Genomic DNA, 228,076 nt, shown 5'->3' with positions numbered 1-228,076 from the left:
AGGCCGTCATCGCCACCGAGAGCTCGGCCGCAGCCGGTGCCACCTCGATCGCTGACCTCAAGAACGTCGTCGTCGGCGTAGCCAGTGGCAGCACCAGCTACACAATCGCCACTGAAGCTCTGGGGGACGACCTCTCGGTCTTCAACTCCAACGAAGACGGCGTTCTCGCACTGACCAGCGGCCAGATCGATGCTTTCGTCATCGACCTGCCCAGCGCGTTCTACCTCGCCACGGTTGAAATCGACGGCGGCGTTATTCTTGGCCAGTTCGAGTCCTCCGCTGGAGGAGACGAATTCGCCTTCGTGCTCCCCAAGGATTCCGAGCTGACCTCCCCGGTGAGTGACGCACTGGATGCGCTCGCCGCTGACGGAACCCTTCAGTCCATTCAAGACGAGTGGCTCAGCGCTGCCGTCGACGTTCCCGTCCTGAAGTAAGAACACGTCGATGAGTTCCTCCACCAGTACGCCATCGTGGCAGCCAAGCGAACTTGAGCTGTCGCGCCAGAACGTGCGGCGGCGCGCCACCGGCCGTTCGGTACTCATCGCCATCGTGAGTACGATCGCGTTCGCTGTAATTGTCGGAGCGCTCATCGTGAACACGCCCGGCTGGGAGAGCGTCAAAGCGTCGTTCTTCAACCTCGAGGTCGGGGCGGCCAGTATTCCGTCGATCCTCGTGGGGCTATGGCTCAACATTCAGGTTCTGTTTATCTCGGCGATCGGCGTTGCCCTCTTCGGCACCCTGCTTGCCGTGACGCGGTCGTTGCGCGGGGCGGTCTTCTTTCCGCTTCGCGCAGCGGCAACGATCTACACCGACCTCTTTCGCGGGATGCCGCTGCTGATCGTTCTCTATCTGGTCGGTTTCGGGTTACCTGCCCTCGATATTTTCCCGCGCATGCCCGCCATGTTCTGGGGCACGATTGCCCTCATCCTGACCTACTCGGCCTACGTCGCAGAGGTACTGCGAGCGGGTATGGAAGCGGTGCATCCTTCGCAGCGCATGGCCGCCCGATCGCTGGGTCTCAGTCACGCCAAGACCCTGCGCATCGTCGTCATCCCACAGGGCGTTCGCAAGGTCGTTCCCGCCCTCATGAATGACTTCGTCTCCATGCAAAAAGACGTGGGTCTCATCTCAATTTTGGGTGCAGTGGATGCTGTGCGAGCTGCCCAAATTCAGGTCGCCCAGGTCTACAACTTCACCCCGTACGTGATTGCGGCCCTGCTCTTTGTTGCCATGAGTTGGCCCATGATTCGGCTCACTGATTGGCTGACTGCACGACTCGCCAAGCGCGAGCAGATCGGAGGTGTCGTATGACCGTTCTCGACGTGCGCGGAGTGCGCAAACAGTTTGGTGACCAGGAGGTCTTGCGCGGGGTCGACCTCTCGATCAACAAGCACGAGGTCGTCGTTCTCATCGGAGCCTCGGGCTCGGGAAAATCGACGCTGCTGCGAACGATCAACCTCATCGAGCGTGTGGATGACGGCCAGATTCTGCTCAACGGTGATGACATCACCGACCCGGGCATGAACGCAGACTCAGCGCGCAGCCGCATCGGCGTGGTCTTTCAACACTTCAACCTCTTTCCGCACTTGCGCGTGATTGACAACATCACGCTGGCCGCGCGCGAGGTGCACGGAATGTCAAAGGCGGATGCCACGGAGCGAGCGATGACACTGCTCGTCTCTCTGGGCCTCGGCGACAAGGCGCGGGATTACCCCGATCGCCTTTCCGGCGGTCAACAGCAGCGTGTGGCCATCATCCGTGCGGTGCTGACTGACCCTGAGTTGCTGCTTCTCGACGAGATCACTAGCGCTTTGGACCCTCAGCTCGTCGGCGAGGTTCTCGACCTCGTACGGCGACTGAAGACCGACGGTTCGACGATTCTCATGGCGACCCACGAGATGTCATTCGCGCGCGAAGTCGCCGACCGTATCGTGTTCATGCAGGGCGGCCGCATCGTCGAGCAGGGAACCCCGGCACAGATCTTCGACTCGCCTCACGAGCCTGAGACTCAGCAGTTTCTCTCGCGCGTTCGCCACTAAGTGCGAGCATCGCCCGAACTCCCGCACTCCCGCACGACCACAGGCCTAGGAGTCGGCGAACACTGCCTACGAGAAGTCGGCGTCGGGCGCGCTTCCGTAGCTGAACTCGATCTTGGGGCGCCATCCGCTGTTGAGAACGCCACCGCTCTCTTCGAGGTAGCAGGCTCCGCACAGTGACTGGTATCCGACATCCACACCATCGATAGCGACCTGGTCGCCGTCGAAGATGAACTGGTCGCCGACGGTGCGCGCGTTGAATACCGCTTTACGGCCACACCGACAGATGGTCTTGAGCTCTTCGAGCGAGTGCGCGATTTCGAGCAAGCGACGACTTCCCGGGAATGCCACTGTCTGAAAATCGGTACGGATGCCGTAGGCCAGCACCGGAACCTTCTCGACGATAGCGATCCGCAGTAAGTCATCGACCTGCGCCTCGGTAAAGAACTGCGCTTCATCCACGAGCAAGCAGCTCACCGGCAGGCCAGTTGCCTCGAAGACCTTCGCCCGCTCGCGCGCGAAGACGTCGTAGACCTCGTCGGTCGGCGAGATAGTGAAATCTACTTGGCGAGTGACGCCCAAACGCGAGACGATCGCGCTGTCGCCCTTGGTATCGATGTGCGGCTTGGCGAGCAATACCTGCTGGCCACGCTCTTCATAGTTGTAGGCCGCCTGCAGCAACGCGGTGCTCTTGCCACTGTTCATTGCTCCGTAGCGAAAATACAGTTTGCTCATCAGCGTAGAAATCCATCCTCAGCGGCCCGACGAATCAGGTCAGCCTTTTTGCTAGCCGGCCGATTGGCCTTTGCGTACTTTTCCCGCACGCGCCGCAGGTACGTTTTTGCGGTCTCGTACTGAACGTTCATGCGCTCGGCGACCTGCGGGGTGCTTAGTCCAGAAGCGTACAGGGTGAGAGCATCCGCTTCACCGGCACTCAGCTTAGGTTTGGACTGATCGGCCGAGCCCGAGGGCAGCGGACGCCAGTCGTGTTGCTGCGCGCCCTCGGCTTCGACGCCCATGATCTGACGAGCGGAATCCATCACTTCATGCATGGGAAGCGACTTGGAGAGGAAGGTCGCAGCACCCGCGGCGAGCGCCCGATCCCGCGCTTCGCGGCTGTCGAGGCTAGAGAGCACGATGACTTTGGCTCCTGCTGCACGGCAGGTACGCACGCGCGCTTCGATCGAGACCGGCTCTTTGAGCTGAAAGTCGAGGAACACCAGTTCGGTCGGAAACTTGTCGCTGTGCACAAGCTCGAGCCAGGTGCTGGCGGTGAGCACGACATCGAAGTCCGGTGCGTTGTTGGTGATCCAGCTATTGAGGCTGTCGAGCAGCACTTCGTGGTCATCCAAGATTGCTAGTCGGATCGGCGGACGATCTCCGAGACGAGCGCTGAGTTGATTCTCAGGGGGTGTCATACGTGAACCTAACAGTGAGAGAGGGTGAGCGATAGGAGATGCGCAGTCCAGTAAAAACTACGCGAAGAACAGCGAGATAGGGTGCCAGCGACGAACGCCATGACAATTCGTTGGAGCCGACGCTGCCACTCACGGTGATGAGAGCGCCCGTGGGAGTCTTTTCAATTCGCAGCCGCACACTCTCGGCGACCAAGTCGGTGCCCGAGGCAACAGCGAGCACGGCTGCTCTGAGCGCGGTGCGTTGGTGCGGTGTCATCGCGGTCGCGAGGCGATGTGGGTCCTGCACGCGGCGCCCATCGTCAAGCGCGCCAAACGACATTGCCACAACGGATTCGAGCCAACTGCGATTGACTTCGCTCACCATGAGACCGCGAATGGAATCAGAGTATTGAGCGGCGCGAGCGCGGTCCTCTGGGGTAACAATTCTGCGTTGCGCCAGTTCTGTGAACAGCGGAACGACGTCGCGGTTGAGGATGGTCACGCGGTCCTGCTGCACCGACCGAGCAACGCTGTCGTGCTCGCGGTCTAGCTGCCGACGGGCAGCACGACGCGCCCTAGCTTCCCATCGCTTGTGAGTGCTCGCTAAAGAACGCGCGAATGCAGCTCCGCCCAGCGACATCGTGAGTACCGGGGTCATCGTATACAACACGACGATCATGGGCGGCGCGGCGAAATCCGCCACTGACGACTGCACCAGGCCGATGAAGCCCGTGAAAATCGACGCGACAATGCCCAGTGTCACCAACTCAGCGATGGGGCGATACGGCGCGAGAGCCATACACGCGACACCGATGGTTATCGGGCCCCACACGTCGGACAACGATTCGCCGCCGCTGCCGACGGAGGCAGAACTGAGGGCGAACGCCACGATGAGCATGCCGATGATGAGGGCATGCATGCCGCCGCCGAGTGGAGGCCGGATAGCACTCGTACTCGCAATATAGAACGCCGCAGAGATCGCGATGAAAAATAGGGCGGCGTTGGCCAGAAAGGGGTACTCAATCTCTGCCGCTCGGCTCCACGTGATCGCGATGCCGAATGCAAGAGAGCCGACGACAGCGACGATACCGGCCGGGCGGCCATCGAGGGTACCCAGCGGGTCCAGTTGTTGAACGGTGGAGGTATCGACAATCGCCTTCATTCGACTCCCCCTCCCGCGAGTGCCGGTTGGCTTTCCGACGTGGGCACTCTGATCATCACGGAAGTGCCGAACCCCGGGGTCGACCACACTTGAACGGTTCCGGAGACAAGCTCGATGCGACGGCGAACGGACTGCCGGAGTCCCAGGCGGTCTTCCCCGGTCTCTGCCTCATGGAAGCCTTTACCGCTGTCGACCACGAGCACGCTCACCTCGTCGGGAGATCCAAAGACAGCGACCTCTGCTTGCATCGTGCCTGAGTGTTTGATCACGTTGAGGAGGCATTGCTTCACTGCCGGGCCGAGCGCCGCCGAACCGCGAGCGTCCAACCGTGACAGGGCCGCGAGGTCCCCTGTCACTTCCACGGCGAGTTCGAGAGCGCGAGCTTCGCTGACGGCGGTGTAAAGCGGGCTGCCCTGCCAATCGAAGCGAGCATCGTCGGGCTCGTCGGATGCCGCGGACGACAGCCACTCTTCGCCGATCAGTACTTCAAGATCCCTTTTAATCTCTCGCTGCAGTTTTTCGTTCATCGCACCGTAAGGCGCGTTGGCGATCGCGGCGAGGTGGCTGAGCACCGTGTCATGCATGACCGCGGCGGAGGTGGCTTCGATTCCGTAGCGAAGGCTTGCGAATTCGTCGTCCCGTGCCGCTCGATGTAAATGTGATTGCACTCGCCGAACGCCTCGTTGGCTCGAGCGAAGAATGAACATAACGGCAAGCACCGCCGCAAAAACGATGTAAGCCGCCGGGTTTAATGGGACCTCGCCGGTCAGGTGCCAGGCCGCCAACGCGAAAGCGCCCTGCGACGCGATAAGCCCGAGCGTGATCCAGAGCAAGCTCCACCCCACAGTGCTGGCAGCTCCGCCCACCAGCATCAGACCGATGGTCGGCAAGTTGAGGAGGTACTCGCTAATGGGCCCCAGCGGGCTGAGCTCCGAGACCACGATCAGCGTGAACCAATAGATCGCCGGAGCACCGATGACCAGATGAGCGACGGTGAAGTAGGGGGTACGAAAGCGGTTGACGAGGCTCACTGTCACGAGCATGGGAACAAGGGCGAGCGCTGCCGGCCAAATATTCAGGCTCATGTCGCTGGCTTGCAAACTCAGTACCGCGAGCAATGCGATGCTGAAACACACAAAGGCGATCGTATTGATCGTTCGCGCGAGCGCTCGGCTCACACTCTCTTTTCGCAGGTGAGCAGGCAGGCCGATAGACATGCATGCTCCCGTTCGCCGTGTCGCCGTTGCAGTCGCAACTGCTCCAGTATGACACCGCGCGGGGTACATCGTGTACCCCGCACTTGGGGTACATCTTGCGCGAAATCGGGCTAAACGGGGTACAAATAGCTCGATGTGCCCAGATTAGGGGTTGATGTGCAGAGTGTTCGCGGTGCGCTCTAGCGTTGCCTGAGCAAGCGCGGGCGAATCGGAAAGCTGCTGCCCGAAGGTCGGAATCATCTTCGCGATCTTGGGACGCCAGTCATCCATGCGGTCAGGGAAGCACTTCTCGACAAGACCGAGCATGATCGGCACAGCGGTCGACGCTCCGGGCGATGCCCCGAGAAGACCCGCGATCGTTCCGTCAGCCGACGACACTACCTCGGTACCGAACTGCAAGACACCGATCTTCTTCGGGTCTTTCTTCATGACCTGCACGCGCTGTCCAGCGGTGATGCTGTACCAGTCTTCTGGCTTCGCATTCGGCACGAACTGCTTGAGTTCTTCGAACTTGGTCTCGGGGCTCGCCATGAGCTGGCTCACCAGATATTTGACGAGAGAAAGGTTGCTGATGCCGGCGGCAACCATCGGCAGCAAGTTGTGCCAGCGGATGGAAGCGAACAGGTCGAGAACAGAACCAGTCTTCAAGAACTTGGGGCTGAATCCCGCATACGGCCCGAACATGAGACTGCCGGTGCCGTCAACGACGCGCAGGTCGAGGTGCGGAACAGACATGGGAGGAGAGCCAACGGCCGCTTTGCCATACACCTTGGCGCTATGAGCCGCGACGATCTCGGGATTGTCGGTGCGCAAGAACTCGCCACTAACGGGGAAGCCGCCGAAGCCGCGAATCTCTTTGATTCCCGACTTCTGCAGCAGGTTGAGCGCGTAGCCACCAGCGCCCACAAAGACGAAGCGTGCATTGATCGTGTCGACCGGAGTGCCGCCGATGTCGTGGCGAAGCTTGAGATCCCACGAACCATCACGCTGGCGCTTGAGATTCTTGACCACGATGCCCGTGTTCAGCTCTGTACCGGACTCCACGAGGTTGTCGATGAGATAGTTCGAGAGAGCGCCGAAATCAACGTCTGTTCCGGAGGGAATGTGGGTGGCTGCGACCGGCTCTGACTTGCGGCGGCCCGGCATCATGAGCGGCGCCCAGCCGTGAATGACGGCGGGGTCTTCGCTGTACTCCATACCCGCAAACAACGGGTGGTCCTTGAGCGCATCGAAACGCTTGCGCAAGTACTCGACGTTGGTTTCGCCCCACACGAAGCTCATGTGTGGTGTGGCGTTGATGAACGAGCTTGGCTCGGGCAGGGCGCCCTCGTCGACCAGATATGACCAGAACTGGCGCGATACCTGGAACTGCTCATTGACCTTCACCGCGCTCGAAATCTCGATAGAGCCATCGCTCTTTTGCGGGGTGTAGTTCAGCTCGCACAGCGCGGAATGTCCGGTACCAGCGTTGTTCCACGGGTTCGAGCTCTCTTGGGCCAGATCGCCCAAGCGCTCGAAAATCTGGATCTCCCAGTCAGGCTGCAACTGCTTCAACAGCATTCCGAGGGTGGCACTCATGATTCCGCCGCCGATAAGCGCGACGTCGACGGTTTTTTTCACAACTCCACTTTAGCCTTCTGTTAGAGCCCCAAGGTGCGAAGAGCCTGATCCATCTGGGTCGCCATCGCGGCATAGCCATCATCATTGGGGTGCAGTCCGTCGCTCGCCATCCACTCGGGATGCCCTTCGATCCAGCGCGAGGCGCCGGCGATGTAGTCAGTACCCTGATCGGCGGCCGCTTCTTCGACCCACGAAATGATGGTGTCAACCGAATCCGGGCGTTCATCCGTGTACCAGAAAGGTTCGACGACGATGAAGCGCGCCTCCGGTAACTCCGTGGTCAGGCGGTCGAGATCGTCCGTGATCTGGGCCTGAATGTCACGTGCTCGCGAGCCGAAACTGAAGTTGTCGTTGAGGCCCATAGTCACGAAGACGATGTCGGGGTCGTCCGCAATGATTAGGCTCGGCAGGTCGCCATCGCCGACAGTGCTTCGGTTGTTCACGAAACCCAGACCATTCACGCTGGGGTTGAACTCACTCCAGTCGCGCTGTTCACTCACCACGGTTGACCACCGCTTCTCCGATGCCGAGGCTCCCGTGCCGAGCGTGTACGAGTCGCCGTAGAAAGCGACGCGCACGGCGCTCGGGTCACGCTCTTCCACCGGCTCGGTTGCGGTGCACGCGGCAAGGCCAAAGGATGCGGCCACGACAACGGTGGCCGCGATGGTACGAGCTACAGAATCGAACTTCATACCAAGAGTTCGGCGCGGGCAACGATAACGATGGGCGTGCCCAGCGACTCGCAGCAGCGTCGGGCGTTAGAAGCCGATAATGCGCAGCTCGCGCGTCATCCGCGCCGCAATGGCAGCATGACCGGCATCGTTCGGGTGCAGGTCGTCAAGCGCCATCCACTCCGGATGCAAATCTAACCAGTGCGAAGCACCCGCAATGTATTCAGCGTCGACAGCAACCGCGGCGTCATGCACCCACGAAATGATGATCTCGACCGATTCAGGCCGTTCGCTCTTGTACCAAAAGGGTTCGACCACGATCAATCGAGCGTTGGGTAGCCCGATCGAGAGCCGCTGAAAGTCACTCAGAATCTGCCCCGGCAGTTCGTCTGCAAACTCGTCGTAGGTGAAATTATCGTTCAGCCCCAGAGTGACAAGCACAACGTCGGGATCAGCCGCAAGAATGATGCTGGGCACGTCGCCGGTGCTGAAGAGCTCGCGTTTTCTCATGAACCCCAAGCCACTCACGCTCGGGTTGACCTCTTCCCACCCGAGCTTCTGGCTCACGAGCGTCGACCAGCGCAGGGCCTCCTCTGAGGCTCCGACGCCCTTGGTGTACGAGTCTCCGTAGAAGGCCACACGCAACGGTTCTGGTTCGGCTACGAACGCCGTTACCGCCGTGGTTTCCTCCGGCACCGCAGCGCACGACGACAGACCTAACGCGACAGCTGCCGTGACAGCGAGCGCTAGAGCGCGAAGTGCGAATCCGGATCTCATAAGGATTGTTCGGGGCAAACGAAGAGAGGGATTGCTCCCGCTAGACCGAGACCTTTGCGATGACGTTCGCTGCGACCAGTTCCGCGATTTGCACCGCGTTGAGCGCGGCACCCTTGCGCAGGTTGTCGTTACTGATGAACAGAGCAAGGCCGCGACCGTTCGGCACGCCTTCGTCGGTGCGGATGCGACCGACGAAGCTGGGATCGGCACCGGCGGCTTCGAGAGGCGTCGGGATGTCGCTGAGGCTCACGCCCGGAGCATCCGCCAGCAGTTCCATGGCACGCTCGGGGCTCAGGGGCTTGCTGAATTCCGCGTTGATCGACAGCGAGTGACCGGTGAACACCGGGACGCGAACGCACGTGCCGCTCACCAGAAGGTTCGGCAGTTCGAGAATCTTGCGGCTCTCGTTGCGCAGCTTCTTCTCTTCGTCCGTCTCGTTGAGACCGTCGTCGACAATGCTGCCGGCAAGGGGAACCACGTTGAAGGCTATGTTCTTGGGAAACTTGTTCGGCGCGGGCATCGTGACAGCAGCACCGTCTTCGACGAGCCCCATCGTGTTTTGGGCAACAGCAGCCGCAGCCTGCTCGAGTAGCTCTTCGCCACCGGCGAGGCCAGCGCCCGATACCGCCTGGTAGGTGCTGACGATCAGACGCTCAAGGCCTGCTTCGGCATGCAACACCTTCAACACGGGCATGGCCGCCATCGTGGTGCAGTTTGGGTTCGCGATGATGCCCTTCACGGCCTGGTCAATCGCGTGCGGATTGACCTCGCTGACCACCAAGGGAACCTCGGGGTCCATGCGCCAGCCCGAGGAGTTGTCGATGACCGTGACACCGGCAGCAGCGAAGCGCGGTGCCTGAGCGAGCGACGTAGTTGCACCAGCAGAGAAGATCGCCACATCGAGCCCGGTGGGGTCTGCAATGGCGGCGTCTTCAACGGTGATCTGCTCGCCCTTGAACGGCAGAGTAGTTCCAGCGCTGCGCGATGACGCGAAGTAGCGAATCTCCGCTACCGGAAAATCACGCTCTTCGAGCAGACGGCGCACAACAGCACCGACCTGACCCGTTGCACCAACAACACCAATACGGATGCCTGCATTACCCATGAAAACCTCTACCTACAGTCTGTGTTCGGCAACACTAGCGCCGAACAACCCAATCTACGACAAGCGATGACCTCGCGGCCGACCGGGAATTAGCGCCCCGTGCCCGCGTGAACGACAGCTTCTTCGTCGCCATCGAGCCCGAACGCGGTGTGAACCACGCGAACAGCCTCAGCAACGGTGTCGGCGCGCGTCACCACAGAGATACGAATCTCACTCGTCGAGATCATTTCCATGTTGATACCGGCCTCGAAGAGCGCCGTGAAGAGGCGAGCGGAAACTCCCGCGTTGGTACGCATACCGCCACCAACAACCGACAGCTTGCCGATCTGGTCGTCGTGCTGCAGCGACTCAAAGCCAACTTCTTCTTGACGGAAGGTCAGCGCGCGCAACACGTCTTCGGCATCCGACTTCTTCAGAGTGAAGGAGATGTCGGTGCGACCCGTGGATGCCAGCGAAACGTTCTGAACGATCATGTCGATGTTGGCATTGGCTGACGCCACGATCGTGAAGATCTGCGCAGCCTTACCGGGAACGTCAGGAACTCCCACCACCGTGATCTTCGCTTCGCTCAGATCGGAGGCAACACCTGTGATGATTGCTTCTTCCACGCTCTCTCCATCCTTCGGATTGACCACTAACGTGCCCGTGTTGTTGTTGAACGACGACCGCACATGAATTGTGACGCCGTGACGGCGCGCATATTCGACAGCACGCACGTCGAGAACTTTGGCGCCCGCCGCAGCAAGCTCGAGCATCTCTTCGCTCGTGACGACATCGACTTTGCCGGCAGACTTCACGATGCGGGGATCCGCCGTGAAGATTCCGTCAACGTCGGTGTAGATCTCGCAGGTTTCAGCGCCGAGGGCGGCGGCAAGCGCTACGGCCGTGGTGTCTGAACCGCCGCGCCCGAGGGTCGTGATGTCCCCGGTGCCGCGGTTGAACCCTTGGAAGCCGGCGACGATCGCGATAGCGCCATCATCAAGGGCCTCCCGGACGCGGCGGGGTGAAACCTCCACGATGCGAGCGGCGCCGTGCTGGGCATCCGTGACCATTCCAGCCTGGCTGCCGGTGTAGCTGCGGGCATCGACGCCCAAACTTTTGATCGACATCGCCAGAAGCGCCATCGAAATTCGTTCACCGGCAGTGAGCAGCATGTCGAGCTCGCGGCCGCTCGGCACCGGTACAACCTGCGCGGCGAGGTCGAAGAGCTCGTCGGTGGTGTCGCCCATGGCAGAGACCACTACTACGACGTCGTTTCCCGCTTTGCGGGTCTCGACGATTCGCTTGGCGACGCGCTTGATACTCTCAGCGTCGGCAACGGACGAGCCACCGAACTTCTGAACGATGAGGCTCATTGTTCTCCTGAAGCTTGCGTTTGCGGGCAATTGCTGCCCGAAGTGCGAGTCTAACGGTGCACGCACACCCGTCGAAGTTCGTTACGGGAGTGCTAGTTGTCGATCGTTCGACGACCCTCAAATGCACGACCCAGAGTTACCTCATCGGCGTATTCCAGATCTCCACCAACCGGGAGACCGGAGGCGAGGCGCGAGATTCGAAGGTTCGGTTGAACGAGAAGCCGCGTGAGGTAGGTCGCGGTTGCTTCACCTTCGAGATTGGGGTCGGTCGCGATGATGACTTCTGTGACGACACCGTCAGCCAACCGGCCCAGCAGTTGTTTGATGCGCAACTGGTCAGGACCGATTCCGTCGATAGGGCTGATGGCCCCACCCAGTACATGATACAGGCCACGGAATTCACGAGTGCGCTCGACCGCGACGACATCCTTCGCTTCCTCAACGACACAGATTGTCGCTGGCGAACGGCGAGGATCCCGACAGATCGAGCACGTCTCTTGCTCAGTAACGTTGCCGCAGATGGCACAGAAGTGCACCTTGTCGCGGATGTCGTTGAGCAGCTCTGCCAGGCGGCGCACGTCAAAGCTCTCGGTCTGCAGAATGTGGAAGGCGATACGCTGCGCCGATTTTGGCCCGATGCCGGGGAGCCGACCGAGTTCGTCGATCAGTTCTTGCACAATTCCGTCGTACACGGGTTACTCGTCTCTCGGCTGCGGAACCACGCGGGGCTCCACTTGCTGTTCTTCAATAAAAGTGGCGTTGAGCAATTCGCGCACCACTGCCTCGCCATAGCGCGAACGGTCCATGCGTGCCGCGGTTGCCGACATCGCGACCCGTGCTTGCGACTCGGGCGGTGCTGGCGGTGCTGCTGCGGCTGCCGCTGCTAGGCGATCGACTGCGGGGCCGTCGCCCTTCTGCTGAGCGCGCTGTGCCTGCTGCCTGACTGTTTCTTGGGCTGCTGCGGCACCACGCGGCGCTGAAGGGTCGGTCTCGGGTTCAGGCTCTGATTCCGGAATCGCGGCTACGGCCCATCCCCCGGGTTCACGATCTTCGGCCGGTGCAGGCTCCTCGGGCTCGGGGCCCTCGTCAACAGCGGGAGCCTCCGGCTGGGGCGCGCGCGACGGAGCCGAAGGCTGGGCGGGCGCCGTTGCCTGCGAGCGCGATTCCTGGCTCGGTGCTGCTGGAGCAGCAGCGGTGGCCGCGGGCGGGCTGGCGGGAGGAGCGGATGGTGCTCCCTCAACCTTGGCAATGAACGCCGGCTCGAATCCGAGCACGTGCACAAATGCCTTTTTGAGGTAGTCGCCGACGCCTTCGCCAGGCACGCTGCGCTGCTTCAGGGCTTCGACATCCCGCTCACTCGGGAACGACAGCACCAGAATTTTGTCGTCGCGCAGCTCGAGCGGCTTGGCCGTGAAGACGACCATCCACGCGGTGCGTTTGAGCTCCTGAACAACTTCAAGAATCTCGGGCCACGCGTCTCTCACCTGCTGGATCGAGATCGGGGTCGTGCGCGGTGCGGCTGGTGCCCGCAGGCCTGAGCCGGCGGCAGTAGCAGCCGGTGCAGGTTCGGCGGCAGGCGCAGCGGCCGGCGCCGCAACCGCGTCGCGGTCACTGGCCGGAGCCGGCTCGGCGGCGGAAGCGGAAGACGGCGCTGCTGCCGGAGCCGGAGTCGCCGCACGCGCTGCAGGCGCGACAGCAGCACGCGGAGCGGGAGGTGTCGTTGAGGCGGCGGAAGCTGATCCGTCGCCGTCGATACCGATGCGACGCTCCAAACGCTCGACGCGAGCGAGAGCACCGCGTTGAGTGTCATCGCTGGCAGGCACCATGATGCGAGCCACCATCAGCTCGAGGTGCAGTCGCGGTGAGGTCGCGCCGGTCATTTCAGACAGAGCGGCGTTGATAATGTCCGCAGCTCGTGAGAGTTCCGCAGCGCCCAGAGTGTGCGCCTGCTGCCCCATACGTTCGAGCTGGTCTTGCGGGATGCCGCGAAGCACTTCTGCCGCGCTACCGGCGGTGGCGGCCACAACGATGAGGTCGCGCATCCGCTCAAGCAAGTCTTCGACAAAGCGCCGAGGGTCTTGACCCGTCTGCACAACCCGGTCGACCGACGAGAACGCGGCACCGGCGTTACCGGAGCCGAGAGCGTCAATGACTTCATCGAGTAGTTCTGCGTGCGTGTAGCCGAGCAAAGCAACGGCGCGCTCATAGATGACGGTCTGAGTTTCGGAGCCGGCAATGAGCTGGTCGAGTAGCGACAGGGTGTCACGCACTGATCCGCCACCGGCGCGCACGACAAGCGGCAGCACTCCGGGCTCGACCGTAACGCTTTCGCTCTCACACAGCTGCTGAACGTAATCCAGCATCTGAGCAGGCGGCACGAGGCGGAAGGGGTAGTGATGAGTGCGCGAACGAATCGTGCCAATCACCTTGTCTGGCTCGGTAGTGGCGAAGATGAACTTCACGTGCTCCGGCGGCTCTTCAACGATCTTGAGCATCGCGTTGAAGCCCTGAGGCGTCACCATGTGCGCTTCGTCGAGAATGAAGATCTTGAAACGGTCGCGGGCCGGTGCAAACACAGCACGCTCACGCAGGTCACGGGCATCCTCAACACCGTTGTGGCTTGCCGCGTCAATCTCGACGACGTCGAGCGAACCGCCACCATCACGCGACAGTTCGACACACGAGGCGCACACGCCGCAAGGAGTGTCGGTCGGGCCCTCGGCACAGTTAAGGCAGCGAGCAAGAATGCGAGCGGATGTGGTCTTGCCACACCCACGCGGACCGCTAAAGAGATAGGCGTGATTGACGCGATCGGTGCGCAACGCTGTGCGCAGCGGATCGGTCACTTGAGACTGGCCGATGAGTTCAGCAAAAGTCTCGGGCCGGTATCGGCGATATAGGGCAGCAACCACGATCCCTAGCGTAGTCGTGCCCGCTGACGATCCCAACGCGCTCGGATCACCAAGGCATCGCTCGAACAGACGTGCAGGATTCCCCTGGGGGGGGATGGAGAATCCTGCACGCGCTTCGTTCTCGAGGCGAGCGACGCGGTGGCAGCGGTTCAACGCGCTGCCACCGTTAGTCAGGCTCGGTGGCGACCGGCGGGGCGTCGAGAAATCAGGAGCAGCGCACCAGCGGCGATGAGCGCCAGTGCGAGCCAGGCACCGTGGATTCCAGATGATCCGGTGTAGGCGAGGCCGTCACCCGTATCCGGATCCGTATCGGCTAGCGCCAATGTGGTCGGCTCGAAGGTGAAGCCGGGCGTGGCCGCCATTACGGCGCCCGAGGACAGCACTGCGGGTACCCACATTGCTTCGTGCTCCGGCGTCATCACTGTTGCCATGGTGTCGCTCAGTACGGTGAAGTTGGTTCCCCACAGTGCACCGAATCGAGCGCCGTTGGCCCCCAGGAACCCGCTACCGCGAAGAGTCACTAGCGTGCCTCCCGTGTCCGGGCCTTGGAGCGGCGACATGGAATTGACGATCGGGATTCCTGAAGCGGCGTAGGTGAAGCCTCCTGCAACCGTGTCGGCGAGCGGATGCTGGATGACGATCTCGGCGATACCCGCATCGTGCGCGGGGCTCGTCACCGTGATCTCCGTGTCACTGACAACAGTGAACGATGTTCCGTCCTCTCCATCGAACGTGACTCCCGTTGCCCCGGTGAAACCGGTTCCTGTGATCGTGACTTCGGTGCCGCCTTCTAGCGGTCCCGCGTTGGGCGACACGAGGGTCACTGCGGGGGTCGCGAGGTAGGTGAACGGCTCGGGCGCTGAGTCCCCACCGGGGTGCGTGATGACCACGTTTACTGCCCCGGCATCGTGCTCCGGGCTGCTCACCGTAATTTCAGTGTCACTCACCAGATCGAACGATGTTCCGTCCTCTCCATCAAAGGTCACCCCCGTTGCTCCGGTGAAGCCGGTGCCCGTAATCGTCACGACTGTCCCTCCCGCGACCGGGCCAATGTCGGGAGTGAGCGAAGCGATCGCTGGTCCGTCGGTGTAGGTGAAGTCACCAGCAGCGGCGTCGACGATCGGATGCTCGACGACGACTGCCGCAGCGCCGGCGCCGTGCGCCGGGCTCGAGACGGTGATCTCGGTGTCGCTCACGACGGTGAACGACGTTCCAGCGTCTCCGTCGAACGTGACTCCCGTTGCCCCGGTAAAGCCGGTGCCCGTGATGGTGACTTCGGTGCCACCAGCCAGCGGTCCAGAGGTGGGAGCCAGATCAGTGACGCTCGGGTTGGCGAGGTAGGTGAAGTCTCCGGCAGCGGTGTCTCCGCCCACGTGCTCCACGACAACGGCCACAGCGCCCGCGGCGTGAGCCGGGCTGGAGACAGTAATCTCAGTGTCGCTGACGACAGTGAACGACGTTCCGTCATCCCCGTCGAAAGTCACACCGGTCGCGTCGGTAAAGCCGGTTCCCGTGATCGTGACCTCGGTGCCACCCGCAATCGGCCCCAGGTCAGGGTCCATCGCTGAGATGGTCGGTGCGGCTACGTAGGTGAAGTCACCGGCGCTGGCGTCACCAGCGGGGTGCTCGACCACCACGGCGGCTGCGCCTTCGACGCCCGCCGGAGTGGTAACGGTGATCTCGGTGTCGCTCACGACGGTGAACGAGGTTCCGTCCTCCCCATCGAAAGTGACGCCCGTGGCTCCGGTAAAGCCGGTGCCTGTGATCGTCACTTCGGTGCCACCAGCAAGCGGTCCCTCGTCAGGAGCGATCCCTGACACGGTAGGAGCCTCTTGGTAGCTGAATGCACCAGGGGTCGAATCGGCCGGAGTGTTGAGCACAACGACGTCGACTACGGCGACTTCATGCGCCGGGGTGGTGACGGTGATCTCGGTATCGCTCACGACCGTGAGCAACGTTCCGTCATCCCCATCAAAAGTGACGCCCGTTGACCCGGTGAAACCCGAGCCGGTAATTGTCACAGCAGTGCCGCCATCGACGGGGCCGATGTTCGGCGAGAGCGACGAGATGATGGGGGCAGCCGTGTAGGTGAATTCACCGGCGTCTGCATTCCCAATCGGATGCACCACGATTACGTCAATCGTTTCCGCAGCGTGAGCGGGGCTCGAGACGGTGATCTCGGTGTCGCTCACTACGGTGAACGATGTTCCGTCGGCGCCGTCGAAGGTGACTCCCGTGGAGCCGGTGAAGCCGGTTCCCGTGATCGTCACTTCAGTGCCGCCCGCAAGTGGTCCCTCGACCGGAGTCATGTCCGACACTGTCGGAGCTCCGCGATAGGTGAAGGTTTCGGGAGCTGAGTCTCCAGAGTCGCGCTCAATGATCAGGTCAACTGCACCCAGAGCGTGAGCCGGGCTTGTCACCGTGATCTGAGTGTCGCTGACGACGGCAAAGATTGTGCCCTCAGTTCCGTCGAACGTGACAGCCGTGGCATCCGTGAAGTCGGAGCCGGTGATCGTCACCACGGTGCCGCCTGCGATCGGGCCGAAGTCCGGGTCGAGTGACGAGATGACAGGTACCGGCGTGTAGGTAAATTCAGCATCATCTGAAGCGCCAGCCGGATGTTGAATAATGACCTCAACGCCGCCCGCTGCGTGCGCCGGGCTCGTGACGGTGATCTCTGTATCGCTGACAACGGTGAAGTCGGTGGCAGCGACGCCGTCAAAAGTGACGCCGGTCGAGCCACCAAAATCGGTTCCCGTGATCGTCACGGCTGTACCGCCGGTTGCCGGTCCACTCGCGGGCGAGATTTCGGAAATCGAGGGGCGAACGCCGGCGCTATTGGGGCCGACAGCCGAACGGGCAACATCCAATTCGACGAGGCCGGTGACTGGTCCCTGCTCTAGCAGGCCAATGCGAAGCGCCGTCTCCACGAACTCTTGGTTCGGGGCTACGCCGAGTAGTTGCTGGTTGTTGACCGTGAGCGCAAGGACCGTGTCGAGGACTTCGAGAACCGGATTGAGCGTCATCACCACAGGGGTGACAACACCGGTCTGAAGACCGTCAACGAAGACTGTGAGCGCGGTCGTATCGGGGTCAAGCAGGTCAGAGGCGATCGGAGCGATTGCAGCGCCGATGATCGCCGTCGTGAGCGCCGAGACATTAACGAGGCCGTAGAGTGCGGAAAGCTGGATCGTTGCTGCGGAAGTTGCGATTTCGCCAAGCGTGCCATCAACAGCAACTCTCACAACCGGCACGACACCGACAAAGGCAACGTTAAGACCAATCTCAACGGTGATACTCACTTCAGCCGCCGTCAGCGCAGCGGTGACCGCATCCTCGACGTTGTCAGCAAACTGACCGACAAGGATGGTGACCGATCCTGTTATCTCTGCGAGTTCGGCAGACGTCAGGACCGACGTATTGACCGGCAGCCCCGTCAGCGAACCGCCCTTTAGCTCGGCCAGGTCCACGATGACTTCACCAGTGCCGAAATCGATAGTGACGGCATCGGATGTCAGTGGCGCGTACACCGGCGAAAGGGCGGCGGGTAGATCGAGCGTCACACTGGCTGAGGTGTCTCCGACCGAGAGCACCCCCAAGCTGCTGAGAGTGCTCAGCGCAACACCGGACACACCACTCACGAGCGAACCGCTCGGCCCGGCAACGGCGTCAACCGCACCCGACAGCGTTCCCGCGAGTCCATCAACGGTTGCTGTTACTCCCGCGACAGTGTCGCTCGTGAGCCGCAATTCGGCTCCCACGATTTCGTAGCTGCCGGTGGCGGCAGCCGGTGCCACTTGGGCAGCGCGTGAACTGGCTGCGCCGATATCGAGCTGAAGCTGCGTGAGCTCCGAAGCCAAGCCGGCGCTCAACGCTTCGGCAAGATCAAGAGAGAGGGCAGAGGGCAGATCTGCCGGAGTGACTAGCGCTGCCCCGATATCGCCGGTAGCGGAGGCCAAACCTGTTGCGGCGATGGAACTGCCGTTATTCGCCGCCTGGGCAAAGGTGCCGAGCACCCCAGCATCCGCCAGCGCAAGGGGAACTCCGATGCCACCGGCGGTAGCCGTCACCGCGGCGAGTACACCCACCCCCGAGGTATCGGTCTGCAACGCCTGAGTGCCGTCATTGCTCGCATCGGACGCGCCGAGTAGAGCGATCTGCGCCGGGAGAAGCCCTGCGAGAAGGGTTCCTGACAAGAACGTGGCGTCCGCCGTGGAATCATCGCCCGCCGCGGCTTGCGCTGGAGCGCCGGCGGAAAAGACCGACAGCGTCACTAGCCCTGCTGCGGCGAACGTCGCGACGCCCGCGCGACGCGATCGCGATAGACCCCTCGTGTGCCCGCGCGTCCCGAAAATTGGTTCCCTGAAAACCACAGCTGCCCCCTGATCCGAGGCCTGCGCACTCTGCGCCCGCACTCAGCTCGAGTAGTGGTGAGCTACTCGCGGGGTGGTTGGCCCCACGCTGAGTCCGCCCGAATTCGGCCTCGCGTAAATAATAAAAGCTCAGAGTGGACCACTACAAGAGACCAAAACGGGGGACAAAGAGTGGTCTACCGGGTTACAGCCTCGACCGACTCCCGTGCTATCTGCAGTTCCTCGTTGGTCGGAATCACGAGAACCTTCACCGTCGAATCGGATGCCGACACGATTCGTTCGTCTCGGCGCGCTTCGGAGTTGGCTGCGACATCCATCACAATGCCGAACGACTCGAGCCCCTGAACGGTGGCCAAGCGGGTGTTCGCATTGTTTTCCCCCACCCCGGCAGTGAAGACAACCGCGTCCGCTCCGCCCAACGCCACGAGGTAAGCCCCCAGGTAGTGACGAAGGCGATGGTAGTAAACCGCGAGCGCCGCCTGGGCGCGCTCGTCGCCTGCATCCGCCTTGGATTGAACGTCACGCATGTCGCCAGTGCCCGTCATGCCCAGCAGACCACTCTCACGATTGAGCAAGTGGTCTAAACCGGGAAGGTCCATTCCGGAACGACCGAGGTGAAATAGCGCTCCGGGATCAATGTCGCCCGAGCGAGTTCCCATGACAAGGCCCTCCAGCGGCGTCATCCCCATCGACGTTTCTACGCTGCGACCGCCATCGATGGCGCAGGCCGAGGCGCCATTGCCGAGGTGGAAAACGATCAACTTGAGGTCAGCGAGCTCTGTGCCGAGCACGGCCGCGGTTCGTTCCGCAACGTAGCGATACGAGGTGCCATGAAAGCCGTAGCGACGGATGCCGTGCGTTCGCGCCAACTCAGTGTTGATCGCGTAGGTGTACGCCTCGGGTGGCAACGTTCCGTGAAAGGCGGTGTCGAAGATCGCCACGTGAGGCACCGTAGCGAAGGTGGCCCGGGCCGCTCGAATGCCTTTGAGGTTGGCCGGGTTATGCAGCGGCGCCAGAACTGAAATCTCTTCGAGACGATCCTCGACCTCATCGGTAATCACGGTCGCAGCGGTGAACTCCGCTCCCCCATGAACCACGCGGTGACCGACGATGGCCGGATGCTCGTCCCCCAGCTCCGCCAGAATCTGACGCATGCCGTCGTCGTGGTCCGCGGCGCCTCCGCCGGGTTCTCCGATGCGTTCCACGATGCCGCCGCTAAAGACGGAACCGGACTCGGCATCGAGCAGCTCCCATTTGATCGACGACGATCCCGAGTTCACCACGAAAACAGTTGTCATTATTACTCCTTGGCGGAGGCATCGGCGGCGATGCCCCGTAGAGCGGCGGCCTCAGCAGCCACCGATTGAGCCTGAATCGCGGTGATCGCGACCGTGTTCACAATGTCTTGCACGAGGGCACCGCGCGAGAGGTCATTGATCGGTTTGCGAAGACCCTGAAGCACAGGCCCGATCGCCACAGCGCCCGCGCTGCGCTGCACGGCCTTGTACGTGTTGTTTCCGGTGTTGAGGTCAGGGAACACAAACACTGTGGCCCGGCCAGCCACCTCGGAGTCGGGCATTTTGGACTTGCCGACAGCGGCATCCACTGCGGCGTCGTATTGGATGGGGCCGTCGACCGCGAGGTCGGGGCGACGTTCACTCACGAGAGCGGTTGCAGCGCGCACCTTGTCGACATCCGCTCCGCTGCCCGAGGTGCCGGTGGAGTACGAGAGCATCGCAATGCGCTGGTCGATTCCGAACTGGGCTGCGGTCGCGGCCGACGAGATCGCGATGTCAGCAAGCTGGGCAGCATCCGGATCAGGGTTCACGGCACAGTCGCCGTAGACCAGCACGCGGTCTTCGAGGCACATCAAAAACACGCTCGACACGATCGACACATCGGGCTTTGTCTTGATGATCTCAAAGCTGGGCCGGATCGTGTGCGCCGTAGTGTGCGCAGCACCCGAGACCATGCCGTCGGCAAGGCCCAAGTGCACCATCATCGTGCCAAAGTACGACACGTCGGTCACCGTGTCGCGGGCGACCTCCATCGTCATCCCCTTGTGGGCGCGCAGCTTCACGTACTCCGTCGCGAAACGATTGCGCAGCTCTTCATCAAAAGGACTCAGGATGCGCGCGCCCGAGATATCGAGACCGAGCTCAGCGGCACGTCCCCGCACTTCGCCCTCGTCGCCGAGAATCGTGAGCTGAGCAACGCCTCGGCGTAGCAGCGTGCTGGAGGCGCGAAGAATGCGGTCGTCGCTGCCCTCGGGCAGCACGATGTGCTGCGGGCGCTGGCGGGCGCGATCAAGAAGCCCGTATTCGAACATGAGTGGCGTGACGACCGTGGCCGGATGCAGATCGAGGCGGCGCATGAGCTCAGCGGCATCCACATGCTGTTCGAAGAGCGCGAGCGCAGTGTCGAACTTACGCGGAGACTCCGCAGCCAAACGACCGCGCGTCTTCGTGATCGTGCGCGCGGTGTCATAAGTACCAAACGATGTACGGATCACGGGCAACGCAACGTCGAGGCCCTCGATCAGCCGCTCTATTTGCGGCGAAAGATCGAAGCCACCGTTCAGGATGATGCCCGCCAGCGACGGGAACGTCTCTGATGCGTGCGCCATCAGTGTCGCCAGCAACACATCCGACCGGTCGCCGGCAACCACCACAACCGAACCCTCGATGAGACGCAGCAGCACGTTCTCCATCGTCATGCCGGCAACGACTACACCGAGCGCTTCGCGCTGCAGCAGATCGGGGTCACCGCGCAACAGCTCACCGTCAACAGCAGTGAGCAGGGACCCAAGGCTGGGGGCAATAAGGAACGGGTCTTCGGGAATAGCCCAGACGGGAGTATCGTCGCCGACCGCGGCGCTCACCCCGGCGATGATGTTGTCGAGGTGATCGGGGTCAGACCTATTGACGACAACGCCGACCAGTTGCGCATGCGCGGCATCCAGCTCTTGATGAGCGATGGAATAGACCTGAGCCATGTCGGCGGGGCTGCGGCTCTCGCCATCCTCAGACTGACCGCCCAACACCAGAAGCACCGGCGCACCGAGATTCGCCGCGACGCGAGCGTTATACGACAGCTCGGTGGGGCTGCCGACATCCGTGTAGTCCGAGCCGACGATAACAACGACATCGCACTGGGCTTCAACCGCTTTGAATCGCTCGATAATACGGCTGAGAGCGAGCTCGGGATCAGAGTGGACGTCGTCATACCCCACGCCAACCGCATCGTCATAGCTGAGGTTCACAGCCTCGTGGCCGAGCAACATCTCTAAGACGTAGTCGCGTTCGTCACTCGTGCGAGCAACGGGCCGAAACACCCCCAACCGTTTAGCTTCACGACTAAGCGTGTCAAGCAGACCGAGGGCGATCGTGGACTTGCCGGCGTGGCCCTCAATGGAAGTGATGTAAATGTTTCGCGTCACGGCTTCAGCCTACGCGCCGCACCTGCTGATCAGCACAAAAGAAAAGACCCCTCGCGCACCCGCCAGAGCCCGGTTACCCTTGCTACGTTTCCGTCCTGGGGGAGTTGGCCTGGATGGCGCCACGCGAGGAGCCGCCCTCAGTCTACCCAAATTTGAGACGTCGTTGCGCGCGCCCTCCGCTGCCGCATTCGACGTGTTTGCCGCGTCGATTACCGCTCGGCCCTCGACCCCGTTATGATCACATGAGGTTGTTTTCGCTTAGGCGTGTTCAACTTGCCAGGAGAATTCGCCTAGTGGCCTATGGCGCACGCTTGGAAAGCGTGTTGGGTGCAAGCCCTCGGGGGTTCGAATCCCCCATTCTCCGCTCTATAAGGCTGAAGTCGCGCGGCGCGAACTGACGAAAGGGATTGCCGTTGTCACGAAACAGCAATCCTTACGATTTATCTTCTCGCGATCCGCGCCAGCGAATCGTTCCTCCGCGCAGCCTCTATCACCGCGGGCTCATCGCCGGGCTGGCATTCTTGGGCCCGGTCTTCGGCGTGCTGTATATCATCGTGCTCCCCGACGGACCGTGGCTCGCGGTGGTGATCACCCAGGTCGTCGCAATTCTCGTCGCCGTCGTCGCGATAGTCGCGTACTTCCGGATCGGGATCTGGTTCTCCGCCGAGGCCCCCGTGGTGAGCGAACGCGGCTTCTTTGGCCGTACCGTACATTTCAACAAGGCGGATGCCGAACACATGCTTGTCGCCGAGGTCTACACGAGCGACGGATTAGAGTCGCGGCCGACGCTCGCTGTGATGGGGCCCAATAAGCGCCGCCTGCTGCGAATGCGTGGTCAGTACTGGGCTCCCGAACACTTCGATCTCGTCGCCGCAGCGTTCTCTGTTCCCACGACGCGCATTGCCGGCACCGTCTCGACAGGCGAAATTCGGGAAGATTACCCGGAGTCGTTGTACTTCTTTGAACGGCATCCGACGGCCTTTATCGCTGTCGCGATCGGCGCAACCGCCGCTACCGCCGCTATCCTCATGGCTGCGCTCGCGTACTTGCGCACGCTCAGCTCCTAGCTTTCAGCTCCCAGCTCGGATCCCAGCGCGTCCCGCCCAGCGCCCAGCGCGTGCCGCTCGCGTCCGCCGCCAGCGCCGGACCGCACGACAAAAGCCGCGCCATCCGCCCTGCCGAAGCGGAACAGGATGACGCGGCTCAGTGCCGTACGGAGTGCTTTAGCTCTTGACCGAGCCGCTCATCAGGCCTCCGATGAAGTACTTGCCGAGCACGATGTACACGACAAGGGTCGGCAGCGAGGCCAGCAACGCTCCGGCCATCGCTGCACCGTAGTTCGCCAGCTGGGCTCCCTGAGCGAGGTTGTTGAGCGCGAGCGACACCGGCCCCTCGTTCTGGTTCGACAAGAACAGCGCGAACAGGAAGTCGTTCCAGGCCGACGTGAACTGCCAGATGATCGTGACCACAAAGCCGGGAAGCGACAGCGGCAAGACGATGCTGCGGAAGGTGCGCAGCATCCCCGAACCATCCATACGGGCTGCTTCCATCAACTCGTGAGGGATGCCGGCGTAGTAGTTGCGGAAGATCAACGTACAGATCGGCAAACCGTAGATCACGTGCACAACCAACAGCGTGGAGACATCGCTCGGCAACCCGAGGCTTGTCTTCATCTGCACGAGCGGCGTCATGATCGCCTGGTACGGAATGAACATTCCGAACAGGATGAACGTGAAGACGACATCGGCGTACGGGAAGCGCCAGCGGGCGAGAACGAAACCGTTCATTGCTCCGAGGAACGACGCGATCAGTGCCGCGGGAATCGCCAGCAAGAACGTGCGACCGATGGATGCCGACAGCGCGTTCCACGCGAGCGCCCAGTTGTCGAAGCCGGTGGGTCCGCCCTCAAAGGCGGGCTCCCACGGCCAGCGAACCGGCAGCCCCCACGAGGTGGCGGGGTTGACGTCCTGCGGCGGCTTGAGGCTCGTGACGATAAGCACGTACACGGGCATCAGCACAATGACCAGGAAGAACACCAGCAGCACGTACTTCGCGGTGCGACTCAACCCAACGCGCGCACGGATCGCCGAACTCTGCGGCATGTGCGACTCGGTAGTGGGTTCGCTTGGCTTCTTGTCGAGTCCGGTTGCGACACTCATCCTTGCCTCTTCTCTGCGCGAGCGGTGTAGATCAGGTAGGGAACGATCACGACGGCAACGAAGAGCAACAGAATTGTCGCGATCGTGGCCGACTTGGCGTAGTCGTTCGAGGTCAAGGCGACCCACAGGTAGGTTGCGGGAACCTCGGTCTGGTAGATCGACTTGGTGATCGCCATGATGAGGTCGAAGACCTTGAGCGACATGTGGCCCACGATGATGAGAGCGGAGAGTGCGACGGGGCTGAGCTGGGGGAAGATCACGTAGCGGTAGAGCTTCCACTCGGTCGCACCATCCATGCGGGCTGCTTCACGCAGCTCTTCAGGGATGCCACGGAAGCCCGAAAGGAAGAGCGCCATGACGTAGCCGGCGAGCTGCCAGATAGCGGGCAATGCAATGGCCGCCATGCCCCAGGTCGGATCGTTCCACCACGAGTTCTGGAGAAAGTCGAGCCCGAGGTTCTCGAAGACCCGGTTGAGTCCAGATGCACGGTCGCCCTCAGCGCTGTTGAGCAACCAGCGCCAGACAACACCGGATGCCACGAACGAAATCGCCATGGGGAAGAGGAACACCGAGCGGAAAACGCCCTCTGCGGTGACGCCCTTGTCGAGCATCCACGCCCACAAGAATCCGAAGATCATGGTGCCACCGATAAAGAAGAGGGTAAAGATACCCAGGTTCTGAAGCGAGTGGATAAAGCGCTCTTCGCCAAACAGAGCGATGTAGTTATCAAGTCCAACGAACTCAGTAGCGGGAACAAGACTGTTCCGGTTGCTGAGCGACACCGAGATGTTGGCGCCGATCAAGCCATAAACAAATATCCCGAGAACGATAATCGTCGGAGATATTAAGAGGAGCGGTGGGCCCCAGTTTTTGTATCCTTTTTTCACGCGCGAGCTCCTCGGTTTGCACGGTAGTGGGTGGAGACGTCTCCGCCCCCACCCACTGTGTCTCGTAGTGCTAGTTAGCCCTGAGCCTTGTCAGCGGCAGCAACGAGGCCGGAGAGCAACGATGCTGCATCGCGGTCAGCGCCGAACTTACCGATAGCCGAGGAGATGTCTCCCGACCAGGCAATGCTGGCTGCTGCGCCGTGAGCGAGCGAGCTCACTACGGTGTCTTCACCGAAGGAGGTGATGGCGGTCTGCTGGTACGCGGGGTAGTCAGCGGCAACCGTGTCGGTGCGAGCCGGGATCGAACCCTTAGCGAGGTTGAATGCCTTCTGGCCTTCAGCCGAGCTGATGGTCGTCAGCCAGTCAATCGCAGCTGCTTCGTGAGGAGCGCCAACCGAGAGGGTGAACGAGTCAGCGAGGAAGTCGAAGACTCCGTCAGTGCCGGGCGTTGCCCAAGTGGTGTACTCGTTGTCGTAGGTCCAACCGGCCTGCTGGAATGCAGACTCAGCCCAGTCACCCATGACGTTGTAGGCAGCGTTGCCATCGAGAACGATCTGCGTCGCAGCATCCCAGTCGAGGCCAGCAAAGTCGCTGTTGGTGTATTCGAGCAGCTCGCCGTAGTGGCCGATGGCGGTTTCGACGCCAGCGTCATCCCACGCGGTGTCGCCGGTCCAGAGTCCCGAGTAGCCCTCAGCGCCAAGGTCAGCGATGAGAACGTTTTCGAAGAGCTGCATCTGAGTCCACTCGGTGCCGAGCGCGAGAGGAGTCTCGACTCCAGCGTCCTTGAGCTTCTTCAGGTCAACGAGCCAGGCGTCGATGTCCGCGGGAGCGGCCTTCGGGTCGATTCCGGCATCCTTGAGCACCTGAGTGTTGGCCCAGACGACGTTGGCACGGTGGATGTTGCTGGGTACCGAGTAGATGGCGCCATCAACAGTGATGCGCTCGATCAGGCTCTCGGGGAAGACGTCAGTCAGGCCGTTCTCTTGGTAGAACGAGCTGAGGTCTTGAAGCTGACCAGCGTTGATGTAGTCGGTGAGCTCGGCTCCGGCGTGAGCCTGGAACGTGTCCGGCGGGTCATTGGACTCGAGGCGAGACGCGAGTGCTGCCTTGGCGTTGGAGCCGGCGCCGCCAGCTACTGACGCGTTGATGAACTCAATGTCAGGGTTCTGCTCTTCGAATACTTTGACGAGAGCGTCGAGGCCGACCTTCTCGGAGCCGGATGCCCACCAGGTGAATACCTCAACCTGGTCAGCGTTCTCGGGGTCTGAGCTAGGGGTGCTCGAGCAGCCTGCCAGAACGAGGCCTAAGGCCACCGCCCCGGCAATAATGGAAAGTGGCTTACGCATTCTGTGTTCCTCCATTGGAAAGTGAGTGCTGTTCCGTTCAAGAAGTGAATCGGACGATCAACAGTAAAGCGCGTCACCGTTGGGTTTGACAAGTGAACGCAGCAGAATTCTTCAGAATTTGTTGGTCACGATTTGGCAACAGCGGCAATATAACGTGGCGCCCTCGGCCATTCCTCGCCCCTAGCGAGCACCATAAAACCCTATAGATACAGGGAAATGGTGGCGAAGAGCGCCGGCTTCAGCTCTTGACTCCGGCGCGCACGAGGATTGCTGGGCTACCGTCGTTTGAGCGTCGAAAAAATGCCGCGCAACACTTCTCTAACGACGGTTTGTCCAGTTCGTGAACCCAAGACGTCGCCCAGAACGTTCGTATCCTTGCGCGTTGAGGTGCGCGTAGTAGTGCGGCTCGAGCCCGACGATGTCGGCTTTTTGTTCATATCTTTAAGCGCGCGCTCGTACTCAGCCTGCACCTTCGCCTGCTCTTTTGCCTTCGCCTTCGCGAGCTTCTCAGCGTCTTTCGCCGCGTCTTCCGCAGCCTCTGCGGCCTCGGCAGCGGCATCCGCTTCTGCTGCCGCGTTCATCTTCACGGCGAGAATTTCTCTCGCCGATTCGCGATCGACAGCGGTACCGTAGGTCGCCATGAGCGGGGACGCTGCAACAGCCGCCTCCATTACCGCGGCATCCGTGGGAGACATCGAGCCTTGCGGCGCACGAAGTCGAGTCCAGGCCACCGGAGTCGGCGCCCCCTTCTCGTTCATCACTGTGATGATCGCTTCGCCGGTCGCGAGCGTCGTGAGCACTTCGCCCAGGTCGTATCCCGACGTGGGGTAGGTCGAGACCGTAGCCTTCAGCGCTTTTGCTGAATCGGGAGTGTGCGCCCGCAGCTGGTGCTGGAATCGTGAACCGATCTGCGCCAGAACGTCGCTCGGTACATCCTTGGGGGTCTGAGTCACAAAGACCACGCCGACGCCCTTCGACCGGATCAAGCGCACCGTCTGAGTGATGGAGGCGATGAAGTCTTTCGAGGCATCCTTGAACAGCAAATGCGCTTCATCAAAGAAGAACACCAGCTTGGGCTTATCGATGTCGCCCACCTCGGGCAAATCGTTGAAGAGGTCGGCCAAAAGCCACATAAGGAAGGTCGAGAACAAGGCGGGCTTGTCGCTGACACCCGGGATCTCGAGCAGGCTCACCATCCCCGTACCGTCGGCGTTGGTGCGCAGGAAGAGCGAAGTGTCAATCTCGGGCTCCCCGAAGAAGTCTTCAGCTCCCTCATTGGCAAAACTCACCAGCTCACGCAGGATGACGCCTGCGGTCGCTGAAGAGAGCCCACCCAGAGTCTTCAGTTCAACCTTGCCCTCGTCGCTCAAGAGCCACTGCACGACAGCGCGGAGGTCGCTCAAATCGACGAGAGGCAGCCCAGCTTTATCGGCGTAGTGGAAGATCAGCCCGAGGCTTGATTCTTGCGTATCGTTCAGCCCCAACACCTTCGACAGCAATAGCGGGCCGAAGCTCGACACGGTAGCGCGAATAGGTACGCCCGTGCCCATCCCGCCCAGAGTGAAGTACTCGGTCGGGGACGCCGCGGGCTTCCAGTCCTGACCGATCGAGTTGGTGCGTTCCAGCAGCTTTTCGCTCGACGTGCCTGCCGTCGCGATTCCCGACAGGTCGCCCTTGATATCGGCGGCGAAGACGGGAACTCCGGCGGCGGAGAGCTGCTCGGCGAGCACCTGCAAGGTTTTCGTTTTTCCGGTACCGGTAGCGCCAGCCACCAGACCGTGACGGTTGAGCATGGCTACCGGGATACGCACGGGCACGCCGGCGAGAGCATCGCCATTGACGAGCGCGCCCATCTCGAGCACCTCGCCCTCAAAAGCGTACCCATCTCGAATTGCGGCGACGTCCTCGGGCGACAGCGGGCCATCGCCAGTGTTGGTGTCGGTATCGGTATCGGTATCGGTATCGGTGGAGTCGGATGCCAGCACGGATTCGGCTGCCGCTGCCACTTTCAGCTGCGGCTCACTTGCCTCGATCTCCGCATCCCGCTCAGGCTCTGGGGCGGGTGTCTCCAGCGCTGTCGCAGCGGCGACTTGCTCGGCGGCAAGCGCGGCCTCCGCAGAAGCGAGTTCGGCGGCCGCGAGGGCGGCTTGAGCCTCGGCTAGGGCTTGCTTGGCTGCTTCTACTTGGGCTGCGGCATCCGTCATTGTTCTAGCCTACGGAGTGGCGGCAGTCACGACCATCGATTCGCTGAACTGCGCGCGAACTAGCGGCTTGTTTCTGCCGAGAGTTTGCGCGCGAGCGGAGCCCAGAGAATAACCGCAACGCCGATGCCCACGAGGGCCCCACCAACGGTGTCGCTGAGCCAGTGTGCGCCCAAGTAGGTGCGGCTGAGGATCATAAGGATCGTATAAATCACCCCGACAACGATGATCCACCGGCGTTGCAGCAGCAGGATGAGCACGACAGTGAGGGTGGCAGCGTTGGCTACATGCCCTGAGGGGAATGAACCAAAGTCGGCAGTGACGAGAATCTCTTCGGGACGCGCTCGGCTGAACAGCGTCTTGAGAAGTTGAACGACGCCAGCGCTCAGCGCAGAAGCCATCAAGAAGTACAGTGCGGCCCAGCGACGCTTGAGCAAAAAGAACGCGAGCGCACCGCCGAGCGGAACGAGGAAAACCCCAAACCAGCCGCCACCCAAGAAGTTCATCGCAAGCGCTGGCACCGTGAAAACGTCAGCGCGGATGCTGAGAAAATCGTCTAACAGGAGTTGGTCGACGCTAAAAGGGCCGCTCCGAATGCCGATAAGGAGCCCGAGGCTTACAGCCAGTACGACAGCTCCCAGACCGCTAATGAGTGGCCAACGACGGGAGATGCGGCGCGCATCGGACTGCGAGATCTCAGTTTTCACAAGCTTACGTTAGTCGTTCGACCTCAGCGATTGCCGAGAGCGTGTTGCCCATTCCTACCCTCTCGATGCCGCCGCGCTTTCGCTAGCGCGAGAGCGCCGGCACGGTGCGCGGGCGTACCACGGTCCACATGACGATGATCGAAATGATCGCCGTGCACCCCATCACGATGCCCATTGGGATGGCGTTAGTGATGCCGAACGCACCCACAATCGGTGATGTGAGGCCCGCGAGACCGAAGTTCACGGCGCCGAGAACCGAAGCCGCGGTCGCCGCCTCTCCCCCGTGGTTGGCGAGCGCGAGCACCTGAGTACAGGGGAACGAGAAACCACACGACATGACAAATACGAACAGCGGTATGAGCACGGTGATGAGGTCGCCATTAACGATGTCGAGGAAGACGATCGTGGACGCCGAAAGCAGCAGCATGACCCCCGAGCCCGCGAGGATCCACTGTGGCCCGATATAGCGCATGAGGAAAGCCGCTGTTTGCACGCCGATCACAACGCCGATTGAGTTGACCGCGAAGACGAGCCCGAAGGCCTGCGGGTCAAGCCCATAAACGTTCTGCAAGAGGAACGGGGATGACGCGAGGTAGGCAAAGAGGCCCGAGAAGGTCATGCCCGCTATCACCGCAGTGCCGACGAAAACCCGGTCGGTAAAGAGCGATTTGTACCGCTGGCGCGCGGTCGCGTGCCCAAGATCTCGGCGACGTGCGGGAGGCAAAGTCTCAACGATAAAGAACCACGCGGCAAGCAAAACCAGTGCGCCGTAAATAGCAAGGAACACGAACATTCCGCGCCACGGAGTGATGAGCAGCAGTTGCGAGCCGATGAGGGGAGCGAGGATCGGCGCGAGACCTTGCACGAGGGCGAGTCGAGAGAGCATCCGCACGAGGGGTAGCCCGCCGAACAGGTCTCGCACAACTGCCATCGCGACAACAGCACCGGCGGCGGCCCCCATACCCTGGATCAAACGAAAGACGAAAAGTAGCTCAATATTGGCAGCGAGGGCGACGCCGAGGCTTGCGACGAGGTGCACCGAGGTAGCGACGATGAGCGGCAGGCGACGGCCGAGACGGTCACTGAGCGGCCCTACGATGAGCTGCCCCAGAGCAAAACCGAGCGTTGTGGCAGTGAGGGTGAGTTGAACAATGGCGGCCGTCGTATCGAGATCGGCTTCGATCAACGGGAACGCCGGCAGGTAGAGATCAACGGTGAAAGGACCGAGCGCGGTCAGCGCTCCGAGTACGAGAACGTAGACGAGACGCTGGCGCGCAGAAAGAGAGTCACCCGGATGAACAACGGTAGTCAAGCGATTCCTAGCTGAAGAGAGGCCCAGTGCGGCCACGGTAAAGGTCAAGTGCCCGCAGCGCCGAGGACTCCCCCAGCCTAAGCCCCCGGGCGACCTGCGCCGCCCCGTCGGCCGCGACTGGTCTCGGCGCCTCGGCGGGCCGGTCGGACGGTTAACTATCCCAACGCCCGCTACTGCCGTTTTTAGTCTGTGCGGTTTTGCTCCGCGTACAGGCGCGAGTACGTTCCGCCGCTCGCGATGAGCTCACTATGGGTTCCCCGCTCAACTATGGCGCCGCCCTCAACTACGAAGATGACATCGGCCGAACGCACTGTGGAGAGCCGATGCGCCACTGCAATAGTGGTGCGCCCCCTCGATGCCGTGTCGAGCGCCCCCTGCACCGTGCGTTCCGAGATGGAATCCAACGCGCTCGTCGCTTCGTCGAGGATCAGCACGCTCGGGTCTTTGAGCAGCACACGAGCAATCGCGATTCGCTGCTTTTCGCCGCCGGAAAGTCGGTAGCCTCGCTCCCCCACGACGGTGCCATAGCCCGCCGGAAACGACATGATGGTGTCGTGGATGTTGGCGGCTCGAGCCGCAGCCTCCACTTGCTCGGTCGTGGCATCCGGGCGCGCATAAGAGAGGTTCTCAGCGATGGTGGCGTGAAAGAGGTAGGTCTCTTGGCTCACGATGCCGATATTGCGAATCAGCGAGTCTTGCGTGAGATCGCGAACGTCGTCGCCGGCGAACAACACTCGACCGCCGCTCGCTTCGTGCAACCGTGGGATCAGGTAGGAGACCGTAGTCTTTCCGGCACCGGAGGGACCCACGAATGCCGCGTACTGGCCAGGCTCAATCCTGAAGCTCACGGAGTCTAGCGTTGCCTTGGTGGATGCGTCGGCATCGGGATACCGGAACGTCACGTTGTCGAACTCAACTGCTCCCAGTGCCTCGTCCCGCACTGCGTGCGCATCCGGTTTATCGGTGATGGCGGGCGTGAGGTCGAGGTACTCGAAGATGCGCGCAAAGAGCGCGGACGAGGTTTGGAGGTCGAGAGCTACGCGCATCAGACCGAGAAGCGGGAACATGAGTCGCGCCTGAACAGTGGTGAATGCCACGATCGTTCCTGCGGTCACATCGACGCCCCCAGTAATAAGGTACGCAGCGACCATGTAGACAATCGCCGGAATGACCGAGAGGAAGATGTTGACCGTCGCAAAGAACCACTGGCCGCTCATCTGCTGACGAACCTGCAGATCGACCTGCAACTCGTTCTCGTCAGAGTAACGCTGGGTCTCAACCTCCTGCTGATTGAAACTCTTCGATAACAAGATGCCCGAGACGCTCAAGGATTCTTGAGTAATGGCGGTCATATTGCTCAGAGACTCTTGGGTCTTCGTCGCAATGCGTGCACGAACCTGGCCTACTCGGCGCTGGGCAATCACGATCCCCGGAAGCACGATGATGGCCACGATGGTGAGTTGCCAACTCAACACGAGCATGCTGATGAAAGCAGCGATGACGGTGACCGTGTTGCCAATAATGCTCGACACCGTGTTGTTGAGGACCCCTGCCACCCCACCGACGTCATTCTGCAGCCGAGACTGAATCACTCCCGTTTTGGTTCGAGTGAAGAAGGCAAGTTCCATGCGCTGCAATTGGTCGAAAAGCCGTACGCGGAGCGCACCCATCACTTTGTTGCCGACGGTCGCGGTGAGGAAGGTCTGCCACACACCTAAGGCCGCAGACGCGATCCACAGCCCCACCATTAAGCTCACGAGCTGAGTGAGTACCGGGATGTTGGGAGTTCCGGATGCCGGGAAAAGTCCTTCATCGAACGCCTGTTTGGTGAGCAGGGGCGGCAGCACACCGATCGCGGCACCGATGAGCACCAGAGTTATGGTGAGGATGAGTGTTGCGCGGTGCGGTTCAAACAGTGTCGCAATGCGACGGAGAAGATTGGGAATCTTAGGGGCTGCGGCGTTTTCTGCTTTCTGGGCAGAGTAATCGCCACCGCTCACTCGGCCTCCGCGTCGGGGGCCGCCAGCTGCTGAACTCATTCTTCGAGACTAGTTCGCTGAACTCTTGTTAACGGCCAATCGCACAGCGCCCGAGTGCGCTGTGCGAGAAACCTTAGAAGGGAGTTCGGTGGGTAACTAGGGTTACCCACCGAACAGTCAGGATCAGCTGCCGCGAACTACCGAACGTCGTCGGGCAACGCTGAACCCTACGAGCACCAATCCGAGCTGCAGGAACCCGAGTCCAGCGAGTGTCGGAGCGATTGTGCTCGAGCCTGTGTATGCCAGAGTCGGCAGGTCAACGGTTGAAGGAATCGTTGTTGCCGGCTCTTCGGGGGCAAGCGGGAGCGTCGGAAGATCACACACTTCGAGCGTGAACTCGTTGACGCTGACCAGTTCCATGTTCATGCTCTCGACGGTAACCGTGTAGGTGTCACCGTTGGGTACGTTCTCGATCATGACCGTACGGGTCGGCATGTCAGCGACGAAGACAACAGGCTCCACACCGTCAACCGGCTCGCCGGTCGACTTGGTGACTACGGTGACCGTGTAGGTCTCGCCAGCGAAGAGATTTCCAGCGGAGATTTCAAGGGTGGATGCGCCGTCAACACTGCACTCAACCTGCGATCCGAGAACCGCAGGGGTCTCGGGACAAGCGTCCAAGTACATGTCGGCTGCCGCGGTCACAGTCGGGTTAGACGCTGTGTCCGTTACGACGACGCGGTAAGCGTTCTCAGTTTCGAGACCGTCAAACGTGAACTCTTGAGCGGCTCCCGTGCTGGAGTCGAGCGCACGCGGCTCGCCAACTACTACGTTGTTGAGCATGAGTGCAACCGTGTAGTCGCGACCCACTGCGTAGTTCTCCACCGTGGCGGTGATCGATGCGTCGCCCCCGGGTACGGTGCACTGTTCAGCGCTCAGGACAACAGTCGTCTCGTTCGTTGCACAGGGCAGCAGCGTCACCGATGCGGTGTTCGTGAAGCTCGGTACGAGAACGTCGGTCACCGTTGCGGTGTAGACACCGTCAGCAAGACCCGTGAGAGTTTCGTTCACACTCGACGCCGTGGCGACGAACGCGCTCTTGGTCAGAACGGAAGCGCCCGAGGCGTTCGTAACGACGATGTCGTACGCACGGCCAGGAACGAGGCCATCGATAGCTACAGCCATCTCGCCTTCAGCCTCAGAAGACACAACGTCACACTGGGTTGCTGTCAATACAGGCTGCGCGATCTCATCGGGGCAAGGAAGAAGCGTGCGGGTGCTGCTCGTGAGCGGCTCTCCGCCCTTCTTCACATCGAGGATGGTTGCGAAGTAGCTACCTGAGGGGGTCGCATCTGCGTAGTTGTAGGTTCCGATGGCGGCATTTGCGGTGAACGTCGTTCCGCCAACGCTGGTGCTGCTGTCTGCTGCGTTGAATACCTCAACCTTGTATTCGCGACCGATGACCAAGTCGCTGAGTTCAACCTTGAGTCCGGCAAATTCACCAGGAACAGTGCACTCGTTCGCCGTGATCGCGATGCCACCAACCTCGGGGCAAGCGACCGAGTGAACGATCTTGCTTGCCGTGAGGCCGGGGTTCTTCGTGTCAACGATCGTCATCGTGTAGGTGAGACCCGCGGTTACAGCGGTCGGCCAGGTGTAGCTCTGAACCGTCTGCTTAGCGGTGAAGGACTTCGTGACCGAGTCACCGGTGCTGCTCTTGAGCGTTACGTCGTATGAACGACCAGCAACAAGGTCCGCGAACTTAGCGGAGAGGTCAGTGGTGCCGCCAACAACGTCGCAGCTCGAAGCGGAGAGGTCGATGATGCTCTGCGAAACACAAGGAGTGGAGGTCTGGGTCCACGTGCGGTTCCAGCTCGAGTTGTGAGGGTCGTTCCACGCGGTCACCGAGGCGGTGAAGGTGTGTGCCTCAGTCGAGTTGGGGAAGTCGAACTTCGCGGTGCCGTTGCGACCGAATTCAACGACCTGCTTCTCTCCGCCTTTGAGCTGGAACGTGAGCAGGTTCTTTTGGCCTTCGCCCTTGCCGGCCTCTGCGTAGTAGGAACCGGTGAGGGTTACGCCCTCACACGTTACGGAGATCTTCGGCGTGTGCGCTTCAGCTGCGGAAGAAACAGATACAACCGCTAGTCCAGAACCCACAACGAGGGCGAGGGCGACAATCGCCGCAATGCCTCGGGTGTCGCGCAGCGAGAATCGCTTTCGCTTCTGGCCTGTGGACTGATCGAATCGGGGGCTTCGATTTGCGGCGCGCAGGCGCGCCAAAAAGTTATTCACTTCGGGTTTCGCTCTCGGGTAGCGAGCATCCTGGAACAGTTCGAACTAAAACGCTGGGGGCGCGTTAGGCCGGCGGGGAATTCCGGGTAGCTCTATCGGGATTGTCACACGTTCGGGGGTCAATAATGCGACGTGCCTATTATGGGGGCCACCTGTGAGATAACGCAACCCCAACACGCAGAGAGAGTATGGTAATACTCTCGCGTCACCCACCCGACTAGGCGAGAACTACGAACTCAGCGAGCCAATCGGCTCAAAGGGGGGAATGCAAAGAATGGCCATTGCTGACGTGAGTGCGCTTGAACGCGCCTTCGACGCGGCTCGCGTTTCAGGAAATTTCACTCTCGCCATCCAAGAGCTCCACGAGACGTGGCCGCAGATCGTCAGCACAGCTGGCGTCCCCGTTCGCCGCATGCTCGACTCCACGCCGGCCGCCCTCTGGCATAGCGAGCCGTGGCTCGTCACCTGCTATGCAGCCAGCTTTCGAGCTTCCGATACAGCCGACCGCACATCCGCGCTGCCCTATTTCGAGGCAGCGTTCGCGCTACTGAAGCCCGAAACCCCGGCATTCGTTCGCGCTACTCTCTACGTGCGTTATGCGGCGGCGCTACGCTCCCTAGGCCGTCTGAACGACGCTCTCGCCGCAGTCGCGACAGCGAGTGCTATCGCGGACAGTCACGATGTCATCCCGCTTGCTCGCCGCATCCCGCTGACGGCTGAAATTGCGTTGCACCGCGGAGCGATTGCCCTCCACGGCGGAGATTTCGATCGCGCGAAAGCCGACTTTCGGCTTGCCGGCTCTTTAGCCGAGACCAACTTGAGCGTTGCAAACCAGCTTGAAGTCTTTGGCTGCCTTGCACTCATTCAGTTATTTATGGGCGACTTCGAGCATGCGCTGAGCTACGTGGCGCGGGCTAAATCGACCGGCGCAAGCCCTACGTTGCGCAACAGCCGCTTCAACGCTCCCGCCCTCATCACCGAACTTCTGGTCACGATCATGCAGCGCGGTGGCGAGACCATCGCACCGCTAGTGAGCACACTTCGCGAGGCGACAGTCGACAGCGATTGGCAGCCCCTGGGCTTGTATGCCCAAGCGTTTGTCGACCTCTTTGATGCGCACGCCCATGAAGGCCTCGAACACCTGCGACGGGCCTTGCTTGCCCTCGATGGCTGGGATCCGGTGGGCTTTGTCGACTCCGAGATTCGCGGGCTTCGCGCTGCTGCCTTCCTGCAGCTGGGAGACAGCGGTGCAGCGTGGGACATCCTCGCTGACTTCAGCCCGACTCAGCATCACACGGTGTGCCCGGGCCGGCTCGTGGCTCACTTGCGCTTCGTCACGGGCGACGCACGCGGAGCTCTCGACGCCATCCGCGAGTGCGAAATACTTGGCGACGCGCATTCCAGCCGGAATCTCGCCGATGTTTTCCTCCTCAAGGGTGCAGCGCACCTCGCGCTCGGAACCGAAGATCAATCCGACATCGCTTTTGATCGAGCCCTTCGTCTCGCTGCGCGCAACCGGATGCACAGCCCATTTCGACTTGTTCCGAGTGAAGCAGTACAAGACATGCTCACGCGTGCGGCTTCTCGCAGCCAACCACTCGAAGTGCAAGCGCTCATCAAGCGACTCGACGGACTCACCGTTGTGTTGCCCACGCGAGACTCACAGACACTGAGCGATCGCGAGCGCGCTATTGCTCGCGAGCTGGTGCGTGGCAGCAACTCCGCAGAAATTGCCGAGACGCTGTTCATCTCCGTCAACACCGTCAAGTCTCACCTCAAGAGCATTTATCGCAAGCTCGGCGTGACCTCGCGAGTCGACGCAATTCACAAGTCCCGTGAATTAGGGCTGCAAGTGGATATCACCCCCAACTAACCCTCCATTCACCCTCGGGGGTGTTGCTACGCCAGTGGAGCCTCGGTACATTAGTGGAACTGCTTCCGCTAGCCCCGCTTTCTTTGCGCGCCTAGCGGTTCCGTGCCGAAATATCCGCCTCCGGAACCTGATCCCTGGTGTCAACGGATTCGGCACGTTGGTGGGGCGCTCGGCTGGTTACCAGGCGCCCCACCCCCTCTCACTCTCGTCGGCCCACGCGAACATGTGCGGTCGGTCTTGCCAGCGGCCCCCGAGCGCCGTCGATTTCACCTCGTGCAAGTTCCCGCCCGCTGCGGCCCTGCCGGCCCCCTGGGTGCCCTGTGAGCGCTCACAGCAGCAGTTGCCGACCCGTGCAGCCCCGTATCGAGCGATGCTCTGAGCTGCTTGCTCCTTAACCGCAGAAAGGCGCCACCCCGAAGGGTGACGCCTTTCTGGCTAAGCATGCCTCTAGAGAGGCGGAATCCTCGTGAGAGGAATCGACTACTTAAGGGTTACGGTTGCGCCAGCTTCTTCGAGCGAAGCCTTTGCCTTCTCAGCAGCTTCCTTGTTTGCACCCTCGAGTACAACGCTGGGAGCGCCATCAACGACTGCCTTTGCCTCTCCGAGACCGAGGCTCGTAAGGGCGCGCACCTCCTTGATAACCTGGATCTTCTTCTCGCCAGCAGCCTCGAGAACGACGTCGAAGGAGTCCTTCTCTTCAACTTCTTCAGCGGCAGCAGGTGCGCCAGCAGCTGCAACAGCAACGGGAGCAGCAGCGGTAACTTCGAAGACCTCTTCGAACTTCTTAACGAAGTCGCTGAGCTCGATGAGGGTCAGTTCCTTGAAGGCCTCGATGAGGTCGTCGCTTGACATTTTCGCCATGATTTTCTCCTATATTTCTTAAGCTAATTAACCCGCGCGTTACTGCGCGGAATCCTGCTTCTCGCGCAGCGCGTCGACCGTGCGAACGGCCTGAGCGAGCGGTGCGTTGAACAGATAAGCGGCGCCGAACAGCGAAGCCTTGGCGGCTCCTGCAAACTTCGCGAGGAGCACCTCCCGGGTTTCAAGATCGGCGAGCTTGGTGACCTCTGCTGCGGTGAGCGCGTTACCGTCAAAGTAACCGCCCTTCACCACGAGGAGAGGGTTTGCCTTGGCAAAGTCACGCATAGCCTTCGCAACGGTGACAGGGTCTCCGTGTACGAATGCGATTGCAGACGGACCAACGAGCTCTTCGTCGAACGACGAAATGCCAGCGTTGTTCGCTGCGATCTTTGTCAGCGTGTTCTTCACCACGGCGTATGTTGCGTGCTCACTGATTGACTTGCGCAGCGTCTTAAGCTGGGCAACAGTGAGTCCGCGATACTCGGTTAGCAGGACGGCGGTCGAGTTGCGGAAAAGATCCGTAAGCTCGGCGACCGATGCTTCCTTGTTCGCCATGGTGCTCCCTAATGATTGATGTGTGTCTGCCTCAGAACCGCAGAAAGATGTCGTCAGGAGCACGGGGCTTTAAAACAAAAAGCTCCGGCCCTTCTGCACTAGCGCAGAGGCACGGAGCTGAGTTACGGCCAGAGCTGGCCGGAAAACTACTTCATACACCTGCGCTGGCCTTCGTTTTCACGAACTTCGATCACACGCATTTTCATGCACGCAAACGACCTGCGGTCTTTGGCTTCCGTAAGAGTACGTGATTGAGGGCCCGGCTGCAACTTCGCAGGGGCAGCGCTCAGACGACCGTCCCCGCCGCATCCCGTTACTGCCGTGCGACCGTCGGCAGTTCCACGCGAAACACGGTGTCACCGGGTTCGCTCGAGACTGAACTCGTTCCCCCCAACGACTCGACAACTGCCGAGACGATGGCCAGGCCGAGCCCGGTGCTGCCGGCGGCGCGCGAGCGGGAACTATCACCACGTACGAAACGTTCGAAGACCTTCGCCTGCAACTCCTCCGCAATTCCGGGGCCCGTGTCTCGCACCTCGATGATGGCGCGATCCCCCGTGGTGGAGAGGCTCGCGGTCACGCTCGTGCCCGCCGGAGTGTGGATGCGCGCGTTCGCGAGAAGATTGGCGACCACCTGGTGAAGTCGAGCACTATCGCCGTTGACGATGACCGCGTCATCCGGAAGTTCAAGCTCCCACTCATGATCGGGCCCCGCAACATGGGCATCCCCGACGGCTTCGATCAGGAGCCGTGAGAGGTCAACTGCGCGGTGCTCAACCGGAGCCGACTCGTCGAGGCGAGCCAAGAGCAGCAAACTTTCTACCAGCCCGGTCATGCGCACCGATTCGGATTCAATGCGCCCAATGGCGTGAGCGACATCATCCGGAATCTCATGGCCCCCCCGTCGCGTCAGTTCGGCATACCCACGAATCGAGGCGAGAGGGGTGCGCAGCTCGTGGCTCGCATCCGCAACGAACGACCGCACCTTGTCTTCGCTTGCTTGACGAGCAGTGAGCGCGGATGCCACGTGCTCGAGCAAGCGGTTGAGGGCCGAGCCCATCTGCCCGACTTCGGTTCGCGGGTCGGCGTCATCAAGGGAAACTCGTTCGGCGAGCGCTACTGCTCCCCGGTCGAGTTGGAGCTCGGATACCCGTGTCGCGGTGCTCGCTACACGCTCAAGGGGTCGCAGAGCGAACCGCACGGCGATCGCACCGGCCACGGCGGCCACGGCGATCGCGAGGAGGCCGATCCCCACTACGAGCATGGTGAGTTGAAAAACAGTAGCCCGCACGTCGGAGAGGGGAAGGCCGACGAGGAGCGAGTCGCCCGTCGTCGGGTCACTCGACACGATTATCCGGTAGTCGCCAAGGTCACCACCCAGCGATACCGTCACTGGCTCGTCGGTGACGGGAAGGGCAGCGAGCGTTGCACGCTGTTCTTCGGTCAGCGGGCTGGACGCGCCTTTATCGCCGAGAACTCCGGCGATCACGTCTCCCGAGCTGCTGATGAGCCCCGCGATGGTGCCAGCGCTCTGTCCAGGAAGCGCCAGAAACTCTCGCGCGGGCGGACGCTGCTGGCCAACTTGGCCATCGCTCTTATCGAGCGCACCTTGAGAACGATTGGCGGCTGACGGCAGCTGAGCGTCGAGCCGGTCAACGAGAAAACCTTGCAGCGCAATGACGCTCACGACACCAATGAGAATGGCGGCAAGCGCAATGAGCGCGGCACTTCCTAAGACAAGTCGTGTGCGCAGACTAAGGGGTCGCCGCCCGATTCCGGGGGCCTTCACCTCGCGCGGCCGAGTCATTCGGGCGCCCGCAACATGTAACCGACACCGCGCACGGTCTGGATCATGGGCGGTCCGAGTACATCCACTTTCTTACGGAGGTAGGAGATGTAGATCTCGACGACGCTGGCTTTACCCCCGAAGTCGTAGCTCCACACTCGGTCAAGAATTTGGGCTCGGCTGAGAACGCGGCGTGGGTTGCGCATGAGGTAGCGCAACAACTCGAACTCGGTGGCGGTGAGCTCTACGGGAGTGCCAGCGCGGCTAACTTCGTAGGTGCTCTCGTCGAGCGTGAGGTCGCCGACCTCAATGATGGGGTTCGACTCCCCCGCGATCGTCAGCGTCGAGCGGCGCAAGAGTGCCCGCAGCCGAGCTACCAATTCTTCCAAACTGAACGGCTTCGTCACGTAGTCGTCACCGCCCACCGTGAGGCCGGCGATGCGATCGTCGACGGAGTCTTTGGCCGTGAGAAAAAGGATTGGAGTCTGGATGCCATCCGCTCGCAGGCGAGACAAGACAGAGAGGCCGTCAAGGCCAGGAAGCATGATGTCGAGCACCACGACGTCGGGTTTGAACTCGCGGATGGTCGACAGAGCGGACGGTCCGTCGGATGCGAGTCGCACATCCCACCCCTCGTAGCGCAGCGCCATGGAGAGGAGGTCGGTAAGCGAATCTTCATCGTCAACTACCACCGCACGGATGGCAGTTCCGTCGGCGCGACTGAGTCGCGGTTGCGCCTGAACCGCGGGGAGGTGGTGTGACTGGGTCATGGGTCTAGTTATTCGGAGTTTCCTATGAAATTTCTGAATGTGCGTACGTGTGGCCACATTCATTGTGATTACTGGACCTTCTCAGCGGAATCACAGGATCGCCATAGTCCGCTGATAGAGACCGTTCCTAGCTTTGTCTCGACCACTTGCATCACCGCGCACCACCCGAGGAGACCCATGTTCGGAACCTATCTGTATCGAGAGCTCAGCAATCGACGCAAACAAACAGCAATTATCGCCGCCGGCATGGCATTAGCTATCGCACTCGTCATGATTGTCAACGGCGTCGCAGCAGGCGTTCGCGACGCGCAATCGACCGTGTTGGCCTCGGTCTACGGAGTGGGAACCGACATCACGATTACGCAGGAGCCTGCCCAAGGCATCGAAGGAAACGACGGAGCTCCGGGCGCCGCTCAGGGCGACCAAGCCCGCACCCAACCTCGATTCGAATTCGGAGCCGAGGACGGCGAAACCACCGATGGCACGACGGCGCTCAGCCAGTCCAGCCTCACCAGCGGCATTGCCAGCATCACCTTTGACGCGGATGCTCTCACCACAGCTTTGAGCCTCGACTCCGTTGCCACAGCCACCGCCACTCTCGCGCTCACCAACGTGAGCTTCAGCGGTGAAGTTGCTGCGCCGACCACGACGGACACCGGCGAAACCGCACCCGGCGGAGGAGCCCAACAGGGTGGCCGCGGCGGTCCCGATGGAGCTGGCGGAAGCGCCTTCAACGTCGATACCTTCACCGTGACCGGCATCGATGTAGCGGGCGAAAGCGTGGGCCCACTCACTTCCGTCGAGCTCGTAGATGGCCGCGCCTTCGAATCGAGCGACAGCGACAGCGACGTCGTGGTCCTCGACACGAGCTACGCCACCACGAGCTCACTTGCCGTCGGCGACAGTCTGGAGATTGGTGGCGAAGAATTCGAAGTAATCGGAACCGTCACCTCGACCTCCGCTGACGCGACTACGGCATCCAATACCTACATTCCGCTCGACACCGCCCAGCGCGTTGCCGAGCTGGAGAACCAGATTTCAACCGTTTATGTTCAGGCCGCGAGTTCAACCGACATCGCTTCGGTTCAAGCTGCGCTGCAAACGGAATTGCCGGATGCCTCGGTGAAGACGCAGGAGGATCTCGCCTCGAGCGTTTCCGGCTCGCTCTCTACCGCTTCTGACCTCGTCGGAAAGCTCGGAACGTGGCTCTCGATCATCGTCTTGGCCGCCGCGTTCCTCATCTCGGTACTGCTCACCACCTCTGGCGTAGCCCGCCGCACCCGTGAGTTCGGAACACTGAAAGCCATCGGCTGGAGCAATGGCGCTGTCGTTCGTCAGGTCGCCGGCGAGTCGCTTGTGCAAGGTGCCATCGGTGGAGTGATCGGTGTTGCGACCGGACTTCTCGGCATCCTCGCCATTAATATCGCTGCTCCTGTACTCAGCGCGAGCGCTACCGCGACCGCGACCACGGGCCAAGGTCCTGGCGCAGGTGGCGGAGGCGGAGGCAGCCGCTTTGGCGACGCTGCAACCACCGCCGCGGCGACGACCGATATCGCTCTACAGATTCCCGTGACCTTCGGCATCATCGGCATCGCCGTTGCTCTCGCCATTCTCGGTGGACTCATTGCCGGTGCGTTCGGCGGCTGGCGTGCAGCACGACTGCGCCCCGCTGAAGCTCTCCGCAGCGTTGCCTAACGCCTGAACCCCCTAGACCTCAAGGAGACTTTTAATGTACGAACTCAGCGAACTCACCAAAAAGTACGAAACGAAACGCGGCCCGATTAGCGCCCTGAACAAGGTGAGCTTGAGCATCCCCACCGGCCAGATGGTCGCCATTCAGGGACCAACCGGAGGCGGCAAGTCAACCCTGCTGCAGATGCTCGGAGCTCTCGAGCGCCCCACGAGCGGCACCGTCACCCTCGGCGGCGAGGAACTCTCCGCGATGCCCGACTCGCGACTGGCAGAAATTCGTGCGCGCACCATTGGCTTCGTCTTTCAAGGATTCAACCTCATCCCGACGCTCACGGCGCAGGAGAATGTGGAGACAGCGCTGGCCCCGCTCGGGCTATCGAACCTCGACCGCCGTCTCCGAGCTCGCGCCGCGCTGGAAAAGGTCGGGCTCGGCGAGCGGCTGACGCACCACCCCTCTGAACTCTCGGGCGGTCAACAGCAGCGCGTAGCCATCGCTCGCGCGCTCGTGAAAGAGCCCAAGGTGCTTCTGGCAGACGAGCCCACCGGAAACCTCGACGAACAAACGCGCGACGAGATTATGGACCTGCTCGAGGGATTGTGGCGCGACGACGGGCTGACGCTGATTATCGTGACCCACGACTCGGCGGTCGCGAAGCGTGCCGAGCGACGGTTGCACTTGAAGCACGGTGGCGTCACAGAGAAGAAGTAGCGCAACAGCATTCCGCTGCGGGCGGCGCGTGAGGTTTAGCGCGTCGCCCCCGGTACGAGCCACTGGTCGCCACGAGCACGGATGCCGAGGGTGACGGCACGGGCTCCGATGTAGCCGAGGCCGAAAGCGAACCAGAGGGCAACGATGGCGGCGGTTCCGGTGAGGTTCGAGGAGTAAACCCACCACAACAGCGGCACGTACACCGCAAGGTTTACAAGCCCAGTGAGAGCGAGGTAGCGGGCATCCCCCGCCCCGATCAACACACCGTCGAGAACAAACACGAAGCCAGCGATCGGGATGCCGAGGGCCAGCACCGGCAGGAGTGCGGCCAGCCCGCTGCGCACGACAGGGTCTGAACTGAAGGCGAAACCGGCCCACGGCGACACCACGAGCATGACAAGCCCGAGCACCACTCCGCTGCCGATACCGAGCTCGACGAGTCGGCGAGTAATGGCGCGGGCCTTGACGAGATCACTCGCGCCCAGCTCTTTGCCGATCATGGCCTGACCGGCGATCGCCAACGCATCCAAGACAAAAGCGAGCGTCGCAAAGATTGTCAGAGTGATCTGCACGGTCGCAAGTTCGGGAACACCGATGCTGGTGGCAACCGCGATAGTCGCGAGCATCGCCGCGCGCAACGAAGCAGTGCGCAGCAACAGCCACGCTCCGGCGTGCCCTGCCAGCAGCATCCCGCGACCGTGCGGCCGCACACGGGCATCTTCACGGCGCGCTAGCGTGACGAGCATCACGAGGTAGGCGGCGGCCATTCCCCAGCTCGCGACGACCGTGCCGATGGCAGAACCCGCGACGCCCCAACCGAAGCCGTAGATGAACAGGGTATTGAGCAGGGCGTTGGAGATGAACCCCGCGACCGCCACGATCAGCGGAGTGCGGGTGTCTTGCAGTCCGCGAAGGAGTCCCGAGGCGGCAAAGGTAATGAGCATGGCCGGCAAGCCGAGAATCGAGATAGTCAAGTACTCGGTGGCGTAACCGACAATGCTGGGGTCAGGGTTGAACAGACTGATCAACCACGGCGCGGCGGGGATCCCCACTGCCACCAGGATGACGCCGAGCACCACCGCGAGCCAGACTCCGTCGACTCCGGCAGCGACAGCACGCGCGCGATTGCCCACCCCCAACCAGCGGGCAACGGCGGGCGTGGTGGAGTACGCCAAGAAAATGAGCAGACCGACCGCCGTTTGCAGCACCGCGCTCGCGACGCTCAACCCGCCGAGTTGCGCACTACCGAGATGCCCCACGAGGGCAGTGTCAGTGAGGAGAAAGATGGGCTCTGCAACGAGAGCGCCGAGCGCGGGAACGGCGAGACGGCGGATGTCTCGGTCGAGTGGAGAGCGGAGAAGCGACACGGCCTACTGAGCTGCCGAACTATCGCTCGCATCAGGCGAGGGCGGAGCGGCCGGGGAGGTCTTCAGCGCCGTTGGTTTCTTCGCGGCTGGTTTCTTCGCGGCTGGTTTCTTCGCGGCCGGCTTTTTCGCGGCCGGCTTCTTCGCCGCCGGAGTCTTCTTCGCCGCCGGGCTCCTCGGAGTGGGAGTCTTCTTCACCGTTGCCTTCGCCGGCGCTGGAGTCGTCGCTGGACGCTCCTGCTCGACGGCAACAGTCGCTTCGCCCGCCTCTGGCCCGGCGTCCGCATCCGCCTCCGCCTCCGCGTCCGCATCTGCATCCGCATCCGCCTCGACCGCGACGGGAGCGGCATTCGTGACGACCGAAGCGATCTGGCTGTCACCGGCTCCAGCTTCAGCTTCAGCTTCAGCGCGACGCTCTCGACGTTCGCTCCGTTTACCGAGAATGGTCGGAACGAGCAGCGCCAACAAGACGACGATCACGGTCGTCACAATCAGCACCACCGATTGCACTGCACCCCGATTGGGTTGCGGGGTCTCGTCCACGACAGTGATGACACGCGACGACACGATGGGCTGATACGCCGTCAAGCTGGTCTCCCCCGCGACCTCGCTTGACCCTCGCACCAGAGGAGTGATTACTCCATCAACGAGGCTGAACCAGGCGCCCGTTTCGGGCTCGTGGATGAGAGTGGCGTCACTATCTACGTCGTCGAGAGCCAGCGCAGTACCGGGACTGCGGATGAAGTCGATCATCTCCGGCTCAACCGTTGCGGGGTCGAATCCGATAAGAGCAACCCCGACAGGCTCGTCGCCGATCATCACGGGGACCTTCCACCGATTGACGTACTGAACAGGAGTGTCGGTGGCGATGCCCGAGTGAAAATCTTGTGACCACAAGAAGACGCGGTCGATTTCTCCCAGCTCAATTCCTTCGGAGAAGTCGAGCCCGGTACCACGCTGATCAACTCCGAAAAACTCTTCGAGGCTCTGAAGCAAGCCATCGTCATCCGTGGCGAACGCCGATACATCGGGCGGAATCGAGCCCGTAGATGCCGACGCTTCCGCGGCAGGAACGATGGTCATCAGTGCGATCGCCAGCGCAGCCGCACCGGTCAGCCACCGACGGAGTCGGGGCGACGATGCTGAAGGGAGGGGCGCGGCTCGCATTCGCCTAGTCTGCCAGTTCACACCGGCAATTCCTGCCCCAACCGGCCGCCCCGAGCCGGTTGGTCACGGCGGTTCCCCCGTCTTGCGCACGGGGCGACCACGGTTCCGCCCTAAAGAGGGAGAATGGAACCGTGACTATGCAACCGGAACTCGATCTCTGGGAGCCGATAGCGCCCAATCATCGTGACCGCATTGTCGCCCGCTCCGAAGATCGCGTTGCTTGGCTCCGCGCCCGCAGTCGCGGTGTGACTGCCACGGATGCCGCGCGCCTCGCCACGGAGCAATCGTTACGCTCCGTGGCAGAAAGTAAGTTGCTCGGCTCAGGTTTCTCGGGAAACGCGTTCACTGATCATGGTCGCGCGCGGGAACCAGAAATCGCGCGCTGGGTTCTTGGCGAACACGGCATCCAGTCAAGCTCCGCGCTGTATCACGCGCACGATGAGCCCCTCCATCTCGCGACCCCGGATGGCGTCTCGATGATCGATGGCTCGCTGATTCTGTCTGAGATCAAGACAACGGCGAAAGCTTGGCGCAGTATTCCACGTTCTTATCTTCGGCAAGTGTGGTGGCAGCAATACGTGCTCGGCGCGGACCGCACCCTCGTGGTGTGGGAACAGCACACTGACTTTGTGCCGACCTACGCCGCACCAAAGTGCCAGTGGGTAGATCGCGATGAGAACCAGATTCACACGCTGGTGGGGCTCGCCGATCGCCTGCTCGACCTCATGCGCGCGCCGTAGTCTCACGCACCGCAGTCTCACGCACCGCAATCGCGAACGCTCCCGTTCTCACGACTGCGGAGGCCGCCTCAGTGCCCGTGCGGCGATGACTGTTCCGAGCATCATGAGCCACGCGATGGCGATCGTGGTGGCGACAAACTCAAGCCTGCTGCCTAGCCCGACTTGGAAGCGGAAGAGCGAGAAGAGCCCGCCCGTTCCGGCAATCACAGCGACGGCGATCGCGGTACCAATCGACAGCCGAGCGAGCACCTTGTGTTCGCGAGCGAAGGAGGTTTGGATCATGGCCCAGCAGGCCGCCGCGAAAGCGAGCACCGCTGCGAGGGTATGGCTGAAATCTTGCCATGTAAAGCTCGGTCCATACGGCAGCGGACAGCCCGACGTGCAGGTCACTTGCGATGCCACGAGGAAGAAGCCGCATCCCACCCAGAGCGATAGCGCGGGTGAGCCGAAGGACAACACCGGCGGCCAGGATCGAACACGGCGCGCGGCCCAGGCCACAGCGGAACCGCCGAACACAATAAGCAACAGCGCTACCTCGAAGATGGCGGCCGTGGGCTCGCCCTCTGCCCCCAGCTCACTGACATAAAGCTCACGCGGAATCGTGAGCCGTGATGCCCAGATGAGAATCAATGCAACGCCCACTGCGATGCTGCCCACCACCGCAGTGAGGCCCTCCAGCATCTGCTGCGCGATGCGCGGCGAAGCGAGAGTCGTCATGAGGTCATGACGGAATCAGCTGACAGAGTGAGCTGGCGCACAAAATCGTCTTCCCAGCGCCCACCAACGAGAAACTTCTTGGTGCCGACGAGCTCGAACCCCATCTTTTCGTAAAAGCGGTTGGCTCGCGCATTCTCTTGATTGACCCCGAGCCACACCGCCGCAAATTCACGGTCACGCGCCCAGTCAATGCCCGCGGAGACGAGTGCAGCCGCTGACCCCGAGCCGTGAAATTGACCCAGGACGTAGCACTTGCTCAGTTCGACGGTTGGCCGAACGGTGAGCGCAGCCGCGACATCGGGATCTGTGGGTTCATCTACGCAGAACATCACGTACCCCGATGCTTCGCCATCGACCTCGGAGATCAGAATTTCGCGAGAAGAGTCGTTCAGATACTGCGTGAAGGAGTTCGCCGAGAGGTGTTCAGAGATGAACGCGGCGATGCCCTCGGCGGTCGTGCCCGGAGGGCAGGCCAGCGGAAAGGTCTGTCGTGCGAGTTCATGCAGCAACTCAGCATCCGCCTCAAACGCGCGTCGAATCAGAGTGGTCACAGCGCTCTCCTTGCGGGGGAATGCAAAAACGGGGATCGGCAGAAGCCGACCCCCGTTTTCATAAGCAGTATTAGATCGAGTTTACGTCGACCGGAATGCCAGGACCGAAGGTGGTCGAAACCGTAGCCTTCGTGATGTAGCGGCCCTTCGAGGAGCTGGGCTTAGCGCGAAGAACCTCGTCGAGAGCTGCCTTGATGTTCTCGTCAAGCTGCTCAGCGGTGAAAGCAGCCTTGCCCACGATGAAGTGAACGTTGGAGTGCTTGTCAACGCGGAATTCGATCTTTCCGCCCTTGATCTCCGAGACAGCCTTTGCGGTGTCAGGAGTAACCGTGCCGGTCTTCGGGTTAGGCATGAGGCCACGGGGACCAAGAACCTTACCCAAACGACCAACCTGGCCCATGAGCTCAGGAGTCGAAACTGCGGCGTCGAAGCTGGTGTAACCAGCGGCTACCTTCTCGATGAGCTCCGAGCCACCGACCTCGTCAGCGCCAGCAGCGATAGCTGCCTCTGCTGCGGGACCGGTTGCGAAAACAATAACGCGAGCAGTCTTACCCGTGCCGTGAGGCAGGATAACGGTGCCACGAACCATCTGGTCAGCCTTGCGAGGGTCTACACCCAAGCGGAGAGCAACCTCAACGGTGGAGTCGAACTTCTTCGAAGCCGTCTCGCGAGCAACTGATACAGCCTCAGTGGGCGTGTAGAACTTGCCCTCTTCGATCTTTTCAGCGGCGGCCTTGTATGCCTTGGAATTCTTGGACATTATGCCTCCACCGTGATTCCCATCGAGCGAGCGGTGCCCGCGATGATCTTCATTGCGCCGTCGATGTCGTTGGCGTTGAGGTCAGCCATCTTCTGCTCGGCGATCGTACGAACCTGGTCTTTAGTGAGCTGCGCAACCTTGACGGTGTGCGGCGTGCCCGAACCCTTTGCAACTCCAGCAGCCTTCTTGATGAGCTCTGCTGCCGGCGGGGTCTTGAGGATGAACGTGAATGAACGGTCCTCGTACACGGTGATCTCAACCGGGATAACGTTTCCACGCTGTGCCTCGGTTGCGGCGTTGTACGCCTTGCAGAACTCCATGATGTTAACGCCGTGCTGTCCCAGCGCAGGCCCGATGGGCGGTGCGGGGTTAGCGGCGCCGGCTTGGATCTGAAGCTTAATCAGACCTGTAACCTTCTTTTTCGGTGCCATTGTGTTTCCTTTTCAGTACGAACTGACCCGTGTGGCCAGCTCTCCCGCACCCGGAGGGCGCGGTGGTTTTTTAGGGGCCGAAGCCCTTAAAGCTTGGTGACTTGGTCGAAGCTGAGCTCGACCGGAGTCTCACGCTCGAAGAGGGAAACCAGAACGATGAGCTTTCCGCTCTCCGCCTTGATCTCGCTGATCGAACCGGGAAGGCCTGCGAAGGAACCTTCCTTGATGGTGATGGTCTCGCCGATCTCGAAGTCGATCTCTGCCGGAATGGAGCGTGCAGCGGTCTTGCTCTTCTGCGATGCACCCTTAGGAAGCGGAGCTTCAACGATCTCTACGAGGCTCTTCAACATGTTGAACGCCTCTTCAAAACGAAGCGGAACAGGGTTGTGAGCGTTGCCCACGAAGCCCGTAACACCAGGGGTGTGACGAACAACTGACCAGCTGTCTTCGTTCAAGTCCATGCGAACCAGAACATAACCGGGAATGCGAACGCGGTTTACGAGCTTGCGCTGGCCGTTCTTGATCTCAACGACATCTTCCATCGGCACCTCGACCTGGAAGACGTAATCTTCCATGGCCATGGAAACCTTGCGGTTTTCGATGTTGTGCTTGACGCGCTTTTCGAAGCCGGCGTAGGAGTGGATGACGTACCACTTGCCAGGCTGCAGGCGTAGATCCATACGGAACTCGGCGTAGGGATCAACCTCTACCTCGTCCTCAGGTGCAGCAGCACCCTCAGTGGCGTGGGCTTCAGCGTCGTCGGTTGCTTCGTCATCAGTCGCGGCAACGGAAGCGTCGGCCTCGGCAGCGTTATCGATATCGAGCGCGTCGTCTACTTCAGCGTCAGCTTCAGGGTCGACTGCGGCATCCAGAGCCTCAAGAAGCCCAGCAAGGTCGGCGTCGACATCAGCCGAGTCGCTCTCGATGTGCATTGCCTGGTGCTCGGCGGAGTCTTCTGAACGCTCTGCCTCAGCCAGGGTGTTGCCCGTCTGCGCCTCATCCTCCTCGGAGGACTGCTCTGCTGCCGTAGCAAGCTCGGAGTCTTCGTGGTGGTTCTCGGACACTAAATCTCTTTTCGTTACTCTGCAGTGCGGCCGTAGCCGCTGCGGTTTGTGAAGGGCCTAGACCACAAGGTTGGGATCGCCGAACAAGAAGTTCACCAAGGCGCTGAACCCAAAGTCGAGGGCGGAAACGATGCCCATCATGATGATCACGAAGATAAGAACAACGAGAGTGAAGCTGACCAGCTCGCGCCGGGTCGGAGTCACAACCTTCTTGAGTTCGTTGATTACTTGGCGAATGAAGAGTGCCATGCGGCCGAAGGGTCCACGACGTTGCGCGCTCTCCTTCTTCGCCTTGGCGACGACGTCCTCGCTGGGCTCGTCTACGTCTTTCTTGGCCACTCTTAGATACCTTCCGATACTTCGGCTTGCTCGACCCATTCCGCGAAACACGGACCGGGACTTGCAGGGCGGACAGGACTCGAACCTGCAACCTGCGGTTTTGGAGACCGCTGCTCTACCAATTGAGCCACCACCCTTTGCAAGAGACGTAAATCTCTTACCCACACTTTCGCACAAACACACCGCAACATCCACATTGTGAATTGAGGAGCAGGCGCGCGAAAGTATCGCAGTTATCAACTACCTGAATAAGTGTACGTCATCCTGAGCCGTCTCGCAGTTCGCACTCCCCGCGCGAGCGCCCAATACAGAAAACCCGCAGAAAACGGCTCATGGTCGGGCTCAGAAAAAGTTTTCAAGAAAGTTCATAAACCCGCGTCATAACCGAGGGGGGTCCCAGTCTCTCTATACAAGCGGGGCGAACCAACCCTTCTTATTCGGGCATAACCAGCAACACCATTCGGGCAACACCACGCGAGACATAACCATCTCGCCGCACAACTAAAAAACCAGCACCACCACATGGGCAAGCGAAGCTGAGATCAGGCAGTAGTTCGTGGCACAACCCTCAAGTTGGCCTCACCGTCGAGACAGCTTCCTTATCCACACAGGATCAGGAAGGTACCAGTCGTGTTTACACAACACATCCCGCGCACTGGGAAGCCAGTCGGGAAAAGCAACCACACCGCAGGAGTCCGTTTCGGAGCGGCTCTCGGAACCATGGCCCTTATTTCGGGCATCACATTCATTGCACCCGTTGCTGCCAGCGCAGAAGAGTCCAACGGAGCCTCGTACGCTTACGCAGAATTCCTTTCCGGCAACGTGCTGGGAACGAATCTTGGCGACGTCGCCGGCCTCGGCCAGGTAGTCGCCAGCAACGACGGTAGCCAGCCGCGACAGGTTCAGCGCGATCCGCTGACCGTTGATGTTCTCGGCGCTACGGTGCTCCACCAGCCTGGCGGTGTGCAGCTTCCCCTGCTCGATGTTGTGGATGCTGGGGTCGTCAATCAATACGCTCAGGCAGACAAGAACGGTGAATCATTCGCCGCTACCGGCGCCATCCAGGATGACGGCGGTATCGGTGTCGGCAGCGTCGGCTCTGGCCCCGCTGGCGATCTCACGCTCGATCTCGATCGCCTGCTCACCAACGAGTTCGCGTCGGTGCTTACCGATCTCACGCTCGAGCTCGGCGCTGTTGCCGCTCGCGCTGACGGAAACATGACGTCGGCATCCGGCGACTACACCCTCGCGGATGCGACACTGAGCTTCTCCAGCCCCGCGATCAGCAAGCTCACCAGCAAGGTAAACAACGCGCTCAGTAGCGTCGACGGCAAGCTGGCGAACTTAGGCACCGACAATGGCGTGCTCGGCAATTCCATTGATGACGTACTCGACCCCGTTCTCGGAGTCGTGGGCTCGTCGGCCGACGTCAAGGTAGTGATTGACGCCGATCTTCAGGGTGCAGTCGACTCACTTCTCACCAGCAAGTACGGCAGCGGGGCGGTGCGCTTCGATCTCGAGACAGGTTCGGTCGTCGTCGATCTCGAGGCTCTTCTCGGCGGCGAACTGAACAACCTGGCTCCCAACACCGAGCTACTGACGGATGCCGTGATCAACAAGATCCTCAACGGCATCACTGAAACTGTCGCCGATCTCGCTGACGACATCGTCGACCGGGTAGAAGTTGCCCTGCGCAACTCTCGCGTGAGCGTCTCGGCAAAGCTCAATCTGCTCACCGCTCAGAAAGATTCAGAGAAGAAGGAATGTGTTGACACGAAGATCCCGATCATCGGCGACATCATCACCGAAAAGCTCGTCACGGTAGACATCCTCGATGAGGTTGTGGGCGACGAGGGCTTGCTCGGTGGTTTGCTCGGCGGCGTGGTCGGCGGCGTCACCGGTGGAGCTACCGGCGGCACAAAGCAAGTACTCCAGAAGGTCGTCACCCAGGGCGTCATCGGGCACACCACCAAAACGGTGTGCAGCATTGTGAAGTCTGCGTTGCCCGACCTGCGCAGCACCGTCGACGTCAGCATCGTCGGAACCGTCGACGGACTGATCAACGGCACGGCAACCACGGCGAAAGCCAACATTTCGCTTCTCGGCGGAACGGTCAAGACCAACCTCACCGTTGACGCGCTGATCAGCAGCCTCGGCAAGAGCCTCAACACTTCGCTCTTCTCGAACGGTGGCGTCGTGACGTCGCTGGTTAACAGCCTCAACACGGGCCTCGTGAACCCGGCTGTGACCGGTCTTCTCGGAGATTCGAGCGTTGCGACCGTTCTTCGCAACCTGGTATCGATCAAGATCAACGTGCAAGAACGCTTGACCTCCACCGGCACTGTCAAGGGTGAGATGTTTAGCGAGACCGCCGTGCGCGTGGCAGTCGGCAGCGGAAACGTTGCCACTGTGAACGTTGCTCGCGCCGTGGTCGGACCGAACGTTCAGACCGTGGTTGATCCCGGATGCACGCAGAACTGTGGCCCCGGAACCGGCGGAGGGACCGAAGATCCTGACTGCACCGAAAACTGTGGCTCACCCACCGCCGCCTGCGTTGGTTCCTGCCTCGTCAGCGGCTCGGAGGATCTCCTCGATCTTCCGACCTATGCCCTCGGTGGGCAGCTCGCATATACCGGAGCCGGTGTTGCGACTCTCATCGCCCTCATCGTCGCGTTGTTGGCAGCGGGTGCCTACTTCGCGCGTCAAGGTTACCTACGTACACACCCCACGTCCGAGCTCTAGGACGGCGTAGATAACCTACAGCGGCCGGAGCTGGTCAGTCCCCCCAGGATTACTGCTCCGGCCGCTTCTCTCTGCCCCTATCGCGTTCGCGCGGTGGGGGCAGTTTTCTGTGTGAGCGCCACTCTCGACGGCGGGTAATTTCTGGGCATCCACACGGGCAAAGCCATACACTTGAGGGGTGACCTCACCTCGCCTCTCTGCCAGAATTTCCGCCATCGCTGAGTCAGCCACCCTCAAGGTGGATGCCAAGGCCAAGTCGCTTCTTGCGGCCGGGCGGCCCATCATCAGCTATGCGGCGGGCGAGCCTGACTTCGCGACTCCCGCGAACATTGTGGCTGCGGCATCCGCTGCGGTGCTCGACCCCAAGAACCACCGCTACACGCCCGCAGCCGGACTGCCCGAACTGCGTGAGGCAATCGCCGCCAAGACGCTGCGTGACAGCGGCCTCGAGGTGGGAATCAACCAGGTTGTTGTCACCAATGGTGGCAAGCAGGCCGTGTACCAAGCCTTCGCAACTCTCGTTGACCAGGGCGATGAAGTCATCGTTCCTACCCCGTACTGGACCACCTACCCCGAAGCGATCAAGCTCGCTGGTGGCACCATGGTCGAAGTCTTCGCCGGTGCCGACCAGGGTTACCTCGTGACCGTGGAGCAGCTTGAAGCCGCTCGCACGGAGAACACCAAGGTGCTGCTCTTCGTTTCGCCCTCGAACCCCACCGGTGCCGTCTACACCCCCGAACAAACCAAGGCGATCGGCGAATGGGCGCTCGAGCACGGCATCTGGGTGATCAGCGATGACATCTACCAAAACCTGGTCTACGACGGAGTGCGCGCAGTCTCGATCGTGGAAGTTGTTCCGGCGCTCGCCGACACCACCATCCTCGTAAACGGTGTCGCCAAGAGCTACTCGATGACTGGCTGGCGTCTTGGCTGGATGGTCGGCCCGGTCGACGCGATGAAGGGCGCTGCGAACCTGCAGTCGCACCTCACGAGCAACGTCTCCAACATTTCGCAGCGCGCCGCGATCGAAGCATTGACTGGCCCGCAGGATGCTGTGGAAGAAATGCGCCTGGCTTTCGACCGTCGCCGCAAGCTCATGGTCTCCGAGCTCAACAAGATCGAGGGCATCAATTGCCCGACGCCGCAGGGTGCGTTCTACGTCTACCCGGATGTCTCGGGCCTGCTGAACCGCGAATGGGCTGGAGTCACCCCGACCACGAGCCTCGAACTCGCCGACCTCATCCTCGAGAAGGCTGAAGTTGCGGTCATCCCCGGAGAAGCCTTCGGCCCGAGCGGCTACCTTCGCCTCTCGTACGCCCTCGGCGACGACGCACTTCTCGAAGGCGTACAGCGCCTTCAGAAACTCTTTAGCTAGAACCACATACCGCCTCCGTTGCGGTGGAGGAATTTATGGATGCTGCTGCCAGTGCTGCTGACCGGTTGACCACGGCGTTGACTGACACCCTGCCATCGCAGCGGCTTCAGGCTGCCATGTCGGCCGGAACCCACCCGCGAGACGAATTCGTTCGCGTGCTGCTCGAGCGGTGCGCGATCGAACCTGATCTCAACGTTCGGGAGACGCTGACGTGGGCGTTGATGCGGCATCCCTCGTCGGTGACTGTGCCACTACTGGTGTCGGAGACCCGATCGGGAACCGCGCAGGCGCGCAGCCAAGCACTCCACACGCTGTCGAAAATCGGCGACCCCGCCGGCTGGGAAGCGATCACTGCCGAGGTGCTGAACGACTCCGACGAGAATGTCGCGCGCACCGCCTGGCGAGTGGCAACGGTGCTCGTTCCCGAGGGAAGTGAAACGGAGTTGGCGGCGCTGCTCGTGACGCATCTTGGGAGCGGCGGGCACGACGCCAGGATGAGCCTCAGTCGGTCACTGGTGACGCTCGGTGATCATGCTGCTGTGCTGCTCGAGGAGGTCGCCGACAATGGATCCGGGGATGCACGACTGCACGCCCTGACCACCGTATTGCTGCGGCAATCCCCCGACGACGGCTACGAAGCTGCGCTCTTTGATGCGGAGCTTCGGTTGCTGCTCGCGGATGCCGCGGCGCCCGAAGGCTTGGATGCTGGCGCCGGCGCGGACGCGACTGCGGACGCTGATGCGACCGACAACGCTGACGACAGCAGCGAAGACGACGAGTAGCCGCTAGCGGCCCGGCAATTCGACGGTGATGGTGGTTCCGCCGTAGCCGTTGGCCTGATCGCGACCCTCGATTGTGACTTCGGTGATGCCGGGGGGAATTTCCACGCCCAGTTGGGTGCGCGTGAACGGCTGCTCGCTCGCGTGATCGTGCGAGAGAGTGTGCTCGCCAAGCACTGTGCCGTCGGGCGCGAGCACGTGCCAGCCGTCGGCGTACTGTTCCGGAGTGTCATACGCCGAACTGATGGTGACCGCGAAGTCAAAGAGGTTGGTACCCGCAGGGGTGACCGTCACCTCCTCCACATCGGGGAAGAACGTGGCCGCGTCAGGGCTTGAGCTGGCCGGCGGTGTTGTGCTGAGTTCACTCGTGTTATTCGAGGTGCTCGGCGAAGAGCATCCCGTGACCACGAATGTGAGCGCAAGCGCGAGCGCCGCAAGAGCGGTAGAACGGGTGCCGGCCGACGAGATCATGGTTCGACCGTAGCGGCGAAGGCTGAGTGCCCGCGGCATAGGGAAGCGCGCGGCAGTCCCCAACAGCCCCGCAATCGAAACTGCGCCGTTGTGGCGCATCAACCGATTGGTTGATGACGCTCTAACCGTCTGCCCCTGTCGCGAGCGCTCCAGACAAGCGACGATAGAAGCATGAACACTACCGCTCCCGTCGTGCAGGTCGAGAATCTGCGCAAAACTTACGGTTCTTTTGCCGCTGTTGACTCGGTCAGTTTTGAGATTCAACGCGGCGAAACCTTTGCCCTGCTCGGCCCGAATGGGGCAGGCAAGTCGACCACGATCGAGATCTTGGAAGGCTATCGGGATCGAACTGGCGGCAGCGCGAGCGTGCTCGGCGTCGATCCCGGCAAGGGCGGTCTCGACTGGAAAGCACGGCTCGGCATTGTGCTGCAGTCCACCGGCGAGAGCGGCAACGTGACAGTGCGCGAACAACTTACCCACTTTGCTGGTTACTACCCGAATCCGCGCAGCGTTGACGAGGTCATCGCGTCGGTGGGTCTTGAAACCAAGGCCAGCACCCTGATCCGTAAGCTCTCGGGCGGGCAACGCCGACGAGTGGATGTCGCGCTCGGCATCATTGGCAACCCCGAGCTGCTCTTTCTCGACGAACCCACTACGGGCTTCGACCCCGAGGCCCGTCAGCAGTTCTGGCAATTGATTCGCTCGCTCAAGGCGGAGGGGACGAGCATCCTGCTCACCACCCATTACCTCGACGAGGCTGCCCAGTTGGGCGACCGGGCCGGAGTCATTGCGGGCGGCAAGATGATTGACATTGGTGCGATCGACGAGCTCGGCGGGGCCGAAGCGCGCGTACCGATCGTGCGCTGGCGCGAGAACGGCGTGCGACGCGAAGAACGCACCAACACCCCCGGAGCGGTGGTGGCCGCCCTTACCGCTGACGGCTCCGAACCGGCCGGGCTAGAGATCATCCGCCCGAGCCTCGAAGACATTTATCTGCAGTTGGTCTCAGACCACGCGCACACTCGCGCAGAGGAGAACGCACGATGAGCACTACAACCCCCGCGCCCACCCCCAACGCTGCCTCTCCTGCACCACGGGCCGTTCAGAAGAGCAGTCTCGCTACGAGTCTCAGCCGCAACCTGACGCTCGGCTTCAGCCGCATCAAGTACGAAGTGCGGGCCTACTTTCGCCAGGGTGACTCGGTTTTCTTTACCTTCCTCTTTCCCGTCGTCATGCTCACGATCTTCGCCCTCGCCTTCAGCGAGCAGAACTTTGGCACCGAAGACGAGCCCCTCACCGCCGCTGCCTTCTACCTGCCCGGGATGCTCGCCGCCGGCCTGCTCCTGAGCGGCCTGCAGAACATGGCCATCGACATCGCAATGGAACGCAGTGACGGAACGCTCAAACGATTCGCCGGAACACCGCTCCCGATCATGAGCTACTTCATCGGCAAGATCGGCCAAGTCTTCGTAACGGGCGTGCTGCAAGCCACCCTCGTGATCGTGGTTGCGAGCGTCGCGTTCGGCGTGGAACTGCCGAGCGAAGCAAGCAAGTGGCTGACCTTCGTGTGGGTCTTTGTGCTCGGTGTCACGACATCCGCCGTGCTCGGAATCGCGCTGAGCGCGCTTCCCCGCTCGGGCAAGAGCGCCACCGCCGTCGTGATCCCCATTGCTCTCGTGCTGCAATTCATCTCGGGCGTCTACCTCGGGTTCTCACTGCTGCCCACCTGGCTGCAGAACTTCGCGAGCATCTTCCCGCTCAAGTGGATGGCGCAGGGAATGCGCGAAGTGTTCCTCCCCGCGAGCTTCGAAGTAATGGAGCAGTCCGAAAGCTGGAACCTGCCCGGCGTCGCCATCGCAACCGGAATCTGGCTCGTGTTCGGCCTGATCGTGACGCGCCTGACCTTCCGCTGGATCCGCAAGGATAGCTAAATGGGTTTCGTTCGCTGGATGAGCATTGCGGTGACCGTCACTACGGCGGTCATGGCAGTGCTCATCATCGGCTCCGGCGGCTATAGCTCGGGGACCAAGACGGGCGCCGGGATTGCGTTGGCAGCTTTCGCGCTCGCCTGGTTCACGCTCGGCATTCGGTCGCAGACTAGCCGTCTGGCCGCCTTCGCTTTCGTGACCGCGCTCGTCATCACGGTCGGTGTGGCCGTAGCGTTCATGCCCGTGATGGCAACGCTGCAAGCTCTCGCGTATCCGCTCGTGTGGGTGATCTCCGAACGCACCCGCAACGCGATTATCAGCAACGTTGCGCTCGCTCTCTCGGTGGGAGCTGGCTCAGTCATCAACATGGGGCTCAGCGTTGAAGCCCTCCTCTACAGCGGCACGGTCACCGCGCTCTCCCTCATCTTCAGCCTTGCGCTCGGCCTCTGGATCACCCAAATCTCGAAACTCAGCGACCAACGCCACGACCTTGTGCTCGAACTACAATCCACGCGCGACGAACTCGCTGCTATCAGTCGGGATGCCGGCATCTCCAGCGAACGAGAGCGGCTTGCCCGCGAAATCCACGACACCATCGCGCAAGACCTCACCGGGCTAGTACTCGTTGCCCAAAGAGCTCAGCGCGAACTGGACAACAACAATGCTGCCGGCGCAGCCGAACAGCTTGAGCTGATTGAAGACAGCGCCCGCGCAGCACTCGCGGAGGCGCGCGCACTAGTTACGGCATCCGCTCCCGTGGGGCTGACGGGCGACGGCATCACGAGCGCGTTGACCCGGCTTGCTGAGCGCTACAGCCGCGAAACTCATCTGACCGTGACCGTGGATGCCGCGGGGTTGCCCGCGATCGCCCGCGAAACTGAAGTAGTCGTGCTGCGGTGCGCTCAAGAAGCCCTCGCCAATGTGCGCAAGCACGCGAACGCCACTCGCGCGACGATTCTGGTCACTGCTGACGAGGCTGGGCTCGCGGTTACCGTGACGGACGATGGCACTGGCTTCGCCCCCTCCACCGCTCACACCGGCTTCGGGCTCGAAGGAATGAGCGAACGCTTGGCACTCGTGCATGGTCGTCTTGACGTTAATAGTTCGCCCGCCGGCACCACCGTGCGCGCCACCATCCCGAAGGAAGTTTTCGCATGATCCGTGTTGTTGTGGCCGACGATCATCCGATCGTTCGCAGTGGAATCGTTGGGCTACTGAGCTCAGCGGATGATATCGAAGTCGTCGGCGAAGCCAGCGACGGCACCCAGGCGGTCACCTTGGCCACGCAGCTCTCCCCCGACGTCGTGCTCATGGATTTGCGCATGCCCGGCCTCGGAGGCGCCGAGGCGACCGCGCAGCTCGTCGCCGCACGCCCCGACGTGCGCGTGCTCATTCTCACGACCTACGAATCAGACGAGAACATTCTGACTGCGATTGAGGCGGGCGCGAGTGGCTACCTGCTGAAGGCGGCACCCGAGGACGAGATTTTGGCGGGGCTGCGTTCAGTCGCCCGCGGCGAGGTTGCGCTCGCCCCCTCTATTGCGGCGCTGCTCGTGAACCGCATGCGCGAACCCGCGAAGGTGTCGCTGAGCGATCGTGAAACTCAAGTGCTCGCTCTCGTGGCAGCGGGCAACAGCAACCGAAAGGTCGCCGCCGCTTTGTTCGTGAGCGAGGCGACCGTGAAGACCCACCTCATCCACGTGTTCGAGAAGCTCGACGTGAAAGACCGCACGCGGGCCGTGACGAAGGCGATGGAGTTGGGGCTGCTGCCCCGCACCCACTAGGCCAATGTGGCCGCTAGACCAGTGTGGCCGCTAAGCCAGCTCAACTCCAACAGCGACAGGCTCGGGCTGCAAGTGGATGCCGTAGCGGCTAAGCACGCACGCCCCGATATAGCGGGCGAGCTCTGCTACCTCTGCGGCGTCGGCACCGGTGCGGTTGACGATCGCCAAGCTGTGCTTAGTGGAGACGGCCGCGCGTGAGCCGGGCAATCTAAAGCCCTTCTTGACGCCAGCATTCTCGATGAGCCAGGCTGCGCTGAGTTTGACGAGGCGCGGCTTGGGTGCGGGCGGCGGTGCTGGTTCTTGGCCGAGCGGAACCACAACGTCGGTAACCGGTTCATCGTCGATGACCCAGCGGGGGGCATCCGCCGGAAGAGCTCGGGCGATATGTTCGGGCACGATCGGGTTGGTGAAGAACGAGCCGCAACTGGCTGAGTCTGGCTCGTTGGGGTCGAGCACCATGGCTTTGGAGGCTCGGAGGGCGAGCACGGTGTCGCGCACCTGTTGCACGGGTACGCGGTCTCCGACGTTCACGCCGAGCGCGGTGGCGAGCTGTTGATACTGCACGGTGCTTTCGGGCGAGGCCGTGAGGGTCAGATACACGGCGAGGACGACCCCGGCGCGCCCCTCTTTGATCACTGAGTTGCGGTACCCCAGCTCGAGTTCGGCCGTCGAGAGGTGCACGAATTCGCTGTTGTCGTAGTCGAGAAAGTCGATGCCGTCGAGCACACTGGCAACTTCTTGGCCGTAGGCGCCGATGTTCTGAATGGGCGCAGCGCCCACCGATCCGGGAATGCCACTGAGCGCTTCGAGTCCTGCCCAGCCACGCGAAACGAGGCGCGCGACCAGGCCGTCCCACGGCTCTCCGGCTTGCACGCGAAGGGTGAGCGAGGTCTCGGTCTGGGAGACGAGCTGGATGCCGCGGGTGGCGATCTGGATGACGGTGCCGTCGAATCCTTCATCGCTAATGACCATGTTGGAGCCGCCCCCAATGAGCAGCCATTCGTCACCTCGGGCCCACACGTCTCGCATAGTCGCGAGCAACTCTTTCTCGGAGGCGGGACGAAGCAACGTGTGCGCCGGCCCTCCTACCTTGATGGTGGTGAGGTCGGCGAGCGACACGTTGTACTGCGGCGCGCTACTTTCGCTGGGGGCGGTTTCGGTCATTTGTTGAGTTTGACCCTCACTTGTGATTTTCCGAGCACGGTCTGGTTGGCGGCACTGACGGTGAGGTCGATGCGAGTTACATCGTCTTCGATGGCGCCGACTTTGGCGGTGACGCTGACAGTGATTCCACCGTTGCCGTCAACGACGACGGGGCGCGTGAAGCGCACACCGTATTCGACAACTTCGCCGCGGCCATCCATCCAATCGATGACGGGCTGAACGGCGAGACCCATCGTGAGCATGCCGTGGGCGAGGACGCCGGGCAGACCGACTGACTTCGCGACGTCGTCACGGTAGTGGATGGGGTTGAAGTCTCCGGATGCTCCCGCGTAGCGCACGAGCGAGAAGCGGGTGAGGGTGACTTTGCCGGTGATGAGTTCTTGCCCGACGGTGAGGTCGCTCATTCTGTGCCTCTCATGACGAGTACGGAGGTTGCGGTGACGACGTGGTTGCCTTCGGCATCACTAATGGCGGTGTCGGCGGTGATCATATCGTTGCCACCGAGCGATTTGATGCTCGTGACAGTGAGGATGGCGGTGAGCTCGTCACCGGCGACGATCGGCCGCGTGTAGCGAAATTTCTGTTCTCCGTGCACGATGCGGGAGAAGTCGATGCCGGTGTCGGGGGCGGCCAGCATGAGGGCAAGGCCTGCTTCTTGGATGACGACGGCGAAGGTGGGCGGTGCGACGACATCCGCATAACCTGCTGCTTCGGCCGCCTCAGGATCGTGATTGAGGGGGCTTTGGGCGAAAACTGCACGAGCAAACTCGCGTACTTTTTCGCGCCCGACAAGATATGGCGTGGTGGGCGGGAAGACCCGACCTTCTAGTTCTTTATTCACTGGCACGGGTACCAGTTTAGGCAGTGTTGAGCGTTCTGCACGTTAAAGAGTGAAGCCCCGGGAGACCGTAAGGTCTGCCGGGGCTTCAGGAGTTCTGTGAGGCGTTAGCTCAGTAAATTTTTACTGGCAGCTGTCGCACTGCAGAAGATCCATTGGGTCGACGGGAATTGCGTATCCGCCAACAGTGTCGTTTTCGTTATCCATTCGAACCTCCTTAAAGTCTTCTCGAAGTTTACCGGCGGTTTGTCGGAGATTTCACTATATATGGGTAATGACACCCATGTCATTACCCCAGATGTAGTGTCGCGGCGTGTCGGCCAACTTTATTTAAATCTACTCGTGACCCCCGACATTTCTTCGAACGGCAGGCCCCGATCCGCCCCCGCAACGAGGAGACTTGCCCGGCCCCCGTTGGTATTACGGTGGAGATTTTTTAGGTCGGATGTCACTGGTATTACCAGATTCGTGCATAATGGTTCGCAGCGCACCGGAAACCATCGAACTGATGAATAGCGGGCGCCCCACCACGGGCCCTCCTCAAAAGTGAGGTCGGTCAGGTTGGCTTCAACACTCAAGGAGGAGAAATGAAGTTTGTCAAAATCGCCGCTTCGACACTGGGGCTAGCCCTGGTTCTTACCGGCTGCAGCACCGGGTCGTCTGACTCGGGCAGCGACTCAGGTTTGCCGTCGTACGACTGGGACTTCACCATCACCGTCAGCGACAAGTCCAGCTGGAATGCCGGCGCCGAACGTTTCGCCGAAGTCCTCGACGAGGAGAGCGACGGACGCATCAAGGTCAACATCTTCACCAACGAACAACTTTCGGGTGGAGATTCTGCGGCCGGCGTCGAACAGCTCATGAACGGCGACAAGGCGTTCTCCTACAACTCCACGATCATCTACTCGGGAATTGACCCTCGCTTCGGCACGATCAACGCTCCCTTCCTTTACGACAGCTACGAAACTGCAGATGCCGCGATCGAAGCCGGTGCCCTCGACGCGTATAAGGAGCTTTCTGCAGAGTTCAACGTGCAGCTGCTCGGTTTTGGTGAATCCGGCTTCCGCCAGATCACCAACAGCAAGCACGAGATCCTCGCTCCCGACGACCTTGACGGCCTGAAGTTCCGCGTGCCCGGCTCAAGCCTCTTCCTCAGCATCTTCAAGGAACTCGGCGCCGACCCCGTCTCCATGAACTTCAGCGAGGTATTCACCTCGCTGCAGACCGGAACGATCGATGGTCAAGAGAACCCCTACGACGTCATCTACTCCAACGGCCTCACCGAGGTTCAGGACTACATGTCAGTGTGGAACTACATCTACGACCCGCTCATGCTCGGTATGAACAAGGACATGTACGACGCTTTGAGCGACGACGACAAGGCGCTGGTCGAAATGGCTGCTGCCGAGGCAAACGAAGTTCAGAAGAGCGAAAACCGTGCCCGCGAAGCCGAGCAGCTTGCTGAAATGTCTGAAATTATGACGGTTTCGGAACTCTCCGCCTCGCAGCTCGCCGTCTTCACGGACGCAATGGCTCCGGTCTACGACGAATTCACAGATGCGTGGACTCCCGAACTGCTCGCTGCGGTTCGCCCGGAATAGTTCCTTCCACTCATGTTCGACAAAATCCTCACGGGGGCTGAGAACACGATCATTGCGGTCGCGTTCTCAGCCATCACCCTCCTCGCGTTTTTCAATGTAGTCAGCCGCTATTTGCTGCACGCATCGATCGCGTACACAGCAGAGCTGGTCGTGAACCTGGCCGTTCTGCTCACCCTGGTGGGGGCCGCCGCAGCAGTGCGTCTCGGCACCCACCCGGGTTTCACGCTCCTCAAGGACTCAACCCACGGCATCCCGCGCAAGGTGGTCATTGTGATCATTGCGCTGGCAATGCTGGCGTTCTATCTATTGCTGCTCTGGTTGGGCTTTGACATGGCAATGAAGCAGCTGGAATCTGGTCGACTCACGTTCGCGCTCGGGGTTCCACAATGGATCTTCTCGATGTCGCTGCCATTCGGCGCTGCCCTCGGCGCGCTACGGACCGTTCAGGTTGTCATGCGCGAGCTTCTCAACAAACAGACCGAAGCGCCACTCGAACTCAAGGGAGTCTGACCCCATGGTTGAATTCGTACTCTTTGGCTCATTCTTAGTTCTCCTGCTCCTCGGCGTCCCCGTTGCCTTCGCAATGGGAGGCTCAGCCTTCCTAACGATCGTTATTGCCGACGGCGTCAACGCACTGTTCCCCACCGCGGGAATCATGTACGCCTCTCTATCGTCCGAGACACTTCTGGCGATTCCGTTCTTTATCCTCGCCGGCGTGATCATGGAGATCACCGGCATCTCAGGCAGGCTCATCGAACTTGCCGACGCGATGGTGGGGCACCAAAAGGGTGGGCTCGCACTCACCACCATCCTCGCGGCACTCTTGTTCTCGGCCATTTCGGGCTCGGGCCCCGCCACCGTGGCGGCGCTCGGAGCGATCTTGATTCCGGCGCTCGCGAAGCACGGCTACAAGAAACGTCACGCAGCAGCGTTGGTTGCCAGCGCAGGCGAAATGGGAATCGTCATTCCTCCCAGCATCGCGTTCATCGTCTTCGCCGTGGTGGCGAGTGACTACGAACGCATCTCGATCGGGCGTCTTTTCCTCGCGGGTATCGTGCCCGGAATTCTCATGGCGATCGCGTTCTACATCGTGGCGCGCCTTCTCCCCGTCGAGACAGAAATGGCGAAAGCAAACGCCAAGAACCACATCGATAAAGCTCTCGGACGCAAGAACAAGAAGCTCTTGCTCACCGCAACGGGCGCCACTACCTACACGACGGCCAATCCAACGGTACTCATGACCGCTGATGTTGATCCCGACGATGTACAGGTGGGGCAACGCCGAACGCGAGCATCGTGGCCGGTCATCGGTCGTGCGTTCGTTCGGGCCATTCCGGGCCTTCTCGTTCCCGTTATCATCCTGGGTGGAATCTACGGCGGAATCTTCACGCCCACGGAATCCGCCGCTGTTGCCTCTGTCTATGCCCTCTTGGTTGGGATTTTTGTTACCCGAAAGCTCAACTTCAGCGGGATCTTCCGAGTGTTCACCACCGCTGGCATCCAAGCGGGCCGCATTATGTTGATCATCTCGGCGGCAACAATTTTCGCCTACGTGATCACGCGTAATCAGATCGCCAGCCAGGTAACAGACGCACTGCTTTCCCTCACAGACAATGTGGTGATCATCATCCTGTTGATCAACATCATGTTGCTCATCGCGGGAATGTTCCTCGATGCTGTCTCCGCGTTCTATCTCTTTATCCCGCTGTTCGTTCCGGTCATGCTGGAACTCGGAATGGACATCACCACCATTGGTGTCGTCATGACAATCAACCTGGCAATCGGGCTTGTCACACCACCGGTGGGCATCGACCTCTTCGTTGCCGCCGGAATCGCGCAGGTTCCGTTCGGTGAAGCAGTGAAGGGTATCTGGCCTTTCTTGGTCGCGAGCCTGACTGTTCTCATGCTGCTGACGTTCATACCGGTGCTCAGCACCGGTCTACCTGACCTCATGGGTCTGTAACGAGAGGCCACGACAGATGATCAAAGATCTAGAAGGTCGCGTAAGCCTCGTCACTGGTGCCGCCCGCGGTATTGGTCGAGCGATTGCGCAGACGCTCGCCGAACGCGGCTCACACGTGATGCTGGTCGATGTGATCGACGGGGCCGAGGCAGTGGAAGAGATCTCCGCTGCCGTTGATGGCACGGTTCGGATTGCGAGCTCCATTGTGGACGTTCGAGACCGAGCGCAAGTTCGAGCGTGCGTTAATGCTGTTGTTGAAGAGTTCGGGTCGCTCGACATTCTGGTCAACAATGCTGGCACGTGCGGCCGCATTGATCTCGAGTCGATGGATGACGAAACGTGGGAGCGTGACATCGCAACGAACCTGCGCGGCACCTTCCTCTTCACTCAGGCCGCAATCTACCCCTTTATGAAACAACAGGGATTTGGTCGAATTATCAACATCAGCTCGATCTCCGGGATCATGGGCGGCCCTTTCGCCACTGGTGACGGAGCGAGCCGATCCGGCCCGGCCTACGCCGCTTCTAAGGGCGGAATAATCGCCTTCACGAAGTGGGTAGCCAAAGAGGTTGGGGTGTACGGAATTACGAGCAACACAGTTGCCCCTGGGCCGATAGCTACCCCGATGACCGAGAACATGAATTACTCACTCGACACCCACGCGATAAAACGCATGGGCACCTCTGAAGACATTGCTACGGCGGTTGCCTTCCTTGCATCACCTCACTCCGGCTTCGTCACAGGGGACACCCTGAAGGTCGACGGCGGAACTGCAATCGGCTAATCACACAACTAAAAAGTCACGGAAACCAGCAGGACAACTGCTGGTATTACCAAAGAGTGTCCCCTGTCCTCACCCAGGAAACGGAGACACCGAAGCCACAAGCTGACAAGGCGGCATCAATGAAAGTACTCAAGCACCACGGCGAAGCGCTAGGCCCTCGCATCATCTCAGTTCCCACCCGCTCGCGCGGAGTGCTCACCACCCTGACTCCCGGGCGAAATGTTCTCGAAGAACTGACCGAGAAGCTGCGCGAGATGGGTACCGACAGTGGTTACGTAGAGCTCTTCTCCGGGAGCTATAACCCGGTCGACTATTGCATCCCCGCCGGTGCGGATTCCGAACGAGCTATGAGCTTCTCTGAGCCGCGCACTGTAGCGCGAGCCGAACTGGTCTATGGCGCCGTCACTGTTGGCCTACGGGACAGCAAGCCGTACATCCACAGCCACTGTCTGTGGATCGATGAGACGCAGCAACTACTCGGCGGCCACCTGTGGCCAGAGACGGTCTCTGGCGATCCCGCGCCGCGCGCCGCCATCTACGGAATTTACGGCGCACGGTGGACCAGCGCCGACGATCCAGAAACACGGATGCCCGTATTCACGCCATCCATCGATGAGAGGGACCCCATGCTCAACCAGACAGATGCGACCGGCTACCTCGAAACGGTTGTCGCGAGAATCCGCCCCAATGAAGAGCTGACCGCGGCCATCGAGACAGTGTGCCGCGAGAACGGCTTCACATCGGCCGTGCTGCGTGGCGGGCTTGGCAGCCTCGTCGGTGGCACTTTTTATGACCGTGTCAACGGAGGCGTTAAGCACGTTGATGGTCCCGGTACCGAGGTGATCTCAATCACCGGTGGCGTAACACTCGTCGATGGTCACTACGAAACGACGATCAGTTGCACCCTCGTAGATCGTCACGGTGTCGTTCATGCCGGAGAACTCGTACCGGGCGAGAACGCCGTCGCCGTGACGTTCGAACTCGTCATCCAGAAAATCTCATAACCACTCACCTGTTTAACCACTCACTGCATAACTCACCTGTTTAACCACACACACAAGGAGCACTCATGGACGTAACACTCGGAAAAGACTTTCTCGGCGAAGAAGACGAAGCAGACCTCGTGGAATGGCTAGTGGCCGACGGAGCAACCGTAGCGAAGGGCGCCCCCATCGCCCAGGTCGAGACCTCGAAACTGGTCAACGACTTCGAGGCTCCCGCAGCGGGCGTCATCACTTTCAAGGTTGAAGTTGGCGACGTTGTCTCTGTTGACGACGTCATCGCCACTATCGAATAGGAGCGGCTCATGCCTGACTTTGATAACGAAAAACAAGGAATCACCGGATTGCGCCTCATGGCAAAAATCCGCGAGTTCGAACGCCGGATGCCGCTGCTCTCCGAAGAGGGACTCATCCGTGGTTCGACGCACCCCTCGGTGGGCATGGAAGCTGTCGCGGTTGGAGTCTCACTGGCTCTCGAAACCGGAGACGCTGTTGCCAGCAACCACCGCGGTCACGCCCACACGCTCGCTAAGGGTGCCGACTTCGGTCGCACCATGGCGGAGATCCTCGGCCGCGCCGACGGATATTGCGGCGGCAAAGGCGGCTCGATGCACATCGGCGTCAAAGAAATTGGCGTGCTCGGCACGAACGGCATCGTGGGAGCCGGAATCGGCATCGCGACCGGTTCGGCATTGGCTGCCAAGGTCAGTGGCGATGGAAGTGTCGCCGTGGCCTACTTTGGCGACGGCGCCTCGAACCAGGGCGTACTCGCTGAGGCATTCAACCTTGCCGCGATCTGGAACCTTCCGGTCATTTTCGTACTGGAGAACAACCACTACGCCCAGTCGGCATCCATCGAAGAAATGGTGGCTCAACCCGACTTCACCCAGCGCGGCACCGCGTACGGCGTGAAATCTGTTGCGGTCAACGGAATGGACATGCGCGACGTTTACCTTGCCGCCCGTGAGGCCGTCGACAAGGCTCGCGCCGGTGACGGCCCTACGTTGATCGTCGCTGACACGTACCGCTACCTCGGCCACATGGCCGGCGACACCGAGATCTACCGCGATGCCGACGAGGTAAAGCAGTGGCACGACAAGGATCCGATCGCCTTCTTGGCATCCGCCCTGATCGATGCCGGCGTGCTCGACAACGAACGCTGGACCACAATGCAGGCCGAGCTCACCACCGAGGTGCAGGCGGCAGAAGACTTCGCTCGCAACTCGCCGTTCCCGGATGTCTCCACCGCATTCACCGATGTATACGCCAAGGAAGAAGAGGTCTCGCGATGAGTAAAGCACCCAAGAGCATGAGCACGTGGCGTGCCCTCAACGCCGCGCTGCACGACATTCTTGAAGACACTCCCGAGGCGTTCGTTCTCGGCGAGGACATCACGACGTGGGGCACCGGTGGCGGCATCTACGGCGTCACCCGCAAGCTCGCGGATGTCTATGGCAAGAACCGCGTTATGGACACCCCGATCAGTGAAGAAGTACTGATCTCTGCGGCGACCGCAGCGGCATCGCGTGGAACTCGCCCGATCCTGGAAATCATGTATTCCGACTTCGCCTTCCTCGGCTTTGACGGCATCATCAACCAGGCCGCGAAGTCGCGCTACATGTTCGGTGGACAGTTCGATGTTCCGCTGGTCATTCGCACCAACGGTGGTTCGGGAATCGGCAAGGCTGCTCAGCACTCGCAGTCGCTCGAGACTCTGTTCGCGCACATCCCCGGCCTTGAGGTCGCTGTGCCCGGAACACCAGGGGATGCGTATGGGCTGCTGCGCCATGCGGTCACAACGAACAACCCGACGATCTTCTTGGAGCACAAGAATCAGTACTACGACAAGGGGCTCGTTGACTTTGAGCCACTTCCATTCGGTCAGGCCCGCATAGCGCGCGTCGGTACCGACGTGACGATCGTGGCCACTCAGCAGATTCTCGCGCGCTCGCTTGTGGCCGCCGAGATTCTTGCCGAAGACGGAATCAGCGCCGAGGTCATCGACCCCCGCACACTGTTTCCCTTCGATATGGACTCGGTCTACAAGTCCGTAGCGAAGACGGGACACCTCGTAGTGGGTCACGAGGCCGTTCGGGACTACGGCTGGGGCGCAGAGTTTGTGGCCCAGGTTGTCGAGAACTCGTGGGACAAACTCGATGCCGCACCCGTGCGCCTCGGGGCTGCTCGCACGCCTATCCCCTACAGCGAAGAACTCGAAGCGGCGGTCATCCCCACCGTCGACAAGATCGTCGCCGCTGTGCGACGCACCCTCGCGTAAAGCACCATCGAATTGGGTGGGGGTGTCCGAACGGATACCCCCACCGGCACGAGCCAGAAAGTCTCAACACCATGCAACGACTCAGCAATAAGGTAGCCCTCGTTTTCGGCGGAGGATCAGCCGGAGGCGAAATCAACAATGGCCTCGCGACGAGCATTGTGTACGCGCAAGCAGGAGCGCACGTGGTGATCGTCGACGTGAATGAGGAAGCCGTCAAGAGCGGCATCGCCCGCCTCACGGCCGAGTGCGACGAGATCGGCATCCCCTTCGAGGGAACGGGCCTCGTTGGCGACGTCACCTCCGAAGAGTCTGTGTCGTCGGTCGTAGACCAAGTGATCGCCCGCTACGGTCGCATCGACATCCTGCACAACAACGTGGGAATCGCTCGCATGGGAGGCCCCCTCGAGATGAGCCTCGACGAGTGGGAACTCGTGATGCGCATCAACCTCACGAGCGCGTTCCTCACCTGCAAGTTCGTGCTGCCCCACATGCTGGAGCAGGGCTCCGGTTCGATCGTGAACGTCTCCTCCATCGGCGGCATGAGGTACATCGGCTACAACTACCCGAGCTACTCCGCCACCAAGGGCGGCATGATTCAGTTCACGACCAACATCGCGCTGCAATATGCCCGTAACGGCATCCGCGCGAATTGCGTAGCTCCGGGCTATATCGAATCGCCCATGATGTACAAACAGATCAGCGGCAATTTCAATTCGGTCGAAGAGATGGTTGCCGCCAGGAACGAGCTCTCCCCCACCGGAAAAATGGGCGACTGCTTCGACGTGGCGTATGCGTCACTCTTTCTTGCCTCGGATGAAGCGAAGTACGTGAACGGCGTGTGCTTGCCCGTGGATGGTGGTCTTACTCAGCAGTCGGCCGCCGCCGTCTAGTCTCGCGAATCGATCGCTTTCGGCAACCAGCTGTCGGACGGGCCGCTGGTGTCGTTGGCCCTCAACGTTTCGAGCCAGGCGAAGTGCTCATCGATCGCAACGCCCGCGGCATCACGGTCTTGTCGAAGCACGGCGTTCAGCACGTCTCCGTGAACCTTACGCAGGGTGCCACGGTCGTGTTCAAGGGCGATGTAGCGCACGGTGCCCCGCAGAACGGAATGCAGCATCTGGGAAAAGAAAATCAACCCAGGCTGACCCGAGGCACGAAAAAGCGCATGGTGAAAGGCGTTGTCTGCCTCGAAAAGTTCTCGCCCATCATCGGAGTCGCGCATCCGCTGCACGGCTTTCGCAAGATCTTCGAGGGCTTGCTCATCGCGGGTATCGCACGCCGCCATGCCAGCGTGGCGCTCAAGGGCGTACCGCACCGAGATCAGAGAATCGATCGTTAGCTGGGACGACATCAGGCTCAGAATGAGAGTGTCACTGATGCTGTCTGGCTGGATGCCCGTGAGGAAGGTTCCTTCGCGTTCACGGCGTTGAAGGATGCCGAGCGAAACGAGACGACTGATGCGGTCGCGCAACGCGGTGCGGCTGATGCTCAGAGTCTCTGCGAGCTCACGTTCGCTGGGGATTTGCTGACCAGGTTCTTTAGCCAACAGAAGCGTGACGAGCTCGCCGAGCGCCTTGTCTTCGAGCAGATTGGTCAAGAACCTGTGCTGTGAGAAATCTGACGGCTCAATGTCGACAGACTGACCACTCATATGGTTCTTCCTCCCTGCCCAACGCTGGACTGTTATGAGGCCGGATAAGACCGGCCTCCTGCGATCATACGCCGATAACCGGCGGGGCGGAGGGGTTGCCGGACCCTGGTCGCGAAGTCATTTCTCGGCGAAGAACCCGCGCACCGTCGCGGACTCGTGGAATCGTCTTCCTTCTTCCCGACGCTCGGCTGACGCGAGCATTGAAGGCTTAGTGAGAGCGAAATGTGTCGACTGCTCAAAAGCGAAAGCGACCTGGAGGAGATCGAAATCTTTGCCGTGAGGCATGGTGAGTTGGAGCCCCACCGGAAGCCCTGTGTTGCTGAAGCCGGCGGGCACCGAGATGGCAGGAACATCTGCCGCGGACATCAGCGTGACCGACCGGAGCCAGCCTAGATAGTTGTCGAACTCAACGTCGTTGATCGAGGTGGGGAATCGTTGCGTAGCGTCGAAAGGTAGGAGCTGCGTAACAGGCGAGGCGAACACATCGAACCGCTCATGGAATGCCGCCATCGCGCGTTCCACACGCGTGCGTGCCAGAGCCGCTGACGCGAGATCGGCGGCGGTGAGCGCCTCGCCCAGTGCTACGTTCCCCTGAAGCTCAGGCTTCACGAAATCGCGGTGCTGCTTCACGAAATTGCTCAACAGCATCGAAAAGTCAAACGCCCTTGTGGTGCTGAATACCTCATCCGCGTCGCTCAGATTGGGCTCAGCTTCTTCGACAATCGCACCAAGGTCTTCGAAAACGGCCATCGCCCGTTCGAGAACGGCGATGACCTCGGGGGCGACCGGGATGCCCAGTCCGAAGTCTCTCGACCAGCCGATGCGCAACCCGCGGATGTCTCGCTCAAGAGGCTGAGTGAACTGCTCGCCGCCCTCAGCGATGGATAGCGGCGCCCGAGCGTCGGGCCCGGACAGCACAGACATCGCCAGAGCAATATCGGACACCTCGCGCGCCATTGGCCCGGTGCGACCAAGCCACGCCCATGAGTTTCGGCCAGTCATAGGGATGCGCCCGCGTGACGGCCGAAGGCCCACCACGTTGCAGAACGACGCCGGCACGCGCAGCGAGCCTCCGATATCGGAACCATCACCCAAGTTCTGGATGCGGGCGGCGAGCGCCGCGGCGACTCCCCCGCTGCTGCCACCCGCACTCAGCGTCGGATCGAACGGGTTAGTCGTAATACCGAAGAGGTCGTTGAACGTGTGCGCGCCCGCCGCAAACTCGGGAACATTCGACTTTCCGGTGCTGATGACTCCGGCCTCTTTAAACCGTGCAATAACGACGTCATCGTGGTCAGGCACAAAGTCCTTCAATACGACCGAGCCCTGAGTGGTGCGCATGCCCTGGGTGTTGTTCGTATCTTTGTGGGTCATGGGTACGCCATGCAGCGGAGCCAGCTCGCCGCCCGCCGCGGTCAACTCATCCGCACGATCGGCAGCCCGAAATGCTCCCTCGCGATCCTGCAGGATGATGGCGTTGATCGACGGATTCACTAGGTCGATCTGATCAAAGTGCGACTGCACTGCTTCGCGGGCCGAAAGCTCCCCCGTGCGAATCAGTTTCGCCATCTCCGTTGCCGAAAGATCAGGGATCGAAGAAGGTGAGCGCTCAGTCATACCTGAATCTTTCCACAGCCGATCGCATAGCCCGTTGGCGAACCCGTCGCGAGTCGTGCGCTGCCCGCTGCGTTGCTTCAGGCGGCGCTACAATCACCGGATGGATGACCTCGGCTTCTCCGCTCTGGGTGGCATCGGTGAAGAAGATCTTCCCGATCACGTCGCCGCGCAGCCGGTTCGGTGTTCGCTTCGCCCTTGGCAGCTCGGCGACGCCGCCGCGCTCCTCGACGCCTATCGCTCGACGCCCGACTTAGGCATCCAATTGGGTTCGCCGACGTGGTCGTCAGAAGCGCACGCGCGGGACTTCATCGCTGCCAATTTCGGGCATAGCGAGACGCACCGCAATTGGGCGATCGTGGATGGCACTCTCGCTGTCGGCAATGTGGGAATTTCGAGCATCGACCGACGACACGACACTGCGTGGCTGTACTACTGGCTCGCTGCTTCCGCTCGCGGGAGAGGGTTGGCTACTCGTGCGCTCGCTACGGTTTGCGAGTGGGCTTTTGATGAGGGGTTATTTCGCCTCGAGTTAGGTCACCGAGTCAACAATCCTGAGTCGTGCGGCGTTGCCACTCGAGCAGGATTCGCCCCAGAGGGCATTGAACGACAGAAGCTGCGCTACGGCAGTGAGCGCTTCGACGTGGAACTGCATGCACGATTGCGCACCGACAGAGAGGCGCCTGTGCGCTTGTTGCCGCTCACGACATAGCTCAGAAAAATCGTGCTCCGTCTGCTGATCGCCCGTCTTTAGACTGAGGCCGTGCTGACACCCGACGATTCACTCCCGCAGCAGCCCCGCCGGGTGCTGGTCGCCGGGGTTTCGGGCTCAGGAAAGACGACGCTTGCTCGGCGGCTGACGGCCATCATCGGCAGCCCTCACACCGAGATTGACGCGCTGTTTCACGGACCAGAGTGGACGCCCCGACCAGAGTTTCTTGAAGACGTGCGAGCACTCGTCGAGACCCCGTCGTGGGTAACAGAGTGGCAATACGACTCCGCCCGGCCGACTCTTGCCGCGCACGCCGACCTACTCGTGTGGCTCGATCTGCCGTTCTTTCGAACGACACTTCCGCGCGTCATCCGTCGTACGATCCGTCGCGCTGTGCACCGGGAGGAACTGTGGAATGGCAACCTCGAAGCGCCGCTGCACACCTTCTTCACTGATCGTGAGCACGTCGTGAAATGGGCGATAACAACCCGCCACAAGTACACGCTCGAGGTTCCACCGCTCGAGGCACAGCATCCGGATCTGGTAATTGTGCGATTGCGCTCGCAGCGCGAAATCGAGCGCTGGCTAGCGGGTTCCTTCGAAGCATCCACGCACTAGATCAGCCGTTCAACGCCACAGAGTCTGTGCGCCTACTCCCCGCGCCAGGTAGCCGGCACGATCGTCCAGATGACTTCGGCGCCGAGCTCAGCATCCGCTTCCCAGTTGTGAGGTTCGCGGCCAGGGAACGTGAGCGAGTCACCCTCGGCGAGGGGAATCTCGCGATCCACGAAACGCGCGGTGACGGCACCTGAGATCACGTGCAGCACCTCTACTTCGCAACTGATTGTGTAGAAGGCGTCGCCACCGTTAGCACCGGGCTGCATGGCGGTGCGAATGACTTGAACACGAGATTCGTTCCGCGGAGAGATGAGCCGCTCATCCACTCCTTGGCCGCCGAGATTGATGTGCGGGGCATCCGCTAAAGAAATTTTTACCGCTTCGGGCTCAGCGAAAAGCGACCCGATTTCGAGTGACAGAACCTGGCAGAGCTGCACGAGAGTGGCGACACTGGGCGAGGTCTCGTCGCGCTCGAGGCGGCTCAAAAAACCCTTAGTTAGCCCCGCAGAAGTCGCGATTTGCTCGAGCGTGAACCCTTGCGCTTTGCGAGCACTGCGGATGCGCGCTCCGATGGCGAGCGCTTCGGCACTGGGTGAGGGCGACAACGGTCTCATGGCTCTACTCCATCACTAATCAGGGTTGACGACGCGCACCTCGGGGTTTACTGTGAGTTCACGTTTACTACTGATTATCGAAAGTTTACTATGACGAAACCTATTGTTGGCCCGGTCGATGCAAGTATTGTCCCTCGCTTTGCCGGTATTGCCACATTCGCTCGTCTGCCGCGCATCGAAGATGTTGAGCACACCGACATCGCGATCGTCGGTATCCCCTTCGATAGCGGAGTGAGCTACCGCCCCGGAGCCCGTTTCGGCCCGGCCCACGTGCGGGAAGCATCGCGCCTGCTGCGCCCCTACAACCCCGCGCAAGACGTCTCTCCCTTCGCCGCTCAGCAAGTGTCGGATGCCGGCGACATCGCCGCGAACCCCTTCAGCATCGACGACGCCATCCTCGAAATCGAGGCGGCCGCCCTCGACCTCGCGACCCGCGCCGACCGCATCCTCACCATCGGCGGCGACCACACCATCGCGCTCCCCCTCTTGCGTGCCGTCACCAAGAAGCACGGCCCCGTCGCTGTGCTCCACTTCGACGCCCACCTCGACACGTGGGACACCTACTTTGGTGCGCCCGTCACTCACGGCACCCCGTTCCGCCGGGCATCCGAAGAGGGTCTCATCGACCTCACCGCGAGCATGCACGTCGGCACCCGCGGGCCGCTCTACAGCGCCGAAGATCTCACCGACGATAAGCGCCTCGGGTTTGCGGTGGTCACGAGCGAGAACATCGAAGAAGACGGAGTAGCCGTCGCGATCGAACGCATCCGCGACCGCATCGGCGACAAGCCGCTCTACATCTCCATCGACATCGACGTGCTCGACCCCGCGCACGCACCCGGAACCGGAACTCCCGAAGCCGGCGGTCTCACGAGCCGCGAACTGCTGCGCATTCTTCGCGCTCTCGCCGACAAGAACATCGTCGGCGCCGACGTCGTCGAAGTCGCCCCCGCCTACGACCACGCGCAGCTCACGGCGGTCGCCGCTAGCCACGTCGCCTACGAACTGCTGAGCGCCATGGCTCCGCGCGACGGCAAGCACTCAAACGCAACACCCGCCGGCACCACCACCGAGAGCTAGAGGAGAGCACCATGAGCACGACAACACCGCACGAGGATGACGTGCTCAGCGCAGCATCCGCCATCGTTGACGCCTTCACGGCCACCGACGGCGATCGCTACTTTCGCGGCTTCGCGCCCGAAGCGACCTTCATCTTTCACACCGAACCCGCTCGCCTGAACGACCGCGCCGAATACGAGCGCCTGTGGGCCAGCTGGGTTGAGAACGGCTGGAAAGTACTCGAGTGCGAATCATCGGATGCCGCAGTGCAGTCGTTCCCCGGCGGCGCGGTCTTCAGCCACAACGTTGCCACTCGCGTCGACACCGGCGGCGGTGAGGACTCCTACCGCGAGCGCGAAACCATCGTGTTCCGCCTCGACGGTGACCAGCTGCTGGCCGTGCACGAGCACTTGTCGCCCGTGCCCGACGACGCCGCCTTTGCCGCGGAATAGCTCACTAACTACCCGAACGCTCACCCCAAACCGCACCCTACTGAGGAGACTGCAGCAATGTCGCTCTATTCCCGTCTAAGCAAACACACCCAAGATCAGTCCGATGGAGGCAAGCCCGTCAAGGGCACCTACTCACTGCTGCGCATCGGAATGATCTGGCTCGCAGCCAACCTTGTCGTCACGACCCTGCTTACGGGAACTCTCTTCGTTCCTGGCGTCGACTTCGCGACCGCGTTCCTCATGATCATTCTCGGAACCCTCGGTGGCGCCGTGGTGCTCACTTCCATTGGCGCGATCGGCACCCGCACGGGACTACCGACCATGGCCATCACCCGGGGCGCCTTCGGTACTCGCGGAAGCCTCTTGCCGGTCGCCGCCAACGTGATCGTGCTCATGGGCTGGAGCTGGGTGCAGGCGATGCTCGCGGGCGTTACCGTCAACTTCTTGGTTCAGAGCGCGACGGGATACTCCAACCCCATCTTGTTCTCCGTGCTCTGCCAGAGCATCGTTGTGATTCTTGCGATTCTCGGCCACGAAGGAATCTCCAAGATTGAACCGTGGCTTGCGGTTCTCATTCTGGCGATCATGGCGTGGGTTTTCATCACTGCCTTTACAGCCTTTGACCTTGGCGACTTCCAGGCTGTTGCCCCGGATGCCAGCCTCGGCTTCACCCCGATCATCGTTCTCGACATCGTGATCGCCACTGCCGTCTCGTGGACAGTGCTATCGGCAGATTTCAACCGCTTTGCGCGCACCACCAAGGCCGGTGTGATCGGCTCGGGCATCGGCTACACCGTCTCGACCGTGACCGCGATGACGCTCGGCCTCACCGCCTTCGTCTACGTCATCCTCAACGGTGACGAGGCAGCAGCCTTCGACCCCACCACGCTCGTCGCGGCCTTCGGTGCTCCCCTTGCCATTGTGATCTTCCTCTCGGTGATGGCCACCAACACGATGGTTGTCTACGGAATGGTGACCTCGGTCGTCAACGCCAAGGTCGGCGGCCGGGCGAAGTTCTTGCCCACCGCGCTCATCCTCGGCGGCATCTCGATCATCGGTTCGACCTGGTTGCAATTGCTCAACCAGTTCACCGACTTCCTCGTTGTCATCGGTGCTTTCTTTGTTCCGGTGTTCGCGATCATGATCGTGGATTACTACATCGTGAAGCGCGGTGCCTACACGAAGGACATCCTCGAGGCTCGCGGCGGTCGTTACTGGTACAAGGCTGGGGTCAACTGGTTCGCCGTCGTCATCTGGGTCATCGGCGCGACCATGTCGTACGTCTGGGCTTACGTCTGGCCACTCCCGATCGGTGCTACTATCCCGGCGTTCGTTCTCACCTTCGTGCTCTACCTTGCAGTCATGCTTCCCGAACGCAAGCGTCACGAATCCGTTCGCAGCCAGCACCTTGCGGACGCTACGGATGCCGACGCTGCGGGGGCCACCTCCAGCACTGTCGCCTAACTCGCACTAAGCCTCACCAGGAATCAGGTACCCCATGCGCGAACTGAGCCACCCCATCACCAACGGAATGCAGGTTTATCCCGGTGACCCTGCGGTCTCAGTCGAAAGCGCACTCAGCGTGGAGCAGGATGGCGTCGACGTCAGCCTGCTCCACCTGGGATCACACACGGGCACTCACCTGGATGCTCCCTCTCACACCGTCGTGGGCGGCCGCACGACGGGTTCCATTTCGCTCGACGAACTTGTCGGCGATGCGCTTGTCGTGCACCTCGCTCCGCAAAGCGCCCACGCCCGGTACGGCCTCGCTGAAATCACGGCAGCCCTGGGGGAGATTCCCGCCGCTGTGCCGGCCATCGTCATAATCGACACGGGCTGGGCGCGGCACTTCGGGTCCGACGAGGCGTTGAATCACCCTGCGATTGCTCCGGATGCCGCAGCCGAACTATGGGAACGCGGCATGCGTTTGCTCGCCGTCGACACCCTCAGCCCTGACCCGACTGGCGAAGGGTCGACCGACTTTCCCGTTCATGAAGTGGTGCTGGCAAACGACGGTCTCATCGTCGAGAACATCACCGGATTGGAAGGGTTGCCTGAGCGAGTGCGCGTCGGTTTCTTCCCGCTGGCGATCGATGCCGACGGCGCCCCGGTTCGTGCGGTCATTCTCGACGACTAGCCCACGAACTGTAAGGCGCGACTGAATTGTCAGGCGTGGCTGCTTCACTACCCTCATGGATGACGAAGCACGCGACGCAGGCGGGTACGACTCAGACTTTCTCGGCGTGGCTGTGCCGTTCCCGGCAACCTCGCCAAACTCCGCAATCCGCACGCTGCCGTACACCCACTTCTCGGTCGGGTTGAATGCCGCGCGCGGCCTCGCCGCGGTAACCGGTGTCAACATCGATGGCGCTCAGCTGGTGGATGTTGGCCGCGGCAATGACTGGCATCTTGATCCGCGTATCCCCGAAAGCGAACAAACAGGTGAAGCCGTCTACGCGCGCAATGACCTCGACCGCGGGCACTTGGTGCGCCGCCGTGACCCGGTGTGGGGCGACGGAGCAACAGCTTCCCGCGCCAACTACGACACCTTTGCTTTCACGAATGCTGCGCCTCAGGCTGCCGGTTTCAACCAATCCAAAGAGTTGTGGCTAGGGCTCGAAGATCACGTGCTGGAATACGCGCGAGCGAACCGCAGCCGCATCAGCGTGTTTACCGCACCGGTGCTGGGCGACGACGATCCGCTCTATCGCGGCGTCGGCATCCCGCAGCTGTTCTGGAAGATCGCAGCGTGGGTCACGACGGACGACAATGGCACCGCTTCCGCCCTGCGGTCCGCGGGATTTCTTCTCGACCAGCGACCGCAGCTCGCCGATGTCGATCTCGAGGAGGCACGTGCTCTAGCCCGTGCCGCCGACGCTCCCCCGCCGCTGGGCCCCTTCCGTACTTTCCAGGTTCCTCTCGGCGACATTGCTGCGGCCACTGATCTCGACTTCGGAGTTCTGATCGGAGCGGATGTTCTGGAACCCGCCGAGGCCACTGCCGACGTCTCGTTGTCGGAGACTCGGTGGGTCGAGTTGCTCGATCGTTCCTCAATCCGGCTGTAGTTTCCTCGATTGAGAACGCTGCTGCCCTCGGTCGTGATCGACCGCGACGATATCGCGTGGCCAACCATGACTGTGCGCTACGAAGGCAGCAGAGCCCGTCAAGTCAGCGGCAGATGCGCAGTTCCGGAGATGTGCGCAACCCGCGGCGACACCGGATGCGGCGAAAAACCGAACCGCTCCACGGCGTCGATTTCGAAGCCCGCGGTCTCGATCGCGGCGAGAGTGTCACGGTTGGGGCGGCATCCGCCCGCTATCGCCGCCCACGCCGGAGTGAGGAGATCTTCTACTGTCGCCACGATCCGATTGCTCGAGCGCACATGCTCATAAAACGCGAGGTGGCCGCCCGGCTTCAGCACGCGGGTGAATTCGGCGAGCGCGGCCCGCTGATCGGGGACCGTGCACAGCACCAGGCTGCACACGACCCAATCGCAACTGTTGGTGGCGACCGGGATCTCTTCGGCGGTGCCGTCGCTGACGGTGATCGGAACGCTCGCCTTCAGCGCCGCCGCTTCAGCGAGTGACCGCAGTTCGGCATCCGGTTCGACGGCGTGAACCGACCGCACTGCCGAACCGTAGTGCTGAAAGGTGGTGCCGGTTCCGGCGCCGACCTCGACCACGGTGCCGGAGATGGCGCGAAACAGAGCGGCACGATGAGCGTCGCCGCCCCGGGCATCCATCATCGGCGACAAGGAAACGAAACCGCGGCGAAAGAACCGTTCGCGCCAGCCCCCCTCACGCACGAGGAGATCCCGCGAGTGAGAGCAAGCCAAGAATCAGCACTGTATTAGATGAACAGCGTCGTCGTGGATTCGGCGGCTTCGCCCAAGAACGTGGCGACACCGCCGAGCTCGACACCCTCGATGAGGTCTGATTCGGCAATGCCGAGCAGGTCCATCGTCATGGTGCAGCCGATGATGCGAGCGCCACCCGCCATCGCGGACTCCATGAGTTCGGGCAGCGAGTGCACGCCGTTCTTCTTCATCGTCTTCTTGATCATCGCTGTGCCCGCCCCCATCATGTGCATTTGGGAAAGCGTGAGTTTGTCGGCGCCGGCGGGCATCATGCCGGCGAAGAGCTTGTCCATCGCCTTGCGCTGACGCTTCGGCGGCTTCTGCTGGCGAAGCGCGTTCAGACCCCAGAAGGTGAAGAACATGGAGACTTCTTCGCCCATCGATACTGCGCCGTTGGCGATGATGAAGGCCGCGATCACCTTGTCGAGATCGCCCGAGAACACCACAAACGACACCTTGGGTTTCGCGGGGGCGGCAACCATCGCGCCCCCACCCATGAGTGCGAGCGCTTCCGGGCCAGCCTTGCGGATGGTGGCGACGTAGCCGGGGCCCTCCGGTTCGATGGCTACCAATTCGTGACCGTTGCGGCGCACCCACGCGGGAGCATCGCTCGCGAAGCCGGGGTCGGAGACGTGGACCACGATCTCGTCGCCGACGTTGAGCCCCTTCATTTCCGTTGCGAGCTTCATGATCGGTCCGGGGCAAGCGAGGCCCGTGCAGTCGAGGTTCACCGAGACGCCGGTGCCGTTAGCGACGTGCGCTGCTACCCGCGCCGAGTTGAGAGTCTCGGCAGCTTCGGCGTACGAGGTTTCGGGCTCGACCGGGCCATCCGCGTCCGGCTCAACCTCATGCCACGCTCGGAACGTTTCGGAGCCGCCCGACAGCGTGGCGACATCCGTGAATCCCCGCTGCACGAGGATGCGGTACGCGAGATAGCTGCGAAAACCGACCGAGCAGTAGAGGCGCAGGCCTCGCGAGCGGCCCCAGTCGCCGGTGTCAGTGCGGAGGGTCGCGAGCGGCACATTCTCCGCGCCGGGCAGGTGGAAGATCGAGAACTCTTCGGGCGTGCGCACGTCGATGATGCGCGCACCGTCGGTGGCGTGCGGGTAATCCTGCGCGTACCAGAGGTTCAGATCGCCGAGCAGTACGTTGCTGGCGACGAATCCCGCCATGTTGACCGGGTCCTTGGCCGAACCAAACGGCGGAGCGTAGGCGAGCTCGAGTTCTTCAAGGTCCCAAACCGTAAGCCCGGCACGCAGCGCGGTAGCGAAGACATCGAGGCGCTTATCGACACCGTCGAAACCGGTGACTTGAGCGCCGAGCACCTTTCCCGAGTCGGGCGTGAAGAGCAACTTGATGTGCATCATGGCAGTGCCGGGATAGTAACCAGCATGCCCAGAGGGATGCACGTGCACCGCCCGGAACGGAACCCCCGCCGCGAGCAACTGACGTTCCGTCGCGCCGGTGCCGCCCGCGACCATCTCGAAAATCTTCACGATCGAGGTGCCCTGCGTGGACTTGTACTCGGTGTCGCGCCCGCAGATGTTTTCCGCAGCAACGCGGGCTTCGCGGTTGGCAGGCCCTGCCAGCGGCGCGAGCCAGGAACCCGGCAACACCGTATTCGGGGTTTCGACCGAGTCACCCGCCGCCCAAATGTGGGGATCAGAGGTGCGCATGTGGGTATCGACGGCGAGACCGCCATGCTCCCCCAGATCGAGACCGGCATCCTTTGCAAGACCAACGCTCGGGCGGACTCCGACCGACAGGATGACGATATCCGCTTCGAGAGTCGTCGAGTTCGTGAGTTCCACCGTCACCCCTCCTCCGGTGCGCGGCGCGAACGCGGCTGCCCCCGTCGAGAGGTGAAGAGTGATTCCGCGGCTACGGAGGTGGTGTTCAACGGGAACCGACATCTCATGGTCGAGAGGGGGAAGAATTTGGTCGCTGAGTTCCACGACATCCACGAGCGCACCACGGTGCTTCAGGTTTTCGGCCATCTCAAGGCCGATGTAGCCCGCACCGATAACGACGCAGCGCACCGGCCCGCGAGCGCCACTGGCCGCCTTCTCGAGGTCAGCATCGAGTTCCGCTTTGATGGCATCCATGTCGCCAATGCGACGGAGGACATGCACCTCGGGAAGGTCGATACCCGGCAGCGGTGGGCGAATGGCTTCCGCCCCCGTGCACAGGGCGAGGTTGTCGTAACTCTCGACATATTCACGCCCGGTATCGACTTCACGCACCGAGACGGTCTTAGCCACGCGGTCGATCGCGGTGACCTCATGGGCGATCCGGACCTCAATGTTGAGAGACTCGCGCAGGCTCTCGGGCGTCTGCAGCAGCAACCGGTCTCTCTCGGTGATCACTTCACCGATGTGGTACGGCAATCCGCAGTTCGCGAATGACACGTGATGGCCGCGCTCCAGCACGACAATGTCTGCACTTTCGTCAAGCCTGCGCGCGCGGGCTGCAACCGACGCGCCTCCAGCAACTCCTCCAACAACGACCAACTTCATGGGATGCCATGCCTTCTGCGGCGACCTCTGAGCTGTGCTTTTCACAGTCCATCGATGCACCGCTATATATTCCACGCTACTCCTGTAGGCCCCTCCGTGCGGGAGTGTTGTGGCCTGTCGCGCGGCACTGTTCGAGAGTGAATACTGCTCGATTTTCCGAAGCCGAATTGCGGCATCCATAGACCGGTTTGCTAGTCTGCCACTCTGCCGTTGGGGCAATGCTTCTGAGGCATCGCTGCAGTCTCGCACCGGCATCCGAGAGGGTTCGAATGTATTCACCGATCGTCTTCGACTACTGGTTGCCTACGTATGAGCGCGAGCCCGCCTTCGATGCCCTCTACGTGGTTCGGGTCGCCGAATCGCTGCCCACCAACACTGCTGTCACCCTGCTGAATGTTGCCGTCGGGCCGAGCATCGTCAGCCTGGTGACGTCGTTCGCCGAGCGCCTCGATTTCACCGACGGGCAACGAATCAGCAGCGAGCAATTGAGCTCTGAACTCGACGCGGCCGGAGTTGCTCTCAACGGTGCCGATCGACTCTTCTACCTCCCGCGGCAGGAACAGGACGCCCTGCGCGCTGAGGTCACACCTAAGACAACCCGCCAGCTGACCGAGGCGGATGCCGCAGAATTCGAGAAGTTCGCGGCGGCGATCCCCGAGAGCGAACTCGACGAAGCATTTGTGGAACTCGATCACTGGCTCGTCTATGGCACCTTTGCGGATGATCGGCTCGTGGCTGCCTCGAGCATGTATCCGTGGCGCGGCTCACAGCTGGCCGACCTCGGCATCATCACGCTGCCGGGATACCGTGGTCGCGGCTTCGCCACGCGCACCGTTCGTGCGATCAGCGCGCGTGCTCTCGCGGACGGCTATGAACCGCAGTATCGCTGCCAGCTCGGCAACGATGGGTCGTCGGCCGTCGCTCTCGCGGCCGGCTTCACGCTGTTCGGTGAGTGGGATGTCGTGCCGCTCAACGACTGAATTGAGTCACTCGCGTCAGGAAGCGATCGCGGCCAGAATCTTGTCGCACAGCGCCATCGTGCGCACGTTATCTGCTGCCGATGGGCTGAGTTCTTCCGTTCCCTGCACGACTCCAACGAAATGCTTCATCTCGCCGACGTAGCCGCGCAAGTAGAGGTCTCGGAGGCTTCCCGAGCCGGGAGAGTTCGACACGTCGTACGTGACAGATCGCTCGGCGAGGGTTTCGCCCGGTCCAGCGGTAGAGCCGTCAACTTCGCCCGTGAGCACGTGGATGCGGCTCAGGTCGGAGACCCGCACGACCCCGTTCGCGCACGTGACGCTGAGTTCTTCGGTCTCGCGCGACCACGCTCTCGCCGAAACAAAGTTCAAGGACCCAATGACACCGTTCTCGTGGCGCACCTGCACGAGTATGGCGAGGCCATCGCCGGCGCTGTTCTTCATCGCCGACACATCAACGACTTCTCCGAACACATCGCGGACGAGATCGATGAGATGAATGACCGCCTGTGTCACGAACTCGACCGGGGTGAAGTCGGGTTTCCACGCCGCGAAGCCAAACTCACAGGCGTACGACAACACCGGGCCCTGCTCGGTCCCTTCACCGATGAGAGTCTTGAGCTGGGTGTAGGCCGGAGCGAATCGCTTCATGAAGCCGAGCATCACGGGCACACCGGCATCCGCGGCGATTTCGGCAACTTCTTGAGCTTCGGCCTCGGTCGACCCGAGGGGCTTCTCGACGAACACGGCAACGCCAGCGCGAACACAGTCGGCAACAACGGCAGCCTGAAGGTGTGGGGCAAGCGACACGACGATGCCGTCAAGGTTCGTGGCTTCGATCAGCGCGAGGTGGTTCGGAAAGATGGGGTGGATGCCGCGGGCTTCTGCCTCGGCTACGCGAGCAGGATTGCGCTCAGCCACACCCGCCAGGGGAACTCCCGTCGCGGCGAAAGCTGGATACAGGTTCAGCGAGGAGTGTCGGCCTGCGCCCACAAATCCGATTCGGGGCTGCTCAACAGTGGGCATGGTTCCTCATATCCTCAGTGCGTTGGAGGCACTTCTTCCATTATGGCGGGGCCGGTGAGAGATCGATCGGCTGGCAGCGAGCGATCGCCATGCAGACCCGCCGCTAGGGCTGCGCTGGCACCGCTGCCCGCACGAGTTCGCGCGCCAATTCGATGCTCGCCGAGAGAGTGTCGAGCGAGAGTTGCTGCGTGACGAGGGCGCCTTCGTGCAGCACCAAGAGTTGAGTGGCAAGCGTGTCGGGAGCCGAGCATCCGGCCGCCGTGGCGAGCTCAAGGAACAGGTCGATCAGCCACTGCTTCTGTTTCATGGCGACGACGTGAGCGGGGTGGGTCGCGTCGGGCAGTTCGGCGAGAGCATTGATGAAGGCGCAGCCGCGCGGGTTGCTCTGGTTCCAGGTGCGCTGGGCTTCGAGAGGGGCGATCACCGCCTCGATCGGCGACGAGGCGGCGGCGATGGTTTCGCGAACCAGTAGCTGCCAACGCTGTTCACGCTCGTCGAGGTACGCGACCACGAGCTGATCTTTGGAGCCGAACTGGTTGTAGAGGGTGCGCTTGGTCACACCCGAGTGTTCGGCGATGAGATCGACACCGACCGCCGTAATGCCGCGGCTATAGAAGAGGTCACCGGCGGCTTCCAGAATGCGGTGCCCTGCGGCCGTCATCGGTTTCGTCTCCGACATTCAACACTCCTTTACCGATCGGTGTACTGTGGGTTTAGTTCACCGATCAGTATATCCACGAGGAGACCCCCATGGACGTTCCCACCACCATGCGCGCCGTACAGCTCACCCAGCACGGCGGGCCCGAGGTTCTGCGTGTGACCGAGGCAGCAACTCCCACTCCGGGGGCTAACGAAGTTCTCGTGAAAGTGAGCGCCGCGGCCCTCAACAACACCGACCTGTGGACTCGCGAAGGCGAGTATGGCCTACCGGGCCCGCGCGCCGGCTGGCGTGGGCCGCTCGACTTTCCGCGCATCCAGGGGGCGGATGTTGCTGGGCACGTCGTCGCGGTTGGCGACGGCGTCGACGCGAGCATCCTTGGGTCTCGCGTGGTCATTGACCCCGCGATCTATGACGTTGACGAACCCGACGCGAACATCACGGGCCTCATGGGCAGCGAAGGCGACGGCGGGTACGCCGAGTACGTGATCACGCCGGCCGACCGCATCCACGACGTGACCGAGTCACCCCTCAGCGACGACCAGCTCGCCGCCCTGCCCATCTCCTACGGCACCGCGCTCGGCATGATCGAGCGTGGCCGGTTGCAGTCGGGTGAAACCGTGTTGGTGTCGGGAGCATCCGGTGGCGTCGGCGTTGCGCTCGTGCAGTTGGCGCGTGCCCGTGGCGCCCGCGTGATCGCGATCAGCAGCGGTTCCAAGATTCAGGCGGTTCGGGATGCCGGCGCCGACGTCGTTGTCGACCGCGCGACCGACGTGCCCCAGCAAGTACGCGCGGCCGCTCCTAATGGCATTGATGTCGTTCTCGATGTTGTCGCCGGAGACCTCGTTCACGACGGACTCCCCCTGTTGCGCAAGGCCGGCCGCTGGGTCGTTGCCGGAGCCCTGGGCGGTCACACGATCGGCTTCGACGTGCGCGACCTCTACCTGCACAACCTGCAACTCATCGGCTCCACGATGCACACCCCGGAGCACTTTGAACTGCTCATGGAGATGGCGCGGCAGGGAGAAATCGCGCCCCTCGTCGCGGCAACGTTCCCGCTCGAGCAGGCCGCCGAAGCCCAGGAAGAGCTCGCTCGCCGGGCGCACGTCGGCAAGATTGTGTTGCACCCGTAGCCTCGCGCAGCGCGACCGACGGCCTTATTGCCGTCACGGTGCTCGACGGCAATAAAGCCGTCAGCGGCCACCGTGCTCGCCCTGCTGCGGTCGCGTTGCTCCCCACAGGCCGCCACCTCATTTAGGCTGAACGCAGCGGTCTGAGCGACCGAATGCCAGCAAGAGGATTTCGCCCATGATCACCACCCCCGAGTACGTTCCGACCATCGTTATGTCGAAGGCTTCCGCCGGTGGTGCGCACGAAAAGCCTGAGCTTACTGCGCTGATTCATGGGCTCGAAGCATCCATGAAATCGGCGATTGAAGCGACCGGTGCTCGCGTCATCAGTGTTGATGGGTTCACCGAAGCGGACGTGGATGCTGCGCTCAGCCAGGCGGACGGCGTCGTGCTGCTCGGCGGTGGTGACGTTGACCCCGACGAGTACGGGGCGGCCGAGCGTCATCCGAAGCTTTACAACATCGACCGCACGACCGACCGCGTCGACATCGAGCTCGTGAACCAGGCCACCGAACGTCGCCTGCCCGTGCTCGCGATCTGCCGCGGGATGCACATCGTGAACGTGGCGCGCGGTGGCACGCTCATCCAACACCTCGAGCCGAGCGCTGTCGTGCACAGTGGCGGCGGAGTCGACGCCATGGTCGATCACGACGTGACCCTCGACCCGGCTTCGCAACTCTCCGAGCTGTACGGCGAGGGCACCATGACGATCCGCTCTGGCCATCACCAAGCGGTGGATGTCGTGGGCGCCGGTCTCACCGCCACCGGTCACGCCGCCGACGGCGTGGTCGAAGCGGTCGAAAGCACCGACCCGACCTCTCCCCTTATTGCGGTGCAATGGCATCCCGAAGACGGCGCGGCGAACGAACGTGACCGCGAACTGCTCTTCGGGTGGCTCACCGCGAAGGCGCGCGAGTTTCACGCACGCCAGAGCGAGGTCGCGGTTTAGCGAGCGATGGCTCGTACCCCACCCCGAAACTAGCGAAAGCTACTAGCGAACCGCCATAGCGGCGCGAACGCCTTCGTTGACGATTTCGCCGTTGGCGACGTTGAGTCCGCGAGCAAGAGCGGGCGATGCGGCAGCGGCTGCATCCCAACCGTGGTTCGCGATGGCGACGACGAACGGCAACGTGGCATTGCTGAGAGCGCGGGTCGAGGTGCGCGGAACAGCGCCGGGCATGTTGGCGACGCAGTAGTACAGCGAGTTGTGAACCGTGAAGGTGGGGTCGTCGTAGGTCGTGGCGTGGGTGCCTTCGAAGCATCCGCCCTGGTCGACCGCAATGTCGACGAGCACCGAACCGGGCTTCATCGACGCGACCATTTCGTCGGTGACGAGCTTGGGAGCGGCAGCGCCGGGGATCAGCACCGAACCGATCACCAGGTCGGCCTCGAGCAGCTGCTCGGCGATTTCGTAGCGCGTCGAAACGCGGGTTTGAACTTCACCGTTGAACCGCACCTCGAGCGCGCGCAGACGCGGCAGCGAGATGTCGATGATCGTAACGTCGGCGCCGAGACCGAGCGCGTTGGCGGCAGCGTGCTCACCGGCAACACCGCCACCGATGACGACAACCTTGGCCTTGGGGGTTCCAGCAACTCCACCGAGCAGTTGACCGCTGCCACCCTCAGCCTTGAGCAAAGCGTGGGCGCCAGCAACGATCGAGAGTCGACCAGCGACCTCGCTCATCGGGGCAAGAAGGGGAAGCGAACGGTCGTCGCCCTGAACGGTCTCGTAAGCAACCGCCGTCGTTCCCGACGTGACGAGCGCTTCGGTCAGCGCGCGGTCTGCGGCGAGGTGCAAGTACGTAAAGAGAACGAGGTCTTTGCGAAAGTAGCCGTACTCCGAAGCGATCGGCTCTTTGACCTTCACGACGAGCTCGGCGGATGCCCACACCTCGGCCGCGTCAGCAACGATCTGTGCGCCTGCTGCCGCGTAGAGCTCATCGGTAAAACCACTACCGATACCGGCGCCAGCCTGAATGGTGACGGCGTGCCCGCCAGCCACCAAGGTGTCCACACCCGCCGGGGTTATCGCAACACGATTTTCGTTGTTCTTGATTTCAGCAGGTACAGAAATGCGCATCGACTTACCTTTCGCAGCGGAGTGGAGTTGCTCAACCCTGTCAGAAATTCTGTCTTTTGTGGAAAAGTCAGAATATTGATCGGAAAATAGTTCGCAAAGGCCTCATTTTGTGCCAAAATTGCGTTCAATCGCCCCTCCAGCCGAAGGATCTTCGAGTGACTGACGAACTTGACCCGATCGACACGAAGATCCTTACCCTTCTCTCTCGGGATGCCCGGATGAGCAACGCGGCGATCGCGAGCACCGTCGGCATTGCGGCATCCACCGCTCACACTCGCATCAAGTCGCTTTTCGACCGCGGCCTCATCACGGGGTTCCACGCCGCGCTGAACCAGGCGAAGCTCGGTCGCGGGCTGCAAGCGATCATCGGAGTCTCGCTGCGCCCAGGTGCCCGCCAAGAGAGCATCCAAGCCTTTACGGAAGAAATTCGTCGGCTGCCCGAAGTGATTCAGCTGTTCTTCGTGGGTGGCGGGGATGACTTTCTCGTGCACATCGCGGTCGAGAACTCGTCAAAGGTTCGACTGTTCGTCGTCGATCACTTGTCGGCCCGCCACAGCGTTGCCTCCACCAACACGAGCATGATCTTCGAGTATCACCGCAACGCGGTCGCCACCGACTTCGCCTAAGAGTTCTCTCGCGCTCCGCGGATTCTTCGCTGGTTCGGCACTTCAACCACTGTCGGTAGGCTGCAACGAAGCGAAGTCAGGAGCGAACCATGGCAAAAAACTCTGACACTCGTGCTGCCGCTCTTGTCGCTCAGCTACACGCTGAGGGCGACCCGCAGGCTAGGGCTGATCTGGGGCGGCGTTACGGCATCCAGACCGACAACGCCGTCGGCCTGTCGAGGGCCCGAATGAAAACGATCGCCGCGGCCCTAGCCCCTGATCACGAGCTCGCACTCTCTCTGTGGGCGACCGGTCTCTACGAGGCTCGAACTATCGCAACGTACATCGACGATCCACGTCTCGTCAGCGTCGATCAGCTGGATACGTGGTGCGCTGACTTCGACAATTGGGCGATCGTCGATGGTGCCTGCTTCACCCTCTTCGATAAAGCGCCCGACGCGTGGTCACGACTCGAACCGTGGGCAGGAAGCGATCGCGAGTTCACGAAACGCGCTAGCTTCGCACTGCTGTGGGCGCTTGCACTGCATGACAAGGATGCCGCCGACTCGCTCTTTTCGGATGCCCTGCCGCTGATTGAGGCGAACGCACATGATCCACGACCGCTCGTCACGAAAGCGCAGACCATGGCGCTGCGGGCGATCCTTCACCAACGACCACAGCTCCGGCCAGAAGTCGATGACCTTGTTAACCGCCTCGCACTGTCGACGGATGCGCCAACACGACGAGTGGTGCGCCCCATCGTGAAAATTCTGCATTCGACCGGCGGCGAGTAGCTGGCGCCCAGCGATTGCTTGGCTACAGCAGTCGCGCTGAATAAGCTTGCTGCATGCCCGAGAACCTCGACTTCAGCGCCACTATCGTCAACCCCGAATGGATGCCAAGCTGGTCGGTCATCGAAGTACCCGTGTCGAAAGAGTTCTTCGGAACCGGAAAAACGGTCAAACCGAACACCACTGTTGACGGAGTGGCGGTGACTTCCGCACTCATGCCCACAGGGCAGGGTGGCCACTTCATCTCAGTGAGTGCAGCGTTACGCAAGAAGCTCAAAAAAGACGTCGGCGACGAGGTGCACATTCACATCGAGCGCGAGCCAATCGCCTAGAACCGGTCGTAACGCGGGCTCGTGAGCGGCCAATCGCGCGCGATCCACGCTGGCACGAAGTCATCGAGGACGGCTTCGAGGTCGGTGCCGACGTTCTCGTCGCGCACCCACCACGAGATGTCCGCATCCGCCTCCGGTGTTTCGGCGGGGTCAATGTAGACACAGCCGATGAGCTCCGTCTCGTTCGCGTCAAAGAGCGCGAAGTTGAATGACTGGTTGATGCGCATCTCGTCGGCATGCCGCTGCAGGTCGGCGCGGTCCTGCTCGGCGGTCATTGTGGCTGGCGGCCAACCTCAGGCCTCGCCATAGATCGACCACAGTCGTTCCCGCGAACCCTTCACCGCCTCCATATCGAGCTCGGTCTCGGAGGCGCGGATCGGGCGGAGGTGGTGGCCAGTCGGCAAAGCGACCTGGGTCGGATGCTGCCAGCCGGGCGGCAACCACGATTCAGCTGAGGGTGACGTGCCACTGGGATCAGCCATGGGGCCCTTCCTAGCTGGACGCTCTATCGCAGTAGTCCATTCTCGTACGCATGCGCGACGATCTGTACCCGAGAGGCGAGCGACAGCTTCGCCAGAATGCTGCGGATGTGGCTCTTCACTGTCGTCTCCCCGATGTACGCGGTTTGCGCGATTTCTGCGTTGCTCAGCCCCCGCGCCGCCAACAAGAAAACTTCCTTCTCGCGCACCGAGAGAACATCGATTGCTTCGGCGACACGCTCGCGCTGCACCGATGATGTTTGCGCTCGGATGAGGTCTACCGTGTCACTCGCAGCGATCACCGACTGCCCGGCGTGCACTGCCCGAATCGCTGCAAGGATGAACTCTGGAGTCGCATCCTTCACTAGAAACCCCTCGGCGCCAGCCTGAATCGCGCGGACCACCGCCTGATCACGCTGGAAGGTTGTCAGCATGATGATCTTCGGGCCCAGTTGGGGTGCTGACCCTTCACTCGCTTCACGTTCTCCCGCGGCCTCGACGAGCGCATTCATGATGCGCGACGTCGCCTCGATGCCGTCGAGGAGCGGCATCCGAATGTCCATCAACAGAACGTCGGGGTCGACCTCGCTAGCCAAGGCGACCGCCGCTTCTCCGTCGTAGGCGGCCCCCACGAAGGCGAGGTCGTCCTGTGACTCAATCAACATCTGGATACCCGAGCAGAACAACTGGTGATCGTCAGCTATCGCAACACGAATGGGGCTCATCGAGCGGCCACCTCGTCTGCAACCAGCGGCTTCTCGTAGCGTTCTCCGTCACCCGGGTTTTCCTCGCTGGTTGAGGGAATGAACGCGGTGACGAGATAGACATCACGCTCATCAGCGGCACCCGTCGTGAGCCACCCGCCCGCTAACCGTGCACGCTCGCGCATTCCGTACAGCCCCCGAGTCGTGCGCGGAGCGGCCTCCGCGACCGAATCGTCGACCGCCGGAGCACCTGTCGAAGAAACGCTCAACGCCAAACCCGGCCCGCGCCAGTCCAGGGTGATGCGTGCCGAGGGTTCCCGCCCGGCATGCTTCAGAGCATTGGTCAGCGCTTCTTGAACGATTCTGTACACGGCGAGTTGCTGGCCAGGCGTGAGCGGTCGAGGGTACCCAAAACTCTCGATCGTGGCGGCAAGCCCGGCCCCGCGCATCCGTTCAACCAGTTCGTCGAGATTCTCGATCGTAGGGTTCGAGTGGCCTTCAGGCTCAGAGACTAGCGACTCGATAAGAATACGAACCTCGGAGAGGGAAGAACGCGCTGATCCCGCGATCCGCTCTAAGGATTCCCCGATCGCGTCTGGCCGTTGCGGACCAATAAAACGAGCACCATCCGCTTGGGCGATGATCACTGCGAGCGAGTGAGCCATGATGTCGTGCACGTCCTGTGCGATACGGTCGCGCTCCCGAGACACGATGAGATCGATCTCGGCAGAGTGGAGTTCCTCGACGGTCGCACCGAACTTGGCATCCGTCTCGTGGAGTTGCCGCGAAGACCGAAGCCCGGAAGCAACTGCCCACGTACCGATCGCACAGGCAAGGCTTGCTGCGAGCACGAGAAAGAACGTCTGATGCACCGGAAGGCTCCCGAGGAAGCGTGACCCGACCCAGGCTGGCCAGCCGGCCCCGTCAGAGAGAAGTGGCACCCCCGTGAGTAGCGCGCACATCACGGCGTACGACAGCATTATCGGAAGCGCCACAAGACGGATTCGCTTGTGCGCGCTCGAGCTCACGATGAAACACGCAATCACAATGCCGAAGTAGACAGGCCACGTCGTCTCGCCATAGCGGGCAGGCGAGAAGGCAAGCTGGAACAGCAATACAGCGCCCGGAAGCAGAATCGCCACATGCGGAAATGCCCTTGCCAGGCCGATCGCTGCGGCAATGATGGCGAGGGTGAACGGGTATGCGGGCCACGGAGCGCCGATGGTGCGACCGGTCTCTGCGAGGATCCAGAGTACGTAAAAGACCACCGCAATGGTCGGCTCGAGCAGCCAGCGATACTTACGAAGAGTAATGAGCATGTGGCAATGCTAGGTGCGCGACTCAGAGAGAACCTCAGGAATTGACGGAGATCATCCCAACGGAGGAGGAAGGTCGCCTCTAGGGCGGAGCGTTAGCGCGACTCGACTGCGGCGGCTGCTAGGCACGTCGCAGATGGTAGGTCAGCGCCTGCCGCACGCACTCGCGCAACTCATCGACCGGCACGCTGTCGCCGACGGTGAACAGCACCGCGCGCTCGCCCTCGTAGGCGAACATGTCGCCGAACTGGGCGCGAAAGTCGTTTACGAGATTGGTGCTACAGATGAAGAACATCGCGTAGTCGTGCGCTGATTTCGCGTTCGTCGGCGCAATGCGAATCGTGCTGCCGCTGCGCGTCTCCTTGGTGAGATACGCGGGCTCTCCCCACTTGAGCGATTCGGTGATCGCACCAACGCCCTCGGTTTCGGATGCCGTAGCCAGAACCAGCTCACGAAGCGCGAGTAGCTCGCTGCGCATTGGTTCCGGGTAGTCGCCGAAGGTCGCCGCGACCTCGGGCGGCATCGCCGCACGATTGTCGCCTTCCCCAGCTTTTGCAATCGTCCTCGCGATTTCGGTCATTGCTCGACGCTACTCCCCATCCACCCGACCAACATAGGGAAACAGGGAACGCGAGACCGCCGCAAAAAACGCATTCACTCAGTTAGTTGCTTAAGGTAAGGAATATAGTTACCCTCGCTAAGTACTTAAAGGAGTTGAGACTTGTTAGACAACACGGATGCCACCGCCATCCTCACGGGAATGGTGACGATTAGCCGCACCTTCCGCAAGTCTGCCCAGCGCAGCCGCGAGCGCAGTCTCGCCGGCACCAAGTACGGCTTTCTGCGGCACCTGTTGGAGGGCGATGCGCGCCTCGGCGAACTCGCCCACCAACTGGTTGTATCGGCTCCCGTTGCCTCCCGCGCAGTGGAAGCACTCGAAGCCGATGCCCTCGTCGAACGTCGCCCCGACCCCGCTGACGCCCGTGCGGTTCTCATTTCCATCACCGAGCAGGGACGCACCGCACTGGCCGAGGGCGACAGCCGCATCATCCGCAAATTTGCTGCAGCTCTTGACGACTGGACCCCCGAGGAAGCCGAGCGCGCCGTCGCCCTGCTTGCTGTTCTGAATGACCGGCTTGCAGAGGTTCTGCAGCCCACCGATACCCCTATCGACACAAAAACACACGAAGACGAAGACGAGAACAACGAATGACCGCACCCACCCGCGCCACCACGCCATCCCCCGATCAGCCCGGCGCCGCCTACACCCACCGCGAAATTCTGCAGGTGATGACCGGCCTTCTCGCCGCGCTCTTCACCGCCATGATCTCCACCACGATCGTATCGACCGCCCTGCCGACGATCATTGCCGAGCTCGATGGAACCCAGCGCCAGTACACCTGGGTCATCACCTCGAGCCTGCTCGCGATGACCATCACGACCCCGATCTGGGGCAAGCTCTCTGACCTCTACGACAAGAAGCTGCTAACCCAGCTCTCCATCGTCTTCTTCTTGGTCGGCTCCATCGCCGCCGGTTTCGCCGGATCTATCGGCGTTCTCATGATCGCCCGTGCCCTACAGGGCATCGCGATGGGTGGCCTCACCGCTCTCGTGCAGTCCATCATGGGCTCGATCATCGCGCCTCGAGAGCGCGGACGCTACGCCGGCTACATGGGTGCCGTCATGGCGGTCGCTACCGTCTCCGGCCCGCTGCTCGGTGGCATCATCACTGACTCGCTCGGATGGCGTTGGTGCTTCTTCGTAAGCCTGCCGCTGGCCGTCATCGCCCTCATCGTGCTGCAGCTCAAGCTCCACCTTCCCGCGAACACCCGCGGCAAAACACGACTCGACTACCTCGGCGCCGTTCTCGTCTCGATCACGGCAGCCCTGCCCATGCTCTGGGTCACCTTTGCGGGCAACGATTACGACTGGATCTCGTGGCAGTCGGGCGTCTTCCTCGCTGCCTTCCTCCTCATCGGCTTCTTCGCCGTTGTGGTTGAACTGCGCGCTCCCGTCCCCATGATTCCGTTGCGCTTGCTCGGCAACTCCACCACCATCTGGATGATCGTCGCCAGCGTGGGCATCGGTGTCGGCATGTTCGGCTCCGGCATCTTCTTGACGCAGTACTTCCAACTCGGCACTGGCGCCACTCCCACGCAGGCCGGCCTCATGACCATCCCGATGATCATCTCCCAACTGCTTTCCGCGACGATCGGTGGCCTCATCGTGAGCCGCATCGGTCGTTGGAAGCCCGTCATGATGGTCGGCAGCGTTCTGCTTCTCGCCGGCCTCACCGGTCTCGGCACCGTGACCCACGACACCCCTTACTGGACCGTCTCGATCTACATGGTCCTCATGGGCATCGGCATCGGTGGCCTCGTGCAGAACGTTGTTCTTGCGGTTCAGAACACCGTTGATGTGAAGGATGTCGGCTCCGTCTCTGCTGCCGTCGCCTTCTTCCGCTCCCTCGGCGGCGCTGTCGGCGTGACGATTCTCGGCGCGGTGCTCACGAACCACGTCAGCAGCAACATCGTGGACGACCTTGCCGAGATCGGCGTTGACCCCAGCGCCCTCTCGAACGGTTCGGGCGAAACCAGCCTCGACATCACCGGACTCCCCGAGGTCATCCAGACAGCGTTCCACCACGCCTACGCGGATGCCTTTGGTTCCGTCTTCATGATTGCCGCGTTCGTGACGGCAACGTCGGTGATCGCGATTGCGGTAGCGCGCGGCTCGATGCTGCGCACCACGATCGGCATGACCCCCACTGCCGAAGCGGATGCCACCGGCGAGACCGCCGACGTGGAAGCGGAGCTAGCCGCAGAGACCGAGAACGACGAGCGGCCCACCGACAGCAGCGCGCCCGAGAAGGACTAAGCGAGCTCGTGGCGGCTAGCTGCGAGCACAGCGCTTAACGCCTAGCGCTAAGCGAGCTCGCGAATGGCCGCCACGAAGGCGTCGATGTCCGCGGCCTGGTGGGCGAACGAGACAACGATGCGCACGACTCCGGACTCCCAACGGTTGGCGTAGAAACCAAAACCGCGCTCGAAGAGTGCTGCAGTGAGTTCGTCGGAGAAGAGGGCGAAGAGGATGTTGCTGCCGGGCTCACTGGTGACGGTCACGCCGGCGACATCTGCGATTCCGGCGCGCAGGCGAGCCGCCATCGCGTTGGCTTGGCGCGCGTTGTCGAACCAGAGATCGTCGGTCAGATACGCGTCGAGCTGGGCTGCCTGAAAACGCATCTTCGAGGTGAGCTGCCCGCCGCGCTTGTGACGGAATGACAACTCGGTAGCGAGCGTCGGGTCAAACGAGACAATGGCATCCGCCGTGAGGGCGCCGTTCTTGGTGGCGCCGAACGAGAGCATATCGACGCCGAGCTTCCAGGTCATCTCCGCCGGGCTCACGTCGAGCGCAACAAGCGCGTTGGCGAAGCGGGCACCATCCATGTGGATGCGCAGGCCAGCCTCCCGCGCGATACCCGTCAGCACGCGCAGTTCGTCAATCGTGTACACGCTGCCGGTCTCGGTGACCTGGGTGATGCTGAGCACCGATGCCTGCACGCTGTGTACATCGCCCAGCCCGACCTTCACCGCTGCCCGCAGCTCGTCGGGATCGATCTTGGAGTGCTCGCCGCCGAGCAAGACAATCTTGGAACCGTCAGTGAAGAACTCGGGTGCCCCGGCCTCATCGTTCTGAATGTGCGCGTCACGGTGAGCAAGAATGCTGCCCCACGGTCGGGTCAATGCTGCAAGCCCGATGCCGTTGGCTGCCGACCCCGTGCCGACCGCAAAGACGTCGAGCTCACACTCAAACGCAGCGGCCATCTTCGCGCGCATCTGCGCGGTGAGCGGATCATTTCCATAGGGTGCAGCGGGGCCCGCGGATGCCGCAACCACGGCATCCAGAATCTGCGGTGAGGCGCCGGCAGCATTGTCACTCAAATAGCCGCGCAGGATGGAATCGGTCGAGGTCATGGCAGCTTTCTAAAACGAGAAATAGGGAATGCCAATCGGATATACCTCGGGCCTTGAACCACAGGTACTTCGTGACGGGAGCGCCACCGCAGAAAGCGCCCCAGTCGAGTGTTCGGCAACGATCAGCACTGCTCCGATCCACCCTTAGTCGATGATAACTCCCGCTACGTCAGAGCGGATAGCGCTCCCGCTGCCGCGGTGCGATCCTGCAGCTTTATTGCGCCAGACGCGGCTCGCGACGCCCGTTTGAGGGCTAGGGCGCAACACTTCACCCCGGTATCCTTGAAATATGAGCATCCTTACAGCAGTCAGCAACAGCGGGCCCGACGGGTCGACGGCAATCGCGGTCATCTTCATGATGGTGTTTTGGGTTGCCTACGCCGGCGCTTTCATGATCTTCGGGCTCGTTTCCCTTGCCGCCTCTGTGCTCGCTCTGGTCTCCCTTTATCGCAATCGCGACAAGCTTCGCGCAATCGAGCTTGCCGCTTGGGTCGGTATCTGCCTGCTCCTCACCATTCTTGGTCCACTCAGTTGGTTCCTTATTGGGCGGCGAAAGATGCTCGATGACTCTCGCGCAGAAGAGCAGTCGCCCTCCGCCTGAGCCACAAATGTTACAAACATCGAAAACGCGCGAATGAAGGCTCGACAGATCGCTTCGTGAGGAGTTGAATCAATGTCAGAGCACAACCGCACTGCAGCGGGATGTTCCCTCGCAGTGTCTGAGGTCTTCAATAGTGTGAACTCGAAGGAGTAGAAAACTATGACGATTGCCACGCCCCGGCCGACCGAAGGTTCAACAGACCGCGCCCGTCCAGCTATTGCCTGGACGACCGTGCAAGCGGGCCTCTGGATTGGCAATGCCGGCGGTGAATTCGCGGGCATGATCGAACGCAGTAGCGGCGGTGACTTTCTCATCACCGACCATCGCGCTCACCCGCTCGGCACCTGCGCCACTCTCGACGAAGCGAAAGCTCGCCATCAGCGGCAGTTTCAACTGAGCCAGTCAGCGCTCAAGGCCAGCATCTAGCGCCGCCCGCAGCACGGCAGCCTGCAGTCGCCACCCGCCCAGCGCGGCCAACTAGAATCGCCGCATGAGCAGTTTCACAGTCGAGTCCGCAACGGGATTCGTTTCGTCGAACCCGCTCCGCTGGCTGACGACCGGGGGCAGCTAATGGGCGCCGGGCACGACCACGGCGCAGCGACGACGAACCGCACGCGGCTGCTGATTGCCTTCATCATCACTGTCGGCGTCGTGATCGCTCAAGCCATCGGCGCCGTCGTTACGGGCAGCCTCGCTCTACTCGTCGATACCGCGCACATGCTCACCGATTCCGCCGGACTATTCATGGCGCTCATCGCGGCCGGCCTCATGCAACGCCCGGCCACCAATAAGCACTCCTGGGGTCTGAAGCGCACAGAAGTGCTGAGCGCGATGGCGCAGGCAACGTTGCTTTTCGCCGTGGGCATCTACGCGCTCGTTGAAGGTGTGCGCCGCCTCTTCGACCCGCCAGAAATCCAACCCGCCGGCCTCCTGATTTTCGGGATAATCGGCCTTGTCGCGAACGTCGCCGCCCTCATCGTGCTCACCGGCGGCCGCAACGCCAACCTCAATATGAAGGCCGCTTTTCTGGAGGTCGTGAACGACGCGCTCGGCTCCGTCGGCGTTATTCTCAGCGCCATCGTGATCGCACTCTTCGGCTGGTACCAGGCGGATGCTGTGGTCGGCATCCTGATCGCCATTCTGATTGTGCCCCGCACCATCATTCTGCTGAAAGCCAGCCTCGGGGTGCTGCTGGAATCCACGCCGAAGGGCATCGACCCCGCAGCAGTGCGCGCGCACATCATGGAAATGGATCACGTCACTGACGTGCACGACCTGCACATCACGCGCATCTCATCCGACCTGCCCGTACTCACCGCGCACGTCATCGTCGATGACTCCTGCTTTCGCGATGGTCATGCGGCCGAGATGCTGCCCGCGCTGCAAAAGTGCGTCGCCGAACACTTCGAGCTCAGCATCGAGCACTCAACTTTTCAGATTGAACCCGAAAGTAACATCACCGAAGAGCACGTTCACCACCACTAACGGTGGCTCGGTGCAGCTAGCCAGAACGAGGCGGGCTAGGCGGTGCGGTCTGTCACAATCGCGGCGATAAGGTCGGCCTGCGCGAGCGAACGCGCGCGGACGGCGGGCAAGTGCTTCTGCAGCGAAGCCGCAACCTCGACGCGCACTTCAGCTAGCTGTTCGAACCGCTTCACGAGGGCACCCAGCTCTGCTTCGCTGTGAGGCATTGCCCATTCCTCGGCATCAAACATCTCGAGCACTTCTTGATATTTGTGGCTCCACCCAATGACGAGAGTCGGCACGGCCATGGCGAGGGCCGACACCATCGCGTGAAAGCGGCTAGCAACGAAGAGATCGCATTCTCCGATGATGTAGCGCAGCTGCTGCGAGGGAAGCTCGGCGTCGATGAAGAGAAGGTTCTCATTCGCCCCCACGCGCTCGAAGACTTCGCGGCACAGCGGTAAGTCGTTGTTGTGTGTCTTGGTGGATCCATCACGAGCACTGTGCGGCAGAAGAACGACCTTGCGCCCCGACGCCAGAAGGTGCGAAACGAAGTCAGCCGTCTGGCCGATGTAGTCGCCGTCACGAGCATCGACCTTTTTCTGTAGGACAACACTCGGCGACAAACCCACGACCGTACCCGATTCAAAGAACGAGAGGTCGAACTTCTTCGACACCTCGGCGCGCTCGGTGCCGTCAAGTTCCAGCGAGAACGCGTAGTCGGCGCCCGCGACAAGGTTCTTCAGCCCCAGCCCCTCGGCGAACTCGTGTGTTTTTGCGCCACGGGTCACGATGGTGTGCACCTTGGGCAAGAAGAACCGTGCGGCGCGACGGTTCACCGGATTCGTGAAGGGCCCGATGGCTTGAGCACACTTGAACACCGGAGTCTTGACGAAGAGCGCCGGGAGAATGGATGCCACATTGTAGAGAAGAAACTTTTCGCGACCGTCGGTGAAGGTAATGCCGCCCTGGTCGAGCAGCACTTGCGATCGAGCCAAGGCACCGATCGCCTTCGAGCGTTGACGCAGGAGCGGGCGCAGCGGCGGCAGGATGCGGTAGAGCAGCGCCAGCGAGTTGATCGTCACGCCGAGCTGCCGCGGCTGGGCCGCCACAATATCGAGATTGTCGTAAGTGTTCTGGGCGCGGTCTTCTTCGGGATACATGCTGAGAAGCGTGAAAGTAACGCCGGGCACGCGCGGGCTCAACGTTTGAATCGCACTTTCCAGCATCGCAGAGGCGCCCTTATTGCCCGCGAGCGCGGAGCCAATGATGGTGATGTGGGGAGCGGTCATGCGAGTGACTGGCCCTTCGTTTTCATTGCCGTGTAGCCGGGCCCAAACTCGATTCGTTTGGTGCGTTCCATTGAGTCTTCGAGCAGAATGCGGTTGATGCGCATGAGGTCAGCGAGCAGCCCGAGCGCAAAGCTGAGGAGTCCGCCCACCAGTAGCGCGGAACCGAGAATCAGCGACTGAATGTGATCGCCCGTCGTTCCAGACAGCCACAGGATCAGGTAACGAACGAAGGGAATCAGCGACGCGATCGTTAGCGCAGTGCCCAAGGGCAGGAAGAACGCGAGCGGACGGAACATGAGGTAGCTGCGAATGATCGCGCGCGCGGACTCCCCCACGTGCTGCCACATCGACGAGAACAGTCGCGACTCGCGAGTCTTGGCATTCGTCTCGATGGGAACGCTTGCCAGACGCATTCGCTTGTGCCCGGCCTGAATGATTGTTTCCATGCAGTAGCTGAACTCGGTGACGACGTTGAGGCGCAGCAGCGACTCCCGCGAGTAGGCCCGAAAACCGCTCGCGGCATCCGGAACATCAGTACCCGCAGCCATGTTCACGACGCGGCTGCCGAAGCGCTGAAGTAGTCGCTTGAACGGCGAAAAATGCGCGATGGTGGCCGTTTGACGGTCGCCGATGGCGATGTCGGCCGCTCCGTTCATCAATGGTGCGATGAGGTCGGGGATGCGGTTTTGAGGGTACTGGTTGTCACCGTCGGTGTTGACGACAATGTCAGCACCGTGGGCGAGCGCATAGCTCACACCGTCGGAGAAGGAACGGGCGAGCCCACGATTACCCGGATGGCGCACGAAATGAGTGACGCCATGTGCTTTAGCGACCTCGATGGTGCGGTCGGTCGAGCCGTCATCGATGACAAGGATGTGCAACTCGTCCACGCCGGGAATCTCGCGCGGAATCGACTCCAACACCAGAGGAAGAGTCGTCTCTTCATTCAGGCACGGGATCTGAACAAAAACTTTCACGGGAAAACCAGCTCCAGAGGCGAAAAGGGTGTGGTGCGAACCTTAGAGGGCGGAGGTAAACAAACAACGCTCACGCGGGAGTGCATCACGCATCCCGACTGAGCTTAGGCGGTTGACGCTTGAGCCACAGGGTCAGTACTCCATACAACAACGCGACCACGGCATCCGCAACGGTGCTGAGCAATCGGGCTAAGAGTGACAGGATGACGGCCTGCGCCGGCGTCATGTACTGCAGAGCGAAAACGAAGATCACTGCTTCACGAACACCGAGTCCGCTGGGCACGAATACCGCCAAGATTCCGATTGCGCCGGCGAGCACGTAGGTCGCGGCCAATGGCAGCCACGCTGATGGCTCGAGGTCGAGGAACGATGATGCCACGAGCACAAAGCCGACGCCGTTGATAATGCGCGGGGCGACGAATCCTACGAGGTAGCCGCCGACCGCGGCCGGGGGCAGGAAGTACTCGCGCGGAAGCTCTTGTTTGAGGATCCGCTTGGCGCCAAAGTTGAGCACCGGATGAAAAAGCCGACGATCGAGAACCATCAGAAGCGGGATGAGCGCCAGGATCGGGAGCAACACCGTGACGGGGTTGTCTTGAAAAATGACGAGCCCCACGCTGACAAGCAAGATTGCGGCACTCGGCACGATCGACGACACCTGCAGGAACACGTTCTCGTAGATGAACGAGATCACGATGACGCTGCGGCTGATGCCCTGCTTCTTACCCCAGATCACTTTGTTAAGCAGGGAGCCGACTTGGCCGGGGACGTACTTGAGAAGCCACGATGCTGAATGCACCGCCATCGCCTCGCGCGGTGTCACCGTGGTTGCCGGGCTCAGCCTGTTGACGATTGCGCCCCAGAGCAATCCTGAGACCGGAACGGCCACCGCAAACAGCACCACGGCCGCCACCATGAGCCAGCTGAACTGCAACTGCTGAGCCTGAACCTCAGCCCAGTTGTCGGCGAGCGCCCGCCAAAACAGCACTGCCACCAACGACAGCACTACGACGGTGAGGCCCCAGCGCACCAGACGCTTGCGCCGAGGCGGGGATGACGGCGCGGTCATCGCATCTTGTTGTACGAGCGGAAGGTGTCGAGTTCCTTCTTTTGCGAGTACGGCACGAGACCGTCGGGGTTGGCGTACCCCACGGCGATCAGCATGATCACGCGATCGGTCACGTCGAGGCCAAGAGTTTTCTGCATCTTCGCTTCGAGAGGCTCAAAGTCTGGCCAGTTGATCACGCTCGAGCTGAGCCCGACAGTCTCGAGACCGTACATAAAGGACATTGCTGCCAACGACGAGTCGATGTAAATCGCGTGGCGGTCGCGTGGGCTGAAGTAACTCTCGAGCTTGCCGACAACGACGACGATGGTCGGTATGTTCTGTGCGTAGCCCGCCGCTCCGAACGGCAGCCCGGCTACGGTCTTGACCATCTCCGGGTCATCAAACACGCGGAACTCGTAGGGAAGACGGTTGCACGCCGTGGGAGCTTGGCGCCCAATGATCAGCGCCTTATCGACCAACTCGCGAGGTACCGGCTTCTGTTCGAACCAGCGCACCGAACGACGTTGCATCGCCAGCTCATGCAGCTGGTCATAACTGATGTCGGAGAGGTTCTTCTTGGCATAGGGCACTTTGGTGGTGTCGGCAGGGGTGTAGCTCAGTGCAGAGAAACGGGCGCGGGCAGCATCCACGACCGGGTCGATGCCGGTGCTCACCCGAAAGTACTCGGCGAGAACGTTGTGAGCCCATTCGACTTCACTGGTTTCAAGCGAGGCCGGGTCTGTCGAGCATTGGTGGGCCGCTAGTTCGTAAAACTCAACCGTCTCGGTGATGTAGTCGCGGGCAAAAACGTCGCGCCGCGGCATCATGATGATGCCCTTTTCGAGGCGGTGGATGTTGCGGCGAAGCTCTACCCGCGAAGTGCGGTCCTGATTCTTGTTGCGGTAATAGTTGCGGCGGCCGCGCAACACCGCAGCTTGTTCGCGGTTGAAGGCCAGAAACGAGAACATGTAGAAGAAGTGCGCCAGAATTCGGCTTGATCCGAACGTCTCGAGGAACACCCGATTGACGAGTTCGTAGGTCTTTCGAATCCACGTGATCGCCAACAGCGTGGTCGCGATCGTCTTCAGTTTCTTCAGCAAGTTCTCTCCGCACTCCGTAACGCACACCGGCGTCGCCCCCGCTGAGCTAAACACGGGCACCCGAACGCCACAGCAACTATATCGATGGGGAGTCTCCGGGGACCGCAGCGGCAACCGGCACTGCGGCGGTGCTCGACACCGCAGCGGTGGAACGACGACGCCACTTGCCGACGCCCAGAGCAATAAGCACGTAGAAGAGCGCCACCGGGATGAGTTGAATCCACATGCGGTTGAGGGAGTCTCCGTCGCCCACGCGATACGCGGCGTCACGCAAGTACGCCAGCAGGAAACCCAAAGGGATGAAGCTTGTCAGCGGAAAACGCAAGTGAACGCTGTGGGGAACAGCGATGAAGGAGGCCAGCACTAAGAGTGCCGCGATAAAGACCAGTGACAGCCCCCACGAACCGGCGCCCTGCACGACATTCGCGAACGTGGCGGTGAGACTGTCTCTAAGAATCTGGGGGTTGCGAACCACGAGCACGAGAAGGGTCAGCCACAGCATGCCTTCGGCGAGCAGCAAGAAGAGGCGACCGCGCGTCATGAGCGCGTTCCATCTGAGCAGGGGGATGACGGCAAGAACTGCGACGCCCAGCCCCAGGATGCCCCAGATCTCGAACCCCACTGACTGTTGCTGCGCGAGGTAGATCGCCGCCATGAATGATTGCCATCCAATCGTCGCGACGCCTAAGACCGCCAGCAGAACCGACTTGTGCAGTCTGCTCACCGAGCCATCGAAAATGATCGGTAAGAGCATCAGGATGACGAGAATTGACGACTCTGCTCGAATGAAAATGAGGGCGCCGACGGCGAGGCTCATCGCGGTGATGAGCGCGGTCTTGCTCACGGAGTCGCAGGAGACGAGCATCCAACCGCCGCCGACCACGACGAGCATAAACAGGGCAAACAGCAGGTGCCCGTTGAGGTAAAAAGCATGGAAAACGAAACGGTTCATCGAGACGAGGAACAGTAGTCCGGCGCCGATCAGCAGTAAGAGCGCCCGCTTGCTCAGGCGCGTCGAGAGCGATTGCCACACCATCCACCCGAGCACAGCAAGCACGAGTGCCGAAATCAGCGGCGTAATCGACTGCACGTACAGCTCACCGCCGAGGTTTGCCACCGCGTGAAGCCCTGGCACTCCAATGAGTCGCTTGGGCAACAGAGCCGTCGAAGCGATCGTGATGTTGTTGCTCGCGATCAGAGAACCGTTGAGCAGGTAGTTAAGACTGTCGTTTGACCACGCCACCTGAGGCATCGCACGGAAGAACGCAACGGCACCGATCACACCAGCCACGATGATGCCTGCCCACAGCGGGCGAAGTGGAAGGTCAGCACCCTGGGCGCGGCGCCAGCCCCACAGTGCGACCGGGAGAGCAACCGTCAGAATCAGAGTGAGAAGCGGCGAGCTTGTAATGGGCGTCAGAACCTGAAATGCCGTAACGCAGAGGTAAAGCGCGAGGCCGGTGACCGCTCCGAGAATAGGAACGCCGAGCCCGCGGGCGCCGGCCACCTGAATAAGAGCAGAACCCCCGAGAATCAGTGACAGAACGAAAACGACTTCAAGAATCATTCGCTGAGCCCACCGTTCGGCAGAAGGCAGTTATCGACAACGACGAGCGCCAATCCGCTGTCGCTTTGCGTGTCGGCGGCAGTCTCAGCGTCGAGGGGAAGATGGCCGATGGCGAGTTGCGGGGCCGAATCGTCGGAGCAGTCTCCACGAATATAGAGCCAGTCTTCGAGACGGTGGCCGTGGCCGTCACTGACGATTCTCTCCACCGAGATGATCTGTGGGTTCGCGCGGAGTTGCTCAAGCGTTGTCAGAGTGTGCAGAGAGTCTGAGGCGAGCGATACGGAGCGGGCTTCGCCGAACCCCAGGATGAAGGCTCTCAAACTCACCAAAGCGCTCTCATCATCGGCAGAGACGAGAACGGTGGCATCGGGCTGTTCTGCGGCGATTGCCCACGACAGACCGTAAGCGCGATTGACGGGAGCGCTTCGGGACGAGATGTCGACAATATCCGAGCTCGGCTTTCGATTAATCGCCTCGTAATTTTCGGGGGCGACCTCATCGATCCCCGCGAATTGAACAACGTTGGCGACAATGGCGATCGCGAGCACGCCCATCATCGTTAGCCGTGCGGTACCCATCACGCGTTCAGTATATAGATGACAAATTTCGTTCTGGGGTCGCATATTGAGCCGCGATCTCTGCGATGGTTACGAAGATTTCGGCAGCGAACAGCTCCTTCAACTTATGATTTGTAAGACGCTCGCAGACAAGCCGCCCTCGAACACAAGAGGCAGCCCCTGAAACACAGCAGCGGACACGTCGAATGAGGTGCGCCACAAGCGCACACCACGCGCAGTGTCGCGCCGCCTGAGAGGAATCAACGATGAAAGCCCTCTACAAGGACAAGGCCGGACCAGGCCTCGTATTGGCCGAACGCCCCGAACCAACCCCCGCTCGCGGCGAGGTAAAGATCAGGGTCGCCCGCACCGGAATTTGCGGCACTGACCTGCATATTGAATCGTGGGATGCGTGGGCCGCCGGCGCCATCAACGCTCCCCTCATTCCCGGCCACGAGTTCTCGGGGCACGTCGTTGAACTGGGCGAAGGAGTGACCTCAGTCGAGGTCGGCGCCCTCGTCTCTGGTGAAGGCCACGTCGTCTGCGGGCACTGCCGCAACTGCCGCGCTGGTCGCCGCCACCTCTGCAAATTCACTTCAAGCATTGGGGTCAACCGTGACGGCGCCTTCGCCGAGTTCGTCGTTATTCCCGAACAGAACGTGTGGCAGCATCCGCTCGATATCGACCCCGAACTTGCCGCGATCTTTGACCCCCTCGGCAACGCCGTGCACACCGCACTGTCGTTCCCCATGGTTGGCGAAGACGTGCTCATCACCGGTGCCGGCCCCATTGGACTCATGGCCGCCAAGGTTGCGCGTCACATTGGGGCCCGCAATATCGTGATGACCGACGTCAACGAACAGCGGCTGCAACTGGCCCGCGAGATGGGCGTGAACCTCGCGATCAACGTGTCGACAACGCGCATCGCCGAAGCCCAAGAGCAGCTCGGCATGAAAGAGGGCTTCGACATCGGGCTCGAGATGAGCGGACATCCCACCGCCCTGCCCGAGATGATCAGCAACATGAACCAGGGCGGCCGCATTGCGATGCTCGGGCTGCCTGCCGAACCCATCGGCATCGACTGGGCCACCGTCGTGACCCACATGATCACGATCAAAGGCATCTACGGCCGCGAAATGTTTGAGACTTGGTACGCCATGAACGCCATGGTGCACACCGGTTTGGATGTCTCGGCTGTCGTCACCGACCGCTTCCCCGCCGAACAGTGGGAAGAAGCATTCGCGACCGCCCGCCGCGGCAACAGCGGCAAGGTCATCATCGACTGGTCGTAGCCGACCACCCCACTTCGGCTGTGCAACTGCGGCCACCCCGAATTTAGAGGAGAACGACATGTACGGAACAGTTCGCGAACAACTCAACGACACCCTGAGCGAGATTCGCTCCGCTGGCCTCTACAAGGTCGAACGCCAGCTCGACACCGCGCAAGCTGCCCACGTTGAGTCGGCGGGCAAGCCGGTGCTCAACTTTTGCGCCAACAATTACCTTGGTCTGGCTAACCACCCGCGCCTCGTCGCTGCCGCCAAGGATGCCCTCGACGAGTGGGGCTTCGGGATGGCGAGCGTGCGCTTCATTTGCGGCACCCAGACCCAGCATGTTGAGCTCGAGAACCGGCTTTCGGCACTGCTGAGCATGGAGGCGACCATCCTGTTCCCGTCCTGCTTCGACGCCAATGGTGGCATCTTTGAGGTGCTGCTCGGCGCTGAGGATGCCGTGATTTCGGATGAGCTGAACCACGCGTCGATCATCGACGGCATCCGTCTCTCGAAAGCAGCTCGCTACCGCTACAAGAACCGCGACATGGCCGACCTCGAAGCGCAATTGATTGCCGCGAAGGGTGCTCGCCGCCGCCTCATCGTCACCGATGGCGTCTTCTCGATGGACGGCTATCTCGCCCCCCTCGAAGCGATCTGCGATCTCGCCGAGCAGTACGACGCCATGGTCATGGTCGACGACTCGCACGCTGTCGGCTTCGTCGGCGAGACCGGAGCCGGAACGCCCGAGCACTGCGGCGTCTCCGACCGCGTCGACATCATCTCGGGCACGCTCGGCAAGGCCCTGGGCGGAGCATCCGGTGGCTACATCAGCGCCCACACCGAAATCGTGGAGTTGCTGCGCCAGCGCGCACGCCCGTACTTGTTCTCGAACGCCGTTGCACCCTCGGTGGTTGCCGGCTCGATCGAAGCCCTCAACCTCGTGGCCGAAGGGGCCGAGAGCCGGGCTCAGTTGACGGCGAATGCGGAACAATTCCGCAGCGGAATGGCCGAGGCCGGGTTCACGCTACTGCCCGGCGAGCATCCGATCATTCCGGTCATGTTCGCTGACGAGCACGAAGCTGTGGCGATGGCGGATGCCCTGCTCACGCTTGGCGTGTACGTGATCGCCTTCTCGTTCCCTGTCGTGCCGCTCGGGAAGGCTCGTATTCGCGTGCAGCTCTCCGCCGGACACTCGAGCGAGGACATCAGCCGCTGCGTTGAGGCATTCGTGGCCGCGCGCGAGTCGATCGCCGTATAGCGGGGCGGCCGAGCGGCCGAGCGGCTTAGCGAAGCAGCCCAGCGAAGCGGATTCTCGCGTCGGGCTGGCTCGAGCTCGGCGGTTCGGGAAATTTCTCGAACGGCGATCACGTTGTGTTCGGCATGAGAGCAATTGTTTACACCGAGACCGGCGACCCCTCCGTACTTCAGCTAGTCGAGAGGCCCGTGACCGAACCCGGGCCCGACGAAGTGCGCGTGCGCATTGTGGTCAGCGGAGTGAACCCCACCGACTGGAAGTCACGCCGCGGTGCGGCATCCGGTCAGGCGTTGCCCTTCGACGAGGTTGTTCCCGGCCAGGATGGTGCCGGCATCGTTGAAGCAGTCGGCGATAACGTGCGGAATGTCAGCGTTGGCGACCGCGTGTGGCTGGCCCTCGCGGCGTACCAACGCTCGAACAGCGGCTCCAGCCAAGAGCGGGCTGTACTGCCCGCCGAACGTGTTTTCGCGTTGCCCGCGAGCGCAAGCTTTGATCAGGGTGCGAGCATGGGGGTTCCTGCAATCACTGCTTACCGTGCTCTGACCGTGGCCGAAGATGGGCCCGACGCACTGCATCCGACCGCTCTCAGTGGCAAGGTCATTCTCGTTGCCGGTGGTGCCGGTGCCGTGGGTCATGCAGCCATTCAGCTTGCGCGCTGGGCGGGCGCGACCGTCATCACAACCGTGAGCGGGCCGGCCAAGGCAGCCCTCGCCACAGCCGCCGGTGCCCACTATGTGCTTACGTACACCGACGCCGACATCGTGGAGCAGATCCGCGCAATCGCGCCGGATGGTGTTGACCAGATTGTTGAGGTGGCGCCCGCCCAGAACGCGGACCTCGACCTCGCGGTCATCCGCAACCGAGGCTCCATCTCTGTCTATGCCAACAATGGTGGTGACGAGATGACACTCGATGTGCGCCGCCACTTCGCCCTCAACGTGCGCTACCAATTCGTGTTGCTCTACACAGTCGGCATCGACGCGATTCAGGCTGCGGCGGCAGCAATCAACGTTGCCCTCGGCGATGGCGCGCTCGGCATCGGTGACGAAACTGGCCTGCCGTTGCACCGCTTCTCTCTGGAGCAGACGGCGGATGCCCACGCTCTCGTCGAGAGCGGAGCCGTCGGCAAGGTGCTGATCGACGTTACGGCGCCCTAGCCGCAACGCCAGCGAGTACGTGACTTAGCTCGCGGCGGGGTGCTCGACGCCGGGAAGAATCCAGATCGCGCAGGTGCGGGCGGCCGCCGAGAGCGTGAGCCCGGCGGCGGCGGATGCCAGAGTCGCGTCACCGGAGAGGAACGCGGGAGTCGCGGCATCCGTCCCGCTTGCGGCGCGCCCGGAAGCAGCCCCGTCGGAAGCGGTCGTCGCCGCCAGCTCAACACCGATCGCATTAGCCGGCAACGTCACGGTTAGCGGCGAGCGCGCCACAACGACGAGAGCGGTGGCGTCGGCATCCTCGCGCACGAAGACGAGCGCGTCATCCGCAACGTGCAACCAGCGCAAACCGCCGTGCGACAGCGTGGGCAGCTCACGCCGCAGCGCGATCAGCTGGCGGTACACGTCCAGCGTGGGCGCGACGCTCGGGTCAGTTTCGGTGCCCCAGGGAATGGGCGTGCGCGACATTTCGCCGTCGTCGCCGCTGAGGCCGAACTCGTCGCCCGCGAAGACGACGGGCACTCCCGGCAGCGTCACCGAGAGGGCGAGAGCGAGCGGAACGTTCTCCGCGGGTGCGTGCGTGCGGAACCGCGCGGTGTCGTGGGTGTCGAGGGGGTTCATGTTTCCGAGCCGGATGCGCCACGGAATGCTCGCCGTGAACCGTACCGTCATCTCCGCAAAGTCGCGGGCGCTGTAGTTCGGGATGCCACCGATGGGCTGTCCGAAGAACCACGCCTCGGGGTCGATCGAACCATCCGCCGTGACATGGGAGGTGTCGCCGGGTTCGGTGAGCCAACCCCACACCGGGCGCGTGAATGACGGATACGTCATCGCCCCGTGCCAGGCATCTCCCTGCAGATCGCTCGCGGCATCGTTCGTTGACTCGGCCAGCAGCACGGTATCCGGATTCACTGCTTCCATCGTGCGGCGCGTGATCTGCCGCACTTCCTCGTTGAGATCCTCGGCACCCATCCGGCCGGTCATGTTCGCGACATCCACGCGCCAACCGTCGAAGTTGTAGGGCTCCTTGAGCCAGTGGGCAACCACCGAATCGTCGCCCTCGATGAAGCGGCGACGCAGCTCGGCAGAGTTCCAGTTGAACTTCGGCAGGCTTGGCGTGCCCAACCAGCCGACATACTCGGTGTGCTCGTCATTCGTGAAGTAATAGAAGTCGCCCTCGGGGGCCTCCGGCTTTGCGAGCGCGGCCTGGAACCACTCGTGCGCATCGCCCGAGTGATTTGTCGTGAGGTCGCCGATGACCTTGAGGCCGCGAGAGTGGGCCTCCCCCACCAGACGGATCAGCGCCTCGCGCCCGCCCAACAGTTCATCAACATCCACGAAGCTCGACGCGTCATAGCGATGATTCGAGCGCGCCGGAAAGATCGGGGTCAAATACAGCATGGTCACACCGAGGTCGGTCAGGTGATCAAGGTGTTCGGTGATGCCGTCGAGGTCTCCCCCGTAGAACTGCTTTGAGCGGCCGGGCAGCACAGGGTCAACCGGCTCGTCCCAGCGCGCGGCGATGGCCCACTCGGGCTTGTCATGAGAGTCGGCGGCGGATGACCGGGCAAAGCGATCGGGGAACACCTGGTACATCACCGTCTCCGCCAACCACTCGGGGGCAGCGGGAGTCGCGAGCAGTGCGAAGTCTTCGGCGTCGAGTGTCTCGAGCGAGTGCAGTCCGCTCTGGTTGAGCCACTCGATGCGGCCAGCGTTGCCATGACCCGCTGGCGCGGCGGTACCGTCAGCGGCAGCACCGTCAGTGGCCGCACGGTCCGCGGCAGCACCGTCAGCGACAGCCTCGTGCACGAGCAACCAGCGGTAGCCGTGCCGCGGGTTCTCGACAACAACCTCGGCCTGCCACCAGTTCCAGCCGGCGGCAGTGCCGGTGAGGCGGGCATCCGTCCAGCGGGGTTCGTGATCGGGATTCTCGCGCACCCGCACTGCCTTCAGCGGACCGTAGCCGATGGGCACTCGAAGGCGCAGAGTGACGGTGTCGCCGAGCGCGGGCGTCTGCGTCGAGACGTGCAACGCTGAGCCGTCGTGGTGTGGGTGCAGGGCATCCATTACTTCACGCTTCCCGCGGTGAGACCGCCGACGATGTATTTCTGCAGGAACAAAAACAGCGTCATCACGGGGATGGCCGCGAGTACGGCACCGGCGGCGAAGATGCTCCAGTTGCGCGAGAACTCCTGAGACACGAATTGGTAGAGACCAACCGCGAGCGTCTGCTTGTCGGGGTCGATGAGCACGATGCTCGCGATTACGAACTCGCTCGTCGTGCCGACGAACGACAGCAGTCCAACGACCGCCAAGATCGGCGCAACGAGGCGCAGGATGATCGTGAAGAAGATGCGCGCATGACCCGCGCCATCGATTTTCGCCGCTTCGTCAATGGATGACGGAACAGTGTTGAAGAACCCGTACATCAGGTAGGTGTTCACGCCGAGTGCGCCACCGAGGTAGACCATGATGAGGCCGATCTGGCTGTTGAGCCCGATCGCGGGGAAGATTTCGGAGATGCCGGAGAGCAGCAAGAAGATCGCGACGACCGCGAGCAGCTGTGGAAACATCTGCACGAGCAGCAGCGTGAGCAGCCCGACGCGGCGGCCGAGGAAGCGCATGCGCGAAAACGCATATGCCGCAAGAGCGCCGAGGAAGACGGTGCCGAGCGATGAGATACCGCCGATCAGCAGGGTGTTGCCGAACCACGCCGCGTAGGGCTGTTGGGGGCGGTTGAAGAGATCAACGTAGCTCTGAAAGCTGAAGTTGGAGAACAGCGAGTTGGCCGTCACGAGAGTGCCACCCGGGTTCAGCGAGGCGCTGAACACGTACAGCAGCGGGAACGCAGCGAAGATCGACATGACGATTCCGATGAGGTGACGCCAGCCGGTTTCGCGGAAGTAGCGCTTGAACGGCCGCTTCGGGTGGCCGACGACGACGTGCGAGCGCACTGCGGCATCCGAATTCTGAGTTGTTGTAGTCATCTCAGTTCAACTCCTCAAGGGCCTTGGTGCGACGGAAACTGATGATCGAAATACCGGCCACCAGAAGGAAGATGATGATCGCGAAGGCACTCGCGAGACCGTAGTCTCGGTTGGCGCCGACGAAGGCAACCTTGTAGACCATCGAAATTAGGATGTCCGTGGCGCCCACATTCACCCCCGCAGAAACATCGCGCGGCCCACCGTTGGTGAGCATGTAGATGAGGTTGAAGTTGTTGAAGTTGAACGCGAACGACGAGATCAACAGCGGAGCAACTGAGACGAGCAGCAGCGGCAGTTTCACAAATCGGAAGATCGCCCACGGTTTGGCGCCATCCACTGTCGCGGCTTCCGTGAGCTCTTCGGGGATCGCCTGCAGCGCGCCCGTCGTGACCAAGAACATGTAAGGGAACCCGAGCCACAGGTTCACAAACAGCACCGAGCCCTTGGCTAGCCACTCATTCGTGAGCCACGGAACTTCGGCCCCGCCGAGCAGCACCACGTTGATGAAACCGAACTCCTGGTTCATCATGCCGGCCCAGACCAGCGCCGAGAGAAAGCCGGGGAAGGCATACGGCAGAATCATGATGATCCGGTAATACTTGCGACTCTTCATCCGCTTGTCGTTGAACACGATCGCCAAGAACAGGCCGAGCGCGAAGGTCGTGAACACCGAGAGGAAGGCGAAAGCGAACGTCCAGATCGTGACGCTGATCAGCGGGCCCCGGATGGAGTCCTCACTGAACGCACGAATGAAGTTGTCGAAGCCGACATCGATTTTCCACCCCGGCAGCAGCTCTTGGCCGGCATCCGAGGTGAAGGCACCCGTGCCGATGTCGGAGTACACGGTTCCGGAGTTCGTGTCACGCATCGTGCCCGCGGCCTCGTCATACTCAAGCGACGACGTGTAGAGGAAGGCGCTCGACCCGTCGGGGGTGCGCAGCATTCCGTCGTTGGGGTCGTCGGAGAGGGGAACGCTGATCGCGGCAATCTGGGTTTGCTTGCCGAGAATGTCGGAGAAGCCCAGCGAGGTGTAACCGTCGAGGCCGACAGCAACGCCGCCTTCGATTCGGGCGTTCGACACATCTTCGAGCGGACGTTCATTGCCACCGATGCTCACACTGCCATCGGGCTCGGTCACCAGGAAGGAGAGCTCGCCCAGCTGGTCGAGAACGGTGAGCTTGTAGCTGGGCGAATCGGCGACCCGGTTTTGCGACGAGAGCAGCAACGCATTGACCGCGTCAGCCTTCGTGGAGTTGTGGCCGGTGCCGTAGTTCGTGAACGCGATGTAGCCCGAATAGAGCAGCACAAAGATCTGGAAGATCGCGAGAAAAATGAGCCCGGGTGCGAGGTACTTCGCGGGCAGCTTGCCACGCGAGAAGTAGATCCAGTTGACGAGCAACGTCACAAACACGACAAGCCCGGCGACGAGCCACGATTCGCTGCGCACGAGTACGAAGAGCGCGTAGATCGCGATCGCGTCGACGACACCGAGACCCAGAATTTTCGCGGCGACGACTTTCCAGCCTCCGGAGGCGGCATCCGCGATTCTGGTTGCCCGCTTGGCGCGGGCTGACTGCCGCAGGGGGCCGGGGTCAGTCTGGGGGGAGGTCGTCACGAGGGTTCTCCGTTGAAGACGTGCGGTTCGCTCTAAGAGCGAGAAAGAAAAAGGGGAAGGAAGTGGCCGCCCGCTTGCAGGCGGACGGCCACCGTGCGCTATCCAGCGATAGCGGTCTGAATGTCGCCCGACATCTTCTGCCAGAGCGAAGCGGGGTCACCACCGTTGATGATGGCGGCTTCGGTTACACCCCAGAACTCCCACACGGCTCCCATGGCAGGAATCGAGGGCATCGGTACAGCGTTTTCACCGACGGTGCCGAAGCCGGCAACGATCGGGTCGGCGCTGGCGGCGTCGAAGGATGCGGTGAGCGCGGGGGCTCGTCCGCCCACTTCGAACAGAGCGGTCTGCACTTCTTCGCTGCCCATGTAGTTCACGATGAACTCGTTCGCAGCGAGCGCATTCTCGCTCTTCGCACTGACGAAGAAGCCCTGAACACCCACGAACGGCTGAGCGTCTTCTCCACCAGCGGAGGGGATCGGGTCGATCGCGACGTCGATGCCCGCTTCGACGGCGGCGGGAACGTTCCACGGTCCGGTGAGGTAGAAGGGTGCTTCGCCGGCCACGAACTTCTCTTTGGCGAGGTCGCCGGTGATATTCGTGTTGAGAACTCCAGCAGCTCCCTGCTCGGCAAGCCAGGCAGCGAACTCGTCGCCACCAGCGTTGCCGATTTCGAGGGCGTCCGAGTCGTAGCTTCCATCGGCATCGGTGCCGAAGACGGGCGCACCGAACGAGGTCTGGAACGGGTACAGGTGATACGGGTCGGCGGCTTCGGGGTCGAGGCCGACGAGGAACGGGTACTCAGTGCCGGCAGCTTCACCCATCGTGACCATCTCATCGAAGGTCGCGGGCGTGCTGGGCGCGAGTGCAGTGTTGCGCACGAGGGCGATGTTCTCGATCGAGTAGGGAACGCCGTACACCTGGCCTTCGTAGCTCATGGCGGTCACGCCCACAGCTTGGAAGTCGTCCGCTTTGTCCCCGAGTTCGACGGGAGCAACGACGCCGTTGGTGACAAAGGTGCCGAGCCAGTCGTGGGCTCCAATGACAACATCGGGGCCTTTACCGGTGGGGACCTGGGCAACGAACTGGTCGCGAATGTCGCCAAACTCTTTTTGGACAAGCTTGACCTCCACGCCGGTCTCGGCGGTGAAGTCAGCGGCGGCGTCTTTCAGCACGGCGGCACGGTCGGCGTCGACCCAGACCGTCAGCGCTTCGCCGGTTCCGGCGGCGGTGTCTGTGTCGTCGGATGCTGCTGTGCATCCGGTCAGAACGAGGGATGCAGTGACAGTGAGCGCGCCTACGGCCCACAGTCCTCTCTTGGTCACCATCATTGGTGGCTGCCTTTCGTCAGTGAAAGCATTGCAAACTGCAAGCGCTTCCATGTATACCTTGCATCGGGACGATTGGGCAAGCGTGAGTTTTCCGGCCGTCGCCGATTTACTCAAGAAATTGAGGGCCGGGTTTATGCAAGCGCTTAGTTTTTGCGTCGATTAGCGATACGGTGTCAGGCATGACTTCCGTTCTTCCGCGCACCGAGTGGTGGCGCTCCGCAGTGATTTACCAGATCTACCCGCGGTCGTTCGCCGATTCCAACGGCGATGGCATGGGCGACCTGCTCGGCATCCGCGATCGTCTTCCTGAACTTGCCGAGCTCGGCATCGACGCCGTGTGGCTCTCGCCCTTTTACACCTCGCCTCAACGCGATGCAGGCTACGACGTCGCCGACTACTGCGACGTCGATCCCCTCTTCGGCACCCTCGACGACTTCGACTCGATGACGAGTCGCGCCCACGAACTCGGGCTGCGCCTGATCGTCGATCTTGTGCCCAATCACTCCTCGAGCGATCACCGCTGGTTCCAAGAAGCGCTGGCCGCCGCCCCCGGCAGCGTCGAGCGCGATCGCTATATGTTCCGGGACGGTCTTGGCGAGAATGGCGAGTTGCCCCCCAATAATTGGGAGTCAGTCTTCGGCGGTCGCGCGTGGACCCGCACCGAGAACCCCGACGGCACCCCTGGCCAGTGGTACCTGCACCTCTTCGACAGCACCCAACCCGACTTCAACTGGCACAATCCTTGGGTGCGCCGCCGGTTCGAAGACGTGCTGCGGTTCTGGCTCGATCGCGGCGTCGACGGCTTCCGCGTGGATGTCGCCCACGGCATGATCAAGGCTGAGGGCCTTCCCGACTGGACTCCCCCGCTCGCGGGCGGCAGCATGGGCGGAGCAGGCATTCCAGAGGGCGGCGACGCGACGGCTGCCGACCTCGCGGCATCCCGCGCACCGTTCTGGGCGCAAGCTGGCGTGCACGAGATCTACCGCGAATGGCGCGAGATTCTCAACAGCTACGACGGCGAGCGCATTCTTGCCGCTGAAGCCTGGGTAGACCCGCTAACCGACATGGCCAAGTGGGTACGCCCCGACGAGATGCATCAGGCCTTCAATTTTCCGTACCTCGAAACACCGTGGGCCGCCGTACCGTTGCGAGCCGTCATCGATGCGTCGATCAGCGCATTCGCTGCGGTGGAAGCACCGAGCACCTGGGTACTCTCGAACCACGATGTTGTGCGTCACGCGTCGCGTCTCGCGCTCACTGCCGAAAACCCGCAGGGCGCCGGCATCGGCCCGAAGTCTGCTGGCTTGCCCATCCCCGAGCTCGGCCTGAGCCGGGCGCGAGCGGCAACCGCCCTCATGCTCGCGCTTCCCGGCAGCGCCTACCTCTATCAGGGTGAAGAACTCGGCCTGCCCGAGGTCATCGATCTGCCCGATGAGGCTCGCCAAGACCCGACGTGGTTCCGCACCAACGGCGAGCGTTACGGCCGCGATGGCTGCCGCGTGCCCATCCCGTGGGAAGCCAATTCGCCCTCCTACGGCTTTGGCCCCTCGGATGCCGCGTGGTTGCCGCAGCCCGCAGAGTGGGCGACTCTCGCTCGCGATGTGCAGCGCCACGACGACAACTCGACGCTCTCGCTGTACCGCCACGCTCTCGCCCTTCGCCGGGCCCACGAGTTGGCGACCGGCGAACTCAAGTGGCTCGACAGCGGCGCCGACGCCGTGCTTGCGCTCCGCAACGGCGACGTTCGCGTGTACGCCAACACGGGAGACAGCGCTGTGCCTTTGCCCGCCGGCGAGGTGCTGCTGGCGAGCGGTCCCCTCGGCGAGAACCAGCTGCCCGCCGACACCACGGTGTGGCTGCGCGGCTAGTCCACCGGCGCACCGAATAGCAGCGAGCGGATGCCGGTCGCTAGAATCGGCAGCAGCATGCTGACTGTGGGTCGGCATCCATTCGCCCCAGTGGCGCACTACGACAAGCATCCGACGAGGGGTTACCGATGGCGAGCATCGAAGATGTTGCCCGCCGCGCTGGCGTCTCGACTGCCACTGTCTCGCGCGCCCTGAGCGGCAATGGCCCCGTTTCGGCGGCCTCTCGCGAGAAGGTGGCGGATGCCGCTGCCGCGCTTGACTACGTTGTGTCATCAAGCGCATCGAGCCTCGCCTCCGGTCGCACGAAAAATGTCGGCCTCATGGTGCCGTATCTCACCCGCTGGTTCTTCACGTCGGTGGTCGAGGGCGCCCAGCAGGCTCTGATGCGCCACGGCTACGACGTGACGCTCTACAACCTTTCGGGCAGCGTTGAAGAGCGCGAAGCGGTATTCGATGTCTTTCTGCAGCGCAAGAGAATTGATGGGATCGTCACGGTCTCGTTGAAGCTCTCCCCCTCTGAGGTTGAACGGCTGCAAGCGTTGGATAAGCCGGTCGTGGGAGTGGGTGGCCCCATTGATGGCGTGCGCACCCTCACTCTCGATGATGATGCGGTGTCGAATCTGGCAACGAGTCACCTGTTGTCGTTGGGGCATACTCGGATCGCTCATATCGGTGGTTCGGAAGACTACGATCTCGAGTTCCACATTCCAACGAATCGCCGCCGCGGCTACGAGGCTGCCTTGCGTGCCGCCGGAATCGAGCCACAACCAGAGTTTTTCGCGACCGCCGACTTCACCATCCAGGGTGGCTATCACGCCGCCAAGCAGCTGCTCGGTAATCCCCTCCAGCGGCCCACGGCGATCTTTGCGTCGTCCGATGAGATGGCGATCGGCTGCATCCTGGCCGCGCGCGACCTCGGTCTTGTCGTTCCGCGAGACATTTCCATCATCGGAATCGACGGCCACGAGCTCTCCGATTTCTTTGGGCTCACAACCGTTGCCCAATACCCGCAAGCTCAGGGCGAGCATGCGGTCGAGATTCTGATGAATCTGTTGGTGCCGGGAAAGCATCCCGAGATCCCCGAAAACACGCCGATCGGCTACGACTTAGTCGTGCGTTCGAGCACAAGCCGACCGCCCCAGTAGCCCCACCCAGTTCGGGTTACCTCGCACTGTTCTCTGGTTTCGCTGTGGCACAATCGGAACCGAACCGGCCTAGTGCGGGCGTCGAGAGTCTGGGGGCAGACGTGAGCATGGAGAGCGATCGCTCGTCGTTGCCTGCCGACTCCCTCGACCAGATTGCGGATGATCTGCAACGGCTGAGGATCGCCGCCGGAGAAGTGTCGTACTCCGAGCTTGCCTCGCGCATCGCGCATCGTCGCCAAGAAAACGGCATGAGCCCCGCCGCCGCGCGGGTCGCCCGCTCAACAGTCTTCGACATCTTCCGCACCGGAAGAAGTCGCATCAATGCCGAGCTCGTGGCCGAAATTGTCGTCGCCCTCGGCGACGACGACGTCGACGCTGAAGCCTGGCGGGCTCGCTGTCTTGCCGTTCGCACGACAATGAAAGCGCAGACTCCCCACGCTCCGCTAACACCGGCCCCGAATCACGATTCACGGCTCGCTATTGTCGTGGTGCTGATGGTTGCTGCTGTCGGCCTCAACCTCTTCGGCGGCAGCGTTGTCTCACGGTTTGAGCTGCCCATCTTTCTGGACATGATCGGCACCGCGGTAGTCGCGATCATGCTCGGGCCTTGGCACGGGGCTCTCGTCGGGCTCTCAACCAATGTCGTCGGTGTTTTCTCCACGGTTCCCGCAACGCTGGCCTACGCGATCGTCAACGTAGTGGGGGCTCTCGTCTGGGGCTACGGGGTGCGACTCTGGCACCTCGATAAGACCCGACTACGTTTCTTACTGCTCAATGTCTTAGTTGCTCTCGCCTGCACGATCACCGCTGTTCCGATCACGGTGCTCGTCTTTGGCGGGGTCGCCGGTCACGCCGGTGACGACTTCATTGCCACCTTAAGGGCGATCGGCGACGGCCTCTGGGCCTCGGTGTTCACGGTGAACATCTCGATCTCACTCGCCGACAAACTCATCACCGGCTACACGGCGCTCGCCATCATTCACTTGCTCGGCAGGCTCGGATTCTCTGAGATCATTCGGCGAAGAGATGGACCGCTCAACACGCGACGGTGAGCCCCGCAGCGGTCCCTGATCTTTCATCAGACGACTGCTCGCTGGCGAAGTGCTGCGCGAACCGTTGATCGGCCCAGCGCTGCGCGTCCTGATGACGCGTCGCAAGTTCCAACGTTCGCTGCGCTGGTTCGAGCGACTCAAGGTAGAGAGCGTCAGCGCGCGCACAGAGGCCTGTCGCACTCGACCACATCGCCTGTCGCGCCTGAGCGGGAGTCGTGCCCAACTTCTCCCGCAGCACTGCCGCCGGACCTTCGAAAGCTTCGGATAGCGCTTCGGCGCGTTCTTCGAGCCGAGCAATCCAGAGCGACCGCGCGATAAACGTTCCGACAAGAACGACGAGCGAGAAAACGACGGCACCCGGGACAACAAAGAATCCGCCCACCGCGAGAATGACGAGCAGGCTCTGGGCGAGCATCCGCCCACGATCTTCATTTGTCAGGTGTCGCGCTTTTTCAGCGACCTCGAGTGCGATCGCGTCATGGTCCGCGTTATAGGTCGTGAGAGCCCGGCGCAGTTCGGAAGTGACGGCCGCGAACTCCAATTTGCTGATTCCCTGGAGGCGAGAGACATCGGTGCTTTCGATGGTCACGACCAGGTCGGGCGCCACGCACGACGCGGTAACGAGCCGGCTATCCACCTGCATCATCGTTTCGCTGAGGATGGCGGAAATAGCTCGTTTGTCGTCGCTGGTTTGTAGTTTCATGCCGCCCCTGTCGGTACTCACGGGTCTAATCGTCAGCGTCTAGTACAACCCCTGTGGTCACTGCCCCCGTGCGATTTCGGTGATCCCGAACGAATCCGGACACCCGCGGATGCCGTTGCCACGGCTCTAAGAGCGGGGCTCGACGAGCCGGCGGGCGGCTTCGCGCACGGAGTCGCAACGGGCCTTTTCGCTGTCGGCAAACTCAGCGCATCCGATGGAGCGCAGCTCTGCCGGAGCACGTTCCCAGTTGCTCGCGACGGCAAGAAGCAGCGCCAGTAGCTCTTCAGGCTTCCACGACGCGTCGACGACGCCACGTTTTTGCGCGTCAGCGATCACCTCAAGCTTGTGCTGGTAGCCCTCGACACGCCCTTCAGAGAAAGACCCGAGGGTGGCGGCATCGTGCAACCATGCCCACATCGCGACGCGTTCCGATGAGGGGTCGTTGACGAAGTAGTTGTGCAGTCGCACGGCGTATTCCACGAGGTCGGCATCGATCGGGACCGCGTGAGCGAGCCGATCGAGCCCGGACTGCATTACGTGATCGAACAGCGCTTCCTTGTCGCCGAACCACGCATAAATACGTTCCTTGCTGGCTTTCGCGGTTTCCGCGATGCGGTTGATGCGCGCGCCAGCAACGCCGTACTCGGCGAATTCAGCCGCTGCTGCTTCGAGCACGCGCTGTTTTGTTTCGCGGCCACGGAGTTGATCACGCGGCATTTCTGTCGAAACCACCAAACACCTCCAAATCGAACCGGTTGGTTTGACTTACCTTACACGCAGACGTACTGTCGAACCAATTGGTTTGGTAAACAATCAATTGGCTCGTCACCGAGCCACCCAGCTTTGTAAGGAGTTTGTATGACAAACGTATTGATGGTCTTGTCCGCAGCATCACACTTGACGCTCGCCGATGGTTCAGAGCACCCCACGGGTGTCTGGGCAGAAGAGCTTCTCGAGCCGTACCGCATCTTCACCGAGGCCGGCTGGAAGGTTCAGCTCGCCAGCCCCGCCGGCGTCGCGCCCACATTTGACGCTTCCAGCCTCAGCGAAGGTGGTGTCGGTTCCGCCGATCGCCTCGCTGACTTCGAGGCACGAATCGCCGCGATGCAGAGCATCCTCCAGAACCCCCTCCGCTTGGATGCCGTCAACGCCAGCGACTATGACGTCATCTTCTACCCCGGTGGCCACGGCCCCATGGAAGACCTCGCGACCGACGACGATTCCGGCCAGCTCATCGTCGAGGCCGTTAAGTCGAACACCACCCTCGGTGTCCTCTGCCACGCCCCCGCTGCACTGCTCGCCGCGAACGACAAGGCGACCGGCGAATGGGTTCTCAAGGGTCGCAAGATGACCGGCTTCGCCAACAGCGAAGAAGAGATTGCCGGCCTCGCCGACAAGGTCAAGTGGCTCGTCGAAACCCGTCTCGTTGAACTGGGTGCTGACTACTCCAAGGCACCGGCGCCTTTCGCGCCCTACGTGGTCGTTGATGGCGCGCTGTACACCGGCCAGAACCCCGCGTCGTCCGTCGCCGTTGCCGAGCGCATCGTCGCCGACAAGTCCTAACGCTTTCAATTTCCAGCACAAACACAACTTTCAGTACGAACACAATTTCAAGGAGCATCACATGACCACCAGCATCCAATGGCAACTCGCCTCTCGCCCCACCGGTGAGCCCACCACCGAGAACGTCGTCAAGGTTTCGGTCGAGCTGCCCGACCTTGCCGCCGGCGAAGTTCGCGTCAAGAACTCGTTCCTCTCGGTCGACCCCTACATGCGTGGTCGCATGAACGAGGGCCGCTCGTACGTCGCTCCCTACAACCTTGGCGAGACCATGACCGGTGCCGCTGTTGGTGAAGTTGTCGAGTCGACCGTCGAGGCTCTGCCCGTTGGCACGCTCGTGCAGCACCAACTCGGATGGCGCGACATCGCGCAGGGCCCCGCCGAGCAGTTCACGGCTCTCCCGAACGTTCCCGGCGTCTCCCCCTCGCTTTTCCTGAGCGTTCTCGGCCTCACCGGAATCACCGCCTGGACCGGCCTCACGCAGATCGCCCACATCAAGGAGGGCGACACCGTCTTCGTCTCCGGTGCAGCCGGCGGAGTCGGAACGATGGTGGGCCAGATCGCTCGCCAGCTCGGCGCCGCCCGCGTTGTCGGCAGTGCAGGATCCGCCGAAAAGGTCGCGCTGCTCACGAGCAAGTACGGCTATGACGCTGCCTTCAACTACAAGGATGGCGACATCGACGGCCAGCTCGCTGCGGCAGCACCCGACGGAATCGACGTCTACTTCGACAACGTCGGTGGCGACCACCTCTCCGCCGCTCTCGGTGCGTTCAAGGATGGCGGCCGCGCCGCAATCTGCGGTGTCATGTCACTGATCAACGCCAAGGACAACGGCATCAAAAACAGCGCCAACATCGTCACCCGCGGTCTTACGATCAAGGGCTTCACGATGGGCGCGTACTTCCACCTCGCACCTCAGTTCGGCGAGGCAATGCAGGGCTGGTTGGGCTCCGGAAAGATCGTGTTCGATGAGACCATCACCGATGGCATCGACAACGCTCTGGATGCCTTCAACGGTCTCATGAAGGGCGCTAACGTCGGCAAGGCGCTCGTTCGCATCTAGTCCCGTGTGATTGCCGACCCGAACGGCGCACACTCCCCGCACCCCGGTGTGGAAAAGAAATGCCCCGCAGCTTCTGCTGCGGGGCATTTCTGTTGCCCATGGGTTGTTCGTCAGCGCATCAGCCGGTCAGCGCCGGAACGATCGCGCCGGAGAACACTTGCCACGCGAGCGCCGTCTTCGCGACCAGGCTGAGAGTGATGTAGGTGCGTTCGCCCTGCAGGTAGCTCTTCCACTTGCCCACTTGCTTGTACTGCAGCCACTGGTTGAGGGCGAAGGTGTTGAAGAACAGGAAGAGCGAGATCACAATGCCGACGACAAAACCGGGAGCGGCGACTTCGTTGGCGCTGCCGGGGCGCAAGAAGTAGATGAGGATAAGAATCCACGGCACAACACCGACCATCGAGCCGAAGATGAAGGGCAGCAGCCCGCCAGACCCCGGCTTCTCGTACTTCTCTTGTAGGGCACCGAAAAGAATCATGGCGGCGTTCACGGTGAACACCGCGAACAGTGCCGCGATATCCGTCACTCCATTGATCGCGAGAATGAGCCAGATCATGATGGATGAACTGAGCGAGTATTCGGTCCAACGGAAGTAGTTGCGGCTCTCCAGCAGGCCCGTCTTGTAGCGCCCAAAGAACCACGGGCTCGACACCGCAAAGTGGAACACTGCGCTCAGCGCGAGGAAGACCACGACACCGATCCCGATGTTGATCTCGAAGACGGTCACACGCTCGGGCGGTATCGGCGCTCCGGGAGGGCCCGCGAGGTAGTCCGCCGTGACGGCGAACAGCACTTGAGTACTGAGCATCGTGAGAACGATGGCAAAGCCGATGGCCTGCAGAAGGTGGAGGCTACCCGCCACAATGTTGTAGATGCGCAGCCGATCAACTTGCTGCTCCGGAGAATAGGTCTTCTTTGACACGGGTTATTCCCTTCGACGGTGGTTGCCACGTTAGCACCGGCTTTGAGCACCCGGTCTAACGCCCACACCCGCTGAGCCGTGATCGAGCAGAGCGAGCTAGATTCCCTGTGCCAGCCGGTAGTAGGCCGCATTCCAGCGAACTTCTTTCTGGAACTCGCGGATCGTCGTGCTTTCATCAATGACGAGAAGCTCCGTTCCCGACATTTCGGCCCAGTCGCGGAAAACCTCGATGTCAACCGCTGTGGACATCACTGTGTGATGTGCAGCGCCCGCAATCAGCCAGGCCGCCGCCGAGGTCGCAAAGTCGGGCGCAGGCTTCCACACGGCCCTACCGACCGGAAGGTTCGGCATGGGGGCATCCAGCGGAACGTTTTCCACGACGTTCGCGACGAGACGGAAACGATCGCGCATGTCGCTGAGTGCAACTACCACGGCGGGGCCACTGTCAGCCGTGAATACAAGACGAACGGGGTCGTCTTTGCCGCCGATTCCGAGCGGGTGAATTTCGAGACTCGGCTTGGAAGTAGTGAGACTCGGACTGACTTCGAGCATGTGAGCACCGAGAACTTTCTCTTCGCCCGGAGTGAGGTGATAGGTGTAGTCCTCCATGAGGCTCGCGCCGCCGGGGAGCCCTGCGCCCATGACATTGGCGACGCGCACGAGGATGGCAGTTTTCCAATCGCCCTCGGCGCCGAACCCATAACCATCCGCCATCAAACGCTGTACCGCGAGCCCGGGCAGTTGCTTGAGCTGGCCAAGATCTTCGAAACTAGTGGTGAAGGCCGAGAATCCGCCAGCTTCGAGGAAGGAGCGCAGACCGAGTTCGATCGCTGCACCGTCGCGCAGCGACTGATGGCGTTCGCCAGAAACACGCAGTTCAGCCGCCACCTCGTAGCTCGCTTCGTATTCCGCGACGAGATCGTCGATGTCTGCTTCCGCTACTGCAGCAACGGCATCCGCGAGTTCATTGACGCCCCAGGTGTTGACCTGCACACCGAAGCGCAATTCTGCCTCGGTCTTGTCACCCTCCGTTACGGCGACAAAACGCATGTTGTCTCCGAAGCGTGCGAGCTTGAGCGAACGGCTGGCGGCCCAACCTGCCGCGGCGCGCGACCAGGTCGCAATGCTGGCAAGCACCGCCGGATTGGAGACGTGGCCCACAACGGTTTTGCGCGCGACGCCGAGACGCGACTGGATGTAGCCAAACTCGCGATCGCCGTGCGCCGCTTGGTTGAGGTTCATGAAGTCGAAATCAATATCGGCCCAGGGTAGCTCGACATTGGCTTGAGTGTGAAGGTGCAGCAGCGGCTTGCGCAGCGCGTCGAGGCCCGCGATCCACATCTTGGCGGGGCTGAAGGTATGCATCCACGCGATAACGCCAATCACGTTATCGGCAGCATTGATCTCAAGAGCGGTGCGGCGGATGGCGTCCGAGCCCTTCAAGACCGGCTTCCACACGATCGTAACGGGTACGTTCGCGGCGGCACTCAAGGCATCGGCCACAGCGCGGCTCTGCTCGGCGACCTGCTGAAGAGTCTCTTCGCCATACAGCTCTTGGCTTCCCGTGAGAAACCACACTTCGTAGCTCGCAAGGTTGGGGGTGATGCTGCGGTTGCTCACAGTGAGGGTGCCTTTCCGTCGGAGGTGCTGTCGATTAGTGCTCCTTGGGGAGCTTGTCCGTACACGTTCTGATAGCGGTCGAAGAGCGAGTCGATAGCGCTTTGAGCAATCGGCACCAGAGCTCCGCCCTGTCGCGCGATGTGAACGGTGCGCGCGACATCCTCGACCATCGCTGCGGCCTTCACAGCATCGCGAGCATTCTTACCGATCGAGAAAGGGCCATGGTTTTGCATCAGAACAGCTCGCGAACGGTGGCCGGTGAGCGTCTCGACAACTCCGCGGCCGATCGAATCGTCACCGATTATCGCGAAAGGACCGATAGGAATTTCACCACCGAATTCATCCGCCATCGCCGTGATAACGCAAGGGATAGCTTCGCCTCGTGCCGCCCATGCGGTGGCATAGGTGGAGTGGGTGTGCACGACTCCCCCGACCTCGGGCATGGCGCGATAGATGTAGGCGTGGGCCGCTGTGTCGCTCGAGGGAGCACGATCTGATCCCGGAGTATCTCGGATCACCGCACCGTCGAGATCGCACAGAATCATGTTCTCTGGCGCTAGGTCGTCGTACGAGACCCCGCTCGGCTTGATCACGAACAGGTCAGCTCCAGGCACACGTGCTGAGACGTTACCGCCGGTCCACACGACAAGACCGTAACGGGTAAGTTCGGCGTGAAGTGCGGCAACTTCATCGCGAATACGCGCAATGGCGACCTGAACTTCTGGGCTGTATGCGATCATGCGAGGGCCTCCCGACGAATGTTTTTGAGCCGGCGCATGACATCATTGCCGCCGCGGCCAAAGTAGTCGTGCAGAGTGCGGTACTCTGCGAAAAGTGCGTCGTAGGCGTCAGCGGATGCCGCATCCGGCACATACGTCGCCTTCTGAACTTTGCCCATGGCTTCGCCCGCGGCCACGACGGTGTCGTAGGCCCCGGCAGCCACGGCTGCGTGAATCGCGGAGCCGAGCGCCGGACCTTGCTCACTCGCGATCGTGGAGATGGGCATTCGCAGCACGTCGCTGTAGATTTGCATGAGCACGGGGTTGCGCAACAGCCCTCCGGCGACGATGAAATCGGTCACTGGTACGCCGTGTGCGTTAAAGGTTTCGACAATCGTGCGGGTGCCGAACGCCGTCGCTTCGAACAATGCGCGGTACACCTCTTCGGCGCGGGTCGCGAGGGTGGCGCCAAACACTACGCCGCTGAGCTCCGCGTCGACAAGCACCGAGCGGTTGCCGCCGTGCCAGTCGAGCGCTACCAATCCGTGGCCGCCAACCGGTTGACCGGCGATCAGGCTGGTGAGGTGTTCGTGGATGCTCACGCCAACCTCAGCGGCGGCGTCGAAGTAGCGAGATGGCACCTGATTCTCGACGTACCAGGCGAAGATATCGCCCACCCCCGACTGTCCTGCTTCGTAGCCATACAGGCCCGAGACGATACCGCCCTCGACGACTCCACACATCCCTGGAACGTCGGTCAAAACATCCGAGTTCATGACGTGGCACGTGGAGGTGCCCATAATCGCGACCATCTGACCCGGTCGCGTCGCCCCAGCAGCAGGAGCGGTCACGTGCGCGTCGACGTTTCCCACAGCGACGGCGATTCCCTCGGGCAGTCCCGTCCAAGACGCTGCTTGCGCCGTGAGCGTGCCCGCAGCATCACCTAACTGGCCAAGAGCGTGACTCACTTTGTCATCAGCGAAGCTTGCGAAGGCGGGATTCAATGCGGCAAGGAATTCCCGACTGGGGTACTCGCCGTCCTGGAGGATGCCCTTATACCCGGCGGTGCAGGCGTTACGAACGTAGCGGCCGGAGAGCTGCCAGACGATCCAGTCGGCGGCTTCGACCCAGTGGTCCATGAGTTCGTACAGTTCGGGATCCTCTTCGAGCAGTTGCAGTCCTTTAGCGAATTCCCACTCGCTCGAGATGAGCCCACCGTAGCGAGACAACCACGGTTCATTCCGTGCGGCCGCAAGCTCGTTGATGCGGTCAGCGTGCGGCTGCGCGGCATGGTGCTTCCACAGTTTGACGTAGGCGTGGGGGCGGTCCACAAACTCGAGAAGCTCATTGAGCGGAGTACCGTCTGCCAGAGTCGGGATCATGGTGCAGGCGGTGAAATCTGTTGCAATTCCGATGACCTGCGCTGGGTCGACGCCGGATGCTGTGAGCGCCGCGGGAACGGCATGTTTGAGTACGTCCACATAGTCTGAAGGCACCTGCAGCGCCCACTCCGGCGGCAGCGCTTGGCCTGAACTGGCCAAGGTGGAGTCCATGACCGCGTGGGAGTAGTCATGAACGCCCGCGCCGAGTTCGGCTCCATCGGAAACGCGGACTACGACGGCACGACCCGACAGCGTGCCGAAGTCGACACCAATCACGAATTGGTCGCTCGGGGAAAAACTCACGTCGGACTCCGTTGTCTAGGGTGCAGTTCAGTGAATGTGACCGTTCACATTGTGGTCACTATGTTACATGCGAAACGGTCACATCCGTCAAGGGCAGCAGATCATCATCCGACAGCCACGCCGCGGACTAGAGCGTCGCGGTCGATTCGCGCACGATTAACTCCGGAAGAACAATGCCGTCGTCACCAGGATTTTCACCGCGCAGGCCCGCCAACAGTACGGAGATGGCGCGACGGCCGATTTCCGGAAGGTTCTGCCGCACTGTGGTCAGCGGCGGAAAGAAGTGGGCCGCTTCGGGGATGTCATCGAAGCCCACGACGCTCATATCGTCGGGGATACTCAGCCCCAGCTCACGACAGGCGTGCATGAAGCCCAACGCCATTTGGTCATTGCTGGCGAACAGCGCCGTGAAGTCGCGCGATCGCAGCAGTTCGAGGCCCGCGTAATACCCGAAGCTGGAACTCCAGTCGCCCAGAACGGGCGCCCGCACCTTGAGCCCGGCTTCATTAATTTCGTCGAGAAATCCCTGCACGCGCGCTTCTGCCTCGAGCCAGTCCCGGGGCCCGGACAAGTGCATGATCTCGGTGTGACCGAGATCGATCAGGTGTCGCGTGGCGAGGCGAGCGCCCGCCTGCTGGTCGACCGACATGCTGTGCCGACTCTGGTCGACTTGATTGGCGTGTAGCGCCACGAACGGCACCGAGACTGACAACTCGCGCACCGCATCCAACGCTCGCCCTTGCGGCGTCACGAAGACGATCGCTTCGACCGACTGACTCATCAAATAGTCGAGGCCAGCCTTGATCGCGTGGCGGTCATTAGATGCAACATTGGTGATGCTGAGGCGATAACTCGCCTCCCGTGCTGCGAGCTCGATCGCCTGAATCGTAGTCGCCGGGCCGAAGTGGCTCGACTGCTGCGCGAGCACACCGATGGTGCGCGTGCGGCTGGTGACCAGAGTGCGCGCCGCCTGATTGGGGCGGTAGCCCAGTTCATTTATGGCCTCGCGCACACGATCCCGTGTGGAATCGCGGATGTTGGGGCTGTCATTAAGCACCCGCGAGACCGTCTGGTACGACACTCCAGCGCGGCGAGCGACGTCTCGTATGTTCGGAGCACGAAGCTTCGCCGATTGCACCCTGCTACCTGATTCCATGACCGCCATCCGCGCGCAACCACTGAGCGCTGCCCCCATTATGCCCCGCAGCCACGAACCGTGCGGCACCGTCGACCAGCCCCGCTACGTGTTCAAGCACGCCTAAGCCACCTGCAGCCGGCGCCGTTCCTCCGTCAGAACAACGCTGCCAGCGGCCCATTCCGCCCCACGAAAACGGTGCGATCGGCGGTACCCGGCAGCGGGTGCAACTTCAGTTTGTGCGCCAGCTTTACTGACGCCGCATTCTCCGGGTGCACGACAGCGACTAACAACAAAGCTTCAATGTTCGCCCGCACGTAGGCGAAAAGCGGCCGCATCGCTTCGTACGCGATTCCTTGGCCTTGGAACTGCGGATGCACGATCCAACTGACTTCGAGGCAACGAGTTGAGGCGGTCAGGGATCGCAACTGCAGGCTGATTTCTCCGACCAACTCACCCTCGAATTCGATGGCTAAGGCGAGCACGTCATCCACTCGATAGATAGAAGTTTGCCGAGTTCGACGCGTCAGCTGTCGCAGCGAGGACCGGCGGCTGCGCTGCGGCCACGCCGTGTACTGACTCACCTGCGGGCTGGACTGAATCTCGTACCACCGTGCCGCATCCGACATCCGGTGCGGTCGAAGTAATACGCGCGGGGTTCGGATGATCGGCACCCGCAGGGGCGATTCGAGCGTTGCTCTGCGATCAACCGTGGACATGAACCTGCCGAATCGGGGCGTGCGGCGAGCGCCTTACTCGTCGTGTTCATTGAAGCTTGGCAGAGCCACTGACACGGTGGGGGTCCTGAGATTCCAGCCTTGTAAAAAGCAGGTTAATTACGCCGGCACTGGTGCCTAACGCGCTTGGCGTCGAAAGCCCGGCTTCGACTTTCCTTTGACCGAAGGCGCGCGCCCCTTACCTTTCGAGGCTTTGGCTTTTCCGCCCGGCTTTGCCACGGATGCGGCGGCGGCCTTCGCAGACTTATCAAGTTGACGGTCGGCGTCGATCAGAAACGCTTCGCCCTCGGGGGTTAGCTGCGTCGTCGTCGCGGAGGTATCGAACAGCGGGTAACCCAGTTGCTCTTCGAGTGACCTGATCGCCGCAACAAGGTTCGACCGCGGAACCCCCAACGAGCGTGCCGCGTGGGCGAAATGCAGTTGGTGCCCGGCGGCGACAAACTGTTTGAGCAGCAAATGGTCCATTGGCTTCAGCGTAGGCGATGAGCGTGCGCAATTTCTCGCGAGGGCAGCGCGTGGCCCCTACCAATGGCGTCTAACGGCTGGCCCACAGCAGGCCCCGCTCGACCATGGTGCGCACGGGCGACATCGCCAAGACGTCGGGGTCGTGGCCTGGCGTCGCGACAAACACGCGCCCCTTGCCCCACTGCCGCGTCCACACCGCGGGGCATGTCACCGGCGAACCCCAAGGATCTCCCGGTTTACTCGCATGCGTCGTCGTAGCGAGCACAGTGTTGTAGTTGTCCGTAAGCACCCAATACTGCTCAGTGTCGAGATCTAACGCACCGATACCGCTGGTGATGGGATGCTCCTTTCCCGCGGGAGTGACCTCTATGCGGTGGGGAACCATATAGTCGCTGCCATCCCCCATGCGGTCATGGTGCGGCTTCGGCGGATGCGTGGCGAAGTATCCCCCAATAAGTTGCGGATACTCCGGTGTGTTGCGATACGAATCGACGATTCCCCCGTGCCAGCCGGCAAGCCCAACTCCGCGCCGAACAGCAGCATCTAATCCGTCGAATTCTTCACGTTCGATTGTCGCCATCGACACACACTGAACGATGAGGTCGATATCACTCATCGCGGCTTCGTCGGCGTAAATGGCAGACGATTCTTCGACGTGCACGGCGAAACCCTGCGATTCAAGGAAGGGGATGAATGCGTCGGTGGTGGCGACGGGGTGATGCCCGGGCCATCCCCCGCGCACCACGAGTGCATTCTTCGGGTTGCTCATCGGAAACTCCTTGGGAACTGCGCGTCGTCAGCGCCAGCGACCCCAAATCGGAGCGACCGAACGTTGGTGTGATGAAGATCAACGGCGATTTTTACCCCCACGACTGTCGCGAATACGCCCGGAACTGTGGTGGTGGTGGCGCCACCACCCATCATAAGAGAAGTATTTTCGCTTTCGCGGTGCCCGACATCGAAGAACCCGCCCGGCGCTGAGCGAAGGCGAAGGCGAAGGCGATGCGCGACGGTCACAACTCGCGGAAGCGAACGCTGGAAACAACAAGGGGACTCATAGATCCCGGGAACAACACACGGTAGCTGAGGCGGGATTCGAACCCGCGACCTCACGATTATGAGTCGTGCGCTCTCACCAACTGAGCTACTCAGCCACATCATCCAAAATTCGGATGAGCGAGCCCCCTATGGGAATCGGACCCATTACCTCTTCCTTACCAAGGAAGTGCTCTACCAATGAGCTAAGGGGGCACACAAAAGCGCTAAACGCGCGATTGGCACCGTAAGAGACTAGCACCCGCTGGAGGCCTCTTTGTACGCTTTTGGCCTAAAAATAGCCGTTGGCAAAGATTAGTCAACAGCATTCGCTGTAAGCCAGGCGTAGGGGTCAACGGGAACGTCATCGAGGTGCACTTCGAAGTGCAGATGGGCACCATAGGCGATGCCGGTTTCGCCGACGAGACCGAGGAAGTCGCCCGCCTTAACTTGCTGCCCCACGACGATGGGGCTGGAGTCCGTGATCATGTGAGCGTAGAGGCTCGTGACCTGCTGGCCGTTGATCGTGTGGCTGATGACGGCGTGATATCCGTAGCCCGACCAGTCCGCTTGAATGAGGTCTACGGTGCCGTCAGCGATCGCGTAGATCGGTGTTCCGGATGCTGCCGCGAAGTCAGTTCCCTTGTGGAAGCCACCGACGCGGTCGCCGAAACCATCGGTGATCGGTACGGAGTAGGGGAACGGCCAGCGAATATCGCCGCTCGTCGCGCTGTACTCGTAGTCGATTCCGGCATATTTGAGCGCGAGCACTTCTGCGTACGAGATCACCTTGATGTCGTCATGCGCAGCGACCTCACCCGCAACCTCGTCGGAGACCGCCAGGGACTGGCTGGCACGCGCGTTCGCACTGAGGGCCGCAACGTCAGCGACCGGGGCGCCGGCGGCGATCGTGGCTGAATCCGCATCCATGAATATGTTTGACGGCACCGAGACGCCGACGAGAATTGGGAACGCGAACAGCATCGCGACAAATGAGAGCGCCTTCGACGCTGAACGCTTGCTGCTCGAACCGGAGGTGTTGCTCGGCGCCAAGGCCTTGCGGGAAACCCACACACGTTTCGATTTGACCGCGGAGTTTGTCGCTTTGCGGGAGCGAGGTGCGGTAGCCGCGGTCGCCTGCTTCGGTGCACGACCACTCTGGGCTGCCTTGGCCGGCCGCGAACGTTTGCGGCTTGTCGGAGCCACCGCGAGCGCCGCGTTCGACTCCAGAGCCTCCGCGGGGGCCTCGGAGGTGGAAGTAATCGTGCTGGGCGTCAAGCCAAAGACGTCGAAAGGTGCGTCAGCTCTAATGCTCTGAGGCTCGGAAGGTGCTGCGTCGACGGCGGGGGTAGCGGCTGCCGGAGCATGCACGGTCGAGATCGGAGCAGTGAAGAGGCGCTCAGATACGGTTGGTGCGCCAGGCGCCACCACCGGCGGCGCGATCGAGACAGGCGTCGGGCTCACAACAACGGGGCTGGCGGGCGCCGGAATAGCCGGCGTGGGAATTGCGGGCACGGAGGCCACGGCAGCAGCCTTGTTGCGCATCGAACGACGGCTCGGCAACGCGACCGCGCTCTCAACCGAAACGGGGCGATCCACTGTCGCTGTCACGATTTCCGGAACCGCCACCGCAAATGGCTCGGACGCTGCCGCTGCCGCTGCCGCCTGAGATTCGACACTCTCGGGGGCCGTCTCGACAGCTGAGGGCAGAACGACAGCGACTACTGGTCGCGGTTCGACTGCTGCGGGCTGCCGCTGCTGCTCTTCGGGAGCAGGCTGCGAGTGCGGACTGAACAAATCAGCGAGCACGGGAACCACTGGCGTCTTCGCCGGGCGCTTCGCGCTGCTTCGCTGGTTAGCTGATTGTTGAGCTTCGCGTTCACGCTCGCGCATTTCTTTGCGTGTCAGCGGCGGATTCGCTTCGGTTCCCGGGGTGTGGGAGGGCACGGTGTCCCGGCTCATAGAACGAACTCGTGGTGGCGGGAAGAGAAGGCCACTGCGGCATGCGCGCTCATCAGCGACATTCTTCTCCTCCACGCGATTCACCTGCTAGGTGTGAATGCAAAAATCGGGTAATTAACCCACGCACGTACGGGTTGCGCGCGGGTAACAGATTCATAAAGGTTAGCGCGCAAGTGGTCTAGTTGCCAGACCTTTATAAAGTGGTCTACTCAGGCTAGCAACTGCTTCAACACTGCCTCAAGTTTCTGGGCAACGGCTGGTTCCGCAGCGAGGATGAAGTCCTTTTCTTTTGCCGCATCTACGCGCAATTCCTGCAGGGAGGCGAATCCCGTGGCGATGAACGCTTCGGAGAGGTCTACTTCGCGCGCAACCGGTAGCGGCTGTCCATTGAGGTGGACTCTGGTTCACCCTCAACTCCAGTCAGTTCGCTCGCACCACGTTCCGCCCGCGCCTGTACGATGACACTCCATTCGAGGTCGATTCGGTGGGGAGAACAGGGCCCCGGCCTCTCCGGCCGGTACTCACGTCGCTCGATCTGGATGTGGTTGGCACTAAAGGTGCAAGATGAACAGAAAACGAGTCACCCCGCTCGCCATCACACTGCTCGCCGTCGCGTTGCTTCTCAGCGTGCTGCTGGTTTCCCAGATTGGCGATTCTGCCAGCGGGCCACCCGTAGCAAGTGACGAGCCCAATGACCTCGCGTCGCCGCCGCCCGATCTCCCGCTACCGGGTCGCTCCCTAGTGTGGAGCGACGAGTTCGATGGACCGGCAGGTTCGGCGCCCAACCCCGACAACTGGACTAACGAGGTCGGAGGCGAAGGCTGGGGCAACAATGAGTTGCAGTTCTACACGGAGGGCGCAGCGAATGCCGCGCTCGATGGAGCCGGCAATCTCGTGATCACCGCTCGGGCTCTCGATCCGCTCTCGTCAGACCAGTCGTGCTGGTATGGACCGTGCTCCTTCACCTCGGCTCGCCTCATCACGGCCGACAAGGTGACGGTGGAGTTCGGCCGGGTGGAGGCGCGCATCCAGGTCCCTAGCGCAGGCGGGGTGTGGCCGGCGTTCTGGATGCTCGGCGAAGACCTCTCCGAGGTCGATTGGCCGCAGTCGGGCGAGATCGACGTCATGGAGTTCGTGGGTAATTCACCGACCCAGATTTTCGGCACGATTCATGGGCCCGGTTATTCCGGCGAACAGTCGTTCGGTGGCGTCCTCGACCTCGGCACCCCGGTTGCCGACGAGTGGCACGAGGTCGCGGTGGAGTGGTCCCCCGGACGAATCGTGTGGGAAGTCGATGGCACGGTGTACCACGAGGCTGTGCCGGCTGACGTGGCACCAAACTCCTGGGTCTTCGATCAGCCCTTCTTCCTCCTCGTCAATCTTGCAGTCGGAGGAGACTTTGGAGGCGACCTCTCCGACGACATCACGCAGCCGCAGGAATACCGTCTCGATTACATCCGGGCGTACGAAACCTCAGACTGATACTTTCACCGCGCGAGAGATCACGCCTCAACGCTGACGACGGCTGCCCCCGCGGACATCCCCTCATGCGCATCGAGTCGCGCCCGAAGGGAACGTGAGATCGCTAGGGCTTTCGCGTCGCTCGAAGCCAGCTCGTCGCCAGTCGCACCGCCGGGTTGACTCCGCATCAACGCTAAGTCTGCCGCGAACACAATGCGAGCCCAATCCGCCGGGGAGTGCTCACCGCCAGCGGCAAGGGCGATCTGAAGCCGCTGAATATCATCGTGCAATGCTTCGGCAGTGTCGACGCCCCACATCCGCAGCAGGTCTGGTTGGGCCACTGCTGGCGCGAGTAATCGACTGAGCCCGAGCGAGAGCAGCGATTGCTCGTCATCGCTCAGATCTAACTGAACGGAGGGAGCGAGACGCTCTTGTTCGGCGTGGTCTGCCTCGTCGCGCTCGACCCGCAGCGACGACATCGTGTCTACGATCACGGCAATAAACAGGTTCAGGGTGATGAACGCGGCGATCAGGATGAACGGCACGAAGAACAGCCACGCCAACGGCATCACTTCCATAATCGGGCGCACGATCCCCATCGACCAACTCTCGAGGGTCATGATCTGAAACAGCGAATACGTCGACTTTCCGATGCTGCCGAACCACTCCGGAAACTGCTCGCCAAAGAGTTCGGTCGACATAACGGATGCCACGAAGAAGACGAGAGACATCAGCAGGGCGATCGCGCCAATACCCGGGAACGAACGGATGAGCGCCTCAACAACCATCCGCACCTGCGGCATGAACTTGATGACTCTCAAAATACGCAGCACTCGGAGCGCACGAAGAACCGAAAGTGGTCCAGCACTGGGCACAAGCGCAATGCCCACAACGATGAGGTCAAAAACAGACCACCCATCGGTGAAGAAACGCTTGGGGCCGTAGGCAACAAGCTTGAGAACGAGCTCAATGACGAAGACCACGAGGGCAATCGAGTCGAGAGAGTGGAGAACCTCGTAGGTCGTCGTGCCCTCTTCTGCCGCGGTCATCAGAGCGATGACGACGGCATTGACCACGATGACGGCGAGAACGAAGTTCTGAACGAGTGATGAGTCAACAAAGTGGGTTAGTCGACGACGAAACGATGGGCTCTCGGGAGAAGCGGTTAGATTCACGCGCCCATTATTCACGAAAGGCCCCGTGCTGTGTGCACAGGGCCTTTCGAATAAGTGGTGGCGAGTGGGGGATTCGAACCCTCGAATGCGATGCAGTCTGATTTACAGTCAGATCCCTTTGGCCACTTGGGTAACTCGCCAAGACGCCTTCGGCCACATGTATTCATCTGACCGAACGCGCTGAACCAGAATACAAGGAAACCGAGCCACGCGTGACCACTTCCCTAAAACTCGCCTGTGGGAGTTCTGGGCTCTGCCCGGGTAACATGGGATTATGGCTGATTCTTCGTTTGACATTGTGAGCAAAGTTGACCAAATGGAGGCGGAAAACGCCGTCAACCAGGCGCAAAAGGAGCTTGCTCAGCGCTACGACTTCAAGGGCGTTGGCGCCTCGGTCGAGTGGACCGGCGAGAGCCTCCTCCTCAAAGCAAGTGCCGAAGAGCGGGTTAAAGCCGTTCTCGAGGTGCTCGAAGCCAAGTTCATCAAGCGAGGCATCTCGCTGCGCAGCCTCGACGCCGGCGAGCCCTTCCCCAGCGGCAAGGAATACCGCATCGAGATCAGCCTGAAGAACGGCATCTCGTCTGAAGACGCAAAAAAGATTTCCAAGATCATCCGTGATGAGGCGCCGAAGGGCGTCAAGTCGCAGATTCAGGGCGACGAACTGCGTGTGCAGTCCAAGAGCCGCGATGACCTTCAGGCCACGATGGCGCTGCTGAAGGGCAAAGACATCGAAGTCGCTCTCCAGTTTGTGAACTTCCGCTAACAACTCCCCCAGCATGGATCTCTTCCTGCTGATTTTTGCAGCGACCCTATTGGTCGCTGTCTTGTTCTCCGCTCTGGCGGGGCGCACGGTGTTGTCGGCCGCCGTGTTGTTCTTGGGGGTCGGTTTCGTGATCGGCTCGGAGACCACGGGCATCCTGCAGTTCGATTCCTCGTCAACCGAGGTTTCAACGATCGCCGAGATTGCTCTCTTCGTCGTACTGTTCACCGACGGCATGAAAATGGGCTGGGCTGACTTACGCAAGGCCTGGCGTCTTCCTGGTCGCGCGCTCGGGTGGGGCTTACCGCTCACTCTTGCTATTACCGCGGTGCTCGCGCACTTCCTCTTAGGCCTCGGCTGGGCGGAGTCGCTGCTGATCGGCGCCATCTTGGCGCCAACAGACCCGGTTTTTGCTGCGGCACTCGTGGGCAACAAGCGAGTTCCGGAGCGGTTGCGCCAATTGCTCAACGTGGAGTCAGGCGTCAACGACGGTTTGGCGTTGCCGTTCGTGGTGGTCTTCTTAGCGGTCAGTTCAGGATCAGAAGAGCTGCATCTCGGCGAGCTGGGCCTTGAGCTGCTGGCCGGTACCGCTATCGGCATCGCAGTGCCGTGGATCGTGATCAAGGCGCTTCATACGCGGCTCTTCGCGGCAGCCGGAGTCTTTGAGCCCATCGTTCCGATCGCGATTGGCCTGCTCGTATTCGCGCTGTCGAGCTACACCCACGCCAATCTCTTCCTCGCCGCATTTGCCGCCGGAGTGACCGTCGCCACGGTGGGCCAGAAAGAGCGCGAGGCCTTCGAAGAGTTCGGCGAAATCGTCTCCGAGCTGCTCAAACTTTTGGCGCTCATGATCTTCGGCGCGCTTCTGTCCTTCAAGTTTTTGGGCGAAATCGCCTGGACCGGCTGGGCCTTCGCCATCCTCGCTCTCATCGCCGCGCGCCCTATCGCGCTCTACGTCTCGTTCCTCGGTTCCGGGCTCTCGATGCGAGAACAAGTCGCCGCGATGTGGTTCGGCCCGAAGGGTTTCGCTTCGGTTGTATACGTTCTCGTAGTCGTCTCCGCGGGTATCCCCGCTGGCGACCTCATCTTCCACATTGTGGCTCTCACTATCGCGCTGTCGATCATCGCTCATTCCTCCACGGATGTCGTGGTCGCTCGATCGTTCAGCGAAGCTCAAGAGACCCCGGCATGGCAGGGGCCGCCTCCACGCTGGTAGTCGTTCGCCAGCGTGATCGTCACGGCTCTTATCGCTCGTGAACTCGCTAGACTTCGCCCATGGACTTGGGCAGCATTGACTTCAGTTTTACAGCGGTTCTCGCTGCTGTTCTTGTCGTCATCGACTTTATGATTCGAGTGCTCTCGATCATCTACGTTCCGCGCAATCGCCGACCGCAGACCGCCATGGCCTGGTTGCTCGCTATCTTCTTCATCCCCTATTTCGGCATCATCCTGTTCCTCATATTTGGCAGCCGCAAACTCCCCAAGCGTCGCCGCGAGAAGCAGGCCGAGATCAATCAGTTCATCATCGAATCAACTGAGGGCATGGATCAGGTCGCGCAGGACGAACCGTGGCCCACATGGCTCAAGCCTGTGGTCGAACTCAACCGCACCCTTGGTGCAATGCCTCTGGTTGGTGGCAACACCGCGACGCTGCACTCAGAATACGAAGAGTCGTTGGATGCCATGATCGCCGAGGTCAACAAGGCCTCCAGTTTTGTGCACGTCGAGTTCTATATTCTCAGCGTTGACTCCACCACGCGGCCCTTTTTCGATGCCCTCGAGAGTGCAGTGCAGCGTGGGGTGAGGGTGCGGGTGCTCCTCGACCACATTGCATCTCTGCGGTCACCGGGCTATTTCGCCACGATCCGTCATTTGAAAAAAATCGGCGTCGACTGGCACGTCATGTTGCCGGTTCAACCGCTGAAGTGGAAGTTCCAGCGCCCCGACCTGCGTAACCACCGCAAGATCCTTATCATCGACGGAAACGTCGCTTTTACGGGATCGCAGAACATGGTCGACTCCTCGTACAACAAACGCGCCAACCTCAAGCGCGGGCTTCGGTGGAAAGACCTCATGGTTCGCTTCGAGGGCCCCATCGTCGCCGGAATCAACGCTCTCTTCATCACCGACTGGTACAGCGAAACAGACGAGCTGCTCGTCCGAGAAGGGTCGCTGGCGCCGGCAGCCAACTCCACCGCGAGTCTCGACGCCCAAGTCGTACCGAGTGGCCCCGGCTTTGAGGGCGAGAACAACCTTCGGCTGTTCAACTCTCTGCTTTATGCCGCTCAGCAACGCGTCATCATCACCAGCCCGTATTTTGTGCCGGATGACTCGATGCTCTACGCCATTACTACCGCGGCTCAAAGCGGGCTCGACGTGCAACTCTTTGTCTCGGAGGTCGCTGATCAGGCTCTGGTCTATCACGCCCAGCGCAGCTACTACGAGACGCTCCTGCGGGCCGGCGTAAAGATCTGGCTCTTCCCCGAGCCCACCGTGCTGCATGCCAAGCACTTCACCATTGATGACCAGGTCGCCGTCATCGGCTCGAGCAACATGGACATGCGCTCGTTCAGTCTCAACCTAGAAATCTCCGTGATGGTGCGCGGTGCCGAATTCATCGCCGACATGCGTGAGCTCGAATCGGAGTACCGGGCCGTTAGTCGGGAGCTCACCCTTGAGGAGTGGATGAAGCGCCCACGACGCTCGAAGGTTCTCGACAACCTCGCGCGCCTCACCGCCGCCGTTCAGTAGCGGCGGCCTGCCCCTATTCCGAGTCGGTGGTCTTGGAGGCGGCGAGCATGTCGTCGCGGTCGACCAGCTTGATGCGCGCCCGGCCTTCCGGCTCCCCCAGCGCGATCTCGTGGGCATCCAGCGACTGCCACCCCTGCAGGTTCGTGTACTCCACGTCGCGGCTCTTCAGCAGGTCGACGATGGCCTGTTCGTCGGGGTTCTCGGGGCTCCACCAATTGGCCTGGTCGTTCATGACGTGCTTGATGGTTTCCATCGCGTCAGACTTGGTGTGGCCGATGAGACCAACGGGGCCGCGCTTGATCCAGCCGGTCGCGTACACGCCATGAACCTGCTCGTCGTTGTCGTCAATGACCTGACCTTCGCGGTTAGGAATGACACCGCGGTGGTCGTCGAACGGGATGCCGTCGAGCGGCGAGCCGAAGTAGCCAACAGCGCGATACAGGCTCTGCACCGCGACCTCGCGGAACTCGCCGGTGCCGACGACTCCGCCCTGGCCGTCTGGCGTGGTGCGCTCGTAACGGAAGCCCTCAACACGATCAGTACCGAGCACCGCGACGGGGCCAGCGTAGAAGTGCAGGTGCAGACGACGTGATGCGGTGCCCTTTTCTTGGCCGCGCCACTTCGTGAAGATGCGGTCGAGAACCATGATCTGTTTGTTCGACTCGATGGCTGCCTTGGAGGCGTCGTCGTAGTCAAAGTCTTCTTCGTAGACAACCAGGTCAACGTCGTCAAGCTCGCCAAGTTCGCGAAGCTCGAGAGGCGTGAACTTCACCTGCATGGGGCCACGACGACCGAAGACGTGCACGTCGGTCACAGGGCTCGATTTGAGGCCCTCGTAAACGTTGGCGGGAATCTCAGTCGGCAGCAGATCATCCGCATGCTTAGCGAGCATTCTGGCGACGTCGAGCGCGACGTTTCCGTTGCCGATGACGGCGGTCTCTTTCGCGTCAAGAGTCCACTCGCGCGGAAAGTCGGGGTGGCCGTCGTACCAGCTGACGAAGTCGGCGGCACCGTGGCTGCCGGGCAGGTCGATGCCGGGAATGGGAAGCGGAGCATCCCGCACCGAACCGGTCGAAAAGATGACCGCGTTGTAGTGCTTCTTGAGGTCGTCGAGCGTGATGTCGCGCCCGTACGTGACGTTGCCGAAGAGGCGGATGTTGCCGGTGTCCAGCACGTCTCGCAGGGCGTTGACGATGCCCTTGATACGCGGATGATCGGGGGCAACGCCGTAACGCACGAGACCATACGGCGCGGGAAGCTGCTCGAAGAGGTCGATCGAGACGTCGAATTGGCGTTCAGCCTTCAGCAGGATGTCTGCGGCGTAGATTCCGGCGGGGCCGGCACCAACAATGGCGAGTCGTAGCTTGCTCATCGGTTGTGTTTTCCGTTCATCTCGGTGCGCCCGGGGCGCGGGCGAGTGGGCGTACTAGTTAGAGCGTTCGACGATGCCGTCAGCGAAACGCGTGAGGGCTTTCTTGACGGGGCCATTGGGCAGCGGCGCGAGGGCTTCAACAGCTTCGCGGCCCCAGCGGCGGGCTTCGTCCAAAGTTTTCTTCGTCACGGCATGTTCGCGCAGCTCGGTAACGGCAGCATCGATGGCTGCTTCGTCGCCTTCGCCGTAGAAGTTGGCGTTGACGTCGCGCTCAATGCGCGTCAGCAGCTCGGCGGCGTCGCTGTCAACGAGAGCAAGCTCACGCAGGTACAAGAGCGGCAACGTGGCAACGCCACTGCGCAGATCTGTTCCGGCTTTCTTGCCGGTCTTGCCGGTCTCGGCCGAGAGGTCAATGACGTCGTCGATGAGCTGAAACGCCACCCCAACTTTTTCACCGAACTCGCGAACCGGCTTGGTGTACTCGGCGGGGGCGTTGGAGAACATCACTCCAATTTCTGCCGCGGTCGCAATCAGTGAACCCGTCTTATCGGCCAAAACCTGAAGGTAATGCTCGACGGGGTTCTCGTCCGGCTTCGGGCCGAGAGTTTCGTGCAATTGTCCGAGGCAGAGCCGCTCAAAAGTGTTGGCCTGCAGCATAAGCGCTTCTTCGCCGAGCCCGGCAACGAGCTTGCTCGCGCGCGCAAAAAGAAGGTCGCCCGTGAGGATCGCAACCGAGTTGCCCCAGACATTTTGAGCGCTCGGGACACCGCGACGCAATTGCGCCTCATCCATCACGTCGTCATGGTAGAGCGAGGCCAAGTGGGTGATCTCAATTGCTTGCGCGGCAATAACCACATCGGCGTTGTTGCCGTCACCGAGCTGAGCGGTGAGCAGCGCGAGTACAGGCCGCACGCGTTTGCCACCGGCTTCGAGCAGGTAGCGGCTCGTGGCATCGGCGATTTCATCGGCAAAGGCCATGTGCGAAAGCAAGCCAGCTTCGACCTCGTCGAGGCCCTTTTCAATCGCCGTCGCGAAACGACGCTCATCGCTCGAGGCAAAGAGCTTTTCTCCCAGCCCCAACGAAGAGCTCAGGGTGTTGCTGCGACGAGCAGGCGGAACACTCGGGTTCACTGATCAACCGGTTTCTTTTGCGAAGCGCTACGGCTTCGGTGTGGTGTCTGAGTTGGTTTTTGCCTTGGTGATCGTCTTGATCGGACGAGTGGCATTGCCTTTGCGCTTGGCAACCGAGGCGAGCACGGTGGCGTCAGCGGGCTTGTGCCCACGGTGCATCGCCACGATGCCGGCGGTGAGGTTGCGGTACGCAACGCGGGTGAAGCCGGCAGCCCGGATCCACTGGCTGAGTTCGCCCTGATCAGGCCACTCACGAATCGACTCCGCGAGGTAGGTGTACGCCTCGGGGTTGGAGCTTGAGCGATCAGCGATGATCGGCATCACGCGGTTGAGGTAAGTGAAGTAGCCGGCGCGAACGATCGCGACCGGAGGCTTCGAAAATTCGGTGATGACGAGACGCCCACCGGGCTTGAGCACGCGGTACATCTCAGAAAGAGCAGCGCGGGGATCGTTAATGTTGCGCAGACCAAAGCTGATCGTGACGGCGTCGAACTCGTTATCGCCGAAGGGCAGCTGCTGAGCATCGCCCTGAATGAACTCGATCTTCTTGTGGCGCTTACGCGCTTGCTCCACCATGCCGGTGGAGAAATCGAGACCGACAACGCGCGCACCATTACGGTGAAGAGCAGCCGAGCTTGTGCCCGTGCCCGCAGCGATATCGAGGATGCGCTCCCCCGCTGCCGGAGCTACAGCACGCACCGTGGCAGCCCGCCACAGCACGGCGTTTCCCGCGGAGAGCACGTTGTTCGTACGGTCGTAATGTTTTGCGACACCGTCGAACATTCCGGCTACGTCTTCCGGTCGCTTGTTCATGTCAGCCTTACCCACCCCTTTAGTCTAGGGCGCTCAGAGCCGATGCTCACTTTCTTCGCCGCAACTGACAGGTACTCTGATACTTGTGGGGCACAAAGGGGCTAGAGAGCGGTCCGTTTACGGGCAGAATCGGAGACAGAGCGATGGCTAGCACCCACGAGATTCTCAGCGTTGTCACGCGCCCCACAGCGTCGGTTGACCGCCTGCTCGACTGGATCACTCCGCAGCGCCCCCTTGCCTTCGTGCGCGATGGAGAAGGCCTCGTGGGCATCGGCGAACTTCTGCGCCTCGAATTCCGCGGCGCAGATCGCTTCACTGCTGCCGCTGCGGCGTGGGCGGAGCTCGCTCGCACCGCGATTGTGCACGACAGCGTCAAGCGAGCAGGCACCGGGCTCGTGGCGCTTGGCAGCTTTGCGTTTGCCGACTCCTCCGACGCAGTGAGCGTTCTCATCGTTCCGCGCGTTGTCGTCGGCAGCCGCGATGGCATTCAGTGGGTCACGACCATCACCGTCGGAGAAACAAGCGGATTGCCCGGCACCTCAGACGGCCTGCCCACTGGCCCGCTCGAGCCCGCTGGCGATCTCGTGCACGTCGACTTCGTGCCCGGCGAGATGAGCACCAAGAACTTCACCAAGACGGTGAAGGCGGCGCTGCGCGAAATATCGCGCGGGGCTGCAGCCAAGATCGTAATCGCGCGCGATCAGAGCGCCGAACTTTCGGTCGACGCCGATCTACGCCTGCCCATCACCGCACTCGCCAGCCGCTACCCGGACACCTTCACGTTCGCCGTCGACGGCCTCATCGGGTCGAGCCCCGAGACGCTCGTTCGCGTGCAGAATGGCGCCGTCAGCGCTCGCGTGCTTGCGGGCAGTGCCGCGCGCGGCGACGACCGCATCTCCGACGGGCGAGCCGCCGGAACGCTCATGAACTCGCCCAAAGATCAGAAAGAACATGCGCTCGCGCTGGCGAGCGTGATGGATGCCCTCGCACCGCTCTGCAGCGAACTGAACGCGGCATCCGCCCCATTCACGCTGCAATTGCCCAACCTGTGGCACCTCGCTACTGACATTGAGGGGCAACTGAGCCAGCGTTCCAGCGGGCTCGACCTGATCGGAATCTTGCACCCCACGGCTGCCGTCGCCGGCACGCCAACGCCCGACGCCATCCGCCTCATTGACGAACTCGAGGGCTTCGACCGTGGTCGCTACGCCGGGCCCGTCGGCTGGGTGGATGCCAACGGCAACGGTGAATGGGCCGTGGCGTTGCGGTGCGCCCAAGTCAGCGGCGCGCGCATCACCGCCTACGCCGGCGCGGGAATTGTGGCCGGCTCCGACGCCAAAAAAGAGCTTGCGGAGACGGAACTCAAATTCCGCCCCATCGTCGAAGCGTTCGGCTAGCGAGCCTCTGCGTCGTTAGCTGTTAGCGAGGCGCACCTTTTCGGCCTCAACGTCATAGTCGGCACTCGGCCACTGCGGGTCGATTCCCTCGAGGGCATCAAGCAGAAGCTGCTGAACAGCCCAGCGCGCGTACCACTTGTGGTTGGCCGGAATCACGTACCAGGGCGCACTCTCGGTTGTCGTGCGGCGCAGGGCAATCTCGTATGCCTCTTGGTATTCGGCCCAGAGCAGGCGCTCATCCACATCACCGGGGTTGTACTTCCAGTGCTTTTCGGGCCGGTCAAGTCTCTCCTGCAGGCGCTCTTTTTGCTCATCCGCACTGATGTGCAGCATCACCTTGATGATGACCGTGCCGTTGGCCACGAGCTCTTCTTCGAACTTCTGGATGATGCCGTAACGCTCTTCGACGGTTTCCGGAGTCGAGAAACCGCGCACGCGATGAATGAGAACATCCTCGTAGTGCGAACGGTCGAAGACACCGATGAACCCCGCCTCGGGCAGCTCTTTGCGAATGCGCCAGAGAAAGTCATGCGACTTCTCTTCGTCGGTGGGCGCCTTGAACGCGTGAATCTGCACGCCCTGAGGATCTACGCCGCCAATGACGTGACGCAGGATGCCGCCCTTGCCCGCCGTATCCATAGCCTGCAGTACGAGAAGAACGCGACGCTCGCCGCCGAACTTACTCTCAGCAAAGAGTCGCTCTTGAAGCGCAGCAAGCTTTTCGCCGTTCTTGGCTAATGCCTTCTCGGCATCCTTCTTGTCTCCATCAAATGCAGGAGTTGATGATGGGTCGATGCTCGCAAGCTCGAAGTCGGCGGTGACAGGCGTGAGTGTGCTCATGCCTCAAGGCTACTCGGCAGGCCTTCTAGCGCTATCGCTGCGGAGCAACGTACGACAATGCAACCGCCGGTTAGCGTCCGAGCGGGACCTCGATGATGGTGGGTTCAGGGTGAGCAGACAGCGCCTGATCGAGCTCGCCTCGCGTGGACGCTCGAAGGTAGCGCCAGCCGTACGCCGTGGCGAGAGCTTCGATGGAGGCATTCTGCTGAGTGAGCAGTACGCGGTCAAAGCTTTCGCCCGCCTGGCTTGCCACCTCGAGAACGTCGAAGATGGTGCCACCACCGTCGTTGCCAACGATGACTTGGATGCGCGGGCGCGGTTCTCCCACGCCGAACATGAGAGCGCCGACGTCGTGGAAGATAGCGAGGTCACCGAGGAGCACGCGAGTGACCCCCTCGTTGCCCTTCTCGGCCTGGCTCGCGAGAGCAATTCCGAGGCCCGTCGAGATCGTGCCGTCGATGCCCGCAAGCCCGCGGTTGGCGTGAACCGAAATCTTCTTGCCGGGAACAACGCGGTCGACCTCGCGGATCAAGCGTGAGGCTCCGAGCACGAGGCGATCGTGGGGCCAGGTTGCGCGCCAGACCGCGTCGGCGAGCATCCGCCGGTCGACAGGAGTGCGCACAATCGCAAGTTCAGCTTTGGCGTGGGTTCCGGCATCCGCTTCGATGTCAGGCGCGATGCTGGCGGTTTCGAGCGACTGACGGCTCGTGGTGACCCAGCGGCCCAACCAGGCGCGGTCGGTGGCTTCGCCAGACACCGACACTTCATCGACGAAGAGCCGCACGCAGCGGCCGGGGTTGTAGTCGTCGGCCGACGGATGCCGCACTACGACGGTTTCCACGCCGCGACGCTGGATGAGTGCCGGAATCTCGCGACTCAACGTGGGATGCCCGAATACGATCACGCGCGCGACGCGGTCGCCAAAGTTGGCCGCGTTCAACAGCTCGCGATAGGCCACGACGAGGTTCGGCCCAAAGTGGGCCCCGCTGGAGACCTCGGCGATGAGCGGTGCGCCCAGCTCGCGAGCGACCTGCTCGGCGCGGGGGCCAGCTCCGGTGCCCGCCACCACCACCGTGGCGGGAGATGGGCTGAGAGCGAGCGTCGTCGGAGCGCCGGGTGACTGGTGCGTGGTGTTCTCGACCACGGGGTCGAGATCGCTAAAGAGATCGGGGAACACGGGCTCGCGGTGAGCTGCCGGTTCGGGGGCTACGGCATCCTCGGTGGGCTGCCACTCGAAGGGCGCAGACAGAGGCTCATCGAAAGACAGGTTGAGGTGAACGGGGCCGCTGACCGCGGCGACGGCATCGCGCGCCAGTTGCGCTGCGGCATCCATCTCGCCGGCAGCACCCGTCGGCGCCTCGACATCCCAGGTCTGGTGTACGGCGGTGCCGAAAATGCCGGGCTGCTGGGTGGTCTGGTTCGAGCCAATGCCGCGCAAGGAATCGGGGCGGTCGGCACTGATAATGATGAGCGGAACAGCCGAGTGATGCGCTTCGAGCACGGCCGGGTGGAGGTTGGCCACCGCGGTGCCAGAGGTTGTGACGACCAGCACCGGCGACTTCGTTTCAACCGCGAGGCCGAGCGCCAAAAAGGCTCCGACGCGCTCATCGATACGCACGCGCAAACGCAGCAGGCCGTGCTTCTCAAACTCGGCAGCAGCAAGCGCGATCGCCTGCGAGCGCGAGCCTGGACTCACCACAATGTCTCGAACGCCGAGACGAACGAACTCTTCGAGAAGGGCTACCGAGAAATTGGTGGCGGGAGAGTTAGTTGGTCTTATCGTCATCGTCGAGATCTGCTAGTTCCTGTTCGAGGCGGCGAATGCGCTCATCTTGTTCTTCTTTGGCGCGCATGTTGCGCAAGAAATCGGGGTCATCGTCGGGCGCAACTGTGCGCGTGCGACCCGAGTTCGAACTACGTGCCTTACCGAGCATGAACCAGAGCACTACACCGATAACCGGCAAGAGCACGATCACGAGAATCCAGAGAAACTTCGGCAAGGCGCGCACGCGGCTGCGATCAGTAAGGACCACGTCCACGATGGAAAACACGTCAACCGCCACAAGCGCGAAAGCGAGAACGACCAATAGGCGAGGCATGCCACCAGTCTACGCTCGCAGGCTGCACGCGGGATGCGAGCCTAGACTGATGCCGTGAAACCTTGGATCGCCTACTCACTGCTCCGCCTCGGAGTGTTCGCTGCGGCGTTCACCGTTCTCATGATTGCGGGCACCGAGCCGTGGCTTGCCGCCGTCATTGCGACAGTGCTCGGTTTCGCCATCTCTTATGTCTTTTTCGGCAAGCTTCGGGATGCCGTTGCTCTTGACTTCGCCGCCCGCCGCGAAGGCCCAAGCCACGACCCCGACCGCGAAGCCGAAGACGCTGAGGCCGACCTCGAGACTGCTGCCGGCCCCGAGACTGCTGCCTACTCCGCAACCACCGCCGAGGGCGCGACCCGCCCCGACGCGTTTCCGCGTACTGCCTCGCTAGAAGGCGATCGCCAGAGCGAGACCGATGCCGAACAACAGAGCAGTGAGCCCCGTCAGCTTTAGCGCCAAGATCAGCTCGGCGGGCGTCTTACCGGTGAGCACGATGACACACGCGGGCAGTGCAGCGAGAAGTACGAAGTACACGAGGTACGCGTTGAAGTACAGCAGCGAGTAGATGCCGAGAATGCCGAATGGTACGAGCATCGCAACGACGTAGAAGATGCGCGACGGCAGGTTACCCATTCGCACAGCCAGCGTTCGCTTGCCCGCCACCTTGTCTTGAGCGATGTCTCGGATGTTGTTGACCATGAGCGTCGCGACCGCGAACAGCCCCACGGCGACAGCGGCCAGCCACGACTCAAGGTTCACGGAATCCGCGAGCACGTAGGTGGTTCCCGCCGTGGCGACGAGGCCGAAGAAGATGAAGACGAAAACCTCACCAAGGCCGAGGTAGCCATAGGGGCGCTTGCCGCCGGTGTAAAAGTACGCGGCGATGATCGCTGCCGCTCCGACCGCCAGCAGCCACCAGTGTTCGCTGCGCACCACGATGATGAGCCCGGCAACGGCAGCGATGCCGAACCACACGAAGGCCACCGTGATGACGGTGCGCGGGCGAGCGGCACCAGAGGCGGTGAGGCGTCGCGGACCAACGCGGTGATCATCCGTTCCGCGCACTCCGTCGGAATAGTCGTTGGCGAAGTTCACCCCGATCTGCAGCGAGACAGCAACGACGAGGCAGAGCAGCGCACGCACCCAGTGCCAGCCATCACCTTCAACGTTGTGCGGGAGCACGAACGCGGCGGCGGTGCCCAGAGCCACGGGCGCAAAAGCGAGCGGCAGCGTCTGGATGCGAGCGCCGCTGATCCAATCGCGAGCCGTCGCTTTGGCGATCTTGGGCGCTTTCGGCGGACGCCCACCCGGGCGGCCACTCGCGCTCTTGCCGTTGTTCTTACCCGCGGGCGGACTCGATTTCGAGCCCGCTTTCGGCGAGACGGTCTTCGGATCGATGCGTTGCTGTTTGGGAGAGGCCACGGAGGGATTCTACTTAAGCACGACTGACGCTAAGGCGAGTTTGTCGGGTTTTCCCGTCGAAAGCATAGGAATCTCGTCGATCAGGATGACGCGAGCGGGGGCCGCTGCCGCTGACAGTTGAGTAACGATGGCCTCTCGCAGCGCATCCAATTCAATCGCCACGGTCGTGATCACGACGGGGGCTTCGCCCCATTTCGGGTGAGGTGCGGCCACCACGACAGCCGCGCTCTGGCCGGCAAGCGAGCGAACAGCGGTCTCCACCTCGGTGAGCGAAACCTTCACTCCGCCCGAAATAATCATGTCGTCGGCACGACCGCGAACCCGCAGCACTCCATCGACGATGTCGCCGACATCGTCGGTGCGGTACCACCGCACGCCGTCACTCAGCCGAAACGAGACGGCGCTGCGGCGCGGGTCGTCGAGGTAGCCCTCGGCGAGCATGGGCCCCGAAAGTTCGATGCGGTCATCCACGAGTCGCACGCTGACCCCGGGCAGTGGCGTGCCATCCCATACAGCGCCGCCACTGGTCTCACTCGAGCCGTAGGTGGTCGAGACCGCGAGGCCGCGAGCGCGAGCTGCGGCGAGGAGGGCGCCCGGAGACGATTGCCCACCCACCAAGATCCGTGTGAACGTGGCGAGGGCCGCGACGGCCTCTTCCGATTCGAGCAGTCGCGCGAGCTGCACGGGTACGAGCGAGACGAAACGGCGCTCGGCGGTGAGCTCGGCCACGGCCGCCACGAAAGCGTCGGCGGTAAACCCCTGAGGCGCCATCATGACCGGCTCGGTACCCGCAAAATACGAGCGGGCGAGTACATTGATGCCCGCGATGTAGTGCGCCGGAACGGCCAGCAGCCATTGCCCCGGCCCGCCCAGAAGTTCATCGGATGCCGCAGCACTCGCCTTCAACGCAGCAGCACTGAGCATCACGCGCTTAGGGCGGCCCGTCGATCCGCTCGTTTCAACGACGACCGCCACGTTCGCAGCAACGGTGTCTGGCAGGCCAGAGGGGGAGGCCGGGTGCGGCAGAATCGCGGCCCCCGAACCATCGAGTGCCGGCTTCAGCGCCGCCCACACCTTGCGGGGGTCATGGGCGTCGACGGACCAAAGTTCTCGAGTCGGAGAGCTCTCGGCAGTCACGAACAAACCGCTCTGCAGTGAGCTGCCGGCGCGTGAGAGCTGCGGTAGCGCGTCAGTGCTGCCGCAAGCACTAGTACTGCCACGGGAAGGGCGACCAGTCAGGCTCACGCTTCTGCAAGAACGAGTCCCGGCCTTCGACGGCTTCGTCAGTGCCGTACGCCAGCCGGGTGGCTTCGCCCGCAAACACCTGCTGGCCGACCAGTCCGTCGTCGACGGCATTGAGGGCGAACTTGACCATGCGGATCGCGGTCGGCGACTTGGTCATGATCGTGGTCGCCCAGTCGTAGGCGGTGGCCTCGAGCTCGGCATGCGGCACGGAGGCGTTGATCGCTCCCGCGTCGAGGGCTCGCTGCGCGTCGTACTCGCGGGCAAGGAAGAACACTTCACGGGCGAACTTTTGGCCGACCTGGCGAGCGAAGTAGGCGCTGCCGTAACCGGCGTCGAACGACCCGACGTCGACATCCGTCTGCTTGAAGCGGGCGTGCTCGGCGCTGGCGATCGTGAGGTCGCAAACCACGTGAAGCGAATGACCTCCGCCGGCAGCCCAGCCGGGAACGACAGCGATAACGACCTTGGGCATGAAGCGGATGAGGCGCTGCACTTCAAGAATATGCAGGCGACCCGCGGCGGCACGACGCTTTCCTGCGGCAGCAGCCGCTTCGGCCTCGACCTCAGCTTCGGTAAGCCCGGCAGTGGCTGTCGGGTTCGTCGCGCCCTCCTGACCTTCGTACTCATAACCTGCACGGCCACGGATGCGCTGGTCGCCGCCCGAGCAGAACGCCCAGCCGCCATCTTTCTCGCTCGGGCCGTTGCCGGTGAGGAGAACGACACCGATGCGCGGGTTCTGGCGCACGTCGTCGAGCGTTTGATAGAGCTCGTCTACCGTGTGCGGCCGAAAGGCGTTGCGCACTTCGGGGCGATCAAACGCGATGCGCGCAATCGTGCCCGTCACATCGTGGTGATAGGTGATGTCGGTGAGGTCATCAAACCCGGCGACTGATCGCCACAACTTCTCGTCAAAGATTTCAGAAACAGGCGCCATAGCTCCACCATATCCACCCGCGTGCAGAGCGGGCTGATGCCGAACCGGGGATGCTGCGCTTCGGTTCGCCCCGACCGACTTTCGGTTCTCAAAGAACCGACGCTCGGTTCTCGAAGAACCGACGTTTAGTTCTCGAAGAACCGGAAGACGTTCAGCACAACCAGCGGGTTGGCGAGAATCGCGACCGCAAGGCCAAATGCCGCCCACCGACGTTGCAGGCCGAAGACAAGGCAGAGCGCAGCAGTGACGGCCGCCGAAATCGACACGACGATGGTGACTTGAGCGAGGAGTGTGCCCGTGGGGTAATCGCCGCCGGCAGACACGATCATGGCGATGATCAAGAGCACGAGGGTCGCAACGCCGAGCGCTGCGGCGATGAAACCGACCCAGCGGGGCCGGGGGCGACGTGCCACCGGAGTCTCTTCCGGTTCGACGGTCTCTTCTGATTCGCCGTCGGCGGGCGCATCAGTTTCTTCGTCATCCACAACGCCGACGACGTAATACGGCACGATCTTGGTCGCTACGCGCTCGATATCCCCCGGATTAGTCACGCAATTACCCTAACTGACAGTGGAACTTGTCAGACTGGGAACATGTTCCCTTCAGTGAACGAAATTCTCGACACCGCTCATGTGGTGTCCCTGCCCATGACGTCACGCTTTCGTGGCATCGACCAACGTGAAGCGTTGTTGTTCCGCGGCCCGCAAGGGTGGAGCGAATTTTCGCCCTTCGTCGAGTACGACGATGTCGAAGCAACGCCGTGGCTACTCGCTGCCATCGACTACGCGTACAACGAGCAGCCGCCCCTCGTGCGCGATCATGTCTGGGTCAATGCCACCGTGCCCGCAGTGCCTGCCGACCTCGTCGAGGCGGTTCTCGAGCGCTTTCACGGCTGCCGCACCGCCAAAGTAAAGGTGGCCGAACCCGGTCAGACCTTGGCGGATGACGTTGCTCGCGTCGCCGAGGTGCGTCGCGTGATGGGGCCGACCGGTCGCATTCGCGTCGACGCCAACGGCGCCTGGAACGTGGATGAGGCGGAGCGTGCCGTTCATGCCTTCGCCGAGTACGACCTCGAGTACGTTGAACAGCCCTGTGCCACGGTGGAAGAACTGGGCGAGTTGCGCACCCGCATCAAGTACATGGGCATCCCGGTCGCAGCAGACGAGAGCGTGCGCAAGGCCGCCGACCCGCTCGCGGTGGCGCGCGCGGGTGCTGCCGATCTGCTGGTGATCAAGGCACAGCCCCTGGGTGGCATCTCTCGGGCCCTGGCGATCGTAAATGACGCTGGCCTTCCCGTCGTCGTTTCCAGCGCCTTGGAGACCTCGGTGGGGCTTGCAATGGGGGCGCACTTGGCGGCTGCTATCGACCCGCTCGATTACGACTGTGGGCTCGCCACAGCATCCCTGCTCGCCGCCGATGTCACCCCTGCTCCCCTGCGCGCTCGTGACGGCCAGCTTGAAGTGCGCCGCGTCGAGGCCGACGAAGCGCTGCTGACACGATGGGCTGCCAGCCCGGAACGCACCCAGTGGTGGCTCGACCGCCTGACGCGCTGTCATGAACTAGGTAAAAACTACTCACCGCAGTAGCGACGCCGCTCAGTAGGCTAGATTCGTCGATCGCTACCGAGGGTGATCGCCGTCAAGGAGCAACAATGTCTACTGAGCTGCGCCGCCTGCGAGCACTAACCGCCGTGAGCCTGCTCAGCGTGGGCGTACTCACCGGGTGCACCCCGCCCGCAGCGGAACCTGACGACACCACGAGCATTGAGACGGATGCCGCGGCTCCTGCTGAGCCCGAAGAAGAGATGGTCAGCGGCCCGGAGTGCCTGATCGGCGAGTGGTACATCGCTGAAGACCAAATGCAGGGCTTCTACAGCGCCGTCAGCGGCTCCAACGAAGGGCTCGACATCAGCGTGGAGGGCGGAACGGGGCTCTCGTTTAGCGACACCACCTACACCTACACGCCCGACTTCACGATCCTTCTCGAAGTGGCGGGCAGCGAAGGCGTGGGAACTATCACCGGCGCGATCAGTGGCGACTACGAAGCCACCGAGACGACTATCAAGACCTCTCACGAAGAGAGCGATATTGCCGTGACGGTCTCCGTGGGCGGCATCAGCGTTGACGGTACCGATCTCAGCGAGGGCTTCATCAATAGCGCCCCAATCAACTCGGCGCCCTACGAGTGCGGCGCCGAGGGTCCGATCATCGAGTTCGCGACCGGCGACGGTAACCCTACGGTGGCTATGCAGCTGACTCCGGCCAGCTAAACTCGTCAACTCTGAGCCGCTACGGTCGGCTCTCCCCAATCAAGCGCTGGGGTGTCGCTCGGTGCGGCCCCAGCGTTTCTTTTTACCCCGGCACCCCGCGTCGGATGCCGTCGGTAGACGCATCCCTCATCGCACGGCTGGCCGCCGCGGCCAGTGCTTACAGGCCAGTGCTCACACGCCTGAGTGATTGCAGACCTGAGTGCTTACAGGCCTGAGTAGGCGTGAAGTCCCTTGAAGAAGAGGTTCACGATCGTGAAGTTGAAGACGATGGCGAGGAACCCGACGATCGCCAGCCACGCCGAACGCGAGCCGCGCCAACCGCGCGTTGCTCGGGCGTGAATGTACCCGGCATACAAGGTCCAGATAATGAAGGTCCAGACTTCCTTGGTGTCCCAACCCCAGTAGCGACCCCAGGCGCGTTCAGCCCAGACAGCGCCGGCGATAAGCGTGAAGGTCCACATGACGAAGCCGACCACTGTGAGGCGGTACGCCAAGGTTTCGAGTCGGTCAGCAGCGGGCAGAGTGTCGAGGAAGCGAAGCTTGAGCGCCTTGCCGGCCTCGCGACGGGCCTGCATGAGCTGCACGATGGAGAGCCCGGCGGCGAGAGCAAAGAACCCGGTGCTGAGGCTAGCGACGAAGACGTGGATGACCAACCAGGCCGACTGCAGCGCCGGCGGCAGGGGAACCACATCCACATAAAAGCTTGACGTTCCCACCCCGAGCGCGAGCAGCGCGAAGCCCGTAATGAACGAGCCGAGGAAGCGAAGATCTTGCCAGAACTGAACGGCGAGAAAGACACCGACGATGAGGGCAGTGGCGGTGAGCGTAAATTCGAACATGTTGGCCCACGGCACGCGGCCGGCGGCAACACCGCGGAAGATCACAGCGCTAACGTGAAGCGCCCACGCGAGAACCGTCATGGCCATGGCGAGCTTGAGCGAGAGAGGAGACTTCGGGGCGCGAGGCTCGGCGTCGGGGCCAGCCGGCGCGGTGAGCGTGCTTGTACCACCAGCGGCGGAATTCTGGGCCATCACACTAGCTTGCTGGGCGGATGCCGAAGCCAGGCCGGTCGCACTCGCTGCGGACGCATCGCTCGACTCTGCCGAGCGGCGCGCCAAGTCGACGGCGAACAGAATGAACGCGAAGGTATAGATCGCCATCGCTGAATAAACCGCAATCAGCGAATACGACACGAAGGTCTCAGTCACGACTACACCCTAACTCTCAGTTGCTGGGAATGTTTGTCGGCGAAATCAGTGACGGCGGCCTCCAGCGTGGGGTCGTCACCGCGGGCCAGTGCCGCGTACTCAATTGTTGTCGTTCCCGCACCATCAGCGCGCGCGGCGACCCACATGCGGCGTCGCGGAACGAACAGACTCGTCACGAGCCCGCTGATCACGAGAATGGCGAAAATCAGCACGGGCAGTTGTGAGGGGTCGTGGTGCACATCCAGCGACACGAAGCGCGGGATGCTCGTCAACTCGACACTGCCGAGACCGTTGGGCAGCTCGAGGCGGTCGCCGGGCGTCAACCGCAGCGTGTCGGCCTCAGAGTTGCGCCCCGCGACTTGCTCGAGGGAGTCAGTGTTCAGCGCGTAGGCATTAGCGCCCTGGCCATTGTCGAGGCCGAGGTCGCCCTCGTACACCTCCAACGTGAGCGTGGGTGAGATGAGGTCGGGATAGACCGAAGCGAGAGCGCCAGAACCGAGTGTGCCGGTGGTCGGATAGAGAAAGCCGAGCATCCCGATCTGCTGATCGAGGCCATCCGGAATCTTAATGACGCACGTGCTGCCGAGGTTGGCGTCGAACGGGAGGCACGGTGTTGGCTGCGACCACACGACCTTGTCATCGGCGTCGCGCACGGTGAGCACGGGGGCGTAACCGTTACCGAGGAGGTACAGGTTTGTTCCGCTGAGACTCAGGGGTTCGTTGACCTTGATTTGCGACTGCTGCGGTTGCTCGCCGCGCACAGTCGTGGTGACGTTGGCGGTGAAGTCGATCGCTTGCCCAATGGCCTGGCGGTTGGTTTGCTCGTAGACCGGCTCGAAGGAGTCGAGAGCGACGGTGTACGGATCGAGCGCATCATCCGTGAAGAAGCGGCCCGGGTTGAACGAGTCGTAACTGGCAAGAGAGTTGCTGAACGCATAACCCTCAACGATGACGCGCTGACCCGTGTAGCCGAAGCCACCGCCAAGGCCAACCGTGACGAGCACGCCCACGAGCGCGGCATGGAATACGAGGTTTCCGGTTTCGCGCAGGTAGCCACGCTCGGCGCTGACCGATTCTCCGTAAAGCTCGGTGCGATAACGCTGCGAGCGCAGCAGGCGGCGCGCGGAGTCGATGGTGCTGTCAACATCCGCTTCGGTCGTGCGTGTGGTGAAGCCTTGCAACCGCGAAAGGCGGGCCGGTGTTTTGGGTGGGCTCGCGCGCAATGCGTCGAAGTGATGTTTGGTGCGCGGAAGCACGCAGCCGATCAAGGAGATGAAGAGCAGCAGGTAGATCGACGAGAACCACACCGAGCTGTAGGTGTTGAAGACCTGGAAGAAGTCGAGCACCGCGGCAGTATCGGGATAGTTGTTGCGGTAGGCGATGACACCGTTGGGGTCAGAGGTGATCTGCGGAACGAGCGAGCCGGGGATGGCCGCCACCGCGAGAAGCAGCAGCAAGAACAGCGCGGTGCGCATACTCGTGAGCTGACGCCAGAAGAACCGCGCGTAGCCAACGAAGCCGAGCCGCGGCTGCTGAATCTTGCTGTCCCGCGCGGGCGCCGGAGCATCCATGTGGTCGCTGGGACGCGTCGCGTCGCCCTCAGGCACGAAGTTGTCTCCGGCTGCGTCGCCGTTCGCCGAATCAGAGGAGTGTGTCGAAACCACCGATCACCGCCCCCAAACTTGTCACGATTGCACGCCACACGCCGGTGACCATGAGTACACCGATCAGCACGAGCAGTGCTCCACCAATCAGGTTAATAAGTCGGATGTGGCGGCGCATCCACGCCACCGATCCGGTCGCCCAGTTGAGGCCGAGAGCCACCAAGAGGAACGGGATGCCGAGACCGAGACTGTAGGCGATGCCGACGATAGCGGCACGGCCGGGATCGCCACCATCCAGCACCATGCTGCCGACCGCGATAAGAGTCGGGCCAACGCACGGGGTCCAGCCGAGGGCGAAGACCACTCCCAATAGCGGCGCCCCAGCGAGGCCGGTTGCGACCTTGAACTTGGGCTTGATCGTGCGCTGCGCGAAGGTGACCTGCCCGATGAAAACGACCCCCATCACGATCACGAGAGCACCGGCGATGCGCGTGATCAGGTCGAGCCACGGTCGCAGCAGAAGGCCCGCCGTGCCGAACAGCACCGTGAACGCGACGAACACGACCGTGAAACCGAGGATGAACAGGCCAACGCCGAGAACAAGACGCTTCGTGCTGCCCTTCTCCTCTGCGCTCGTGAACCCACCGATGTAGCCGAGGTAACCCGGCACGAGCGGCAGAACACAGGGCGATGCGAACGAGACGAGGCCGGCGAGAAGCGCGATTGGGATCGCGATAAGAAGGTTGCCGTCGAGAATGAGCTCGCCGACAGGGTTAGACACTTACTGTTCCTCGGCGACGACGGAATCGATCATCGCTGCGAGGATGCTCGGGTCACGCACCAGACCACTGATGCGCGCGGCAACGCGACCTTCACGGTCGACCACAAGGGTGGTCGGAACCGCGTTGGGAGGCACGGAGCCGGCGAACGCCAGCTGCACGCCCGCAGTCGTGGCATCCACAACAGAGGCGTAGGGAATGCTGAATTCGTCGGCGAAAGTACGCGAAGTCTCAGCGGTATCTGCCACGTTGACGCCGAGGAATGGTACTTCGGTGTATTGCTCGCTCAGTTCAGCAAGGTCGGGAGCTTCGAGGCGGCAGGGTGGGCAACTGGAATACCAGAAGTTGACTACGTAAACCGAGCCCGCGAAGTCGCTGCTTGCGACTGTTTCGCCGGTGTCAAGCATGGCGTCGTACGTGATGGGTTCATCGCGGTTGCTCGCCGGGATTTCGACGGTCGAACCATCGCCCGAAATGTAGCCCTCATCCGACCCGTTCTCGTACTGCTGGGCCAGAGACTCGTTCGGGCTGGAACACGAAACCGTGGCGAGTGCGGCGAACGCCACAATAATGGCGATGAGACGGCGGTTCACACTGCTCCTAGATCGATGGATGCTGCGAGCAATTCTCCCGCAGGTTCCTGATAGTCAACCTCGACGAAATGGTCGCCCTCGCGAGCGAGCGTCGTGATGCTCGACAGCGTGCAACGACGGTTGCGGGGGTCGTGCGCGAGGCGCATTTTCTTGACGGAGCGAGCGACCATCACGATCGGTAATTGGTGGCTCACCATCACAACTTCGCCACCATCGGCGGCGGCCCACGCGTCGTCAATCGCGGCGAGCATCCGCGCTTCAATGCTGACGTAGGCCTCACCCCAACTGGGCTTGAATGGGTTGATGAGGTGTGGCCAGGCCTTGGGTTGCGCGAGCACCTGAGGAAATTGCAAGCGACCGCCCTCGAACCAGTTGTGGGGCTCGATGATGCGTTCTTCGGGCGTCACCGCGAGTCCGGAGCGCTGTGACCAGGGGTGCGCCGACTCTTGGGCACGCAGCAGCGGGCTCGCGTAGAGCGCCCGGAGGGGCCGTTGCTCGAGGCTAGCGGCGGCGAGGTCGGCCATCCGATGGCCGAGTTCACTGAGGTGATATCCGGGAAGACGGCCATAGAGAATGCGGTCGGGATTGTGCACTTCACCATGGCGGACGAGATGGATGAGGTCTGCTGGCACGGTATTCAGTCTACGTTGGCAGCCCTGCCGCACTTTCTCTCGCGTTATCCCTTGTAAACTCGGCGCTGTGACTACACGCACCCTTATTAAGAACTTGGCCGCCGCAAGCGATGGAGAAACTTCCGTTTCGGGGTGGGTCGACACTGTTCGAGATCAAAAGAAGGTGCAGTTCGTCGTACTGCGCGATGAGTCGGGTGCGGTGCAGCTTGTTCACCCCCGCTCGTTCAACGAAGACGGCACCCCGGCAGAAGATCCCCTCGCCGAGATCATCTCGGGGCTCGCTCAGGGCACCTTCCTCACCGCAACCGGTGAGCTCAAGCACGACGAGCGCGTGAAGCTTGGCGGCGTGGAGATCAAGCTCGCCGATATCGAGATCGCCGCAGCCGCGATTCCCGAGACTCCGATTGCCGAAGACACCAGTGTTGACAAGCGCATGGACTGGCGCTTCCTCGACCTTCGTGTACCGCGCAACAACCTCATCTTCCGCATCCAGACCACGCTCGAGCACGCCTGGCGCACCTACTGGGTCGAGAACGACTTCATCGAGGTTCACACCCCGAAGCTCATGGCCAGCGCGAGCGAGTCGAAGGCTGAGCTGTTCGAGGTCGACTACTTCGACACCAAGGCGTACTTGGCGCAGAGCCCCCAGTTCTTCAAGCAGATGGCGCAGTCCGCTGGCTTCGGCAAGATCTTCGAGATCGCCCCGAGCTTCCGTGCCGACCCCAGCTTCACCTCACGTCACGCCACCGAGTTCACGATGGTTGACAGCGAGATCAGCTGGATTTCCAGCCACGAAGACGTCATGAACCTGCACGAAGAGCTCATGGTTGCCGGCTTCCAGGCTGTCAAAGACAAGCACGGCGACGAGATCGAGAAGCTGTTCGGCATCGAGATGACTGTGCCGACTCGCCCCTTCCCCCGCATTCCGCTGGCCGAGGCCAAGCAGATCGTCAGCGACCGCGGCTACACCGTGCCGCGCGCCGACGCCGACATGGACCCAGAGGGCGAGCGCCAGATCGCCGCCTACGTGAAAGAAACGTACGACCACGATTTCGTGTTCTTGACCGACTACGCCGCCAGCATCCGCCCGTTTTATCACATGCGTCACGCGGATGATGCGGGCCTCACGAACAGCTACGACCTCGTGTTCAACGGCGTCGAGATCTCCACTGGAGCCCAGCGCGAGCACCGCGTTGACGTGTTGGAAGCACAGATTCGCGACAAGGGCATGGACCCGGAGGAGCTCGACTTCTACCTCGACTTCTTCCGCTACGGCGTACCGCCGCACGGTGGATTCGGCATGGGCCTCGGCCGCGTGTTGATGCTGTTGCTCGGCTTGCCGAACCTGCGCGAAGCGACGTACCTGTTCCGCGGGCCGACCCGCCTCACTCCGTAGCCGCCCTGTGGGGCTCGCGAGGGCCTCACAGTTCGACACACCGAACCCATAGCCAGCGCATAGCCCACTAAGGCAGGATGACCCCATGTCAAAGAAAATTGATGCGGCACTCAAGGATCTCAAGAAGGCGCTCAACAAGCACGCCGAGGTGGTGGGCGGCTCTGCTGTTTCCCTCAAGAAGGCGCAGCGAGCAAGCGCGAAAGTGGCCGCGGCCGCAACCGCTTACGCCGAAGTTGTGCACTCCAAGAGTGGCCTAGGAAATCCGTTCGACGACATGCTTCAGCCGGGGCTCGACAGCGGAACCCTCGCGTCGCTTGCCGCCGAGCGGGACTCGATCAAGAATCACATGACCGGGCCGATCGAAGTCAACAAGTAGGCGCTAGGGCGCGGCGCGCGAGCGCGACCCTAGAGCTCGAAGTCCACGCAGGCGCGCTCGCGAGTGTTCGCCTTCACGACAGCTCCCGCTTCCACGTGCAGCGGGTGAGTACCGTACGACAGCAAGGCTTCGGGCGAAGAGTGGTCTGACACGAGGATGACGTCCCAGTTCGACGCGACCGCTGCGGCATCCGCTCGCACGGTCAGTGATTCCAAGCCCTCGATCTGACCAACGAGTGGCTCGAGCGCGGCAGCCATGGCATCCACTGCCACTTTCTGGCCGGCGGCATCCACTGCGTTGAGCTTCCACATCACGATGTGACGGATCATTCGGTTTCCTCCAGAAGGGCGGAGCGCAGGCGCTCGGGTTCGACACGCCAGATGGTGTGCACACGGTCGTTGATGAGCACCACGGGGATCTCGTCCCAGTACCGGGCGTGCAGAGCTTCGTCATCCAGAATCGACTGTTCAGTGAGTTCGGCTGAGAGCTCCGCCGGCAGCGCAGCGATGACCGCCTTAATCGTTTCGCGCGCATCGTCACACAGGTGACAACCCGGTTTTCCAATTAAAGTGAGACGTTTCGTGGGCACGGTCCTAGAATAATGCGAATGCACGAGGTAACGGCGCCCCTATCGAGCCATAACGCGGTTGTGGCTTTCTTTGACGTGGACAACACACTGATGCGCGGCGCGAGCGCTTACTACTTGAGCAAGGAAGCGTGGCGGCGGGGAATCGTGGGCTGGCGCGATATTGCTCGTTTCGCCTGGCATCAATTTCGCTTCGTCGCGGTCGGCGAAAACCATAAGCACATGCTTAGCGCCCGCGAACGAGCGCTCGAAATCGTGGGCGGCCACTCGCTGCAGACCCTCGTAGAGCTCGCTGAAACAATTTACGAGCGGGACATTCTGCCGAACCTGTGGCCGGAGACCGTCGATCTCGCGAAGGAGCACCTCGCGAAGGGGCACGAAGTGTGGCTGATTACAGCTACTCCGCAGTTTGTGGCTCAAGTGATCGCCGAACGCCTCGGGCTCACCGGCGCTCTCGGAACGCGGGTACGAGCCAAAGACGGCGTTCTCACGGGAGAACTCGACGGCCACGTGCTTCATGGTCCCGAAAAAGCCGCGGTCGCCACAGAGCTCGCTGAGCGCGTAGGAGCCGACCTCGCGGAGTGCTGGGCCTATTCCGACTCCAGCAACGACATCCCCCTGCTGAGTGCCGTGGGCAACCGTGTTGCTGTGAACGCGGATGTGAAGCTCACCCACCACGCCCAAAAAATGGGGTGGCAAATCATGCCGCTCAACCGCGCCGGCCTCAAAGAGGCACGCAAACGCGTGAAGCAGCAAGCCAAAAGAGTTCGAAAAAACTCTCGTTAACCTCGAACACCCGACCGTTCAGAAGAACGTTCGGGTGTTAGAGCTGTGGCCGTCGAAAACGACGACTACCTAGTCGTTGGAACTAGTTACTTCTTGTTGCGACGCTGGTGGCGAGTCTTACGAAGCAGCTTGCGGTGCTTCTTCTTTGCCATACGCTTGCGACGCTTCTTGATGACTGAACCCATAGGGACCTCACTGATTTCTGAACGAACCGACCCGGTCCGATTCAGAACCGCGGAAAGACATACCGGAAGAGTTTACCGCACCGGGCGGGTTTTAAAGTCTCACTGAACTGGGAACCAACCCTGAGCGAACTTTTGACGCTATCCGACCTCAGAGATCGGGGGTGCGACAGCACTCGCTACGGCCGATTCCGGGATGCGGAATGAGCGGCCAAAGCGCACGGCGGGTAGCTCACCAGAGTGAACGAGTCGATACACGGTCATGTTCGAAACACGCATCATGTCCGCCACCTCGGCGACGGTAAGAAAGCGCATCTCAGAAAGATCCCGCGACATCGGACCAGCCCCTTTGGTTTGGCTACTGCGCGATGTGAATCGACTACGCAGTGCCCTCGATAACTACACGACGCACCCAGAATGTGACTGGAGTGCTAATCGGTAACAATAGAGGCTGCTGTGACTCGCTGTAAAGCCCTGATCGCACCAGCGCGGCGCGCCTTCGGCCTAATCCTTGCCAAAGATGCGAGAGCGAACCGCGCCAGGGAGCTGCTTTGCGGCCTCTGTGGCATCGTGCAGCGCTGAACGCGCCTGGTGTGTGCGTTCGGCGACGCGACGACCGAAGTTGTCTCCGACATCCGCTCCCGACCACGCCGCAAAGGCTCCGGTGGATTCGCGGAGTTCGTCGTCGAAGTCGTCATGAAAGTCTGCACTCAAGAACGGGATCAGCCAGTCTTCGATCGCTTCGAGGGGCGACGAGTCGAGGCGGTAATAGCGGTGTTGGCCGTCTTCGCGCACCGACACCAACCCGTGATCGCGCAGCACCTTGAGGTGCTTGGAGACTGTCGGCTGGCTCAGATCGAGCTTCTCGACAATCTCGCTCACGCTGAGCTCGCCGCTGGGAGATTCGGAGGCGATGTACTGCTCCAGCAGCACTGTCAAAAGGCTACGCCGGGTTGAATCGGCTACTACGTCAAAGATGTCGGCCATGAGATAAGGCTACCGGGGCTTGCTGGGGAGTACCATGGCCTCCTGTGCGTGGGGAGATAATTAGATGAGTTCTTGGGCACCCATGCGTGCGCACCCTCGCGAACGCAGCCTCTTCGCTCGTATTCGCGATGTGATCGATCGTTTCGCTGCCGCTACTCCTGCGCGCTTTGCGATCGCCATCTTCTCCGCTCTCGTCGTAGTGCTAACAACCCTGCTAGTTCTGCCCATTTCGGCGCGAGACGGGCAAGCTACTCCGCTCGTAGACGCTCTGTTCACGGCCGTCTCCGCCATTTGCGTTACCGGCTTGACCACTCTCGACATGGCAACGCACTGGTCAGCTTTCGGCAACACCGCGATTCTGATCGGTCTGCAGGTTGGCGGAATCGGAGTGCTCACGCTCGCCAGCATGCTCGGCCTCGTGGTGTCACGCCGGCTCGGACTACGCCAGCGCCTCATCGCAGCCAGTGACTCGAACCCCTCGCGGATCCATGTCGGGCCCGTGTCTGAATCGCAAGCGATCCGACTTGGCGAAATTGGCGGGCTCCTCGCGACCGTCGCCATTAGCGCGCTAGCCATCGAGATCGTTCTCGCCCTTGTCATCACCCCGCGGCTGCTCGTGGAGGGCTACGACGTGTGGCCCGCTATTTGGCAGGGTTTCTACTTCGCGGCATCCGCCTTCACCAACACCGGCTTCGTTCCGGCCGCCAGCGGCATGGAAGCCTTCGCTCAAGACCCGTGGATGCTCGGAGCGATCGGCACCGGCGTCTTCCTCGGCAGCCTCGGCTTCCCGGTGATCTTCGCCGTGGTCCGCAACCTCAAGGACGGCGCTCGCCTGTCAGTGCACGCGCGCCTGACCCTCACCACGACGGTGCTGTTGATCTTTCTTGGCGCACTCGCTGTGCTCATCTTGGAGTGGAATAACACCAACACCATCGGTGGACAAAGCCTGATCTCTCGGCCTCTCACCTCCACCTTCTTATCGACCATGACGCGCTCGGGTGGGTTCTCCACCATCGATATCAATGAACTCAACGGGTCCACTCTGCTCGTCTTCGACATGCTGATGTTTGTGGGCGGAGGCTCCGCTTCCACGGCGGGTGGCATCAAAGTCACCACTTTGGCCGTGCTGTTCTTGGCGGCCCTTGCCGAGGCTCGCGGTGACAACGACATGCACGCGTTCGAGCGCCGCATCCCCACTGACGTTCTTCGCCTGGCCGTCAGCGTGACGCTCTGGGGAGCAACGATTGTCGCGATCTCCACCGTCGCTATTCTTCAAATCACCAAGGAGCCACTCGATAGGGTGCTCTTCGACGTCATTTCGGCCTTCGCCACCTGTGGTCTCTCTACGGGGTTGACAGAGACGCTGCCCGATGGCGGAAAGTACATCCTCGCTGCCACGATGTGGGCCGGGCGAGTAGGAACAGTTACTCTGGCGGCAGCCTTGGCAGCCAGCCAGCGTCGTCAATTGTTCACGAGAGCAGAAGAGAGGCCCATCGTTGGTTGACAAGATTCCGCACAATGCGCCGGTCCTAGTGATCGGTCTCGGCCGCTTCGGCGCGGCTACCGCCGGTCAACTTCAGCGCCTCGACCGCGAGGTTCTCGCCATCGATGCCGATCTCAGCCTTGTTCAGAAGTGGTCGGAGCGCGTCACGCACGCCGTGCAGACTGACGCCCGCAGCCTTGACGCCCTCCAGCAGATCGGCGCGGGAGACTTCTCCATCGCCGTCGTCGCTGTTGGCTCCTCCATCGAGGCGAGCGTGCTCATCACCGCCAACCTCGTTGACCTCAAGATCCCGCAGATCTGGGCGAAGGCCATTAGCCGTTCTCACGGCAAGATCTTGAACCGCATCGGCGCCAACCACGTCATCTATCCCGAAGCTGAAGCCGGCGAGCGCGTTGCCCACTTGGTGTCGGGTCGGATGATCGACTTCATCGAGTTCGATGATGACTTCGCCATCGTGAAGATGTATCCCCCGAAGCCCATTCGCGGCATACCGCTCAGCGAATCGCAAGTGCGTCGCAAGTACGGCATCACCGTGGTCGGAGTGAAGTCTCCGGGCAAGGAATTCACCTATGCGACCCCCGAGACCGTGATCTCCAATCACGACCTCATCATCGTCAGCGGAAATTCTGAAGACATCGAAAAGTTTGCGACTCTCGCGACGTAGCCCCGTTCGTGGACTGATCTGCGACCTCTCGCTACCTGTATCTTGATTCCGTGAGCAAAAAACGGGCGACCCCGGGGTCGCAGACTTCGCTCCGCGAAGCTAACCGCGCTCGCATCATCGACGCGGTGAAGCATCATGGCGGCCTCACGCAGATCGAACTAGCCGGAGTTACCGGCCTCTCCCCCGCCACAGTCTCCAACATCGTCAAAGAGCTCGTCATTGCGGGTGTGCTCGCGACCACCATGAGCACTCGCAGCGGTCGCCGCGCCCATCAGATCACTCTCGCCCGCGCCCTCGGCCTTGTGGTCGGCGTGCATTTCTCCGAGCGCCATATGCGCGTCGCACTCTCGGATGTCGCGCACACTGTCGTTGCGGAACATCACATGCCGCTCGCGAAAGACCACCGCGCCGACAATGAACTGAATCGCGCCGCTCAGCTCATCACCGACATGCTCGAGTCTGTCGACGCGACGCACGACGAAATCCTGGCTGTCGGGCTCGCGATGCCAGCGCCCATGGATGCCACGACCGGCATCATTTCGCGTACTGGAATTATGCGCGGCTGGGACGGTGTTCCCGTCGCAGAATCGCTCGGCATCCGCCTCAACAGCCCCGTGTACGTCGACAACAATGCCAACCTCGGTGGTCTGGCCGAGTACCGCTCGGGTGCTTTGCGCGGCAAGCCAAACTCGCTCTATGTGAGCATCGATGATGGCATCGGCGCTGGCCTCATCCTGAACGGCGCGGTGTTCCGCGGGCATCACGGAGCCGCGGGCGAGTTCGGTCACATGGTTCTCAATGAAGACGGTGCTCTCTGCCGCTGCGGAAATCGCGGATGCCTCGAAACTCTGGCCGGCGGCCGCGCCATCGTCGAATCGGTGCGAACGGGCCGCCGCGGTCTCAAGCTTCACGACGTTATCGTGCGGGCGATCGGCGGCGATGACGCGTGCATCCGGGCCATTGCCGATGCGGGTCGTCACCTCGGCATCGCTGCCGGCAACCTCAGTAACATCTTCGACCCCGAACGTATTGCGGTTGGCGGCGAGCTTTCGCAGGCTGGCGAGCTCTTGCTCGGCCCCATGCGGCACGCGATGGAACGCTCGGTGATTGTGGGTTCGGGGCAGGCCGCCGATCTCGTGCAGAGCCAACTCGGGCCGCGCAGCGAACTGCTTGGCGCGATTGCGTTTGCGATCGACCAGCTCTCTATCGGCTCCGGCACCGGCTTGTCCACAGAACCAGCGGACGCGGACGCCTCGTGAGCGGGCCCCGTTCACGGCTGCTGCGCGTGATTGCTTCTGCCGTGCTCGTTGTACTCGCGCTGGGCGGTTGTTCTCTGATCATGCCGGGCAACGCCACGGACGGCGCACGCACGATCGCTTTGCTGCTGCCCGAATCAAAGACGGCGCGGTACGAGGCCTACGATCGCCCCTTCTTTGAAGCCAAAGTTGCCGAGCTGTGCCCTGAGTGTGACGTCATCTATGCCAATGCCGACCAAGACCCTGCCAAGCAACAGCAACAGGCCGAATCGGCTTTTGCCCAGGGCATCAGCGTGCTTGTGCTCGACCCCGTGGATTCATCTGCGGCAGTGACCATAGTCGCAACGGCACAGTCCTACAAAGTTCCCGTGATTTCGTACGACCGTCTCATCGGCAGCCCTGAACTTGCCTTCTGGATTTCATTTGACAACGAGAAAGTGGGCGCTCTTCAGGGCAAAGCGCTCGTTGAGCGTCTTGCGGATCAGGGGCTCTCCGCTGGCAACATTGTGATGATCAATGGCTCCGCCACCGACAACAACTCGCGTCTCTTCAAGCGCGGCGCCCACAACGTGATCGACGGCAGTGCCTTCACTGTGGTTGAGGAGTTTGACACCCCCGACTGGAGCCCCGATAAAGCTCAAGAGTGGATGGCGAGCCAAGTCACCCAGTACGGCGACAGCCTTGTAGGCGTGTACGCCGCCAACGATGCGACCGCCGGCGGAGCGATCGCCGCGCTCAAAGCGGGCGGAGTCAGCCCCCTACCTCCCGTCACCGGTCAGGATGCCGAGCTCACGGCCATCCAGCGCATCGTGAGTGGCGACCAGTACATGACCATTTACAAGGATTTCAAGCGCGAGGCCGAGATTGCGGCGACACACGCGGTCGCCCTTCTCGACGGCGAACAGTTGATCGGGCAGAGCCCCGAGACCGACGGCATCCCGACCACGCTGTTGACGCCCGTCATCGTGACGATCGACAACATTATGGAGACCGTCGTTGCCGATGGTCTCTACACGGTCGAGCAGATTTGCACCGAAGAGTACGCCGATGCGTGCGTGGCAGCGGGGATTCAATGATGAGCCCCGAGGAAGAGAGCACCGTATGACCGCGGTCACCCCTGCCCCTTCAGACGATGAACCGATCTTGTCGCTGCGAGGAATCAGCAAGCAGTTTGGCGCCATCAACGCACTGAGCGAGGTGTCGCTCGACGTTTACCCCGGCGAGGTCGTAGCGATCGTGGGCGACAACGGTGCGGGAAAGTCGACGCTCGTGAAGGTACTCGCGGGCGTGCATCCGGCCAGCGCGGGCACGATCTCCTATCGCGGCGATGAGGTGGCGCTCACCAACCCGACCGATGCCCGCGATCTCGGCATCGCCACGGTGTTCCAAGACCTAGCGCTGTGCGACAACCTTGACGTTGTTTCCAACCTGTTTTTGGGGCGAGAACTCGGCCGCGGCGCCCTCGATGAAGTCGAGATGGAACAGCAGACCTGGGCGCTGCTGCGTCAGTTATCCGCCAAAATTCCGTCGGTTCGCACTCCGGTAGCGGGCCTCTCGGGCGGGCAGCGACAGACCGTTGCCATTGCCCGCTCGCTCATCGGTAACCCGTCGATTGTGGTGCTGGATGAGCCCACCGCTGCCCTCGGCGTTGCGCAGACTGCTGAGGTGCTGAACCTTATTGAGCACCTCCGCGAGCGCGGTCACGGCGTGGTTCTCGTGAGCCACAACATGGCGGATGTGCAGGCCGTCGCCGACCGCGTTGTTGTGTTGCGGCTCGGTCGCAACAATGGCGACTTCGCCGTCGCCGATGTGACCTACGAAGACATCATTGCGGCGATCACGGGCGCTACTGACAACGCCGTGAGTCGCCGAGCCGGGATGACCGGAGCGACGTTTACGCGCGCCAAGGAGGGACTCAGCTCATGAGCACTTCTGACAACCGCACCCCGAACAACAGCACGCCGGCCGTGGACCTACCGCCCGCCACGGGCGTCGCCGAATCCTGGGCAGCGTTCCGCTCGCGAGTACGCGGTGGCGACCTCGGCGCGATTCCTGTCGTTGTCGGCCTCGCCCTCATCTGGACGATCTTCCAGATTCTGAACCCCACCTTCTTGTCGAGCGCCAACCTCGTGAACCTTGCGATGCAATCGGCTGCCCTCGGCACGATCGCGCTCGGTGTTGTGCTCGTTCTATTGCTCGCCCAGATCGACCTGTCGGTCGGTTCGCTCTCGGGCTTGGCCGCCGCGATTCTCGCTGTCACCTTCACCCAACTGGGCTGGCCGCTCATCGCCGCCATTGCTGCGGCCCTCGCTGCGGGCGCCCTCTTCGGGCTGTTCTACGGGTTCTTGCTGACACGCTTCGGTGTTCCGAGTTTCGTCATCACTCTCGCCGGCCTCCTCGGAGTACTCGGCCTGCAACTGTGGGTGCTCGGCAAGCTCGGCTCGATCAACATCCCCTTCGATTCATGGATCGTGCAGTTCGCCCAGCTGATGTTCTTGCCCGCCTGGCTCTCGTACGTGCTTGCCGGAGTGGCGACGCTCGTCTACGTTGGCGCCCACCTCTCCCACGCCAACCGTCGCAGCCGCGCTGGCCTCCTTCCCGAATCACGCACCGCGATTTTGCTGCGCGGCGCCCTCATGATCGTCGCCCTGCTGTTCGGCGCGTGGTACCTCAACACCGACCGCGGCATCGGCCTCATGTTCTTGCTCTTCATCGTGCTCGTGGTCGCGGTCGACTTCGCGCTCAAGCGCACGCGCTGGGGACGCTCGATCTATGCGGTCGGCGGCAACGTTGAAGCAGCCCGGCGTGCCGGCATCCGCGTTGATCGGGTCTACATTTCGGTATTTATGGTCAGTGCGACCCTCGCCGCTCTCGGCGGCATTTTGGCAGCATCGCGATTGGCCGCAGCGAATCAGAGCAGTGGTGGTGGCGACACCAACCTCACCGCCATCGCGGCAGCCGTCATCGGCGGCGCAAGCCTCTTCGGCGGTCGCGGAAGTGCCTGGTCTGCCCTGCTCGGCATTGTGGTGATTCAGTCGATCTCGAGCGGCCTCACGCTGCTGAGCCTGGACTCTTCGGTGCGCTACATGGTCACGGGAGCGGTGCTGCTGCTCGCGGTGATCATCGACTCCATGTCACGACGCTCTCGCGCCCTGCACGGCCGCTTCTAGCCGGCAGCGAGTTCCTTCGCGCGCGCCAGCGCCGCCGCGGTAGCCCGGTCGAAGATTGCCTTGAAATCGGCGGCCTGCAGCTGCTCCACGGCACGCTCGGTCGTTCCCTTGGGGCTTGTAACCTGCTTACGCAGTTGCGCCGGCGAGCTATCGGATGACGCCAGCAGAGCAAGAGAACCCTCGAACGTTCCCGCGACCAGGGTCAGCGCCTGCTCGGGGGTGAATCCCATGTCTTCGGCGGTGCGCGCGAACTCTTCGAGAATCAAGAACACGTAGGCCGGACCCGATCCGGAGATCGTGCTGAGCGCATCAATTTGCGATTCGGGAGTTTCGATAACGGTGCCCACGGTCTCAAAGACAGCGCGGCCAATCGCGAGATCGTCATCGGTGGCGCGCGATCCGGCGCTGAGGCCAGTGACCGCCTTGCCGACGATCGCGGGAGTGTTGGGCATGGCCCGCAACACGACGTTGTCGACGATGGCTTCCATCCGGGCCGTCGTGACGCCCGCGGCAACGCTGATGACGATCGCATCAGGCTCAAGGAAGGGCTTGAGGTCGGCAAGGGTGTCGGGGATCATCGCGGGCTTGACGCCGAGCATGACCACTTTGGCGCCCTTCACGGCGCGAGCATTGCCATCCGGAGTGTTCTCCAAGGCGAACGATTCGACGCCCTCTGAGCGCACGGCAGCCGCCTTGGCCTCCGTGCGATTCGTGACGCGGATGCCCCCGCTCACGCTCACCGAAGGGTCAAGCAAACCCGACAGGATGGCACCTCCCATTGATCCGGCGCCGACAATTGCAATGCTAGGAAGAGAAGTAGTCACGGGAACATCCTAGAATCGATCGTATGAGCGCGTCAGGCGGGACCAAAGCAATCATCGCGGCAATGGTGGCGAACGGCGGAATCGCTGTCACCAAATTCATTGCCTTTCTGATCTCGGGGTCGAGCTCGATGCTCGCGGAGAGCGTGCACTCGGTTGCTGACACCAGCAATCAGGCCCTCCTGCTGCTCGGTGGCAGGAAGGCGAAGAAGCATGCGGATGCCGAGCATCCGTTCGGTTACGGCCGCGAGCGCTACGTGTACGCCTTCGTCGTGTCGATCATCCTGTTCTCGGTCGGTGGCGTGTTCTCGCTTTACGAGGGCATCAATAAGGTTCAGCACCCGCATCCGCTTGAGCAAGAGTGGTTGCCCATCACGGTGCTGCTCATCGCGATCGTGCTCGAAGGCTTCTCCCTGCGCACTGCCGTGCGGGAATCGAACCTCGTGCGCGGTAACCAAAGTTGGGTGGCGTTCGTGCGTCACGCCAAGGCGCCCGAGCTGCCCGTCGTGCTGCTCGAAGACGTTGCCGCCCTGCTCGGTCTGGTACTCGCCCTCTTCGGCGTTGGCCTCACCATCATCACGGGCGACTCACTGTGGGATGCCATCGGCACTATCGCCATCGGTATTCTGCTGATTATCGTTGCGATTATCCTCGGCATCGAAACGAAGAGCTTGCTCGTCGGTGAAGGCGCGACTACGAAGCAGCGCAATCTCATCCGCGACACCATCAACGCTCACCCTGACGTGCGCTCGCTCATCCACATGAAGACGCTTTACCTCGGCCCCGAAGAACTCATGGTCGCCGCCAAGGTCGACTTCGGCGCTCAGACCCGCCTGGTGGATGTCGCTGCCAGCATCGACAGCGTCGAGAAAGAAATCCGCGAAGCCGAGCCGATGGCCCGCGTTATCTACATCGAACCTGACGTCTACCGTCGCCCGCCCGAAGCTGCACCGCCCACTGACACGATCGTCATCGTGGGTAACGACTAGAGAAAGCACCCGAAATCATGGACTTCGAACCAATCATTCACACCGTACTCGCGCTGCACATCCTGGGGCTTGCGCTGATTATCGGATCCTTTGCGCTTCAGCTGCGCCGCAAAGAAGGCTTCGAGCTCGGCACCATGCTGATCGGTGCCATTACCCAGCTCGTCACTGGCCTCATCCTGGTCGGTCTCGTGACTATGAACGACGAAGACGTCAACAACGCCAAGATCGCCGTGAAGCTGATCTTCGCTGTCGTTGTGCTCGTTGCAGTCCTAGTCGCGCGTGCGCGTCAGGCGAAGGCGCTCTCCGCCGGCACGAGCGAGAAGAAAGCAACCTTGCCGTTCTTGCACCTCGCGGGCATGGGCGCGCTCATCAACGTGTTCGTTGCGGTGCTCTGGCACTAGGTAGCAAGCACCACGCGCTATCCGCGAGCGGGCGTTAGCGACGGGCTTCGAAGAAGTCCCTCAACAGCGCAGCACATTCAGCCTCTTGGATGCCCGCCACCACCTCGACCTTGTGCGGAAGCCGGCGGTCACGCAGTAGATCATTAACGCTGCCTGATGCGCCGGCTTTTTCGTCCCACGCCCCGAACACCACGCGCGGGATGCGCGCCTGCAGAATTGCGCCAGCGCACATCGTGCACGGCTCCAGAGTGACCACGAGCGTCATCTCGTCGAGGCGCCACGAACCGGTGGCCGCGGCCGCTGCCCGGATTGCCACTACCTCGGCGTGCGCCGTGGGGTCGCCCGTGAGCTCCCGCTCATTGCGCCCGATCGAGACGAGATTGTCGTTCTGATCAAAGACGAGAGCGGCGACCGGAACGTCGGCAGAATCGGCCGTGAGCTTCGCCTCGGCGATGGCCCGCGTCATCCAATGATCGAACTTTGTCACGATCGGTTCTCCAAGTGGTCCGTACCTCAAGTAGATTTAGCCTATGCGAGTTCACGTTGCCGACCACCCGCTCATCACGCACAAGCTCACCGTGCTGCGCGACAAGAACACCGCCGCCCCCACTTTTCGGGCGCTGACAGAGGAGCTGGTGACGCTTTTGGCGTACGAAGCGACCCGTTCGGTGCGCGTTGAAGAGGTCGACATCGAGACCCCCGTCACCGCGACTAAGGGTGTCGCGATCAGCTCGCCCAAGCCGCTCGTGGTGCCGATTCTTCGTGCCGGACTCGGAATGCTCGAAGGAATGGTCAAGCTCGTACCCACCGCCGAGGTCGGCTTCTTGGGAATGGTGCGCAACGAAGAGACGCTTCAGCCAGACACCTACGCCGAGCGCCTGCCCGACGATCTGTCGAACCGCCAGTGCTTCGTGCTCGACCCCATGCTGGCAACCGGAGGCTCGCTCATCGCAGCCATCCAGTACCTACTCGACCGCGGTGCAACGGATGTCACGGCGGTCTGCATCCTCGGCGCCCCCGAAGGCCTCGCTGCCCTCGAGAAGGCCATGGGCGACCAAGACGTCACGATCGTGCTCGGCGCGCTCGACGAGCGCCTCAACGAGAACGGTTACATCGTGCCCGGCCTCGGTGACGCCGGTGACAGACTGTACGGTCTCGTCTAGTCTCAGAATTTTCGCGTGCGTAACTTGACAGACGCGCGCTGCATGAAACATAGTTGCACCCATGACTGTTCACTCTCGCGACCTGACCGCCCCTGTGGCTTCCAGGACCGCTGGCGCACTGCTTTCGAGCACCGTGCCCGCAAGCGCGATGCTGTGTTGTCGAATGTGTGCCTAGTAGGCCAACCATGAGCCGGGCGTTTTCACCAGAATGAACGCCCCCAGATTTTCGTCCTCATAACGGCGACTCTCTGACTTGACGCACTTGTTTTATTTCGAAGGATCACACCCTCATCATCAGAGGCCCTTCACCCTTATCCAAGGATTTCTGGACCCATGTCACTTGCAACAATCGAACGCACCCCTCGTACCTCTTTCGCTCCCGCAGCTCCCGCACGCCGGGCACCGCACGCCGTGCCCCACACTGCTCGGGAGCTTTCGCTCGCCGTGCAGCCTGCGCGAGACACACGCCCGGCTGCTCCGGTCGCTGCTCCCGCAGCCCCTGCTGCTGACGCGCCGCACTTGCGCGCTGTTCCTCAGGGAACCGAAGCCCGCGGCTTCGTGCTTTACGTCGGCATCGACGAGCTGAAGGCCGCCGCTGCTGGCACCGATCTAAGCGCGATTGTGGAGCAGCTTAAGCAGCTCACGCAGCAGCTCGTGCCGAACTCCGAAACTCACGCCGCCGTGGCCCTTGCTCCCGTCGGTGCTGGTGGACGCGACGTGGATGTTGTGCGCCTCGCCCTGCAGGACCCTTCGGCCCTCGCCAAGCACCGCCAGGTCGAAGAGCCCGAAGAGAAGCCCGCGAGCGGCGTAGTCGTCGACCTCTCCCGCAAGCGCGTGCTCATCGACGACTCCCCCGCCGCCCTCACCTACAAAGAGTTTGAGCTTCTGCAGTTCCTCATCTTGCGCGAATCGCAGACCATCGACCGCGCCCAACTCATCGCGACGCTCTGGTCAGCCGAAGACGACGAAGCTCCCAACGAGCGCACCATCGACGTTCACATCCGTCGCCTGCGCTCCAAGCTCGGCGCGTACGAAGATGTTGTTCGTACGGTTCGCGGCATTGGGTACCGTTACGACCGTCATCCGGATGTCTCGGTGCGCTTCGCCTCGACGCCGAGCCCCGACTTCATCTAGGGGCCGCGACACTCTCGGTGGCGTACGGGTTCAGCGCTGGCGTGCCACACTGACGGGATGACAACGACTGCTGCCACCCGGATGCCCGAGAAGCAAATTCAGGGCCGCCTGGCTGAGGTGCGACCCAACAGCACGAAGGAACTCGCAGCGACCCTCGTGCTGGCGTTGCCAATCGCGGAATGGCCGTTGCGCAGAAAGGGCGCCATCCCCCGTGAGGATGACGCCCAACCAAGGCACCCGAGGCCTAGGTCTGAAAGCTAGCCCTTGGCTGCTGCCTTAGCAGCGACCTTCTCAGCTTCCGCTTTTTCTGCTTCGCTGGCCAGCCATGCGTCCCTCTTAGCGCCCGGTGACCAGCCTGTATTGACAACCTTGAGTTGGAAGATGGATGCCGCCACGACGAGCACGACAGCGATAAGAATCGTCAAGACGACTCCCACTGCCGGCACCCCGCTGAGCAGACTGACACCGATCAGGGTTCCAAACCAACCGAAGTCTGCATCGCCGAACGTGCTGTTGGCGAAGCCGAGCTCGCCGAGTACGAGGAGCAGAATGGCGGGCAGGATCGTGATGAGAACACCGTTGACGAATCCACCGATCACGGCGCCCATGCGACCACCGGTTGCGTTGCCGTAGACACCGGCACCACCACCCGTGAAGAAGTGGGGAACCATGCCGGGCAGGATGAGCGCGAGGCCGAAGACCGGTCCAAGCCACGTTGCCAGCAGCGCGAGCGAGACGAGCCCGCCGAGGAACGATGCGAGGAATCCGATCAGCACAGCGTTAGCTGCGAAGGGGAAGACCAGCGGGATGTCGAGAGCAGGCTTGGCTCCGGGAACAACCTTTTCGGCGATGCCCTGGAAGGCCGGGACGAGCTCGCCCAGAATCGTGCGAACACCGTAGAGGATGATCGCAACACCGACACCGAACTGCAGCGCCTGAGCGAACGCAGCCATGATGTAGGCACCGGCATCCGCTGAGCCGAAGACGTCGAGCGCCTCTTGCTGCGGCAGAGCGATGAGGCCCCACACCGCGAAGACTAGGTAGATCAGAACCATCGAAATGGCGGTAGCGACCATCGAGTCACGCAGGAACTTGAGGCCCTGCGGGAAGTTGATCTTCTCAGTGGAGTGACTCTTCTGACCGGTTGCTTGGCCCGCGGCACCAGCAGCGATGTAGCCGAGAGTTCCGAAGTGGCCGATCGCGATCGTGTCGTCGCCCGTGATCTTCTTCGTCCAGGGGTGAGCGAACGCCGGCATTACGACCATGATCACACCGAGCAGCAGCGCTCCGATGAGAACGACGAGCCAGTTGAGGTCGGGGCCGAAACCAACCGAAAGCACCACGCTGAGCAGCAGAGCCATGAACACCATGTGGTGACCGGTGAGGAACACGTACTTGAGCGGCGTGAACCGAGCAAGCGCGAGCATCACGAGGAAGCCGAGGGTGAGCACGTAGGCGCTGGTTGCGCCGTACTCCACCGAGGCGAGCGCCGTGATGACCTCGTTGGTGGGAATAACGCCTTGCGCACCGGTGACCAAGAGGATCAGGTTGCCGAGCGGAGTAAGCGACCCCACGACGACTCCGGCACCAGCGCCAAGAATCAAGAAGCCGAGTGCCGCTTTAAGTCCGCCACCGATGACGGCTCCGGCTGGCCGCTTGAGAGCGATGAGCCCGACCGCGGTGATAATGCCGACAAGATATGCCGGCACGTTAAGGATCTGTTGCCCGAGGAAATTCAGGACTACAACAAGCCACTCCATTGTGTTCTCCCTTGTATTGGTTAGTTATTCGAGAAGGCGATGCGCTATTCGGGCAGCGCGGCCTTGAGCTTGGTGGTGATTTCTTCGAGATCGAAGAAATTGTCGATGATGATGACCTCGGCCGACACATCACCGATTTCCGGCGCGAGCTCTTCGGAGGTCAACACGATTTGGGCGTCGCGCGCCATTCCGCGCGCGACTCCGATGTCAGCAGCTTCCACATCGGCGTCGACTCCGAGCGTGCGCAGAACTTTCTCCGCGTTCATCTTGAGGAGAACGGATGTACCGATTCCCATTCCACAGACCGCAACGATCTTCATGAGTGTGCCTTTCGCTCGCGCAGTGGGCTACTGCGAGTTCTCTCGAATGAGTGCCCGGAGTTCTTCTGGATCGGAGGCGCCAAGTAGGCGGTCGAGGTCGCCGCTGAGAACGCCAGCGAGATTCGACATGGTGGAGAGGTGCGAGTCGTGGTCAACGGCAGCAAGCCCGACAACGAGTCGAACAGGGTCGTTTGCGGAGTGCCCGAACTCGACGGGGCTGGCGAGGGCCACCCAACTGATGCCGGTGCTGAGCACGGCGGGTGAGGGTCGGGAGTGCGCCAGCGCGATGCCGGGAGCGACCACAATATAAGGACCAAGCTCTTCAACCGCTTGAATCATTTCAGCGGTGTACTCCTCGGTCGTGGAGCCGGTGGCCGTGAGGGCAGCGCCGGCAAGACGAACAGCAGCGCGCCAATCAGTCGCGTCGGCGTTCAGAACGATTGCGTCGTCGCTGAGTTCGTCAGCTAGAGATTCGCTCACCATGTCCCACTTTCTCGCGTTGTCGCACGGGGAGTCGCCACTGACCGCTCCCGATGGTTGCGAGCCTAGTCCCCCTGAAGGACTTATGTCTACTAGTAGCCCTAAGTGGCTACTCATCACCAAACTGTGCGAGCGATGCTCCACCATTGCGGGTCAGGCGACTGATTCGGTCTGCCTCGAAAAGAGCATCCTGAGCAATCAACGACGCGCCGATCACCCCAGCCTGATGCCCAAGTTTCGCCGGGATGACCGCAAGATCACGACGCGAGAAATCGGTCGCGTCGCGGAGCAGACGCTCACGAATCGGATCCAAGAAAACGGGGCCCGCTTGAGCGATGTTGCCGCCAACCACGACGACCGAGGGATTGAGAAGCGCTACGGGGTCGAGCAGCGCACGGCCGATCTGATCCCCCGCCTGCGCCAACAGCTGCGCAACACCTTCGTGCCCCGACTCTGCAAGGGCCACGATGTCAGCACTCGTGCGCACCGAAGCGCCGAGCGCCCGCAACTCACGCTCGATCGCACTACCGCTGGCGACGGTATCCAAACAACCGGTGCGCCCGCAGAGGCAACGCTCGGTACCACCCACAGGCGAGTGGGCCACATCCCCGGCACCGCCACGGCCGCCGTGATAAACCCGGCCATTGAGCACGAGACTGCAACCGATTCCCATACCGACCTTGAGAACGATGGCGTCGTCGTACTCCGGCCACCCCAAGCGATGCTCACTCACCGCGAGAATGTTGACGTCGCGATCGACGGCGAAGACCGCGCGGTAATCGGCGGGAAAGTAATCCTTAACTACGACATCCGCCCACTGGGAATTGAGCTGCGGCGAGGCAATGCGACCACTGGCCGAGTCGACCGGCCCCGGAACACCGACGCCGATTCCGCGCACATCGGCGCGAGACTTACCCAGCTGGGCGAGCATGTGGTCGAAGACCTGGCAGCTCCAGTCGAAGATATCGTCGGGGCCGTGACCGAGCCCAATGTCTGCTTCATCTTCGAGCAGAATCGTGGAAACGAGGTCGGTGATGGCCAGGCGAGAGTGGGAGCCACCAATATCCATCGCAAGCAAGAGACCCGCGTCTTTGTTGACGACGAATTCTTCGGGCGGTCGCCCACCGCGCGAATCAGACTGGCCGGCGCTGACGATAATGGCGGCATTCAGCAACTCATCGAGGCGACGAGCGAGGGTGATGCGTGACCACCCGAGCTGGGAGATGAGGTCCGTTCGCGTGGTCGCTTCACCCGAGCGGATGAGGTCGAGCACGACTCCAGAACCGGTGGAGATCACGTGCGCCATAGCTTTGTCCTCCGCATTGTGACCTACCGTCAGGGAAGTCTACTTCGTGACAGGTCGGATCTTTCCGCCTGCATTGACTTTAGTACACAAGTAGACCAAAGTGTCAGGTATGTCAGACACCGGCCTCCCTTTTTCAGGAAACATCACTCCCGCTGAAGCGGATTCGCTGCGCGCCGCCATCGCCATTCCCGCCCATGTGGTGCAGGTGAAAGGCCACGGCCACGGCGGAACAGCCATGGCGCTCGCACCACTCGCCCACGTGCTTTACCAGCGGATTCTGCGCCACAATCCGGGTAATCCTGACTGGCTGGGTCGCGACCGCCTCGTGCTTTCTGCGGGACACGCGAGCCTGCTGCTGTACGTGCAGCTGTTCCTGACGGGCTACGGGCTGGAGCTCGACGAATTAGCCAAGAGCCGCACTCTCGATAGCCGCACTCCCGGGCATCCGGAACTCGGTCACACTCCCGGCGTTGAGATGAGCACCGGCCCCCTCGGGCAGGGCGTCGCCTCGGCCGTGGGAATGGCATTGGCCGCCCGCCGCGAGCGCGCGCTGTTCGCCCCCGACAATGAGATTCTGAACCCCACCATCTGGGCCATCGCTGGCGATGGCTGCATGCAAGAGGGAGTGAGCGGTGAAGCCTCGAGCTTGGCCGGCACCCTCGGCCTCGAGAACCTGGTCGTGATTTGGGATGACAACAACGTCACCATTGACTCCACCGGCGAGGCCGCCTTCAGCGAAGATGTGCGTGCTCGCTACGCGGCCTATGGCTGGCGAGTTCTCGAGATCAACGACGCCAGCAACCTTGACGAGCTCGAAGCGGTGCTCACAGAGGCACGGTCGCGCGATGGTCGCCCCACTTTCATTGCCCTACGCAGCGTGATCGGTGCACCCTCAGCGGCGTTCTCGGGCAAGCCCGCCGCCCACTCCGGCGGCTTCGGCGCTGACGAAGTTGCCGCGATCAAGACCTCGCTCGGTTTTGCACCGGATGCTCCGCTCGACGATCTCGTCACCAATGACGCCCTCTGCTTCAGCCGTGGCGCAGTAGTGCGCGGCCAAGCCCTCGAAGAGGAGTGGAACGCGGCGCTCGGCACGTGGAAGGCAGCGGACCCCGAGACGGCGAGCGCTTGGCATGCCTTCCGCAACCCGGATGCCGCCGCGGCCCTCAGCGCGCTCGATGCCATCGAGGTCCCCGCTGCCGGCACGCCCTCGGCCACTCGCAAGCTCAACAGCGTCGCCATCAAGGCGCTCCAGAACGTCTCCTCTCTCTGGGGCGGATCGGCCGACCTGGCCGGGTCGACCGGCGTGGAGGTGCCCGGCTCCGCCGTGACCGCGAGTAACCCCGGCGGCGAATTCATCCGCTTTGGGATTCGTGAGCACGCCATGGCGGCGATACTCAACGGCATCGCAATACAGGGGCCATGGCGACCGTTTGCGTCGACCTACCTCGTGTTCAGCGACTACATGCGACCGAGCATCCGCCTCGCTGCATTGATGCAGTTGCCGGTGACTTACGTCTTTACGCACGACAGCGTTGCGGTGGGTGAGGATGGCCCGACGCATCAACCGGTCGAGCAGGTGGCATCGTTGCGCACCGTGCCCGGACTGAATGTGGTGCGCCCCGCGGATGCCGCTGAAGTGGTCTCCGTGTGGAAGCGCCTGATCGCACAGCCCGCCGGCCCCACGGCTCTCGTGTTTTCACGCCAGGACGTTCCCGTTCTTGCCACCCGCGACGACTTGGATGCCAAAGTCGCCCACGGCGGGTATGTTGCGTGGCAGAGCGGCGAAGGCGTCGATCTCGCGCTCATCGCCACCGGCAGCGAGGTTGCTCTTGCCATTGAGGCGGCGGAGGCACTGGCCGGGGATGGTGTTGCTGCCCGCGTGATTTCGATGCCGAGCGTGGAGTGGTTTGCGGCGAGCGATGCTGCCTATCGCGAGTCGGTGCTGCCGGCGGCGATCACCGCCCGTGTTGCCGTTGAGGCAGGACGCGGAGATGGCTGGTACCGCTGGGTCGGTCTCGGCGGCGAAGTGGTGAGCGTGGAAGAGTTCGGCGAATCCGGATCGGGAGCAGAGGTCATGGTCCGACGCGGCATCACGCTCGATGCCGTGCTGGAGGCTGCGCGACGCGCGCTCGGGCACTAGCTAGCCGGGTAACCACTAGCAGCCCTGCCAAACTACGCCCGTTTTGATACGCTGAATCTGTAGCCGCAATAGTCGGCTCCCGACGACGGATCAGTACCGGGTACGCGACAAGACTGGCCAAGGAGACTGTCGTGTACTGGCTAATTCTGATTCTTTCTGGCGTGCTCGAAGCCGTGTGGGCCACCGCCCTCGGCAAGTCGGAGGGCTTCACGAAGCTCTGGCCGACCGTCGTGTTTGGTGTCGCGCTCATCGCCAGTATGGGCGGCCTCGCTTTTGCGATGCGGGAACTCCCCATTGGCACCGCCTACGCCATATGGGTTGGCATCGGCGCAGCGCTGACCGTGGCTTACGCCATGATCTTCGGTGGCGAACCCGTTTCGTGGGTCAAGATCCTGCTGCTCATGGGGCTTGTGGGTTGCATCGTGGGGCTCAAGCTCGTCGACTCGGCGCACTAGGGGGTCATCGGCGCCCTTACAGAGACATGAAAAGGAGGCCGCCCCAGGGGCGACCTCCTTTTGTGCAATGCGGCGCTACTGCGCGGTGTAGCCACCGTCGACGAGGTGCTGCGAGCCAGTGATGAAGCTCGCCTTATCGCTCAGGAGAAATAGCACGAGCTCAGCAACTTCCTCCGAGGTGCCGAGACGGCCGGCTGGGTGCTTCGCCACGAGCGTGTCGTAGATTTCCGCCGGAATTCCCGCGAGGAGGGCAGTGTCGATGTAGCCCGGGTGAACCGAGTTGATTCGCACCCCCTTGGAGGCATAGCCAAGAGCAGCTGCTTTCGTCATTCCCGAGACGCCGTGCTTTGCCGTGACGTAGGGCAGCGCGTTCGCATCGCCCACAACTCCGAGAATCGACGACGTGTTCACAATCGCACCACCGCCGGCCGCGACAATTGCAGGTGCCTGGAAGTGCATTCCGTAGAAGACCGAGTGAAGGTTAACATCCATGAGCTTCAGGTAGCCCTCGATGTCGATGTCTTCGGCAAGACCCTGAGGGCCGCCGATGCCGGCATTGTTGAACGCTAAATGCAGTGCGCCGTAGGTGGAAACCGCGAGGTCAACCGCGGCCTTAACATCATCAGGCTTTCCGACATCCCCCGCGATGGCTGTGGCGGCTCCGCCGGCAGCGACGATCTCGTCAACAACCACCTGGGCAACCTCGTGCTTGAGGTCGTTCACGATGACATTTGCACCCCGTGCCCCGAGCCCGAGAGCAACAGCTCTACCGATGCCAGACCCACCGCCGGTAACGACTGCGGTTTTTCCTTCGAATTCTTTCGTCATTTCATTCTCCTTGCCCCCGGTGACGGGAGCTAGCTAGCGAACAAGCGGTTGACGAGGCAACCATTATGCAATCAGCGGCGATGCCACAGAACGCTGTTCCTGCAAGGGAACTCCGAGCAACGGTGCTGCTGTTGTAAGTATTCAATCAGATAACTTTGACGATTTCGGTGCGGCGCGTTACTGGGAACGACAACAACCTCGGGGAGCATTCGTCGCCCTAGTCGGGCTCCACCGCCACGCGAATAGCCGCTCGCCTCCCTGAGCTGATCTGCGCAGAAAGCATCCGATTTCCGCCTGCTTTGCCCGAAAACACCGGGGTAGACAACCTTTTCTGTGAAATTTCTAAAAATAACAGAACGATAACTAGACAGCGTTATGTTTCCGTTATACATTCATAGAGCAGAAGTTGTTTGCTGTGGCAGCTACTGCGGAATGTGATTGCAGGACACTCTTGGTGCAAAGGGAGAGGGTCGGTTTCATGCCTCTGAAACCGGCCCTCGAACTATTTAACGGGTGCCCGCACCCTCCGCTGGGGAACCCCGCTATTTCGGCAGTCAGCCCGGCGGTCAGCCCGCTAGCCGCCCCCGCGATCTACTCCGCTTCGCTCTCGCGAGTGCGCGCCGATCCGTCTTCGATCTTGAGTTGCTGAATGGGGAACGGGATCTCGATGTGCGCATCACCGAGCGCCTTCTTGATGGCCTCAAGCACCTGATCCTGAGCTTCGAGAGCCTCGCGACGGTTCGGCGGGTTGATCCAGAACCGCACCTCGAGGTTGACGCTAAAGTCACCGAGCGACGTCACCAAAACGGTCGGTGCAGGGTCGTCGATGATGCCGGGCAACGCGGTGATGGCGTCGACGATAGCGGCACGAGCATCCGCGATGCTGTCGTCATAACCGATGCCGACGGCCACACTCAGTCGCCGCTTGTCGAAGGCCGTGTTGACGACAACGCGCTCGGTATAGAGCTGACTATTGGGGATCACGACCACCCGATTGTCGTAAGTGCGCACGCGCGTGGCCCGCACCTGAATGTCAATAACTTCACCCTCGTGATCGTTCGACACAATCTGATCGCCGATGCGGAACGGACGGGTGAACAGGATCAGGATGCCCGACAGCAGGTTCTGAAAAATGTCCCGGAACGCGAACCCAATCACCACACCGCTCACCCCGAGGGTGCCGAAGAGCGACGCCGGCGTGATCGTCGGGAAGATAATCGTCAGCGCCACCAGCAGCCCGAACGCGAGAATCGACCATGCGACCAACCGACTCAGCACGACCTGCAAACCGCGCGGCTGACCCGCCCGCTGCGCCGCCGCCCGCACGAGCTTCGCCACCAGCCACGAAATTGCCCAGAAGAGCACGAAGGCCAGCACGCCGAGAATGACGTTGGGCAATGCCAGAAAGAGGTCCGTGAAAATGCCCTGCACCCGTTCGAGCACATCGCCGAAGTCGGCCGTCTCGTAGCGAACACCGAAGAAACTCATAGCCGGTCACCCCTCTCGCGCATCGCCACCATCGGCAACGCGACCTGTGAGGTGCGATTTTACGCCTGCTCTTTTCAGGCGCGAAACGTAGAGTGGCGGGGTGAGCGCAAACCAGAATCAGCCCTCCGTCGTGTGGTTGCGAAACGACCTGCGACTAGCCGACAACCCAGCCCTGACGGCGGCCGCGAGTGAAGGCCGACCACTCGTGGTTGTGTACATTCATGACGAAACCGGCGACGGCATCCGCCCGCTGGGTGCGGCAAGCAAGTGGTGGCTGCATCACAGCCTCACTGCTCTGGATGCCGCCCTGCAGAATCTAGGCGGGCAACTGACCCTGCGTCACGGCCCCGCCGCGCAGGTGCTGCCGGCGCTCGTGGACGAGCTCGGCGCCGCCTCGGTGCACTGGAACCGTCGCTACACGGCGGCCCGCGATATCGACGCCGGCCTCAAAACGAGTCTGCGCGAGCATGGGCGAACGGTCGAAAGCCATCAGGGCAATCTGTTGAACGAGCCGTGGCAGATTCGCAACGGGCAGGGCGAGCCGTACAAGGTTTTCACGCCGTATTGGCGTGCGGCGCAAGAGCGCCCGGTGCGCGAGTTGTTGCCCACGCCCGAGGCGAGTGCGCTGAGTTGGCCTGCCGACGCGCCCACAAGCGAGGACCTCGCTGGCTGGCTGCTGCTGCCGACGCGCCCCGACTGGGCTGAGGGGCTGCGCGAGACGTGGACTCCCGGGGAGGCCGGCGCGCTCGATCGCCTCGAAAGCTTCGTTGCCGACCGCCTTGCCGACTACCACCGCCGCGACGAACCCTCCGTGGATGCCACGAGTGGGCTCAGCCCGCACCTGCGGTTTGGTGAGATCAGCTCTGCGCAGATCTGGCACCGGCTGCGCGGCTCGGACTCCGCGGCTGGCAACGGCTCGGCCGGTATCCCCACCGCGGCCCGCAAGAATGTCGCCAAGTTCCTCAGCGAAATCGGCTGGCGCGAATTCTCGACCGCCCTACTCTTCGAGAACCCTCGCCTTGCGACCGACAGCTACCGCCCCGCCTACAACGCGTTCCCCTGGGGATACACGGTCGACGAACTCGGCGCCGTTGACGAACCTGCGGGAGTCAGCGAAGTCGAGGCGTGGCGTCGCGGCCGCACCGGCATCCCCCTCGTCGACGCCGGGATGCGCGAACTGTGGCACACCGGCACGATGCACAACCGCGTGCGCATGGTCGTCGCAAGCTTCCTCATCAAGAACCTGCTCATCGACTGGCGGGCGGGCGAACAGTGGTTCTGGGACACTCTCGTCGACGCCGACGAAGCCAGCAACCCCGCCAACTGGCAGTGGGTTGCCGGATCCGGGGCGGATGCCGCCCCCTACTTTCGTGTGTTCAACCCGGTGTTGCAGCAGAAAAAGTTCGACCCCACGGGCGCCTATGTCTCGTACTGGATTCCCGAACTCGGCACCGACGCGTATCCCGAACCGATCGTGGATCTCGCCGAAACCCGCCGCGAAGCCCTCGAGGCGTACACGGCAGTAAAGGCCGCGGCGGCGGAATAGGCCGCTGGATGCACCACCCGGCACTTCGCCAGACTCCACTCAGTTGACTGCCAGCTTGCGCTCACAGCCCCGGAATCATGCGGATCTGAGGGCGAGAGTTGCCCGCATCCGCACGCCAGATTGCCCGAATTTCGTCTTCTTTCGATTGACCCCCAAACCGGTCACAGCCCCGCTCCGGAGTACTCATTGCGGCTCGGGAAAGCCTCGAGACGCAGGGCCTCTACGGAGGCTGACGACGTAAGAAGGAGTTCAGTAATGAACGCATTCACGAAGAAGACCACGATCGGCGCAACCGCTACCGCAGTAGCCCTCATCGCAGTCGGAGCAGCAGCTCCCGCCATGGCCGCAACCGGTGACAGCTACACCTCGACGAAGTCATACTCCTACTCCTCCCCCAAGCAGACCGACATCCCCGTCGTCGTAGCACCCGAGGTTGGCGACGTTGACCTCCTGGGTGGCGACCTTCTCGGTGGCGGCATTCTCAACGGTGACCTCCTCAACGGAAACGCTGTTGCGTCCGGCAACGAGGTCAATGCTCCCGTAGCTTCGGGCAACGACACCGCCGTTGGTAACGTCAGCGACTCCGCGAACGTTTCTGACGTAGCCAACGACGCCAACGTCTCCGACGTCGTGGACAACGCGACTCAGGTGACTGACGTTGTCGACAACGTCGCTGAAGTAACTGATGTTGTAGACAACGCGACTGACGTCGTGACCGACGTGACCGACATCGTTGACGTGGACGACATCCTCAACGACGTTGTCGACGCCGACGACCTCATCGGTGACATCACCGGTGACCTCGGCTTGAACGGCATCTTCAACTAACTTTCTTCACCCGCTTGCCCTCGCCTGATGTTCTCCGGGCGAGGGCAAGCGTCTTTAACTACGCCTCGCCGTACTTCAATGTTCGGCTCTAGACTGGGCGCATGTCGGTCACAGAGCTCTCGGTCAGCACCCAGAACTACCTGAAAACCGTGTGGAGTCTTTCCGAATGGTCAGATGCCCCCGTCACCGCCACCGTGATCGCCGAACGCACCGGCTACACGCTGTCGAGCGTTTCGGATGCCGTGCGTCGCCTCACCGATCAAGGCTTCCTCGATCATGCCCGCTACGGTTCCATCGCCCTCACCGACGTGGGTCGCGCGCACGCCGTGGCCATGGTTCGCCGCCACCGTTTGATCGAATCGTTTCTCGTGAGCGTGCTTGGCTACGGCTGGGACCAAGTGCACGACGAAGCCGAGAACCTTGAGCACGCCGTCTCTGACTTCATGGTCGAACGAATCGACGAGTTTCTCGAGCACCCCACCCGCGACCCGCACGGCGACCCGATCCCCAGCGCCGACGGCGTGATCACGATTCCGGATGCTGTGCAGCTGAGCCGCGTGGCCCCCGGCAGCACCGTGGTCGTGGAACGCATCTCTGACGACGACCCCGAACTGCTCAAGTTCTTCGAAGAGCGCGGCATCGTGTTCGAAGCGAAGCTCAGCGTGAACGCCGGGGCACCGTATTCGGATGCGCTCGAGGTTGTTGTGGTCGGTGACGCCGGCGAGGCGCGTAACGACGGCGAGCGCCAATCCGCTGTGCCGATCAGCCTTGGCCGGAGCGCGACCGACGCACTCTACGTATCGGGCGGCAGCCTCAGCGAATAGCGTGAGGCGCACCGCGCGGGTTCTGCGCGCAGGCGGTGTCTTTGCCTTTACTGGGCGGCGAGCATCCGCTGCCGCTTCATCGCACCGAGTCGCTTGCCGATCACGCCCTGCGTGGGGCTGAACAGGTAAACGAGCGCGAACATGCAGCCTTCGACGAGCACGATCATGCCGCCGGATGCCGTGTCGAGGTAGTAGCTGAGGTAGAGCCCGGTGATTGCCGCGAGCGCCGACATCGCCGGAGCGATCACGAGCATGTGCGAGAAGCGATCGGTGAGCAAGTACGCGGTGGCGCCGGGGATGATGAGCAGTGCCACGACGAGAACGACGCCGACGGCCTGAAGGGCAACGACCGCGGTGAGGGCGAGGAGCCCGAGGAGGGCGGCGCCGAGCACCTTGGGGTTGAGGCCGATCGCGTGGGCGTGGGTGGCGTCGAAGGCGTAGAGGGTGAAATCGCGGCGCTTCACGAGAAGGATCGTGAGCGTGATCGCACCGAGGATGAGCACTTGGGCGAGGTCGGCCCAGGAAACTCCGAGAAGGTTGCCGAAGATGATGTGGTTGAGGTCGGTCTGCGACGGGGTCACCGAGATGAGCACGATTCCGAGGGCGAACAGGGTGGTGAAGACGATGCCGATCGCGGCATCCTCTTTGATGCGGCTCGTGTTTCGCACGATGCCGATGAGGGCGACGGCAAGGAAGCCGAAGATGACCGCGCCGAGTGCAAAGGGTGCGCCGACGACATAGGCGAGCACGACGCCGGGAAGTACGGCGTGCGAGACAGCGTCGCCCATCAGTGACCAGCCGATCAACACGAGCCAGCACGAGAGCACCGCGCACACAATCGCGGCGGTCACGCTCGTGGCGAGGGCCCGCACCATGAAGTCGTAACTGAGGGGTTCGAGGAAAAAGTCGAGAGGGTTCACGCGGCATCCCCCGCAGTGACGTCGAGGCCGAAGGCGCGCGCAAGGTTTTCAGGCTTCAGCACTTCGGCGGGAGTGGATTGCAGCAGCACGGTGCGCATCAGCAAGATCGCTTCGTCGGCGAGCTTCGGCAGGGCATTGAGGTCGTGGGTGGAGACGAGCACGGTGGCTCCCTCGGCGGCGAGCTCGCGCAGGAGTGTCGTGATTGTTCCCTCGGAGCGTTTGTCGACTCCGGCGAAGGGCTCATCGAGCAGCAGGATCGTCGCGCCCTGGGCGATGCCGCGCGCCACAAACGCCCGCTTTTTTTGGCCGCCCGAGAGCTGGCCAATTTGGCGGTCGGCGAGGTCGGTCAGTTCAACGCGGGCAAGTGCCTCGGCCACGGCAGCCTTGTCAGCGGCCTTCGGGCGGCGGGAGATGCCCATGTGACCGTAGCGGCCCATCATCACGACGTCGCGTACGGAGAGCGGGAACGCCCAGTCCACGTCTTCGCTCTGCGGAACGTAGCCGACTGCTCCGGCCTTGCGCGCGAGTGCAGGCTGCTGACCGGCCAGCGCGACCGTTCCGCGGTCGGGGCGTAGCATCCCCGTAATGGTCTTGAAGAGCGTGGACTTTCCCGAACCATTCATGCCGATGAGGCCGTAGATGCGGCCCGGCGCGAGGCTGAGGCTCACGTTGTCGAGCGCGAGCACGTCGCCGTAGTGAACGGTGACGTTGCGCACGTCGATGGCGGGCACGCTCATAGCGGGCGCTGAACCGAGCGGGGCGGATGACGCGGCTCCCCCGCCGTCTCGTGCAGCGCCGGGGCGCTCGCCACTCATTCCGACACCCCGGTCAAACCGGCGATGATGGTCTCGGCGTCGTGGCGCAGCAACTCGAGGTAGGTGGGCACCGGGCCGCCTTCCTCCGACAGCGAGTCAACATAGAGGGTTCCGCCGAAGCTGGCATCGGTGGCTTCAACGACCTGCTGCATCGCGCGGTCAGAGACCGTGGATTCGCAGAAGACGGCGGGAACGTCGTTGGCCCGCACGAACTCGATCACAGAGGCAATCTGGCGCGGCGTCGACTGCTGCTCAGCGTTAACCGCCCAGAGGTAATGCTCGCTGAGCCCTGCGTCGCGCGCCAGGTAAGAGAACGCTCCTTCGCACGAGACGAGCGCGCGCTGTGACGCCGGCAACTCGGCGAGTTCGGCCGTGAGTTCATCGTTCACGAGCTGCAGTTCGGCTTTGTAGGCCTCGGCATTGGCGGCGTAGTCGGCGGCATTATCAGGGTCGAGCTTGGCGAACGCGGCCTCCATATTGTCGACGTAAATTTGCGCGTTGAGGGGACTCATCCACGCGTGCGGATTGGGCAAACCAGCGTAGGCATCCTCGGTGATATCAATCGGGTCCACCCCGTCAGACACCACAACATGGGGAACGTCGAGACCATCGACGAACTGCGCGAACCACACCTCGAGATTGAGCCCGTTATCAAGAATCAGGTCAGCCTCGGCAGCCTTGGCGATGTCGCCCGGCGTGGGCTCATAGCCGTGGATCTCAGCACCTACCTTTGTGATGGATTCCACCCGAAGGTTGTCGCCGGCCACGTTTTCGGCGATATCGGCGAGCACCGTAAAGGTCGTGAGCACGACGGGGCGGTCGTCGTTCGGGTCAGTTGTGGCGCCCGCCTCCGACACCGCGGTGCAGCCAGCGAGTCCGAGCAGAAGGGCGGATGCCGCAGCGGCAATCGTCGTCATGCGCGTGGCGCGTCGGCGCCCTGTTGCAGCTCTCATTCCCATGTTCTGATCCTATGTTGGGAGAGCCTCTTTAAGAAACTACGTCTAGACGTAGTTTGCCTGAAATCTCATTGATCGGTAAAAGTCGCGGATCTTTCCGGGCCGCAGAATCGGCGCACTGTCAACCTCGCCATTCGACGTCGCGTTCAGCGCATCTCGGTGTCGAACGAAGCCCGCAGCGCTGGCTGTTCGGCAACCACCGCGAGTGACCGCTGGGCTTCCCGAACTATCACCGGACTGGTATTTCTCGCGACGATTTGCTCGAGGATGAGCATGACATCCGGATGATTGAAACTCTCGAGCGCACGCACGATCTTCCACTGCATGAGCTCGTCGCCGGGATTGCCCCGCAGCTTCTCAGTGAGCGCGTGAAGCGCTGCCAGCCGATCCGTCGTAGCCACCGCCGAATAGAAACACAGGAAGCCAACGGCATCGATCGCCTCAACCGCCTGCGTCCGTGACCCGTCGACAACGGCCGCAATCAAGGTGGGCAACACCACAGGGTCCATACGCGCGAGAATCCGAGCCACGATGTCTCGCGGAAGCGGGTAGCTCGCCTTCTTGAACGCTTCGACAGCGGGCTGGGTGTGCTGATTCCGCCCGATAGCACCGAGCAGCGGAATGAGCAGCTGGGCGGTTTCTCGGCCGCCCACTTGGAGCGCTTCGCACAGTTCGAGCTTGGTATAGAGCTTGGTCTCTCGCATGAGTCGCTCCACGAAAAGCTGATTCAGCGAAGCATCCGGACGCGCAGCACGCGAGAGCAACCGCACTGCGGCTGATCGCTCGACAGCGTCAGTCGAGTCCAACTGTCGCGTCAGCTCAGCCGCCGACAAATGACGGGAGGCTTCAATATCCTCGTCGCGCAAGAATCCACGACCGCGCAACTGACTCACTGAGCTCTTCATGTGACCGCAACTTTATCCCGAGCGGGTCAGCCGAATGCGGTGGCGCATTGCTGCTGTGACCTCATACCTGACAGCGGCATCGGCATCGGCATCGCGAAGGCGACTCGCCTGTGGCTACTGGTAAAAGCTCAAAGGCGCGCCGACTGCATCGCATTCGACAGCGAGCGCCGTCGTCGCTTCTCCCAACGCTGACGCGTCCCCTGTGGCCGGTTCGGCACCGTCGGCGGCTAGCTCCGTGATTGCCGAACGCAGGTCGTCGACTTGGCTGCTCAAAAGCGCGTCCTTGTGCAAGATTCCGAGGATCGGGAAGCCGTCGGCAATAGTGGCAATCATGTAGTCGAACGATTCCCTATTCAACTCGCCGGCCTCATACCCCGAGACCACGCCGTACACCGTCATGAGTTCGATCGAGAGCGAATGGCACAGCCCAACGTTGCCGTCCTCCAACGAGGGCGCCGCCTCGCTCGACGAAACTTCGGTGGGCGGCGGCTCAACTTGTGTGCACGCAGACACAAGGATCAGCATTCCGGCGCACACGGCCGCGGACAGAAGATGTCTCATAAGGCTCCTTAGTTAGTTGCGGTTCCTACGAACCGCTCGAGTAGGCGCACAGGCGACGCGTTTTCTCAAGCACCGGTTCACCACCCCGAGATGTACTGAAATCAATAATGTCTCACATTTTGCCAGCCTGTCTATCTTTCGGCATTAGCTCGTGAGTCGAAACAGAGAGGACGCTACGGGCGCCAACTCGGTTGGCCCCGGCGATACACGTGCACTATTGCCCGGAGAGCAAAACAAGCGGTAGCCTCACCCTAAGCGAAGAATATTCGGATTTTGAAAGTGAGAGCTCACTTGTGTTGGCCTGCTGACGGTGCGATCACTGACGATCAGGTTTCCACTGTCGCAACTTCGAGGCAGAGCGGGCTAAGTGTTTTTGGCGCGTATCGGAACGATACTTACGTCTGGACACCCGCTGCATCTATCCCCGCATTCGAAGGAGAAACGGATTCGCCTTCAGACGTACTGGAGGAAGAACTTGCGCTTCACTAAGGCAGCGGCTTACCTAGCGGCATTCGGTTTGGCCATCTCGACGCTGGCTGGGTGCAGCGATGTGACGTCCATCAATGACATGCCGGCCCAAGCGGATGACGCAGCTTTCAGCCGCACCTCCCTGATTTTCGAAGATGCCCGCAATTGCATTCAACTTCGCGCTGAAGAATCTGCTCCGGTGACTGACCCGGAAGTATTTGCGGAAAACATCGACGGCTGTGTAAGCCTGAACATCTACGGGTGGACGGATGACGAGGTCGTGTCCGGGTTCAGAAGCGGGGACGCTAGTTGGCTCACGTCGAGTTCCGTCGCCGAAGACCGCATGAACGTTGTTGTGTTCACGACCAGTTTTGGACGAGCCGACTCCGGGCTGTCCGCCCAAACGCGGGTGTACAGCTTGTGCTGGTCTCTGAACTTCGACGCCCAAACGGGTAGCGACATCGTAGTTTCTGATGAGAGATGCAACCCCGCCATCTTCCTAGCGCTCCCCCAGTACACCCTGACCAACGTCGCAGAGTTAAAAGCGGGCCTTTAGGCGCTTCTGCACGGTTGAGTCAGAAGAAATGCGCTACACCTGGCATCGGCATCGGCATCGGCATCCCGTGGTGAGTGGCCGAAGCGTGTGTGATGACATCAGCCCATTCGGCGCGCCGCTAGTGGCACCGTTGGAACTCCGGGATGTGGAGGCGAGCATTGCAGTCAAACTGCGGTGCTGAATATAGTTGAGCTAACCAAGAAGGGACCAACGATGTTCACACGGTTTCTCAATTTAGTGGGTCGGGTCGCTAAGCGCCTAGCATTCGTGTTTACCCAGTTAGGCGGAGCGGCCAACGGTGGCCGAAGCGCGGATCCCAGCGCTCGCTCACTTTACGAAGACCGCGACGACTACCGCCCGTAATAGGTTCCCCTTACGGAAGGTCGCGGCTCCGAAGCGCGCCATGTTCGGATCAGCGTGGTCAGCCGAGCACCGTTTGCCCTAAGGTCAACAGAACCCCGCACCGCATTGCTACTGTGACCTCATGACCGACTTCGCTAGCGCACCCACCGTCGACCCTGCAGCGACAGCCTTCGACACCATAGTCGTCGGCGCCGGAGTCTCCGGGCTCACCGCGGCACGCTTTCTTGCCCAGTCCGGCCAACGAGTGCTCGTGCTCGAAGCCCGCGACCGCACCGGTGGCCGCACCCACACCGAACGCTCCGGCGACGTTGCCACCGACCGCGGAGCATCCTGGATCCACGGCACCGACGACAACCCCCTCACCGGCATAGTCAACGCCCTCGGCATGCGCACGGTCGAGTTCACGGTCGGCAGCTACCAGCCCACCGGCCGCCCCATCGCGTATTACAGCCCCACCGGCGAGCGCCTCAGCGACGACGCTGTCGCCCAGTTCGCGGATGACGTACGCACCTTCGACGCCCATCTTGCGACGGCGGTGCAGGCTTCCACTCTCGGCTCGTCGTATGAGCAGGCGGCCGACGCCGCGCTTTCCACCCTCGGCTGGAACCCTGATCGGGTGGAGCGCGTGCGCGAGTTCGTGCTGCACCGCTCCGAGGAGCAGTATGGCGTGCACGCTGGGTTGCTCGATGCGCACGGCCTCGACGATGACACGGTCGAGGGCGACGAGGTGGTGTTTCCCCACGGTTACGACGAGCTGGCAACGAATCTCGCGAAGGGGCTCAACGTGCGTCTCGAGCATGTAGTCACCGGCATCCGCTGGTCGAAGCAGGGCGCAACGGTGTCGACCGCGCAGGGTGAATTCGCGGCAGACCGCGTGGTCGTGACGGTGCCGATTGGGGTGCTCAAGAGCGGCGATCTCGCGTTCGAGCCAGCGTTGCCCGAGTGGCTCACTCACGCCATTGATGGCTTCGAGATGAACAATTTCGAGAAGGTGTTTCTGCGCTTTCCCACTCGCTTCTGGGATGAGAGCGTCTACGCGATTCGCCAGCAGGGTGAGGCTGGCAAGTGGTGGCACTCCTGGTACGACCTCACTGACCTGCACGGTGTTCCCACCCTGCTCACGTTCGCGGCCGGCCCCAGCGCGATCGAAGCGCGCGACTGGAGCGACGAACAGATCAGCTCGTCAGTTCTCGATGCTCTGCGCGGGCTCTACGGCGAGCGCGTCGAACAACCCGACGACGTGCTCGTGACGCGCTGGCAGGACGACCCCTACTCGTACGGGTCGTACGCGTATATGAGCCCGGGATCCACGCCCGACGACCACGACCTGATGGCCACACCGGTCGAGAATGTGCTGCACTTTGCGGGCGAAGCAACGTGGACGGATGATCCAGCCACCGTCACCGCGGCGCTGCGCTCCGGTCATCGCGCCGCCGAGAACATTCTCGGCGCTGAGCTCTCGTTCGACGGGTTGGCCGCGTCGCTCTAGCCCCGTTGCGACAGCGCGCCGCTGCCTCGAACCGCGCGGTGCGAAACACCCTGCCGCTCTAACCCCGCTGCGTCGACGCCCGCTCGCGAATCTCATACTCGATCTCGGGCGGCGACGGCTGGTCGTCGTCGGCGGCTTCGAGCAACGCCACGAGGTACACGACGGCAGCTTTTGCCGTCGCTTCGGGCGCAAGATCGACCGACGTGATCGGCGGGGCACTGTTGCGGGTCTGCTCCGAGTCGGAGCCGGCGACGATCATTACGTCCTCCGGAATGCGATGCCCCGCGGCCTGCAGCCCGGCCTGAATACCGGCCGCATGCCGCCCCGTGAGGCAGTAGATCGCATCCGGTAGTGGCGCATCCGAAGCCAGCAGCTGATCGGCAATTTCACGCCCACCCGCTTCACCCAGTCGCTCGTCTTGGTTGTAGACAATGGGCGCCTGCTGACGGCCAGCCACCCATTCGCGATACGAACTCTCGCTGTCGGCGTTCCACGAGTTGGGGTCAGTTCCCGTGACGAGAGCGATGCGCTGAGCCCCGCGTTCGCTGAGGTGCGCGATGACGCTGTCGACATTGTGCAGTGTGCCGCCACCGAGCCAGGCGGTGAAGTCGGGCCGCTCAACATCGCGCCCCACCGCAACCAGCGGGATCGCGTTTCGCGTGAGCAAATCGATCACTGGGTCGCCGGCGAGCGGGTCAGAAATGATGAAACCGTCGGCCGCAAGCGCGATGCCGGGGGCGTTACCGGCGGTGGGGTCGCGCATGAGCACGAGGCCGTAACCGCAGTCCAAGGCTTCCACCGCTGCAGCTCCGGCGAACCGCAGAAAGTAGTCAACTCCCTCGGGCTGATACGAGCCGAGAGTGTCGAGGGGGCGGATGACGAGGCCGAGCAATCCAAGCCGGTTGCTGCGCAGACCGCGCGCGATGGCATCCGCGCTATAGCCCAGCTCGGCGGCGACCTCGATGACCCGTTGGCGCGTGGCTTTGGCGACCACTCCTTTGCCGTTGAGGGAGTGCGACACCGTGGTGATGGAGACCCCGGCGTGCCTCGCCACATCGTGGATGGTTGATCGTCGTCGCCCTCGCGCTGTACTCACTCTGGCAGGCTAGCGCGCATTTCCGGAATGTAAAACGTTTTGGCAATATCTCCCCCAAAACGTTTTGGTCGACTAGGTTTTCACACACATCAAGCGTCTTAGCGTTCGGGTTCTATCTACCTAGGAGCAATTCAATGAAGAAACAAGCAATCGCGATCGGCAGCATTCTTGCCATCGCGCTGACCGGCTGTGCCGCAGGCACCAGCGGCGGCAGCTCATCCAGCATCGATACCAACGACCTTCTCACCACGACTCCCGCAGCCACGGGCGAGCTCGACCTGGTGACCTGGAACCTCCCGTTCGGAGAACCAGCGTCGATCGACCCCATCAAGTCGTTCAACTATCCCGAGAACACCGTCGTCGCCAACCTGTGTGAAGGCCTCATGCAGTTGCAGCCCGACTTCTCGATCGAACCGGGCCTCGCCGAAAAGCTCGAAACCCCCGACGACCTCACGTACATCTACACCATCCGCCAGGGCGTCGAGTTCTGGGATGGCGCCGAAATGACCGCCGACGACGTGGTCTTCAGCTTGAGCCGTCACTCGGATGCCAACGAAGGCAGCTACTGGGCCGGCGGCCTCATTAGCAACATCGCTTCGATCGAGAAGACGGATGATTGGGAAGTCACCGTGAAGCTCACCGAGCCTGATGCCACCTTCAACTCCTACATGGTCACTCCCGCGGGAACCATCGTGCAGCAAGCGCACCGCGAAGCTGCGGGCGACAGCTACGGAAACCCCACCGGTCAGGTCATGTGCACGGGCCCTTACTCGGTCGGCGAATGGGATCAGGGTCAGTCGATCTCGCTCATCAAGAACGAGAACTACTGGAACACTGCCAAGCAGGCGAAGACCACTCAGGTCGACATCAACTTCATCGTCGACTCCGCGTCGATCGCCACCGCGCTCGACACCGGCGCTATCGACGGTTCGTACGATGTGCCACTCGGCTCGCTCCCCACGCTGGAGAAATCCGAAGCCGGAACGCTCTACCTCGGCAATTCACTTCAGCTCGTCGCCATCATCGGCACCGGAAACGGCGCCTTTGCTGACCCCGCCGTTCGTCAAGCACTCATGATGGCCACCGACCGGGATGCCATCGCCGCAACGGTCTTCGAGGGCACGGCATCCGCCTCCCGCTCACTCGTTCCCAACAACGGTTGGGCGTACGGCGACGACGAGTTCACGGCAGGCCGCGATGACCTCGCCGAAACCGGGATCGACATCGAAGGAGCCAAGAAGGTTCTCGAGAGCGCCACGGTTGACATCACTCAGCCAATCTCGATCGTCTACCCCTCAGAGCGCACGTACTACGCCGACATCATTTCGGAAATCGCCAATGGTGCTCGCGAAATCGGGCTCACGGTTGAACCCGAAGGTGTTCCCAGCGCGCAGTTCGGCGCGTTCTTCTCCGACCCCGCCGCACGTGAAGGTCACGACGCTTTTGTCACCTACAACTACATGGATGTGCCGGACCCGCTCTCGTTCCTCCGCGCGATTGTTGGCACCGACGGTGGGCAGAACTACAGCGAATACAGCAACCCCGAGATCGACTCGCTCCTGAGCGAAGCCGCAGCAGCCACCGACGAAGGCGAGCGCGCTCTGCTCGTCAACCAGGTTCAGGAAGCTGCTATGGAAGACCTTCCGTGGATCCCGATCGTTGACCCCGCTGTACGACTCTTCATGAAGGATGGCATCACGGGTGCTCCAGCATCCTTCGTCTACCTGTACTACCCCTGGGCTGCCGACCTCGGCGCTTCGGGCGAATAGTTCATCCTCGGGGGCTGCCGCTTCGGCTGGCAGCCCCCGGGTTTCATCCCCACGGAAGTAGACACTGCAGTGACTTTCATCCTTCGACGACTGGCGGCCCTCATCGGGGTCCTCATCGCCTCCAGCTTTCTTGTTTTTGCCGCCATGTATGCGGCTCCGGGCAGCCCCGAGAACTTTCTGGTTCAGGGTCGAACCGTCAGTCCCGAGGTGCTCGCTGCGATTCGCGCTCAGTACTCCCTCGACGATCCCTTCCTCGTGCGTTTCTGGAACTGGTTCATCAACGTTCTTCAGGGTGACTTCGGTCGCTCGCTCGCTAACCAGCAGGATGTCGGAGACCTCCTTGCCGGACGCCTCCCGACCACCTTCATGCTGGTCTCCCTTGCCGCCATCATCATCATCGTGTTGGGCGTCGGTCTCGGCATCGTTGCCGGCACCAAGGGCGGCGTCGTCGACAAGGTAGTACTGCTCGGCTCCAACCTCGGCTTCGCCATCCCTACCTTCTTCGCCGCTCTCATCCTGATGAGCATCTTCAGCGTGGGCCTCGGCTGGTTCCCCGTCTTCGGCTCGGGTGACGGTTTCTTCGACCGCATCTGGCACCTCACCCTTCCGGCCCTCGCCCTCGCCCTACCGTCGGCGGCAGTGGTAGCGCGAATCACGCGCACCTCCATTCGCGAAGAGCGCGATTCCGAACACTCGGTGATGGCTCGGGCGCGCGGCGTTGCCGAGGGCCTCGTCATGCGCCGCCACGTCATCCGAAACTCGATGCTGCCGGTCAGCACGATTGTTGGCGTTCACATCGCGGGCCTCATCGCTGGTTCGTTCGTCGTGGAGTACGCCTTCACGCTCGACGGCATCGGCACCCTGCTCGTCGACGCCGTGCAGCGCAAAGATTTCGCGGTCGTTCAAGCCATCGCGATTGTGCTCGTCGCTGCTTTCGGTGTGATCAACCTTCTGGTTGACCTCCTCTATGCCTCCATCGATCCGCGAGTGAAAGTGCAGCAGACCCGATGAAACAATTCGCTGAACGAATGGGAACGTTGGGGCTCATTGCCTGCGGCATCATCCTCGTGGTGGTTCTCGGCGCGCTCCTCGCCCCGATCATTGCCCCCTACGATCCGACCATCGGATCCGTCACCCAGCGCTACCAAGGCATGTCTGCCGAGCACTGGTTCGGCACCGACCAGGCCGGCCGCGACATCTTCTCGCGACTGGTATGGGGAGCTCGCTCGAGCTTGACCGGGCCGCTCATCGTCGTGGTCATCACCGCCATCTTCGGTACCGGCATCGCGCTCACGGCGGTCTGGTTCGGCGGCTTCGTTGACTCGGCACTCAGCCGCCTTCTCGACCTGCTCTTCGCCTTCCCGAACCTGCTGCTCGCGATGCTCGCGATTGCGGTCTTCGGCCCGAGCCTCACCACGGCGGCACTCGCACTGGCGGTTGCGTATATTCCGTATTCGGCACGCGTGGTGCGCAGCATGGCAATGCGCGAACGCAACCTGCCGTACATCCGCTCCCCTGAACTCCAGGGAATCCCCGGCGCCGTCATCACCGTGCGTCACCTCTTGCCCAACGTTGCCCCGCTCATTGTTACGGGTGCCACCATCAACTTTGGTTTCGCCATGATCGAGCTCGCTGCGCTGTCGTTCCTCGGCTTGGGCGTTCAACCGCCCGCAGCTGACTGGGGGCTCATGGTGTCGAACGGTCAACAATCGCTGCTCAACGGCTACCCCGCCGAGAGCGTACTCGCGGGCCTCAGCATCGTGATCACCGTGGCAGCAGTCGGCTATGTCGGCGAACGACTCGGCGGCCGTGCCGCTGCAGGGAGGAAAGCCTGATGCTCGATATCACCAGCCTCTCGCTCACGATCGGCGCCGACCGCCAGATTCTGCGCGATGTTTCCCTTTCTGTGGCCACCGGAGAAGCTGTCGGACTCGTCGGCGAATCCGGCAGCGGCAAGTCGATGACCCTGCGCTCAATTCTGCAGATCGAGCCCACCGGCTCCGAAGTCACCGGCTCCATCACCCTCGACGACGTTGACGTTCGCGCCCTCCGTGGCGAAGAGCTGCGGCGGATGCGGGCCAACGATGTGTCGATGATCGCCCAGAATCCGCACGCGGTTCTCAATCCCGTACTGCCCGTCGAGCGCTACCTCATCGAGGGAATGCACGATGCTCAAGGTCAGCCCACTCGCACTGCTCGGCTACGGGCCGGCGAACTGCTCGAGCAGGTCGGCATCGATGCCGTGGAGCGCGTGCTGCGTTCCTACCCTCACCAGTTGTCGGGCGGGATGCTGCAGCGCGTGGTCATTGCCGGAGCGATCGCGGGCAAGCCGCGGCTCATGCTCGCCGACGAACCCACCACGGCGCTCGACGTCACCACTCAAGCCGAAGTGATGGCCATTCTCGACGAATGCCGCCACGAACTCGGCATGGCCATGCTCTTCGTCACCCACGACCTCGACCTTGCCGCCGCCGTGTGCGACCGCATCGCGGTCATGAAGGATGGCGAAATCGTGGAAATCGGATTGCCGGAACAGCTTCGCGACAACCCCCAGCATCCGTACACGCGCTCCCTGATGGAATCGCGCCCCGCGGGAATCACCTGGACTCTGGAAGGCGACACGACACCATGACCACGCCAGCAATCATCGTGACCAACCTGACCAAGACATTCCCCACCGGCCCCAAGAAGCGCATGACGGCGCTCGATGCCGTCTCGCTCACGATCGACAAAGGCTCGTGTCTGGCCGTCGTGGGCGAATCCGGCTCGGGAAAAACGACCCTCGCGCGCATCATCGTGGGACTCGAAACTCCCGACTCCGGCGAGGTGTCTGTCAACGGTGAACCCGTCGCCCCGCGCGCGAACCGCAAGGAATTGCGGCGCCGAGCCCGCGACATCCAAATGGTGTTTCAGGATCCGCAAAGTTCGTTGAACCGTCGGCTGCCCGTGCGGGTTGCCGTTGACGAGGTTCTGCGTGCCCACGCTGACCTGAGTGGGCCTGCTCGGCGCGAACGCTGTGCCGAGCTATTCACGCTCGTGGGGCTTGAAACACGATTCATGGATGCCCTCCCGAGCGAACTGTCCGGCGGCCAGAAACAGCGCGTGGCTATCGCTCGCGCGCTGGCCGCCAACCCCTCGGTCATCGTGCTCGATGAGTCGGTTGCCGCGCTCGACGTAACAGTGCAGGCGCAAATCTTGGAGCTCCTAGCGGAGCTGCGCGTCTCGCAGGGGCTCACCTACCTCTTCATCACTCACGACCTCTCTGTCGTGCAGATGATCGCCGATCAGGTGGTTGTGATGCGCAAGGGAGCCATCGTTGAACGCGGAACGACCACCGAGGTGCTCACCGCACCCCAGCATCCGTACACCCGCCTGTTGCTCGCCTGCGCTCCGCGCCCGGGCTGGAAACCACAACGCGGAATGATCGCCAAGCTTCGAGAAGAGATCGCTTCATGACCGGCACGACACCGACCATCATCCGCATCGATTCAGTGGATGCGTTTCAGCGCGGGCTCTCTCGCGGGCTCGACACCGCCGAGGCGCTGCGTCAGGGAGTCGAGATCTACCTCGACCTGTTCGAGACCTCGGGTATCCCGCGCGCCGAGGTGCAGAAGCACGGCGAGCAAGCGGTCATCGTCACCGAGGCCTGGAGCGCCGATCTCGCTGACGAGATGCGCGGCGTTGCCTCAGGGAGCAAGATTCCGCTGTGGAAGATTGGGGCTCTCAACGCTCGCACCGAGATCTTGTCTCGCTCAGTCGGCGCGAAGCCGGGCGAATGTTCCACGGTCGTGAACGCCGCGGGTAACCCGGTGAGCGCTCAGACCTGGGACTGGCACGAAGAGCTTTCCGCCTTCTGGCACCTGCAGCAAGTCTCGGGAACCCCGCGCAATTTTGTGGGTCTCACGGAGCACGGCATCCTCAGCAAGATCGGCATTAACGATGCTGGCGTGGGCATCATGCTCAATATTCTCGGCCACACCGCCGACCGACCGGATGGCGTGCCCGTTCACTTGGTCGGCGCGCGCGTGCTCGGCGAAGCCTCCACGCTCGCCGAGGCCGTGCAGATCCTCAGCACCGCCCCGGTCAGCACCTCGAGCGCGATCACCGTCGTGAGCCCCGAAGGTGCGGTAATTGTCGAGCTGAACCCCGAAGGTGCCGCGGTGCTGCAGCCCGTTGACGGTGTGCTGATACACACCAATCACTTTGTGGATCCCGTACTCAGCAAGGGCGAGAAGCTCGGCCTCTATGACCCCGACACTCAAGCGCGCTACGACGTACTCGTCGAACGGGTTGCTGCAAACCCGCTGCCCGCGGTCGCACTTGACCTCATTCCGTACCTGCTCTCGGAGCCCGGGGATGCCGCCCAGCTGTGCTGCGTGCCCGCTCCCGGTTCCGTGTTTGGCGACCGGTGGGCGACGCTCGCCACCGTGACGCTGGATGCGGTTGCCCGCACGATGACCGTCTCCGCCGGTTCGCCGAAGGATGTCGGCACCGCGGCGACCGTTCGATTGATGGCGGTGAGCGCTTAGGTTTCCGGCTGCTGGCCCGCCACTATTCACGCCGACGTTCGCGTTTCTCGTGCGGTCACATGTCGCAATGCGACACCCTCCAGTGTTAACGTGAGAACACTCCCTCGGGGGTAGCGGGCCACTATTTCGGGGCGGCCCCAGCGAAGGTCATTCGGGTGACCATCACGCAGAGGAGCAACTGTGGCAACGAAACAGCATTCGGGAGAACACGGAACGGTCGCTTCGCGGCCCCGTGAACAGTGGTCGGGCCAGCTGGGGTTCATCCTGTCGGCCATCGGCTCCGCCGTGGGGCTCGGCAACATTTGGCGCTTCCCCGGCGTTGCCTACGAGAACGGTGGCGGGGCATTCCTGATTCCGTACCTGATCGCGTTGGTCACGGCCGGCATCCCGATTCTGTTTCTGGACTATGCGATCGGGCACCGCTTTCGCGGGTCAGCACCGACCGCGTTCCGTCGTCTCGGCGGCAAGGCCGGCAAGTGGCTCGAGTCTCTTGGCTGGTTCCAAGTGTGGATCTGCATCGTCATCGCTGTCTATTACGCGGCCGTCGTCGCGTGGGCGGCCAGCTACTTCACGTTCAGCTTCGATCTGCGCTGGGGTGATGACACCGCTGGCTTCTTCCAAAACGAATTCCTCCAAACGTCAGCTCCCGGCTTCAGCGCGCAATTCGTGCCTGCGGTTCTCATCCCGCTGGTGCTCGTGTGGGTTGCGGTGTTGGCAGTTCTCGGTTCCGGCATCGCCAAGGGCGTGCAGCGCGCCAACCTGATCTTCTTGCCGCTGCTCGTCGTGGCCTTCCTGATCCTTGTCGTGCGGGCGCTGTTCTTAGACGGTGCAATGACCGGCCTCGACGCGCTGTTCACTCCGGACTTCTCGGCGCTCGGCGACCCCAGCGTGTGGATCGCTGCTTACAGCCAAATCTTCTTCTCGCTGTCGATCGCCTTCGGCATCATGATCACGTATTCGTCGTACCGCAACCGCAAGGCCAACGTCACGGCGCCTGCTTTGGTCGTGGCCTTCGCCAACTCGTCGTTCGAGATCATCGCCGGCATCGGAGTCTTTGCGACTCTCGGCTTCTTCGCCTTCCAACAAGGAGTCGGAATTGATGAGCTCGAAGGCATCACCGGTGTCGGACTCTCATTCGTCACGTTCCCCGCGATCGTGTCGCAGATGCCCGGTGGTCCCCTCTTCGGCGCACTGTTCTTCGGCTCGCTCGTCATGGCCGGATTCACGTCCCTGCTGTCCGTGCTTCAGGTCGTGTCATCTGCCTTCCAAGACAAGTTCGGGATCACCGCCCGCCAGGCTTCGATTCGAGTGGGTTCCGCTCTCGCGATCGTCTCCGTGCTGCTGTTCTCGACCACTACCGGCCTGATCACGCTCGATACCGTCGATCAGTGGGCGAACAATATCGGCATCGTCGTCGCGGCGATCGCGTCCACGATTCTCGTGATCTGGGTGTTCCGTAAGGGCCCCGAACTGGCCGGCCATCTCAACGCTGTCTCCACCTTTAAGGTCGGCCCGCTCTGGCAAATTCTCGTCGGGGTTCTCGCCCCGGTCGTATTGCTCTACATGCTCATCCAGCGAGTGATCGTGCTCGTCGCGGAAGGCTACGAGGGCTACCCGCTCTGGTATCTGGCGATTGCGGGTTGGGGCACCATCGCAGTGATCTTGATCGGCGCAATCACGATGACGGCTCTGCGCTGGAAGCACGATCCGGATGACTTCACCCCGTGGCCCAGCACCCAAGCGCTAAAGGAGCTCAAGAAATGAGCGGCATCGCCATCACGTTCTTCCTCGTCGCCGCTGTACTCGTCTGGGGCGGCCTCGTGGCGAGCATCGTCTTCCTCGCCCGCAAGCCGCAGCTCGACGTGTATCCCGATGGCGCCGACGAGGTCAGCGACAACGACTAGCCCTCGCTGCGCGTTCCGGCAAAACCCTAATTCGCAACGCTGCCCCAGAAGTACCGGGAGTCAAGACGTGCAGGGTTCGAACTTCCAATAAGGTGACCTCATGCAGCCACCTAAGCAAGAGCCGGTAGACGTCAGTTATGACTACAGGAAAGACTCCACTGGGGAAGCCCCACACGCAGACGCATCAAGTCCCTCATTGAAAGCGGCGCACCGAGCTCTGTGGAACAAGGAGCTTCCGACTAAGAAGTTGCTCAGCCTTAATGCCTCAGGCCCCGACTACCTCAATGCAACAATTGACGGCCTTGAGTTCGCACTCGCTTCCGATGCCATAGCTACTAGTCACCCTGGCCGCGCCGAAGAGGTGCGTAACGACGTTGGGCCTGACGTCATCGAGGACTTCGTCCGACACGGCGGAACGATAGGCGGCCGGATGGTCTGGCCACTGCGCCGCATCCACAAGCCCACTGTCAATCAAGCTCGGGGCACCCGTGTAACAATTTCAGACCGCATCGATCTCACACTAGAGGCTCTCAAGCTCTGGTACACCGACTCGAATGCTGAAACTCCTTTGACGGACGTGTTCAACGACTACGCCGACTGGTTTGCGCAGTTCGGAGTAGGCAAGGAAGGCTGGGAAGGCTTTATTGACTTCTTCCTCTTACAAGACATACTCGACGGCTCCGGGAGCGTCCGGATGTTCGCGAACACTACGCCAACTCTCATCCCAACCGACGCAGTCGAGTTCGCGAAGTACTTAGAGGCTCAGCTATCTTTCGTTCGTGCGAGAAACCAACGGATCTTCGACTGGTGCATCGACAACGATGTGCCAGTCGTCGGCGGGAAGGCTTCCTAGCTCAAGCGTCACGCACACCACAGGCAACCCAAACAACAATGGCCGGGCACCCGTGAGGATGCCCGGCCATTGCCGTTCTAGCTGAGATGCGGAATGCTACTCGGCAGTGTCGCCCTCGCTGGCGGCCGGAGCCGACTGCGGTGCGGCATCCGCCACCGTGTTAGCGGCGTGAGCGAGCGTGGCGGCAAGAGTGCTGTCACCTGACTGGCCGCGAGCGCCTTCGCCGACCGCTTGACCGACGGTGCGGCCCTGGATGATCGACGCCAGGTCGAGACCGGTTGCAGCCTTGATCGACTCGAACGTGCCGCGCAATGCGACAGCACTTTCGGTGCCGACGGTGTCTCCACCGCTGGCTCCGCTGCCGCCGATAACGGTGACAGAACCGATCTGGCCGTAACCCTTGGCCCACTGCTCCATAACCTGCGGCAGAGTTTCGAGGGCACGTTGCGCGAGGAGCGCGTCTTGATGCTTGGCGAGCGCGCCAGCTTCTGCTTCGATGCTGGCAGCCTTTGCTTCACCGGCAAGGCGGGTGGCATCCGCGTCAGCAGCGGCGCGAACGCGCACGGCTTCGGCTTCGACGGCGGCGATCTGAGCCTGAGCTTCGGCCCCCTTGACGAGACGGTAGGCGTCGGAGTCGGCATCCTTCTGCGCCTTGTACAGGTTGGCGTCAGCGAGACGCTTCACGTCAGCGTCGAGCTCTGCCTGACGGTTCTCAGCACGCTGCTGCAGAACGCCTTGCTCCGCACGGGCGCGAGCGAGAGCTTCGGCCTGCTCGGCTTCAGCGTTAGCCTTACCGACCTCTGCCTTGGAGTCTGCGGTGTTCTTGTCGAGCGCGGTCTGCTCGATCAGGTTCGCCTCAGCAACGGTGATGTTTCGCTTGGAGATTTCACGGTTCGCGTCGGCCGTAGCGAGTTCTGCTTCGCGACGCTTCGACTCGATCTGCGGGGTTCCGAGTGACTGGATGTAGCCGACCTTGTCGCCGATGCCCTTGATCTGGAACGAGTCAAGGATCAGACCCTGCTCCGAGAGCTCGGTGGAGACATCGGTAGCGATCTGGTCGGAGAACTTCTTGCGCTCACGCATGAGCTCAACAACCGAAAGTGTGGCGACAACACCACGAAGGGCACCTTCGAGCTGCTCGGTCGTGAACTGCTCGATGGCGCTGTCTTGCGACGCGAAGCGCTCGGCGGCGCGGCGCACGAGGTTCGCGTCAGAACCGATCTTCACGATCGCAACGGCTTCAACCTGAAGCGTCACGTTGTCTGCTGACTGCGCCTCTGCGGTCATCGAAACCTGGCGCGAACGAAGCGAAATCGTTTCGTGGCGCTGGGTGATCGGGTTGACCAAAGCCTTGCCGTTGACGATAACGGTGACAGCGGAGTCATTGCCCGCGCCGTCCTTCTGCGAACGGCCCGAAACGACGAGAGCCTCGTCGGCGCGAGCGACCTTGAACCAGGCGCGGGCGATCAGCAGCATGACCAAGAAAAGTACAACAAGAACGACCACCCCGATTCCGATGAGGAGGACGAGTCCGCCAGTGGCGAAGAATTCCATGTATGCACCTTTCAGAAAATGAGCGATCACCACCCATTGTCCTTGGTTACAGCGCGCGCATCCACCCTTCGATGCCATCCGCTGTAATGGGCAGGGCATCCGAGAGCACTTCGTGGCCCGTCGGTGTCACGAGCACATTGTCTTCGATGCGCACACCAAGGCCGCGCAGCTCCGGCGGCACGGTCAGGTCCCACTCGTGAAAGTAGAGTCCGGGCTCGACTGCCATGACCATTCCGGGCTGGAGTTCGCCGCTCTGGTAGGCGGAATAGCTCGACTGCGCGCAGTCGTGAACGTCGAGGCCGAGGTGGTGCCCGATGCCACACACGATGTAGCGACGGTGGTGCTGACCCTGAGCGCTCAACGCCTCGTCAACCGAGACGGGCAGCATGCCCCAGTCGTGCAGCCCGGTCGCAATCACTTCGAGCGCGGCGAGGTGAAAGTCGCTGAAGATCTTGCCAGGGCCGACCGCCGCGAGTCCAGCCCGATGCGCCTTTTCCACGAGGTCGTGCGCTTGGCGCTGGGCGGCAGAGAACGTTCCGGATGCCGGAAGCGTGCGCGTGACATCCGCCGTATAGAGGGAGCGGGCTTCCACTCCCATGTCGAGCAGCACGGCGGCGTCGGGATTCACGGGACCATCGCAGCGCACCCAGTGCAGCACGGGGGCGTTCTTTCCGCTGCCGACGATCGTCGTGTAGCCGGTGCCATTGCCGACGGTGCGCGCGTAGCGGTCGAAGGTGCCCTGCAACCAGCGTTCACCACCGAACTGGATGGCCTGCGGAATCTCGCGCGCCACCGCCTTGAAGCCCTCAATCGTGTGGTTCACGGCACCGCGCAGTTCGGCGATCTCCCACTCGTCTTTGATCATGCGGATCTCCGAGAGCACCCGGCCAAGATCGTGCGAGACCGGGATGTCGCGCAGCAGCTGGTGGGCTCCGTGCAGCGAGCCGGTGAGCAGAATGTCACTCGCGCGGTTCAACGCTGTTTCGAGTTCCGAGAGCGGACGCGTCTCAATCTGCAGCGCGGCCGTCCACTCGGGCATCCCCGGTGCGGAGCCAACCCAGAGTTCCCCGTGCGCGGCATTCGCGAAGAAGTCCGCTTCACCGGGATATGCCGGTGCGGGAATGAAGAGCGTGGCGTCGTGGCCGCCGCTCGTCGGGCTCATCACAAGTACGGCGTCTTCGGCCGAGCATCCGCTCAACCAGAAGAAGCTGCTATCGGGGCGGAACCCGTAATAGTTGTCGTTGACGCGCACCGGAGCAACGCCGCCGGCCACCACAATCGTGCGACCGGGAAACGCGGGGCTCAGGCGTGCACGATGTGCTGCCGTGGCCGCCGCAATGCCCGGCACGGTATCGGGCGTGCGGTCGGGAGTTGCCCAGCCGGTCTCCATGTACTCGACGAATCCGGTGGCATTGCGCAAGTGCGGCAGGCGTGGGTCTCCGCGATCAGGATGCGGAACTGACGACGCTGCCGGCGCCACGGAAGCCGCCGGCGCGGTGTGCTGGTGAGAATCAGAAGTTGAGTGCATGCTGCTGTCTTTCGTTGTGGCGTGCGAGGGTGAAATCTGAGGGAGCCGCGGGAGTCGTCGGGCCAGCTAGCTCGACAGCGGCGCGTCGATACTGCGCTCGATACTGCGCTCGATACTGCGCTCGGTGCTGTGCGCGATGGCAGCCGCGATGGCCAAGTCTTCCCAGCTCATGCCCGAACTCTTGAAAAGAACCGGGCGAGTGTCATCGAGCACCACCGTGCCCCGGATGACGTCCGCCAGCGGAATGAGGTCGTTCGCCGTGAGAGAGCCCTCCGCAATCGCCATGATCACGTCTCCGGATTCGCGCAACGCTGTCGGAACATCTTCGACGACGACCTGAGATCGTCCCATCAGCGCACTATCGAGTTCACGAGCATCCGGTTCATGAGAACCCACCGCAATGATCACGGCGTCCTCGCGCACGGCAGCGGAGTCGAATAAGGGAGTTCGCGCGGTCGTGGCGCACATGATGACCCCGGCCGCAGCGACGGCAGCCTCAGCCTCGACGCTTCCGGTCTGCACAACCCGCGCATCCGGCAGCTCCACCGAACGCAGCGTGCGCACCACCACGGTGACCGAGGCGAGGAGCCGACGATCTCCAAGAACAGCACGCACGGTCGCGAGGTGGTCGACCGCTTGGGGTCCCGCCCCAAAGATGACAACGTGGAGCGGATCCGACGAGCGCAGCAGCGCCCCCGCCGTGGCGGCCAGCGACACCGCCGGGGTACGGATGCTCGTCAACGCAGCACCATCGAGCAACAGTCTCGGCGTAAGCGTCTCGGAGTCGAACAGAATGTAGAGACCTTGGATGCGAGGCAACCCGACGCCCGGATTATCCGGAGCAGCGGTGAGCACCTTGATTCCCGCATACGGGCCAACTTCTGAGGGCATCAACAGAAAGTCGCCGCGCGTCAGTTTCTCAAAAACGCGCGCATGGTCTGTGCCGGTTTCGAAGCCCGCCTTCAGCGCATCCTGAACGGCAGCAACGGCCGCGCCGGGGCCAATCGCTGCCCGCACGGCGGCGTCGTCGAGGTAGGCGGGCGCCGTTGCGCTGCGCGAAATAGGGGTTTCTGGGCGGGGCTCGACCGGCGAATTCTGCTCGAACATTGATGCCCCTTCTCTCCACACCTGCGGGGCCAATGGTATCGCGGCATCCGCCCGCTCATCCTCGTCGAGTTCCCTGTTCGCGGGCGCAGTCTGGCCATCATGACAAACATCCTGGTCGTGGAGGACGACGCGACCATGGGCGCGCTCGTTCAGCACGGTCTCGAAGCTGAGGGCTACACGGTCACTCTGGTCGCTAATGGCATGGATGCGCTCATTGCGGTAGCCAGCGATGACTTCTCGGCGGCCGCCATCGATGTCATGCTCCCCGAAATGTCGGGCTTCGAAATCTGTCGGCACCTGCGCGAACAGGGCAACCACCTTCCCGTGCTGCTTCTCACAGCGCGCGACGCCGTGGAAGATCGGGTACTCGGCCTCGACTCCGGTGCCGACGACTACCTCACCAAACCGTTTGCGTTTGCGGAGTTCGCAGCCCGCATCCGGGCGCTTGTTCGCCGCGATACGACTGCCGCGAAAGCAAGCCGCAAGATCGGCAACCTCGTGCTCGATGCTGCCACCGTGCGGGCGACATCCGGCGGCACAGCATTGCCGATGAGTTCCAAAGAATTTGCTTTGCTCTGGATGCTCAGCTCTCGCACTGGCGAGACGCTCAGCCGCGCCGAAATCTTGGAGGAGGTGTGGGGCACGAGCGCCCACATTGATGCCACGGTTGTCGACCAGTACGTCAGCTACTTGCGGCGCAAACTCGACCCGATAGTGTCGGGCGTCACCATCAGCACGGTTCGCGGTGTCGGCTACTCGTTGGCAGAGGTGGAGTGATGTTCTCGACGCTGTCGATTCGCGCCCGCATCACTCTCGGCAGTGTTGCGGCCGCAATGATCCTGCTGCTCATCGCGCTCGCCGTGGTGCGCATTGCGGTGCAAGACATTCTTACCGAAGCTGATCGCTCGCTCGCCACCAGTGACCTCACACCGTTTGTGGCGGACATCATGGCGAACCCCGACGAATCTGTGGATGACCCGGGCACCGGGGTTCTCGTCTACATCACGGACCCCAACGGCAACGTGCAAGTGAACACTCTTCCCCGCGGCATTACCAAGGAAGTCACGCGCACCGACCCCAGCGACACCTCGATTGTCGTGCAGGATGACCACAGCGACCACGACGACCACGACGGTAAAGCCACCGACGACGACGATGCCCCATCGTTTGTCGTTGCCGGGCGCACCCTCACCACCGACGTGGGCACCTGGCAGTTGTGGGCGGCACGCAGTACCGCCGCGAGCCAACTCGCGCTTCACGGCCTCGATCGCATCCTCATCGTTGCGGGGGTCGTGTTGCTGCTCGGCTTCGGCCTCGCCTCGTGGGGGCTCGCCAGCGCTGCGCTGCGCCCGGTTAACGCAATGCGCCGCAAAGCGGAACAGCTCAGCGGCGATACTGACACCGCCCTCCCCGTAGGTGGTGCGGATGACGAGCTCGCGGCCCTCGCCACAACCCTCAATGCCTTCCTCGCCCGCCTGCGAGCCTCCACCGATCGCGAAAAACAAATGGTGTCGGATGCCGCCCACGAGTTGCGCACGCCGCTGGCGGCGCTCACCACCCAGCTTGAGCTCGCACACGCCGACTTTGGCAATGCGGAGGCTCTCGCCGCCCAGGTCACCGCGGCGGAAGCATCCGTGGATCGCCTGACGTCATTGGCGACCAACCTTCTCGAGCTGAGTCGCATCGAGACGGAGGCGAGCACAGCGACGGCGAGCGCCGGACAACTTGTTGATGAGTTCACGGGCAGCATTGACCGCGCTCGCCTTCTCGGTATGGCGAAGGCGGCGAGAGTCGATTTCACGTGTTCCACCGTCGATGAGGAGGCGCGCTTTCGAATCGGGGCGCAATCGTTCGGTCGCCTCGTCGACAATCTGCTCTCCAACGCGATTGCCGCGATCTCGACCGGCGGTGGCATTCTTGCGGCCCTGAGTATCGAAGTGGATGGTCTCCATCTCGAGGTCACCGACGATGGTCCCGGCATGCCTGAGCAGTTCATCCCGATCGCGTTCGATCGCTTCTCGCGCCCCGACGTCTCACGCACGGGCGCGACTGGGGGCAGCGGACTCGGGCTTGCTCTCGTTCAGGCCATCGCGACGGCGGCGGGAGGGTCGGCCACGGTCGACAACACCGGCGATGGCTTGCGTGCAACGGTGCTGATCCCCAACATGTGAATTCGCTCACGCAAATGGGCGGTTTTTCTTAGCGATCCCATAGCTGAAGCCAGCACAGTAGGGACATGTCCACTCAGGTTCGCCCTCGCGCCGCTACGGCCCGGCCTCGCACTGCCCTAGCGGCCGTCGCTACCGCGCCCGATTACCGCCGCAATTTTGCGCGGCGGGCACGCCTCTCTGATCTGCTCGTCGTCGCGCTCTGGGCTTCAGGCGCAGCAGCGGCCGCCCTCTTTCTGGCATCCGGCGGGCTCGACCAGTTCTCCTCGCTTGCCGAGACCATCACGAGCGTGGGAATCCTCGCCGGCCTGATCGGCACCGACTTCATTCTGGTGATGCTGGTGCTCGCCGCCCGCATCCCGCTCATCGATCGCACCATCGGCCACGACCGCGCCATCGCCGTGCACCGTTCGCTCGGCAAGCCCGCGCTCTACCTTCTTCTCGCCCACGGCGCCCTGTTGCTTACCGGCTACGGGCTCAGCTCGGGCATCAACCCGATCGCCGAAATCGGGTCGATGCTGTCGCTGCCCGATATGCCCCTCGCGTTTATTGCGCTCGGTCTGATGATCGCCGTCGTCGTGTCGTCGCTGATCGCGGTTCGTCGCCGGTTCAGCTATGAAGGGTGGCACCTCATCCATCTGCTCAGCTATGTGTCGGTCGCTTTCGCGCTTCCCCATCAGCTGAGCGTCGGTGGCGTGCTAGCCGACGGCACCCTTCAGCGCGTGTACTGGATCGCGCTCTACGTCGTCGCCCTCGGTAGCATCGTGACGTTCCGTTTCGCCGAGCCACTCGTCTCGAGCCTCCGCCACCGGATGCGCGTGGCCGCGGTCACTGAGATCGCGCCGGGCGTCAGCACGATTCAACTCGCGGGCAACGACCTGCGGGGGCTTGGAGCATCCGGTGGCCAGTTCTTCATCTGGCGTTTCTGGACGCCGCGCACCTGGTGGCACTCGCACCCCATCTCGCTATCGGCAATGCCGACGGCGAGCTCGGCGCGCATCACCGTGCGCAATCTGGGAACGGGCAGCGCCCAACTCACCACCATCCCTGTCGGCACCCGGGTGAGCATCGAGGGGCCTTACGGTTTGTTCTCGGATGCTGCCCGCACCTCCCCCAAACTTGCCATCATCGCCGCTGGGATCGGGGTTACCCCGGTGCGCGCGCTCCTCGAACAGGCATCGTTTGCCCCCGGCGAAGCGACCATCCTGTTGCGCGCCAGCACCGCTGAAGAGACGTACCACTGGGAAGAGATCAGGGCCATCGCTGCAGCGAAAGGCGCAACCTGTTATTCGATGATCGGCCACCGCCCCCGCGGAATCGACAGTTGGATGACCGCTGCGGACTATGAGCGCGGCGTCACCCTGCAGAGCGCCTTCCCCGAGCTGGCGGACTCCGACGTTTTTCTCTGCGGCCCCACGACGTGGCTCGACCTTATTGAGGCCGACGTTCACGCTTCTGGCATCCGCCCCGAACAGGTTCACGCAGAAAGGTTCGACTGGTGAGAACACGAGCGATCTTAGGCAGCATTCTCGCCTCGACGAGCGTACTGATCGTCGGCTATCAGGCCGGCGTCAGCGTCACGACGAGCGACGGCACTTCGGTGTCGTTGCCAGTGGATGCTGCGACGAACGGCACCGCTGACGGCACGAACGCCGGCACCGGCGCGACTACTGAGAGCAGCACCGGCAGCACCGGCAGCACCGATTCAGGCAGCAGCACCTCAAGCACGCCGGGCACGGACAGCGCGGCCGCTGCCCCCACAGCGTCCGGCCCCGCCGACGGCACGTACACCGGGTCGAGCGTCAGCACCCGGTTTGGCGACGTGCAGGTGGCGGTCACCATCGCCTCCGGAAGCATCACCGATGTCACCGCCCTGCAGTTGACCGACGAGGATGGGCGCTCGGCGCAAATCAGCAACCGTGCCGCCCCGATTTTGCGCACTGAAGTGCTGTCATCGCAGTCCGCCCAAGTCTCGAACGTGAGTGGGGCAACGTACACCACCGATGCGTATTTGAGTTCGCTTCAATCGGCGCTCGATCAAGCCGGCGCGTGATGCGGCGCGCGTTTGCGACCATGGGCACGATGGCGTCGATCGAACTGCCTGCCGCGTGGGCTTCCGAAGTCAGCGAGGTGCAGCGCATCTTTCGCATGATTGATGACCGCTACAGCCTCTATTCGCCCGACTCCGAGCTGAGTCTGATCGCCGCCGGTCACACCTCGCTCTCCCACGCCAGCGCGCCGCTACTCGGCAGTTATGCGCGCGCCCTCGAGTGGCGCTCGGCGACAAGCGGCAACTTCAGCCCCCACCGCCCCGACGGCACCATCGACCTCAACGGCATCGTCAAGGCCGAAGCTATCGAGCAGGCCGGCGAGCACCTGGTTGCGGTCGGATGCCCGGAGTGGAGCATCAACGTCGGTGGCGACATCCTCGTCTCCCCCACCGGCGCAGCCCCTTGCGCCACCGCGTCGGCCTCGCCGCTCGGGTCGGAAGTGATGCGTGCCGGGATCGCCGAGCCGCTCTCGCCTACGGAGCTGCTGTGTTCGCTGGAGTTACGACATCCGCGGCGCGCGATCGCAACGTCGGGCAGCGCACAACGCGGAGACCATATCTGGCGCGCAGGCAGCATCGAGCCGGTCTCGTTCGTTCAAGTGAGCGTTGTCGCGAATGACATCGTGACCGCCGATGTGTTGGCAACGGCGATCGTGGCGGGCGGCCACGCTGCCCTCGACGATGTGACGGACCGGTGGGATGTGGACGTCATCACCGTCGACCGCGCGGGAGCACTGAGTGCGACGCCGGGGCTGCTGCACTCTCTGCTCGCATAGCGGGGCGCTTCGAAGTCGCATCGTTGGATCGCGTCATCCACCTGGCTACAGCCGCTTCGCTACGGCCGCCTGGCTAGGCCCGCTTCGCGCGCACGAAGGTCGCGGTGAACTCAGAGCCCTCACCAAGCGTGCTCGCGACGCTGAGCTTTCCGCCCTGAATCTCGACCAGCCGCTTGCTGAGCGCGAGCCCCAAACCAGTGCCCTCGAACCGCCGATTGAGGGAAGAGTCGACCTGCTCAAAGGGTTCGAAGATCGCGTTCAGGTGATGCGGGGCGATCCCGATCCCCGTATCCCATACGGTGATCGACACTGTGGTGGCGTCGCTGCTGGCGCGGATGCCGACCCGGCCTCCTTCGTCGGTGAACTTCACCGCATTCGAGAGGAGATTGAGAAGTGCTTGACGCGCTCTCAACCGGTCGATCTCAATGATGGGCAAGTCGTGAGGGATATCAGTACTCAACGCAATTCCTTTTGCGAGGGCAAGTTCTCCAATGAGCCCGACGACTTCTTGAACTAGTTCGTCGGGCTGGGCGTCGGCGACCTCAAGCGTGGCACTTTGAGCTTCTGCCTTAGCGAGGTCCAGGATCGTGGAGATGACGGACAGCAAGTGGCGGCCACTTGTTTCGATCTGTTTGACGTACTCGAGCTGCTTCTCAGTAAGCGGACCGTAAATTTGCTTACCGAGCACGCTTGACAGCCCGATAACGGCGTTGAGCGGAGTTCTCAGCTCGTGGCTCATGCTTGCCAGCAGTTCGTCTTTCGCGCGCGCTGTACTCTCTGCAGCGTCGCGAGCCAGGCGCAACGCGAGTTCGGTCTCTTTGCGCGCCACGACGTCACGGGCGATCAGCGTTGTCACTCCGGTGCCGCCTTGACGGTCCCGCACGAGTGTGGCTTCGATGGGAACGCGAGATCCGTCGTGACGTTTGACAAACAGCTCGACTGAACTGCCTACCGCCAGAGCTCGCTGCGCGGCGCTGAACGACGAGCGGATGAGATCAGACGGGATGAAGTGACAGAGACGTTGGCCAATTATTTCGTCTGCGGAGAGCCCCATGAGCTCGCCGGCGGCCTTGTTGGCCAACACGATTCGTCCGCCGTCGCGGAACGTGACGATCGCATCCGCCGCTTGCTCGACGATGGAGTGGTGGAGTTCCTCGCGACTCTTCTGTAGGTTTTGCGCTTCGGTTCGTTCTCGCGAGACAACAGTGCTTTGGATGATGCTGCCGACTGTGGTGCAGAGTGGCTCGAGATACTGTGCGATCGTCTCGGTGTAGCCGTCCTTGCGGTTTGCTAAGGCAACGACGCCCATGACCGCTCCGCCTTTGAGAATCGGCACTCCGATAAAGGAATTGAGGGGCGGGTGTCCGTCTGGCCGCCCCGACGATCGCGGGTCAGTACTGGGGGAGTTCGAGATCACCGGCTTACCAGTGGTCACGACGGGACCGAAAAGCAGGTCCATGTTGTGGAATTCCATCCCCCTCGGCCCGTGTAGTGCAAAAAGGGCTCGGGTTTCATCGTTCCAAGAAATATCCGACATCGCCCATGTCCGCAGAAACTGCCCATTGTCGTCCTCGAGCAACTGAGCGATAAAGCCGTATTCGCTCGATGTCGCCGACAAGAGTTGCTCGAGCAGCCGGTCGAAGAGCACGCCCGGTTCCGCGCCAGACATGTGATCACGTTGCATTCGCGAGAGCGCATCAAGCAGTTGATTAGAACTACGCAGTTCTTCGTCGATCTCATGCAGCATGGTGATGTCTTCCATCACGCCTTCAAAATACTCGATCGAGCCATCGTCAGCCCGCGCCGTGTGGGTACTTATTCGAACCCAACGATGCTCGCCATCGAGCCTTTTCAGCTCGAATTCTTCGACGGGCATGGGCTTCCCCGCTGCCTGTTCGATGAGCCATTCGCGTCGCGACGGGTCTACGTAAATATCGCGAACGTCGATGGCGGCGAGTTGTTCGAACGTTTGCGCGCCAAGAAGCCGCACCAATGCGTCGTTGCCTTCCAAAAACCGCCCCTCGGGGCTAGTGCGGTAGACCGCTGCCGGAAGGCCATGGCCGAATGAACCGAGCATCAATGACCGCCCTTTTCTTAGGGAGAAGTTGGATTAAGCAAAGTCTGCATCATCGTGCGCGATAGATCGTCAAGTTCGAGGGGTTTCGGAAGAACAGCAGCTCCCAGGGCGTGCGCTCGTGCCAAAACATCGGGGCTCTGCGAGGCCGTCACGAATACGATCCGCAGGTTGCCAACTCCGTCGATTTCGGGCAGCCGGCGTGCGACTTCGAGGCCATCGATGCCGGGCATCATGATGTCAAGAAAAAGGATCTCCGGTCGCATTGCTCCGCATTTGATGAGGCCTGTCCAGCCATCGAGCGCCGAGTCGATGGTGACTGCACCGTCGACGTCCATTGCTGCCGCGCGCACCAGCTCCGCAGTGATGGGGTCATCATCGATCACGAGCACTTTCATTTCGCTGACGATGTTGAGTTCTGCGGCGAGCGCTTCGAGGGTCGCTCGGTGTTTCGCCGAGGGTTCGCTGCGGCCGCGTTCCCACGAGTTAATGGTCGGGTAAGAGACGCTCAAGCGGCGCGCTAGGCCTTCTTGAGTGTCGCCGTTGGCGCTTCGGATGCGCTCAACGAGTTGGGGGGAGGTAAGCATTCTTACACTCTACAAAACTTTATGAAGTTTTGCGTCCTTCGCGGAGTCCACTGCACTCGCGGAGCGGAAGATTGTCAGCGCGTCCCCGTGGGCCAAGGTGCTGGCATGGAGCAGATACCAATCCGCCACCTCTTCCAATGAGAGGCCACGCGATGCAGCGCGGTTTATCGCACTGATGCGAGCTCGCTCGTCGGCATCGTCGAGCAGCCGTTCGATCGCCATCGCGAGGTCCTCGACACTCCCGGGCTCGAAAAACCCACCGGTATACCCCTCTTCGACGACGAGGTCCTCCAGATCACCGATGCGAGGCAGAATCGGCGGGCACCCGAACGATCCGGCTTGATGGAGCACCCCGGAGCTTCCGGTGGTTGCCGTGTATGGAAAAACTGCCACGGTGGCTTCGGTGAAAACACCCGCAACGTCTTCTTCTGCGATGTAGCCCAAGAACTTGACGTCGGGGCCGCCGAGACGCGCCTCAACATCCGCTAGATATCCCGGCGTATTGGGGCTGTCGGTGCCAGCGATAGTGAGGACCAGCCCGGGTCGCTTGAGGCTTCGAACTGCCTCGATCAGCTGCTCGACCTTCTTGTAGGTGCCAAATTTTCCGAAGGTCATCACGATCTCCGGCGCAGCTCCATCGTGGTTCTCGAGTTCCGTCACGGGCTCGCCGTCAAAGGCACCGTGGGGTGTAAGAGCAACATTGCTTACCCCGTACTTAGAGCGCAAAATTTCGACATAGCGAGGCAGTGTCGTCGTGACGAGGTTTGAGCGGAGCACGAACCACGTCAAGACCGTGCCGATCGCCCGAACGATTTTTTCGCCGAGGGCCGATGACTTGAAGCCAGCCGCCGAAAGATCCACAGTCTCCATAATGTTGTGCATGAGCGTGATAACCGGAATACCAGACAGACGCATCACGGCCGGAGAAAGCAACCCAAGCGCGGCCGAGACCTTTGACGATCCGAAGCTCGTAAAGTGCGCGTTCATCAAGACAACATCCGCACTCGCCGCATGGGCAGCGCGAGCGATGCGCACCGGATTGGTCAGCGAGCCAAACTTCCACGCCTTGCGAATCTCAACGCCGTCAATCGCCGGGTAGTCAAAGTCCCCATCCTCGACAAGCGCGACGATCCGCACGCCAGGCTTGCGACCAAGCGCAGTAAGGAGATGAAAGCCGTACTCGGCAAGAGTGGTCGGGCTAGGGCTGAGTGCTGTGACAACAGCGATCGTAGTGTTAGGCATTCTTGTAAACCCCGCGGATTCCATTGAGACGGATGCGTGCGATCGAAGAGAAGAAGCGAAGTGCGTCGCGAACCGGACGCACTTTCGAACCGGGAACGTCGTACCATCGCACGGGAACTTCGGCGATCGAGTAGTCGAACCGCTCCGCCAAGTGCAATACCTCGAGGTCGAACGAGAAGCCTTCAACGGTCTGCGCGTGGCTGATGCGGTGTGCAGCGTTGAGAGTGAACAGCTTGAAACCACATTGCGTGTCCTCTACACCGATACCGAGACCGACGCGAACGACCGTACGGAGCCCTGCGCTCATGGCGCGGCGCAGCAGCGAACGCTCGCCGACATCCGCGCCGTCGGCCGCTCGAGAACCGATCGCGACATCTGCGCCGGCTTCGATTCGAGCGATCAGGCCCTCAAGCTCTTGAACGGGAGTCGCATTGTCGGCATCCGAAAAAAGCACCATTCGACCGCGTGCTGCTGTAAATCCACGGCGGACCGCGGCGCCTTTGCCCGCGTTTGCCGGCGCTTCGACGAGGCGCACATTCGCATGCCCCATCAAGCCCACGAGGGTGCGAGTCGCGTCGCTAGAGCCATCATCCGAAATGATGAGCTCCCACTTCAAACCCAAACGGGCCATTTCAGCGGCGAAGGCGCCGATTGTCGGGATGATGCGCTCTTGCTCGTTGTAGGCCGGGATCACGACGCTGACATCGAGTTCGCCCTCGCAGACGACATCGCGCCATTGAGCGTATGCGGCGTAAGTAGGTGTAACAGTGTTCATGATGATCCCCTCGGTCACCCCAACTATATAACGCTTTATAAAGCAATGTAAAGAGCTTTAGGAAATTGCTGATGCATCCGTTCGAGAGAGTGGCCGCACCAACCACAACGCCGCCATCGCAATCAGCGCAGCCCCGGTGCCCGCCACCTGCAGCCACACCAGCAATTCCGGGCTAGTGCCCCACAGGACAAGGGCCACGGTTTGCACCGCCGCTGCCACCAATAGCAGGATCGGAGCACCCGCCATCCCGAGCGCGACGCGGGCCGCCGCCAGAAGGTTGACAACAGCAAACAGGGAAGTAGCGAGAGAATACGGAACCAGCAACGCACCGGCCGCTGCATACTCTGAACCGAATGCGAAAGTGATCGCGACCTCACCCCAGAGCGCCGCGGCGGTTGTTGCCGCCGCCCCCACTGCCGCAATGATGCCGATGGCGACTCCGATCGCTCGAAGACGCTGCGCTGGCGACGTCGACCGCGATGCGATCACCGGGAAAACAGAATTCACCACCGACCAGGACACAAAGAAAACTGCTCTACCGAGCACCGCAGCGGCGGCATAGACTCCCGCGATTTGGGGATCGAAAGTGGCCTTCGCCAAAACAAGATCCGCGTAATTCATGAGCGTTTGACCAATGAGCAAGATCACAGCCGCGGTGACAGTAGCGCGCAATACAGCCCAGGGCACCGCCGCGCCCCGCTCCCCCGCCGCCACCCTCCGGCCTCGAGCAACCGTCGCTGAGGCAACGAAGGAAAGCAAGATTCCGATGGAAGCGCCAATTACACCGAGGCCGGCGATCACGAGAACGAGCACGACCACTACCCGTACAGCGGCCTCAACGCCGTAGGTGAGTGCGAGGCGCGAGAACCGCAACTGCCCCTGCAGCACACCGCGGTGCACCGCCTGCACGAAATAGATCGGGAGACCGAGCGAGATGAGCACGAACATCCACGGCGTCGAGGTATTGAGCAGATCAGCGAGAACCCAGGCTCCTCCCCCCATCACCACAACCACTATCAACCCCGCGATGAGAGCACCCCGCATCAGGGTGTGGCGAGCACCCTCTGCGGTCTCCGGCACCGAAGCGACCGCTTTCGACGCGACCAATTGGAGCGTTGCGGCGACCACTGCGGCAGCCAAGACGAGAGTGATTGCCAAGCTTGCATCGCCAAACTCTGCGGGACTCATGAGTCGCGCGAGCACAAGGTTCAGACCGTAGTTCGCGGCGCTGACGGCCAACATGGTGGACGACAGCAACGCCGTACCGCTGACGACCGCGCGAACCCCGCGCGACGGGTTCTCAGTCTGCGACATTATCGTGCCCCGGCAAGCCAGGCCCGAGCGCTGTCGAATCCAGAATTGGCCTGCGCTGCTAGGCGCTGAGTGTTGCCCGCCAGTGCGCGACGAGAGGCGTCGAGATCGCCCACGACCTCCGCGAGCGCGGCCGAGATGTGCTCTGGCTCCACGCGCGAAGCCATATCGACGGTCGCTGAGTCAAGCCCGAGAGCCGTAGCGAGGGCCCTCACCTTTACGTCATAAGCAAGGGGCACAATCGGCACCCCCAGCACTGCACTCGTGATGAGGGCGTGCAATCGCTCGGCGACAACCACGTCGCAGCGCGAGATCACATTCGCCACGTCATGGTGATCATTGAGTTCGTGGTGGATAACCGTGATGCCCGGAACACGCTCGGCAAAGCTGCGCAGTACCGACGCATCGTCATGTTCTTTGCCGCGGCTTTGCATCGGAAGAGCGTGAATCTCAATGGGTCGTGCGTCGGCGAGCCCGTCGAGAGCGGTTGCGAGCGATGCCAAGAAGTGTTCCCAGATTTCCGGGGCGTCAATGTCGTGATTCAGGCTGAGCCCTACTCGCAGAGTGCTATCGGCCGCTCGGCGTGAATCAGCTCGCGCCGACGCCGCACCGCCCAGCAGCCATTCGGGGTCAGCAGAGAACACCGCGTCCGCGCCGCTGATCACCGGGCGTCGCACCCCAATCCGCGCACAGAGAGCGGCCGATGTCTCATCACGCACCGCCACCAATTCGACTTGAGCGAGGATCAGCCCTGCAAGTCGTCGGCCCACTCGCGTGCGAATCGGGCCGACCCCGATATTGAGCATGGCCATCGGAGTGCGCGTGATCCAGCGGGCAAAAGTCACCACCCCCAGAATCATGAGCAGGGTGGAGTACCGATTCCGCCCGGTCGCCGCCGACAGCTCCTTCAGAATGCTGCCGCCCGCGAAGACGAGCGCATCGGCTCCGCGCAGATAGCGCAGAAGCTGAAGACGCCCTCCAGCGGTGTCAATCATTCTCACCGAGTACTCGTCGCCGATTCTCGCCGCGGTGTCATCAGCGTCGTAGGTGTTGACTACATAAGAATTCGCGTCGCCGAACTGTTTCAAGAAGGTCGCGAGCAATAACTCGTCGCCGATGTTGTATTGGCCGTGGGTTCCAAGCACCACAATGCGGCGGGGATTCTTAGTCATGACCTATACCTTCTTCTGTGTCAGGGATGTGGCGAGTACGTGAGCGCACCGTGAGCCCGGCGCCGAGGACCAAGAGCGATGCCAACAGCAGAACAAGCCAGTCAGCGCCCAAACCACCGGATTCATCCGGCGCAAGATCGTCGACGCCAGCGGCAGCCAAGCTGAGCAGCTCGTCTTGCGTGAGGTCGGCATGTGCCTCGTTCGCTGCCGGGTCTACGTACCCGTCACTATCGGGGCCGAAGACGTCGTACTGGGTCGTGCATTCCAGATCTGCGGGCGAGGTTACGATCGGCACGCTCGGTTCGGTGACGATGGTCTGATACTCCGCTTCGGGGATCAGCACGATCCCTTCAACCAGCAGCGGATTACCGTCAAGCTTGTCGAACCGAAGAGTATGCGAGCCCGCTGTTGCCGTCACCACTCCCAGATCGTGGTACTCGTTGAGGGAGTTCACCGGCACGAGACCGGAATCGATCTGCACCTCTAATTCCTCAATACTGAACTGTGTGGTGTCGACCGGGACGCGGTCGCTCAAATAGACGGATTCCTCCGAGAAGAAATCGATTGTCCCCTCTGAAGGGCGAAGTTCGACCGAGCGAGTGACATCGAGCGTTGGCGAATCCAACTCCAGGGTGTTCCCGGCCGCGGCTCCTCTCAAGAGCATCCGGTACTCGCCATCGCTGGGCACCGAGGCTTCAAGCGTGAATTGAGTCGGGCGGGGCAACGCCACGAAGGAGCCTTTCACCGTGCCGAAAACGCCGGGCGTAATCATTTCCGTTCGATTCCATTTAGTCGTCGAAAACATCAAGAACGCACGGAACATCGGGGAGAGGTAGTAGCTCGAGGCAACGATGTCGGAATTGAACGGAAAAATTTTGGGCGACGGCGTGAAGAATTCTTCTCGGTGCTGCAGAGTCCACGCATCGAGTGCTGTTCCTACTGCCGAGCTGGAATAGATCAGTGGCGGGTCACTTCCGGCCAGGGAATCCAGGGTCGATTCGTCCGCATACGGAAGGTATTCGAGGTCGTAACACCGTGATAGTTCCAGCCGGTTCCAAACCAGCGCGAGGTAGTCACTCCAGCTCGAGTCGATGAGTAGCGTCGTGCGATCTTCTGGTGGTCGGTCGACAAGTTCGTAGAGAACATAGCTGTCATTCTCGAACCGTTGCTCGACGAAGCCCATGTCCTCTTGACGTTCCATTGCGGGCCCGATGAATGTCTCAACGTCGGGCAGATACTCGGCACCGACACCACGATTGTCCCGCAGCTTCTTGTTGACGATGAAGTATTGAAGATCGATATCGCGGGCGACCGAAATCCACCAATCCTGCTGGTAATAGAGCCCGCGAAGCATGAGGAAGAACTCAAACTTGTTGTAGCTATCGCCCGTTAAGCCGTAATAAAAGCTCGGCTGGTCAAGGTAATAGATGAAGAACTTATCGATGAACTTGTGATCGATTCCATTGTCATCGGTCACAAGCTTGGCGGTCTCTGTTGGTGGCAAGACCACCGTTTTACCCTCATCCAATTCGAGCAGGGCGGCTTTGAGTTCTTTCAGATCTTGCACGGGATAAGGAGCCAAGAATGTCCCGAAATCGCCCGAGAAAAAGACCGTTCGGTAGTTCGAGTTCGACAGCAGCGGAGCGAAAAATACCGACGCAATGGCGATCACGGCCGTGGCCCGAAGCACCACAGCATCGTTACGCCGACGGGGATTATTAGCGGATACCGCGAGCGCACTTTTGCCCATCCACCGCTTGTACAGCGCGTCGATCACCCACGCCAGAGTGAGCGACATCACGAGCGGAGCGAGAACGAAAAGCAGCAACTGGAAGCGGTGGGGAAAGCGAAGCACCTGCACAATGGTCGAGGCGACATCGAGCGTCAGTGAACCGATCGGCCCATCGGTGGCGGCGAGCGTGCGGGTTACCGCGGCGAGCGAACGGTGAAAACTGGGGAACCACTGCGGTTCGGCGTAACCGATCGTGGCCCACAGCGCGAAAGCGGCCACTACCGCGAGCACTCCGAATAGTTGGCGATGAGCGCGAGTAACCAGGAGAGAGCGTCGAACTTGCGGGATGACGAAGGGCACCAAGAAGACGAGGGTGTAGACGAGGTTGCTCACGCGGGGAACTTTGGCGAGGTAATCGCCGTACAAAATCTTGTCCATGATTCCGGCGAGATCCCAGCTCAACACGTGAAGCCAGGAAACGGAGGCGTCTCGAATGAAGTAATAGTCGCCGGGCACTGTCTCCGAAAGGTTCTCCACCCCCCGCAAGGCGACCAAGTTCACGAACAGTACGTAGGGAATGAGGGTTACCACTACGAAAATCGCGACCGCGACGACACCACGGCCGAGAGTTGTCTGGCCCATCTTTGCGAGCGTGAGGCGCCTTCGTCGACTCGAACTCAGAGCGACGCGCATACGGTGGGGCGCTGTGCCGAGTCGCCGCGGCCCACCCGAGCGGATCCACAGCGCGAGCTCACCAAGAATCAGCGTGACTCCGGCGACCGCAACGAAGACGCCGAAAAGGACGAGGTAGTGCACCGCAGGGTTGAAGAGCACGACGAGGCAGGCAATCAGCGCTCGCCGAATCCAGCCCCGTTTCGAGAACAGCAACGCGTGCAGCATGAGCAGGGTCGATATCGTCACCATGGCGAGACCAAGGGCGAGCGTGTAGAAGTGAGTGATTTTGGCGTAGAAGACGATGGCGTAAATCAGGCCGACCGGGAGCGCCGATGCGAGGGCCACCGTGACCGGCGAGAGAGTACGAAAGACGTCGGTGATGAACCAGACGACTACTCGATACGCAGCGATCACGATCGAAGGAATGACGAGCAGGATGGCGAAGGGCAGCACGTGATAGTAGCGAAGCCAGGTCGTCAAAAATGAGTAGCGAACCCGAAATTCGTACCCATTAGTGAGCTCGTTGAACTGCCCAGCGGCTTGCTCAAGAAGTTGGCTGTTCACATTGAAGAACGGCACAAGTTCGTCACCGACGATGACGGAGTCCCCGCGCAGTACGGCCGGGATAGCGAAGAGAACTTCACGAAAAATAATGAAGGCGAGCACGAAGTAGAGAGCAGAAACAGCCCAGACGATTCTCCGCGCGATGCGCAGTTCGTGCTGGCGCATGGGGTCTTTCTCGGCGAGTTGCTCGCGAGCGGTGCGAGATCTTCTTGCGGCGCGCAGACTAGCGATGCGTTCTCGCATCACCGTCACGCCCCTCAGCGGTGTCATCCCCACCCTCATGAAACTAGCCCACCCCTGAAGCATTCTTTGGATGTTGCAATCATTCTGCAACGCGCGTCAGCCGCTGAGTGCGAGGATGCGATGGTGCGCGACGGCTCTGATCGACCGTCGGTTGGCGTGCGCTAGTTACGCTGCGACCAGTTCGCGAGCTGAAACGTGCGTCGGAACGGTCTCGGTGTTGAAGACTGCATCGAGGCGAGTCAGTTCGAGGATGATGCGGGCTGAGTCTGAGATCTCGGTCAGCGTCACCGAACCGGCGAGTGCGACTGTTGCTTTCAGCACGCGCACCATGGCGGCCAGCGCGCTGGAATCCATGAACTCAACGCCGGCGAGGTTCAGGATGACATTGCTGTGAGCAGCGTCGATGCGTTCCGTCACCACACGGTCGAACTCTTCGATGCCGTGAATGTCGAAGCGGCCGTCGATGGTGACAGCAACGAGGTTGGACTCTAGGGCGGTGTGGATCTGCATGGGAAACTCCTCGGATGTGCGCGGCCTGTCCGCGTCTGTTGGCCTGGTGAAGGCCGGCGACACTTCCTGCCGCTTGTCATAACTTTATAAGACTTTATAAGATTACGTAAAGCCCCCAGGTGTCCCCAATAAAGGGGACAGCCGCCGCGACCAGCGCTCGCCCGGCTACTTCACCCACGACTTACAGCCCGAAGACCCGCGTTACCGTCCAGAAAAGCCCCAGCGCGCCGATGGCAACACACAGGATAATGCGGATGATTTCGAATCCCTTGGGCGACCCGCCTCTGAGCGCCCGCCTGCGCTGGCGCGACGGCAGCATCTGCCCACCCCATCCGTCAAGCGGATAGGCACCTTCTGAACTACGTGTTGGACAGATAGTCGGCGAGCGCCCTACCGTGGGATTCGCGGCGCTTCGCAGGCCGCCCGACACGATGGAGTATCGAGAATGGTCGCAACCACCAACGCCGCAAGAACGGAAGTTCCGCGCCCGACCGCGCGCAAGCGTTCTCGCCCGAAGCCCGTCTTTGCGATCGTGGCCCTCGCGCCGTTCATTATCTTTGGGGCTATCTTCGCCGCGTACCCGCTCGGCCAGGTCATCCGCATGGCTCTCTCCGATGTTCAGATTCGGGGCGGAATCTTTGAGTGGACCTGGATCGGGTTCGCGAACTTCGGCGCCGTACTCACTGATGCGAATGGTCTTCGCTCGCTCGGCAACACCGTTATCTTCGTTGCGGCAACCGTAGTTCTCTCGTTGATCGTTGGTCTCGCCCTCGCGTTGCTCGTTGATCGCGCCATCACCCTCCTCCCGCTAGCGCGCAACGTGCTCATTTGGCCTGCCGTGATCGCCCCGGTTGTCGTCAGCTTGATGTGGCTGCTCCTGCTCAGCCCCACCGCCGGCGGACTCAACAAGGCGCTCTACTCCCTTGGCCTGCCAATCCAAGGGTGGATCGGCCAAGAATCAACCGCCATGGCTGCGGTGATTGTGGTGGATGTCTGGCACTGGACTCCGGTCGTCTTCCTCTTCCTCTATACGGCCCTCAAGAGCATCGACGGAGCAACCCTCGAGGCTGCTCGGGTCGATGGCGCCAACGAGTGGCGCATCATCCAGCACGTCGTGCTTCCCGCGCTACGCCCCGCGATCGCTGCGGTCGTTGTCGTGCGAGTGATCATGGGAGTGAAGGCGTTCGACGAGATGTACCTCCTGACCTCGGGCGGGCCCAACTTTGCGACAACGCTCGTGACGCAACACATCAAGACTCTCTTCTTCGACAGCCTCCAGTTCGGCGAAGCCTCTGCGTTCTCGCTCGTGGTTGTCATCCTCACTGCGCTGGTTCTTGGCGCCGTGCTATTCACCCGATCGAAGGTCGAAAAATGAGCGACGCCCAGACCGCCGGCACCAAGCGCAACCTTGGCGTAGAAATCGCTCTCGGGGTTGTGCTCGTTCTCAGCATTATCCCGATTGCCTTCACGACGCTGCTCGCGTTCCTCCCCAACCGTGCCATCGTCTCCTCGAGCTGGGACTTCCCGTTCTGGCTCGGCAACTTTGAGCGCGTCTTCAAAGATGGCATTTTCGTCGCGCAGATCGGCAACAGCCTCCTGATCGTGCTCGGCACGGTCGCCATCTGCCTCGTCATCGGCACGCTCTCCGGCTATTCGCTTAGCCGACTGCACCCGCCACGCTGGATCACTATCCCGGCGCTCGTGATCGCCGGCTTCATTCCGTTGATTCCACCCATGACGCTGCTGCCCGGCCTCTACGTCTTGCTTTCTGATCTCGGCTTGATCGGCGGAGTCGGCGGGCTCGTGTTGGTCAACGCCTTCCTCAACCTTCCCTTCGCGGTGCTCCTCATGTCGTCGTACTTCTCGACCATCCCCGAAGAGCTTCGCGAAGCCGGAATCATGGATGGCGCCAGCGAGCTGACAGTGCTCCTGCGGATCATGCTCCCCGTCGTTCGCCCCGGCATCGCCGCCGTCGGAGTCTTCACCGCGATCATGGCCTGGAACGAGTTTCAGATGGGTCTCACGCTCACCTCCGGCGGAGCCACCGCACCCGTCACCGTCGGCATCGCCGGCCTACTTCAACCGTTCGCGGTCACGTGGGGCGAACTCGCTGCGGCCGGAACGCTCGCTGCGATCCCCATCATCGTCATGTCCATTTTCGCCAACCGCCAAATCGTCGCTGGGCTCACTGCCGGCGCTATCAAAGGCTAAACAGGCCCGTCCTGTTTGGTTTCCGCTCACAGCTAGGAGTACATGTTAATGAAGAAAGCATTCATCGCAATCGGCAGCGTCGCCGCGATGAGCATTGCCCTCACCGGATGCTCAGGCAGCACCACCGGCGGAGCTCTCGGCTCCGGCGACAGCCTCGTCGTCATCACCAGTCAGGCTCCGTGGAACCCGGCCTACGACGCGGTCGTCAAGGCGTATGAGGACGAGACCGGAGTCGACGTTGACCTCCGCCCCTTCCCCAACCCCGACGTCAAAACCCAGGTGCTCAACGATGCGCAGACCGGCAATCACACCTTCGACGTCTACCAAGTCAACGAAGTCGATCTCGCCCAGTTGAATGACTCCGGCATCCTGATGCCCTTCACCGAGGCTAAGGCGGGCTACACCCTCGACCCCGAGATCTTCACCTACAACAACGTCACCAACTGGAACTCAGAGACGCGCAGCTTCTCTGCCGACGGCGACGTGACGAGCCTGCCGCTCATGGGCAACCTGCAGGTTCTGATGTACCGCACCGACATCTACGATGACCTCGGCCTTTCGGTTCCCACGACCTGGGACGAGACCATTGCCAACGGCCAAGCAATCGTAGATGCGGATGCCGCCCGCTACGGTTACGTGCAGCGCTACCAGGGCATCCCCGGCGCTCCCGGAGTGACCTACGACTTCGCTGGCCTGCTTCACGGAGTGGGCGGCAGCTTCTTCGTCGACGAAGGCACCGACTGGACCCCCGCCTTCAACACCCCCGAGGCGCTCGAAGCAGCGCGCGACTTCCGCGAACTCGCCAAGCTCGGCCCCGCCGACCCCAAGGCTGTCGGTCAGGCAGAAGCCATCGCCGCTATGCAGGGTGGCGACGCCGGACAGCTGGATGTCGTAGCCGCAGCAGCGAGCAGCATGAATGACGAATCCAGTTCCAATGTCGTCGGCAAGGTCGGCTACGCGGTACTGCCCGGAGCAGCATCCGCCACCGGACTCTGGAACTTGGCTCTTCCCGCTGACCTTCCCGAAGACCGTCGCGAACTCGCCGTCGACTTCATCGACTGGGTCACGTCCGAGCACGGCATGGAGATCTTCGCTGAAGCCGGCGGAATCCCCACGCGCGACGACGCTTACGATGCTGACGGCCTCAGCGCCGAAACAAGCGCCTATCTGGATGTTGTTCGCGAATCAGCGCCGACCGCTGTTGGTCCCTTCCGCTTCACCTTCATTACCGAGTTCCTCACGGTCTCGGAGCCCATCATCGCCGCGATCGCTGCTGGTGACGTAAGCCCCGAAGACGGTATGGCTCAAATGCAGGAGCAGGTCACCCAAGTAGTCCAGGATGCCGGCTACCCCATGGGTTAGTCGCTCTCTCTCAGCGCGGGGGCGCCGGCCTCACCACCGCTCCCCCGCGCTGAGCGCTCTCTTTTCCCCCTCCTGACACGAAAGTTGCCCCGATGGTCTCCCAACCAGATATCGTCCTCATCCACTGCCACGACCTCGGCGATTGGCTCTCCTGCTACAGCATGCCGTCGGTGCCCAGCCCCAACCTCGAGGCGTTCGCTGACTCCGGCGTGATCTTCGATGCAGCTTTCGCGACCGCACCACTGTGCACCCCTGCACGATCTTCTATCTTCACCGGCCGCCTGCCGCACCAAAACGGGCTCATGGGCCTCACCCATGCTGGGTGGCAGTACAAGCCGGGCGTCACTACGCTGCCGGAGTTGTTGCGCCGCGAGGGTTACCGCAGCGCTCTCATCGGGCTGCAGCATGAGGACTTCGATGCCCGCGTGCTCGGCTACGACGAAGTGCACGGCCTCGGATTCTTGCCTCGCGCGATGGAGGTGGCCCGCCGCGTTGACTGGTGGTACGAGCAACCGCGCGACGATACCCCCACGCTGCTGACGATCGGCATCTGGGAAGTCCACCGCCCCTGGCCAGCCGAAGACTACGAATACGCGGATCCGGCAGCCGTCGACGTGCCGCCGTACCTGCCCGACAACGCAGACACGCGCAACGACATCGCGGCCTTCCACGGAGCTATTCGCCAGATGGATGCCGCGGTCGGCCAGATCATCGACCGCATCACCGCGTCGCCCAAGGGCCGCGACACCCTCATCATTTTCACGACCGACCACGGGGTCGCCTTCCCGCGCGCCAAGAGCACCCTCTACGACTCGGGAGTCAAGGTCGCTTTCATCGTTCGCCCGCCGGAGTCGTTCGGTGTTGAGCCTGGCCGCCGCGACCACATCGTCAGCCACCTCGACATCGTGCCGACACTCGTGACCGTTGCTGGCGGCACGCCGTCGGACGAGCTCGAGGGCGAGAGCATCCTTACTCGCCTGCAGACAACGGATGATGCAGCGCCGGATACCCGAGAACTCCTGCTCGAAAAGAGCTTCCACGATCGCTATGACCCGATCCGTGCCATCCGCACCCCGAACGCCAAGTACATCCGCAACTTCGAGCAGGGCGTCCGAGTGCCGCTGCCCCTTGACCTAGAGGAGAGCTCGACCCGAGCCGGGATGGGTGACTGGCCCAACGATCCGCGGCCCGCCGAGGAGCTGTATGACCTCACCGCGGATCCCTCGGAGCTCACCAACCTCATCGACGATCCGCAGTATGCCGAGCTGCAAGCCGACCTTGTCGCCCGACTCGAAAAGCTCATGCGGAATACCCACGACCCGCTTCTCGCCGGGCCCATTCCCGAGCCAGCCGCTCCGCAGCGTCCAACGGATGAGCGGATGACCCTCGGTCGCTAAGGTTGCAGCATGGAACTCGTCTGGTGCAGATCGTTTCTCGCCGTGCACGAGCAGGGCGGTTTCACCGCGGCCTCCCGCACCCTCCATCGCTCGCAGTCTCGGATCAGCGCCCATGTGGCGGCCCTCGAAACCGAGCTTGGCGCTCAACTCTTCCACCGGGATGTGCACCCGCCAACGCTCACCGCTGCCGGCACCGCGTTTCTCCCCCATGCACGTGCGACCGTCACGGAGTGGCAGTCGGCGCTGGCCGCAGTGGCGGCTGGTCAGGGCCAAGTACGGGGCAATGTCGCAGTGGGAAGCGTACCGAGCGTTAGCGCAATGCTCATCGCTCCGCTGCTTGCCGAGTTCTCCGAGACCCATCCCGACGTCCGTTTTGAAGTGCACGAAGGCGCTAACAATTGGCTGGATGAGGCACTCGCGCACCGCACGATCGAACTGGGAATCAGCCCGATGGAGATCACGCCGCGCCTCGGTATCGCGCAGCGGGCCCTCTTGACTGACCCGTTCCGCGCCGTCGTGCCCTTCGATCATCCGGCGGCCTCAGCAGGCTTTCTTGAGCTGGAGCAGCTCGTGGGCAAACCGGTCATCACAACCGGAGAGGCTGGTCTCGACCCGCACGTGGGACTCGAGTTCCGGGAGCTCCTGGAGCATGTCGAATTCGACTACGAACGCAGCCTCGCCGTAACCCAGCCGACGACCGTGTTCTCCTTCGTCCGTGCCGGATTGGGGATCGGAATCATGGGTGCCTTGGGTACCAGAATCGTGCGCGACAACAGCCTGGTTGTCGTTCCCGTGAACGCGGAAAATGCTTCCCGCAAGATCGGATTACGCTGGGCCAACACCCGCCGCCTATCGCCCGCTGCCACGGCCTTCGCCGAGGCCCTCGAAGCGATGGTCGATCGAGAAATCGCGGCCGGCCGTCTCGAAGCACGGTAGCGGAGCATCGACGCTTCAACACCGAGGCGAGCCCGAAGTAGACGCGATAGCCGGTGGGTAAACGCGTACTCTCGCCCGACTGCGCCGACGAATGTAAACCCGCGGCTGTTCGCGCGTTAGCGGGGTTCTACGCCGCCCATCGAGCTCGCACCCTTGTGCTGATCGGCCCGGCCGAAGGTGCTCTCGAGCACCTGCTGCATCTTGCGAGCGGCACCGTTGAGAGCAGCGTGCAGGGTCGCCGCGTTGTCGGTCGCGAGTTCCGGGCTGCGGTTCTCGGGGCGTGCTTCGAGCTGGCAACGGATGTCGTCACCGGTGCCGCGGCCAGCGCTCTCGTCGCTCAGATGAACTTCGAGTCGCGTGAGGTGGTCGCTGAAATGAGCGAGTTTGGACTCAAGCTCCGTCGTGATCGACGCGATCGTTTCTTCGCTCAGAGTGATGTTGTTATCCGTGTTGACGATGACCTGCATGGTCGCCTCCTGGTCTCGAGGATGTCGCGCGCGCCCTGAGGTGAGGAATTCGCGGGAGGGCCGCTCATACATCCGCTCTTCACGCTACGCCGCGAAACTGGGTTCCGCGGGGTCTCGCTGTCAGGAAAGGGTCGTTAAAGCAAAATAGCCACACCCCGAAGGGTGTGGCTATCCCACAATTTAAGTCCGGCGGTGTCCTACTCTCCCACAAGGTCCCCCTTGCAGTACCATCGGCGCAGAGAGTCTTAGCTTCCGGGTTCGGAATGTAACCGGGCGTTTCCCTCTCGCTATGGCCGCCGAAACACTATTGATTTATGTATCAGTCTGGGCCAGAAACATGCTCCGACATCTCTCCTAAGAGCGATGCCTAGCTGTGTTAGCTGGGCGCAGTTCCCGACCGTAAATCGGGAACCACAAAGTGGACGCGAGAATTCTTCTCAGTCACCATTCACATCCGAAGATGTCAGTGAGGTGGGGTGTTATCA

The 228,076-nt window shown here is 61.9% G+C and carries 217 protein-coding genes, 5 tRNA genes, 1 rRNA gene, 1 other RNA gene and 1 riboswitch (1 of these 225 cut by a window edge); of the genes, 98 read left to right on the top strand and 126 right to left on the bottom strand.

Annotated elements, in window-relative coordinates; translation table 11 throughout:
- The 3 genes in view from I6E58_RS10800 to I6E58_RS10790 are tightly spaced (at most 10 nt apart) and all read left to right on the top strand, a layout consistent with a single transcriptional unit that may run on beyond the window.
- Positions 1-434, top strand: the 3' portion of a protein-coding gene (locus I6E58_RS10800) for an ABC transporter substrate-binding protein (protein WP_197133461.1). The gene continues 415 nt to the left of window position 1, outside the view; only the last 434 of its 849 coding nucleotides appear in the window; its start codon lies beyond the left edge, outside the window; its stop codon occupies positions 432-434.
- A 10-nt stretch (positions 435-444) separates the two neighbouring features.
- Positions 445-1,311, top strand: a complete 867-nt coding sequence (locus I6E58_RS10795) for an amino acid ABC transporter permease (protein ID WP_197133459.1) — start codon at positions 445-447, stop codon at positions 1,309-1,311.
- Positions 1,308-2,039, top strand: coding sequence for an amino acid ABC transporter ATP-binding protein (locus I6E58_RS10790; RefSeq protein ID WP_197133457.1), 732 nt, complete (start codon positions 1,308-1,310; stop codon positions 2,037-2,039). The genes I6E58_RS10795 and I6E58_RS10790 overlap by 4 nt, the downstream gene beginning before the upstream one ends.
- A gap of 66 nt (positions 2,040-2,105) precedes the next feature.
- Here the strand turns inward: I6E58_RS10790 and I6E58_RS10785 are convergent, their stop codons facing one another.
- From I6E58_RS10785 to ffs, 15 genes are all read right to left on the bottom strand, one after another.
- The gene (locus I6E58_RS10785) at positions 2,106-2,771 is read right to left on the bottom strand and encodes a thymidine kinase (RefSeq protein WP_129073085.1); all 666 of its coding nucleotides are present in this window, start codon (positions 2,769-2,771) and stop codon (positions 2,106-2,108) included.
- Positions 2,771-3,454, bottom strand: coding sequence for a response regulator (locus I6E58_RS10780; protein ID WP_129073084.1), 684 nt, complete (start codon positions 3,452-3,454; stop codon positions 2,771-2,773). Before I6E58_RS10780 ends, I6E58_RS10785 begins: the two co-directional genes overlap by 1 nt.
- On the bottom strand, positions 3,441-4,595 hold the full coding sequence (locus I6E58_RS10775) for a hypothetical protein (RefSeq protein ID WP_197133455.1): 1,155 nt from the start codon (positions 4,593-4,595) through the stop codon (positions 3,441-3,443). Before I6E58_RS10775 ends, I6E58_RS10780 begins: the two co-directional genes overlap by 14 nt.
- Positions 4,592-5,812 carry a sensor histidine kinase gene (locus I6E58_RS10770; RefSeq protein WP_197133453.1) on the bottom strand — a complete coding sequence of 407 codons (1,221 nt, stop codon included), beginning with the start codon at positions 5,810-5,812 and terminating at the stop codon, positions 4,592-4,594. The genes I6E58_RS10775 and I6E58_RS10770 overlap by 4 nt, the downstream gene beginning before the upstream one ends.
- A 144-nt stretch (positions 5,813-5,956) precedes the next feature.
- Complete coding sequence (locus I6E58_RS10765) at positions 5,957-7,432, bottom strand: malate:quinone oxidoreductase (RefSeq protein ID WP_197133450.1); 1,476 nt, start codon at positions 7,430-7,432, stop codon at positions 5,957-5,959.
- Between the two features lie 20 nt (positions 7,433-7,452).
- Positions 7,453-8,124 carry an SGNH/GDSL hydrolase family protein gene (locus tag I6E58_RS10760; protein ID WP_197133448.1) on the bottom strand — a complete coding sequence of 224 codons (672 nt, stop codon included), beginning with the start codon at positions 8,122-8,124 and terminating at the stop codon, positions 7,453-7,455.
- 66 nt (positions 8,125-8,190) lie between these two features.
- Entirely contained in the window at positions 8,191-8,880 is a 690-nt protein-coding gene (locus tag I6E58_RS10755; protein ID WP_197133445.1) for an SGNH/GDSL hydrolase family protein, read from the bottom strand.
- A 40-nt stretch (positions 8,881-8,920) separates the two neighbouring features.
- A complete protein-coding gene (locus I6E58_RS10750) occupies positions 8,921-9,985 on the bottom strand; it encodes an aspartate-semialdehyde dehydrogenase (RefSeq protein WP_197133442.1) in 1,065 nt (354 codons plus the stop codon).
- An 89-nt stretch (positions 9,986-10,074) separates the two neighbouring features.
- A complete protein-coding gene (locus I6E58_RS10745; protein WP_129073077.1) occupies positions 10,075-11,340 on the bottom strand; it encodes an aspartate kinase in 1,266 nt (421 codons plus the stop codon).
- A 92-nt stretch (positions 11,341-11,432) separates the two neighbouring features.
- A complete protein-coding gene (gene recR / locus I6E58_RS10740; protein WP_197133439.1) occupies positions 11,433-12,032 on the bottom strand; it encodes a recombination mediator RecR in 600 nt (199 codons plus the stop codon).
- A 3-nt stretch (positions 12,033-12,035) separates the two neighbouring features.
- The gene (locus tag I6E58_RS10735) at positions 12,036-14,252 is read right to left on the bottom strand and encodes a DNA polymerase III subunit gamma and tau (protein ID WP_197133436.1); all 2,217 of its coding nucleotides are present in this window, start codon (positions 14,250-14,252) and stop codon (positions 12,036-12,038) included.
- 170 nt (positions 14,253-14,422) lie between these two features.
- Positions 14,423-18,526: an IPT/TIG domain-containing protein gene (locus I6E58_RS10730; protein ID WP_197133433.1), complete on the bottom strand. Its 4,104-nt coding sequence runs from the start codon at positions 18,524-18,526 to the stop codon at positions 14,423-14,425.
- Between the two features lie 275 nt (positions 18,527-18,801).
- Positions 18,802-19,923 carry an acetate/propionate family kinase gene (locus I6E58_RS10725; protein ID WP_197133431.1) on the bottom strand — a complete coding sequence of 374 codons (1,122 nt, stop codon included), beginning with the start codon at positions 19,921-19,923 and terminating at the stop codon, positions 18,802-18,804.
- Between the two features lie 2 nt (positions 19,924-19,925).
- Positions 19,926-22,064 (bottom strand): phosphate acetyltransferase, encoded by a 2,139-nt coding sequence (gene pta, locus I6E58_RS10720; RefSeq protein WP_197133428.1) that lies wholly within the window; start codon positions 22,062-22,064, stop codon positions 19,926-19,928.
- A gap of 39 nt (positions 22,065-22,103) precedes the next feature.
- An RNA gene (gene ffs / locus I6E58_RS10715) (signal recognition particle sRNA small type) lies at positions 22,104-22,200 on the bottom strand.
- A gap of 143 nt (positions 22,201-22,343) precedes the next feature.
- Between ffs and I6E58_RS10710 the strand changes: the two genes are divergently transcribed.
- Both I6E58_RS10710 and I6E58_RS10705 read left to right on the top strand, forming a co-directional pair.
- Positions 22,344-22,428: transfer RNA gene (locus I6E58_RS10710), tRNA-Ser, on the top strand.
- A gap of 49 nt (positions 22,429-22,477) precedes the next feature.
- A complete protein-coding gene (locus I6E58_RS10705) occupies positions 22,478-23,131 on the top strand; it encodes a hypothetical protein (RefSeq protein WP_197133425.1) in 654 nt (217 codons plus the stop codon).
- Positions 23,132-23,287: 156 nt separating this feature from the next.
- Here I6E58_RS10705 and I6E58_RS10700 read toward each other — a convergent pair whose 3' ends face one another.
- The 8 genes from I6E58_RS10700 to I6E58_RS10665 form a co-directional block, all read right to left on the bottom strand.
- Positions 23,288-24,223 (bottom strand): carbohydrate ABC transporter permease, encoded by a 936-nt coding sequence (locus I6E58_RS10700; RefSeq protein ID WP_197133422.1) that lies wholly within the window; start codon positions 24,221-24,223, stop codon positions 23,288-23,290.
- A complete protein-coding gene (locus I6E58_RS10695; RefSeq protein WP_129073069.1) occupies positions 24,220-25,110 on the bottom strand; it encodes a carbohydrate ABC transporter permease in 891 nt (296 codons plus the stop codon). Before I6E58_RS10695 ends, I6E58_RS10700 begins: the two co-directional genes overlap by 4 nt.
- A 74-nt stretch (positions 25,111-25,184) precedes the next feature.
- Entirely contained in the window at positions 25,185-26,456 is a 1,272-nt protein-coding gene (locus tag I6E58_RS10690; protein WP_197133419.1) for an ABC transporter substrate-binding protein, read from the bottom strand.
- 275 nt (positions 26,457-26,731) lie between these two features.
- Entirely contained in the window at positions 26,732-28,660 is a 1,929-nt protein-coding gene (locus I6E58_RS10685) for a helicase HerA-like domain-containing protein (protein WP_197133416.1), read from the bottom strand.
- Between the two features lie 59 nt (positions 28,661-28,719).
- Positions 28,720-29,364 carry a phosphatase PAP2 family protein gene (locus tag I6E58_RS10680; RefSeq protein ID WP_129073066.1) on the bottom strand — a complete coding sequence of 215 codons (645 nt, stop codon included), beginning with the start codon at positions 29,362-29,364 and terminating at the stop codon, positions 28,720-28,722.
- 82 nt (positions 29,365-29,446) lie between these two features.
- Positions 29,447-30,676 carry a multidrug effflux MFS transporter gene (locus I6E58_RS10675; RefSeq protein ID WP_197133414.1) on the bottom strand — a complete coding sequence of 410 codons (1,230 nt, stop codon included), beginning with the start codon at positions 30,674-30,676 and terminating at the stop codon, positions 29,447-29,449.
- A 182-nt stretch (positions 30,677-30,858) separates the two neighbouring features.
- Positions 30,859-32,715 carry an ABC transporter ATP-binding protein gene (locus I6E58_RS10670; RefSeq protein WP_197133411.1) on the bottom strand — a complete coding sequence of 619 codons (1,857 nt, stop codon included), beginning with the start codon at positions 32,713-32,715 and terminating at the stop codon, positions 30,859-30,861.
- A gap of 123 nt (positions 32,716-32,838) precedes the next feature.
- Entirely contained in the window at positions 32,839-34,947 is a 2,109-nt protein-coding gene (locus I6E58_RS10665) for an RTX toxin (protein ID WP_307842106.1), read from the bottom strand.
- Positions 34,948-35,221: 274 nt separating this feature from the next.
- On the opposite strand from I6E58_RS10665, the gene I6E58_RS10660 reads away from it, so the two are divergent.
- Positions 35,222-36,820: a LuxR C-terminal-related transcriptional regulator gene (locus I6E58_RS10660; protein WP_197133410.1), complete on the top strand. Its 1,599-nt coding sequence runs from the start codon at positions 35,222-35,224 to the stop codon at positions 36,818-36,820.
- Positions 36,821-37,300: 480 nt separating this feature from the next.
- On the opposite strand, the gene rplL is transcribed toward I6E58_RS10660, so the two are convergent.
- The 4 genes from rplL to I6E58_RS10640 form a co-directional block, all read right to left on the bottom strand.
- Positions 37,301-37,681 carry a 50S ribosomal protein L7/L12 gene (gene rplL / locus I6E58_RS10655; protein WP_197133408.1) on the bottom strand — a complete coding sequence of 127 codons (381 nt, stop codon included), beginning with the start codon at positions 37,679-37,681 and terminating at the stop codon, positions 37,301-37,303.
- Between the two features lie 39 nt (positions 37,682-37,720).
- Entirely contained in the window at positions 37,721-38,236 is a 516-nt protein-coding gene (gene rplJ / locus I6E58_RS10650; protein ID WP_129073060.1) for a 50S ribosomal protein L10, read from the bottom strand.
- Between the two features lie 313 nt (positions 38,237-38,549).
- Positions 38,550-40,043 carry a cell wall metabolism sensor histidine kinase WalK gene (locus I6E58_RS10645; protein WP_197133406.1) on the bottom strand — a complete coding sequence of 498 codons (1,494 nt, stop codon included), beginning with the start codon at positions 40,041-40,043 and terminating at the stop codon, positions 38,550-38,552.
- Positions 40,040-40,792, bottom strand: a complete 753-nt coding sequence (locus I6E58_RS10640) for a response regulator transcription factor (RefSeq protein ID WP_129073058.1) — start codon at positions 40,790-40,792, stop codon at positions 40,040-40,042. Before I6E58_RS10640 ends, I6E58_RS10645 begins: the two co-directional genes overlap by 4 nt.
- 177 nt (positions 40,793-40,969) lie before the next feature.
- Between I6E58_RS10640 and I6E58_RS10635 the strand changes: the two genes are divergently transcribed.
- Both I6E58_RS10635 and I6E58_RS10630 read left to right on the top strand, forming a co-directional pair.
- Complete coding sequence (locus tag I6E58_RS10635; protein WP_197133404.1) at positions 40,970-42,487, top strand: ABC transporter permease; 1,518 nt, start codon at positions 40,970-40,972, stop codon at positions 42,485-42,487.
- A gap of 34 nt (positions 42,488-42,521) precedes the next feature.
- Positions 42,522-43,193: an ABC transporter ATP-binding protein gene (locus I6E58_RS10630; RefSeq protein ID WP_197133402.1), complete on the top strand. Its 672-nt coding sequence runs from the start codon at positions 42,522-42,524 to the stop codon at positions 43,191-43,193.
- Between the two features lie 35 nt (positions 43,194-43,228).
- Here I6E58_RS10630 and I6E58_RS10625 read toward each other — a convergent pair whose 3' ends face one another.
- A complete protein-coding gene (locus I6E58_RS10625; RefSeq protein ID WP_197133399.1) occupies positions 43,229-44,560 on the bottom strand; it encodes an MATE family efflux transporter in 1,332 nt (443 codons plus the stop codon).
- A gap of 3 nt (positions 44,561-44,563) precedes the next feature.
- Positions 44,564-45,724, bottom strand: coding sequence for a hypothetical protein (locus I6E58_RS10620; protein ID WP_197133396.1), 1,161 nt, complete (start codon positions 45,722-45,724; stop codon positions 44,564-44,566).
- Positions 45,725-45,861: 137 nt separating this feature from the next.
- Between I6E58_RS10620 and I6E58_RS10615 the strand changes: the two genes are divergently transcribed.
- A complete protein-coding gene (locus tag I6E58_RS10615; protein WP_129073608.1) occupies positions 45,862-46,464 on the top strand; it encodes a YqaJ viral recombinase family protein in 603 nt (200 codons plus the stop codon).
- Positions 46,465-46,512: 48 nt separating this feature from the next.
- Here the strand turns inward: I6E58_RS10615 and I6E58_RS10610 are convergent, their stop codons facing one another.
- From I6E58_RS10610 to I6E58_RS10580, 7 genes are all read right to left on the bottom strand, one after another.
- Positions 46,513-47,181: a DUF998 domain-containing protein gene (locus tag I6E58_RS10610; RefSeq protein WP_197133393.1), complete on the bottom strand. Its 669-nt coding sequence runs from the start codon at positions 47,179-47,181 to the stop codon at positions 46,513-46,515.
- Positions 47,178-47,732: a GNAT family N-acetyltransferase gene (locus I6E58_RS10605; RefSeq protein ID WP_197133390.1), complete on the bottom strand. Its 555-nt coding sequence runs from the start codon at positions 47,730-47,732 to the stop codon at positions 47,178-47,180. The genes I6E58_RS10610 and I6E58_RS10605 overlap by 4 nt, the downstream gene beginning before the upstream one ends.
- A gap of 70 nt (positions 47,733-47,802) precedes the next feature.
- The gene (gene rplA / locus I6E58_RS10600) at positions 47,803-48,492 is read right to left on the bottom strand and encodes a 50S ribosomal protein L1 (RefSeq protein ID WP_129073051.1); all 690 of its coding nucleotides are present in this window, start codon (positions 48,490-48,492) and stop codon (positions 47,803-47,805) included.
- Positions 48,492-48,923 carry a 50S ribosomal protein L11 gene (gene rplK / locus I6E58_RS10595; protein ID WP_100389473.1) on the bottom strand — a complete coding sequence of 144 codons (432 nt, stop codon included), beginning with the start codon at positions 48,921-48,923 and terminating at the stop codon, positions 48,492-48,494. Before rplK ends, rplA begins: the two co-directional genes overlap by 1 nt.
- Before the next feature lie 86 nt (positions 48,924-49,009).
- Positions 49,010-49,987 carry a transcription termination/antitermination protein NusG gene (nusG, locus tag I6E58_RS10590; protein WP_129073050.1) on the bottom strand — a complete coding sequence of 326 codons (978 nt, stop codon included), beginning with the start codon at positions 49,985-49,987 and terminating at the stop codon, positions 49,010-49,012.
- A 57-nt stretch (positions 49,988-50,044) separates the two neighbouring features.
- Positions 50,045-50,326 carry a preprotein translocase subunit SecE gene (gene secE, locus I6E58_RS10585; protein ID WP_197133387.1) on the bottom strand — a complete coding sequence of 94 codons (282 nt, stop codon included), beginning with the start codon at positions 50,324-50,326 and terminating at the stop codon, positions 50,045-50,047.
- Positions 50,327-50,390: 64 nt separating this feature from the next.
- Positions 50,391-50,463, bottom strand: a tRNA-Trp gene (locus I6E58_RS10580).
- A gap of 583 nt (positions 50,464-51,046) precedes the next feature.
- On the opposite strand from I6E58_RS10580, the gene I6E58_RS10575 reads away from it, so the two are divergent.
- From I6E58_RS10575 to I6E58_RS10565, 3 genes are all read left to right on the top strand, one after another.
- On the top strand, positions 51,047-53,068 hold the full coding sequence (locus I6E58_RS10575) for a choice-of-anchor G family protein (protein WP_231595508.1): 2,022 nt from the start codon (positions 51,047-51,049) through the stop codon (positions 53,066-53,068).
- A gap of 178 nt (positions 53,069-53,246) precedes the next feature.
- Positions 53,247-54,443: a pyridoxal phosphate-dependent aminotransferase gene (locus tag I6E58_RS10570; protein ID WP_197133382.1), complete on the top strand. Its 1,197-nt coding sequence runs from the start codon at positions 53,247-53,249 to the stop codon at positions 54,441-54,443.
- Positions 54,444-54,478: 35 nt separating this feature from the next.
- A complete protein-coding gene (locus I6E58_RS10565; protein WP_197133379.1) occupies positions 54,479-55,225 on the top strand; it encodes a HEAT repeat domain-containing protein in 747 nt (248 codons plus the stop codon).
- Between the two features lie 3 nt (positions 55,226-55,228).
- Here the strand turns inward: I6E58_RS10565 and I6E58_RS10560 are convergent, their stop codons facing one another.
- The gene (locus I6E58_RS10560; RefSeq protein WP_197133376.1) at positions 55,229-55,693 is read right to left on the bottom strand and encodes a hypothetical protein; all 465 of its coding nucleotides are present in this window, start codon (positions 55,691-55,693) and stop codon (positions 55,229-55,231) included.
- 171 nt (positions 55,694-55,864) lie between these two features.
- Between I6E58_RS10560 and I6E58_RS10555 the strand changes: the two genes are divergently transcribed.
- The 4 genes from I6E58_RS10555 to I6E58_RS10540 are packed head-to-tail and all read left to right on the top strand — an operon-like array spanning position 55,865 to position 59,405.
- A complete protein-coding gene (locus I6E58_RS10555) occupies positions 55,865-56,740 on the top strand; it encodes an ABC transporter ATP-binding protein (protein ID WP_197133373.1) in 876 nt (291 codons plus the stop codon).
- Positions 56,737-57,624 (top strand): ABC transporter permease, encoded by an 888-nt coding sequence (locus I6E58_RS10550; protein ID WP_197133370.1) that lies wholly within the window; start codon positions 56,737-56,739, stop codon positions 57,622-57,624. The genes I6E58_RS10555 and I6E58_RS10550 overlap by 4 nt, the downstream gene beginning before the upstream one ends.
- Positions 57,625-58,779, top strand: coding sequence for a sensor histidine kinase (locus I6E58_RS10545; RefSeq protein WP_197133367.1), 1,155 nt, complete (start codon positions 57,625-57,627; stop codon positions 58,777-58,779).
- A complete protein-coding gene (locus I6E58_RS10540; protein WP_129073042.1) occupies positions 58,776-59,405 on the top strand; it encodes a response regulator transcription factor in 630 nt (209 codons plus the stop codon). Before I6E58_RS10545 ends, I6E58_RS10540 begins: the two co-directional genes overlap by 4 nt.
- Positions 59,406-59,435: 30 nt before the next feature.
- Here the strand turns inward: I6E58_RS10540 and I6E58_RS10535 are convergent, their stop codons facing one another.
- From I6E58_RS10535 to I6E58_RS10525, 3 genes are read right to left on the bottom strand one after another with little or no spacing between them, the layout of a single operon-like run.
- Positions 59,436-60,569: a UDP-N-acetylmuramate dehydrogenase gene (locus I6E58_RS10535; protein ID WP_197133364.1), complete on the bottom strand. Its 1,134-nt coding sequence runs from the start codon at positions 60,567-60,569 to the stop codon at positions 59,436-59,438.
- The gene (locus I6E58_RS10530) at positions 60,566-60,973 is read right to left on the bottom strand and encodes a MaoC/PaaZ C-terminal domain-containing protein (protein WP_129073040.1); all 408 of its coding nucleotides are present in this window, start codon (positions 60,971-60,973) and stop codon (positions 60,566-60,568) included. Before I6E58_RS10530 ends, I6E58_RS10535 begins: the two co-directional genes overlap by 4 nt.
- A complete protein-coding gene (locus I6E58_RS10525; protein WP_197133362.1) occupies positions 60,970-61,416 on the bottom strand; it encodes a MaoC family dehydratase N-terminal domain-containing protein in 447 nt (148 codons plus the stop codon). The genes I6E58_RS10530 and I6E58_RS10525 overlap by 4 nt, the downstream gene beginning before the upstream one ends.
- 578 nt (positions 61,417-61,994) lie before the next feature.
- On the opposite strand from I6E58_RS10525, the gene I6E58_RS10520 reads away from it, so the two are divergent.
- The 9 genes from I6E58_RS10520 (at position 61,995) to I6E58_RS10480 (ending at position 69,924) form a co-directional block, all read left to right on the top strand.
- Positions 61,995-63,008 carry a DctP family TRAP transporter solute-binding subunit gene (locus tag I6E58_RS10520; RefSeq protein ID WP_129073039.1) on the top strand — a complete coding sequence of 338 codons (1,014 nt, stop codon included), beginning with the start codon at positions 61,995-61,997 and terminating at the stop codon, positions 63,006-63,008.
- Positions 63,009-63,020: 12 nt separating this feature from the next.
- Positions 63,021-63,518, top strand: a complete 498-nt coding sequence (locus I6E58_RS10515; protein WP_129073038.1) for a TRAP transporter small permease — start codon at positions 63,021-63,023, stop codon at positions 63,516-63,518.
- A gap of 4 nt (positions 63,519-63,522) precedes the next feature.
- Positions 63,523-64,971, top strand: coding sequence for a TRAP transporter large permease (locus I6E58_RS10510; protein ID WP_129073037.1), 1,449 nt, complete (start codon positions 63,523-63,525; stop codon positions 64,969-64,971).
- A 16-nt stretch (positions 64,972-64,987) separates the two neighbouring features.
- Positions 64,988-65,755, top strand: coding sequence for an SDR family NAD(P)-dependent oxidoreductase (locus tag I6E58_RS10505; protein WP_197133360.1), 768 nt, complete (start codon positions 64,988-64,990; stop codon positions 65,753-65,755).
- 119 nt (positions 65,756-65,874) lie between these two features.
- Positions 65,875-66,759: a PPC domain-containing DNA-binding protein gene (locus I6E58_RS10500; RefSeq protein WP_129073036.1), complete on the top strand. Its 885-nt coding sequence runs from the start codon at positions 65,875-65,877 to the stop codon at positions 66,757-66,759.
- Positions 66,760-66,824: 65 nt separating this feature from the next.
- Complete coding sequence (locus tag I6E58_RS10495) at positions 66,825-67,052, top strand: lipoyl domain-containing protein (RefSeq protein ID WP_129073035.1); 228 nt, start codon at positions 66,825-66,827, stop codon at positions 67,050-67,052.
- Positions 67,053-67,061: 9 nt separating this feature from the next.
- Positions 67,062-68,048 (top strand): thiamine pyrophosphate-dependent dehydrogenase E1 component subunit alpha, encoded by a 987-nt coding sequence (locus I6E58_RS10490; protein WP_197133358.1) that lies wholly within the window; start codon positions 67,062-67,064, stop codon positions 68,046-68,048.
- On the top strand, positions 68,045-69,034 hold the full coding sequence (locus tag I6E58_RS10485; RefSeq protein WP_197133356.1) for an alpha-ketoacid dehydrogenase subunit beta: 990 nt from the start codon (positions 68,045-68,047) through the stop codon (positions 69,032-69,034). Before I6E58_RS10490 ends, I6E58_RS10485 begins: the two co-directional genes overlap by 4 nt.
- A gap of 71 nt (positions 69,035-69,105) precedes the next feature.
- Positions 69,106-69,924: an SDR family NAD(P)-dependent oxidoreductase gene (locus I6E58_RS10480; RefSeq protein ID WP_197133354.1), complete on the top strand. Its 819-nt coding sequence runs from the start codon at positions 69,106-69,108 to the stop codon at positions 69,922-69,924.
- Here the strand turns inward: I6E58_RS10480 and I6E58_RS10475 are convergent.
- Together I6E58_RS10475 and I6E58_RS10470 are read right to left on the bottom strand one after the other, a co-directional pair.
- The gene (locus I6E58_RS10475) at positions 69,921-70,685 is read right to left on the bottom strand and encodes a FadR/GntR family transcriptional regulator (RefSeq protein WP_197133352.1); all 765 of its coding nucleotides are present in this window, start codon (positions 70,683-70,685) and stop codon (positions 69,921-69,923) included. The genes I6E58_RS10480 and I6E58_RS10475 overlap by 4 nt on opposite strands.
- 117 nt (positions 70,686-70,802) lie before the next feature.
- Positions 70,803-72,302, bottom strand: coding sequence for an amidase (locus tag I6E58_RS10470; protein WP_197133349.1), 1,500 nt, complete (start codon positions 72,300-72,302; stop codon positions 70,803-70,805).
- Positions 72,303-72,402: 100 nt separating this feature from the next.
- Here I6E58_RS10470 and I6E58_RS10465 point away from each other — a divergent pair, with 100 nt between their 5' ends.
- The gene (locus tag I6E58_RS10465) at positions 72,403-73,011 is read left to right on the top strand and encodes a GNAT family N-acetyltransferase (RefSeq protein WP_197133346.1); all 609 of its coding nucleotides are present in this window, start codon (positions 72,403-72,405) and stop codon (positions 73,009-73,011) included.
- Positions 73,012-73,062: 51 nt separating this feature from the next.
- Positions 73,063-73,629 (top strand): AAA family ATPase, encoded by a 567-nt coding sequence (locus tag I6E58_RS10460; protein WP_197133343.1) that lies wholly within the window; start codon positions 73,063-73,065, stop codon positions 73,627-73,629.
- A gap of 32 nt (positions 73,630-73,661) precedes the next feature.
- Here I6E58_RS10460 and I6E58_RS10455 read toward each other — a convergent pair whose 3' ends face one another.
- A complete protein-coding gene (locus tag I6E58_RS10455; RefSeq protein WP_197133340.1) occupies positions 73,662-74,243 on the bottom strand; it encodes a helix-turn-helix domain-containing protein in 582 nt (193 codons plus the stop codon).
- 90 nt (positions 74,244-74,333) lie between these two features.
- Between I6E58_RS10455 and speB the strand changes: the two genes are divergently transcribed.
- The 5 genes from speB to I6E58_RS10430 are packed head-to-tail and all read left to right on the top strand — an operon-like array spanning position 74,334 to position 78,819.
- Positions 74,334-75,323, top strand: coding sequence for an agmatinase (gene speB, locus I6E58_RS10450; RefSeq protein ID WP_197133337.1), 990 nt, complete (start codon positions 74,334-74,336; stop codon positions 75,321-75,323).
- An 11-nt stretch (positions 75,324-75,334) separates the two neighbouring features.
- Positions 75,335-75,754 (top strand): nuclear transport factor 2 family protein, encoded by a 420-nt coding sequence (locus I6E58_RS10445; RefSeq protein WP_197133334.1) that lies wholly within the window; start codon positions 75,335-75,337, stop codon positions 75,752-75,754.
- A gap of 57 nt (positions 75,755-75,811) precedes the next feature.
- Entirely contained in the window at positions 75,812-77,218 is a 1,407-nt protein-coding gene (locus I6E58_RS10440; protein WP_197133331.1) for a cytosine permease, read from the top strand.
- 34 nt (positions 77,219-77,252) lie between these two features.
- Complete coding sequence (locus tag I6E58_RS10435; RefSeq protein ID WP_197133328.1) at positions 77,253-77,891, top strand: cyclase family protein; 639 nt, start codon at positions 77,253-77,255, stop codon at positions 77,889-77,891.
- A 55-nt stretch (positions 77,892-77,946) separates the two neighbouring features.
- Positions 77,947-78,819, top strand: a complete 873-nt coding sequence (locus I6E58_RS10430) for a DNA/RNA non-specific endonuclease (protein ID WP_197133325.1) — start codon at positions 77,947-77,949, stop codon at positions 78,817-78,819.
- A 98-nt stretch (positions 78,820-78,917) separates the two neighbouring features.
- Here the strand turns inward: I6E58_RS10430 and I6E58_RS10425 are convergent, their stop codons facing one another.
- On the bottom strand, positions 78,918-79,559 hold the full coding sequence (locus tag I6E58_RS10425; RefSeq protein ID WP_307842101.1) for a class I SAM-dependent methyltransferase: 642 nt from the start codon (positions 79,557-79,559) through the stop codon (positions 78,918-78,920).
- Between the two features lie 44 nt (positions 79,560-79,603).
- Positions 79,604-82,126 carry an FAD-dependent oxidoreductase gene (locus I6E58_RS10420; RefSeq protein ID WP_197133322.1) on the bottom strand — a complete coding sequence of 841 codons (2,523 nt, stop codon included), beginning with the start codon at positions 82,124-82,126 and terminating at the stop codon, positions 79,604-79,606.
- 269 nt (positions 82,127-82,395) lie between these two features.
- Between I6E58_RS10420 and I6E58_RS10415 the strand changes: the two genes are divergently transcribed.
- A complete protein-coding gene (locus I6E58_RS10415) occupies positions 82,396-83,106 on the top strand; it encodes a GNAT family N-acetyltransferase (RefSeq protein ID WP_197133319.1) in 711 nt (236 codons plus the stop codon).
- A gap of 15 nt (positions 83,107-83,121) precedes the next feature.
- Here the strand turns inward: I6E58_RS10415 and I6E58_RS10410 are convergent, their stop codons facing one another.
- Complete coding sequence (locus tag I6E58_RS10410) at positions 83,122-84,129, bottom strand: Gfo/Idh/MocA family protein (protein ID WP_197133316.1); 1,008 nt, start codon at positions 84,127-84,129, stop codon at positions 83,122-83,124.
- 103 nt (positions 84,130-84,232) lie between these two features.
- Complete coding sequence (locus tag I6E58_RS10405) at positions 84,233-84,808, bottom strand: TetR/AcrR family transcriptional regulator (RefSeq protein WP_197133314.1); 576 nt, start codon at positions 84,806-84,808, stop codon at positions 84,233-84,235.
- A 71-nt stretch (positions 84,809-84,879) separates the two neighbouring features.
- Between I6E58_RS10405 and I6E58_RS10400 the strand changes: the two genes are divergently transcribed.
- Both I6E58_RS10400 and I6E58_RS10395 read left to right on the top strand, forming a co-directional pair.
- Positions 84,880-85,920, top strand: coding sequence for a zinc-binding dehydrogenase (locus I6E58_RS10400; protein WP_197133312.1), 1,041 nt, complete (start codon positions 84,880-84,882; stop codon positions 85,918-85,920).
- A gap of 175 nt (positions 85,921-86,095) precedes the next feature.
- Positions 86,096-86,866, top strand: coding sequence for a gamma-glutamyl-gamma-aminobutyrate hydrolase family protein (locus tag I6E58_RS10395; protein ID WP_197133310.1), 771 nt, complete (start codon positions 86,096-86,098; stop codon positions 86,864-86,866).
- A 42-nt stretch (positions 86,867-86,908) separates the two neighbouring features.
- On the opposite strand, the gene ald is transcribed toward I6E58_RS10395, so the two are convergent.
- Positions 86,909-87,997, bottom strand: coding sequence for an alanine dehydrogenase (gene ald, locus I6E58_RS10390; RefSeq protein ID WP_197133308.1), 1,089 nt, complete (start codon positions 87,995-87,997; stop codon positions 86,909-86,911).
- 155 nt (positions 87,998-88,152) lie between these two features.
- On the opposite strand from ald, the gene I6E58_RS10385 reads away from it, so the two are divergent.
- From I6E58_RS10385 to I6E58_RS10375, 3 genes are all read left to right on the top strand, one after another.
- The gene (locus tag I6E58_RS10385) at positions 88,153-88,623 is read left to right on the top strand and encodes an Lrp/AsnC family transcriptional regulator (RefSeq protein ID WP_197133306.1); all 471 of its coding nucleotides are present in this window, start codon (positions 88,153-88,155) and stop codon (positions 88,621-88,623) included.
- A gap of 89 nt (positions 88,624-88,712) precedes the next feature.
- Positions 88,713-89,396, top strand: coding sequence for a DNA alkylation repair protein (locus I6E58_RS10380; RefSeq protein WP_197133304.1), 684 nt, complete (start codon positions 88,713-88,715; stop codon positions 89,394-89,396).
- A 53-nt stretch (positions 89,397-89,449) separates the two neighbouring features.
- Positions 89,450-89,725, top strand: coding sequence for a DUF1905 domain-containing protein (locus tag I6E58_RS10375; protein WP_197133302.1), 276 nt, complete (start codon positions 89,450-89,452; stop codon positions 89,723-89,725).
- Here the strand turns inward: I6E58_RS10375 and I6E58_RS10370 are convergent.
- From I6E58_RS10370 to I6E58_RS10350, 5 genes are all read right to left on the bottom strand, one after another.
- Positions 89,722-90,000 (bottom strand): hypothetical protein, encoded by a 279-nt coding sequence (locus I6E58_RS10370; protein WP_197133300.1) that lies wholly within the window; start codon positions 89,998-90,000, stop codon positions 89,722-89,724. The two genes, I6E58_RS10375 and I6E58_RS10370, sit on opposite strands and share 4 nt — an antisense overlap.
- Positions 90,001-90,018: 18 nt before the next feature.
- Positions 90,019-90,207, bottom strand: a complete 189-nt coding sequence (locus tag I6E58_RS10365; protein ID WP_197133297.1) for a hypothetical protein — start codon at positions 90,205-90,207, stop codon at positions 90,019-90,021.
- A 23-nt stretch (positions 90,208-90,230) separates the two neighbouring features.
- Complete coding sequence (locus I6E58_RS10360; RefSeq protein WP_197133295.1) at positions 90,231-90,929, bottom strand: response regulator transcription factor; 699 nt, start codon at positions 90,927-90,929, stop codon at positions 90,231-90,233.
- Complete coding sequence (locus tag I6E58_RS10355; RefSeq protein ID WP_197133292.1) at positions 90,926-92,227, bottom strand: sensor histidine kinase; 1,302 nt, start codon at positions 92,225-92,227, stop codon at positions 90,926-90,928. Before I6E58_RS10355 ends, I6E58_RS10360 begins: the two co-directional genes overlap by 4 nt.
- Positions 92,228-92,345: 118 nt before the next feature.
- Positions 92,346-92,804 (bottom strand): DUF1801 domain-containing protein, encoded by a 459-nt coding sequence (locus tag I6E58_RS10350; protein ID WP_197133290.1) that lies wholly within the window; start codon positions 92,802-92,804, stop codon positions 92,346-92,348.
- A 141-nt stretch (positions 92,805-92,945) separates the two neighbouring features.
- Here I6E58_RS10350 and I6E58_RS10345 point away from each other — a divergent pair, with 141 nt between their 5' ends.
- Both I6E58_RS10345 and I6E58_RS10340 read left to right on the top strand, forming a co-directional pair.
- On the top strand, positions 92,946-93,437 hold the full coding sequence (locus I6E58_RS10345) for a MarR family winged helix-turn-helix transcriptional regulator (RefSeq protein WP_129073019.1): 492 nt from the start codon (positions 92,946-92,948) through the stop codon (positions 93,435-93,437).
- The gene (locus I6E58_RS10340; RefSeq protein ID WP_231595506.1) at positions 93,434-95,101 is read left to right on the top strand and encodes an MDR family MFS transporter; all 1,668 of its coding nucleotides are present in this window, start codon (positions 93,434-93,436) and stop codon (positions 95,099-95,101) included. The genes I6E58_RS10345 and I6E58_RS10340 overlap by 4 nt, the downstream gene beginning before the upstream one ends.
- Positions 95,102-95,148: 47 nt before the next feature.
- Here I6E58_RS10340 and I6E58_RS10335 read toward each other — a convergent pair whose 3' ends face one another.
- A complete protein-coding gene (locus I6E58_RS10335; RefSeq protein WP_231595505.1) occupies positions 95,149-96,198 on the bottom strand; it encodes a low specificity L-threonine aldolase in 1,050 nt (349 codons plus the stop codon).
- 289 nt (positions 96,199-96,487) lie between these two features.
- On the opposite strand from I6E58_RS10335, the gene I6E58_RS10330 reads away from it, so the two are divergent.
- The 3 genes from I6E58_RS10330 (at position 96,488) to I6E58_RS10320 (ending at position 98,284) form a co-directional block, all read left to right on the top strand.
- Positions 96,488-96,799 carry a PLDc N-terminal domain-containing protein gene (locus tag I6E58_RS10330; protein WP_197133288.1) on the top strand — a complete coding sequence of 104 codons (312 nt, stop codon included), beginning with the start codon at positions 96,488-96,490 and terminating at the stop codon, positions 96,797-96,799.
- A 159-nt stretch (positions 96,800-96,958) separates the two neighbouring features.
- Positions 96,959-97,225, top strand: coding sequence for a hypothetical protein (locus I6E58_RS10325; RefSeq protein ID WP_197133287.1), 267 nt, complete (start codon positions 96,959-96,961; stop codon positions 97,223-97,225).
- Between the two features lie 144 nt (positions 97,226-97,369).
- On the top strand, positions 97,370-98,284 hold the full coding sequence (locus I6E58_RS10320) for a cation diffusion facilitator family transporter (RefSeq protein WP_197133285.1): 915 nt from the start codon (positions 97,370-97,372) through the stop codon (positions 98,282-98,284).
- Between the two features lie 35 nt (positions 98,285-98,319).
- On the opposite strand, the gene I6E58_RS10315 is transcribed toward I6E58_RS10320, so the two are convergent.
- The 6 genes from I6E58_RS10315 to I6E58_RS10290 form a co-directional block, all read right to left on the bottom strand.
- A complete protein-coding gene (locus I6E58_RS10315; RefSeq protein ID WP_197133281.1) occupies positions 98,320-99,555 on the bottom strand; it encodes a polysaccharide pyruvyl transferase family protein in 1,236 nt (411 codons plus the stop codon).
- The gene (locus I6E58_RS10310; RefSeq protein ID WP_197133278.1) at positions 99,552-100,532 is read right to left on the bottom strand and encodes a glycosyltransferase family 2 protein; all 981 of its coding nucleotides are present in this window, start codon (positions 100,530-100,532) and stop codon (positions 99,552-99,554) included. Before I6E58_RS10310 ends, I6E58_RS10315 begins: the two co-directional genes overlap by 4 nt.
- An 85-nt stretch (positions 100,533-100,617) precedes the next feature.
- Complete coding sequence (locus I6E58_RS10305; RefSeq protein WP_197133275.1) at positions 100,618-101,601, bottom strand: lysylphosphatidylglycerol synthase domain-containing protein; 984 nt, start codon at positions 101,599-101,601, stop codon at positions 100,618-100,620.
- Entirely contained in the window at positions 101,598-102,680 is a 1,083-nt protein-coding gene (locus I6E58_RS10300; RefSeq protein ID WP_197133272.1) for a nitroreductase family protein, read from the bottom strand. The genes I6E58_RS10305 and I6E58_RS10300 overlap by 4 nt, the downstream gene beginning before the upstream one ends.
- Positions 102,681-102,756: 76 nt before the next feature.
- Complete coding sequence (locus tag I6E58_RS10295) at positions 102,757-104,247, bottom strand: hypothetical protein (protein ID WP_197133269.1); 1,491 nt, start codon at positions 104,245-104,247, stop codon at positions 102,757-102,759.
- Complete coding sequence (locus I6E58_RS10290) at positions 104,244-104,828, bottom strand: hypothetical protein (RefSeq protein WP_197133266.1); 585 nt, start codon at positions 104,826-104,828, stop codon at positions 104,244-104,246. The genes I6E58_RS10295 and I6E58_RS10290 overlap by 4 nt, the downstream gene beginning before the upstream one ends.
- A 242-nt stretch (positions 104,829-105,070) precedes the next feature.
- Between I6E58_RS10290 and tdh the strand changes: the two genes are divergently transcribed.
- The 3 genes from tdh (at position 105,071) to I6E58_RS10275 (ending at position 108,490) form a co-directional block, all read left to right on the top strand.
- On the top strand, positions 105,071-106,096 hold the full coding sequence (tdh, locus tag I6E58_RS10285; RefSeq protein ID WP_197133263.1) for an L-threonine 3-dehydrogenase: 1,026 nt from the start codon (positions 105,071-105,073) through the stop codon (positions 106,094-106,096).
- A gap of 58 nt (positions 106,097-106,154) precedes the next feature.
- Positions 106,155-107,336 (top strand): glycine C-acetyltransferase, encoded by a 1,182-nt coding sequence (locus I6E58_RS10280; RefSeq protein ID WP_197133258.1) that lies wholly within the window; start codon positions 106,155-106,157, stop codon positions 107,334-107,336.
- 122 nt (positions 107,337-107,458) lie between these two features.
- The gene (locus I6E58_RS10275) at positions 107,459-108,490 is read left to right on the top strand and encodes an NADPH:quinone reductase (RefSeq protein ID WP_197133255.1); all 1,032 of its coding nucleotides are present in this window, start codon (positions 107,459-107,461) and stop codon (positions 108,488-108,490) included.
- 24 nt (positions 108,491-108,514) lie between these two features.
- Here the strand turns inward: I6E58_RS10275 and I6E58_RS10270 are convergent, their stop codons facing one another.
- The 4 genes from I6E58_RS10270 to I6E58_RS10255 form a co-directional block, all read right to left on the bottom strand.
- Positions 108,515-110,554, bottom strand: coding sequence for a glycoside hydrolase family 13 protein (locus tag I6E58_RS10270; RefSeq protein WP_197133252.1), 2,040 nt, complete (start codon positions 110,552-110,554; stop codon positions 108,515-108,517).
- Positions 110,554-111,474, bottom strand: a complete 921-nt coding sequence (locus tag I6E58_RS10265) for a sugar ABC transporter permease (protein WP_197133249.1) — start codon at positions 111,472-111,474, stop codon at positions 110,554-110,556. Before I6E58_RS10265 ends, I6E58_RS10270 begins: the two co-directional genes overlap by 1 nt.
- A gap of 1 nt (position 111,475) precedes the next feature.
- Complete coding sequence (locus I6E58_RS10260; protein WP_197133246.1) at positions 111,476-113,089, bottom strand: ABC transporter permease subunit; 1,614 nt, start codon at positions 113,087-113,089, stop codon at positions 111,476-111,478.
- A gap of 98 nt (positions 113,090-113,187) precedes the next feature.
- The gene (locus I6E58_RS10255; protein ID WP_197133244.1) at positions 113,188-114,420 is read right to left on the bottom strand and encodes a maltose ABC transporter substrate-binding protein; all 1,233 of its coding nucleotides are present in this window, start codon (positions 114,418-114,420) and stop codon (positions 113,188-113,190) included.
- 179 nt (positions 114,421-114,599) lie between these two features.
- Between I6E58_RS10255 and I6E58_RS10250 the strand changes: the two genes are divergently transcribed.
- The 3 genes from I6E58_RS10250 (at position 114,600) to I6E58_RS10240 (ending at position 118,485) form a co-directional block, all read left to right on the top strand.
- Positions 114,600-116,288, top strand: a complete 1,689-nt coding sequence (locus I6E58_RS10250) for a glycoside hydrolase family 13 protein (protein WP_197133241.1) — start codon at positions 114,600-114,602, stop codon at positions 116,286-116,288.
- Positions 116,289-116,416: 128 nt separating this feature from the next.
- Positions 116,417-117,433 carry a LacI family DNA-binding transcriptional regulator gene (locus tag I6E58_RS10245; protein WP_197133238.1) on the top strand — a complete coding sequence of 339 codons (1,017 nt, stop codon included), beginning with the start codon at positions 116,417-116,419 and terminating at the stop codon, positions 117,431-117,433.
- A 101-nt stretch (positions 117,434-117,534) separates the two neighbouring features.
- Positions 117,535-118,485: an ECF transporter S component gene (locus I6E58_RS10240; protein WP_197133235.1), complete on the top strand. Its 951-nt coding sequence runs from the start codon at positions 117,535-117,537 to the stop codon at positions 118,483-118,485.
- Here the strand turns inward: I6E58_RS10240 and I6E58_RS10235 are convergent.
- Together I6E58_RS10235 and I6E58_RS10230 are read right to left on the bottom strand one after the other, a co-directional pair.
- On the bottom strand, positions 118,469-119,188 hold the full coding sequence (locus I6E58_RS10235) for a hypothetical protein (RefSeq protein WP_197133233.1): 720 nt from the start codon (positions 119,186-119,188) through the stop codon (positions 118,469-118,471). The two genes, I6E58_RS10240 and I6E58_RS10235, sit on opposite strands and share 17 nt — an antisense overlap.
- Positions 119,189-119,314: 126 nt before the next feature.
- Entirely contained in the window at positions 119,315-119,920 is a 606-nt protein-coding gene (locus tag I6E58_RS10230) for a TetR/AcrR family transcriptional regulator (protein ID WP_197133231.1), read from the bottom strand.
- A 126-nt stretch (positions 119,921-120,046) separates the two neighbouring features.
- Between I6E58_RS10230 and I6E58_RS10225 the strand changes: the two genes are divergently transcribed.
- Both I6E58_RS10225 and I6E58_RS10220 read left to right on the top strand, forming a co-directional pair.
- A complete protein-coding gene (locus I6E58_RS10225) occupies positions 120,047-120,751 on the top strand; it encodes a type 1 glutamine amidotransferase domain-containing protein (RefSeq protein WP_197133229.1) in 705 nt (234 codons plus the stop codon).
- Positions 120,752-120,812: 61 nt separating this feature from the next.
- Complete coding sequence (locus I6E58_RS10220; RefSeq protein ID WP_197133227.1) at positions 120,813-121,811, top strand: NADP-dependent oxidoreductase; 999 nt, start codon at positions 120,813-120,815, stop codon at positions 121,809-121,811.
- 118 nt (positions 121,812-121,929) lie between these two features.
- On the opposite strand, the gene heR is transcribed toward I6E58_RS10220, so the two are convergent.
- The 11 genes from heR to I6E58_RS10165 form a co-directional block, all read right to left on the bottom strand.
- A complete protein-coding gene (heR, locus tag I6E58_RS10215) occupies positions 121,930-122,733 on the bottom strand; it encodes a heliorhodopsin HeR (RefSeq protein WP_197133225.1) in 804 nt (267 codons plus the stop codon).
- Between the two features lie 96 nt (positions 122,734-122,829).
- The gene (gene araA, locus I6E58_RS10210) at positions 122,830-124,353 is read right to left on the bottom strand and encodes an L-arabinose isomerase (protein WP_197133211.1); all 1,524 of its coding nucleotides are present in this window, start codon (positions 124,351-124,353) and stop codon (positions 122,830-122,832) included.
- Positions 124,350-125,093, bottom strand: coding sequence for an L-ribulose-5-phosphate 4-epimerase (locus I6E58_RS10205; protein ID WP_197133209.1), 744 nt, complete (start codon positions 125,091-125,093; stop codon positions 124,350-124,352). Before I6E58_RS10205 ends, araA begins: the two co-directional genes overlap by 4 nt.
- A complete protein-coding gene (araB, locus tag I6E58_RS10200) occupies positions 125,090-126,757 on the bottom strand; it encodes a ribulokinase (RefSeq protein ID WP_129072990.1) in 1,668 nt (555 codons plus the stop codon). Before araB ends, I6E58_RS10205 begins: the two co-directional genes overlap by 4 nt.
- A 127-nt stretch (positions 126,758-126,884) precedes the next feature.
- The gene (locus I6E58_RS10195) at positions 126,885-127,913 is read right to left on the bottom strand and encodes a LacI family DNA-binding transcriptional regulator (RefSeq protein ID WP_197133207.1); all 1,029 of its coding nucleotides are present in this window, start codon (positions 127,911-127,913) and stop codon (positions 126,885-126,887) included.
- 134 nt (positions 127,914-128,047) lie between these two features.
- A complete protein-coding gene (locus I6E58_RS10190) occupies positions 128,048-128,611 on the bottom strand; it encodes a GNAT family N-acetyltransferase (protein WP_197133205.1) in 564 nt (187 codons plus the stop codon).
- 135 nt (positions 128,612-128,746) lie between these two features.
- Positions 128,747-129,094, bottom strand: coding sequence for a LysR family transcriptional regulator (locus I6E58_RS10185; protein WP_129072987.1), 348 nt, complete (start codon positions 129,092-129,094; stop codon positions 128,747-128,749).
- Between the two features lie 70 nt (positions 129,095-129,164).
- A complete protein-coding gene (locus tag I6E58_RS10180) occupies positions 129,165-129,863 on the bottom strand; it encodes a ThuA domain-containing protein (protein ID WP_197133203.1) in 699 nt (232 codons plus the stop codon).
- 311 nt (positions 129,864-130,174) lie between these two features.
- Positions 130,175-130,248: transfer RNA gene (locus I6E58_RS10175), tRNA-Met, on the bottom strand.
- Between the two features lie 25 nt (positions 130,249-130,273).
- Positions 130,274-130,345, bottom strand: a tRNA-Thr gene (locus I6E58_RS10170).
- A 99-nt stretch (positions 130,346-130,444) separates the two neighbouring features.
- Positions 130,445-132,091, bottom strand: coding sequence for a peptidoglycan DD-metalloendopeptidase family protein (locus I6E58_RS10165; RefSeq protein WP_197133201.1), 1,647 nt, complete (start codon positions 132,089-132,091; stop codon positions 130,445-130,447).
- A 564-nt stretch (positions 132,092-132,655) separates the two neighbouring features.
- Here I6E58_RS10165 and I6E58_RS10160 point away from each other — a divergent pair.
- Positions 132,656-133,573 (top strand): family 16 glycosylhydrolase, encoded by a 918-nt coding sequence (locus I6E58_RS10160; RefSeq protein ID WP_197133198.1) that lies wholly within the window; start codon positions 132,656-132,658, stop codon positions 133,571-133,573.
- A gap of 20 nt (positions 133,574-133,593) precedes the next feature.
- Here the strand turns inward: I6E58_RS10160 and I6E58_RS10155 are convergent, their stop codons facing one another.
- Both I6E58_RS10155 and I6E58_RS10150 read right to left on the bottom strand, forming a co-directional pair.
- Positions 133,594-134,727 carry an ion transporter gene (locus I6E58_RS10155; protein ID WP_197133195.1) on the bottom strand — a complete coding sequence of 378 codons (1,134 nt, stop codon included), beginning with the start codon at positions 134,725-134,727 and terminating at the stop codon, positions 133,594-133,596.
- 55 nt (positions 134,728-134,782) lie between these two features.
- A tRNA-Tyr gene (locus I6E58_RS10150) sits at positions 134,783-134,867 on the bottom strand.
- Positions 134,868-135,001: 134 nt separating this feature from the next.
- Here I6E58_RS10150 and I6E58_RS10145 point away from each other — a divergent pair.
- Genes I6E58_RS10145 through cls form a run of 3 tightly spaced genes read left to right on the top strand, consistent with a single transcriptional unit; the run spans position 135,002 to position 138,238 of the window.
- The gene (locus tag I6E58_RS10145) at positions 135,002-135,490 is read left to right on the top strand and encodes a YajQ family cyclic di-GMP-binding protein (protein ID WP_129072983.1); all 489 of its coding nucleotides are present in this window, start codon (positions 135,002-135,004) and stop codon (positions 135,488-135,490) included.
- Positions 135,491-135,503: 13 nt separating this feature from the next.
- Positions 135,504-136,703, top strand: coding sequence for a sodium:proton antiporter (locus I6E58_RS10140; RefSeq protein WP_197133192.1), 1,200 nt, complete (start codon positions 135,504-135,506; stop codon positions 136,701-136,703).
- 59 nt (positions 136,704-136,762) lie between these two features.
- Entirely contained in the window at positions 136,763-138,238 is a 1,476-nt protein-coding gene (gene cls, locus I6E58_RS10135; protein ID WP_197133190.1) for a cardiolipin synthase, read from the top strand.
- Between the two features lie 13 nt (positions 138,239-138,251).
- Here the strand turns inward: cls and I6E58_RS10130 are convergent, their stop codons facing one another.
- From I6E58_RS10130 to ubiE, 3 genes are read right to left on the bottom strand one after another with little or no spacing between them, the layout of a single operon-like run.
- The gene (locus I6E58_RS10130; RefSeq protein ID WP_197133189.1) at positions 138,252-139,610 is read right to left on the bottom strand and encodes an FAD-dependent oxidoreductase; all 1,359 of its coding nucleotides are present in this window, start codon (positions 139,608-139,610) and stop codon (positions 138,252-138,254) included.
- Positions 139,611-139,664: 54 nt separating this feature from the next.
- A complete protein-coding gene (locus tag I6E58_RS10125; protein ID WP_197133187.1) occupies positions 139,665-140,741 on the bottom strand; it encodes a polyprenyl synthetase family protein in 1,077 nt (358 codons plus the stop codon).
- Positions 140,742-140,768: 27 nt separating this feature from the next.
- Positions 140,769-141,554 (bottom strand): bifunctional demethylmenaquinone methyltransferase/2-methoxy-6-polyprenyl-1,4-benzoquinol methylase UbiE, encoded by a 786-nt coding sequence (ubiE, locus tag I6E58_RS10120; protein ID WP_129073602.1) that lies wholly within the window; start codon positions 141,552-141,554, stop codon positions 140,769-140,771.
- Positions 141,555-141,697: 143 nt separating this feature from the next.
- On the opposite strand from ubiE, the gene I6E58_RS10115 reads away from it, so the two are divergent.
- Positions 141,698-142,951, top strand: coding sequence for an isochorismate synthase MenF (locus tag I6E58_RS10115; RefSeq protein WP_197133185.1), 1,254 nt, complete (start codon positions 141,698-141,700; stop codon positions 142,949-142,951).
- Between the two features lie 15 nt (positions 142,952-142,966).
- Here the strand turns inward: I6E58_RS10115 and I6E58_RS10110 are convergent, their stop codons facing one another.
- From I6E58_RS10110 to I6E58_RS10100, 3 genes are all read right to left on the bottom strand, one after another.
- On the bottom strand, positions 142,967-143,791 hold the full coding sequence (locus I6E58_RS10110; protein WP_197133183.1) for a polyphosphate kinase 2 family protein: 825 nt from the start codon (positions 143,789-143,791) through the stop codon (positions 142,967-142,969).
- A 70-nt stretch (positions 143,792-143,861) separates the two neighbouring features.
- Complete coding sequence (gene menD, locus I6E58_RS10105; RefSeq protein ID WP_197133181.1) at positions 143,862-145,577, bottom strand: 2-succinyl-5-enolpyruvyl-6-hydroxy-3-cyclohexene-1-carboxylic-acid synthase; 1,716 nt, start codon at positions 145,575-145,577, stop codon at positions 143,862-143,864.
- Entirely contained in the window at positions 145,558-145,890 is a 333-nt protein-coding gene (locus tag I6E58_RS10100; protein ID WP_129072975.1) for a PLD nuclease N-terminal domain-containing protein, read from the bottom strand. The genes menD and I6E58_RS10100 overlap by 20 nt, the downstream gene beginning before the upstream one ends.
- Before the next feature lie 54 nt (positions 145,891-145,944).
- Between I6E58_RS10100 and I6E58_RS10095 the strand changes: the two genes are divergently transcribed.
- A complete protein-coding gene (locus tag I6E58_RS10095) occupies positions 145,945-146,343 on the top strand; it encodes a DUF4229 domain-containing protein (RefSeq protein WP_197133179.1) in 399 nt (132 codons plus the stop codon).
- Here the strand turns inward: I6E58_RS10095 and I6E58_RS10090 are convergent.
- The 4 genes from I6E58_RS10090 to I6E58_RS10075 form a co-directional block, all read right to left on the bottom strand.
- A complete protein-coding gene (locus tag I6E58_RS10090; RefSeq protein ID WP_197133177.1) occupies positions 146,278-147,312 on the bottom strand; it encodes a 1,4-dihydroxy-2-naphthoate polyprenyltransferase in 1,035 nt (344 codons plus the stop codon). The genes I6E58_RS10095 and I6E58_RS10090 overlap by 66 nt on opposite strands.
- A gap of 9 nt (positions 147,313-147,321) precedes the next feature.
- Positions 147,322-148,449 (bottom strand): AMP-binding protein, encoded by a 1,128-nt coding sequence (locus I6E58_RS10085; protein WP_197133174.1) that lies wholly within the window; start codon positions 148,447-148,449, stop codon positions 147,322-147,324.
- A 70-nt stretch (positions 148,450-148,519) separates the two neighbouring features.
- Positions 148,520-149,491, bottom strand: coding sequence for a 1,4-dihydroxy-2-naphthoyl-CoA synthase (locus tag I6E58_RS10080; RefSeq protein WP_129072971.1), 972 nt, complete (start codon positions 149,489-149,491; stop codon positions 148,520-148,522).
- A 125-nt stretch (positions 149,492-149,616) separates the two neighbouring features.
- Positions 149,617-150,042, bottom strand: coding sequence for a 1,4-dihydroxy-6-naphthoate synthase (locus tag I6E58_RS10075; RefSeq protein WP_197133171.1), 426 nt, complete (start codon positions 150,040-150,042; stop codon positions 149,617-149,619).
- Positions 150,043-150,084: 42 nt separating this feature from the next.
- Between I6E58_RS10075 and I6E58_RS10070 the strand changes: the two genes are divergently transcribed.
- Complete coding sequence (locus I6E58_RS10070) at positions 150,085-151,077, top strand: o-succinylbenzoate synthase (protein WP_129072969.1); 993 nt, start codon at positions 150,085-150,087, stop codon at positions 151,075-151,077.
- A gap of 65 nt (positions 151,078-151,142) precedes the next feature.
- Positions 151,143-151,760, top strand: coding sequence for a hypothetical protein (locus I6E58_RS10065; protein WP_197133168.1), 618 nt, complete (start codon positions 151,143-151,145; stop codon positions 151,758-151,760).
- Between the two features lie 203 nt (positions 151,761-151,963).
- Here I6E58_RS10065 and ccsB read toward each other — a convergent pair whose 3' ends face one another.
- From ccsB to I6E58_RS10040, 5 genes are all read right to left on the bottom strand, one after another.
- Positions 151,964-152,968 (bottom strand): c-type cytochrome biogenesis protein CcsB, encoded by a 1,005-nt coding sequence (gene ccsB, locus I6E58_RS10060; RefSeq protein WP_307842090.1) that lies wholly within the window; start codon positions 152,966-152,968, stop codon positions 151,964-151,966.
- Between the two features lie 2 nt (positions 152,969-152,970).
- Positions 152,971-154,539: a cytochrome c biogenesis protein ResB gene (locus I6E58_RS10055; RefSeq protein WP_197133747.1), complete on the bottom strand. Its 1,569-nt coding sequence runs from the start codon at positions 154,537-154,539 to the stop codon at positions 152,971-152,973.
- A 70-nt stretch (positions 154,540-154,609) separates the two neighbouring features.
- Positions 154,610-155,353, bottom strand: a complete 744-nt coding sequence (locus I6E58_RS10050) for a cytochrome c biogenesis CcdA family protein (RefSeq protein WP_129072967.1) — start codon at positions 155,351-155,353, stop codon at positions 154,610-154,612.
- The gene (locus I6E58_RS10045) at positions 155,354-155,944 is read right to left on the bottom strand and encodes a TlpA disulfide reductase family protein (protein WP_197133165.1); all 591 of its coding nucleotides are present in this window, start codon (positions 155,942-155,944) and stop codon (positions 155,354-155,356) included.
- Positions 155,941-156,576: a histidine phosphatase family protein gene (locus I6E58_RS10040; protein ID WP_197133162.1), complete on the bottom strand. Its 636-nt coding sequence runs from the start codon at positions 156,574-156,576 to the stop codon at positions 155,941-155,943. Before I6E58_RS10040 ends, I6E58_RS10045 begins: the two co-directional genes overlap by 4 nt.
- A 67-nt stretch (positions 156,577-156,643) precedes the next feature.
- Between I6E58_RS10040 and aspS the strand changes: the two genes are divergently transcribed.
- Together aspS and I6E58_RS10030 are read left to right on the top strand one after the other, a co-directional pair.
- Positions 156,644-157,972: an aspartate--tRNA(Asn) ligase gene (gene aspS, locus I6E58_RS10035; RefSeq protein WP_129072964.1), complete on the top strand. Its 1,329-nt coding sequence runs from the start codon at positions 156,644-156,646 to the stop codon at positions 157,970-157,972.
- Positions 157,973-158,057: 85 nt separating this feature from the next.
- Positions 158,058-158,348 (top strand): hypothetical protein, encoded by a 291-nt coding sequence (locus I6E58_RS10030; RefSeq protein ID WP_197133159.1) that lies wholly within the window; start codon positions 158,058-158,060, stop codon positions 158,346-158,348.
- A 29-nt stretch (positions 158,349-158,377) separates the two neighbouring features.
- Here the strand turns inward: I6E58_RS10030 and I6E58_RS10025 are convergent, their stop codons facing one another.
- Together I6E58_RS10025 and I6E58_RS10020 are read right to left on the bottom strand one after the other, a co-directional pair.
- Entirely contained in the window at positions 158,378-158,677 is a 300-nt protein-coding gene (locus tag I6E58_RS10025) for a Dabb family protein (protein WP_197133155.1), read from the bottom strand.
- Complete coding sequence (locus I6E58_RS10020) at positions 158,674-158,937, bottom strand: glutaredoxin family protein (RefSeq protein ID WP_197133152.1); 264 nt, start codon at positions 158,935-158,937, stop codon at positions 158,674-158,676. The genes I6E58_RS10025 and I6E58_RS10020 overlap by 4 nt, the downstream gene beginning before the upstream one ends.
- Positions 158,938-158,955: 18 nt before the next feature.
- On the opposite strand from I6E58_RS10020, the gene I6E58_RS10015 reads away from it, so the two are divergent.
- Positions 158,956-159,720: an HAD family phosphatase gene (locus I6E58_RS10015; protein ID WP_197133149.1), complete on the top strand. Its 765-nt coding sequence runs from the start codon at positions 158,956-158,958 to the stop codon at positions 159,718-159,720.
- Positions 159,721-159,806: 86 nt separating this feature from the next.
- Here I6E58_RS10015 and I6E58_RS10010 read toward each other — a convergent pair whose 3' ends face one another.
- The 3 genes from I6E58_RS10010 to I6E58_RS10000 form a co-directional block, all read right to left on the bottom strand.
- Positions 159,807-159,905 carry a 30S ribosomal protein bS22 gene (locus I6E58_RS10010; protein ID WP_003792170.1) on the bottom strand — a complete coding sequence of 33 codons (99 nt, stop codon included), beginning with the start codon at positions 159,903-159,905 and terminating at the stop codon, positions 159,807-159,809.
- Positions 159,906-160,043: 138 nt separating this feature from the next.
- Positions 160,044-160,238, bottom strand: a complete 195-nt coding sequence (locus I6E58_RS10005) for a helix-turn-helix domain-containing protein (RefSeq protein WP_129072959.1) — start codon at positions 160,236-160,238, stop codon at positions 160,044-160,046.
- Between the two features lie 168 nt (positions 160,239-160,406).
- Positions 160,407-160,889, bottom strand: a complete 483-nt coding sequence (locus I6E58_RS10000) for a helix-turn-helix transcriptional regulator (protein WP_197133146.1) — start codon at positions 160,887-160,889, stop codon at positions 160,407-160,409.
- 82 nt (positions 160,890-160,971) lie between these two features.
- On the opposite strand from I6E58_RS10000, the gene I6E58_RS09995 reads away from it, so the two are divergent.
- Genes I6E58_RS09995 through I6E58_RS09970 form a run of 6 tightly spaced genes read left to right on the top strand, consistent with a single transcriptional unit; the run spans position 160,972 to position 167,483 of the window.
- Complete coding sequence (locus tag I6E58_RS09995; RefSeq protein WP_371683558.1) at positions 160,972-162,393, top strand: TrkH family potassium uptake protein; 1,422 nt, start codon at positions 160,972-160,974, stop codon at positions 162,391-162,393.
- Positions 162,386-163,057 carry a TrkA family potassium uptake protein gene (locus I6E58_RS09990; protein ID WP_129072956.1) on the top strand — a complete coding sequence of 224 codons (672 nt, stop codon included), beginning with the start codon at positions 162,386-162,388 and terminating at the stop codon, positions 163,055-163,057. Before I6E58_RS09995 ends, I6E58_RS09990 begins: the two co-directional genes overlap by 8 nt.
- Before the next feature lie 50 nt (positions 163,058-163,107).
- Positions 163,108-164,316 carry an ROK family transcriptional regulator gene (locus I6E58_RS09985; RefSeq protein WP_197133143.1) on the top strand — a complete coding sequence of 403 codons (1,209 nt, stop codon included), beginning with the start codon at positions 163,108-163,110 and terminating at the stop codon, positions 164,314-164,316.
- A 26-nt stretch (positions 164,317-164,342) separates the two neighbouring features.
- The gene (locus tag I6E58_RS09980; protein ID WP_307842086.1) at positions 164,343-165,389 is read left to right on the top strand and encodes a sugar ABC transporter substrate-binding protein; all 1,047 of its coding nucleotides are present in this window, start codon (positions 164,343-164,345) and stop codon (positions 165,387-165,389) included.
- A 25-nt stretch (positions 165,390-165,414) separates the two neighbouring features.
- Positions 165,415-166,239 (top strand): ATP-binding cassette domain-containing protein, encoded by an 825-nt coding sequence (locus I6E58_RS09975; RefSeq protein ID WP_197133140.1) that lies wholly within the window; start codon positions 165,415-165,417, stop codon positions 166,237-166,239.
- Positions 166,236-167,483 (top strand): sugar ABC transporter permease, encoded by a 1,248-nt coding sequence (locus I6E58_RS09970; RefSeq protein ID WP_197133137.1) that lies wholly within the window; start codon positions 166,236-166,238, stop codon positions 167,481-167,483. The genes I6E58_RS09975 and I6E58_RS09970 overlap by 4 nt, the downstream gene beginning before the upstream one ends.
- Here the strand turns inward: I6E58_RS09970 and proC are convergent.
- On the bottom strand, positions 167,480-168,307 hold the full coding sequence (gene proC, locus I6E58_RS09965; RefSeq protein WP_197133134.1) for a pyrroline-5-carboxylate reductase: 828 nt from the start codon (positions 168,305-168,307) through the stop codon (positions 167,480-167,482). The genes I6E58_RS09970 and proC overlap by 4 nt on opposite strands.
- A gap of 23 nt (positions 168,308-168,330) precedes the next feature.
- On the opposite strand from proC, the gene I6E58_RS09960 reads away from it, so the two are divergent.
- Both I6E58_RS09960 and I6E58_RS09955 read left to right on the top strand, forming a co-directional pair.
- Positions 168,331-169,293, top strand: a complete 963-nt coding sequence (locus tag I6E58_RS09960; protein ID WP_197133131.1) for a cation diffusion facilitator family transporter — start codon at positions 168,331-168,333, stop codon at positions 169,291-169,293.
- 17 nt (positions 169,294-169,310) lie between these two features.
- Positions 169,311-169,694, top strand: a complete 384-nt coding sequence (locus I6E58_RS09955) for a hypothetical protein (protein ID WP_129072949.1) — start codon at positions 169,311-169,313, stop codon at positions 169,692-169,694.
- 34 nt (positions 169,695-169,728) lie between these two features.
- On the opposite strand, the gene I6E58_RS09950 is transcribed toward I6E58_RS09955, so the two are convergent.
- Entirely contained in the window at positions 169,729-170,160 is a 432-nt protein-coding gene (locus I6E58_RS09950) for a nucleoside deaminase (protein WP_197133738.1), read from the bottom strand.
- A 64-nt stretch (positions 170,161-170,224) separates the two neighbouring features.
- Between I6E58_RS09950 and upp the strand changes: the two genes are divergently transcribed.
- Together upp and I6E58_RS09940 are read left to right on the top strand one after the other, a co-directional pair.
- Positions 170,225-170,857 (top strand): uracil phosphoribosyltransferase, encoded by a 633-nt coding sequence (gene upp / locus I6E58_RS09945; protein ID WP_100389364.1) that lies wholly within the window; start codon positions 170,225-170,227, stop codon positions 170,855-170,857.
- Positions 170,858-171,190: 333 nt separating this feature from the next.
- Positions 171,191-171,991, top strand: a complete 801-nt coding sequence (locus I6E58_RS09940; RefSeq protein WP_197133129.1) for a winged helix-turn-helix domain-containing protein — start codon at positions 171,191-171,193, stop codon at positions 171,989-171,991.
- A 257-nt stretch (positions 171,992-172,248) separates the two neighbouring features.
- Here I6E58_RS09940 and I6E58_RS09935 read toward each other — a convergent pair whose 3' ends face one another.
- The 4 genes from I6E58_RS09935 to I6E58_RS09920 form a co-directional block, all read right to left on the bottom strand.
- Positions 172,249-173,751: a PTS ascorbate transporter subunit IIC gene (locus I6E58_RS09935; protein ID WP_197133127.1), complete on the bottom strand. Its 1,503-nt coding sequence runs from the start codon at positions 173,749-173,751 to the stop codon at positions 172,249-172,251.
- A 44-nt stretch (positions 173,752-173,795) separates the two neighbouring features.
- Positions 173,796-174,071 carry a PTS sugar transporter subunit IIB gene (locus I6E58_RS09930; protein WP_197133125.1) on the bottom strand — a complete coding sequence of 92 codons (276 nt, stop codon included), beginning with the start codon at positions 174,069-174,071 and terminating at the stop codon, positions 173,796-173,798.
- A 27-nt stretch (positions 174,072-174,098) separates the two neighbouring features.
- A complete protein-coding gene (locus I6E58_RS09925; RefSeq protein WP_231595504.1) occupies positions 174,099-174,554 on the bottom strand; it encodes a PTS sugar transporter subunit IIA in 456 nt (151 codons plus the stop codon).
- Between the two features lie 106 nt (positions 174,555-174,660).
- Complete coding sequence (locus I6E58_RS09920; RefSeq protein ID WP_197133123.1) at positions 174,661-175,857, bottom strand: ROK family protein; 1,197 nt, start codon at positions 175,855-175,857, stop codon at positions 174,661-174,663.
- Between the two features lie 109 nt (positions 175,858-175,966).
- On the opposite strand from I6E58_RS09920, the gene I6E58_RS09915 reads away from it, so the two are divergent.
- Entirely contained in the window at positions 175,967-177,997 is a 2,031-nt protein-coding gene (locus I6E58_RS09915; protein WP_231595525.1) for a transketolase, read from the top strand.
- A 57-nt stretch (positions 177,998-178,054) separates the two neighbouring features.
- Positions 178,055-178,119, top strand: a riboswitch (guanidine-III (ykkC-III) riboswitch).
- Positions 178,120-178,128: 9 nt separating this feature from the next.
- On the top strand, positions 178,129-178,452 hold the full coding sequence (locus tag I6E58_RS09910; protein WP_197133119.1) for a multidrug efflux SMR transporter: 324 nt from the start codon (positions 178,129-178,131) through the stop codon (positions 178,450-178,452).
- Between the two features lie 75 nt (positions 178,453-178,527).
- Here the strand turns inward: I6E58_RS09910 and I6E58_RS09905 are convergent, their stop codons facing one another.
- Positions 178,528-179,280, bottom strand: coding sequence for an SDR family NAD(P)-dependent oxidoreductase (locus I6E58_RS09905; RefSeq protein WP_197133115.1), 753 nt, complete (start codon positions 179,278-179,280; stop codon positions 178,528-178,530).
- A 591-nt stretch (positions 179,281-179,871) separates the two neighbouring features.
- Positions 179,872-180,768, bottom strand: coding sequence for a mechanosensitive ion channel family protein (locus I6E58_RS09900; RefSeq protein ID WP_197133113.1), 897 nt, complete (start codon positions 180,766-180,768; stop codon positions 179,872-179,874).
- A gap of 100 nt (positions 180,769-180,868) precedes the next feature.
- Between I6E58_RS09900 and I6E58_RS09895 the strand changes: the two genes are divergently transcribed.
- From I6E58_RS09895 to I6E58_RS09885, 3 genes are all read left to right on the top strand, one after another.
- Positions 180,869-182,314: a deoxyribodipyrimidine photo-lyase gene (locus tag I6E58_RS09895; protein ID WP_197133112.1), complete on the top strand. Its 1,446-nt coding sequence runs from the start codon at positions 180,869-180,871 to the stop codon at positions 182,312-182,314.
- Between the two features lie 255 nt (positions 182,315-182,569).
- Entirely contained in the window at positions 182,570-183,142 is a 573-nt protein-coding gene (locus I6E58_RS09890; RefSeq protein ID WP_197133110.1) for a hypothetical protein, read from the top strand.
- A gap of 101 nt (positions 183,143-183,243) precedes the next feature.
- On the top strand, positions 183,244-183,966 hold the full coding sequence (locus I6E58_RS09885) for a metal-dependent transcriptional regulator (protein ID WP_197133108.1): 723 nt from the start codon (positions 183,244-183,246) through the stop codon (positions 183,964-183,966).
- Positions 183,967-184,013: 47 nt separating this feature from the next.
- Here I6E58_RS09885 and I6E58_RS09880 read toward each other — a convergent pair whose 3' ends face one another.
- From I6E58_RS09880 to I6E58_RS09860, 5 genes are all read right to left on the bottom strand, one after another.
- Positions 184,014-184,886: a metal ABC transporter permease gene (locus I6E58_RS09880; RefSeq protein WP_197133106.1), complete on the bottom strand. Its 873-nt coding sequence runs from the start codon at positions 184,884-184,886 to the stop codon at positions 184,014-184,016.
- Positions 184,883-185,623 (bottom strand): metal ABC transporter ATP-binding protein, encoded by a 741-nt coding sequence (locus tag I6E58_RS09875; RefSeq protein ID WP_197133732.1) that lies wholly within the window; start codon positions 185,621-185,623, stop codon positions 184,883-184,885. The genes I6E58_RS09880 and I6E58_RS09875 overlap by 4 nt, the downstream gene beginning before the upstream one ends.
- 74 nt (positions 185,624-185,697) lie before the next feature.
- Positions 185,698-186,660, bottom strand: a complete 963-nt coding sequence (locus I6E58_RS09870; RefSeq protein ID WP_197133104.1) for a metal ABC transporter substrate-binding protein — start codon at positions 186,658-186,660, stop codon at positions 185,698-185,700.
- 143 nt (positions 186,661-186,803) lie between these two features.
- On the bottom strand, positions 186,804-187,562 hold the full coding sequence (locus I6E58_RS09865) for a hypothetical protein (protein ID WP_129072915.1): 759 nt from the start codon (positions 187,560-187,562) through the stop codon (positions 186,804-186,806).
- Positions 187,563-187,676: 114 nt separating this feature from the next.
- Positions 187,677-188,123, bottom strand: coding sequence for a hypothetical protein (locus tag I6E58_RS09860; RefSeq protein WP_197133102.1), 447 nt, complete (start codon positions 188,121-188,123; stop codon positions 187,677-187,679).
- Between the two features lie 550 nt (positions 188,124-188,673).
- On the opposite strand from I6E58_RS09860, the gene I6E58_RS09855 reads away from it, so the two are divergent.
- Positions 188,674-189,147, top strand: a complete 474-nt coding sequence (locus I6E58_RS09855; protein WP_197133100.1) for a hypothetical protein — start codon at positions 188,674-188,676, stop codon at positions 189,145-189,147.
- 484 nt (positions 189,148-189,631) lie between these two features.
- Entirely contained in the window at positions 189,632-190,999 is a 1,368-nt protein-coding gene (locus I6E58_RS09850; protein WP_197133097.1) for an NAD(P)/FAD-dependent oxidoreductase, read from the top strand.
- 58 nt (positions 191,000-191,057) lie between these two features.
- Here I6E58_RS09850 and I6E58_RS09845 read toward each other — a convergent pair whose 3' ends face one another.
- Positions 191,058-192,095, bottom strand: coding sequence for a LacI family DNA-binding transcriptional regulator (locus tag I6E58_RS09845; protein WP_197133094.1), 1,038 nt, complete (start codon positions 192,093-192,095; stop codon positions 191,058-191,060).
- A gap of 134 nt (positions 192,096-192,229) precedes the next feature.
- Here I6E58_RS09845 and I6E58_RS09840 point away from each other — a divergent pair, with 134 nt between their 5' ends.
- From I6E58_RS09840 to I6E58_RS09800, 9 genes are all read left to right on the top strand, one after another.
- Entirely contained in the window at positions 192,230-193,864 is a 1,635-nt protein-coding gene (locus tag I6E58_RS09840; RefSeq protein ID WP_197133091.1) for an ABC transporter substrate-binding protein, read from the top strand.
- Between the two features lie 69 nt (positions 193,865-193,933).
- Positions 193,934-194,875, top strand: a complete 942-nt coding sequence (locus I6E58_RS09835) for an ABC transporter permease (RefSeq protein WP_197133088.1) — start codon at positions 193,934-193,936, stop codon at positions 194,873-194,875.
- Positions 194,872-195,699 carry an ABC transporter permease gene (locus tag I6E58_RS09830; protein ID WP_129072904.1) on the top strand — a complete coding sequence of 276 codons (828 nt, stop codon included), beginning with the start codon at positions 194,872-194,874 and terminating at the stop codon, positions 195,697-195,699. The genes I6E58_RS09835 and I6E58_RS09830 overlap by 4 nt, the downstream gene beginning before the upstream one ends.
- A complete protein-coding gene (locus tag I6E58_RS09825) occupies positions 195,699-196,496 on the top strand; it encodes an ABC transporter ATP-binding protein (RefSeq protein WP_197133085.1) in 798 nt (265 codons plus the stop codon). The genes I6E58_RS09830 and I6E58_RS09825 overlap by 1 nt, the downstream gene beginning before the upstream one ends.
- Positions 196,493-197,320, top strand: coding sequence for an ABC transporter ATP-binding protein (locus I6E58_RS09820; RefSeq protein ID WP_197133082.1), 828 nt, complete (start codon positions 196,493-196,495; stop codon positions 197,318-197,320). The genes I6E58_RS09825 and I6E58_RS09820 overlap by 4 nt, the downstream gene beginning before the upstream one ends.
- Positions 197,317-198,393, top strand: a complete 1,077-nt coding sequence (locus I6E58_RS09815; RefSeq protein ID WP_197133079.1) for a C45 family peptidase — start codon at positions 197,317-197,319, stop codon at positions 198,391-198,393. Before I6E58_RS09820 ends, I6E58_RS09815 begins: the two co-directional genes overlap by 4 nt.
- A gap of 180 nt (positions 198,394-198,573) precedes the next feature.
- Positions 198,574-200,157: a sodium-dependent transporter gene (locus I6E58_RS09810; protein ID WP_197133076.1), complete on the top strand. Its 1,584-nt coding sequence runs from the start codon at positions 198,574-198,576 to the stop codon at positions 200,155-200,157.
- The gene (locus I6E58_RS09805) at positions 200,154-200,297 is read left to right on the top strand and encodes a MetS family NSS transporter small subunit (RefSeq protein ID WP_129072899.1); all 144 of its coding nucleotides are present in this window, start codon (positions 200,154-200,156) and stop codon (positions 200,295-200,297) included. Before I6E58_RS09810 ends, I6E58_RS09805 begins: the two co-directional genes overlap by 4 nt.
- 100 nt (positions 200,298-200,397) lie before the next feature.
- Entirely contained in the window at positions 200,398-201,150 is a 753-nt protein-coding gene (locus I6E58_RS09800; protein WP_197133073.1) for a hypothetical protein, read from the top strand.
- A gap of 96 nt (positions 201,151-201,246) precedes the next feature.
- Here I6E58_RS09800 and I6E58_RS09795 read toward each other — a convergent pair whose 3' ends face one another.
- The 3 genes from I6E58_RS09795 to I6E58_RS09785 all read right to left on the bottom strand — a co-directional run bounded on the left by I6E58_RS09795 (position 201,247) and on the right by I6E58_RS09785 (position 205,339).
- Positions 201,247-202,704 carry a flotillin family protein gene (locus tag I6E58_RS09795; RefSeq protein ID WP_231595503.1) on the bottom strand — a complete coding sequence of 486 codons (1,458 nt, stop codon included), beginning with the start codon at positions 202,702-202,704 and terminating at the stop codon, positions 201,247-201,249.
- 46 nt (positions 202,705-202,750) lie between these two features.
- Positions 202,751-204,232: an aminopeptidase P family protein gene (locus tag I6E58_RS09790; RefSeq protein ID WP_197133070.1), complete on the bottom strand. Its 1,482-nt coding sequence runs from the start codon at positions 204,230-204,232 to the stop codon at positions 202,751-202,753.
- Positions 204,233-204,298: 66 nt separating this feature from the next.
- Entirely contained in the window at positions 204,299-205,339 is a 1,041-nt protein-coding gene (locus I6E58_RS09785) for an ornithine cyclodeaminase family protein (RefSeq protein ID WP_231595502.1), read from the bottom strand.
- 99 nt (positions 205,340-205,438) lie between these two features.
- Here I6E58_RS09785 and I6E58_RS09780 point away from each other — a divergent pair, with 99 nt between their 5' ends.
- The 5 genes from I6E58_RS09780 (at position 205,439) to I6E58_RS09760 (ending at position 210,333) form a co-directional block, all read left to right on the top strand.
- Positions 205,439-206,116 carry a response regulator transcription factor gene (locus I6E58_RS09780; protein WP_197126303.1) on the top strand — a complete coding sequence of 226 codons (678 nt, stop codon included), beginning with the start codon at positions 205,439-205,441 and terminating at the stop codon, positions 206,114-206,116.
- The gene (locus I6E58_RS09775) at positions 206,116-207,510 is read left to right on the top strand and encodes a cell wall metabolism sensor histidine kinase WalK (RefSeq protein ID WP_197133067.1); all 1,395 of its coding nucleotides are present in this window, start codon (positions 206,116-206,118) and stop codon (positions 207,508-207,510) included. Before I6E58_RS09780 ends, I6E58_RS09775 begins: the two co-directional genes overlap by 1 nt.
- A gap of 65 nt (positions 207,511-207,575) precedes the next feature.
- A complete protein-coding gene (locus tag I6E58_RS09770; RefSeq protein ID WP_197133064.1) occupies positions 207,576-209,009 on the top strand; it encodes a ferredoxin reductase family protein in 1,434 nt (477 codons plus the stop codon).
- Positions 209,006-209,560 carry an FMN-binding protein gene (locus I6E58_RS09765; RefSeq protein WP_197133060.1) on the top strand — a complete coding sequence of 185 codons (555 nt, stop codon included), beginning with the start codon at positions 209,006-209,008 and terminating at the stop codon, positions 209,558-209,560. The genes I6E58_RS09770 and I6E58_RS09765 overlap by 4 nt, the downstream gene beginning before the upstream one ends.
- On the top strand, positions 209,560-210,333 hold the full coding sequence (locus I6E58_RS09760) for an FAD:protein FMN transferase (protein ID WP_231595501.1): 774 nt from the start codon (positions 209,560-209,562) through the stop codon (positions 210,331-210,333). Before I6E58_RS09765 ends, I6E58_RS09760 begins: the two co-directional genes overlap by 1 nt.
- 73 nt (positions 210,334-210,406) lie before the next feature.
- On the opposite strand, the gene I6E58_RS09755 is transcribed toward I6E58_RS09760, so the two are convergent.
- From I6E58_RS09755 to I6E58_RS09720, 8 genes are all read right to left on the bottom strand, one after another.
- The gene (locus I6E58_RS09755) at positions 210,407-212,410 is read right to left on the bottom strand and encodes a PAS domain S-box protein (RefSeq protein WP_197133057.1); all 2,004 of its coding nucleotides are present in this window, start codon (positions 212,408-212,410) and stop codon (positions 210,407-210,409) included.
- Between the two features lie 17 nt (positions 212,411-212,427).
- Entirely contained in the window at positions 212,428-212,994 is a 567-nt protein-coding gene (locus I6E58_RS09750; protein ID WP_197133054.1) for a response regulator, read from the bottom strand.
- A gap of 9 nt (positions 212,995-213,003) precedes the next feature.
- Positions 213,004-214,236: a glycosyltransferase gene (locus I6E58_RS09745; protein ID WP_197133051.1), complete on the bottom strand. Its 1,233-nt coding sequence runs from the start codon at positions 214,234-214,236 to the stop codon at positions 213,004-213,006.
- A complete protein-coding gene (locus I6E58_RS09740) occupies positions 214,229-215,011 on the bottom strand; it encodes a dolichyl-phosphate beta-glucosyltransferase (RefSeq protein ID WP_197133048.1) in 783 nt (260 codons plus the stop codon). The genes I6E58_RS09745 and I6E58_RS09740 overlap by 8 nt, the downstream gene beginning before the upstream one ends.
- A gap of 57 nt (positions 215,012-215,068) precedes the next feature.
- Entirely contained in the window at positions 215,069-216,325 is a 1,257-nt protein-coding gene (locus I6E58_RS09735; RefSeq protein WP_197133046.1) for an oligosaccharide flippase family protein, read from the bottom strand.
- The gene (locus I6E58_RS09730; protein WP_197133044.1) at positions 216,325-217,494 is read right to left on the bottom strand and encodes a polysaccharide pyruvyl transferase family protein; all 1,170 of its coding nucleotides are present in this window, start codon (positions 217,492-217,494) and stop codon (positions 216,325-216,327) included. Before I6E58_RS09730 ends, I6E58_RS09735 begins: the two co-directional genes overlap by 1 nt.
- Positions 217,487-220,735, bottom strand: a complete 3,249-nt coding sequence (locus I6E58_RS09725) for a hypothetical protein (RefSeq protein WP_197133042.1) — start codon at positions 220,733-220,735, stop codon at positions 217,487-217,489. Before I6E58_RS09725 ends, I6E58_RS09730 begins: the two co-directional genes overlap by 8 nt.
- A 138-nt stretch (positions 220,736-220,873) precedes the next feature.
- Positions 220,874-221,218 carry an STAS domain-containing protein gene (locus I6E58_RS09720; protein WP_197133040.1) on the bottom strand — a complete coding sequence of 115 codons (345 nt, stop codon included), beginning with the start codon at positions 221,216-221,218 and terminating at the stop codon, positions 220,874-220,876.
- Positions 221,219-221,663: 445 nt separating this feature from the next.
- Between I6E58_RS09720 and I6E58_RS09715 the strand changes: the two genes are divergently transcribed.
- From I6E58_RS09715 to I6E58_RS09695, 5 genes are all read left to right on the top strand, one after another.
- On the top strand, positions 221,664-222,593 hold the full coding sequence (locus I6E58_RS09715; protein ID WP_197133038.1) for a carbohydrate ABC transporter permease: 930 nt from the start codon (positions 221,664-221,666) through the stop codon (positions 222,591-222,593).
- Positions 222,590-223,429, top strand: coding sequence for a carbohydrate ABC transporter permease (locus I6E58_RS09710; protein WP_197133036.1), 840 nt, complete (start codon positions 222,590-222,592; stop codon positions 223,427-223,429). Before I6E58_RS09715 ends, I6E58_RS09710 begins: the two co-directional genes overlap by 4 nt.
- A 48-nt stretch (positions 223,430-223,477) precedes the next feature.
- Positions 223,478-224,791 (top strand): ABC transporter substrate-binding protein, encoded by a 1,314-nt coding sequence (locus I6E58_RS09705; protein ID WP_197133034.1) that lies wholly within the window; start codon positions 223,478-223,480, stop codon positions 224,789-224,791.
- A gap of 92 nt (positions 224,792-224,883) precedes the next feature.
- Entirely contained in the window at positions 224,884-226,188 is a 1,305-nt protein-coding gene (locus I6E58_RS09700; RefSeq protein WP_197133032.1) for a sulfatase, read from the top strand.
- A 9-nt stretch (positions 226,189-226,197) separates the two neighbouring features.
- Positions 226,198-227,124, top strand: a complete 927-nt coding sequence (locus tag I6E58_RS09695; protein ID WP_197133029.1) for a LysR family transcriptional regulator — start codon at positions 226,198-226,200, stop codon at positions 227,122-227,124.
- Positions 227,125-227,240: 116 nt separating this feature from the next.
- Here I6E58_RS09695 and I6E58_RS09690 read toward each other — a convergent pair whose 3' ends face one another.
- Together I6E58_RS09690 and rrf are read right to left on the bottom strand one after the other, a co-directional pair.
- Complete coding sequence (locus tag I6E58_RS09690) at positions 227,241-227,591, bottom strand: HPF/RaiA family ribosome-associated protein (protein WP_197133026.1); 351 nt, start codon at positions 227,589-227,591, stop codon at positions 227,241-227,243.
- 184 nt (positions 227,592-227,775) lie between these two features.
- A 5S ribosomal RNA gene (rrf, locus tag I6E58_RS09685) occupies positions 227,776-227,892 on the bottom strand.
- Positions 227,893-228,076: the final 184 nt, after the last annotated feature.

The organism is Salinibacterium sp. SWN1162, assembly GCF_015864675.1.
GTDB lineage: Bacteria > Actinomycetota > Actinomycetes > Actinomycetales > Microbacteriaceae > Rhodoglobus.
This window is presented reverse-complemented; position numbering and strand designations above follow the sequence as displayed.

What these genes read in the sequence shown, in the direction of transcription:
- I6E58_RS10795 (WP_197133459.1), top strand. Translation starts at nt 445, where the DNA reads ATGAGTTCCTCCACCAGTACGCCATCGTGGCAGCCAAGCGAACTTGAG.
- I6E58_RS10790 (WP_197133457.1), top strand. Translation starts at nt 1,308, where the DNA reads ATGACCGTTCTCGACGTGCGCGGAGTGCGCAAACAGTTTGGTGACCAG.
- I6E58_RS10785 (WP_129073085.1), bottom strand. Translation starts at nt 2,771, where the DNA reads ATGAGCAAACTGTATTTTCGCTACGGAGCAATGAACAGTGGCAAGAGC.
- I6E58_RS10780 (WP_129073084.1), bottom strand. Translation starts at nt 3,454, where the DNA reads ATGACACCCCCTGAGAATCAACTCAGCGCTCGTCTCGGAGATCGTCCG.
- I6E58_RS10775 (WP_197133455.1), bottom strand. Translation starts at nt 4,595, where the DNA reads ATGAAGGCGATTGTCGATACCTCCACCGTTCAACAACTGGACCCGCTG.
- I6E58_RS10770 (WP_197133453.1), bottom strand. Translation starts at nt 5,812, where the DNA reads ATGTCTATCGGCCTGCCTGCTCACCTGCGAAAAGAGAGTGTGAGCCGA.
- I6E58_RS10760 (WP_197133448.1), bottom strand. Translation starts at nt 8,124, where the DNA reads ATGAAGTTCGATTCTGTAGCTCGTACCATCGCGGCCACCGTTGTCGTG.
- I6E58_RS10755 (WP_197133445.1), bottom strand. Translation starts at nt 8,880, where the DNA reads ATGAGATCCGGATTCGCACTTCGCGCTCTAGCGCTCGCTGTCACGGCA.
- I6E58_RS10750 (WP_197133442.1), bottom strand. Translation starts at nt 9,985, where the DNA reads ATGGGTAATGCAGGCATCCGTATTGGTGTTGTTGGTGCAACGGGTCAG.
- I6E58_RS10745 (WP_129073077.1), bottom strand. Translation starts at nt 11,340, where the DNA reads ATGAGCCTCATCGTTCAGAAGTTCGGTGGCTCGTCCGTTGCCGACGCT.
- I6E58_RS10725 (WP_197133431.1), bottom strand. Translation starts at nt 19,923, where the DNA reads ATGACAACTGTTTTCGTGGTGAACTCGGGATCGTCGTCGATCAAATGG.
- I6E58_RS10700 (WP_197133422.1), bottom strand. Translation starts at nt 24,223, where the DNA reads ATGAGTGTCGCAACCGGACTCGACAAGAAGCCAAGCGAACCCACTACC.
- I6E58_RS10690 (WP_197133419.1), bottom strand. Translation starts at nt 26,456, where the DNA reads ATGCGTAAGCCACTTTCCATTATTGCCGGGGCGGTGGCCTTAGGCCTC.
- I6E58_RS10685 (WP_197133416.1), bottom strand. Translation starts at nt 28,660, where the DNA reads ATGACGGATGCCGCAGCCCAAGTAGAAGCAGCCAAGCAAGCCCTAGCC.
- I6E58_RS10670 (WP_197133411.1), bottom strand. Translation starts at nt 32,715, where the DNA reads ATGAGTTCAGCAGCTGGCGGCCCCCGACGCGGAGGCCGAGTGAGCGGT.
- I6E58_RS10660 (WP_197133410.1), top strand. Translation starts at nt 35,222, where the DNA reads ATGGCCATTGCTGACGTGAGTGCGCTTGAACGCGCCTTCGACGCGGCT.
- rplL (WP_197133408.1), bottom strand. Translation starts at nt 37,681, where the DNA reads ATGGCGAAAATGTCAAGCGACGACCTCATCGAGGCCTTCAAGGAACTG.
- rplJ (WP_129073060.1), bottom strand. Translation starts at nt 38,236, where the DNA reads ATGGCGAACAAGGAAGCATCGGTCGCCGAGCTTACGGATCTTTTCCGC.
- I6E58_RS10645 (WP_197133406.1), bottom strand. Translation starts at nt 40,043, where the DNA reads ATGACTCGGCCGCGCGAGGTGAAGGCCCCCGGAATCGGGCGGCGACCC.
- I6E58_RS10640 (WP_129073058.1), bottom strand. Translation starts at nt 40,792, where the DNA reads ATGACCCAGTCACACCACCTCCCCGCGGTTCAGGCGCAACCGCGACTC.
- I6E58_RS10635 (WP_197133404.1), top strand. Translation starts at nt 40,970, where the DNA reads ATGTTCGGAACCTATCTGTATCGAGAGCTCAGCAATCGACGCAAACAA.
- I6E58_RS10630 (WP_197133402.1), top strand. Translation starts at nt 42,522, where the DNA reads ATGTACGAACTCAGCGAACTCACCAAAAAGTACGAAACGAAACGCGGC.
- I6E58_RS10620 (WP_197133396.1), bottom strand. Translation starts at nt 45,724, where the DNA reads ATGCGAGCCGCGCCCCTCCCTTCAGCATCGTCGCCCCGACTCCGTCGG.
- I6E58_RS10615 (WP_129073608.1), top strand. Translation starts at nt 45,862, where the DNA reads ATGCAACCGGAACTCGATCTCTGGGAGCCGATAGCGCCCAATCATCGT.
- I6E58_RS10610 (WP_197133393.1), bottom strand. Translation starts at nt 47,181, where the DNA reads ATGACGACTCTCGCTTCGCCGCGCATCGCGCAGCAGATGCTGGAGGGC.
- rplA (WP_129073051.1), bottom strand. Translation starts at nt 48,492, where the DNA reads ATGTCCAAGAATTCCAAGGCATACAAGGCCGCCGCTGAAAAGATCGAA.
- rplK (WP_100389473.1), bottom strand. Translation starts at nt 48,923, where the DNA reads ATGGCACCGAAAAAGAAGGTTACAGGTCTGATTAAGCTTCAGATCCAA.
- I6E58_RS10575 (WP_231595508.1), top strand. Translation starts at nt 51,047, where the DNA reads ATGGCCCTTATTTCGGGCATCACATTCATTGCACCCGTTGCTGCCAGC.
- I6E58_RS10565 (WP_197133379.1), top strand. Translation starts at nt 54,479, where the DNA reads ATGGATGCTGCTGCCAGTGCTGCTGACCGGTTGACCACGGCGTTGACT.
- I6E58_RS10560 (WP_197133376.1), bottom strand. Translation starts at nt 55,693, where the DNA reads ATGATCTCGTCGGCCGGCACCCGTTCTACCGCTCTTGCGGCGCTCGCG.
- I6E58_RS10555 (WP_197133373.1), top strand. Translation starts at nt 55,865, where the DNA reads ATGAACACTACCGCTCCCGTCGTGCAGGTCGAGAATCTGCGCAAAACT.
- I6E58_RS10550 (WP_197133370.1), top strand. Translation starts at nt 56,737, where the DNA reads ATGAGCACTACAACCCCCGCGCCCACCCCCAACGCTGCCTCTCCTGCA.
- I6E58_RS10545 (WP_197133367.1), top strand. Translation starts at nt 57,625, where the DNA reads ATGGGTTTCGTTCGCTGGATGAGCATTGCGGTGACCGTCACTACGGCG.
- I6E58_RS10540 (WP_129073042.1), top strand. Translation starts at nt 58,776, where the DNA reads ATGATCCGTGTTGTTGTGGCCGACGATCATCCGATCGTTCGCAGTGGA.
- I6E58_RS10535 (WP_197133364.1), bottom strand. Translation starts at nt 60,569, where the DNA reads ATGACCGAAACCGCCCCCAGCGAAAGTAGCGCGCCGCAGTACAACGTG.
- I6E58_RS10530 (WP_129073040.1), bottom strand. Translation starts at nt 60,973, where the DNA reads ATGAGCGACCTCACCGTCGGGCAAGAACTCATCACCGGCAAAGTCACC.
- I6E58_RS10520 (WP_129073039.1), top strand. Translation starts at nt 61,995, where the DNA reads ATGAAGTTTGTCAAAATCGCCGCTTCGACACTGGGGCTAGCCCTGGTT.
- I6E58_RS10515 (WP_129073038.1), top strand. Translation starts at nt 63,021, where the DNA reads ATGTTCGACAAAATCCTCACGGGGGCTGAGAACACGATCATTGCGGTC.
- I6E58_RS10510 (WP_129073037.1), top strand. Translation starts at nt 63,523, where the DNA reads ATGGTTGAATTCGTACTCTTTGGCTCATTCTTAGTTCTCCTGCTCCTC.
- I6E58_RS10505 (WP_197133360.1), top strand. Translation starts at nt 64,988, where the DNA reads ATGATCAAAGATCTAGAAGGTCGCGTAAGCCTCGTCACTGGTGCCGCC.
- I6E58_RS10500 (WP_129073036.1), top strand. Translation starts at nt 65,875, where the DNA reads ATGAAAGTACTCAAGCACCACGGCGAAGCGCTAGGCCCTCGCATCATC.
- I6E58_RS10495 (WP_129073035.1), top strand. Translation starts at nt 66,825, where the DNA reads ATGGACGTAACACTCGGAAAAGACTTTCTCGGCGAAGAAGACGAAGCA.
- I6E58_RS10490 (WP_197133358.1), top strand. Translation starts at nt 67,062, where the DNA reads ATGCCTGACTTTGATAACGAAAAACAAGGAATCACCGGATTGCGCCTC.
- I6E58_RS10485 (WP_197133356.1), top strand. Translation starts at nt 68,045, where the DNA reads ATGAGTAAAGCACCCAAGAGCATGAGCACGTGGCGTGCCCTCAACGCC.
- I6E58_RS10480 (WP_197133354.1), top strand. Translation starts at nt 69,106, where the DNA reads ATGCAACGACTCAGCAATAAGGTAGCCCTCGTTTTCGGCGGAGGATCA.
- I6E58_RS10475 (WP_197133352.1), bottom strand. Translation starts at nt 70,685, where the DNA reads ATGAGTGGTCAGTCTGTCGACATTGAGCCGTCAGATTTCTCACAGCAC.
- I6E58_RS10470 (WP_197133349.1), bottom strand. Translation starts at nt 72,302, where the DNA reads ATGACTGAGCGCTCACCTTCTTCGATCCCTGATCTTTCGGCAACGGAG.
- I6E58_RS10465 (WP_197133346.1), top strand. Translation starts at nt 72,403, where the DNA reads ATGGATGACCTCGGCTTCTCCGCTCTGGGTGGCATCGGTGAAGAAGAT.
- I6E58_RS10455 (WP_197133340.1), bottom strand. Translation starts at nt 74,243, where the DNA reads ATGAGACCGTTGTCGCCCTCACCCAGTGCCGAAGCGCTCGCCATCGGA.
- speB (WP_197133337.1), top strand. Translation starts at nt 74,334, where the DNA reads ATGACGAAACCTATTGTTGGCCCGGTCGATGCAAGTATTGTCCCTCGC.
- I6E58_RS10445 (WP_197133334.1), top strand. Translation starts at nt 75,335, where the DNA reads ATGAGCACGACAACACCGCACGAGGATGACGTGCTCAGCGCAGCATCC.
- I6E58_RS10440 (WP_197133331.1), top strand. Translation starts at nt 75,812, where the DNA reads ATGTCGCTCTATTCCCGTCTAAGCAAACACACCCAAGATCAGTCCGAT.
- I6E58_RS10435 (WP_197133328.1), top strand. Translation starts at nt 77,253, where the DNA reads ATGCGCGAACTGAGCCACCCCATCACCAACGGAATGCAGGTTTATCCC.
- I6E58_RS10430 (WP_197133325.1), top strand. Translation starts at nt 77,947, where the DNA reads ATGGATGACGAAGCACGCGACGCAGGCGGGTACGACTCAGACTTTCTC.
- I6E58_RS10420 (WP_197133322.1), bottom strand. Translation starts at nt 82,126, where the DNA reads ATGAAGTTGGTCGTTGTTGGAGGAGTTGCTGGAGGCGCGTCGGTTGCA.
- I6E58_RS10415 (WP_197133319.1), top strand. Translation starts at nt 82,396, where the DNA reads ATGTATTCACCGATCGTCTTCGACTACTGGTTGCCTACGTATGAGCGC.
- I6E58_RS10410 (WP_197133316.1), bottom strand. Translation starts at nt 84,129, where the DNA reads ATGCCCACTGTTGAGCAGCCCCGAATCGGATTTGTGGGCGCAGGCCGA.
- I6E58_RS10405 (WP_197133314.1), bottom strand. Translation starts at nt 84,808, where the DNA reads ATGTCGGAGACGAAACCGATGACGGCCGCAGGGCACCGCATTCTGGAA.
- I6E58_RS10400 (WP_197133312.1), top strand. Translation starts at nt 84,880, where the DNA reads ATGGACGTTCCCACCACCATGCGCGCCGTACAGCTCACCCAGCACGGC.
- I6E58_RS10395 (WP_197133310.1), top strand. Translation starts at nt 86,096, where the DNA reads ATGATCACCACCCCCGAGTACGTTCCGACCATCGTTATGTCGAAGGCT.
- ald (WP_197133308.1), bottom strand. Translation starts at nt 87,997, where the DNA reads ATGCGCATTTCTGTACCTGCTGAAATCAAGAACAACGAAAATCGTGTT.
- I6E58_RS10380 (WP_197133304.1), top strand. Translation starts at nt 88,713, where the DNA reads ATGGCAAAAAACTCTGACACTCGTGCTGCCGCTCTTGTCGCTCAGCTA.
- I6E58_RS10375 (WP_197133302.1), top strand. Translation starts at nt 89,450, where the DNA reads ATGCCCGAGAACCTCGACTTCAGCGCCACTATCGTCAACCCCGAATGG.
- I6E58_RS10370 (WP_197133300.1), bottom strand. Translation starts at nt 90,000, where the DNA reads ATGACCGCCGAGCAGGACCGCGCCGACCTGCAGCGGCATGCCGACGAG.
- I6E58_RS10365 (WP_197133297.1), bottom strand. Translation starts at nt 90,207, where the DNA reads ATGGCTGATCCCAGTGGCACGTCACCCTCAGCTGAATCGTGGTTGCCG.
- I6E58_RS10360 (WP_197133295.1), bottom strand. Translation starts at nt 90,929, where the DNA reads ATGAGCCCCATTCGTGTTGCGATAGCTGACGATCACCAGTTGTTCTGC.
- I6E58_RS10355 (WP_197133292.1), bottom strand. Translation starts at nt 92,227, where the DNA reads ATGCTCATTACTCTTCGTAAGTATCGCTGGCTGCTCGAGCCGACCATT.
- I6E58_RS10350 (WP_197133290.1), bottom strand. Translation starts at nt 92,804, where the DNA reads ATGACCGAAATCGCGAGGACGATTGCAAAAGCTGGGGAAGGCGACAAT.
- I6E58_RS10340 (WP_231595506.1), top strand. Translation starts at nt 93,434, where the DNA reads ATGACCGCACCCACCCGCGCCACCACGCCATCCCCCGATCAGCCCGGC.
- I6E58_RS10335 (WP_231595505.1), bottom strand. Translation starts at nt 96,198, where the DNA reads ATGACCTCGACCGATTCCATCCTGCGCGGCTATTTGAGTGACAATGCT.
- I6E58_RS10330 (WP_197133288.1), top strand. Translation starts at nt 96,488, where the DNA reads ATGAGCATCCTTACAGCAGTCAGCAACAGCGGGCCCGACGGGTCGACG.
- I6E58_RS10325 (WP_197133287.1), top strand. Translation starts at nt 96,959, where the DNA reads ATGACGATTGCCACGCCCCGGCCGACCGAAGGTTCAACAGACCGCGCC.
- I6E58_RS10320 (WP_197133285.1), top strand. Translation starts at nt 97,370, where the DNA reads ATGGGCGCCGGGCACGACCACGGCGCAGCGACGACGAACCGCACGCGG.
- I6E58_RS10315 (WP_197133281.1), bottom strand. Translation starts at nt 99,555, where the DNA reads ATGACCGCTCCCCACATCACCATCATTGGCTCCGCGCTCGCGGGCAAT.
- I6E58_RS10305 (WP_197133275.1), bottom strand. Translation starts at nt 101,601, where the DNA reads ATGACCGCGCCGTCATCCCCGCCTCGGCGCAAGCGTCTGGTGCGCTGG.
- I6E58_RS10295 (WP_197133269.1), bottom strand. Translation starts at nt 104,247, where the DNA reads ATGATTCTTGAAGTCGTTTTCGTTCTGTCACTGATTCTCGGGGGTTCT.
- tdh (WP_197133263.1), top strand. Translation starts at nt 105,071, where the DNA reads ATGAAAGCCCTCTACAAGGACAAGGCCGGACCAGGCCTCGTATTGGCC.
- I6E58_RS10280 (WP_197133258.1), top strand. Translation starts at nt 106,155, where the DNA reads ATGTACGGAACAGTTCGCGAACAACTCAACGACACCCTGAGCGAGATT.
- I6E58_RS10275 (WP_197133255.1), top strand. Translation starts at nt 107,459, where the DNA reads ATGAGAGCAATTGTTTACACCGAGACCGGCGACCCCTCCGTACTTCAG.
- I6E58_RS10270 (WP_197133252.1), bottom strand. Translation starts at nt 110,554, where the DNA reads ATGGATGCCCTGCACCCACACCACGACGGCTCAGCGTTGCACGTCTCG.
- I6E58_RS10265 (WP_197133249.1), bottom strand. Translation starts at nt 111,474, where the DNA reads ATGACTACAACAACTCAGAATTCGGATGCCGCAGTGCGCTCGCACGTC.
- I6E58_RS10255 (WP_197133244.1), bottom strand. Translation starts at nt 114,420, where the DNA reads ATGATGGTGACCAAGAGAGGACTGTGGGCCGTAGGCGCGCTCACTGTC.
- I6E58_RS10250 (WP_197133241.1), top strand. Translation starts at nt 114,600, where the DNA reads ATGACTTCCGTTCTTCCGCGCACCGAGTGGTGGCGCTCCGCAGTGATT.
- I6E58_RS10245 (WP_197133238.1), top strand. Translation starts at nt 116,417, where the DNA reads ATGGCGAGCATCGAAGATGTTGCCCGCCGCGCTGGCGTCTCGACTGCC.
- I6E58_RS10235 (WP_197133233.1), bottom strand. Translation starts at nt 119,188, where the DNA reads ATGAAACTACAAACCAGCGACGACAAACGAGCTATTTCCGCCATCCTC.
- I6E58_RS10225 (WP_197133229.1), top strand. Translation starts at nt 120,047, where the DNA reads ATGACAAACGTATTGATGGTCTTGTCCGCAGCATCACACTTGACGCTC.
- I6E58_RS10220 (WP_197133227.1), top strand. Translation starts at nt 120,813, where the DNA reads ATGACCACCAGCATCCAATGGCAACTCGCCTCTCGCCCCACCGGTGAG.
- I6E58_RS10205 (WP_197133209.1), bottom strand. Translation starts at nt 125,093, where the DNA reads ATGATCGCATACAGCCCAGAAGTTCAGGTCGCCATTGCGCGTATTCGC.
- I6E58_RS10195 (WP_197133207.1), bottom strand. Translation starts at nt 127,913, where the DNA reads ATGGAATCAGGTAGCAGGGTGCAATCGGCGAAGCTTCGTGCTCCGAAC.
- I6E58_RS10190 (WP_197133205.1), bottom strand. Translation starts at nt 128,611, where the DNA reads ATGTCCACGGTTGATCGCAGAGCAACGCTCGAATCGCCCCTGCGGGTG.
- I6E58_RS10185 (WP_129072987.1), bottom strand. Translation starts at nt 129,094, where the DNA reads ATGGACCATTTGCTGCTCAAACAGTTTGTCGCCGCCGGGCACCAACTG.
- I6E58_RS10180 (WP_197133203.1), bottom strand. Translation starts at nt 129,863, where the DNA reads ATGAGCAACCCGAAGAATGCACTCGTGGTGCGCGGGGGATGGCCCGGG.
- I6E58_RS10165 (WP_197133201.1), bottom strand. Translation starts at nt 132,091, where the DNA reads ATGAGCCGGGACACCGTGCCCTCCCACACCCCGGGAACCGAAGCGAAT.
- I6E58_RS10160 (WP_197133198.1), top strand. Translation starts at nt 132,656, where the DNA reads ATGAACAGAAAACGAGTCACCCCGCTCGCCATCACACTGCTCGCCGTC.
- I6E58_RS10145 (WP_129072983.1), top strand. Translation starts at nt 135,002, where the DNA reads ATGGCTGATTCTTCGTTTGACATTGTGAGCAAAGTTGACCAAATGGAG.
- I6E58_RS10140 (WP_197133192.1), top strand. Translation starts at nt 135,504, where the DNA reads ATGGATCTCTTCCTGCTGATTTTTGCAGCGACCCTATTGGTCGCTGTC.
- cls (WP_197133190.1), top strand. Translation starts at nt 136,763, where the DNA reads ATGGACTTGGGCAGCATTGACTTCAGTTTTACAGCGGTTCTCGCTGCT.
- I6E58_RS10130 (WP_197133189.1), bottom strand. Translation starts at nt 139,610, where the DNA reads ATGAGCAAGCTACGACTCGCCATTGTTGGTGCCGGCCCCGCCGGAATC.
- ubiE (WP_129073602.1), bottom strand. Translation starts at nt 141,554, where the DNA reads ATGAACAAGCGACCGGAAGACGTAGCCGGAATGTTCGACGGTGTCGCA.
- I6E58_RS10115 (WP_197133185.1), top strand. Translation starts at nt 141,698, where the DNA reads ATGGCTAGCACCCACGAGATTCTCAGCGTTGTCACGCGCCCCACAGCG.
- I6E58_RS10110 (WP_197133183.1), bottom strand. Translation starts at nt 143,791, where the DNA reads ATGAGCACACTCACGCCTGTCACCGCCGACTTCGAGCTTGCGAGCATC.
- menD (WP_197133181.1), bottom strand. Translation starts at nt 145,577, where the DNA reads ATGACGATAAGACCAACTAACTCTCCCGCCACCAATTTCTCGGTAGCC.
- I6E58_RS10100 (WP_129072975.1), bottom strand. Translation starts at nt 145,890, where the DNA reads ATGCCTCGCCTATTGGTCGTTCTCGCTTTCGCGCTTGTGGCGGTTGAC.
- I6E58_RS10080 (WP_129072971.1), bottom strand. Translation starts at nt 149,491, where the DNA reads ATGGCGCCTGTTTCTGAAATCTTTGACGAGAAGTTGTGGCGATCAGTC.
- I6E58_RS10070 (WP_129072969.1), top strand. Translation starts at nt 150,085, where the DNA reads ATGTTCCCTTCAGTGAACGAAATTCTCGACACCGCTCATGTGGTGTCC.
- I6E58_RS10065 (WP_197133168.1), top strand. Translation starts at nt 151,143, where the DNA reads ATGTCTACTGAGCTGCGCCGCCTGCGAGCACTAACCGCCGTGAGCCTG.
- I6E58_RS10055 (WP_197133747.1), bottom strand. Translation starts at nt 154,539, where the DNA reads ATGGATGCTCCGGCGCCCGCGCGGGACAGCAAGATTCAGCAGCCGCGG.
- I6E58_RS10030 (WP_197133159.1), top strand. Translation starts at nt 158,058, where the DNA reads ATGTCAAAGAAAATTGATGCGGCACTCAAGGATCTCAAGAAGGCGCTC.
- I6E58_RS10025 (WP_197133155.1), bottom strand. Translation starts at nt 158,677, where the DNA reads ATGATCCGTCACATCGTGATGTGGAAGCTCAACGCAGTGGATGCCGCC.
- I6E58_RS10015 (WP_197133149.1), top strand. Translation starts at nt 158,956, where the DNA reads ATGCACGAGGTAACGGCGCCCCTATCGAGCCATAACGCGGTTGTGGCT.
- I6E58_RS10010 (WP_003792170.1), bottom strand. Translation starts at nt 159,905, where the DNA reads ATGGGTTCAGTCATCAAGAAGCGTCGCAAGCGTATGGCAAAGAAGAAG.
- I6E58_RS10005 (WP_129072959.1), bottom strand. Translation starts at nt 160,238, where the DNA reads ATGTCGCGGGATCTTTCTGAGATGCGCTTTCTTACCGTCGCCGAGGTG.
- I6E58_RS10000 (WP_197133146.1), bottom strand. Translation starts at nt 160,889, where the DNA reads ATGGCCGACATCTTTGACGTAGTAGCCGATTCAACCCGGCGTAGCCTT.
- I6E58_RS09995 (WP_371683558.1), top strand. Translation starts at nt 160,972, where the DNA reads ATGCGTGCGCACCCTCGCGAACGCAGCCTCTTCGCTCGTATTCGCGAT.
- I6E58_RS09975 (WP_197133140.1), top strand. Translation starts at nt 165,415, where the DNA reads ATGACCGCGGTCACCCCTGCCCCTTCAGACGATGAACCGATCTTGTCG.
- I6E58_RS09970 (WP_197133137.1), top strand. Translation starts at nt 166,236, where the DNA reads ATGAGCACTTCTGACAACCGCACCCCGAACAACAGCACGCCGGCCGTG.
- I6E58_RS09960 (WP_197133131.1), top strand. Translation starts at nt 168,331, where the DNA reads ATGAGCGCGTCAGGCGGGACCAAAGCAATCATCGCGGCAATGGTGGCG.
- I6E58_RS09955 (WP_129072949.1), top strand. Translation starts at nt 169,311, where the DNA reads ATGGACTTCGAACCAATCATTCACACCGTACTCGCGCTGCACATCCTG.
- I6E58_RS09950 (WP_197133738.1), bottom strand. Translation starts at nt 170,160, where the DNA reads ATGACGCGGGCCATCGCCGAGGCGAAGCTCACGGCCGATTCTGCCGAC.
- upp (WP_100389364.1), top strand. Translation starts at nt 170,225, where the DNA reads ATGCGAGTTCACGTTGCCGACCACCCGCTCATCACGCACAAGCTCACC.
- I6E58_RS09940 (WP_197133129.1), top strand. Translation starts at nt 171,191, where the DNA reads ATGTCACTTGCAACAATCGAACGCACCCCTCGTACCTCTTTCGCTCCC.
- I6E58_RS09935 (WP_197133127.1), bottom strand. Translation starts at nt 173,751, where the DNA reads ATGGAGTGGCTTGTTGTAGTCCTGAATTTCCTCGGGCAACAGATCCTT.
- I6E58_RS09930 (WP_197133125.1), bottom strand. Translation starts at nt 174,071, where the DNA reads ATGAAGATCGTTGCGGTCTGTGGAATGGGAATCGGTACATCCGTTCTC.
- I6E58_RS09925 (WP_231595504.1), bottom strand. Translation starts at nt 174,554, where the DNA reads ATGGTGAGCGAATCTCTAGCTGACGAACTCAGCGACGACGCAATCGTT.
- I6E58_RS09920 (WP_197133123.1), bottom strand. Translation starts at nt 175,857, where the DNA reads ATGGCGCACGTGATCTCCACCGGTTCTGGAGTCGTGCTCGACCTCATC.
- I6E58_RS09915 (WP_231595525.1), top strand. Translation starts at nt 175,967, where the DNA reads ATGTCAGACACCGGCCTCCCTTTTTCAGGAAACATCACTCCCGCTGAA.
- I6E58_RS09905 (WP_197133115.1), bottom strand. Translation starts at nt 179,280, where the DNA reads ATGACGAAAGAATTCGAAGGAAAAACCGCAGTCGTTACCGGCGGTGGG.
- I6E58_RS09900 (WP_197133113.1), bottom strand. Translation starts at nt 180,768, where the DNA reads ATGAGTTTCTTCGGTGTTCGCTACGAGACGGCCGACTTCGGCGATGTG.
- I6E58_RS09890 (WP_197133110.1), top strand. Translation starts at nt 182,570, where the DNA reads ATGAACGCATTCACGAAGAAGACCACGATCGGCGCAACCGCTACCGCA.
- I6E58_RS09885 (WP_197133108.1), top strand. Translation starts at nt 183,244, where the DNA reads ATGTCGGTCACAGAGCTCTCGGTCAGCACCCAGAACTACCTGAAAACC.
- I6E58_RS09875 (WP_197133732.1), bottom strand. Translation starts at nt 185,623, where the DNA reads ATGAGCGTGCCCGCCATCGACGTGCGCAACGTCACCGTTCACTACGGC.
- I6E58_RS09870 (WP_197133104.1), bottom strand. Translation starts at nt 186,660, where the DNA reads ATGGGAATGAGAGCTGCAACAGGGCGCCGACGCGCCACGCGCATGACG.
- I6E58_RS09865 (WP_129072915.1), bottom strand. Translation starts at nt 187,562, where the DNA reads ATGAAGAGCTCAGTGAGTCAGTTGCGCGGTCGTGGATTCTTGCGCGAC.
- I6E58_RS09860 (WP_197133102.1), bottom strand. Translation starts at nt 188,123, where the DNA reads ATGAGACATCTTCTGTCCGCGGCCGTGTGCGCCGGAATGCTGATCCTT.
- I6E58_RS09850 (WP_197133097.1), top strand. Translation starts at nt 189,632, where the DNA reads ATGACCGACTTCGCTAGCGCACCCACCGTCGACCCTGCAGCGACAGCC.
- I6E58_RS09840 (WP_197133091.1), top strand. Translation starts at nt 192,230, where the DNA reads ATGAAGAAACAAGCAATCGCGATCGGCAGCATTCTTGCCATCGCGCTG.
- I6E58_RS09830 (WP_129072904.1), top strand. Translation starts at nt 194,872, where the DNA reads ATGAAACAATTCGCTGAACGAATGGGAACGTTGGGGCTCATTGCCTGC.
- I6E58_RS09825 (WP_197133085.1), top strand. Translation starts at nt 195,699, where the DNA reads ATGCTCGATATCACCAGCCTCTCGCTCACGATCGGCGCCGACCGCCAG.
- I6E58_RS09820 (WP_197133082.1), top strand. Translation starts at nt 196,493, where the DNA reads ATGACCACGCCAGCAATCATCGTGACCAACCTGACCAAGACATTCCCC.
- I6E58_RS09815 (WP_197133079.1), top strand. Translation starts at nt 197,317, where the DNA reads ATGACCGGCACGACACCGACCATCATCCGCATCGATTCAGTGGATGCG.
- I6E58_RS09805 (WP_129072899.1), top strand. Translation starts at nt 200,154, where the DNA reads ATGAGCGGCATCGCCATCACGTTCTTCCTCGTCGCCGCTGTACTCGTC.
- I6E58_RS09800 (WP_197133073.1), top strand. Translation starts at nt 200,398, where the DNA reads ATGCAGCCACCTAAGCAAGAGCCGGTAGACGTCAGTTATGACTACAGG.
- I6E58_RS09795 (WP_231595503.1), bottom strand. Translation starts at nt 202,704, where the DNA reads ATGGAATTCTTCGCCACTGGCGGACTCGTCCTCCTCATCGGAATCGGG.
- I6E58_RS09790 (WP_197133070.1), bottom strand. Translation starts at nt 204,232, where the DNA reads ATGCACTCAACTTCTGATTCTCACCAGCACACCGCGCCGGCGGCTTCC.
- I6E58_RS09785 (WP_231595502.1), bottom strand. Translation starts at nt 205,339, where the DNA reads ATGTTCGAGCAGAATTCGCCGGTCGAGCCCCGCCCAGAAACCCCTATT.
- I6E58_RS09780 (WP_197126303.1), top strand. Translation starts at nt 205,439, where the DNA reads ATGACAAACATCCTGGTCGTGGAGGACGACGCGACCATGGGCGCGCTC.
- I6E58_RS09775 (WP_197133067.1), top strand. Translation starts at nt 206,116, where the DNA reads ATGTTCTCGACGCTGTCGATTCGCGCCCGCATCACTCTCGGCAGTGTT.
- I6E58_RS09770 (WP_197133064.1), top strand. Translation starts at nt 207,576, where the DNA reads ATGTCCACTCAGGTTCGCCCTCGCGCCGCTACGGCCCGGCCTCGCACT.
- I6E58_RS09760 (WP_231595501.1), top strand. Translation starts at nt 209,560, where the DNA reads ATGCGGCGCGCGTTTGCGACCATGGGCACGATGGCGTCGATCGAACTG.
- I6E58_RS09755 (WP_197133057.1), bottom strand. Translation starts at nt 212,410, where the DNA reads ATGCTCGGTTCATTCGGCCATGGCCTTCCGGCAGCGGTCTACCGCACT.
- I6E58_RS09750 (WP_197133054.1), bottom strand. Translation starts at nt 212,994, where the DNA reads ATGCTTACCTCCCCCCAACTCGTTGAGCGCATCCGAAGCGCCAACGGC.
- I6E58_RS09745 (WP_197133051.1), bottom strand. Translation starts at nt 214,236, where the DNA reads ATGCCTAACACTACGATCGCTGTTGTCACAGCACTCAGCCCTAGCCCG.
- I6E58_RS09740 (WP_197133048.1), bottom strand. Translation starts at nt 215,011, where the DNA reads ATGAACACTGTTACACCTACTTACGCCGCATACGCTCAATGGCGCGAT.
- I6E58_RS09735 (WP_197133046.1), bottom strand. Translation starts at nt 216,325, where the DNA reads ATGTCGCAGACTGAGAACCCGTCGCGCGGGGTTCGCGCGGTCGTCAGC.
- I6E58_RS09730 (WP_197133044.1), bottom strand. Translation starts at nt 217,494, where the DNA reads ATGACTAAGAATCCCCGCCGCATTGTGGTGCTTGGAACCCACGGCCAA.
- I6E58_RS09725 (WP_197133042.1), bottom strand. Translation starts at nt 220,735, where the DNA reads ATGACACCGCTGAGGGGCGTGACGGTGATGCGAGAACGCATCGCTAGT.
- I6E58_RS09720 (WP_197133040.1), bottom strand. Translation starts at nt 221,218, where the DNA reads ATGCAGATCCACACCGCCCTAGAGTCCAACCTCGTTGCTGTCACCATC.
- I6E58_RS09715 (WP_197133038.1), top strand. Translation starts at nt 221,664, where the DNA reads ATGGTCGCAACCACCAACGCCGCAAGAACGGAAGTTCCGCGCCCGACC.
- I6E58_RS09710 (WP_197133036.1), top strand. Translation starts at nt 222,590, where the DNA reads ATGAGCGACGCCCAGACCGCCGGCACCAAGCGCAACCTTGGCGTAGAA.
- I6E58_RS09705 (WP_197133034.1), top strand. Translation starts at nt 223,478, where the DNA reads ATGAAGAAAGCATTCATCGCAATCGGCAGCGTCGCCGCGATGAGCATT.
- I6E58_RS09700 (WP_197133032.1), top strand. Translation starts at nt 224,884, where the DNA reads ATGGTCTCCCAACCAGATATCGTCCTCATCCACTGCCACGACCTCGGC.
- I6E58_RS09695 (WP_197133029.1), top strand. Translation starts at nt 226,198, where the DNA reads ATGGAACTCGTCTGGTGCAGATCGTTTCTCGCCGTGCACGAGCAGGGC.
- I6E58_RS09690 (WP_197133026.1), bottom strand. Translation starts at nt 227,591, where the DNA reads ATGCAGGTCATCGTCAACACGGATAACAACATCACTCTGAGCGAAGAA.